211 protein-coding genes, 7 tRNA genes and 3 rRNA genes (2 of these 221 running past the window's edge) are annotated in these 226,194 nt (G+C 61.4%); 137 read left to right on the plus strand and 84 right to left on the minus strand.

Annotation, left to right across the window (positions count from 1 at the left end; genetic code table 11):
- A protein-coding gene (locus tag NRG23_RS21790) for an electron transfer flavoprotein subunit alpha/FixB family protein (protein WP_257372039.1) crosses the window boundary here: on the plus strand, nt 1-82 show its 3' end. It extends 1,139 nt beyond the left edge of the window; 82 of the gene's 1,221 nt are visible here — the last part of the coding sequence; its start codon lies beyond the left edge, outside the window; the stop codon is at nt 80-82.
- A gap of 15 nt (nt 83-97) precedes the next feature.
- Nucleotides 98-868 (plus strand): electron transfer flavoprotein subunit beta, encoded by a 771-nt coding sequence (locus NRG23_RS21795; protein ID WP_009051233.1) that lies wholly within the window; start codon nt 98-100, stop codon nt 866-868.
- An 842-nt stretch (nt 869-1,710) separates the two neighbouring features.
- Here NRG23_RS21795 and gbcA read toward each other — a convergent pair.
- On the minus strand, nt 1,711-3,006 hold the full coding sequence (gene gbcA / locus NRG23_RS21800) for a glycine-betaine demethylase subunit GbcA (protein WP_009051232.1): 1,296 nt from the start codon (nt 3,004-3,006) through the stop codon (nt 1,711-1,713).
- A 284-nt stretch (nt 3,007-3,290) separates the two neighbouring features.
- Between gbcA and gbcB the strand changes: the two genes are divergently transcribed.
- The gene (gene gbcB, locus NRG23_RS21805; RefSeq protein ID WP_009051230.1) at nt 3,291-4,391 is read left to right on the plus strand and encodes a glycine-betaine demethylase subunit GbcB; all 1,101 of its coding nucleotides are present in this window, start codon (nt 3,291-3,293) and stop codon (nt 4,389-4,391) included.
- Nucleotides 4,392-4,519: 128 nt separating this feature from the next.
- Here the strand turns inward: gbcB and NRG23_RS21810 are convergent, their stop codons facing one another.
- The 4 genes from NRG23_RS21810 to NRG23_RS21825 form a co-directional block, all read right to left on the minus strand.
- On the minus strand, nt 4,520-5,344 hold the full coding sequence (locus NRG23_RS21810; RefSeq protein ID WP_101283792.1) for an NAD(P)-dependent oxidoreductase: 825 nt from the start codon (nt 5,342-5,344) through the stop codon (nt 4,520-4,522).
- Between the two features lie 137 nt (nt 5,345-5,481).
- A complete protein-coding gene (locus tag NRG23_RS21815; RefSeq protein ID WP_257372040.1) occupies nt 5,482-6,306 on the minus strand; it encodes a nitrilase-related carbon-nitrogen hydrolase in 825 nt (274 codons plus the stop codon).
- Nucleotides 6,303-7,748, minus strand: a complete 1,446-nt coding sequence (locus tag NRG23_RS21820) for a cytosine permease (protein ID WP_009051227.1) — start codon at nt 7,746-7,748, stop codon at nt 6,303-6,305. Before NRG23_RS21820 ends, NRG23_RS21815 begins: the two co-directional genes overlap by 4 nt.
- Before the next feature lie 167 nt (nt 7,749-7,915).
- Entirely contained in the window at nt 7,916-8,956 is a 1,041-nt protein-coding gene (locus NRG23_RS21825) for a low specificity L-threonine aldolase (RefSeq protein WP_009051226.1), read from the minus strand.
- A 224-nt stretch (nt 8,957-9,180) separates the two neighbouring features.
- Here NRG23_RS21825 and NRG23_RS21830 point away from each other — a divergent pair, with 224 nt between their 5' ends.
- From NRG23_RS21830 to fdhA, 8 genes are all read left to right on the plus strand, one after another.
- A complete protein-coding gene (locus NRG23_RS21830; protein WP_257372041.1) occupies nt 9,181-9,933 on the plus strand; it encodes a conjugal transfer protein TraX in 753 nt (250 codons plus the stop codon).
- Nucleotides 9,934-10,361: 428 nt separating this feature from the next.
- Entirely contained in the window at nt 10,362-11,615 is a 1,254-nt protein-coding gene (glyA, locus tag NRG23_RS21835) for a serine hydroxymethyltransferase (protein ID WP_009051224.1), read from the plus strand.
- Between the two features lie 23 nt (nt 11,616-11,638).
- On the plus strand, nt 11,639-12,889 hold the full coding sequence (locus NRG23_RS21840) for a sarcosine oxidase subunit beta family protein (RefSeq protein WP_009051223.1): 1,251 nt from the start codon (nt 11,639-11,641) through the stop codon (nt 12,887-12,889).
- 156 nt (nt 12,890-13,045) lie between these two features.
- Entirely contained in the window at nt 13,046-13,375 is a 330-nt protein-coding gene (locus NRG23_RS21845; protein ID WP_009051222.1) for a sarcosine oxidase subunit delta, read from the plus strand.
- Nucleotides 13,372-16,389 (plus strand): sarcosine oxidase subunit alpha, encoded by a 3,018-nt coding sequence (locus NRG23_RS21850; protein ID WP_053270099.1) that lies wholly within the window; start codon nt 13,372-13,374, stop codon nt 16,387-16,389. The genes NRG23_RS21845 and NRG23_RS21850 overlap by 4 nt, the downstream gene beginning before the upstream one ends.
- Before the next feature lie 133 nt (nt 16,390-16,522).
- Nucleotides 16,523-17,155 carry a sarcosine oxidase subunit gamma gene (locus NRG23_RS21855; protein WP_009051220.1) on the plus strand — a complete coding sequence of 211 codons (633 nt, stop codon included), beginning with the start codon at nt 16,523-16,525 and terminating at the stop codon, nt 17,153-17,155.
- Nucleotides 17,156-17,315: 160 nt separating this feature from the next.
- Nucleotides 17,316-18,173: a formyltetrahydrofolate deformylase gene (gene purU, locus NRG23_RS21860; protein WP_009051219.1), complete on the plus strand. Its 858-nt coding sequence runs from the start codon at nt 17,316-17,318 to the stop codon at nt 18,171-18,173.
- Between the two features lie 180 nt (nt 18,174-18,353).
- Entirely contained in the window at nt 18,354-19,553 is a 1,200-nt protein-coding gene (gene fdhA, locus NRG23_RS21865; protein ID WP_009045939.1) for a formaldehyde dehydrogenase, glutathione-independent, read from the plus strand.
- A 61-nt stretch (nt 19,554-19,614) separates the two neighbouring features.
- Here the strand turns inward: fdhA and NRG23_RS21870 are convergent, their stop codons facing one another.
- Genes NRG23_RS21870 through NRG23_RS21880 form a run of 3 tightly spaced genes read right to left on the minus strand, consistent with a single transcriptional unit; the run spans nt 19,615 to nt 21,719 of the window.
- Entirely contained in the window at nt 19,615-20,181 is a 567-nt protein-coding gene (locus NRG23_RS21870; protein WP_257372042.1) for a hypothetical protein, read from the minus strand.
- Nucleotides 20,178-21,131, minus strand: a complete 954-nt coding sequence (locus tag NRG23_RS21875) for a CHAP domain-containing protein (RefSeq protein WP_257372043.1) — start codon at nt 21,129-21,131, stop codon at nt 20,178-20,180. The genes NRG23_RS21870 and NRG23_RS21875 overlap by 4 nt, the downstream gene beginning before the upstream one ends.
- A gap of 9 nt (nt 21,132-21,140) precedes the next feature.
- Nucleotides 21,141-21,719 carry a PAAR domain-containing protein gene (locus NRG23_RS21880; protein WP_257372044.1) on the minus strand — a complete coding sequence of 193 codons (579 nt, stop codon included), beginning with the start codon at nt 21,717-21,719 and terminating at the stop codon, nt 21,141-21,143.
- A 332-nt stretch (nt 21,720-22,051) separates the two neighbouring features.
- Between NRG23_RS21880 and NRG23_RS21885 the strand changes: the two genes are divergently transcribed.
- Nucleotides 22,052-22,624: a DUF2780 domain-containing protein gene (locus NRG23_RS21885; protein ID WP_025807292.1), complete on the plus strand. Its 573-nt coding sequence runs from the start codon at nt 22,052-22,054 to the stop codon at nt 22,622-22,624.
- Here NRG23_RS21885 and NRG23_RS21890 read toward each other — a convergent pair whose 3' ends face one another.
- Nucleotides 22,625-23,512 carry an acyltransferase gene (locus NRG23_RS21890; protein ID WP_028684192.1) on the minus strand — a complete coding sequence of 296 codons (888 nt, stop codon included), beginning with the start codon at nt 23,510-23,512 and terminating at the stop codon, nt 22,625-22,627.
- Nucleotides 23,513-23,837: 325 nt separating this feature from the next.
- Between NRG23_RS21890 and NRG23_RS21895 the strand changes: the two genes are divergently transcribed.
- From NRG23_RS21895 to creD, 4 genes are all read left to right on the plus strand, one after another.
- A complete protein-coding gene (locus tag NRG23_RS21895) occupies nt 23,838-24,338 on the plus strand; it encodes an ATP-dependent zinc protease (RefSeq protein WP_009051216.1) in 501 nt (166 codons plus the stop codon).
- 59 nt (nt 24,339-24,397) lie between these two features.
- Nucleotides 24,398-25,078, plus strand: coding sequence for a two-component system response regulator CreB (creB, locus tag NRG23_RS21900; RefSeq protein ID WP_041984848.1), 681 nt, complete (start codon nt 24,398-24,400; stop codon nt 25,076-25,078).
- The gene (gene creC / locus NRG23_RS21905; protein WP_257372045.1) at nt 25,078-26,499 is read left to right on the plus strand and encodes a two-component system sensor histidine kinase CreC; all 1,422 of its coding nucleotides are present in this window, start codon (nt 25,078-25,080) and stop codon (nt 26,497-26,499) included. The genes creB and creC overlap by 1 nt, the downstream gene beginning before the upstream one ends.
- A gap of 280 nt (nt 26,500-26,779) precedes the next feature.
- Nucleotides 26,780-28,156 carry a cell envelope integrity protein CreD gene (gene creD, locus NRG23_RS21910; RefSeq protein WP_009051213.1) on the plus strand — a complete coding sequence of 459 codons (1,377 nt, stop codon included), beginning with the start codon at nt 26,780-26,782 and terminating at the stop codon, nt 28,154-28,156.
- 206 nt (nt 28,157-28,362) lie between these two features.
- On the opposite strand, the gene NRG23_RS21915 is transcribed toward creD, so the two are convergent.
- Nucleotides 28,363-28,992: a glutathione S-transferase gene (locus NRG23_RS21915; RefSeq protein ID WP_009051212.1), complete on the minus strand. Its 630-nt coding sequence runs from the start codon at nt 28,990-28,992 to the stop codon at nt 28,363-28,365.
- 111 nt (nt 28,993-29,103) lie between these two features.
- Here NRG23_RS21915 and NRG23_RS21920 point away from each other — a divergent pair, with 111 nt between their 5' ends.
- Nucleotides 29,104-29,526 (plus strand): hypothetical protein, encoded by a 423-nt coding sequence (locus tag NRG23_RS21920; RefSeq protein WP_257372046.1) that lies wholly within the window; start codon nt 29,104-29,106, stop codon nt 29,524-29,526.
- On the opposite strand, the gene NRG23_RS21925 is transcribed toward NRG23_RS21920, so the two are convergent.
- The 7 genes from NRG23_RS21925 to NRG23_RS21955 form a co-directional block, all read right to left on the minus strand.
- Entirely contained in the window at nt 29,504-29,692 is a 189-nt protein-coding gene (locus NRG23_RS21925; protein WP_257372047.1) for a hypothetical protein, read from the minus strand. The genes NRG23_RS21920 and NRG23_RS21925 overlap by 23 nt on opposite strands.
- The gene (locus NRG23_RS21930) at nt 29,689-30,822 is read right to left on the minus strand and encodes a PepSY domain-containing protein (protein WP_257372048.1); all 1,134 of its coding nucleotides are present in this window, start codon (nt 30,820-30,822) and stop codon (nt 29,689-29,691) included. The genes NRG23_RS21925 and NRG23_RS21930 overlap by 4 nt, the downstream gene beginning before the upstream one ends.
- A gap of 64 nt (nt 30,823-30,886) precedes the next feature.
- Nucleotides 30,887-33,316: a TonB-dependent siderophore receptor gene (locus NRG23_RS21935; RefSeq protein WP_257372049.1), complete on the minus strand. Its 2,430-nt coding sequence runs from the start codon at nt 33,314-33,316 to the stop codon at nt 30,887-30,889.
- Between the two features lie 217 nt (nt 33,317-33,533).
- Nucleotides 33,534-34,520, minus strand: a complete 987-nt coding sequence (locus NRG23_RS21940; RefSeq protein ID WP_150086013.1) for a FecR domain-containing protein — start codon at nt 34,518-34,520, stop codon at nt 33,534-33,536.
- Nucleotides 34,517-35,035, minus strand: a complete 519-nt coding sequence (locus NRG23_RS21945) for an RNA polymerase sigma factor (protein WP_257372050.1) — start codon at nt 35,033-35,035, stop codon at nt 34,517-34,519. The genes NRG23_RS21940 and NRG23_RS21945 overlap by 4 nt, the downstream gene beginning before the upstream one ends.
- A 274-nt stretch (nt 35,036-35,309) precedes the next feature.
- The gene (locus NRG23_RS21950; RefSeq protein WP_009051206.1) at nt 35,310-36,017 is read right to left on the minus strand and encodes a PolC-type DNA polymerase III; all 708 of its coding nucleotides are present in this window, start codon (nt 36,015-36,017) and stop codon (nt 35,310-35,312) included.
- A complete protein-coding gene (locus NRG23_RS21955) occupies nt 36,014-37,954 on the minus strand; it encodes a putative nucleotidyltransferase substrate binding domain-containing protein (protein ID WP_053270090.1) in 1,941 nt (646 codons plus the stop codon). The genes NRG23_RS21950 and NRG23_RS21955 overlap by 4 nt, the downstream gene beginning before the upstream one ends.
- Nucleotides 37,955-38,207: 253 nt before the next feature.
- Here NRG23_RS21955 and NRG23_RS21960 point away from each other — a divergent pair, with 253 nt between their 5' ends.
- On the plus strand, nt 38,208-38,654 hold the full coding sequence (locus NRG23_RS21960; RefSeq protein ID WP_009045922.1) for a response regulator: 447 nt from the start codon (nt 38,208-38,210) through the stop codon (nt 38,652-38,654).
- A gap of 117 nt (nt 38,655-38,771) precedes the next feature.
- Here NRG23_RS21960 and NRG23_RS21965 read toward each other — a convergent pair whose 3' ends face one another.
- Nucleotides 38,772-40,961, minus strand: coding sequence for a malate synthase G (locus NRG23_RS21965; protein WP_009051204.1), 2,190 nt, complete (start codon nt 40,959-40,961; stop codon nt 38,772-38,774).
- A gap of 495 nt (nt 40,962-41,456) precedes the next feature.
- Here NRG23_RS21965 and NRG23_RS21970 point away from each other — a divergent pair, with 495 nt between their 5' ends.
- Entirely contained in the window at nt 41,457-41,975 is a 519-nt protein-coding gene (locus NRG23_RS21970) for a glycine cleavage system protein R (protein WP_009051203.1), read from the plus strand.
- A gap of 224 nt (nt 41,976-42,199) precedes the next feature.
- On the opposite strand, the gene rarD is transcribed toward NRG23_RS21970, so the two are convergent.
- The 5 genes from rarD to NRG23_RS21995 all read right to left on the minus strand — a co-directional run bounded on the left by rarD (nt 42,200) and on the right by NRG23_RS21995 (nt 48,110).
- Nucleotides 42,200-43,087: an EamA family transporter RarD gene (rarD, locus tag NRG23_RS21975; protein WP_038636302.1), complete on the minus strand. Its 888-nt coding sequence runs from the start codon at nt 43,085-43,087 to the stop codon at nt 42,200-42,202.
- Between the two features lie 220 nt (nt 43,088-43,307).
- Nucleotides 43,308-44,282: a serine/threonine protein kinase gene (locus tag NRG23_RS21980; protein ID WP_009051201.1), complete on the minus strand. Its 975-nt coding sequence runs from the start codon at nt 44,280-44,282 to the stop codon at nt 43,308-43,310.
- 148 nt (nt 44,283-44,430) lie between these two features.
- The gene (locus tag NRG23_RS21985; RefSeq protein ID WP_009051200.1) at nt 44,431-46,332 is read right to left on the minus strand and encodes a PhoX family phosphatase; all 1,902 of its coding nucleotides are present in this window, start codon (nt 46,330-46,332) and stop codon (nt 44,431-44,433) included.
- A gap of 208 nt (nt 46,333-46,540) precedes the next feature.
- On the minus strand, nt 46,541-47,305 hold the full coding sequence (locus tag NRG23_RS21990; protein WP_009051199.1) for a TOBE domain-containing protein: 765 nt from the start codon (nt 47,303-47,305) through the stop codon (nt 46,541-46,543).
- Nucleotides 47,306-47,369: 64 nt separating this feature from the next.
- Nucleotides 47,370-48,110: a ComF family protein gene (locus NRG23_RS21995; protein WP_124314429.1), complete on the minus strand. Its 741-nt coding sequence runs from the start codon at nt 48,108-48,110 to the stop codon at nt 47,370-47,372.
- 91 nt (nt 48,111-48,201) lie between these two features.
- Here NRG23_RS21995 and bioB point away from each other — a divergent pair, with 91 nt between their 5' ends.
- The 10 genes from bioB to NRG23_RS22045 all read left to right on the plus strand — a co-directional run bounded on the left by bioB (nt 48,202) and on the right by NRG23_RS22045 (nt 60,666).
- Nucleotides 48,202-49,257, plus strand: coding sequence for a biotin synthase BioB (bioB, locus tag NRG23_RS22000; protein WP_007926062.1), 1,056 nt, complete (start codon nt 48,202-48,204; stop codon nt 49,255-49,257).
- 134 nt (nt 49,258-49,391) lie between these two features.
- Nucleotides 49,392-50,570 carry an 8-amino-7-oxononanoate synthase gene (bioF, locus tag NRG23_RS22005; RefSeq protein ID WP_101283755.1) on the plus strand — a complete coding sequence of 393 codons (1,179 nt, stop codon included), beginning with the start codon at nt 49,392-49,394 and terminating at the stop codon, nt 50,568-50,570.
- Nucleotides 50,563-51,294: an alpha/beta fold hydrolase gene (locus NRG23_RS22010; protein WP_041984820.1), complete on the plus strand. Its 732-nt coding sequence runs from the start codon at nt 50,563-50,565 to the stop codon at nt 51,292-51,294. The genes bioF and NRG23_RS22010 overlap by 8 nt, the downstream gene beginning before the upstream one ends.
- The gene (gene bioC, locus NRG23_RS22015) at nt 51,287-52,099 is read left to right on the plus strand and encodes a malonyl-ACP O-methyltransferase BioC (protein WP_038636318.1); all 813 of its coding nucleotides are present in this window, start codon (nt 51,287-51,289) and stop codon (nt 52,097-52,099) included. Before NRG23_RS22010 ends, bioC begins: the two co-directional genes overlap by 8 nt.
- Nucleotides 52,096-52,776, plus strand: a complete 681-nt coding sequence (gene bioD, locus NRG23_RS22020) for a dethiobiotin synthase (RefSeq protein ID WP_124302209.1) — start codon at nt 52,096-52,098, stop codon at nt 52,774-52,776. Before bioC ends, bioD begins: the two co-directional genes overlap by 4 nt.
- Nucleotides 52,777-52,883: 107 nt before the next feature.
- Nucleotides 52,884-53,180, plus strand: coding sequence for a hypothetical protein (locus tag NRG23_RS22025; RefSeq protein WP_009051193.1), 297 nt, complete (start codon nt 52,884-52,886; stop codon nt 53,178-53,180).
- 302 nt (nt 53,181-53,482) lie between these two features.
- On the plus strand, nt 53,483-55,288 hold the full coding sequence (locus NRG23_RS22030) for a phenylacyl-CoA dehydrogenase (RefSeq protein ID WP_009051192.1): 1,806 nt from the start codon (nt 53,483-53,485) through the stop codon (nt 55,286-55,288).
- Nucleotides 55,289-55,506: 218 nt separating this feature from the next.
- A complete protein-coding gene (locus NRG23_RS22035) occupies nt 55,507-56,799 on the plus strand; it encodes a GGDEF domain-containing protein (protein ID WP_009051191.1) in 1,293 nt (430 codons plus the stop codon).
- Nucleotides 56,800-56,889: 90 nt separating this feature from the next.
- Nucleotides 56,890-58,686, plus strand: a complete 1,797-nt coding sequence (locus tag NRG23_RS22040) for an acyl-CoA dehydrogenase C-terminal domain-containing protein (RefSeq protein WP_110175540.1) — start codon at nt 56,890-56,892, stop codon at nt 58,684-58,686.
- Between the two features lie 201 nt (nt 58,687-58,887).
- The gene (locus tag NRG23_RS22045; protein ID WP_023969156.1) at nt 58,888-60,666 is read left to right on the plus strand and encodes an acyl-CoA dehydrogenase C-terminal domain-containing protein; all 1,779 of its coding nucleotides are present in this window, start codon (nt 58,888-58,890) and stop codon (nt 60,664-60,666) included.
- Nucleotides 60,667-60,903: 237 nt separating this feature from the next.
- Here NRG23_RS22045 and NRG23_RS22050 read toward each other — a convergent pair whose 3' ends face one another.
- Complete coding sequence (locus NRG23_RS22050) at nt 60,904-61,812, minus strand: LysR family transcriptional regulator (protein WP_038636329.1); 909 nt, start codon at nt 61,810-61,812, stop codon at nt 60,904-60,906.
- Nucleotides 61,813-61,914: 102 nt separating this feature from the next.
- Between NRG23_RS22050 and NRG23_RS22055 the strand changes: the two genes are divergently transcribed.
- The 5 genes from NRG23_RS22055 (at nt 61,915) to NRG23_RS22075 (ending at nt 65,129) form a co-directional block, all read left to right on the plus strand.
- Complete coding sequence (locus tag NRG23_RS22055; RefSeq protein ID WP_101283747.1) at nt 61,915-62,613, plus strand: MOSC domain-containing protein; 699 nt, start codon at nt 61,915-61,917, stop codon at nt 62,611-62,613.
- Nucleotides 62,610-63,893: an aspartate aminotransferase family protein gene (locus tag NRG23_RS22060; protein ID WP_009051186.1), complete on the plus strand. Its 1,284-nt coding sequence runs from the start codon at nt 62,610-62,612 to the stop codon at nt 63,891-63,893. Before NRG23_RS22055 ends, NRG23_RS22060 begins: the two co-directional genes overlap by 4 nt.
- Nucleotides 63,894-64,170: 277 nt before the next feature.
- Nucleotides 64,171-64,542: a type II toxin-antitoxin system RelE/ParE family toxin gene (locus NRG23_RS22065; RefSeq protein WP_257372053.1), complete on the plus strand. Its 372-nt coding sequence runs from the start codon at nt 64,171-64,173 to the stop codon at nt 64,540-64,542.
- Nucleotides 64,520-64,840: a DNA-binding transcriptional regulator gene (locus tag NRG23_RS22070; RefSeq protein ID WP_257372054.1), complete on the plus strand. Its 321-nt coding sequence runs from the start codon at nt 64,520-64,522 to the stop codon at nt 64,838-64,840. Before NRG23_RS22065 ends, NRG23_RS22070 begins: the two co-directional genes overlap by 23 nt.
- Before the next feature lie 130 nt (nt 64,841-64,970).
- Nucleotides 64,971-65,129, plus strand: coding sequence for a YqaE/Pmp3 family membrane protein (locus NRG23_RS22075; protein ID WP_003228885.1), 159 nt, complete (start codon nt 64,971-64,973; stop codon nt 65,127-65,129).
- 50 nt (nt 65,130-65,179) lie between these two features.
- Here NRG23_RS22075 and NRG23_RS22080 read toward each other — a convergent pair whose 3' ends face one another.
- From NRG23_RS22080 to NRG23_RS22125, 10 genes are all read right to left on the minus strand, one after another.
- On the minus strand, nt 65,180-67,021 hold the full coding sequence (locus NRG23_RS22080) for a S9 family peptidase (RefSeq protein WP_257372055.1): 1,842 nt from the start codon (nt 67,019-67,021) through the stop codon (nt 65,180-65,182).
- Nucleotides 66,987-68,159 (minus strand): pyrroloquinoline quinone biosynthesis protein PqqE, encoded by a 1,173-nt coding sequence (pqqE, locus tag NRG23_RS22085; RefSeq protein ID WP_009051182.1) that lies wholly within the window; start codon nt 68,157-68,159, stop codon nt 66,987-66,989. The genes NRG23_RS22080 and pqqE overlap by 35 nt, the downstream gene beginning before the upstream one ends.
- On the minus strand, nt 68,131-68,406 hold the full coding sequence (gene pqqD, locus NRG23_RS22090) for a pyrroloquinoline quinone biosynthesis peptide chaperone PqqD (protein WP_028684206.1): 276 nt from the start codon (nt 68,404-68,406) through the stop codon (nt 68,131-68,133). Before pqqD ends, pqqE begins: the two co-directional genes overlap by 29 nt.
- Nucleotides 68,403-69,155 carry a pyrroloquinoline-quinone synthase PqqC gene (gene pqqC, locus NRG23_RS22095; protein WP_009051180.1) on the minus strand — a complete coding sequence of 251 codons (753 nt, stop codon included), beginning with the start codon at nt 69,153-69,155 and terminating at the stop codon, nt 68,403-68,405. Before pqqC ends, pqqD begins: the two co-directional genes overlap by 4 nt.
- Before the next feature lie 136 nt (nt 69,156-69,291).
- Complete coding sequence (gene pqqB, locus NRG23_RS22100; RefSeq protein ID WP_028684207.1) at nt 69,292-70,203, minus strand: pyrroloquinoline quinone biosynthesis protein PqqB; 912 nt, start codon at nt 70,201-70,203, stop codon at nt 69,292-69,294.
- 71 nt (nt 70,204-70,274) lie between these two features.
- On the minus strand, nt 70,275-70,349 hold the full coding sequence (gene pqqA / locus NRG23_RS22105; RefSeq protein ID WP_009045898.1) for a pyrroloquinoline quinone precursor peptide PqqA: 75 nt from the start codon (nt 70,347-70,349) through the stop codon (nt 70,275-70,277).
- Nucleotides 70,350-70,505: 156 nt separating this feature from the next.
- Nucleotides 70,506-72,971 carry a pyrroloquinoline quinone biosynthesis protein PqqF gene (gene pqqF, locus NRG23_RS22110; RefSeq protein ID WP_257372073.1) on the minus strand — a complete coding sequence of 822 codons (2,466 nt, stop codon included), beginning with the start codon at nt 72,969-72,971 and terminating at the stop codon, nt 70,506-70,508.
- Between the two features lie 48 nt (nt 72,972-73,019).
- A complete protein-coding gene (locus NRG23_RS22115; RefSeq protein ID WP_009051177.1) occupies nt 73,020-73,814 on the minus strand; it encodes a carbon-nitrogen hydrolase family protein in 795 nt (264 codons plus the stop codon).
- 104 nt (nt 73,815-73,918) lie between these two features.
- Nucleotides 73,919-75,616 carry an NAD(P)/FAD-dependent oxidoreductase gene (locus tag NRG23_RS22120; RefSeq protein WP_257372077.1) on the minus strand — a complete coding sequence of 566 codons (1,698 nt, stop codon included), beginning with the start codon at nt 75,614-75,616 and terminating at the stop codon, nt 73,919-73,921.
- Between the two features lie 182 nt (nt 75,617-75,798).
- Complete coding sequence (locus NRG23_RS22125) at nt 75,799-76,260, minus strand: Lrp/AsnC family transcriptional regulator (protein ID WP_009051175.1); 462 nt, start codon at nt 76,258-76,260, stop codon at nt 75,799-75,801.
- Between the two features lie 214 nt (nt 76,261-76,474).
- Between NRG23_RS22125 and NRG23_RS22130 the strand changes: the two genes are divergently transcribed.
- Nucleotides 76,475-78,841: a glucose/quinate/shikimate family membrane-bound PQQ-dependent dehydrogenase gene (locus NRG23_RS22130; protein WP_257372079.1), complete on the plus strand. Its 2,367-nt coding sequence runs from the start codon at nt 76,475-76,477 to the stop codon at nt 78,839-78,841.
- A gap of 86 nt (nt 78,842-78,927) precedes the next feature.
- Here NRG23_RS22130 and NRG23_RS22135 read toward each other — a convergent pair whose 3' ends face one another.
- The 6 genes from NRG23_RS22135 to rpsU form a co-directional block, all read right to left on the minus strand.
- Nucleotides 78,928-79,731 (minus strand): lipopolysaccharide biosynthesis protein, encoded by an 804-nt coding sequence (locus NRG23_RS22135; protein ID WP_257372081.1) that lies wholly within the window; start codon nt 79,729-79,731, stop codon nt 78,928-78,930.
- A 272-nt stretch (nt 79,732-80,003) separates the two neighbouring features.
- Nucleotides 80,004-80,080: transfer RNA gene (locus NRG23_RS22140), tRNA-Ile, on the minus strand.
- A 15-nt stretch (nt 80,081-80,095) separates the two neighbouring features.
- Nucleotides 80,096-83,839, minus strand: a complete 3,744-nt coding sequence (locus tag NRG23_RS22145; RefSeq protein WP_009051172.1) for a bifunctional diguanylate cyclase/phosphodiesterase — start codon at nt 83,837-83,839, stop codon at nt 80,096-80,098.
- Between the two features lie 122 nt (nt 83,840-83,961).
- Entirely contained in the window at nt 83,962-85,809 is a 1,848-nt protein-coding gene (gene rpoD / locus NRG23_RS22150) for an RNA polymerase sigma factor RpoD (protein WP_007926106.1), read from the minus strand.
- 67 nt (nt 85,810-85,876) lie between these two features.
- Nucleotides 85,877-87,841, minus strand: a complete 1,965-nt coding sequence (dnaG, locus tag NRG23_RS22155; RefSeq protein ID WP_009051170.1) for a DNA primase — start codon at nt 87,839-87,841, stop codon at nt 85,877-85,879.
- Nucleotides 87,842-88,310: 469 nt separating this feature from the next.
- A complete protein-coding gene (gene rpsU, locus NRG23_RS22160) occupies nt 88,311-88,526 on the minus strand; it encodes a 30S ribosomal protein S21 (protein WP_002551877.1) in 216 nt (71 codons plus the stop codon).
- A 200-nt stretch (nt 88,527-88,726) separates the two neighbouring features.
- Between rpsU and tsaD the strand changes: the two genes are divergently transcribed.
- A complete protein-coding gene (tsaD, locus tag NRG23_RS22165; protein WP_009045890.1) occupies nt 88,727-89,752 on the plus strand; it encodes a tRNA (adenosine(37)-N6)-threonylcarbamoyltransferase complex transferase subunit TsaD in 1,026 nt (341 codons plus the stop codon).
- A 41-nt stretch (nt 89,753-89,793) separates the two neighbouring features.
- Here tsaD and plsY read toward each other — a convergent pair whose 3' ends face one another.
- Nucleotides 89,794-90,363: a glycerol-3-phosphate 1-O-acyltransferase PlsY gene (gene plsY, locus NRG23_RS22170; protein ID WP_009051169.1), complete on the minus strand. Its 570-nt coding sequence runs from the start codon at nt 90,361-90,363 to the stop codon at nt 89,794-89,796.
- 74 nt (nt 90,364-90,437) lie between these two features.
- Between plsY and folB the strand changes: the two genes are divergently transcribed.
- The gene (gene folB / locus NRG23_RS22175) at nt 90,438-90,791 is read left to right on the plus strand and encodes a dihydroneopterin aldolase (protein ID WP_007926118.1); all 354 of its coding nucleotides are present in this window, start codon (nt 90,438-90,440) and stop codon (nt 90,789-90,791) included.
- Nucleotides 90,782-91,300 (plus strand): 2-amino-4-hydroxy-6-hydroxymethyldihydropteridine diphosphokinase, encoded by a 519-nt coding sequence (gene folK, locus NRG23_RS22180; protein WP_009051167.1) that lies wholly within the window; start codon nt 90,782-90,784, stop codon nt 91,298-91,300. Before folB ends, folK begins: the two co-directional genes overlap by 10 nt.
- 82 nt (nt 91,301-91,382) lie before the next feature.
- On the opposite strand, the gene NRG23_RS22185 is transcribed toward folK, so the two are convergent.
- The 11 genes from NRG23_RS22185 to NRG23_RS22235 all read right to left on the minus strand — a co-directional run bounded on the left by NRG23_RS22185 (nt 91,383) and on the right by NRG23_RS22235 (nt 105,560).
- Complete coding sequence (locus NRG23_RS22185; RefSeq protein ID WP_009051166.1) at nt 91,383-92,612, minus strand: multifunctional CCA addition/repair protein; 1,230 nt, start codon at nt 92,610-92,612, stop codon at nt 91,383-91,385.
- A gap of 64 nt (nt 92,613-92,676) precedes the next feature.
- Nucleotides 92,677-94,239, minus strand: a complete 1,563-nt coding sequence (locus NRG23_RS22190; protein WP_009051165.1) for a SpoVR family protein — start codon at nt 94,237-94,239, stop codon at nt 92,677-92,679.
- Nucleotides 94,236-95,507 carry a YeaH/YhbH family protein gene (locus NRG23_RS22195; RefSeq protein WP_009051164.1) on the minus strand — a complete coding sequence of 424 codons (1,272 nt, stop codon included), beginning with the start codon at nt 95,505-95,507 and terminating at the stop codon, nt 94,236-94,238. The genes NRG23_RS22190 and NRG23_RS22195 overlap by 4 nt, the downstream gene beginning before the upstream one ends.
- 189 nt (nt 95,508-95,696) lie before the next feature.
- The gene (locus NRG23_RS22200; RefSeq protein WP_007926124.1) at nt 95,697-97,619 is read right to left on the minus strand and encodes a PrkA family serine protein kinase; all 1,923 of its coding nucleotides are present in this window, start codon (nt 97,617-97,619) and stop codon (nt 95,697-95,699) included.
- A gap of 295 nt (nt 97,620-97,914) precedes the next feature.
- Entirely contained in the window at nt 97,915-98,244 is a 330-nt protein-coding gene (gene glpE / locus NRG23_RS22205; protein ID WP_257372098.1) for a thiosulfate sulfurtransferase GlpE, read from the minus strand.
- Nucleotides 98,245-98,276: 32 nt separating this feature from the next.
- Complete coding sequence (locus NRG23_RS22210; protein WP_257372100.1) at nt 98,277-99,158, minus strand: symmetrical bis(5'-nucleosyl)-tetraphosphatase; 882 nt, start codon at nt 99,156-99,158, stop codon at nt 98,277-98,279.
- On the minus strand, nt 99,158-99,538 hold the full coding sequence (gene apaG / locus NRG23_RS22215; RefSeq protein ID WP_038575312.1) for a Co2+/Mg2+ efflux protein ApaG: 381 nt from the start codon (nt 99,536-99,538) through the stop codon (nt 99,158-99,160). The genes NRG23_RS22210 and apaG overlap by 1 nt, the downstream gene beginning before the upstream one ends.
- 122 nt (nt 99,539-99,660) lie before the next feature.
- Nucleotides 99,661-100,479 carry a 16S rRNA (adenine(1518)-N(6)/adenine(1519)-N(6))-dimethyltransferase RsmA gene (gene rsmA, locus NRG23_RS22220; RefSeq protein WP_101283735.1) on the minus strand — a complete coding sequence of 273 codons (819 nt, stop codon included), beginning with the start codon at nt 100,477-100,479 and terminating at the stop codon, nt 99,661-99,663.
- Nucleotides 100,476-101,465 (minus strand): 4-hydroxythreonine-4-phosphate dehydrogenase PdxA, encoded by a 990-nt coding sequence (pdxA, locus tag NRG23_RS22225; protein WP_041984687.1) that lies wholly within the window; start codon nt 101,463-101,465, stop codon nt 100,476-100,478. The genes rsmA and pdxA overlap by 4 nt, the downstream gene beginning before the upstream one ends.
- Complete coding sequence (gene surA / locus NRG23_RS22230) at nt 101,462-102,778, minus strand: peptidylprolyl isomerase SurA (protein ID WP_155772745.1); 1,317 nt, start codon at nt 102,776-102,778, stop codon at nt 101,462-101,464. Before surA ends, pdxA begins: the two co-directional genes overlap by 4 nt.
- Nucleotides 102,759-105,560: an LPS-assembly protein LptD gene (locus NRG23_RS22235; RefSeq protein WP_257372103.1), complete on the minus strand. Its 2,802-nt coding sequence runs from the start codon at nt 105,558-105,560 to the stop codon at nt 102,759-102,761. Before NRG23_RS22235 ends, surA begins: the two co-directional genes overlap by 20 nt.
- Before the next feature lie 130 nt (nt 105,561-105,690).
- Here NRG23_RS22235 and NRG23_RS22240 point away from each other — a divergent pair, with 130 nt between their 5' ends.
- From NRG23_RS22240 to NRG23_RS22250, 3 genes are read left to right on the plus strand one after another with little or no spacing between them, the layout of a single operon-like run.
- Nucleotides 105,691-106,716, plus strand: coding sequence for an aminoglycoside phosphotransferase family protein (locus NRG23_RS22240; protein WP_101283729.1), 1,026 nt, complete (start codon nt 105,691-105,693; stop codon nt 106,714-106,716).
- On the plus strand, nt 106,713-107,384 hold the full coding sequence (gene murU, locus NRG23_RS22245) for an N-acetylmuramate alpha-1-phosphate uridylyltransferase MurU (protein WP_016704061.1): 672 nt from the start codon (nt 106,713-106,715) through the stop codon (nt 107,382-107,384). Before NRG23_RS22240 ends, murU begins: the two co-directional genes overlap by 4 nt.
- 1 nt (nt 107,385) lies before the next feature.
- Nucleotides 107,386-108,153 (plus strand): TerB family tellurite resistance protein, encoded by a 768-nt coding sequence (locus NRG23_RS22250; RefSeq protein WP_009051155.1) that lies wholly within the window; start codon nt 107,386-107,388, stop codon nt 108,151-108,153.
- Between the two features lie 77 nt (nt 108,154-108,230).
- Here NRG23_RS22250 and NRG23_RS22255 read toward each other — a convergent pair whose 3' ends face one another.
- Complete coding sequence (locus NRG23_RS22255) at nt 108,231-109,229, minus strand: alpha/beta hydrolase family protein (RefSeq protein ID WP_257372105.1); 999 nt, start codon at nt 109,227-109,229, stop codon at nt 108,231-108,233.
- A 74-nt stretch (nt 109,230-109,303) separates the two neighbouring features.
- Here NRG23_RS22255 and NRG23_RS22260 point away from each other — a divergent pair, with 74 nt between their 5' ends.
- The 10 genes from NRG23_RS22260 to trpE all read left to right on the plus strand — a co-directional run bounded on the left by NRG23_RS22260 (nt 109,304) and on the right by trpE (nt 121,498).
- Complete coding sequence (locus NRG23_RS22260; protein ID WP_038636381.1) at nt 109,304-111,697, plus strand: PAS domain S-box protein; 2,394 nt, start codon at nt 109,304-109,306, stop codon at nt 111,695-111,697.
- A 55-nt stretch (nt 111,698-111,752) separates the two neighbouring features.
- Nucleotides 111,753-112,382, plus strand: a complete 630-nt coding sequence (locus NRG23_RS22265; RefSeq protein WP_007926150.1) for a response regulator transcription factor — start codon at nt 111,753-111,755, stop codon at nt 112,380-112,382.
- A gap of 346 nt (nt 112,383-112,728) precedes the next feature.
- Complete coding sequence (locus NRG23_RS22270; protein ID WP_257372106.1) at nt 112,729-113,853, plus strand: ABC transporter ATP-binding protein; 1,125 nt, start codon at nt 112,729-112,731, stop codon at nt 113,851-113,853.
- Nucleotides 113,854-113,897: 44 nt separating this feature from the next.
- A complete protein-coding gene (locus NRG23_RS22275; protein ID WP_016704058.1) occupies nt 113,898-114,941 on the plus strand; it encodes an ABC transporter substrate-binding protein in 1,044 nt (347 codons plus the stop codon).
- A 68-nt stretch (nt 114,942-115,009) separates the two neighbouring features.
- On the plus strand, nt 115,010-116,257 hold the full coding sequence (locus NRG23_RS22280) for an ABC transporter permease (protein ID WP_009045872.1): 1,248 nt from the start codon (nt 115,010-115,012) through the stop codon (nt 116,255-116,257).
- Nucleotides 116,258-116,270: 13 nt separating this feature from the next.
- Nucleotides 116,271-117,095, plus strand: coding sequence for an ABC transporter permease (locus tag NRG23_RS22285; protein WP_009051149.1), 825 nt, complete (start codon nt 116,271-116,273; stop codon nt 117,093-117,095).
- 133 nt (nt 117,096-117,228) lie between these two features.
- Nucleotides 117,229-118,377: an iron-containing alcohol dehydrogenase gene (locus tag NRG23_RS22290; protein WP_009051148.1), complete on the plus strand. Its 1,149-nt coding sequence runs from the start codon at nt 117,229-117,231 to the stop codon at nt 118,375-118,377.
- A 79-nt stretch (nt 118,378-118,456) separates the two neighbouring features.
- Nucleotides 118,457-119,131, plus strand: coding sequence for a ribulose-phosphate 3-epimerase (gene rpe / locus NRG23_RS22295; RefSeq protein WP_009051147.1), 675 nt, complete (start codon nt 118,457-118,459; stop codon nt 119,129-119,131).
- A complete protein-coding gene (locus tag NRG23_RS22300; protein ID WP_009051146.1) occupies nt 119,128-119,946 on the plus strand; it encodes a phosphoglycolate phosphatase in 819 nt (272 codons plus the stop codon). Before rpe ends, NRG23_RS22300 begins: the two co-directional genes overlap by 4 nt.
- Before the next feature lie 70 nt (nt 119,947-120,016).
- Nucleotides 120,017-121,498 (plus strand): anthranilate synthase component I, encoded by a 1,482-nt coding sequence (gene trpE, locus NRG23_RS22305; protein WP_009051145.1) that lies wholly within the window; start codon nt 120,017-120,019, stop codon nt 121,496-121,498.
- Between the two features lie 66 nt (nt 121,499-121,564).
- Here the strand turns inward: trpE and estP are convergent, their stop codons facing one another.
- A complete protein-coding gene (estP, locus tag NRG23_RS22310; RefSeq protein ID WP_257372117.1) occupies nt 121,565-123,475 on the minus strand; it encodes an esterase EstP in 1,911 nt (636 codons plus the stop codon).
- Nucleotides 123,476-123,883: 408 nt separating this feature from the next.
- On the opposite strand from estP, the gene NRG23_RS22315 reads away from it, so the two are divergent.
- The 4 genes from NRG23_RS22315 (at nt 123,884) to NRG23_RS22330 (ending at nt 127,138) form a co-directional block, all read left to right on the plus strand.
- Nucleotides 123,884-124,477 carry an aminodeoxychorismate/anthranilate synthase component II gene (locus tag NRG23_RS22315; RefSeq protein ID WP_007930170.1) on the plus strand — a complete coding sequence of 198 codons (594 nt, stop codon included), beginning with the start codon at nt 123,884-123,886 and terminating at the stop codon, nt 124,475-124,477.
- A gap of 9 nt (nt 124,478-124,486) precedes the next feature.
- Complete coding sequence (gene trpD / locus NRG23_RS22320) at nt 124,487-125,536, plus strand: anthranilate phosphoribosyltransferase (protein WP_009051142.1); 1,050 nt, start codon at nt 124,487-124,489, stop codon at nt 125,534-125,536.
- The gene (gene trpC / locus NRG23_RS22325) at nt 125,533-126,369 is read left to right on the plus strand and encodes an indole-3-glycerol phosphate synthase TrpC (protein ID WP_009051141.1); all 837 of its coding nucleotides are present in this window, start codon (nt 125,533-125,535) and stop codon (nt 126,367-126,369) included. Before trpD ends, trpC begins: the two co-directional genes overlap by 4 nt.
- A 67-nt stretch (nt 126,370-126,436) precedes the next feature.
- Complete coding sequence (locus tag NRG23_RS22330; RefSeq protein WP_028683513.1) at nt 126,437-127,138, plus strand: lipoate--protein ligase family protein; 702 nt, start codon at nt 126,437-126,439, stop codon at nt 127,136-127,138.
- On the opposite strand, the gene crp is transcribed toward NRG23_RS22330, so the two are convergent.
- On the minus strand, nt 127,135-127,779 hold the full coding sequence (gene crp, locus NRG23_RS22335; protein WP_009051139.1) for a cAMP-activated global transcriptional regulator CRP: 645 nt from the start codon (nt 127,777-127,779) through the stop codon (nt 127,135-127,137). The genes NRG23_RS22330 and crp overlap by 4 nt on opposite strands.
- Nucleotides 127,780-128,014: 235 nt before the next feature.
- Here crp and NRG23_RS22340 point away from each other — a divergent pair, with 235 nt between their 5' ends.
- On the plus strand, nt 128,015-128,437 hold the full coding sequence (locus NRG23_RS22340) for an OsmC family protein (RefSeq protein ID WP_009045862.1): 423 nt from the start codon (nt 128,015-128,017) through the stop codon (nt 128,435-128,437).
- An 82-nt stretch (nt 128,438-128,519) separates the two neighbouring features.
- Here the strand turns inward: NRG23_RS22340 and coq7 are convergent, their stop codons facing one another.
- The 6 genes from coq7 to hemJ form a co-directional block, all read right to left on the minus strand.
- Entirely contained in the window at nt 128,520-129,167 is a 648-nt protein-coding gene (gene coq7, locus NRG23_RS22345; protein ID WP_028683514.1) for a 2-polyprenyl-3-methyl-6-methoxy-1,4-benzoquinone monooxygenase, read from the minus strand.
- Nucleotides 129,168-129,291: 124 nt separating this feature from the next.
- A complete protein-coding gene (locus NRG23_RS22350; RefSeq protein ID WP_007930180.1) occupies nt 129,292-129,630 on the minus strand; it encodes a histidine triad nucleotide-binding protein in 339 nt (112 codons plus the stop codon).
- A gap of 79 nt (nt 129,631-129,709) precedes the next feature.
- Complete coding sequence (locus tag NRG23_RS22355; RefSeq protein WP_009051137.1) at nt 129,710-130,498, minus strand: SDR family oxidoreductase; 789 nt, start codon at nt 130,496-130,498, stop codon at nt 129,710-129,712.
- Nucleotides 130,499-130,626: 128 nt separating this feature from the next.
- The gene (locus NRG23_RS22360; protein ID WP_038636392.1) at nt 130,627-131,496 is read right to left on the minus strand and encodes a DUF805 domain-containing protein; all 870 of its coding nucleotides are present in this window, start codon (nt 131,494-131,496) and stop codon (nt 130,627-130,629) included.
- Nucleotides 131,497-131,588: 92 nt separating this feature from the next.
- Nucleotides 131,589-132,557: a nitronate monooxygenase family protein gene (locus NRG23_RS22365; RefSeq protein WP_009051135.1), complete on the minus strand. Its 969-nt coding sequence runs from the start codon at nt 132,555-132,557 to the stop codon at nt 131,589-131,591.
- A gap of 35 nt (nt 132,558-132,592) precedes the next feature.
- Entirely contained in the window at nt 132,593-133,024 is a 432-nt protein-coding gene (gene hemJ / locus NRG23_RS22370) for a protoporphyrinogen oxidase HemJ (protein ID WP_097135126.1), read from the minus strand.
- Between the two features lie 134 nt (nt 133,025-133,158).
- Here hemJ and argC point away from each other — a divergent pair, with 134 nt between their 5' ends.
- Both argC and erpA read left to right on the plus strand, forming a co-directional pair.
- Nucleotides 133,159-134,193 (plus strand): N-acetyl-gamma-glutamyl-phosphate reductase, encoded by a 1,035-nt coding sequence (gene argC / locus NRG23_RS22375; RefSeq protein WP_009051133.1) that lies wholly within the window; start codon nt 133,159-133,161, stop codon nt 134,191-134,193.
- 166 nt (nt 134,194-134,359) lie between these two features.
- Nucleotides 134,360-134,710 (plus strand): iron-sulfur cluster insertion protein ErpA, encoded by a 351-nt coding sequence (erpA, locus tag NRG23_RS22380; RefSeq protein ID WP_007906865.1) that lies wholly within the window; start codon nt 134,360-134,362, stop codon nt 134,708-134,710.
- 67 nt (nt 134,711-134,777) lie between these two features.
- Here the strand turns inward: erpA and NRG23_RS22385 are convergent, their stop codons facing one another.
- Nucleotides 134,778-135,869 carry an anhydro-N-acetylmuramic acid kinase gene (locus NRG23_RS22385; RefSeq protein WP_038636396.1) on the minus strand — a complete coding sequence of 364 codons (1,092 nt, stop codon included), beginning with the start codon at nt 135,867-135,869 and terminating at the stop codon, nt 134,778-134,780.
- A gap of 2 nt (nt 135,870-135,871) precedes the next feature.
- A complete protein-coding gene (locus tag NRG23_RS22390; RefSeq protein WP_257375088.1) occupies nt 135,872-137,302 on the minus strand; it encodes a peptidoglycan DD-metalloendopeptidase family protein in 1,431 nt (476 codons plus the stop codon).
- 211 nt (nt 137,303-137,513) lie between these two features.
- Between NRG23_RS22390 and tyrS the strand changes: the two genes are divergently transcribed.
- The 56 genes from tyrS (at nt 137,514) to bfr (ending at nt 181,102) form a co-directional block, all read left to right on the plus strand.
- Complete coding sequence (gene tyrS, locus NRG23_RS22395) at nt 137,514-138,713, plus strand: tyrosine--tRNA ligase (RefSeq protein WP_257372161.1); 1,200 nt, start codon at nt 137,514-137,516, stop codon at nt 138,711-138,713.
- A gap of 550 nt (nt 138,714-139,263) precedes the next feature.
- Nucleotides 139,264-140,800, plus strand: a 16S ribosomal RNA gene (locus tag NRG23_RS22400).
- A gap of 65 nt (nt 140,801-140,865) precedes the next feature.
- Nucleotides 140,866-140,942, plus strand: a tRNA-Ile gene (locus tag NRG23_RS22405).
- Nucleotides 140,943-140,968: 26 nt separating this feature from the next.
- Nucleotides 140,969-141,044, plus strand: a tRNA-Ala gene (locus NRG23_RS22410).
- Between the two features lie 239 nt (nt 141,045-141,283).
- Nucleotides 141,284-144,175: ribosomal RNA gene (locus NRG23_RS22415) — 23S ribosomal RNA — on the plus strand.
- A gap of 147 nt (nt 144,176-144,322) precedes the next feature.
- Nucleotides 144,323-144,438, plus strand: a 5S ribosomal RNA gene (gene rrf / locus NRG23_RS22420).
- Together the 16S, 23S and 5S rRNA genes with 2 tRNA genes alongside form the textbook arrangement of a ribosomal RNA operon.
- A 167-nt stretch (nt 144,439-144,605) precedes the next feature.
- Nucleotides 144,606-145,565, plus strand: coding sequence for a bifunctional biotin--[acetyl-CoA-carboxylase] ligase/biotin operon repressor BirA (gene birA / locus NRG23_RS22425; protein ID WP_009051128.1), 960 nt, complete (start codon nt 144,606-144,608; stop codon nt 145,563-145,565).
- Nucleotides 145,555-146,304 carry a pantothenate kinase gene (locus tag NRG23_RS22430; protein ID WP_009051127.1) on the plus strand — a complete coding sequence of 250 codons (750 nt, stop codon included), beginning with the start codon at nt 145,555-145,557 and terminating at the stop codon, nt 146,302-146,304. The genes birA and NRG23_RS22430 overlap by 11 nt, the downstream gene beginning before the upstream one ends.
- 7 nt (nt 146,305-146,311) lie before the next feature.
- A complete protein-coding gene (locus NRG23_RS22435; RefSeq protein ID WP_053270061.1) occupies nt 146,312-146,752 on the plus strand; it encodes a hypothetical protein in 441 nt (146 codons plus the stop codon).
- A 142-nt stretch (nt 146,753-146,894) separates the two neighbouring features.
- A tRNA-Tyr gene (locus NRG23_RS22440) sits at nt 146,895-146,979 on the plus strand.
- A gap of 25 nt (nt 146,980-147,004) precedes the next feature.
- Nucleotides 147,005-147,078: transfer RNA gene (locus NRG23_RS22445), tRNA-Gly, on the plus strand.
- Nucleotides 147,079-147,104: 26 nt separating this feature from the next.
- Nucleotides 147,105-147,180: transfer RNA gene (locus NRG23_RS22450), tRNA-Thr, on the plus strand.
- Between the two features lie 84 nt (nt 147,181-147,264).
- Nucleotides 147,265-148,458, plus strand: a complete 1,194-nt coding sequence (tuf, locus tag NRG23_RS22455) for an elongation factor Tu (protein ID WP_257372168.1) — start codon at nt 147,265-147,267, stop codon at nt 148,456-148,458.
- 53 nt (nt 148,459-148,511) lie between these two features.
- Nucleotides 148,512-148,587 (plus strand) — tRNA-Trp (locus NRG23_RS22460).
- Nucleotides 148,588-148,632: 45 nt separating this feature from the next.
- A complete protein-coding gene (gene secE / locus NRG23_RS22465) occupies nt 148,633-149,001 on the plus strand; it encodes a preprotein translocase subunit SecE (RefSeq protein ID WP_009045851.1) in 369 nt (122 codons plus the stop codon).
- Between the two features lie 9 nt (nt 149,002-149,010).
- On the plus strand, nt 149,011-149,544 hold the full coding sequence (gene nusG, locus NRG23_RS22470; protein WP_002555501.1) for a transcription termination/antitermination protein NusG: 534 nt from the start codon (nt 149,011-149,013) through the stop codon (nt 149,542-149,544).
- Between the two features lie 118 nt (nt 149,545-149,662).
- The gene (gene rplK / locus NRG23_RS22475) at nt 149,663-150,094 is read left to right on the plus strand and encodes a 50S ribosomal protein L11 (protein ID WP_003176435.1); all 432 of its coding nucleotides are present in this window, start codon (nt 149,663-149,665) and stop codon (nt 150,092-150,094) included.
- Nucleotides 150,094-150,789 carry a 50S ribosomal protein L1 gene (rplA, locus tag NRG23_RS22480; protein ID WP_009051121.1) on the plus strand — a complete coding sequence of 232 codons (696 nt, stop codon included), beginning with the start codon at nt 150,094-150,096 and terminating at the stop codon, nt 150,787-150,789. The genes rplK and rplA overlap by 1 nt, the downstream gene beginning before the upstream one ends.
- A gap of 198 nt (nt 150,790-150,987) precedes the next feature.
- The gene (gene rplJ, locus NRG23_RS22485) at nt 150,988-151,488 is read left to right on the plus strand and encodes a 50S ribosomal protein L10 (protein ID WP_007925954.1); all 501 of its coding nucleotides are present in this window, start codon (nt 150,988-150,990) and stop codon (nt 151,486-151,488) included.
- An 80-nt stretch (nt 151,489-151,568) separates the two neighbouring features.
- Nucleotides 151,569-151,934, plus strand: a complete 366-nt coding sequence (rplL, locus tag NRG23_RS22490) for a 50S ribosomal protein L7/L12 (RefSeq protein ID WP_007925956.1) — start codon at nt 151,569-151,571, stop codon at nt 151,932-151,934.
- A 219-nt stretch (nt 151,935-152,153) separates the two neighbouring features.
- On the plus strand, nt 152,154-156,227 hold the full coding sequence (gene rpoB, locus NRG23_RS22495) for a DNA-directed RNA polymerase subunit beta (RefSeq protein WP_007925957.1): 4,074 nt from the start codon (nt 152,154-152,156) through the stop codon (nt 156,225-156,227).
- Nucleotides 156,228-156,291: 64 nt separating this feature from the next.
- On the plus strand, nt 156,292-160,491 hold the full coding sequence (gene rpoC, locus NRG23_RS22500) for a DNA-directed RNA polymerase subunit beta' (RefSeq protein ID WP_009051120.1): 4,200 nt from the start codon (nt 156,292-156,294) through the stop codon (nt 160,489-160,491).
- A 200-nt stretch (nt 160,492-160,691) separates the two neighbouring features.
- Nucleotides 160,692-161,063 carry a 30S ribosomal protein S12 gene (gene rpsL, locus NRG23_RS22505; RefSeq protein ID WP_003186084.1) on the plus strand — a complete coding sequence of 124 codons (372 nt, stop codon included), beginning with the start codon at nt 160,692-160,694 and terminating at the stop codon, nt 161,061-161,063.
- 110 nt (nt 161,064-161,173) lie between these two features.
- Complete coding sequence (rpsG, locus tag NRG23_RS22510; protein WP_007925959.1) at nt 161,174-161,644, plus strand: 30S ribosomal protein S7; 471 nt, start codon at nt 161,174-161,176, stop codon at nt 161,642-161,644.
- A 30-nt stretch (nt 161,645-161,674) separates the two neighbouring features.
- Nucleotides 161,675-163,801, plus strand: coding sequence for an elongation factor G (gene fusA, locus NRG23_RS22515; RefSeq protein ID WP_009051119.1), 2,127 nt, complete (start codon nt 161,675-161,677; stop codon nt 163,799-163,801).
- Between the two features lie 30 nt (nt 163,802-163,831).
- Nucleotides 163,832-165,025 carry an elongation factor Tu gene (gene tuf / locus NRG23_RS22520; RefSeq protein WP_016702644.1) on the plus strand — a complete coding sequence of 398 codons (1,194 nt, stop codon included), beginning with the start codon at nt 163,832-163,834 and terminating at the stop codon, nt 165,023-165,025.
- Nucleotides 165,026-165,165: 140 nt separating this feature from the next.
- A complete protein-coding gene (gene rpsJ, locus NRG23_RS22525; RefSeq protein WP_003186070.1) occupies nt 165,166-165,477 on the plus strand; it encodes a 30S ribosomal protein S10 in 312 nt (103 codons plus the stop codon).
- An 80-nt stretch (nt 165,478-165,557) separates the two neighbouring features.
- Nucleotides 165,558-166,193: a 50S ribosomal protein L3 gene (rplC, locus tag NRG23_RS22530; protein WP_007924205.1), complete on the plus strand. Its 636-nt coding sequence runs from the start codon at nt 165,558-165,560 to the stop codon at nt 166,191-166,193.
- Nucleotides 166,194-166,205: 12 nt separating this feature from the next.
- The gene (gene rplD, locus NRG23_RS22535; protein ID WP_007924200.1) at nt 166,206-166,808 is read left to right on the plus strand and encodes a 50S ribosomal protein L4; all 603 of its coding nucleotides are present in this window, start codon (nt 166,206-166,208) and stop codon (nt 166,806-166,808) included.
- Entirely contained in the window at nt 166,805-167,104 is a 300-nt protein-coding gene (gene rplW / locus NRG23_RS22540) for a 50S ribosomal protein L23 (protein WP_002555488.1), read from the plus strand. Before rplD ends, rplW begins: the two co-directional genes overlap by 4 nt.
- Nucleotides 167,105-167,118: 14 nt before the next feature.
- Entirely contained in the window at nt 167,119-167,943 is an 825-nt protein-coding gene (rplB, locus tag NRG23_RS22545; protein WP_007924198.1) for a 50S ribosomal protein L2, read from the plus strand.
- Between the two features lie 16 nt (nt 167,944-167,959).
- A complete protein-coding gene (gene rpsS, locus NRG23_RS22550) occupies nt 167,960-168,235 on the plus strand; it encodes a 30S ribosomal protein S19 (RefSeq protein ID WP_002555486.1) in 276 nt (91 codons plus the stop codon).
- Between the two features lie 13 nt (nt 168,236-168,248).
- Complete coding sequence (rplV, locus tag NRG23_RS22555; RefSeq protein WP_003103908.1) at nt 168,249-168,581, plus strand: 50S ribosomal protein L22; 333 nt, start codon at nt 168,249-168,251, stop codon at nt 168,579-168,581.
- Nucleotides 168,582-168,594: 13 nt separating this feature from the next.
- A complete protein-coding gene (rpsC, locus tag NRG23_RS22560) occupies nt 168,595-169,281 on the plus strand; it encodes a 30S ribosomal protein S3 (protein ID WP_007924192.1) in 687 nt (228 codons plus the stop codon).
- A gap of 12 nt (nt 169,282-169,293) precedes the next feature.
- The gene (gene rplP / locus NRG23_RS22565; RefSeq protein ID WP_003228729.1) at nt 169,294-169,707 is read left to right on the plus strand and encodes a 50S ribosomal protein L16; all 414 of its coding nucleotides are present in this window, start codon (nt 169,294-169,296) and stop codon (nt 169,705-169,707) included.
- Complete coding sequence (rpmC, locus tag NRG23_RS22570) at nt 169,707-169,898, plus strand: 50S ribosomal protein L29 (RefSeq protein ID WP_002555481.1); 192 nt, start codon at nt 169,707-169,709, stop codon at nt 169,896-169,898. Before rplP ends, rpmC begins: the two co-directional genes overlap by 1 nt.
- Nucleotides 169,899-169,900: 2 nt before the next feature.
- Nucleotides 169,901-170,167, plus strand: a complete 267-nt coding sequence (gene rpsQ / locus NRG23_RS22575) for a 30S ribosomal protein S17 (RefSeq protein ID WP_003194644.1) — start codon at nt 169,901-169,903, stop codon at nt 170,165-170,167.
- A gap of 23 nt (nt 170,168-170,190) precedes the next feature.
- The gene (gene rplN, locus NRG23_RS22580; RefSeq protein WP_002555479.1) at nt 170,191-170,559 is read left to right on the plus strand and encodes a 50S ribosomal protein L14; all 369 of its coding nucleotides are present in this window, start codon (nt 170,191-170,193) and stop codon (nt 170,557-170,559) included.
- 11 nt (nt 170,560-170,570) lie between these two features.
- On the plus strand, nt 170,571-170,885 hold the full coding sequence (gene rplX / locus NRG23_RS22585; protein ID WP_003186046.1) for a 50S ribosomal protein L24: 315 nt from the start codon (nt 170,571-170,573) through the stop codon (nt 170,883-170,885).
- Nucleotides 170,886-170,905: 20 nt separating this feature from the next.
- Nucleotides 170,906-171,445, plus strand: a complete 540-nt coding sequence (gene rplE, locus NRG23_RS22590; RefSeq protein ID WP_007924186.1) for a 50S ribosomal protein L5 — start codon at nt 170,906-170,908, stop codon at nt 171,443-171,445.
- 13 nt (nt 171,446-171,458) lie between these two features.
- Nucleotides 171,459-171,764, plus strand: coding sequence for a 30S ribosomal protein S14 (rpsN, locus tag NRG23_RS22595; protein WP_003228726.1), 306 nt, complete (start codon nt 171,459-171,461; stop codon nt 171,762-171,764).
- Nucleotides 171,765-171,972: 208 nt separating this feature from the next.
- The gene (gene rpsH, locus NRG23_RS22600; protein ID WP_003228724.1) at nt 171,973-172,365 is read left to right on the plus strand and encodes a 30S ribosomal protein S8; all 393 of its coding nucleotides are present in this window, start codon (nt 171,973-171,975) and stop codon (nt 172,363-172,365) included.
- Between the two features lie 12 nt (nt 172,366-172,377).
- Nucleotides 172,378-172,911: a 50S ribosomal protein L6 gene (gene rplF, locus NRG23_RS22605; RefSeq protein ID WP_007924185.1), complete on the plus strand. Its 534-nt coding sequence runs from the start codon at nt 172,378-172,380 to the stop codon at nt 172,909-172,911.
- Nucleotides 172,912-172,921: 10 nt separating this feature from the next.
- Nucleotides 172,922-173,272, plus strand: coding sequence for a 50S ribosomal protein L18 (rplR, locus tag NRG23_RS22610; protein ID WP_003186037.1), 351 nt, complete (start codon nt 172,922-172,924; stop codon nt 173,270-173,272).
- Nucleotides 173,273-173,275: 3 nt separating this feature from the next.
- Nucleotides 173,276-173,776 carry a 30S ribosomal protein S5 gene (gene rpsE, locus NRG23_RS22615; protein WP_007924184.1) on the plus strand — a complete coding sequence of 167 codons (501 nt, stop codon included), beginning with the start codon at nt 173,276-173,278 and terminating at the stop codon, nt 173,774-173,776.
- A 2-nt stretch (nt 173,777-173,778) separates the two neighbouring features.
- Nucleotides 173,779-173,955: a 50S ribosomal protein L30 gene (gene rpmD / locus NRG23_RS22620; RefSeq protein ID WP_003176408.1), complete on the plus strand. Its 177-nt coding sequence runs from the start codon at nt 173,779-173,781 to the stop codon at nt 173,953-173,955.
- Nucleotides 173,956-173,958: 3 nt separating this feature from the next.
- Entirely contained in the window at nt 173,959-174,393 is a 435-nt protein-coding gene (rplO, locus tag NRG23_RS22625; RefSeq protein WP_007924183.1) for a 50S ribosomal protein L15, read from the plus strand.
- Nucleotides 174,394-175,722, plus strand: coding sequence for a preprotein translocase subunit SecY (secY, locus tag NRG23_RS22630; protein WP_007924182.1), 1,329 nt, complete (start codon nt 174,394-174,396; stop codon nt 175,720-175,722). It begins immediately after the preceding gene.
- Nucleotides 175,723-175,746: 24 nt separating this feature from the next.
- Nucleotides 175,747-175,863, plus strand: coding sequence for a 50S ribosomal protein L36 (gene rpmJ / locus NRG23_RS22635; RefSeq protein WP_002555468.1), 117 nt, complete (start codon nt 175,747-175,749; stop codon nt 175,861-175,863).
- 130 nt (nt 175,864-175,993) lie between these two features.
- A complete protein-coding gene (gene rpsM, locus NRG23_RS22640; protein WP_009045849.1) occupies nt 175,994-176,350 on the plus strand; it encodes a 30S ribosomal protein S13 in 357 nt (118 codons plus the stop codon).
- A gap of 30 nt (nt 176,351-176,380) precedes the next feature.
- Complete coding sequence (rpsK, locus tag NRG23_RS22645; protein WP_007924177.1) at nt 176,381-176,770, plus strand: 30S ribosomal protein S11; 390 nt, start codon at nt 176,381-176,383, stop codon at nt 176,768-176,770.
- A gap of 18 nt (nt 176,771-176,788) precedes the next feature.
- Entirely contained in the window at nt 176,789-177,409 is a 621-nt protein-coding gene (gene rpsD, locus NRG23_RS22650; protein ID WP_003176404.1) for a 30S ribosomal protein S4, read from the plus strand.
- A gap of 22 nt (nt 177,410-177,431) precedes the next feature.
- Nucleotides 177,432-178,433 (plus strand): DNA-directed RNA polymerase subunit alpha, encoded by a 1,002-nt coding sequence (locus tag NRG23_RS22655; RefSeq protein WP_007924176.1) that lies wholly within the window; start codon nt 177,432-177,434, stop codon nt 178,431-178,433.
- Between the two features lie 42 nt (nt 178,434-178,475).
- Entirely contained in the window at nt 178,476-178,862 is a 387-nt protein-coding gene (rplQ, locus tag NRG23_RS22660; RefSeq protein ID WP_007924175.1) for a 50S ribosomal protein L17, read from the plus strand.
- A 171-nt stretch (nt 178,863-179,033) separates the two neighbouring features.
- Nucleotides 179,034-180,482 carry a catalase gene (locus NRG23_RS22665; RefSeq protein ID WP_016702645.1) on the plus strand — a complete coding sequence of 483 codons (1,449 nt, stop codon included), beginning with the start codon at nt 179,034-179,036 and terminating at the stop codon, nt 180,480-180,482.
- 155 nt (nt 180,483-180,637) lie between these two features.
- On the plus strand, nt 180,638-181,102 hold the full coding sequence (gene bfr / locus NRG23_RS22670) for a bacterioferritin (RefSeq protein WP_007924173.1): 465 nt from the start codon (nt 180,638-180,640) through the stop codon (nt 181,100-181,102).
- A 93-nt stretch (nt 181,103-181,195) separates the two neighbouring features.
- On the opposite strand, the gene uvrA is transcribed toward bfr, so the two are convergent.
- Nucleotides 181,196-184,030: an excinuclease ABC subunit UvrA gene (gene uvrA, locus NRG23_RS22675; protein ID WP_016702646.1), complete on the minus strand. Its 2,835-nt coding sequence runs from the start codon at nt 184,028-184,030 to the stop codon at nt 181,196-181,198.
- A gap of 180 nt (nt 184,031-184,210) precedes the next feature.
- Here uvrA and NRG23_RS22680 point away from each other — a divergent pair, with 180 nt between their 5' ends.
- Both NRG23_RS22680 and NRG23_RS22685 read left to right on the plus strand, forming a co-directional pair.
- A complete protein-coding gene (locus NRG23_RS22680) occupies nt 184,211-185,605 on the plus strand; it encodes an MFS transporter (RefSeq protein WP_009051114.1) in 1,395 nt (464 codons plus the stop codon).
- A gap of 9 nt (nt 185,606-185,614) precedes the next feature.
- Nucleotides 185,615-186,127 (plus strand): single-stranded DNA-binding protein, encoded by a 513-nt coding sequence (locus NRG23_RS22685; protein ID WP_009045846.1) that lies wholly within the window; start codon nt 185,615-185,617, stop codon nt 186,125-186,127.
- A 137-nt stretch (nt 186,128-186,264) separates the two neighbouring features.
- On the opposite strand, the gene NRG23_RS22690 is transcribed toward NRG23_RS22685, so the two are convergent.
- Entirely contained in the window at nt 186,265-186,819 is a 555-nt protein-coding gene (locus NRG23_RS22690) for a cysteine hydrolase family protein (protein WP_257372199.1), read from the minus strand.
- Between the two features lie 103 nt (nt 186,820-186,922).
- On the opposite strand from NRG23_RS22690, the gene NRG23_RS22695 reads away from it, so the two are divergent.
- The 3 genes from NRG23_RS22695 to NRG23_RS22705 all read left to right on the plus strand — a co-directional run bounded on the left by NRG23_RS22695 (nt 186,923) and on the right by NRG23_RS22705 (nt 189,966).
- Nucleotides 186,923-187,930: a GlxA family transcriptional regulator gene (locus NRG23_RS22695; RefSeq protein WP_257372200.1), complete on the plus strand. Its 1,008-nt coding sequence runs from the start codon at nt 186,923-186,925 to the stop codon at nt 187,928-187,930.
- A 181-nt stretch (nt 187,931-188,111) separates the two neighbouring features.
- Nucleotides 188,112-189,221, plus strand: coding sequence for a DUF3182 family protein (locus NRG23_RS22700; protein ID WP_053270050.1), 1,110 nt, complete (start codon nt 188,112-188,114; stop codon nt 189,219-189,221).
- On the plus strand, nt 189,211-189,966 hold the full coding sequence (locus tag NRG23_RS22705; protein WP_038575407.1) for a S9 family peptidase: 756 nt from the start codon (nt 189,211-189,213) through the stop codon (nt 189,964-189,966). Before NRG23_RS22700 ends, NRG23_RS22705 begins: the two co-directional genes overlap by 11 nt.
- 72 nt (nt 189,967-190,038) lie before the next feature.
- Here NRG23_RS22705 and NRG23_RS22710 read toward each other — a convergent pair whose 3' ends face one another.
- From NRG23_RS22710 to NRG23_RS22735, 6 genes are all read right to left on the minus strand, one after another.
- Entirely contained in the window at nt 190,039-191,034 is a 996-nt protein-coding gene (locus NRG23_RS22710) for a lysylphosphatidylglycerol synthase domain-containing protein (protein ID WP_028683452.1), read from the minus strand.
- The gene (gene clsB, locus NRG23_RS22715; RefSeq protein ID WP_053270048.1) at nt 191,021-192,322 is read right to left on the minus strand and encodes a cardiolipin synthase ClsB; all 1,302 of its coding nucleotides are present in this window, start codon (nt 192,320-192,322) and stop codon (nt 191,021-191,023) included. Before clsB ends, NRG23_RS22710 begins: the two co-directional genes overlap by 14 nt.
- On the minus strand, nt 192,319-193,116 hold the full coding sequence (locus NRG23_RS22720; RefSeq protein WP_257372208.1) for an endonuclease/exonuclease/phosphatase family protein: 798 nt from the start codon (nt 193,114-193,116) through the stop codon (nt 192,319-192,321). The genes clsB and NRG23_RS22720 overlap by 4 nt, the downstream gene beginning before the upstream one ends.
- Entirely contained in the window at nt 193,113-194,039 is a 927-nt protein-coding gene (locus NRG23_RS22725; protein WP_257372209.1) for a DUF72 domain-containing protein, read from the minus strand. The genes NRG23_RS22720 and NRG23_RS22725 overlap by 4 nt, the downstream gene beginning before the upstream one ends.
- Before the next feature lie 280 nt (nt 194,040-194,319).
- Nucleotides 194,320-195,531 carry an MFS transporter gene (locus tag NRG23_RS22730; RefSeq protein ID WP_257372210.1) on the minus strand — a complete coding sequence of 404 codons (1,212 nt, stop codon included), beginning with the start codon at nt 195,529-195,531 and terminating at the stop codon, nt 194,320-194,322.
- A 184-nt stretch (nt 195,532-195,715) separates the two neighbouring features.
- Nucleotides 195,716-200,032, minus strand: a complete 4,317-nt coding sequence (locus NRG23_RS22735; RefSeq protein ID WP_257372215.1) for a DEAD/DEAH box helicase — start codon at nt 200,030-200,032, stop codon at nt 195,716-195,718.
- 382 nt (nt 200,033-200,414) lie between these two features.
- Here NRG23_RS22735 and NRG23_RS22740 point away from each other — a divergent pair, with 382 nt between their 5' ends.
- Together NRG23_RS22740 and NRG23_RS22745 are read left to right on the plus strand one after the other, a co-directional pair.
- Complete coding sequence (locus tag NRG23_RS22740; protein ID WP_023969342.1) at nt 200,415-201,299, plus strand: sugar nucleotide-binding protein; 885 nt, start codon at nt 200,415-200,417, stop codon at nt 201,297-201,299.
- Nucleotides 201,292-202,221, plus strand: a complete 930-nt coding sequence (locus NRG23_RS22745) for an NAD-dependent epimerase/dehydratase family protein (protein WP_053270044.1) — start codon at nt 201,292-201,294, stop codon at nt 202,219-202,221. Before NRG23_RS22740 ends, NRG23_RS22745 begins: the two co-directional genes overlap by 8 nt.
- Before the next feature lie 59 nt (nt 202,222-202,280).
- Here NRG23_RS22745 and NRG23_RS22750 read toward each other — a convergent pair whose 3' ends face one another.
- The 5 genes from NRG23_RS22750 to NRG23_RS22770 all read right to left on the minus strand — a co-directional run bounded on the left by NRG23_RS22750 (nt 202,281) and on the right by NRG23_RS22770 (nt 206,474).
- A complete protein-coding gene (locus NRG23_RS22750; protein ID WP_009051101.1) occupies nt 202,281-202,979 on the minus strand; it encodes an OmpW family protein in 699 nt (232 codons plus the stop codon).
- 237 nt (nt 202,980-203,216) lie between these two features.
- Nucleotides 203,217-203,735: a DUF3299 domain-containing protein gene (locus NRG23_RS22755; RefSeq protein ID WP_028683458.1), complete on the minus strand. Its 519-nt coding sequence runs from the start codon at nt 203,733-203,735 to the stop codon at nt 203,217-203,219.
- Between the two features lie 26 nt (nt 203,736-203,761).
- Nucleotides 203,762-205,027 carry an ABC transporter permease gene (locus NRG23_RS22760; protein ID WP_038635565.1) on the minus strand — a complete coding sequence of 422 codons (1,266 nt, stop codon included), beginning with the start codon at nt 205,025-205,027 and terminating at the stop codon, nt 203,762-203,764.
- A 1-nt stretch (nt 205,028) separates the two neighbouring features.
- Entirely contained in the window at nt 205,029-205,739 is a 711-nt protein-coding gene (locus tag NRG23_RS22765) for an ABC transporter ATP-binding protein (protein WP_257372218.1), read from the minus strand.
- Nucleotides 205,740-205,877: 138 nt separating this feature from the next.
- Nucleotides 205,878-206,474, minus strand: a complete 597-nt coding sequence (locus NRG23_RS22770) for a DUF2796 domain-containing protein (RefSeq protein ID WP_016702660.1) — start codon at nt 206,472-206,474, stop codon at nt 205,878-205,880.
- Between the two features lie 134 nt (nt 206,475-206,608).
- Here NRG23_RS22770 and NRG23_RS22775 point away from each other — a divergent pair, with 134 nt between their 5' ends.
- Entirely contained in the window at nt 206,609-206,962 is a 354-nt protein-coding gene (locus tag NRG23_RS22775) for a hypothetical protein (protein WP_016702661.1), read from the plus strand.
- Between the two features lie 50 nt (nt 206,963-207,012).
- Here the strand turns inward: NRG23_RS22775 and trxA are convergent, their stop codons facing one another.
- The 3 genes from trxA to NRG23_RS22790 all read right to left on the minus strand — a co-directional run bounded on the left by trxA (nt 207,013) and on the right by NRG23_RS22790 (nt 209,174).
- Nucleotides 207,013-207,885 (minus strand): thioredoxin, encoded by an 873-nt coding sequence (gene trxA, locus NRG23_RS22780; RefSeq protein WP_028683460.1) that lies wholly within the window; start codon nt 207,883-207,885, stop codon nt 207,013-207,015.
- A 177-nt stretch (nt 207,886-208,062) separates the two neighbouring features.
- Entirely contained in the window at nt 208,063-208,719 is a 657-nt protein-coding gene (locus NRG23_RS22785; RefSeq protein ID WP_016702663.1) for a methyltransferase, read from the minus strand.
- Nucleotides 208,716-209,174 carry a hypothetical protein gene (locus tag NRG23_RS22790; protein WP_257372220.1) on the minus strand — a complete coding sequence of 153 codons (459 nt, stop codon included), beginning with the start codon at nt 209,172-209,174 and terminating at the stop codon, nt 208,716-208,718. The genes NRG23_RS22785 and NRG23_RS22790 overlap by 4 nt, the downstream gene beginning before the upstream one ends.
- Before the next feature lie 129 nt (nt 209,175-209,303).
- Between NRG23_RS22790 and nrdR the strand changes: the two genes are divergently transcribed.
- The 12 genes from nrdR to NRG23_RS22850 all read left to right on the plus strand — a co-directional run bounded on the left by nrdR (nt 209,304) and on the right by NRG23_RS22850 (nt 217,988).
- Complete coding sequence (gene nrdR / locus NRG23_RS22795) at nt 209,304-209,768, plus strand: transcriptional regulator NrdR (RefSeq protein ID WP_007924133.1); 465 nt, start codon at nt 209,304-209,306, stop codon at nt 209,766-209,768.
- On the plus strand, nt 209,765-210,898 hold the full coding sequence (gene ribD, locus NRG23_RS22800) for a bifunctional diaminohydroxyphosphoribosylaminopyrimidine deaminase/5-amino-6-(5-phosphoribosylamino)uracil reductase RibD (RefSeq protein WP_016702665.1): 1,134 nt from the start codon (nt 209,765-209,767) through the stop codon (nt 210,896-210,898). The genes nrdR and ribD overlap by 4 nt, the downstream gene beginning before the upstream one ends.
- 46 nt (nt 210,899-210,944) lie before the next feature.
- The gene (locus tag NRG23_RS22805; protein ID WP_009051091.1) at nt 210,945-211,607 is read left to right on the plus strand and encodes a riboflavin synthase; all 663 of its coding nucleotides are present in this window, start codon (nt 210,945-210,947) and stop codon (nt 211,605-211,607) included.
- 31 nt (nt 211,608-211,638) lie between these two features.
- Nucleotides 211,639-212,730, plus strand: a complete 1,092-nt coding sequence (gene ribBA / locus NRG23_RS22810; protein ID WP_016702666.1) for a bifunctional 3,4-dihydroxy-2-butanone-4-phosphate synthase/GTP cyclohydrolase II — start codon at nt 211,639-211,641, stop codon at nt 212,728-212,730.
- A 91-nt stretch (nt 212,731-212,821) separates the two neighbouring features.
- On the plus strand, nt 212,822-213,298 hold the full coding sequence (gene ribE / locus NRG23_RS22815) for a 6,7-dimethyl-8-ribityllumazine synthase (RefSeq protein WP_007924117.1): 477 nt from the start codon (nt 212,822-212,824) through the stop codon (nt 213,296-213,298).
- Nucleotides 213,295-213,795: a transcription antitermination factor NusB gene (nusB, locus tag NRG23_RS22820; RefSeq protein ID WP_009051090.1), complete on the plus strand. Its 501-nt coding sequence runs from the start codon at nt 213,295-213,297 to the stop codon at nt 213,793-213,795. Before ribE ends, nusB begins: the two co-directional genes overlap by 4 nt.
- A gap of 18 nt (nt 213,796-213,813) precedes the next feature.
- Nucleotides 213,814-214,779, plus strand: coding sequence for a thiamine-phosphate kinase (gene thiL, locus NRG23_RS22825; RefSeq protein ID WP_041987475.1), 966 nt, complete (start codon nt 213,814-213,816; stop codon nt 214,777-214,779).
- The gene (locus tag NRG23_RS22830; protein WP_009045821.1) at nt 214,776-215,279 is read left to right on the plus strand and encodes a phosphatidylglycerophosphatase A; all 504 of its coding nucleotides are present in this window, start codon (nt 214,776-214,778) and stop codon (nt 215,277-215,279) included. Before thiL ends, NRG23_RS22830 begins: the two co-directional genes overlap by 4 nt.
- Nucleotides 215,280-215,289: 10 nt before the next feature.
- Nucleotides 215,290-216,048 carry an ABC transporter substrate-binding protein gene (locus NRG23_RS22835; RefSeq protein ID WP_257372226.1) on the plus strand — a complete coding sequence of 253 codons (759 nt, stop codon included), beginning with the start codon at nt 215,290-215,292 and terminating at the stop codon, nt 216,046-216,048.
- A gap of 112 nt (nt 216,049-216,160) precedes the next feature.
- Complete coding sequence (gene ribA / locus NRG23_RS22840; protein ID WP_007924108.1) at nt 216,161-216,778, plus strand: GTP cyclohydrolase II; 618 nt, start codon at nt 216,161-216,163, stop codon at nt 216,776-216,778.
- Nucleotides 216,775-217,194: a hypothetical protein gene (locus tag NRG23_RS22845; protein WP_038635546.1), complete on the plus strand. Its 420-nt coding sequence runs from the start codon at nt 216,775-216,777 to the stop codon at nt 217,192-217,194. The genes ribA and NRG23_RS22845 overlap by 4 nt, the downstream gene beginning before the upstream one ends.
- A complete protein-coding gene (locus NRG23_RS22850; RefSeq protein ID WP_009051086.1) occupies nt 217,194-217,988 on the plus strand; it encodes a cobalamin-binding protein in 795 nt (264 codons plus the stop codon). The genes NRG23_RS22845 and NRG23_RS22850 overlap by 1 nt, the downstream gene beginning before the upstream one ends.
- 84 nt (nt 217,989-218,072) lie before the next feature.
- On the opposite strand, the gene NRG23_RS22855 is transcribed toward NRG23_RS22850, so the two are convergent.
- The 4 genes from NRG23_RS22855 to NRG23_RS22870 form a co-directional block, all read right to left on the minus strand.
- Nucleotides 218,073-219,956 (minus strand): TonB-dependent receptor domain-containing protein, encoded by a 1,884-nt coding sequence (locus tag NRG23_RS22855; RefSeq protein ID WP_257372228.1) that lies wholly within the window; start codon nt 219,954-219,956, stop codon nt 218,073-218,075.
- A gap of 103 nt (nt 219,957-220,059) precedes the next feature.
- Complete coding sequence (dxs, locus tag NRG23_RS22860; protein ID WP_110175881.1) at nt 220,060-221,958, minus strand: 1-deoxy-D-xylulose-5-phosphate synthase; 1,899 nt, start codon at nt 221,956-221,958, stop codon at nt 220,060-220,062.
- Nucleotides 221,959-222,069: 111 nt separating this feature from the next.
- Entirely contained in the window at nt 222,070-222,957 is an 888-nt protein-coding gene (gene ispA, locus NRG23_RS22865) for a (2E,6E)-farnesyl diphosphate synthase (RefSeq protein WP_038575447.1), read from the minus strand.
- Entirely contained in the window at nt 222,954-223,196 is a 243-nt protein-coding gene (locus NRG23_RS22870) for an exodeoxyribonuclease VII small subunit (protein ID WP_007924102.1), read from the minus strand. The genes ispA and NRG23_RS22870 overlap by 4 nt, the downstream gene beginning before the upstream one ends.
- 225 nt (nt 223,197-223,421) lie before the next feature.
- On the opposite strand from NRG23_RS22870, the gene nirK reads away from it, so the two are divergent.
- The 3 genes from nirK (at nt 223,422) to NRG23_RS22885 (ending at nt 225,944) form a co-directional block, all read left to right on the plus strand.
- A complete protein-coding gene (gene nirK / locus NRG23_RS22875; RefSeq protein WP_009051081.1) occupies nt 223,422-224,513 on the plus strand; it encodes a copper-containing nitrite reductase in 1,092 nt (363 codons plus the stop codon).
- 63 nt (nt 224,514-224,576) lie between these two features.
- Nucleotides 224,577-224,876, plus strand: coding sequence for a helix-turn-helix transcriptional regulator (locus NRG23_RS22880; RefSeq protein WP_009051080.1), 300 nt, complete (start codon nt 224,577-224,579; stop codon nt 224,874-224,876).
- A 63-nt stretch (nt 224,877-224,939) separates the two neighbouring features.
- Complete coding sequence (locus NRG23_RS22885; RefSeq protein WP_028683467.1) at nt 224,940-225,944, plus strand: NAD(P)-dependent alcohol dehydrogenase; 1,005 nt, start codon at nt 224,940-224,942, stop codon at nt 225,942-225,944.
- A gap of 24 nt (nt 225,945-225,968) precedes the next feature.
- Here the strand turns inward: NRG23_RS22885 and NRG23_RS22890 are convergent, their stop codons facing one another.
- On the minus strand, nt 225,969-226,194 hold the 3' portion of the coding sequence (locus NRG23_RS22890) for a DUF3828 domain-containing protein (RefSeq protein ID WP_009051078.1). The gene runs 224 nt beyond the window's last position; the window shows 226 of its 450 coding nt (coding positions 225-450); its start codon lies beyond the right edge, outside the window — the gene reads right to left on this strand; its stop codon occupies nt 225,969-225,971.

Consider the following 226,194-nt stretch of genomic DNA (forward strand, 5'->3'; position numbering starts at 1 on the left):
TGGCGAAAGCGCCGAGCTTCTTCAAGCCTTGATCGCGGCGGTAGAGGCCTACCGCAACGGCGCCAAGCGCGATGCGGCTTAAGGGAAGGATAGGGTTATGAGTACTAATGTGATCAGCCTGGTGTCCATCGGCGCCCACCCGACTTCCGGCCGGCCACGGCGTGCCGAGCAGGATGCGCGGGCGGTCGAGCTGGGGCTGCAACTGGCCGGGGACAGGCTGCAGGTGCTGCATGCCGGCGATATCGCCGAACCGGCCCTGCGCGCGTACCTGGGCATGGGCCTGGAACAGATGCACGTGCTGGAGCAGTCGGCCGGTGCCGACGCGCTGCCGGCGCTGACCGATTATCTGCGCGATGCCGGGGCGCAAGTGGTGCTCACCGGCAGCCAGGCGGAAACCGGCGAAGGTTCGGGCATGCTGCCGTTCCTGCTGGCGGAAAACCTCGGCTGGCCGCTGGTGGTGGGCCTGGCCCAGGTGGAATCCATCGACAGTGGCGTGGCCCTGGTGCTGCAAGCCCTGCCGCGTGGCCAGCGCCGTCGGCTGAAGGTGCGCCTGCCGTTCCTCGCCACTGTGGATAACGCCGCGCCCAAGCCACGGCAGAGTGCCTACGGCCCGGCCCGACGCGGGGTGCTGCAGGCGCGGCAGGTGGAAGTGCTCGACGATGAGTTGTTCACCAGCGCCACCCTGCAACCGGCCAAACCCCGGCCCAAGCGCCTGAAAGTGATCAAGGCCAAGAGCGGCGCCGACCGCATGAAAGCCGCGACTGCCAAGGCCAGCGGCGGTGGTGGCCAGGTGCTCAAGGGCGTCAGCGCCGAAGCCGGGGCCGAGGCCATCCTCAAGCTGTTGATCGAAGAAGGCGTGGTCCGTTAGGGCCAGGCCTGTCGCTCCACCGTTATCGCGAGCAAGCTTCGCTCCTATAGGGGAGCGGCTTGCTTGTGACTGATTCCCCTCCTGCATCCACGGTTACCCACAATCCCTGTGCGCGCCTCTGTGGATAAGATGTTCGTCCCTCTCTGCAAGCCTCGCCAATCAAGCGCTACAGCGCGTTGTACGAAAAATGATCAAGCTAAGTCGAGGTTTTTCCGAAGGTTTTTCTGTGGATAAGGAATTCCCTCGCTCCTCTGCTGCTGCCGACTTGCCCCCAAAGTCTGTTGGCCTCTTTGTGGATAAGATGTTCGCTGTCCGCTGAGAGCCTTATAAAAAGCGACTTTCAGAGGGTTGATCAAAAAACAGTCAACTCCGGGGTTTTGTCCTGTCGGCGGTACTGAAGCCTCGATATTTCGCGCTATTCGACGGTTTTCCACAGCCCGATGCCTTTCACAGCGAAGTTGCCCCCAAAGTCTGTTGGCGCTTCTGTGGATAAGGTGTTCGCCTTCGTCTATGGCCCTTTAAATACGTGGCTTACAGGCTGATGATCAAAAAACGATCAAAGCTGTATGGAAAAGGCCTTTCTGGATAAGTCACGGATTTTCTTCAGGTTCTACCAACGAATTCGCCGGCTGAACGCCGAGTTGCCCACATTTGCTGTGGGTGGAGATGTGGATAACTTGTTCGCGGAAGGCTGGGGGCCTTGTCGGCCATGGCCGGGAAGGGGGTAGATCAGATTTTGTACAGCGACTTCGTCCTGGTAGGAGCGAAGCTTGCTCGCGATGAACGATAACCCGGTGTGGCAGATGCACCGTGTCGCGGTCATCGCGAGCAAGGACTCGGGGTCAGCCGTGAACCGGCACGCCCTTGAGGTACGGAGCCGGTTCGGCGCCGAGGTTGCTCAGCATGCGCTCGCTGTACCAGTCCACGAAGTTGACCACGCCGAACTCGTAGGTCTTGGAGTACGGGCCTGGCTGGTAGGCCGTGGAGTTGATGCCACGCTGGTTCTCTTCGGCCAGGCGACGGTCCTGGTCGTTGGTGGCGTCCCACACCTGGCGCATGCGCTCGACGTCGTAGTCCACGCCTTCGACCGCGTCCTTGTGCACCAGCCACTTGGTGGTGACCATGGTTTCCTGGGCGCTGATCGGCCATACGGTGAACACGATGATGTGGTCGCCCATGCAGTGGTTCCACGAGTGCGGCAGGTGCAGGATGCGCATCGAGCCCAGGTCCGGGTTCTTGATCCGGCCCATCAGCTTGGCGCAGCCCTGCTTGCCGTCCATGGTCATGGACACGGTGCCCTTGAGCAGCGGCATGCGCACGATGCGGTTACGCAGGCCGAAGCTGGCGTGGGCGTAAGGGATCTTCTCGGCTTCCCAGGCGGTGGCGCAGGCGCTCACGTGGTCCTTGAACGCCTGGTCGGCGCGCGGGTCGGTGACGTCGTCCCACTCCAGCAGGGTCTTCAGCAGTTCCGGGTGTGAACCGCCGCAGTGGTAGCACTCGCGGTTGTTCTCCAGCACCAGCTTCCAGTTGGCCTTTTCCATCAAGGTGGTTTGCACCGCCACCTTGGTGTTCTCCATGTCGTAGGGTTCCATGTAGTGCGTCAGGGTCGCCAGGAAGTCATCGATGGCCGGCGGGTTTTCCGCGAGGCTGATGAAGATGTAGCCACCGGCGGTCTTCACGTTCACCGGCTTGAGGCCGTACTGCTTCATGTCGAAGTCGGCGCCCATCTCGGTGCCGGCGAACAGCAGGCGGCCGTCCAGCTCGTAGGTCCACTGGTGGTAGTGGCAGACCAGCTTGGCGACCTTGCCCTTATCGCTGGTGCACAGGCGCGAACCGCGGTGGCGGCAGACGTTGTGGAAGGCATGGACTACGCCGTCGGCGCCACGGATCACGATGATCGGGTTCTTGCCGACCTGCAGGGTCATGTAGTTGCCCTTGGTCGGAATCTCGCAGGTCATGCCGGCGATCAGCCATTCCTTCTGGAAGATCTCCTGCATGTCGATATCGAACAGGCGCTCGTCGCAATAGAACGGCTGCGGCAGGGAAAAGGTCCGCTCGCGTTCTTGGAGCATTTGTGCGGTGGCCTTGCGTGCGGGTTCCAGCGGATCGCCCAGGCTCAGGGTTGCGGTGACGTCCATCGTTTTGGTCCTCATGGCCATCTGTGTGGCCGGCGAAAGTGACTACGGTTGCTACGCAAGGCTGAAAGAAAATCAGCGGTTATCAGTTGAGGCGAGTGTGGGGCCGGCGCGGTCCAGAACCTTATCCATGGGCGACATGGCCCAATCTGTTCCCGACGCGCAAGCCCCGGTGGTTGGGGGCTGGTCGCGATAAGTATGTGAATGTCGCAGATAGGTAAATGGGTGTTTATGGGCCTGCGCACAATCGCCACCATAAAGGCCGGCAGTCGGCCGTGGAGATCAGCATGTCCAACAACTTCCTGAACCCGGTAACCACCCAGACCTGGGCCAATGGCCGACACATCGTCCGTTGCGTCAAAGTCATCCAGGAAACCTGGGACGTGCGCACCTTCTGTTTCATGGCCGACCAGCCGATCATGTTCTTCTTCAAGCCGGGGCAGTTCGTCACCCTGGAGCTGGAGATCGAAGGCCAGCCGATCATGCGTTCCTACACCATTTCCAGCTCGCCCTCGGTGCCCTACAGCTTCTCGGTGACCATCAAGCGCGTCCCTGGCGGCAAGGTGTCCAACTGGCTGCACGACACCCTGCATGAAGGCCAGGAGCTGGCGGTGCACGGGCCGGTGGGGCTGTTCAACGCCATCGACTTCCCGAGCCCGAAAGTCCTGTACCTCAGCGGCGGCGTCGGCATCACGCCGGTGATGTCCATGGCGCGCTGGTTCTACGACACCAACGGCAATGTCGACATGGTGTTTATCCACAGCGCGCGCTCGCCGAAGGACATCATTTATCACCGCGAGCTGGAGCACATGGCGTCGCGGATCGACAACTTCAGCCTGCACCTGATCTGCGAGAAACATGGCCTGGGCGAGCCCTGGGCCGGTTATCGCGGCTACCTGAACCACAAGATGCTGGAGCTGATGGCGCCGGACTTCCTCGAGCGCGAGGTGTTCTGCTGCGGCCCGACCCCTTACATGAACGCGGTCAAGCGCCTGCTCGAGGCCAGTGGCTTCGACATGTCGCGCTACCACGAGGAATCCTTCGGCGCGACGCCACCGGAAGCCCGTGCCGACGCCGTGGAACAGGCCGAACAGGCCGCCGAGGCGCCGGAAATCGACGTCGCCGACCTGCACCAGGTGGAGTTCACCGCTTCCGGCAAGAGCATCCGCGTGGCGCCGGGCGAGACTGTCCATGCCGCCGCGGCCAAGCTTGGCCTGATGATCCCCAAGGCCTGCGGCATGGGCATCTGCGGCACCTGCAAGGTGCTCAAGCTGGGCGGTGAAGTGGAGATGGACCACAACGGTGGCATCACCGAGGAAGACGAAGCCGAAGGCTACATCCTGTCCTGCTGCAGCGTTCCGAAGGGGGATGTGCGGGTCGAGTATTGAGCGAACGTTTCCGGTCCCGGGCGTGGCTTGGGATCGCGTTATCGTTCATCGCGAGCAAGCTCGCTCCTACAGGTTCTGCACCTGACCTGTAGGAGCGAGCTTGCTCGCGATTGGCGCCCTGCGTTTTTTCAATCGATAAACAGATCCGTCATCAGCGCTTCGCTGCTGTCGGGATCGAAGCGGTAATGGGCGAAATCGCTCACCCCCTGTTCGCGCAGTATTTCCTCGTCGATCAGCAAGCGTCCGGTGATGCGGCGCTGGCTGCTGGAGAGGATCGTGTGGGCCGCGTCGGCCATGATCGCAGGCGTGCGCGCATGCTTGAACGACTCGCGTGAACCCAGCTGGAACTCGATGGCGGCGGTGGCGATCATGGTCTGCGGCCACAGCGAGTTGACGCTGATGCCGTAGTTCTTGAATTCCTCGCTCATGCCCAGGGTCAGCATGCTCATGCCGTATTTGGTCACGGTGTAGGGGCTGTACTGGGCGAACCATTTGCTCGCCAGGTTCAGCGGCGGCGACAGGTTGAGAATGTGGCCGCCGCTGCTTTTCAGGTAGGGCAGGGCCGCCTGGCTGCACAGCAGCACGGCGCGGGTGTTGATCTGGTGCATCAGGTCGAAGCGCTTGAGCTCGATGTGTTGCACCCCGGTCAGCTTGATTGCCCCCGCATTGTTGACCAGCGCATCGATGCCGCCGAACTGCTCGGCGGCCTTGGCCAGGGCCTGGCGCACCACCTCTTCGTCACGCACGTCCACTTGCAGGGCCAGGGCCTTGCCCCCCAGCGCCTCGACCTCGCGGGCCACGCTGAAGATGGTGCCGGGCAGCTTGGGATGAGGGTCGGCGCTTTTCGCCGCGATCACGATATTGGCCCCGTCCCGCGCCGCCCGCAGGGCGATCTCGCGGCCGATGCCACGACTGGCGCCGGTGATGAACAGGGTCTTGCCTTGTAAGGACATGGAGACGCTCCTGATTATTGTCGTTATCCGAGCGGGTACAGCGGCTCGCCAGTCAATCTAGTTCATGTCTGGCGCGTGTGCGGGGCGGGGGCGAAAAGGCGCTGGGCCGCGGGCCTTGCCCGCGGCAGGGGGAGGACTCAGTACAGCGCCGGACGGCGATCCAGGTGCACGTGGTTATGGGCGCTGATGTGTTTGTGCCGGGCGTCCGCCAGGGGCAGCTCCGCCAGCAGCAGTTGCTGCTGGGGATGACGGGTGCTGCCGGCCAGCGGATAACCGTCGGCGTCGACGATCAGCGAGCCGCCGACCCAGGCCACGCCACGCTCGTCGCCGCAGCGGTCGCAGGCGGCGATGAACATGCGGTTGACCGCGGCGTTGGCCTGGACCCGGACCATTTCCGCCGGGCGCTCGCCCGCGGGGCGCGGCCCGTCCGGCCAGTTGACCGGGGCGCAGAGCAGGGCGGCGCCGGCCAGCGCGGGCAGGCGTACCCATTCCGGGAACTCCAGGTCGTAGCAGATCAGCATCGCGATCGCGCCAAAACGGGTCTCGACCACCGGTGGCGGCTGGTCGCCGACCGTGAATACCAGCTTCTCCCGGTCCCACAGATGGGCCTTGCGATACACCGTCACCCGCCCTTCGGGCTCGACCAGCGCGGCGCTGTTGGCCACTTGCCCGGCATTCAGGCGCTCGCAGAAGCCGCCGACGATCACCACCTGCAGTTCCGCAGCCAGGGCCTTCCACAGGGTCAATGTCGGCCCGTCGAGGGGCTCGGACAGCGCCAGCGCCTCTTGCCGGTCGGCGAACACATAGCCGCTTTGCACCAGTTCCGGCAGCACCACCACCTGGGCGCCCTCGGCGGCGGCCTCGCGAATGGCCCGCTGGCCCAGGTCACGGTTGTAGTCGAGCTCGCCCACCCGCGGGGCGAGCTGTTGGCAGGCGACGTTCAGGGTATGCGGTCCAGTCATTGGCCGACTCCTTCCAGTTGGCGTTCGCTGGCCTGGATCGCCAGGCGCTCGGCATCCAGGTCCAGGCCACGGGTCAGCGCCCAGTAAGCCACGCCGGCCACGGCCAGGCCGATGACAAAGGCAATGTCCGCGCCCTCCAGCGCCCGGGAAACCGGGCCCTGGTAGAAGCTCAGGGACATGAACGGAATCATTGCGATCAGGCCGAGGAAATAGGCGACCAGCCCAGGCATGGCCCAGCGGCCATAAATGCCGGCCGGGTTGAAGATGTCGCTGATGGCGTAGTGACCTTTGCGCACCACGTAGAAGTCCGCCAGGTTGACCGCGGTCCAGGGCACCAGGAAATACAGCATCAGCAGCACGAAGGTGTTGAAGCTCGCCAGGTAGCTGTCGGGGATGTTCATGGCGATCAGGAAAATCACCACCGCCACCAGGGCAATGCCCACCACCCGGCTCTTGAGGTTCGGCTGGATCTGCAGGAAACCGTCGATGGCACTGATGCCGGTGAGCATCGCGCCGTAGCAGTTGACCGCCATGATGCCGACCAGGGCGGGCACGGCGATCAGCACGGTGAAGGTGCCGAAGCCCGGGATCATCTGGTTGCCGACTTCGCGGACGCTGCCGATGGCGTCCGGGGACGGCAGGGCGGACGCCAGGAAGGCACCCAGGGACATCAGCCACAGCGCCGAACCCGCGGCGCCCAGGTAGGTCCAGAAAATCACCTGGCGCGACGAGGTCTTGTGCGGCAGGTAGCGCGAGTAATCCGAGACATACACCGAGTAGCTGATCTGGTAGCCGGCGGCCGCCGACAGCTGGATCAGGAAGGCCGACCAGGAAAAATGCGCGTCGGCCACGGCGGCATCGGCCTGCAGGGTCATCAGCGCGCTGACGGTCAGTACGCTGAACACGCTGATCATGATGTAGGTCAGCCAGCGCTGTACGGCGTGCAGCAGGTCATGGCCGACCACGGCGATGATCACCGCGAGGATGATCATCAGGCTGTACCAGGGCGCCCGCGCGCCGGGTACCACAGTGTTGATCGCATCGGTGGCGAGGATCACGTTGAACACGTTGAAGCCGATGTAGACGAAGACCACGGCGGTGAACGGCACGATGGCGCCGCGCAGGCCGAATTGCGCCCGCGACTGGATCATCTGCGGCAGGCCCATGCGGGGTCCCTGGTTGGCGTGGAAGGCCATGCAGAAGGTGCCCAGGCAGACGCCGAGGACGATGGCCAGGATCGAGTAGTGCAGGCTCAGGCCGAGGGCGGCGCCGGTGAAGCCGGTGACCATGGTGGTCAGGACAAAGTTGCCGGTGAACCAGAACGGTCCCTGGTGCCAGACCTTGCCGTGGCGCTCGTGGCGCGGCACGTAGTCGATGGAACGGGTTTCGATCTTGAGGCTGGGTGACGGGGCTTTTTCCGTTGCCGCGGGCAGGCTGGTCATGGGGGATTGCCTTGTTTTTATAAATTGACCCCGGAGTCTCGGATATACGCCTGTGATGTTGAATCAGTGGAGGGAAATAATCAGTTCAGGAATCTGTGAACTGATGTCACGCAGCGCCGGCCCGCCGCTTCTGGTCGCGACAGGAAGCAGCGGGCCGGCGAAGGCGCTTAGCCGGCCATGACCTGGCGAATGTCCGCGGCCAGTTCGCGGACCCGCGCTTCTTCGGTGTCCCACGAGCACATGAAGCGCGCGCCGCCTTTACCGATGAAGGTGTAGAAGCGCCAGCCCCTGGCGGTCAGCGCGGCGATGGCCGGTTCCGAGAGTTGCAGGAACACGCCGTTGGCCTGCACCGGGAACATCAGTTCCACCCCAGGAATGTCCGCCACCAGCTCGGCCAGCAACTGTGCGCAATGGTTGGCGTGGCGGGCGTATTTGAGCCAGGCGTCGTTTTCCAGCAGGCCGACCCACGGCGCCGACAGAAAACGCATCTTCGAGGCCAACTGGCCGGCCTGTTTGCAGCGGTAGTCGAAGTCTTCGGCCAGCTTGTGGTTGAAGAACAGGATCGCCTCGCCCACCGCCATGCCGTTTTTCGTGCCGCCGAAGCACAGCACGTCGACCCCGGCTTTCCAGGTCAGGTCGGCGGGCGAGCAGCCGAGGAAGGCGCAGGCGTTGGAGAACCGCGCGCCGTCCATGTGCAGGTTCAGCCCCAGCTCCTTGCAGGTGGCGCTGATGGCGCGGATTTCTTCCGGGGTGTAGACGCTGCCGACTTCGGTGGCCTGGGTCAGGGTCACCACCCGTGGCTTGGGATAGTGGATGTCCTGGCGCTTGAGGGCGATGTCGCGGATCGAGTCCGGGGTCAGCTTGCCGTTCTCGGTGCCGGCGATCAGCAGCTTGGAGCCGTTGGAGAAGAATTCCGGGGCGCCGCATTCGTCGGTTTCGACGTGGGCGGTTTCCGAGCAGATGACGCTGTGGTAACTCTGGCACAGCGACGACAGGGCCAGGGAGTTGGCGGCGGTGCCGTTGAAAGCGAAGAACACCTCGCAGTCGGTCTCGAACAGTTTGCGGAAATAATCGGCGGCGCGTGCGGTCCACTGGTCGTCGCCGTAGGCGCGTTCGTGGCCGCGATTGGCCTGTTCCATGGCCGCCCAGGCCTCGGGGCAAATGCCGGAATAGTTGTCGCTGGCGAATTGTTGGCTCTTGTCGGTCATGGCCGTCTTCCGTGCTAAGGGTCCGAAAGGGGAGTCCTTCGATAAAGGGCTCCGGATAAGGCGCTCCTGGGTAAGGAGCTCTTGGGTAAAGCGTTTGCAACGAGGTCTGGGCCAGCAGGACAGCGCAGGCCTCGCAGAGATCGGTGGAGCGCCACTTTACCCAAGATTGACGGGGGAGCACACGCTCTGTTTATGGGTGAAAAATGCACAGGCCATGAGGATATATGCCAGACCCGATGCTGACCCCGCTGACCCCGCTGACCGCCCGGCGCGATGGCGCCCTGGACCTGCTCAAGTGGCTGGCGCTGCTTTGCATGGTGCTCGATCACCTGCGCTACGTCGGCTGGAACCTCGATCTGCTGTATGTGCCCGGGCGCCTGGCGTTTCCCTGGTTCTGCCTGGCGCTGGCGGCCAATGTGGCGCGGGCCGGCGCGGTGGAGCGCGAGGGTGCGGGGCAATGGCGTTACCTGGGCTGGCTGCTGCTGTTCAGCCTGCTCAGCGAAGTGCCGTACCGGCTGTACATTCCCGACCCCGACACCCTGAATGTGCTGCCGACCCTGGCCCTGGGCCTGCTGGTGGCCCGTGCCTGGCAGCGCCGCGGTGGCCTGGCGCTGTGGCTGGGGATCGTCGCGGCCTTGCTGGGCGGGCTGTTCGACCGCTACCTGATGTTCGGCCTGTTTGGCGTATTGCTGCCGCTGGCGCTGTTAATAGTGCTGCAGCGCCGCTGGTACTGGGCGCTGCTGCCGGGGTTGCTGTGCCTGGCGGCCAATCAGTGGGAAAGCCTGCTGCCGGCGGCGCGCCAGGGCAACCCGGTGGCGGCCTGGGCCTTGGTCACCTGCGTATTGGCGCCGTGGCTGGGGCTGGCGATCCTGCGGCGGTTGCGCGGTTTTTCGCCGCCACCGATGCGGCGCTGGGCCTATCTCCTGTACCCCGGGCATTTTCTCCTGCTGCTGGCGCTGCGCAATCTCCTGGCCTGATGGCGAGCATTGTCGCTGTGGCCCTGTAGCCGCTGCCGAGCCCGCGAGGCTGCGATCGGCCGCGAAGCGGTCGTAAAACCAGGCAACCTGTTCTTCCAGGCATATCGCGTGCTCAGGTTTTGCGAGGACTGCGTCCTCGAGCGCAGCCTCGCAGGCTCGGCGACGTGCGAGCAGGAAACCTGCAGCGCCACTGGTCGGCACCAGCGGCTTGCGGTCCGGGGCAAGCCGTGGATATAGAGCCTTCGGCTTGTGGCGCCGGGAAGCATTTGTCTCTCTGCGCCAGGCCATGTCGTAAACGCACCTTTGCGTGGCGTCCATAGGCATTTGACCGGTCAGCGCCGGTCATACCATCGCATCCAAAGGGCACTACCGCAGGGTACGTGCCTCACCGAGACGAAAGGCGCACCGCCGCCGCTGGGAGAGACGCGATGTTCAGCAAGCAAGACCAAATCCAGGGTTATGACGATGCACTGCTGGCGGCCATGAATGCCGAGGAGCAACGTCAGGAAGATCACATCGAGCTGATCGCGTCGGAGAACTACACCAGCAAGCGCGTGATGCAAGCGCAAGGCAGTGGCCTGACCAACAAGTACGCCGAAGGTTATCCGGGCAAGCGTTACTACGGTGGCTGCGAGCACGTGGACAAGGTCGAGGCCCTGGCCATCGAGCGCGCCAAGCAACTGTTCGGCGCCGACTACGCCAACGTCCAGCCGCACTCCGGTTCCTCGGCCAACAGCGCCGTGTACCTGGCCCTGCTGCAAGCCGGCGACACCATCCTGGGCATGAGCCTGGCCCATGGCGGCCACCTGACCCACGGCGCCAAGGTGTCGTCCTCGGGCAAGCTGTACAACGCCGTGCAGTACGGCATCGACACCAACACCGGGCTGATCGACTACGACGAAGTCGAGCGCCTGGCCGTCGAGCACAAGCCGAAGATGATCGTCGCTGGCTTCTCGGCCTATTCCAAGACCCTCGACTTCCCACGCTTCCGCCAGATCGCGGATAAGGTCGGCGCGCTGCTGTTCGTCGACATGGCTCACGTCGCCGGTCTGGTCGCCGCTGGCCTGTACCCGAACCCGCTGCCTTACGCCGACGTGGTCACCACCACCACCCACAAGACCCTGCGCGGTCCGCGTGGCGGCCTGATCCTGGCCAAGGCCAACGAAGAAATCGAGAAGAAACTCAACGCCGCGGTATTCCCTGGCGCCCAGGGCGGCCCGCTGATGCACGTGATCGCCGGCAAGGCGGTGTGCTTCAAGGAAGCGCTGGAGCCTGGCTTCAAGGCCTACCAGCAGCAAGTGATCGAGAACGCCCAGGCCATGGCCGGCGTATTTATCAAACGCGGCTACGATGTAGTGTCCGGCGGCACCGACAACCACCTGTTCCTGGTCAGCCTGATCCGTCAGGGCCTCACCGGCAAGGATGCGGACGCCGCCCTGGGCCGCGCCCACATCACCGTGAACAAGAACGCTGTCCCGAACGATCCACAGTCGCCGTTCGTGACCTCCGGCCTGCGTATCGGCACCCCGGCGGTGACCACCCGCGGCTTCAAGGTTACCCAGTGCGTGGAGCTGGCCGGCTGGATCTGCGACATCCTCGACCACCTCGGCGACGCCGATGTCGAGGCCAATGTCGCTCGTCAGGTATCGGCCCTGTGCGCGGACTTCCCGGTTTATCGCTGAGTGCGGTTTTGGAGTAAATGACTATGCAACGCTACTCGGGCTTCGGCCTCTTCAAGCACTCCCTCAGCCACCATGAAAACTGGCAGCGCATGTGGCGCACGCCGACCCCGAAAAAGGTCTACGACGTGGTCATCGTCGGCGGTGGCGGGCATGGCCTGGCGACCGCCTACTACCTGGCCAAGGAACACGGCATCACCAACGTCGCCGTGGTCGAGAAAGGCTGGCTGGGCGGCGGTAACACCGCGCGCAACACCACCATCGTGCGTTCCAACTACCTGTGGGACGAGTCGGCGCACCTGTACGAACACGCGATGAAACTGTGGGAAGGCCTGTCCCAGGACCTCAACTACAACGTGATGTTCTCCCAGCGCGGCGTCTACAACCTGTGCCACACCCTGCAGGACATCCGCGATTCCGAGCGTCGGGTCAGCGCCAACCGCCTCAACGGCGTGGACGGCGAGCTGCTCAACGCCAAGCAGGTGGCGGACGAGATTCCGTACCTGGACTGCTCCAAGAACACCCGCTACCCGGTGATGGGCGCCACCGTCCAGCGCCGTGGCGGCGTGGCCCGCCACGACGCCGTGGCCTGGGGCTTCGCCCGTGCCGCCGACGCCCTGGGCGTGGACCTGATCCAGCAGACCGAAGTGATCGGCTTCCGCAAGGAAAACGGTGTGTGCATCGGCGTGGAAACCAACAAGGGCTTCATCGGCGCCAAGCGCGTCGGCGTGGTCACCGCCGGTAACTCCGGGCACATGGCCAAGCTCGCCGGTTTCCGCCTGCCGATCGAATCGCACCCGCTGCAAGCACTGGTGTCCGAGCCGATCAAGCCGATCATCGACAGCGTGATCATGTCCAACGCGGTGCACGGCTACATCAGCCAGTCCGACAAGGGCGACCTGGTGATCGGCGCCGGTATCGACGGCTGGGTCGGCTACGGCCAGCGCGGTTCGTACCCGGTGATCGAACACACCATCCAGGCCATCGTCGAGATGTTCCCGATCCTTTCGCGGGTGCGCATGAACCGCCAATGGGGCGGCATCGTCGACACCACCCCGGACGCCTGCCCGATCATCTCCAAGACTCCGGTGCCGAACATGTTCTTCAACTGCGGTTGGGGTACCGGCGGCTTCAAGGCAACCCCGGGTTCGGGCAACGTATTCGCCGCGAGTCTGGCCAAGGGTGAAATGCACCCGCTGGCCGCACCTTTCTCCATCGACCGTTTCCACAACGGTGCGCTGATCGACGAACACGGCGCTGCAGCTGTCGCCCACTAACAAAGGCCTCATGAAAACTACTGCGCTCGGCAATACGGCGTTAAAAACAGGCTCGAAATGCTCACTTAGTAAACTAAGCTCCGCTTTCTCCCCTGTTTTTGCCTTGTCTTGCCTTCGCTCGCTACGTTTTCAAGAGGCTTGATAGGAGAAATCCCTATGTTGCACATCTTCTGTCCTCACTGCGGCGAACTGCGCTCCGAAGAGGAATTCCATTCGTCCGGCCAGGCGCATATCCCGCGTCCGCTGGATCCGAACAACTGCACCGACGAGGAGTGGGGCAACTACATGTTCTTCCGCGATAACCCTCGCGGTCTGCACCACGAGCTGTGGATCCACGCCGCCGGCTGCCGTCAGTACTTCAACGCCACCCGCGACACCGTGACCTACGAGATTCTCGAAACCTACAAGATCGGTACCAAGCCGCAATTCACCGACAAGACCGATAGCCCGAAAGCGGCCACGCAGGCTCTGGGAGAGAAGGTATGAGCCAGTCCAATCGCCTGTCCAACGGCGGACGCATCGACCGCAACAAAGTCCTCAGCTTCACCTTCAACGGCCAGACCTACAAAGGCTTCGAAGGCGACACCCTGGCCGCCGCGCTGCTGGCCAACGGCGTGGACATCATCGGTCGCAGCTTCAAGTATTCCCGGCCGCGCGGCATCTTCGCCGCCGGTGCCGAAGAGCCGAACGCGGTGCTGCAGATCGGCGCCACCGAAGCCACCCAGATTCCTAACGTGCGCGCCACCCAACAGGCGCTGTACCAGGGCCTGGTCGCCACCAGCACCAACGGCTGGCCGAGCGTCAACAACGACATGATGGGGATTCTCGGCAAGGTCGGCGGCAAGCTGATGCCGCCGGGCTTCTACTACAAAACCTTCATGTACCCGCAATCGTTCTGGATGACCTACGAGAAGTACATCCGCAAGGCCGCGGGCCTGGGTCGCTCGCCGACCGAGAACGATCCGGACACCTACGACTACATGAACCAGCACTGCGACGTGCTGATCGTCGGCGCCGGCCCGGCCGGCCTGGCCGCGGCCCTGGCTGCCGCGCGCAGCGGTGCGCGGGTGATCCTCGCCGACGAGCAGGAAGAATTCGGCGGCAGCCTGCTGGACAGCCGCGAAAGCCTGGACGGTAAGCCGGCGGCCGAGTGGGTCGCCACCGTGGTCGCCGAGCTGAAGTCGCTGCCCGATGTGACCCTGCTGCCACGGGCCACCGTGAACGGCTACCACGACCATAACTTCCTGACTATTCACGAGCGCCTGACCGACCACCTCGGCGATCGCGCGCCGATCGGCCAGGTGCGCCAGCGCATCCACCGGGTACGTGCCAAGCGCGTGGTGCTGGCCACCGGTGCCTGCGAGCGTCCGCTGGTCTACGGCAACAACGACGTGCCGGGCAACATGCTGGCCGGCGCGGTTTCGGTCTACGTGCGCCGCTACGGCGTGGCACCGGGCAAGAAGCTGGTGCTGAGCACCAACAACGACCATGCCTACCGTGTAGCCCTGGACTGGCTCGACGCCAGCCTGCAAGTGGTGGCCATCGCCGATGCCCGTCACAACCCACGCGGCGCGCTGGTGGAAGAAGCCCGCGCCAAGGGCATTCGCATCCTCACTTCCAGTGCGGTGATCGAAGCCCGTGGCAGCAAGCATGTGACTGGCGCCCGCGTCGCGGCGATCGACGTCAAGGCGCACAAAGTCACCAGCCCGGGCGAGTGGCTGGACTGCGACCTGATTGCCAGCTCCGGCGGCTACAGCCCGGTGGTGCACCTGGCGTCGCACCTGGGCGGCAAGCCGATCTGGCGTGAAGACATCCTCGGTTTCGTACCGGGCGAAGCACCGCAGAAACGCGTGTGCGTCGGCGGCATCAACGGCGTCTACAGCCTCGGCGATTCCCTGGCCGACGGTTTCGAAGGTGGCGTGCGCGCGGCCAGCGAAGCGGGCTTCAAGGCCGTGGAAGCGGTCCTGCCCAAGGCCCTGAGCCGTCTGGAAGAACCGACCTTGGCGCTGTTCCAGGTGCCCCATGAAAAGGGCACCGCGCGGGCACCCAAGCAGTTCGTCGACCTGCAGAACGACGTCACCGCCGCCGCCATCGAACTGGCGACCCGCGAGGGCTTCGAGTCGGTCGAGCACGTCAAGCGCTACACCGCGCTGGGCTTCGGTACCGATCAGGGCAAGCTCGGCAACGTCAACGGCCTGGCCATCGCGGCCCGTTCGCTGAACGTGAGCATCCCGCAGATGGGCACCACCATGTTCCGTCCGAACTACACGCCGGTAACTTTCGGCGCCGTGGCCGGTCGTCACTGCGGGCACATCTTCGAGCCGGTACGCTTCACCGCGCTGCACGCGTGGCACGTGAAGAACGGCGCCGAGTTCGAGGACGTCGGCCAGTGGAAGCGCCCTTGGTACTTCCCGAAGAACGGCGAAGACCTGCACGCCGCGGTCAAGCGCGAGTGCAAGGCGGTGCGCGACAGCGTCGGCCTGCTCGACGCCTCGACCCTGGGCAAGATCGATATCCAGGGCCCGGACGCCCGTGAGTTCCTCAACCGCATCTACACCAACGCCTGGACCAAGCTCGACGTGGGCAAGGCGCGCTACGGCCTGATGTGCAAGGAAGACGGCATGGTCTTCGACGACGGCGTGACCGCCTGCGTCGGCGAGAACCATTTCATCATGACCACCACCACCGGTGGCGCCGCGCGCGTCCTGCAATGGCTGGAGATCTATCAGCAGACCGAATGGCCGGACCTCAAGGTGTACTTCACCTCGGTCACCGACCACTGGGCGACCATGACCCTGTCCGGGCCGAACAGCCGCAAGCTGCTCAGCGAAGTCACCGACATCGACCTGGACAAGGACGGCTTCCCGTTCATGACCTGGAAAGAAGGCCTGGTGGGCGGCGTGCCGGCGCGGGTGTTCCGTATCTCCTTCACCGGCGAGCTGTCGTACGAAGTCAACGTCCAGGCCGACTACGCCATGGGCGTGCTGGAGCAGATCGTCGAGGCTGGCAAGAAGTACAACCTGACCCCGTACGGCACCGAAACCATGCACGTACTGCGGGCCGAGAAGGGCTTCATCATCGTCGGCCAGGACACTGACGGCTCGATGACCCCGGACGACCTGAACATGGGCTGGTGCGTCGGTCGCACCAAGCCGTTCTCGTGGATCGGCTGGCGTGGCATGAACCGCGAAGACTGTGTGCGCGACCAGCGCAAGCAGCTGGTGGGCCTGAAGCCGATCGACCCGAACCAGTGGCTGCCGGAAGGCGCGCAACTGGTGTTCAACACCAAGCAGGCGATCCCGATGAGCATGGTCGGTCACGTGACCTCCAGCTATGCCCACAACTCCCTGGGTTATTCGTTTGCCATGGGTGTGGTCAAGGGCGGCCTGAAGCGGATGGGCGAGCGGGTATTCGCGCCATTGGCCGACGGTACGGTGATCGAGGCGGAAATCGTTTCTTCGGTGTTCTTCGATCCGAAAGGCGATCGCCAGAACGTTTAACCCTACAACCTTGTAGGAGCGAGGCTTGCCCGCGATAGGCATCACGCGGTGCCTCAGACAGACCGCGACGTATTCATCGCGGGCAAGCTCCGCTCCTACGGGGGTGATGCAAGAATTTCAAGACAGGTGCTCTATGACCGCAGTCAACGTTTACCAACAGCGCCCGACCACTGGCGCCAAAGCCGAGTCGTCGCTGCACCATGCCGACCTCGCCAGCCTGGTGGGCAAGGGCCGCAAGAACGCAGGCGTGACCCTGCGCGAGAAGAAACTCCTCGGCCACCTGACCATCCGTGGCGATGCCCATGACCCGGCCTTCGCTTCCGGCGTGCACAAGGCCCTGGGCCTGGAACTGCCGGTGGCCCTGACCGTGGTCGCCAAGGGCGAAACCAGCCTGCAGTGGATGGGGCCGGACGAGTGGTTGCTGGTGGTGCCGAGCGGTGAAGAATTCGCCGCCGAGAAAAAACTGCGCGAAGCGCTGGGCGACCTGCATATCCAGATCGTCAACGTCAGCGGCGGCCAGCAAATCCTCGAGCTGTCCGGCCCGAACGTGCGCCAAGTGCTGATGAAGTCCACCAGCTACGACGTGCACCCCAACAACTTCCCGGTGGGCAAGGCCGTCGGCACCGTGTTCGCCAAGTCGCAACTGGTGATCCGCCGCATGGGCGAAGACACCTGGGAACTGGTGATCCGCCGCAGCTTCTCCGATTACTGGTGGTTGTGGCTGCAGGATGCCGCCGCCGAATACGGCCTCAGCGTTCAGGCCTGACGCGAATCCCTGTAGCCGCTGCCGCAGGCTGCGATCGACCCCGCAGGGGGTGTCGCTCTTGAGGGCGCTGGAAGGTCCTTCGGACCTTATCGCAGCCTTCGGCAGCGGCTACAGGGATGTGCCGCTTCACCGAGAGATCAATGAACAGGAGTCACCCCGCATGAGCCGCGCACCCGATACCTGGATTCTGACTGCCGACTGCCCCAGCGTGCTCGGCACGGTGGATGCGGTGACCCGCTTTCTGTTCGAGCAGGGCTGCTATGTCACCGAGCACCATTCGTTCGATGACCGGCTTTCGGCGCGTTTTTTCATTCGTGTGGAATTCCGCCAGCCCGAGGATTTCAACGAGCAGGGCCTGCGCGACGGTCTGGCCGAGCGCGCCCGGGCTTTCGACATGAACGTCGAACTGACCCCGCCGCAGCATCGGCCGAAAGTGGTGATCATGGTCTCCAAGGCCGATCACTGCCTCAACGACCTGCTCTACCGCCAGCGCATCGGCCAGCTGGCAATGGATGTGGTGGCGGTGGTGTCCAACCATCCGGACCTCAAGCCCCTGGCTGACTGGCACCAGATCCCGTACTACCACTTCCCCCTGGACCCCAACGACAAACCGTCCCAGGAGCGTCAGGTGTGGCAGGTGATCGAGGAATCCGGCGCCGAACTGGTGATCCTTGCGCGCTACATGCAAGTGCTGTCGCCGGAGCTGTGCCGCAAGCTCGATGGCAAGGCGATCAACATCCACCACTCCCTGCTGCCCGGTTTCAAGGGCGCCAAGCCTTATCACCAGGCCTACAACAAGGGCGTGAAACTGGTGGGCGCCACCGCGCACTACATCAACAACGACCTGGACGAAGGCCCGATCATCGCCCAGGGCGTGGAAGTGGTGGACCACAGTCACTACCCCGAGGACCTGATCGCCAAGGGGCGCGATATCGAGGGCCTGACCCTGGCGCGGGCCGTGGGTTATCACATCGAACGGCGGGTGTTCTTGAACGCCAACAGGACGGTGGTGCTTTAACACAGGCCGCTGCGCGGCCTCGCGGGCAAGCCTCGCTCCTACAGATGCACGCAATCCTCTGTAGGAGCGAGCTTGCTCGCGAAGCGATTTTGAAGACGAAACAGCATCTGTACCCGAGCACTCTACGCGCTGCCTTTTTCCGGCAACGCGGTTTCATAAAAACAACAGCGAGGTGAAAGCATGTCTGGTAATCGTGGTGTCGTGTATCTCGGCAATGGCAAGGTCGAAGTACAGAAAATCGACTATCCAAAAATGCAGGACCCGCGCGGCAGGAAGATTGAGCACGGCGTCATCCTGCGCGTGGTATCCACCAATATCTGCGGTTCGGACCAGCACATGGTGCGCGGCCGTACCACTGCCCAGGTCGGCCTGGTCCTGGGTCACGAAATCACCGGCGAGGTGGTGGAGAAGGGCAGCGACGTCGAGAACCTGAAGCTCGGCGACCTGGTCTCGGTGCCGTTCAACGTGGCTTGCGGGCGCTGCCGTTCCTGCAAGGAGCAACACACCGGGGTCTGCCTGACCGTCAACCCGGCTCGCGCCGGCGGTGCCTACGGCTACGTCGACATGGGCGACTGGACCGGCGGCCAGGCCGAATACGTGCTGGTGCCGTACGCCGACTTCAACCTGCTGAAACTGCCGGACCGCGACAAGGCCATGGAGAAGATCCGCGACCTGACCTGCCTGTCCGACATCCTGCCGACCGGCTATCACGGCGCGGTGACGGCCGGCGTCGGCCCGGGCAGCACCGTCTACATCGCCGGCGCCGGTCCGGTAGGCCTGGCCGCGGCTGCGTCCGCCCGACTGCTGGGCGCGGCGGTGGTGATCGTTGGCGACGTCAACCCGGTGCGCCTGGCCCACGCCAAGGCCCAGGGTTTTGAAATCGCCGACCTGTCCAAGGACACCCCGCTGCACGAACAGATCGCCGCGCTGCTCGGCGAGCCGGAAGTGGATTGCGCGGTCGACGCGGTGGGCTTCGAGGCCCGCGGCCATGGCCATTCCGGTGCCCAGCACGAAGCGCCGGCCACGGTGCTCAACTCGTTGATGGGCGTGGTGCGGGTCGCCGGCAAGATCGGTATCCCAGGCCTCTACGTCACCGAAGACCCGGGCGCGGTGGATGCCGCGGCCAAGATGGGCAGCCTGAGCATCCGCTTCGGCCTCGGCTGGGCCAAGTCCCACAGCTTCCACACCGGCCAGACCCCGGTGATGAAGTACAACCGCCAACTGATGCAAGCCATCATGTGGGACCGCATCAACATCGCCGAAGTGGTCGGCGTGCAGGTCATCAGCCTGGACGACGCCCCGCGTGGCTACGGTGAATTCGACGCCGGCGTGCCGAAGAAATTCGTCATCGACCCGCACAAGCTGTTCAGCGCGGCATAAGCCTTCAGCCATAAAAAAGGGCGACCCTTGGGTCGCCCTTTTTTATGGCTGTTTTCGATGATCAGAAACCTGTGCCTGGATAGTGGAACCAGTACTTTCCGGACAGTATTTCTGCAATGTCGGGTGGAGGGAACACAGACGGTGCATCCCGGTTGAAGCGAGAGCGCCATTGCGGCAGCCACCAATAGTTGAGCGCGGTTCCTCTCGGTTTAAGAACGAACCCCAGCACCGTGTCATCGATCCGCCCCTCTTTATAAAACCTGTGGCTGTGATCCATGAGGCCCAGGTAATGGTCGATTGGCAGATTCAGCATCAGGATCGAGGTATAGACCTTCTCCGACTGCGTGCGTGTCGGGCTTTCAAGCAGACCGAGCGCTTCGCAGTAATATGCTTGCGGCTGCTGGGTGAAGCTGCTGGCCGTGGGTTCGGCGAGGATATCGAAGACGTTGGTGTCTTCTTGCCAGGCTCTTCCATCGCCTTGCTTGAAGTAGTCGGTAACGAAACGGGTCAGCGGGCCGTTGGCTACGGTTTGGCCTGCACAGACCAAATCATCGACCGGCGACCAGACGCGCCAGGTCACGATGGAGATGAGTGCAATGGCCAGGAGTGGATACAGGATTTTTTTCATTGTGGTTTGCTGTGTTTGTAGCGACGGAAAACAGTAAAGTCATGGTCCCCTCTGGAGGCGGTGCCATTGAAGTTTCGGAAACCTGCATCATTGACCTCAACCTTCAACCAGCCTGCAGATACACAAACCCCCTTGGCAACGACAAAACCGACGTGACCACTCGCGTCTGAATAATTGGCGGTGTAAGCACCAATATCGCCAGGTAGCGGTTGTGTCTCGACTTTCCAGCTATTGAGTAACTTGTCAGGATTACCCCACTCGGCAGCCAGGGGCGGACTCAGGCTACCATTGCCTGGAAGCCATGTCAGTCGACCATGTTCAATAAGCGCCACGGAAATACCGACAGAAGTGAGAACGTCGTAAACGAACAGGTTGCATTTGTTAGTGTTTTTCTTGAATGAGGTAGTTTTCTCTAGAGTTGGATGAGGTAGCGATTCTTTTTCTTTTGGTCCTGCCCAATCGGTCGAACCACGATGAGAAAGTGCTTTCATCAATATTTTTCTAGGTATGTCATGAATGGCGATTTTTACCGTTCTGATTTCATTGTTATTATTCTTTACTCCGTACTCTACTGAGTAGAAGTTATCATTCGATGGCGTGTCCTGAGTCGATAGCTGGATTTTTGTCCATGGAGATACCGCAACCAGATTTAACCGATTGCCTGCGGTTAGCGTGGCTTTTCCTATGGCTTTCTTATTGCCTGCGGCACTAACGATAAGCAAGGAAACTTCATATTTCGGCTTGCTTTCAATGGTAGTCAAAACTGCATTGTCAGGACCCCTGACAATCGTCTCGAGTTTACGGGCGGTCAGAGTGTAGGTAATTGTTGACTCTTGTTTTTTGGTGATTTTTTTATCGATGGGTTTGCTATCTATAAGAAGCTCGAAATGCACGCCATCTGGCGTATCCATCAGGAAGTCTTTAAAGACCAATGTGATTTCTGATTTCATTGAGGCACCTTATTCAATAGGTTCTTCGTAGGAGAAAAACTCCCAAGTCGAGTCATCACCCACAAAAACAGTATCGCAGGAGGAATAGTCTTCGACGGGGTGTTCTTTTCCCTCTCCGGTTGTTTGGCAAGTACCGTCGTTGAATAAGGTAAGTTGGTCTTTATCTTTTATCTTGTAGGCCAGCCCAGGTTTCTCTATATCATCCTGGCGCTCGATGATGACTTGTAGGCTTTTTGGAAGGCTTATGCTAGAAAGCAAAGCTATTCCGCTACCCACTGGAGCAGAGTGACCTACGCCAGCAAGTCCGCTGTGTTGTTGTGTGAGTAGGGTATTGGTGAAGGGGGGACAGCCACAGGCAACATAGTCTCCTTCCCGTGCAGCGGGACCCGCCGGTAGGTAGACCGTCCTTTCTCCTACGGCAACAATAGGGCCCTTTCCAGCGGCACAAACCGGGCAACTGGCCAGTTGGCCAACCGAACTGATAATTCGGCCCTCTATGTATATACCGTCGTTTCCCTCAAGAATGACACCGCCAGTAGAGGTAGGACCTCCCTTGGACGCTAGCTTTCGTGGATCAGCTGATGACATGGGCTCCCTCCCATTTAACGAGCCCGGATCTCACACGTCGCTTAATCTATTTTCAAGGCCGGTTTTGTATCTATACGTGACAAATATTCGAGACTGGTGGTTAAGCGAGTGAGAATCGCACCATTCAAAAAAAGCAGTATTCGCTCCAGTTTCAAAAGCGTGAGCTGGTGATGATGTACGCTCAATTGCAGTCCGGGGCACTGCATTTTTCACCTCGTTATATTCACTCGGGGATTTGCTCGCGACCGGGAACATTCCTATTGGCCATCAGTCAAATAGCTGCTTTTTCCCACCCAATATCGGGTGGTTTTCATGCTCAAGAGGTTGTCTCGATGAAAATTTCCCGCAGTGTTGCACTGGCTACGTTGCTGACCCTGGGTGCCAGCCCGGTTTTTGCCGCAGGCTTCAGCCTGAGCGATGCCGCCAATGCGGTGTCCAGCATGCAGGGTGGCGACAAGGCTACCGCTGCCGCTCCAACCTCGCAGACCGCCAATCTGCTCAGTGCCCTTTCGCAACTGGATGTCACGCCGGAGCAGGCCATCGGCGGCACCGGTGCGATGCTGGGTCTGGCGAAGAACCAGCTGAGCAGCACCGACTACTCGCAACTGAGCAAAAGCGTTCCGGGGCTGGACAAGCTCTCGGGCGGCAACGCGCTGGGCAGCCTGGGCGCCTTGAGTGGCCTGCTGGGGCAGAGCGGTGGCAGCAAGACCGCCGGCCTGGAGAGTGCGTTGGGTAACGTGCAGAACACCAATGACCTGAACAGCGCATTCAGCGCCCTGGGCATGGACAGCGGCATGATCGGCCAGTTCGCCCCGGTGCTCCTGCAGTTCCTGGGTCAGCAGGGCGTGGGCGGTTCGCTGCTCAACAGCCTGGGCGGGATCTGGGGCGTCGGCAGCGGCAGCTGATCAACCGCGCTCGGCGCGCAAGGCGTCGATGCGCTGATCCTTCTCGGTCCAGAGCTGGTTGACCCAGTTCTGGACGGTCTGGCGAAACGCCGGATCGTTTTCGTAATCCCCCTGCCACAACGCCGGATCCAGCTCACGGGTCTGGATATCGACGATCACTCGCGGCACGTTGCCGCTGATCAGGTCCCAGAAACCGGGAATCTTCTGCTGCGGATAGACCACCGTCACATCGAGGATGGCGTCGAGCTGTTCGCCCATGGCCGCCAGGACGAATGCCACGCCGCCGGCCTTCGGCTTGAGCAGTTGCTTGAAGGGGGATTGCTGTTGCTCGCGCTTGGCCGGCGTAAAGCGGGTGCCTTCCAGGTAGTTGACCACGGTGACCGGCTGGCGCTTGAACAGCTCGCAGGCGGCCTTGGTGATTTCCAGGTCCTTGCCTTGCAGCTCCGGGTTCTTGGCCAGGAAGGCCTTGCTGTAGCGCTTCATGAAGGGGTAATCCAGGGCCCACCAGGCGAGGCCGAGGAAGGGCACCCAGATCAGTTCTTTCTTCAGGAAGAACTTGAAGAAGGGGGTACGACGGTTGAGGGTCTGGATCAGCGCCGGGATGTCGACCCAGGACTGGTGGTTGCTGATCACCAGGTAAGAAGTGTCGCCTCGCAGGTCGTCGCCGCCACGGATATCCCACTGGGTGGGAATGCACAGGGCGAAGATCAGCTTGTCGATTTCGGCCCAGGTTTCGGCAATCCACATCACCGCCTTCGATGCGTGGTCGCGCAGGCGCCCCGGCAGGACCAGCTTGAGCAGGGCGAACACCACCAGCGGTCCGAACAGGACCAGGGTGTTGAGCAACAGCAGCAGGGTGACGAAACAGCCGGTGAGCAGGCGGCGCATAAGGAACTCTTGCAAGCGTTTGGGCGCGCCATGATAAGCACCTTCGCCAGGCAGGCCAAATCCTGATGTGCTGACGAATGTTTCACTTCTGTGGGGGTATGGTGCAGTCAGCCGGGAAAAACCGTAACTGCGCATCACCCCGTACGGTAGGAGCGAGGCTTGCCCGCGATGCAGACGCCGCGTGCTGTCTGAGCGGACGCCATCGCGGGCAAGTCGGATCGCCGCCCGCTCGCTCCTACAGAAGCATGGCCAATAAACGGTAGCGAACCAATTGCCCGGCCACGGTCTAAAATCCTGCTGCCCACTTCCCAAGGAACCTGCTCACGTGAAATCCGTCCTTGCACTCCTATCCCTGCTGGCGCTGCCGGTCATGGCCGCCGAGCCGACCCTCTACGGGCGCTACGAATACATTCAACTGCCGGAAATCGGCGAAACCCTCAAGGCCAAGATGGACACCGGCGCCCTGACCGCCTCGCTGTCGGCCAAGGATATCGAGACCTTTACCCGCGATGGCGAGGAATGGGTGCGCTTCCGCCTGGCGACCAAGGACGCCGATGGCAAGGTCTACGAACACAAGGTGGCGCGGATCAGCAAGATCAAGAGCCGTGCCGATGAAGACGAAGACAAGGAAGAGGCCCAGGTGGCCAAGCGTCCGGTGGTCGACCTGGAAATGTGCCTGGGCAACGTCAAGCGCACCGTCGAGGTCAACCTGACCGACCGCAGCAGCTTCAACTACCCGCTGCTGATCGGCGCCAAGGCCCTGCGCGAGTTCGGCGCCGCGGTGAACCCGGCCCGGCGTTTTACCGCGGACAAGCCCGACTGCTGATTGACGGCGCATGAGGCATCCGGCACCGTTCTGGCACTTACTTTCCGTGCTTGGATGCCATGCCTCATATCCTGATTGTCGAAGACGAAGCGGCGATTGCCGATACGCTGATTTTTGCCCTGCAGGGTGAAGGGTTCAGCACCACCTGGCTGAACCTCGGGCAGGCGGCGCTGGACTATCAGCGCCATACGCCGGCGGACCTGCTGATTCTCGACATCGGCCTGCCGGACATCAGCGGCTTCGAAACCTGCAAGCAACTGCGGCGCTTCAGCGAGGTGCCGGTGATGTTCCTCAGTGCCCGGGACGGTGAAATCGACCGGGTGGTGGGCCTGGAAATCGGCGCCGACGATTATGTGGTCAAGCCCTTCAGCCCGCGCGAGGTCGCCGCAAGGGTCAAGGCCATCCTCAAGCGCATGGCGCCGCGGATGGTGGTCGAGGCGCCGGCTACGCCGTTCCAGGTCGATACCGACAAGTTCCAGATCAGCTACCGCGGCCAGTTGCTGAGCCTGACCCGCCACGAATTCCGCCTGCTGCATTGCCTGCTGGAGCAACCCGAGCGGGTGTTCAGCCGCGAGCAGTTGCTCGACGCCCTGGGGGTGGCGGCGGATGCCGGCTACGAGCGCAGCATCGATAGCCATATCAAGAGCCTGCGGGCCAAGCTGCGCCTGGTGGCGGCCGACGCCGAGCCGATCCAGACCCATCGCGGCCTGGGTTACAGCTACAGCCCGGGGCACAGCTGATGCCGTTGGGAATCCGGATTTTCCTGGTCTACGTCCTGTTCGTCGGCCTGACCGGCTATTTCGTGCTCAGCACGGTGATGGAAGAAATCCGCCCGGGCGTACGCCAGTCCACCGAGGAAACCCTGGTGGACACCGCCAACCTGCTGGCGGAAATCCTGCGTGACGATTTCAAGGCCGGCACCCTCAGCGAGAACCGCTGGCCGGAACTGCTCAAGGCCTATGGCGAGCGGCAGCCGGCGGCGACTATCTGGGGCCTGCCGAAAAACCAGGTCAACCACCGCATCTACGTTACCGACGCCGAGGGCAAGGTGGTGCTGGACTCCAGCGGCCTGGCGGTCGGCCAGGATTATTCGCGCTGGAACGACGTGTACCTGACCCTGCGCGGCCAATACGGCGCGCGTTCCTCGCGCAGCGTGGCCGATGACCCGAGCTCCTCGGTGATGCATGTCGGCGCGCCGATTCGCGACAACGGCCGGATCATCGGCGTGGTCACCGTGGCCAAGCCCAACAGTTCCCTGCAGCCCTACGTCGACCGCACCGAGCGTCGCCTGCTGTGGTACGGCGCCGGCCTGATCGGCCTCGGCCTGTTGTTCGGCGCCTTGCTGTCCTGGTGGCTGAGCGTCGCCCTGCGCCGCCTGACCGGTTACGCCCAGGCGGTCAGCGAGGGTCGCCGCGCCGAGCTGCCGCACTACCGCGGCGGCGAGCTGGAACAACTGGCCACGGCGGTGGAGCACATGCGCACCCAGCTGGAGGGCAAGGCTTATGTCGAGCGTTACGTGCACACCCTGACCCACGAGCTGAAAAGCCCGCTGGCGGCGATTCGCGGGGCGGCGGAGCTGTTGCAGAGCGATATGCCCGGCGAGCAGCGCGCCCGTTTCGTCAGCAACATCGACAGCGAAAGCGCGCGCATGCAGCACCTGATCGAGCGCTTGCTGAACCTGGCGCAGGTCGAACAGCGCCACGGCCTGGAAGAGCGCGAGGCGGTGCCGCTGGCGGACCTGGCGAACCAGGTGCTGGACAGCCAGAAGGCGCGGATCGAGGGCAAGGGCTTACAGGTCGAACAGCGCATCGAGCCGGGGCTGAAGCTGTCGGGCGAAGCGTTCCTGTTGCGCCAGGCCCTGGGAAACCTGCTGGAAAACGCCCTGGATTTCACCCCCGCCGGTGGCGTGTTGCGCTTGAGCGCCAGCAGAGCGGGCGACCAGGTGCGGTTCAGCCTGTTCAACCAGGCCGAGCCCATCCCGGATTATGCCCTGGCGCGCCTGACTGAACGTTTCTATTCCCTGCCACGGCCTGACAGCGGGCGTAAAAGCACCGGCCTGGGGCTGAACTTCGTCGAAGAAGTGGTGCAACTGCATGGCGGCCAGATGCGGATCGGCAATGTGGAAGGTGGCATTGAAGTCAGCCTAGTGTTTCCCGCCTGATTCACCGGGGGCACCGGTTGCGGGTGCTACGCCCCCGATCGCAGCCTTCGGCAGCGGCTACAGGGTACACGCAGTCCATGTAGCCGCTGCCGAGCCTGCGAGGCTGCGCTCGGTTGCGCTCGGTTGCGTAGCGACCGCAGACCCTGAATCCGCGATTTACCTGGAAAAACGCACCGGCTGCCTCCCACAAAGCCAATCTCCACACACTCTCCACACAGCCCCCATAAAACCCCCACATGGGCTGCCCAGACTCTCCCTCATTCGAACAGGGAGAGACTCCATGAACCGCAATCTGACCATAAAGCTGGGGGCGATCGCCCTTTTGATCCTGGGGCTGCTGGTGCCGTTGTTGATGATCGACGGGCTGATCCAGGAGCGCCAGGAACTGCGCGACGGTGTGCTGACCGATATCGCCCGCAGCTCCAGCTACAGCCAGCAACTGAGCGGCCCGCTGCTGGTAGTGCCTTATCGCAAGGTGGTGCGCACCTGGAAAACCAACGAGAAGACCAACACGCGTTACCAGGAACAGGGTGAGAGGAGCGGGCAGCTGTATTTCCTGCCGGAGCACTTCGAACTCGATGGCCAGGTGCGGACCGAGTTGCGCGCCCGGGGGATCTACCAGGCCCGGCTGTTCCATGCCAACAACCGCATCAGCGGCCAGTTTGCGCTGCCCGAGCAATTGGGGATCAAGGAAGACTTCGCCGACTACAAGTTCGAGCAGCCGTTTCTCGCCGTGGGCATCAGCGACATTCGCGGCATCGAGCAGGCGCTGGCCCTCGAGCTGAACGGGCAGAACTTGCCTTTCGCGCCCGGCACCCGGGTTGACTGGCTGGGGGAGGGGGTACACGTCAACCTGCCGCTGCTGGACGGCAAGCGCAGCACCGACCTGGACTTCGCCTTCGACCTGCAATTGCAAGGCACCGGCCAGTTGCAGGTGCTGCCGGTGGGCAAGACCAGCAAGGTACGCCTGCGTGCCGACTGGCCCCATCCGAGTTTTATCGGCAACTACCTGCCGGCGCAGCGGGAGATTTCCGACCTGGGTTTCGCCGCCAACTGGCAGACCTCGTTCTTCTCCACCAACCTGGAAAGCGCCTTGATCAATTGCCTGGCCAGCGGGCAGTGCAAGGAGTTCAAGAACCGCTCCTTCGGCGTGAGCTTCATCGATCCGGTGGACCAGTACCTCAAGAGCGACCGGGCGATCAAATACGCACTGCTGTTCATTGCCCTGACCTTTGCCGGCTTCTTCCTCTTCGAGGTGCTCAAGAGCCTGGCGGTGCACCCGGTGCAGTACGCCCTGGTGGGCGTGGCCCTGGCGTTCTTCTATCTGTTGCTGCTGTCGCTCTCGGAGCACATCGGCTTTGCCCTGGCCTACCTGCTGTCGGCCGGTGCCTGCGTGACGCTGATCGGTTTCTACGTCTGCCATGTGTTGCGCAGCCTGGGCCATGGCCTGAGTTTCGCCGCCAGCCTGGCTGCCTTGTATGGCCTGTTGTACGGCTTGCTCAGCGCCGAGGATTACGCGCTGCTGATGGGTTCGCTGCTGTTGTTCGGCCTGCTGGGTGTGTTCATGGTGCTGACCCGCAAGCTCGACTGGTACGGCGTAGGCCAGGCCAAACCGGCCCAGCCGCTGACGTTCGAAGCGCAGGTGGCCCATGAGTAGGTCGTTGGGCTTGCGCGAGGACCAGCAGCAAGCAGAGGCCTTGTTGGCATGGATAGTCGGGTTGTTGCCTGAAGCACCGTGGGGCGACCATCGCGAGCAAGCTCGCTCCTACATGGGACACCGCGAAACCTGTAGGAGCGAGCTTGCTCGCGATAGGGCCGGCCCGGCCAGTACCCTGCTTCAGGTGATGGTCGCACCCGGAGGCTTCAAGCCGGCGGCTGGGTCGCCAGCATCGAAGGGCGTTGGCTGACCTCGGCGTACCAGGCCGCCAACTGGGGCTGGGCATCGCGCCACTGCAGGTCGGGGTGGCGGAAGTCGAGGTAACCCAGGGCACAGGCAACGCTGATGGCGGCGACGTCGAAGTGGCTGGCCAGTTCGGCGATCGCGTCGGCCTCGAGCACGGCCAGGGCGCGGCGGATCTTGTCGCGCTGGCCATCGAGCCACAGCTCCCAGTGCTTCTCGGGGGCGCGCAGGGCCAGTTCGTAACGGATCAGCACCGAGGCGTCCATGATCCCGTCGGCCAGGGCCGCCAGGGTCAGGCGCCGCCAGCGGGCCGAACCTTCGCGGGGGATTAGCGGGTTACCGACGTGTTGCTGGTCGAGGTAGTCGAGGATCACCCGGCTGTCGTACAGCACGTTGCCGTCGGCCAGGCGCAGGGCGGGAATCTTGCCCAACGGGTTGTCCTGGTTGAGGGCGGTGTCCGGATTCACCGGGGTCAACTGGCTGGCTTGCAAGGCCACGCGGTCCAGCTGGCCGGTCTCGTGCAGCAGCACCATGACTTTGCGCACATAAGGTGATGCCGGGTTGTGGAACAGCGTCATGCTGGGGGTGGACATGAATATTCCTCACGGGTGGAAGTGGAGCGCAGGCTCGCAACCCGGGGGATCTTAACGCAGCCTCTGGCCCCGGCCACAGGGGCGGCATGCAGCACAGACAAGGAGTGATGAATGCGCAGGTCCTATCTTCGACACGGCTTGTACAGCCTGGCCCTGACCCTGTTGGGCGCGCTGGCGGTGTACCTGGCCTTGCAGTACGAGTTTCGCCGCCACGGCGAGGGTGAGCCGGAGCTGATCATGGCGTTCGCCTACATGGCCTGGTACTGGGCGCTGCCGGCGCTGGCCCTGCCAGCCTTGGGCTGTGCGCTGCTGAGCCTGCGCGGCCCCGAACCGCTGACCCGGCCCTGGCGCTGGGGCCTGGCGGCAAGCTATGTACCGCTGCTGGGGCTGGCGCTGTTCTGCGTGCTGGTCGCCGCCGAGGCGCAGCAGGAAAACCGCGTGTTCATCCCGGTGCTGGCGATCGGCCTGGGGCTGTCGCTGTACCTGTGGCGCGGCTTCCCCGCCGCCGGGGTCAGGCCGGAGGCGGGCGGTTGAACAAACCCCGCAGGGCGATCAGCGCCGGAGCGCCCAGGCCGAGCCAGCTCAGGGCGTCCCAGATACCGTCGCCGAGCAGCGCGGAGAACAGCCCCGCGGCACAGAGCACGGCGATGAGCAGCGGCGCGCCGAAGACCTTCCAGAAGTTCGATTGCCGCGGCCTCATGGCGTCACTCCAGAGTGTTCACCCAGCGCCGGCCTGGCCGCGCGGCGGCGGACTATCCACAGGTACAGGCCGCTGCCCAGGACAATGATGGTCAGCCCATCCAGGGTCGCCCAGAGGATCTTCATCGGCATGCCGCCGTAGTCGCCGAAGTGCAGCGGTTGCGACATGCCCATGGCGTCCATGTACCAGGGACGTTCGGCCACCGCCGTGACCTCCAGGGTGCTGGCGTCGATCAGCACCGGGGTCAGCAGGTGCGAGGTCAGGTGGGTGCTGCCTTTCATGAACACCGCGTAGTGATGCTCGCTGGAAAAGCGCGTGCCGGGGAAGGCGATGAAGTCCGGCTGCATCCCCGGTGCTACCTCCTTGGCGATCTCCAGCAGGCGGCTGGCCGGGGCCAGTTGGGTCAGTGGCGGCGCATCGCGGTACGGCTCGATCATCGCGCTGAGGCTGTCGTTGCGCCAGGCGGCGATCAGCAGGTCGGCGCAGGCGCTGATCACCCCGGTGACGCTGACCACCAGGGCCCAGGTCAGGGTCACTACGCCGATCAGGTTATGCAGGTCCAGCCAGCGCAGGCGGGTGGATTTGTCCTGGCGCACCGTGGCGAATGCCAGCCGGCGCATGAACGGCAGGTACAGCACCACGCCGGAGACGATCGCCAGCACGAACAGCAGCCCCATGAACGCCAGCAGCAGTTTGCCCGGCAGGCCGGCGAACAGGTCCACGTGCAGGCGCAGGATGAACATCATCAGCCCACCGTTGGCCGAGGGCGTTTCCACGGCTTCGCCGGTGCGGGCGTCGAGCATGAAGGTATGGGACGAGTTGGGCTCGGTGCCGGCGGTCCTGGCCATGATGGTGAGCACGCCGTTGGGGTCTTCCTCGTCCCAGCCGAAATACTGCATGACCTCGCCCGGGCGATGGGCCTCGGCGGCGCGCACCAGCTGCTGCAGGTCGAGCTGCGGAGTGTCGGCGGGCATTTCCCGCAGCTGCGGCGCGTCGCCCAGCAGGTGATCGATCTCGTGGTGAAAGATCAGCGGCAGGCCGGTCAGGGCCAGCATCAGCAGGAACACCGTGCAGACCAGGCTGCTCCAGGTGTGGATAAAGGACCAGCGGCGGATGGTTTTGCTTTTCATTTCTTAGCCTTCAGACACAGCAAAGCCGTCCTTGGCAGGACGGCCCGGTGGTTAACTCAGCCGATTACCACTGGTAGGTGGCACTGGCGACCACGCTACGCTGATCGCCGAAATAGCAGTAGGAACCATCGCAGGTGGACAGGTAGTCCTTGTCGAACAGGTTGGTGGCGTTGAGTTTCAGCGACGCGCCTTTGAGGCTGCTGTCCAGGCGGCCCAGGTCGTAATGCACGGCGGCATCGAACACCGTGTAGGCATTGGCCTTGCCCAGCCAGGTATTGGCCTGGTCGCCATAGGTATTGCCGGTGTAGCGGGCGCCGGCGCCAATGCCGAAACCGTCGAGCACGCCGCTGTGCCAGGTGTAGTCGGTCCACAGCGAGGCTTGCTGGTTGGGCATCAGTTGCAGGCGGTTGCCTTTATAGATGCCTTTTTGCACCTCGGACTTGGCCAGGGTGTAGGCGGCGATGACCTTGAGGTTGTCGGTCACGTCGGACACCGCTTCCAGTTCCAGGCCTTTGACCTTCACTTCGCCGGTCTGGTTGGTCACCGATTCGCCACCGGCACCGATGCTGGTCACCAGCACGTTTTTCTGGGTCAAGTCGTAGACCGCCGCGCTCAGCAGGGTGTTCGAGCCAGGTGGCTGGTACTTGATGCCCAGCTCCCATTGCTTGCCCTCGGTGGGCTTATACGACTCGGTGGGGGAGACGCTGGCGTTGCTGGCTGGCTGGAAGGATTCGGCGTAGGAGAGGTACGGCACCAGGCCCGAGTCGAACACATAGCTCAGTGCCGCGTTGCCACTGAAGTTCTTGCTGCGGTCGGTGTTGGTCACGTCGTTCTTGTTGAAGTAAGTGGTGCCCTGGTGCACCCAGTCTTCACGACCGCCCAGGGTCAGGCGCCATTGGTCCAGGGCCATCTGGTCCTGCACGTAGAGGCCGGTCTGCACGGTTTTCTGGTTGTAGTCGTAGTAGGCGCTGGAGCGCGCCGGGCGCACGATCGGCTTGCCATAGACCGGGTTGAAGATGTTGGTGGTCCCGCCGTCGCCGTAAATCGACAGATAGGAGGTGTCGGTGCGTTGGTGATCCAGGCCGATCAGCACGGTGTGGGTGATGTCGCCGGTGGCGAAGTCGGCCTGGAAGTTATTGTCGACGGCGAACTGGCTGATGTCCTCGTCCACGTTGGTCGAGGTACGGCTGATATTGCCTGCCGCATCGGCCGGGGAGTAGGCGTAGGAGCCCACGGTCAACTGCTGGAAGGACAGCTCCGATTTGGTGTAGCGCAGGTTCTGGCGGAACTGCCAGACATCGTTGAAGCGGTGCTCGAAGGCGTAGCCCAGGGCGTAGTAGGTGCGGTCGTAGAACTCGTAGTCCGGGTCGCCGAGGTTCTTGTGATGGGAGACGTCGCCCAGTGGCGACTTGATCTTGGTGCCCTGGATCGGCATGAACTGGCTGGTCGCGCCGGTATCGTCACGGGTGAACTGCGAGAGCAGGGTCAGCCTGGTATCGGTGTCGATGTTCCAGGTCAGGCTGGGGGCGATGTTGTAGCGCTTGTTGTCGATGTGGTCGACCTGGGTACCGGCGTCTCGCACCACGCCGCTGAGGCCGTAGAGGAACTGGCCTTCATCGTCGATCTTGCCGGTGCTGGCGAAGTTGATCTGGCGGTAGTTGTCACTGCCGTACTGCAGCTGGATGGCATGGCTCGATTCAGCGCTGGGGCGCCGGCTGACCATGTCCAGCAGGCCACCCGGCGGGGTCTGGCCGTACACCGACGAGGCCGGGCCGCGCAGCAGGGCAAGGCGGTCGAGGTTCCAGGTTTCGGCTTTCGGGTTGGCATACACGCCGCGGGGCAGTGGCAGGCCGTCGAGGAATTGGGTGGGCTCGAAACCGCGCACGCGCATCCAGTCATAGCGGGTGTCGCTGCCGTAGCTGGCGGAAACGATACCGGGCATGTAGCGCACGGCATCATCCAGATTCTGCACGTTGCGGTCTTCCATCTGCTGGCGGGTCGCGACGGAAATCGAACGCGGCGCTTCAACCAGCGAGGTGTCGGTCTTGGTGCCGGCGGCGGTGCGCGTGGCGAGGTAACCGTCCACCGGCCCCCAGGCACTCTCATAAGCCTGCTGGCCAGTGATGCTGGTTTCCGGCAGGGCCACCACACTGTCGGGAATCGCCACCAGGCTGTAGGTGCCGGCGCTGCTTTGTTCCAGTTGCAGGCCGGTGCCGCGCAGCGCTTCGCGCAAGGCGCCGGCGGCATCGAACTGGCCCTTGACCGGGGCCGAGGTCTTGCCGGCGGCCAGGCTCGGGTTGAGGCTCAGGGCCAGGCCGGCCTGGCTGGCGATCTGGTTCAGGGTACTGGCCAGGGGCGCGGCCGGCAGGTTGTAGGCGCGCACGCCGGACGCCTGTTCGGCGGCGATCAGCGGGGTGCTGGCCAGCGGGGCGCAGAGGGCAATGGCCACGGCCAACAGGCTGGGGCGCAACAGGGTGTCTAGCGAGCGGGACATACGGCGGCTCCTGGATGGAAACATTTCTCAATTGCCTATGTGCCGGACGAGATTCAAAAAGTGATAGGGCGGATTGAAAATAATTTCGATTTACGAAAATAAGGGGGGTATTTCAGGTTGGGCAGGCGTTTTCGCGAGCAAGCTCGCTCCTACAGGAACGGCGCCACCCTGTAGGAGCGAGCTTGCTCGCGATAAAAACCGCACCGACACCGCAGGGTTATGGTTTGTCTCTACCCTCGGCCCGCGCCACCAGGGTGACCCACCAGGGTGTGTGTCGCTCGATGGCCACGGGCAGGGTGGGCAGCAACGCGCTCAGGGCCAGGTCGGTGTCGTGCAGCGGGAAGCTGCCGGTGATGCGCAGGTCGGCCACCTCGTCGGCCACTCCCAGATGGCCACGGCGATAGCGCCCCAGCTCGCTGACCAGGTCCGCCAGGCGCGCGTTGTCCACCACCAGCATGCCGCGGGTCCAGGCGTCGGCACCGGGGCTCAGGGCCAGCAGCGGGCCGAGGCCGTCGCGGCGCATCAGCACCTGCTGGCCCTCCTTGAGGATCTGTTCGTCCTGGCCGGACTCCGGCCGCGCGGCCACGGCCGATTGCAGCACGCTCAGGCGGGTGCCCTGTTCCTCGCGCTTGACCAGGAACCGTGTACCCAGCGCGCGCATATGGCCCTCGCGGGTCTCGACGATAAAGGGCCGGGCATCGTTGTGGCCGGTTTCGACCAGGATCTCGCCTGCCTGCAACACGATGCGCCGCTGTTTTTCGTCGAAACGCACATCCACGGCGCTGTGGGTATTGAGGTTGATCAGCGTGCCGTCGGCCAGGCGCAGGGTGCGTTGCTCGCCGGTGGCGGTGCGCTGGTCGGCGAACCAGTAATCCAGCTGGCCGTAACGTTCGCCGGCGAACAGGGCCAGGCCCAGCAGCAGGGCGACGCTGGCCAGCCCGCTGCCGAGCTTGCGCACGCGGCGGCGGAGGCTGTCCCGCGATTGCAGCAGGGCGCTGCGGGCCGGGCCGCTGGCGACGCTGAAACGCTGGTCGAGCATGCCCAGCTGGCGCCAGGCGCGGGCGTGTTCTTCATCGGCGGCATGCCATTTGGCGAATTCTTCGCGGGCCATCGGGTTGCCTTCGCCGGAGTCCAGCGACAGCTGCCAGGCAATCGCCGCGTCCAGCACCCGGGCGGACACCGGCTTGGCGTTGAGCGGGCTCATAGCGGCTCACCGTACAGGGCGATGTAGCACTGGCGAATGCCCTGGGCCAGGTACTGCCTGACCCGCGGCACGGACACACCGAGGCGTTCGGCGATTTCCGCGTGGCCGAGGCCGTCGAGGCGGTTATAGAGGAAGGCGGCGCGAGCCTTGCTCGACAGCTTGCCCAGCAGGCGGTCGATGGCCTTGAGGTCTTCGAGGATCGATTGCTGTTCTTCCGGGGAGGGTTGTTCCTCTTCCGGGATCAGCATCAGTTCGGTGAGGTAGGCCTGTTCCAGCGCGGCGCGGCGGAAGTAGTCGAACAGCAGGCCCTTGGCGATGGCCACCAGGAACGCCCGCGGCTCGCGCGGGGCTTTCAGTTCGTCGCGGCCCAGCAGGCGGACGAAGGTGTCCTGGCTCAGGTCCTCGGCCCGTTGCGGGCAGGCCACGTTGCGTCGCAGCCAGGCCAGCAGCCAGCCGCGATGGTCGCGATACAACGCGCCAACGAGGTCACTGTGGGGGCTTTGGGCTGACAACACCTGGGTATCCCAATCGAGAAGTTGAAACTAACGAGAATTATTCGCGATTGTGGCAGGGCGCAAAGAGCCGCGCAATGGGCGCTGGTCGGCTGCGATTTATCGGATCCCTGTAGCCGCTGCCGAGCGCCAGCGAGGCTGCGATCGGTCTGGGCGGCATTCCGACGCAGTGGCCGCAAAGCCTGAGTTTGCAGTCTGTCAGGCGGAACGCGCTGTCTGGATGGCGAGCGCTACGCGCTCGATCGCAGCCTCGCTGGCGCTCGGCAGCGGCTACAGATCAGAAGGAGTGGGTTTGCTGGCGGCGCTTCCATTGGCTGAGCCGCTGTTGCAGGTTCAGCGGACTATGGATCTGCTGCTGGCGGGCGCGGCTGAACAGGATCAGCGCCAGCTCGGCGGTGGCCAGGGCGTCGGCAGCGGCGTGGTGGCGCTCGCCGGCCTGCAGCTTGAAGTAGCCCATCCAGTCATCCAGCCCGGCTTCGCGGATATGCGCCTGGGGGCAGAGCAGCGGGGCCATCTCGGCGACGTCGAGGAACGGATGCTGCAGGCGATAACCCAGGCTGTCCTTCAGGGCCCGGCCGAGCATGTGCTGGTCGAACGGCGCATGGAAGGCCAGCAGCGGGCTGTCGCCAACAAACTCCATGAAATCCAGCAAGGCTTCAACCGGGTCGCTGCCAGCGGCGATTGCGCTGGGCCCGAGGCCGTGAATCAGCACGCTGGGGCTGAGTTTGTGATCGGTACGCTGCAAGGTGCGTTCGAACTGCTGGCCGAAGTCGATAGCGCCGTCTTCGATCACCACCGCGCCAATGGACAGCACCTGGTCGCGGTTGAGGTTGAGCCCGGTGGTTTCCAGGTCCAGCACCACCCAGCGCTGTTCGCGCAGGCTGCATTCGCCCAGCGGTGGGGCAACAGGCAGGCGCTCGCGGCGTTGTTGCTGTTCGGCGCTGAGTGCCGCGCTGGCCGGGCGCAACCAGGCGAACAGGCTCATAGCTGGTACCTCAGCGCCAGGCTGCTTTGCAGGCGCTGGGCCTGGCGCAGTGACTCGCGCAGGATGCGCCGGTCCAGGTGGTTGAGGCTGTCCGGGTCGACGCGGTTGGAGTAGGGCAGGTTCTGCCGGGTCTGCAATTGGTGCTGTTGCATGCGGGTCTGCTGGATGAAGTGATAGGCCTCTTCATACGCGGCGCCGTCGAGGGTTTCGATGACTTCCCTGGCCACCAGCTGGCGCAAGCGCTCCAGGGTGTTGTTGGCGTCGATGCCATTGGCCAGGGCCAGCAGGCGGGCACCGTCGACGAAGGGGGTGAGGCCCTGGACCTTGAGGTCGAGGGTGGCTTTTTCGCCGTTCTTCCTGGCCAGGACGAATTCACGGAAACGCCCTACCGGCGGGCGCTGGCGCAGCGCGTTCTCGGCCATCATGCGCTGGAACAGGCGGTTGTCGCCGACCTGGTCGAGGATGCCACGGCGCAGTTGGGCACAGCCTTGCTCGTCGCCCCAGACTACCCGCAGGTCGAAATAGATGCTCGAACCCAGCAGGTTCTCCGGCGTGGCCTCCCGGATGAAGGCGGCGAAGCGCCGTGCCCACTCGGCGCGGGACAGGCACAGCTCGGGGTTGCCGGCCATGATGTTGCCCTTGCACAGGGTGAAGCCGCACAGCGCCAGGCTCTGGTTGATCTGCTGCGCCAGGGGCAGCAGCTTGCCGCGGATCTGTGCCGCATGGGCCGCATCGCGGGCTTCGAACAGGATGCCGTTGTCCTGGTCGGTGTGCAGGGTCTGCTCGCGCCGGCCTTCGCTGCCGAAACACAGCCAACTGAACGGCACGCCCGGGTCGCCCTTGTCGGCCAGGGTCAGTTCGATGACCCGGCACACCGTGTGGTCGTTGAGCAGGGTGATGATGTGGGTGATCTGGGTCGAGGACGCGCCATGGGCCAGCATGCGCTCCACCAGCTGGCCGATCTCGCCGCGGATCGCCACCAGGTTGTCGATGCGTGGCGCGTTGCGGATGGTCCGCGCCAGGTGCACCAGGTCGACCCGTTGCAGGGAAAACAGGTCGCGCTCGGAAACCACGCCGCACAGGCGCTGCTCTTTTACCAGGCAGACGTGGGCGATGTGCCGCTCGGTCATGGCGATGGCGGCGTCGAATGCGCTGTGGTCCGGCGACAGGGCGAACGGTGCCTGGGTCATGTGCCGTTCGATGTCCTGGTTGAAGTCGCTGGTGCCGTCGGCCACCACCTGGCGCAGGTCGCGCAGGGTGAAGATACCGAGCGGTGCCTTGTGTGCATCCACCACCACGATGCTGCCGACCTGCTGCTCGTGCATCAGGCTCACGGCTTCGCGCAGCGGGGTGGATGGGCTGCAGGTCACCGGGTGGCGCATCGCCAGTTCGCCCAGCCGGGTGTTGAGGGAGTACTGGGTGCCGAGGGTTTCCACGGCCTTTTGCTGGACCTGCTGGTTGACCTGGTCCAGCAGGCTGCTGACACCACGCAGGGCGAAATCGCGAAACACCGCGCAGAGGGCGAACAGCTTGATGAAGGCCGGCTTGTTCAATTGCAGGCAGAAGGTGTCCTCGGCCGCCAGGTGTTCGGTGCGGGTGGCGCGCTCGCCCAGCAGCGCGGCGAGGGGGAAACACTCGCCGGCGGTGATCTCGAAAGTGGTTTCGGTACCGCCCTTGAGCGCGTGCTGGCGCTCGCCGACCACCCGGCCCTGCTTGACGATATAGAAGTGTTCGACCGGTCCGTCGGCGGGTTTGATGATGCTCTCGCCGGGGCCGTAGAAACGCAGTTGGCATTGCTCGACCAGGTACGCCAGGTGAGCATTTTCCATCTGATTGAAAGGGGGGAACCGCTGGAGAAACTGCATCGTGCCGTGGATGTTCTGCAACACCGCGGTTTTCCCTGCCTGGGTGAAGGCATCCGCTTTACTCATAACCATTACCGCAGTCTTTTTGGATTTGTTGTGGTCGGGTCTTGGGTCATGGTCGGTCCCACGCTGCCGGGTGCCCATTGGACGTAAGTCTAGGTAGCGGGTCTGCACCTGTTAATTCGCTTCAAGCAGGTGTCAAAACCGTGAAAAAAGTACTTATCCGGCCTCTTGGAAAAAAATCCGACGAAGTGCACATTGGAGGCCTGCTTAGCGATGTCTGACCACTGTGCTAGGGGATCGATTTGAATATGTAGAGAACGCCATGTCCGACCACGATATTTTGAGTGATGCCGAGCGCGAGGCGCTGAACGCCGTGATGCTCGAGCCTGATCTGCCGCCCCAGCGCGTGTTGATTGCCGACGATGACAAGGATGCCCGTGAGTTGCTGTCGGAAATTCTGGGGCTGGATGGCATTCGCTGCATGACCGCAGCCAGTGGCAAGGCCGCACTTGAACTGTTGAACTCGAACAAGTCGATCGGACTGCTGATCACCGATCTGCGCATGGCCCCCTGCAACGGCCTGGACCTGATCCGCCAGGTGCGAGAGTCGGAGCGGGCGGCGCTGCCGATCATTATCATTTCCGGGGATGCCGATGTGCGTGACGCCATCGCGGCCATGCACCTGAGCGTGGTGGATTTCCTGCTCAAGCCGATCGACACCGGCAAGCTGCTGGCGCTGGTCAAGCATGAGCTGGGGGTGGTGCGCTAAGTATGTGCCCCACGTCCCCTGTAGGAGCGAGCTTGCTCGCGATAGCTGCCTCGGCCCCAAACAAAAAAGCCCTGATCGTGCGACCAGGGCTTTTTCTTTTACCGCGTTAACGCAGGATCACAGGCCGTTGCGGGCCTTGAACTCGCGACGACGACGATGCAGTACCGGCTCGGTGTAGCCGTTCGGCTGCTTGGTGCCTTCGATCACCAGTTCGACCGCCGCCTGGAAGGCGATGTTGCTGTCGAAGTTCGGGGCCAGCGGACGGTACAGGGTGTCGCCGGCGTTCTGCCGGTCCACCACGGGCGCCATGCGCTTGAGGCTTTCCATGACCTGGGCTTCGGTGACGACGCCATGGCGCAGCCAGTTGGCGATGTGCTGGCTGGAGATGCGCAGGGTAGCGCGGTCTTCCATCAGGCCGACATCGTTGATGTCCGGCACCTTGGAGCAGCCGACGCCCTGGTCGATCCAGCGCACCACGTAGCCGAGAATGCCCTGGGCGTTGTTGTCCAGTTCGTTCTTGATCTCTTCGGCCGACCAGTTGGTGTTGCTGGCCAGCGGAATGGTCAGGATGTCGTCCACCGAAGCGCGGGCGCGCTTGGCCAGCTCGGCCTGGCGGGCGAACACGTCGACCTTGTGGTAGTGCAGGGCGTGCAGGGCCGCGGCGGTGGGCGAAGGTACCCAGGCGGTGTTGGCGCCGGCCAGCGGGTGAGCGATTTTCTGTTCGAGCATGGCGGCCATCAGGTCCGGCATGGCCCACATGCCTTTGCCGATCTGCGCGCGACCTTGCAGGCCGGTGCTCAGGCCGATATCGACGTTCCAGTTCTCGTAGGCGCCGATCCACTTGGCGGCCTTCATCTCGGCCTTGCGCACCACGGCGCCGGCTTCCATGGAGGTGTGGATTTCGTCGCCGGTGCGGTCGAGGAAGCCGGTATTGATGAACACCACGCGCTCGCTGGCGGCCTTGATGCAGGCCTTGAGGTTGACCGTGGTGCGGCGCTCCTCATCCATGATCCCGACTTTCAGGGTGTTGCGCGGCAGTTCCAGCACGTCTTCGATGCGCCCGAACAGCTCGTTGGTGAACGCGGCTTCTTCCGGACCGTGCATCTTCGGCTTCACGATGTACACCGAGCCGGTGCGGCTGTTGGTGCGCGAGGTGTTGCCGTTGAGGTTGTGGATCGCTGCGAGGCTGGTGACCAGGCCGTCGAGGATGCCTTCCGGCACTTCGTTGCCTTGGCTGTCGAGGATCGCGTCGATAGTCATCAGGTGGCCGACGTTACGCACGAACAGCAGCGAACGACCGTGCAGCTTCACACTGCCGCCGTTGGGCGCGGTGTATTCGCGGTCGGCGTTCATGGTGCGGGTGAAGGTCTGGCCGCCCTTGGCCACTTCTTCGGCCAGGTCGCCCTTCATCAGTCCGAGCCAGTTGCGGTAGATCACCACCTTGTCGTCGGCGTCGACGGCGGCGACCGAGTCTTCGCAGTCCATGATGGTGGTCAGGGCCGCTTCCATCAGCACGTCTTTTACGCCGGCGGCGTCGGTCTGGCCGACCGGGCTGCTGGCGTCGATCTGGATCTCGAAATGCAGGCCGTTGTGTTTCAGCAGGACCGCGGTCGGGGCCGCGGCATCGCCGTGGTAGCCGATCAGCTGGGCGTCGTCGCGCAGGCCGCTGTTGCTGCCACCCTTGAGGGCGACCACCAGCTTGCCGTCGACGATCTTGTAGCCGGTGGAGTCGACATGGGAGCCGGCAGCCAATGGCGCGGCCTCGTCGAGGAAGGCGCGGGCGAAGGCGATGACCTTGTCGCCGCGCACCTTGTTGTAGCCTTTGCCTTTTTCCGCGCCGTCGGCTTCGCTGATGGCGTCGGTGCCATAAAGCGCGTCGTACAGCGAGCCCCAGCGGGCGTTGGAGGCGTTGAGGGCAAAACGGGCATTCATCACCGGGACCACCAGCTGCGGACCGGCCGTGCGGGCGATCTCGTCATCGACGTTTTGCGTCGTGGCCTGGAAGTCCGCCGCTTCTGGCAGCAGATAACCGATGTCTTGCAGGAAGGCTTTGTAGGCGATCGGGTCGTGGGCCTGGGCTTTCTCAGGAGCTCTACGGGATTGGTGCCAGGCATCGATACGCGCCTGGAAATCGTCGCGTTTGGCGAGTAGGGCTTTGTTCTTCGGCGCCAGGTCGTGGATGACCTTGTCGGCGCCGGCCCAGAACTTGTCGGCGGTGAGGCCGGTACCGGGAATGGCTTCGTTGTTCACGAAGTCGAACAGGACTTTGGCGACCTGCAGGCCACCGACTTGAACGTGTTCAGTCATTGCTTGCCTCACTCTGCTCAGCTATTTCGCTTTTCAGCTCTTCAAATTAACAATGAAGCCTCTGGCCATTTAAACCACAAACCCCTCTACCAGTACATGCCATCGCGGGCGGCTGGGATGGTTCCAATCAACGGCTTGAAGCCTTGCTGACAGGGCTTTCAGGGTTGCGACTGCGCCTTGGCAGACATCGATCCAACGTTATGTAGTGCGCGCTGCGGCATACTACATGATGAATTGCGGTTGTGAAAATTAGACTAAATACGTCGTTCCGCGACCCAAGTTCGCGGAGCGGTCACGCTGGGGAACAGGATGTTCTCAAAAAACTATTGAATTGTTCCATATAAATCTAAGGAGTTGTACACGATTTATATTCCGGCAGCGGCAGCGCGCTGTTTTCATGCTTTGCGCCTTGCCTGTAGGCGCAAGGGAAGCGGCAGGACGAGCCTTGCCTATACTTGATTTTCTATAACAAAAGTCCTGACAGAGGGTTGCGCCATGGACCACCTCGTACTCACCGTATTCGCCCCGGACAAGCCCGGACAGGTCGAGCGCATCGCCCAATGCATCGCCGCGCACGGCGGTAACTGGCTGGAGAGCCGCATGTCGCGCATGGCGGGGCAGTTCGCCGGCATCCTGCGGGTCGGTGTGCCGGCGGAGGCCTACGACGAGCTGGTGGACGCCTTGCAGGGCTTGGCGGCCCAGGGCATTCGGGTGCTGATCGCCGAAAGCGGTATCGAACAGTCCTGCACCTGGAAGCCGATCTCCATGGAGTTGGTGGGCAACGACCGGCCGGGCATCGTGCGCGACATCACCCGCCTGTTGAGCGAGCAGGGGGTGAATCTGGAGCGACTGGTGACCGAAGTGCGCCCGGCGCCCATGAGCAGCGAGCCGCTGTTCCACGCCGAAGCGATCCTGGCGGTGCCGCTGACCTTGTCCCTCGATGTCCTGCAGTCGCGCCTGGAAACCCTGGCGGATGATTTGATGGTGGAGTTGGTGCTGCGCAGCGAGGTGTGAACCGAAAGGGCAGGTTATCCAGTTTTAGCGTGCATGCGCCTGTGGATAACCTGTAGAGACTCGCCTCTGGCCCAAGCCGGCCGCGGCTTTCCAAGATCTGATCAAAAAACCAGCAGTTTCAAGGGCTTGTGCACAAACGGCGGGGATCACGCTGTGGATAACCTTGGGAAGGATAGATGCAGGCCACGCCAACCGTGGCCTGTAGAGGTTTGTACGTTTATTGATCAGCTGCGTTTGCGCAGGCTCAACCAGGCATCCACGCTGTACACCGCCAGGCCGGCCCAGATAAACATGAACGCCACCAGGGTGCTCGACGACAGGTGTTCGCCGAACAGCAGTACCGCCTGCAGCAGCACCAGGGTCGGCGCCAGGTACTGCAAGAAGCCCAGGGTGGTGTAGGGCAGGTGACGGGCGGCGGCGTTGAAGCACACCAGCGGCACCAGGGTGACGGGACCGGCCGCCACCAGCCACCAGGCTTCGGAGCTGGTCCAGAAGGCCGCCTGGGCACTGGTCGCGGTGGGGTTGAACAAGAGCCAGGCGAGGGCGATCGGCACCAGCATCCAGGTTTCCACCACCAGCCCCGGCAGTGCCTTGACCGGTGCCTGCTTGCGGATCAGCCCGTAGAAACCGAAGGTCAGCGCCAGCACCAGCGAGACCCAGGGCAGGCTGCCGACCTGCCACACCTGCTGCGCCACGCCGACCGTCGCCAGGCCCACCGCCAGCCACTGCAAGCGCCGCAGCCGCTCACCGAGGATCAGCATGCCCAGCAGCACGTTCACCAGCGGGTTGATGTAGTAACCCAGGCTGGCCTCGAGCATGCGCCCGTTATTCACCGACCAGACATAGGTCAGCCAGTTGGCCGCGATCAGGGTGCCGCTCAGGGCCAGGATTGCCAGGCGCTTGGGGTTGTCCCGCAACTCGCGCCACCAGCCGGGATGCTTCCAGACCATCAGCAGCAACGCGCCGAACAGCGCGGACCAGAGCACCCGGTGGATGATGATTTCCACAGCGGGCACGTTGGCGATGGCTTTGAAGTAGATCGGGAACAGGCCCCAGATGATGTAGGCACTCAGGCCCAGGATGTACCCGCGACGCGGGTTGGCGGCTTGCATGCAGAATCCTTGCTTAGGCAGCTAACAAAGGCAGTGATTGTAAGGAGGTTTATCAGGCTGTGTCTTTGTCAGCGTAATCGCGATGAGCTGCTTTTCTGATCGATCCGGCGTCTGTAGGAGCGAGGCTTGCCCGCGATAGGTTCGCCACGGTGGGTCTGATGCACCGCGGTGTCTTGATCGCGGGCAAGCCTCGCTCCTACAGATCCGATAAAGGCTGGGGTCAGAACAGCTTCAAGGGTTCTTCGTTGAGCGCCGAAAGTTGTTCGCGCAACGCCAGCACCTGGTCGCCCCAGTAACGCTCGCTGCCGAACCAGGGGAAGCTGCGCGGGAACGCCGGGTCGTCCCAGCGCCGCGCCAGCCAGGCGCTGTAGTGCATCAGGCGCAGGGCGCGCAGCGGTTCGATCAGCGCCAGTTCGCGCGGGTCGAAGTCGTGGAACTCGCTGTAGCCATCCATCAGCTCCGACAGCTGGCCCAGGCATTCCTGGCGATCGCCGGCGAGCATCATCCACAGGTCCTGTACCGCCGGGCCCATGCGGCAGTCGTCGAGATCGACGATATGGAACACCTCGTCGCGGCACATCATGTTGCCGGGATGGCAGTCGCCATGCATGCGGATGTTCTGGTGCGGCGTGGCCTGGTAGACCTCTTCCACCCGCTTGAGCAGGTCGCGGGCCACCGACTCATAGGCCGGCAGCAGGCTCTTGGGCACGAAGTCGCCTTCCAGCAGGGTGGTCAGCGAGTCGTGGCCGAAATTCTTCACCCCCAGCGCTTCGCGATGCTCGAACGGGCGGGTGGCGCCGACCGCATGCAGGCGGCCGAGCAATTGCCCCAGGCGATACAACTGGTCGAGGTTGCCGGGTTCCGGAGCCCGGCCGCCACGGCGCGGGAACAGGGTGAAGCGGAAGCCTTGATGCTCGAACAGGCTTTCGCCCTGGTGAATCAGCGGCGCCACCACCGGTACTTCGCATTCGGCGAGTTCGAAGGTGAAGCGGTGCTCTTCGAGAATTGCCTCGTTGGTCCAGCGCTGCGGACGGTAGAACTTGGCGATCAGCGGCTCGCCGTCTTCGATGCCGACCTGGTAGACACGGTTTTCGTAACTGTTGAGTGCCAGGACACGGGCGTCGCTGAGAAAACCGATGCTTTCGACGGCATCGAGGACTAGATCAGGGGTAAGGGTTTCGAACGGGTGAGACATGCTGACTCCTGCGCGCAGCAGGCTGCTGCGTCCGGCCAAGCATGGTAGCGCACGAAGGATGACAGGTGGTGACTGTGAGGTCGCTATCGCGGGCAAGCCTCGCTCCTGCAGGTCGGTGCAGGAGCGAGCTTGCTCGCAAAGCGGTGGATCAGGCGCCGACGATGCCGCCGTCTTCCCGGGTGATCACCATCACCGAGGAACGCGGCTTGCCGTTGGGCAGGTGCTCGGGGAAGGTCGAACCGCCGTTCTCGCCCGGATGCTGGATGCCCACGAACAGGCTGCGCTGATCCGGCGAGAAGGTGATGCCGGTGACTTCGCAACCCACCGGCCCGACCATGAAGCGGCGGATCTCACCGGTGTCCGGGTCGGCGCAGAGCATCTGATTGTTGCCCATGCCGGCGAAGTCGCCGGCGTTGCTGGAGTCGCCGTCGGTGAGGATCCACAACCGGCCGGCCTTGTCGAAACCCAGGCCGTCGGGGCTGTTGAACATGTTCTGCGGGGTGATGTTCGACGAACCGCCTTTCGGCTGGCCGGCATGCACGGCCGGGTTGCCGGCGACCACGAACAGGTCCCAGGTGAAGTCCATCGAACCGTGGTCGCCACGGCCGGTCTGCCAGCGCAGGATCTGCCCGTAGACGTTTTTCTCCCGCGGGTTCGGGCCGCCCACTGGCTGGCCGTCTTCACCGCGTTTGGAGTTGTTGGTCAGGGTGCAGTAGACCTGGCCGTCTTTCGGGCTGACCACGATCCATTCCGGACGGTCCATGCGCGTGGCCTTGACCACGCTGGCCGCCAGGCGGGCATGGATCAGCACTTCGGCCTGGTCGGCAAAACCGCTGCTAGCGTCGATGCCGTTCTTGCCATGGCTCAGCTCGACCCATCTGCCCTTGCCTTTCGGGTGGTCCGGGTTGCCGTCGCCATTGTCGAAGATCGCCACGTACAGGGTGCCGTGATCCAACAGGTCGCGGTTGGCCTTGGGGTTGCGGTGGTTGATGCGGTCGCGGCTGACGAACTTGTAGATGAACTCACCACGCTCGTCGTCGCCCATGTAGACCACGGCGCGTCCGTCGCGGGTTTCGGCCAGGGCGGCGTTTTCATGCTTGAAGCGGCCCAGGGCGGTGCGCTTGATCGGTTTGGACTGCGGGTCGAACGGGTCGATCTCCACGACCCAGCCATGACGGTTGAGCTCGTTGGGGTTTTTCGCCAGGTCGAAGCGCGGGTCGAACTGATGCCAGTTGATGTCGCGGCTGCTCGCCGAAGCGCCATAACGCTTCTGCGCGGCATCGAAGGTCTGCTGGGCGTTGCTGCTGCCGAAGCAGTCGGTGAAGTTCTCTTCACAGGTCAGGTAGGTGCCCCATGGCGTCTTGCCGTTGGCGCAGTTCTGGAAGGTGCCGAGGACTTTCCTGCCGCTCTTGTCGGCGCTGGTTTTCATCAGCGCGTGGCCGGCGGCCGGGCCGCTCAGGCGAATCGGCGCGTTGCCGTGGATGCGCCGGTTGTAGCGTGAACCCTGGACGAACTGCCATTGGCCGCTGCGGCGCTGCACTTCGATCACCGACACGCCTTCGCTGGCCAGGGCCTTGCGCACGTCTTCCGCCGACTGCGGCATGCCGCCGTGGGGGTAGAGGTAGCGATAGTTGGTGTATTCGTTGTTGATCGCCATCAGCGCGCGATTCTTGTCGTCCGGGAAGGCGAACAGGCTCATACCGTCGTTGTTGTCGCCGAACTGCACTTCCTGGGCCGCGGCGGTGCCATTACCGCTCGGGTCGAAGGCCGGGCCGTTCTTCTGCAGGGGCTGGCCCCAGCTGATCAGCACCGAGGACTTGTAGCCCGGCGGCAGGGTGATGGTGTCGCTGGTGGCGGCGGCAATGCCTTCAAAGCCCAGCAGCTTGCTGGAACCGGCGCTGACGCTGGCGGCCAGCACGCTGCGGCTCAGCAGGTTGCCACCGAGAAACATGGCCGCGCCGCACAGGGCACCGGCGCTGATGAAACCACGGCGGCTGAGGCCGACCATCTTTTCGAGGTCGGTAGGTTGGTCTTCTTCTAGTAGGCTCATCACAGGCTTCCTGCAGGATTTTGCAGCCACCTTAATCAGCGTCGATGACGAACATATTGCAGCGACGAAAGCATTTCGCCGCTTGTGTAGCCGTTGCCGAAGGCTGCGATCGAGCCGAAGGCTCGCAGGGAGCTTGAGTCAGTCAAGGTCCTGCGGACCTTATCGCAGCCTGCGGCAGCGGCTACAGAGCGGTGATCAGTCTGGTTGGTTACAGCGGCGTGCCGAGCAGCACATTGGATGGCGAGAACTGCACGCGCACCGGCTTGCCGGCGCTCAAGCCAAGGTTTCGCAGGTGCAGCGGTTCGGCCAGGGCGCAGAGGGTCTGGCCGCTGGGCAGGACGATTCTGATTTCGCTGGGGCCGTCGTCGGCGTCAAGGATCGCTTCCAGGGTGCCTTGCAGGCAATTGTGTCCGGGTGTTGCAGGCTGATCGATGGCCAGCAGTTCCAGCCAACCAGCCTTGATCAAGGCCACTACTCCGGTGCCGGGTTCCAGTTCCAGATGCAGGGTGCTGTCATGGGTGATTTGCGCCTGGATCACCAGGTCTTCCGCGAGCGCCAGGCGCACCAGGTCGTTGCGCCCTTGCGCTTCGACGGCCTGCACCGTGCCGTGCAGCTGGTTGCGGGCGCTGGTCCGGAGCATCAGGCGCCCCAGCAGATCGAGGTCGGCGGCGTCTTCGGCGGCTTCCAGCACCTGGGCCTGCAAGGCCTGCAAACGCTGGTAGAGACGCAGCACCCGCTCGCCCTCTGCGGAGAGCCTGGCGCCACCGCCGCCTTTGCCGCCGACACTGCGTTCGACCAGGGGTTTTTGCGCCAGGTTGTTCAACTCATCGATGGCATCCCAGGCTGCCTTGTAACTCAGGCCGGCGCTTTTCGCGGCACGGGTGATCGAGCCCTGTTCGGCGATGTGCTGCAGCAGGGCGATGCGCTGCGGGCGACGGGCGATGTGCTGGGTCAACAAGGTGGGCAAGGGCATGGCGGAACGCTTTGAACGCTGGGAATGGAAAGGGAGTTTGCGGCTTGAGGGCCGAGAGTCAAGTTCAGTCGGGCTCGCCAGGTTTTGGCGTGCGTGCCAGGCAGTAGACATCGACCCGCCGCGCCCCGGCCGTGAGCAACAGCCGCGCCAGGGCGTGGGCGGTCGCGCCGGTGGTGAGTACGTCGTCCACCAGCGCCAGGTGCCGGCCATGGACCGCCGCCTCGGGCATCAGGGCGAAGGCGTGACGCAGGTTGCGTTGCCGCGCCCTGGCATCCAGGCCTTGTTGCGATGGCGTGTCCTGGGTGCGCAGCAACGAGGTTTCGTCACAGGGGATCTGCAGGATCTCGCCCAGCCAGCGCGCGAGCATCGCCGCCTGGTTATAGCCGCGTTGGCGCAGGCGTTTGCGGGCCAGGGGCACTGGCAGCAGGGCGTCGGGCTGTGGCAGGTCCTCACTGAAACGATGTTGCAGCGATTGCGCGAGAAGTTCGGCCAAAAGTCGGCCAAAGGGCCATTTGCCGTTGTGCTTGAAACGGCTGACCAGGCTGTCGACCGGAAAGCCATAACGCCAGGGCGCCACCACCTGGGCAAAGGCCGGCGGTCGCTTGAGGCACTGGCCGCAGGTCAGGCCGGCCGCGGGCAGGGGCAGGGCGCAGACCTGGCAATGATCGCCGAGCCACGGCAGTTCGGTTTCACAGGCGGTGCAAATGGCTTGGGGCGTGTCGGTCGGCTCATCGCAGAGCAAACAGGTTTGTTTGTTTTTTAACCAGATGTAAACCGGCCCTTGGTAATGTGGTTGACACTGCATGACGCTTCCTTAAATATGCCCAACATCCGTGTCGCGGCTGTGGGTATTCCCTTCCCGTCGCCGCTTGCCAAGCATAATCAAGGAATCGCCCATGAGCGCCAGCACCACCGCCAATCTGCGTCATGACTGGACTTTGGCTGAAGTCAAAGCCCTCTTCGTCCAGCCGTTCAATGACTTGCTGTTCCAGGCGCAGACGGTGCACCGCGCGCATTTCGACGCCAACCGCGTCCAGGTTTCCACCCTGTTGTCGATCAAGACCGGCGCCTGCCCGGAAGATTGCAAATATTGTCCGCAGTCCGGTCACTACAACACCGGCCTGGAAAAAGAAAAGCTGATGGAAGTGCAGAAGGTCCTCGAAGAGGCTGCGCGCGCCAAGGCCATAGGTTCGACCCGTTTCTGCATGGGCGCGGCCTGGAAACACCCGTCGGCCAAAGACATGCCGTACGTGCTGGAAATGGTCAAGGGCGTGAAAGCCATGGGCCTGGAAACCTGCATGACCCTCGGTCGCCTGGACCAGGACCAGACCGAAGCGCTGGCCAAGGCCGGCCTGGATTACTACAACCACAACCTCGATACCTCGCCGGAGTTCTACGGCAGCATCATCACCACCCGTACCTACAGCGAGCGCCTGCAGACCCTGGCCTACGTGCGCGATGCCGGGATGAAGATCTGCTCCGGCGGCATCCTCGGCATGGGCGAGTCCCTCGATGACCGCGCCGGCCTGCTGATCCAGCTGGCCAACCTGCCGGAGCACCCGGAATCGGTGCCAATCAATATGTTGGTGAAAGTGGCCGGCACGCCGCTGGAAAACTCCGAGGATGTCGACCCGTTCGACTTCATCCGCATGCTTGCCGTGGCCCGCATCCTGATGCCGAAATCCCATGTGCGCCTGTCCGCCGGCCGCGAAGCGATGAACGAGCAGATGCAGGCCCTGGCATTCTTCGCCGGCGCCAACTCGATCTTCTACGGCGAGAAGCTGCTGACCACCGCCAACCCGCAGGCCGACAAGGACATGCAACTGTTCGCGCGCTTGGGCATCCAGCCGGAAGCCCGCGAAGAACACGCCGACGAGGTGCACCAGGCCGCCATCGAGCAGGCGCTGGTAGAGCAGAAGAGCAGCGAGCAGTTCTACAACGCTGCCGTCTGATCTGCTGCCTCTGTAGGAGCGAGGCTTGCCCGCGAATGGTTCACCGCGTGAGCCAGGGACACAGAGGTGTCTGGATCGCGGGCAAGCCTCGCTCCTACAAGGATGATGTTTCTTTTCTTGCCTGCGAGGCCAGCATGTCTTTCGATCTCCGCGCGCGTCTCGCTGCCCGTCGTGCCGAAAACCTCTACCGTCAGCGCCCACTGCTGGAAAGCCCGCAAGGGCCGCAAGTGGTGGTCGACGGCCAGCCATTGCTGGCGTTCTGCAACAACGATTACCTGGGGCTGGCCAATCATCCGCAAGTGATCGAAGCCTGGCGCGCCGGTGCGTCCCGCTGGGGCGTGGGCGGTGGCGCCTCGCACCTGGTAATCGGCCACAGCACGCCCCACCACCAGTTGGAAGAAGCCCTGGCCGAGTTCACCGGCCGCCCGCGAGCACTGCTGTTCACCACCGGTTACATGGCCAATCTCGGCGCAGTCACCGCGCTGGTGGGGCAGGGCGACACGGTGCTGGAAGACCGCCTCAACCACGCTTCGTTGCTGGACGCCGGCCTGCTCTCCGGCGCGCGCTTCAACCGTTATTTGCACAATGATGCCGAGAGCCTGGCCAAGCGCCTGGAGAAAGCCACCGGCAATACCCTGGTGGTCACCGATGGCGTGTTCAGCATGGACGGCGACCTGGCCGACCTGCCGGCCCTGGCTCGCGAAACCCGGGCCAAGGGTGCCTGGTTGATGGTCGACGACGCCCATGGGTTCGGGCCGCTGGGGGCCAACGGCGGAGGAATCGTCGAGCACTTCGGTTTGAGCCAGGACGATGTGCCGGTCCTGGTGGGCACCCTCGGCAAGGCGTTCGGCACCGCCGGCGCCTTTGTCGCCGGCAGCGAGGAGCTGATCGAAAGCCTGATCCAGTTCGCCCGTCCTTATATCTACACCACCAGCCAGCCGCCGGCCCTGGCCTGCGCCACCCTGAAAAGCCTGGAGTTGCTGCGCAGCGAGCACTGGCGGCGTGAGCACCTGAACACGCTGATCCGCCAGTTCCGCCAGGGCGCCGAGCAGATCGGGCTGACCCTGATGGACAGCTTCACGCCGATCCAGCCGATCCTGATCGGCGACAGCGCGCGGGCGATTCGCCTGTCACAAATGCTGCGCGAGCGCGGCCTGATGGTCACCGCGATTCGTCCACCGACCGTGCCCGCGGGGAGCGCCCGCCTGCGGGTGACCCTGTCCGCCGCCCACAGTGAGGCTCAGGTCCAGCTATTGTTGAATGCACTGGCGGATTGTTTTAGCGAACCAGGACCGGAGCCAAGCCATGCGTGATCGACTGATTCTGCTGCCCGGTTGGGGTCTCGGCGTATCGCCGCTGGAGCCCTTGGCGGCGGCTCTGCAGGGGCTGGACGAACACCTGCGGGTCGAGATCGAACCGTTGCCGGAGCTGGAGTCCAGCGATCTGAATGAGTGGCTCGACGAACTGGACGCCAGCGTGCCGGACAACGCCTGGCTCGGTGGCTGGTCGCTGGGTGGCATGCTGGCTTCCGAGCTGGCGGCGCGTCGTGGCGAGCGCTGTTGCGGTTTGTTGACCCTGGCCAGCAACCCCAGTTTTGTGGCTCACGCTGAGTGGGCGAGTGCGATGCTGGGGGAGACCTTCGACGGGTTTCTGGCCGGCTGCAACGCCGACCCGCGCACCACCCTCAAGCGCTTCAGTTTGCTCTGTGCCCAGGGCGCCGAAGATCCACGCGGCCTGTCGCGCCTGCTGTCGGGCGGCGCGCCGCATACCTCGGGCGCGGTGTTGATGGCTGGCCTGGAATTGTTGGCGCAGTTGGACACTCGCCATGCTCTGCAGGCGTTTCGTGGGCCGCAGTTGCATCTGTTTGCAGGGCTTGACGGACTGGTGCCGGCCGAAGCCGCGGGTGAATTGCTGGCGTTGTTGCCCGATGTCGAAGTTGGTCTGATTGAACAGGCCAGCCACGCGTTTCTTCTGGAGGATCCCCACGGTGTGGCGGGGGCGATCCAGGCTTTTTTGCATGAGTCCGGCGATGACTGATCTGTCCCTTCCCAAGCCCCCCGGCAGCTTGCCCGACAAGCGCCAGGTGGCGGCTTCCTTTTCCCGCGCGGCGTCCAGTTATGACAGCGTGGCGCAACTGCAGCGCGATGTCGGTCACGCGTTGCTGAGCCGCCTGCCGCAAGGTCGCGAGCCTGGCCGCTGGCTGGACATGGGCTGCGGCACCGGTTATTTCAGCCGCCTGCTGGGCGAGCGCTTCCCGGCCAGCGAAGGGCTGGCGCTGGACATCGCCGAAGGCATGCTCGAGCACGCCCGTCCGCTGGGCGGGGCGCAGTATTTCATTGCCGGCGATGCCGAGCGTTTGCCGTTGCAGGGGCAGAGTTGCGAACTGATTTTCTCCAGCCTGGCAGTGCAGTGGTGCGCGGACTTCCGTTCGGTCCTCAGCGAGGCGCATCGAGTGCTGAAGCCGGGCGGCGTGCTGGCCTTTGCCAGCCTGTGCGTCGGTACGCTGTACGAATTGCGCGACAGTTGGCGTCAGGTCGACGGCATGGTGCATGTCAACCGCTTCCGTGAGTTCAGCACGTATCAACAGCTGTGTGCGGCGAGTGGCTTGCAGGTGCTGAGCCTGGAAACCCGTCCGCATGTGCTGCACTACCCTGATGTGCGCAGCCTGACCCATGAGTTGAAGGCCCTGGGAGCGCACAACCTCAACCCTGGACGGCCCGGCGGGCTGACAGGGCGGGCGCGGATCAAGGGCCTGATCGACGCCTACGAACAGTTCCGTCAAGCGCAGGGATTGCCCGCGACCTACCAGGTGGTCTACGCCGTATTGGAGAAGCCGCTATGAGCCGAGCCTATTTCGTTACCGGAACAGACACCGATGTTGGCAAGACCACCGTCGCCGCCGGCTTGCTGCATGCTGCGCGGCTCTCGGGGCTGAGCACGGCGGCCGGGAAGCCGGTGGCTTCGGGCTGCGAGCTGACCCCCAAGGGGCTGCGTAACGCCGATGCGCTGGCCTTGCTGGCCGAGTGCTCGTTGCCGCTGACCTACGATGAAGTCAATCCACTGGCCTTCGAACCGGCCATCGCTCCCCATCTGGCGGCCCGCGAGGCTGGCGTGGCGTTGACTGTGCAGGCCTTGCTGGCGCCGATGCGCCAGGTGCTGGCCAAGGGCGCGGACTTCACCCTGATCGAAGGGGCCGGCGGCTGGCGAGTGCCGCTGGCGGATCAGGACAATCTGTCCGACCTGGCCATGGCCCTGGGTCTGCCAGTGATCCTGGTGGTGGGCGTGCGCCTGGGCTGTATCAACCATGCCCTGCTGACGGCCGAGGCGATTGCCCAGGACGGTTTGCAACTGGCGGGTTGGGTGGCCAACATCATCGAGCCGAAGACTTCGCGGCTCGAGGAGAACCTCGCCACGCTGGCAGAGCGCCTGCCTGCTCCTTGTCTGGGTCGGGTCCCGAGATTGAAGGCGATCAGCGCCGAAGCGGTGGCCGAGCATCTGCAACTGGACCTGCTTGACTAGATTTTGCCTATGATAAGGCACTATGCCATTAGTGTTTTTGACGGGTCTTTTTCTGGCGCGTCTGCTTCAATAGCCGCTGTTCATTCCTTGCAGGGTCGAGTCCTCCCATGGAAATTTCCGGGAATACCGCTTTCTACGCCGGCCTGAGTACCGTGCAGACCGGGCAGAACCGTGTCGATCAGGCGGCCAGCCAGATCGCCAGCACGACCATCGAACGTTCTGTCACCAGCCAGTCTTCCGAAGTCCAGGTCGAGCGCTTACGATCCGTCGACCGCAGCCAGCAATCGGACCTGGCCAGCAACATGGTCGAGATGTCCATGGGCAAGATCCAGGCGGAGCTGGGCGTGAAAGTCGCCAAGGCCGCCGATGAAGTGCTCGGTACGCTGATCGACACCTACGCTTGACCCTCCCTCGGTAGCCCTGGCCGTTTTTGCGGGCAGGGTGGCCCGCGCAAGAACACCCTGCACATCCCCTTCTACCGTCTTGCTGGCCTGCCAGTTCCTACACTCAATTTAGCTTCCGAATATTTCACGGCATTCGCTGTGGGCCTTGGCGTGCAAGGCCTGCAGAGGATCGATGACGAACGGTGTTTGCGTGGTGCTTGACAAGGTTTGGGCGTAAACGTATGTTTCAAACAACTGTTTGACCGCCACAATAAATCAACGCGGTTGTTCATTCCCGGTTACATCAGCAGAGGTTTATCGCTATGCCTGACTACAAGGCCCCCTTGCGTGATATTCGCTTCGTTCGTGACGAGCTGCTCGGCTATGAAGCGCACTATCAGAGCCTGCCGGCTTGCCAGGACGCTACTCCAGACATGGTTGACGCCATCCTCGAGGAAGGCGCGAAGTTTTGTGAGCAGGTACTGGCCCCTCTGAACCGTGTGGGTGACCTGGAAGGCTGCACCTGGAGCGAATCCGGCGTTAAGACCCCGACTGGCTTCAAAGAGGCTTACAAGCAATTCGTCGAAGGCGGCTGGCCAAGCCTGGCTCACGATGTCGAGCATGGCGGTCAAGGCCTGCCGGAGTCCCTGGGCCTGGCTGTCAGCGAAATGGTCGGCGAAGCCAACTGGTCGTGGGGCATGTACCCAGGCCTGTCCCATGGCGCGATGAACACCATCTCCGAGCACGGCACGCCTGAGCAGCAAGAGGCTTACCTGACCAAGCTGGTATCCGGCGAGTGGACCGGCACCATGTGCCTGACCGAACCGCACTGCGGCACCGACCTGGGCATGCTGCGCACCAAGGCCGAACCTCAGGCCGACGGTTCCTACAAAGTCACCGGCACCAAGATCTTCATCTCGGCCGGTGAGCACGACATGGCCGACAACATCGTCCATATCGTTCTGGCCCGCCTGCCGGATGCGCCGGCTGGCACCAAAGGCATTTCGCTGTTCATCGTGCCGAAGTTCCTGCCGAACGCCGATGGCTCCGTCGGCCAGCGCAACGCCGTGAGCTGTGGTTCCCTGGAACACAAGATGGGTATCCACGGCAACGCCACCTGCGTGATGAACTTCGACGCGGCCACCGGTTTCCTGATCGGCCCGGCGAACAAAGGCCTGAACTGCATGTTCACCTTCATGAACACCGCTCGCCTGGGTACCGCGCTGCAAGGCCTGGCCCACGCCGAGATCGGTTTCCAGGGTGGCCTGAAATACGCTCGCGATCGTCTGCAAATGCGTTCCCTGACTGGCCCGAAAGCGCCGGACAAGGCCGCCGACCCGATCATCGTGCACCCTGACGTACGTCGCATGCTGTTGACCATGAAGGCTTTCGCCGAAGGCAACCGTGCCATGGTCTACTTCACCGCCAAGCAGGTCGACATCGTCAAATACGGCGTGGATGAAGAAGAGAAGAAGAAAGCCGATGCACTGCTGGCCTTCATGACGCCGATCGCCAAAGCCTTCATGACCGAAGTCGGCTTCGAAGCCGCCAACCACGGTGTGCAGATCTACGGTGGCCACGGCTTCATCGCCGAGTGGGGCATGGAGCAGAACGTTCGCGACAGCCGCATTTCCATGCTGTACGAAGGCACCACCGGCATCCAGGCGCTGGACCTGCTGGGCCGTAAAGTGCTGATGACCCAAGGCGAAGCCCTGAAAGGCTTCACCAAGATCGTCCACAAGTTCTGCCAGAGCAACGAAGGCAACGAGTCGGTCAAAGAGTTCGTCGCACCGCTGGCTGCGCTGAACAAGGAATGGGGCGAGCTGACCATGAAGGTCGGTATGGCAGCCATGAAAGACCGTGAAGAAGTTGGTGCCGCGTCCGTGGACTACCTGATGTACTCCGGTTATGCCTGCCTGGCTTACTTCTGGGCCGACATGGCGCGCCTGGCTGCCGAGAAGCTGGCTGCCGGTACCACCGAAGAGGCGTTCTACACCGCCAAGCTGCAGACTGCGCGCTTCTACTTCCAGCGCATCCTGCCACGTACCCGCACTCATGTTGCGGCCATGCTGTCGGGTGCCAACAACCTGATGGACATGAAAGAAGAAGATTTCGGCCTGGCTTACTAAGCCTTACCGAGGTTCATTCAGAAGCCGCTTCTCCTTCGGGAGAAGCGGCTTTTTTGTGCGCGGAATGAATCTGAAAATAATCCGACTAAAACGTTAAGAAGAAGTCGATCCCTGCCGTTACAGAGGTGGCAATGTGACATGTGTCACATTTGTGCTGTTTAACTATGCCAGGCGAAGGCATAGTGCCATCAACTGTTTAGCCGCGTCGGAGCTTTACCTTGCCGCGTTCTTCTGCTGTACGTTTCAGCCATTTTCTTCCGTCATTGTTACTCCTGCTTGCGGGGCTTGCGGCCGCCTACGTCAAGGATCTCAACGTCTTCTTCACCTCGCTGTTCAACGTCCTGCCGACCCTGGTGCTGTTGCTCGGCGGCGCCTACTGCGCGGTGTATCGACGCCAGCGTGAACTGTTCCTGATGGTCACGGTGTACATCGCCTATTTCCTGCTCGATACCCAGACCGACTATTACCGCGACAACGGCAAGGTGCGCGAGGATGCGGCCGTGGTGTTCCACTTGGTCTGCCTGCTGCTGCCGCTGCTGTTCGGTCTGTTCGCGGCCTGGCAGGAGCGCACCCACCTGTTCCAGGACATGGTGGCGCGCTTTGCCGTATTGCTTGCCTTTGGCAGTGTGGCGCTCGGCCTGGAGCAGAGTTATCCCCAGGCGCTGCTGACCTGGCTGGCGGAAATCCGTTGGCCGGCCCTGCATGGCGCCTGGATGAGCCTGATCCAGTTGTCGTACCCGGTGTTTCTCGCCGCCTTCCTGTTGCTGGCGATCCAGTACTGGCGCAACCCGCGCCCGCTGCATGCGGCGCAACTGGTGGGGTTGCTGGGGCTGTTCTGGATGCTACCCAAGACTTTCATCCTGCCCTTTACCTTGAACATCATGTGCAGCCAGGTGATGTTGATGATCGCCGCAGCCGTTGCCCACGAGGCGTATCAGATGGCGTTCCGCGACGAACTGACCGGCTTGCCGGGCCGCCGCGCCTTGAACGAGCGCATGCAGCGCCTGGGCCGCAACTATGTGCTGGCGATGAGCGATGTCGATCACTTCAAGAAATTCAACGACACCCACGGCCACGACGTGGGCGACCAGGTGCTGCGCCTGGTCGCCAGCAAGCTGTCGAAAGTCAGTGGCGGCGGTCGCGCCTACCGTTATGGCGGCGAGGAGTTTGCGGTGGTGTTCGCCGGCAAGACCCTCGAGGAATGCATGCCGCACCTGGAGGTCATTCGCGAGACCATCGCCAACTACAACATCCAGTTGCGCAATCAGGAGAACCGCCCCCAGGACGACCAGCAGGGGCGTCAGCGCCGGGGCGCGGCCGCAGCGTCCAGCGTGTCGGTGACCGTCAGTATCGGTGTCGCCGAGCGGCAGATGGAGCACCGCTCGCCGGAAGAGGTGCTCAAGTCCGCCGACCAGGCGTTGTACAGCGCCAAGGGCGCGGGGCGTAACTGCGTCATGGCCTTCGGTCAGAACCGCCGTGGCGCGGTGCGCATGGACACCGCTGCGGGTTGAGTGATAGCGGCGCATTCAGCGTCTGGACTGTGATTGGCAGGTCGGATGAGCGGCAGTAGGTTGGATCGATCTGCTGCCGGAGAAACCACCATGCCCGAGTACAAAGCTCCCCTGCGCGACATGCGCTTTTTGATCGACCACGTCTTCGACTTTCACTCCAGTTACGCCGCGCTGGGGGCCAGCGATGCCAGCCCGGACATGGTGGCCGCGATCCTCGACGAAGGGGCGAAGTTCTGTGAAAACGTACTGGCACCGCTGAACCGCTCCGGCGACGAAGAAGGCTGCCATTTCGACAATGGCGTGGTCACCACGCCCAAAGGCTTCAAGCAGGCTTTCGCCCAGTATGTGGAAGGCGGCTGGCACGGCCTGGCAGCGGACCCGAGCTACGGTGGCCAGGGCCTGCCGCATTCACTGGGGTTGGTGATCAGCGAGATGGTCGGCTCCAGCAACACTTCCTGGGGCATGTACCCGGGCCTGACTCAAGGTGCCATGTCGGCGATTCATGCCCACGGCAGTGAAGAACAAAAGCAGACCTACCTGAGTAAGCTCACCGCCGGCCAATGGACCGGCACCATGTGCCTGACCGAAGCCCACTGCGGCACTGACCTGGGCATCATCAAGACCCGCGCCGTGCCCCAGGCCGACGGCAGCTATGCGGTCTCCGGCAGCAAGATTTTCATCTCGGCCGGCGAGCACGACATGAGTGAAAACATCATCCACTTGGTGCTGGCCAAGCTGCCGGATGCGCCGGCGGGCACCAAGGGTATTTCGCTGTTCATCGTGCCCAAGTTCCTGCCCAACGCCGACGGCGAGGCGGGCGAGCGCAATGCTGTGAGCTGCGGCTCCATCGAGCACAAGATGGGCATCAAGGCCTCGGCCACCTGCGTGCTGAACTTCGATGGCGCCAAGGGGTTCCTGATCGGTGAGGCCAACAAGGGCCTGAACTGCATGTTCACCATGATGAACCACGCGCGCCTCGGTACCGGGATGCAGGGGCTGTGCCTGGGCGAGGCGAGCTTCCAGGGCGCAATCAAATACGCCAACGACCGTCTGCAGATGCGCTCCCTGACCGGGCCGAAGGCGCCGGACAAGGCCGCCGACCCGATCATCGTCCACCCCGATGTGCGGCGCATGCTGCTGACCATGAAAGCCTTCAACGAAGGCAATCGTGCCCTGGCCTATTTCACCGCGCAGTTGCTGGACGTGGCGCACCTGGCCGCCGATGAGACCCAGCGCCAGGATGCCGAGAACCTGTTAGCCTTCCTGACGCCGATCTGCAAGGCCTTCATGACCGAAACCGGGCTGGAAGTGACCAACCACGGCATGCAGGTGTTTGGCGGGCATGGCTTCATCCGCGAATGGGGCATGGAGCAACTGGTGCGCGATTGTCGCATCGCCCCGATCTATGAAGGCACCAACGGTATCCAGGCCCTGGATCTGCTGGGGCGCAAGGTGCTCGGCAGCCAGGGCAAGCTGCTGATGGGCTTCACCAAGATCGTCCATAAGTTCTGTGCGGCCAATGCCGAGCATCCACAGCTCAAGGGGCATGTGGCGCAGCTCAATGGGCTCAACCAGCAGTGGGGCGCGCTGACCACCAAGGTCGGGATGGCGGCGATGAAGAACCCCGATGAGGTCGGGGCCGCGGCGCTGGATTACTTGATGTACAGCGGTTACATCATCCTCGCCTATCTGTGGCTGCGCATGGCGCTGGTGGCCCAGGCCCGGCTCGATGCTGGTGAAGAGGATGCCGATTATTGCCAGGCCAAGCTGGCGACCTGCGAGTTCTACTTCAAGCGCCTGCTGCCGCGCACGGCGTCCCATCAGGCAGCGATCGAGGCGGGCAGTGATTGCCTGATGAAGCTGCCGGCGGAGCTGTTTGCGTTCTAGGTTTCCATGTAATCGTCCATCGCGGGCAAACCCACTCCTGCAGGCTTTTGCGGAGATGGGTTTGCCTGCGATTTGTTGTGACTAAAAATTACATAAAAGTCACTAGTTGACCCTATGTGTCGCAAAAGTTGTTCGGGTACACTCGAGCTTTCGTAAATGGGGCCGTTCGGGCCCACTTGTTTAGATCTTGCGAGGTTTGCCATGGCTGACTACAAAGCGCCCCTGCGCGATATGCGCTTCGTCCTCAATGAAGTTTTCGAGGTCGCCAAACTCTGGGCCGAACTGCCTGCTCTGGCCGACACCGTCGACGCTGAAACCGTCGAAGCGATTCTTGAGGAAGCCGGCAAAGTCACCGGCAAAAGCATCGCCCCGCTGAGTCGCGGCGCGGATGAAGAGGGCTGCCACTGGAGCGACGGCGCGGTCACCACGCCCGCAGGTTTTCCACAGGCCTACCAGACTTATGCCGAAGGCGGCTGGGTTGGCGTCGGCGGCGATCCGACCTACGGCGGCATGGGCATGCCCAAGGCGGTATCGGCCCAGGTCGAGGAAATGGTCAACTCAGCCAGCCTGTCGTTCGGCCTGTACCCGATGCTGACCGCGGGGGCCTGCCTGTCGATCAACGCCCACGCCAGCGAAGAATTGAAGGCGGCCTATCTGCCGAACATGTATGCGGGCGTTTGGGCCGGCTCCATGTGCCTCACCGAGCCCCATGCCGGCACCGACCTGGGCATCATCCGCACCAAGGCCGAACCGCAGGCCGACGGCTCCTACAAGGTCAGCGGCACCAAGATCTTCATCACCGGCGGTGAGCACGACCTGACCGAGAACATCATTCACCTGGTGCTGGCCAAGCTGCCGGATGCGCCAGCGGGGCCGAAAGGCATTTCGCTGTTCCTAGTGCCGAAGTTCCTGGTCAACGCCGACGGCAGCCTAGGTGCGCGCAACCCGGCGAACTGCGGGTCGATCGAACACAAGATGGGCATCCAGGCCTCGGCCACCTGTGTGATGAACTTCGACGAAGCCGTCGGCTACATCGTCGGCGAGCCGAACAAAGGCCTGGCGGCGATGTTCACCATGATGAACTACGAGCGTCTGGGTGTCGGTATCCAGGGCCTGGCCTCGGGCGAGCGTTCCTACCAGAACGCCGTGGAGTACGCCCGCGATCGCCTGCAAAGCCGCTCGCCGACCGGCCCACAAGCCAAGGACAAGGTCGCCGACCCGATCATCGTGCACCCCGACGTGCGGCGCATGCTGCTGACCATGAAAGCCGCGAACGAAGGCGGCCGCGCGTTCTCCACCTATGTGGCGATGCAACTGGATACCGCCAAGTTCAGCGAAGACGCTGTGGTGCGTAAGCGCGCGGAAGATCTGGTGGCCCTGCTGACGCCGGTGGCCAAGGCTTTCCTCACCGATCTGGGGTTGGAAACCACGGTTCACGGCCAGCAGATTTTCGGCGGCCACGGCTACATCCGCGAATGGGGCCAGGAACAGCTGGTGCGAGATGTGCGCATTACCCAGATCTATGAAGGCACCAACGGCATCCAGGCGCTGGACCTGGTCGGGCGCAAGATCGTCGGTAGCGGCGGGGCGTTCTACAAGCTGTTCGCGGACGAGATTCGCCATTTCACCGCAACCGCCAGCGCCGATCTGGCCGAGTTCACCAAGCCATTGAACGATGCGTTGGATAACCTGGACGAGCTGACTGCCTGGCTGCTGGATAGGGCCAAGAGCAATCCGAACGAAATCGGCGCGGCCTCGGTCGAATACCTGCAAGCATTCGGATACACGGCGTACGCCTATATGTGGGCATTGATGGCCAAAGCGGCCCTGGGCAAGGAGTCGCAAGACGATTTCTACGCCAGCAAGCTGGGTACCGCGCGCTTCTACTTCGCCCGGCTGCTGCCGCGTATTCACTCGCTGAGCGCATCGGTGAAGGCGGGTAGCGAATCACTGTTCCTGCTGGATGCGGCGCAGTTCTGAGTATGTGCGCGTCATGTAAGCTTTCTCTTACATGACGTGCTGCTAATCACCCATATCGGCAGATTGGATCCAGAGCTAATCTACTTCACATGGACGTCGCGCAGGAAGCGCAAAGCAATAACACGGACACGTAGGATTCCGCCAGGATGGTGGAGTGAAAAGGATGTCAGGGAAACAGTCTGCAAAGCCCCGCTTCGGCGGGGTTTTCTTTTGCCCGCGTTTTTTATCTGCGCTTGTTCAACCAAGCCCTTCCAGCGTCGCCGGGCCGCTCATTTCTTCTTCCAGCAAGGTTCGCAGCAACGCCAGGGTTGCCTGCTGACGCTGCACATCACGACATACCAGCCCCACTTTCAACGGCACCCTCGGTTCGCTCAGCGGTTTCCATAGCAGGTCCGTATGACTGTGGGTCTGACGCGAGCGCCCCGGCAGGACCGTGGCCAGGCGGGTGTTGGGCAGGCTGTCGAGAATCCCCGCCATATTGTTCAGTTCCGCCTGTACCTGTGGCCGGCGTCCGAGATTGGCCAGTTGCGCCTGCCAGATCTGGCGTATCTGGAACTCCTCGCCCAGCAACAGCATGGGCAGCTCCGCGGCCTGGCTCATGGAGACTTTCTTGAATTCGCGCAGGGGATGTTCGGCGGGAATCACCAGGGTCAACTCATCTTCGTAGAGTTGCACACCGTGTAGTCCCGGTTGGCGCGGGGGCAGGTAACTGATACCGATATCCAATGAGCCATTGAGCAGGCGCCGTTCGATTTCCAGGCCGGTCAGTTCATAGATCTGCACCACCAGATGCGGCTGGGCCTTGCGCACTCGTTCGAGCATCTGTGGCACCAGGCTGCTGTGCACGGTTTGCAGTACGCCGATTGCCAATGTGCGCAGGGCTTGGCCCTTGAAGTTGCCCAGGGCTTCGCGAGCTCGCTGCATGCCGTCGAGCAAGGGTAGGGCATGGTTGTACAGGGTATGGGCCGCCAGGGTCGGTAACAGGCGCTTGCTGCTGCGTTCGAACAGGCTGACGTCGAGGTTCTGTTCCAGCTGACGGATCTGTTGCGAGAGCGCGGGTTGGGAGATCGACAGGCGCTCGGCGGCGCGTCCCACGTGACCTTCTTCATACACCGCGACGAAATAACGCAGTTGTTTAAAATCCATAAGTTCTGCTTATCGAAAAAGCTGGAAAATCGAAATGGCCCGATAGGCCACAGAAGCCTAGTCTAACCCCTATTCACAGGGCTTACAGGGCCAGAAGGCGCGATGAATACCGTTTACGTGGATGGTGTTTACATAGGCAAGGCAAAAAACCTCGGACAGGGTTTGATCAGTGATACGGACAAACGTCCGGTTGCAAACCGACTCTGGTTATGGCCGCAGGGCCTGGGCAGCGACGAACACGGCGACCCGCGGTTTCATACCGGCCCGGAGCGGGCGCTGCACCATTATCCTGCCGAGCACTACCGCTACTGGCGCAAGCGTTATCCACAGATCGACTGGTGCGCCCCGGCCTTTGGCGAAAACCTGTCCACCCACGGCCTGAGCGAAGAGCAGGTCTGCCTGGGCGATATGTTTCGCTGGGGCGGTGCGCTGCTGCAGGTCAGCCAGCCACGCTCGCCCTGTTATCGCCTGAGCCACCGCTGGGGCATCCCCGAGCTGCCACAATTGGCGCAAAACAATGGTCGCTGCGGCTGGTTCTACCGGGTGCTCAAACCCGGCTTCGTCAGTGCCGATCAGCCTTTTGAGCTGATCCAGCGCAGTTATCCGGGGCTGACCGTGGCCTGGGCCCTGCGCTGTTTTTATCGAGAACCTCTGGAGCATGCGGGCTTGAAGAAGCTGGTGGACTGTCCGGCACTGGCGTCGCGTTGGCGCGACATCGCGATCAAGCGCATGCGCACCGGCCTGGTCGAGGATTGGTCTTCGCGCCTGCTGGGCCTGCCGCTGGAAGGGTTGAGCGCATGAACTTGTTCAGCCTGCGTCGCCCTCAGCCAAGCCTCGATGACCTGACGGCCGAGCCCTACCTGTCGCCGATGAGCGACAACCTTTCCAGTGAGTGCCTGATGCCCAGTGTCCAGCGACCCCATCCAGTATTTGTCCGTGGCCAGGGCTCATGGCTGTGGGACAGCGATGATCGCGCCTATCTCGACTTCGTCCAGGGCAACGCCGCCAACAGCCTTGGCCATAGCCCCTCGGTGCTGGTCAAGGCGTTGACGGCTCAGGCCCAGTCGCTGATCAACCCCGGCTCGGGCTTTTACAACCGTGGCATGCTCAACCTCAGCGAACGCTTGTGCCGCAGTACCGGTAGCGACCAGGCCTATCTGTTAAGCAGTGGCAGCGAAGCCTGCGAGGCGGCGATCAAGCTGGCCCGCAAATGGGGCCAGCTGCATCGCGGTGGCGCCTCTAAGATCATCACCGCCAGCGGCAGCTGTCATGGTCGTAGCTTCGCGGCAATGTCGGCGTCGGCCAGCAGCAACATCGCCAACCGCTTCGAGCCACAGCTGGCGGGTTTCAGTCATGTCCCCTTCAACGACCTGCCGGCGTTGCATGCTGCGGTGGACGCGCAGACCGTGGCGATCATGCTCGAGCCGATCCAGGGCGAGGCCGGGGTGATTCCGGCGACCGAGCATTACCTCAAGGGTGTCGAGCGGCTGTGTCGCGAGCTGGGCATCCTGCTGATCCTGGATGAAGTGCAGACCGGCATCGGCCGCTGCGGCACCTTGCTGGCTGAACAGGTCTATGGCGTGCGCGCCGACATCGTTGCCCTGGGCAAAGGCCTTGGCGGCGGCGTGCCCTTGGCGGCCTTGCTGGCGCGTGGCAAGGCCTGCTGCTTCGAGGTGGGAGAGCTGAATGGCACCCATCACGGCAATGCCCTGATGACCGCGGCGGGCATGGCGGTGCTCGATAGCGTGCTGGACAACAGCTTTCTCGAGCATGTGCGGGACAACGGCCAGTATTTGCGCGAAGGGCTGGCCCGCCTGGCTAACCGTTATGCCCAGGGAGAATTGCGCGGGCAGGGCTTGTTCTGGGGGCTGAGCCTGGCCGACGACTCGGCCGAGGCCGTGGTCAAGGCGGCCCGCTACGAAGGTCTGTTGCTGGCCACGACACAGCCGGACTGCCTGCGGTTTACCCCGGCGCTGACGGTGAGCAAGGCGAATATCGACGAAATGCTGCTGCGTCTGGCGCGGGCCTTTTCGCGAGTACGCACAGCGCAGTTGCAATGCCGCAAGGGGCTGGTGGTTTAAAGCCAGCCCTGGGCCCGCCATACCCGATCTTGCCCTGACAGAATTCCTGAACCGTCTCGCGGTATAACGCATCGCCCCGTGTCCGATTTTTCGCACGGGGCGTTTTTTTGTCTCGGGCTTTTGCAAAACCACTAGCAAGTCTTGAAGGCCATCATCCAGAGAGGGTTCCTTAGGCTCATCCGCCAGGACGGTGGGGGCTGCATGGGATGAAAGACCACCGGGCAGCTTGGGTTGAACCTATATACCACTGAGTGGTATGTTTTTGGGAAAGGAAGCCATGACCATCCGGTTGTTCAAAACCAAAGGTTTTGCTGTCGCGGCGAAAAAGGCCTTGATTCATGACAATGAGCTGTTGGCCGCATTCAGCGAGTTATGCCGTGGCCAGGCTGATGACCTCGGTGGTGGGGTCTGGAAAAAACGCCTGAACGCCAACCTCCATCGTTCGATCGTCCTGGCCAGGGGCCGACGCTACTGGGTGTTCCAGTTCCTGTTCGCCAAGCAGGACCAGAGCAATATCAGCCACCAGGAGCTGCAGGCGTTCCGTGCGCTGGCCAAGGCTTACGAAGGGCTGGATGGCTGGCAGATCCAGCAGCTACTCGAGATGAAAGCGTTTGTGGAGATCAGACATGAGCAAGCCATTCAAGACTGAAGCCCTTGAGTCGATACACGAGTCGGCCAGTGTCCTGCACGCCATCGGCGCCATTGGCAAAACCACCATGCGCCAGTTCGATGAGGCCTGTATCGCGCCAGTGCCGGCGAGCATTCCCGCGGAGCAGATCAAGCTGCTGCGCGAGCGTAGCAATGTCAGCCAGCCGGTCTTTGCCCGTTACCTGAACACCAGCGCGTCCACGGTGAAACAGTGGGAGTCCGGCGAGAAACACCCGAGCGGGATGGCGCTCAAGCTGCTGAGCATCGTGCAGAAACATGGCCTTGAGATACTGGCGTGAGCCGGTACTGAAACACCGGCTGCCTGAGGATAAAACTGGCCCTTGGCCAGAATCGACTGAACCCTGCCAAACGCCATGGGTCGATTAGCTGTGAGGCTCGTACGAGTCGATTTCTATCAGGAGCTGCCCCATGGACTTTATCCGCATCATCATCGCCATTCTGTTGCCGCCATTGGGAGTGTTTCTGCAAGTGGGGTTCGGCGGTGCGTTCTGGCTGAATATCCTGCTGACCCTGTGCGGCTACATCCCGGGCATCGTGCATGCGGTGTACATCATCGCCAAGCGCTGAGCCTGGCGCCTGCTCCTGCACAGGAGCAGGCTTGTCCCCTTGGGCGCCGACTACTGCGGTGTGCCCGTCAACTCCATTACCCGTCGATAAAACAGCCATTCCTGTTCCAGGGCGTGGGCCTGATTGGCGGCCTTGCGAAAGCCATGGCGTTCATCCGGGTAATAGTGCGCTTCGGCCGCAATGCCGTTGTCCTGCAAGGCCTTGAGCATGTCCCGGGTCTGTTGGGGCACCACCACGGCGTCGAGTTCGCCCTGGAAGAAAACCACCGGTACGCGGATATTGCCGGCATGCAACAGCGGGGTGCGGGCCTTGTAGCGTTCGGCATCCTGTTCGGGGTCGCCGATCAGCCAGTCCAGGTAGTCGCCTTCGAACTTGTGGGTGGCTCGCCCCAGGGCGACCGGGTCGCTGACGCCATACAGGCTGGCGCCGGCACGGAACACATCGGCAAAGGCCAGCGCGCAAAGGGTGGTGTAGCCGCCGGCACTGCCACCGCGGATGAACGCCCGGTCACCATCGATCAGGCCTTGTCGGGCCAGATAGGCGACCACCGCACTAGCGTCCTGCACATCCACCTCGCCCCAGCTCAGGTGCAGGGCTTGCCGGTACTCGCGGCCATAACCGCTGCTGCCGCGGTAGTTCAGGTCGGCCACGGCGAAGCCCCGTTGCGCCCAGTACTGGATGCGCGGGTCGAGTATCGGGTAACAGGCCGAGGTCGGGCCGCCGTGGATGAACACCACCAGCGGCGGCCGGTCGTCATCGCTCATGGCCGGGTAGAAAAAGCCGTGGGCCTCGCCCTGGCCGCTGGGATAGCGCAGGGTTTGCGGACGGCTGATCTGCTCGGGCGGCAGCGGCGCCACACCGCCTGCCAGGACGGTGACCCGCTGCGACTGACGATCGATGGCAACCACCGCAGACGGGCTGACAGGTGAAGCCGCGACGCAATAGATAAACCGCTCATCCAGCGCCAGGTTGCGGAAGCGACTGTAGTCACCGCTGAAGTCCTGCAGTGAACCCTCGGCCAGGCGCAACCCCAGGCGACCGAAGCCGCCTTGCGTCCAGGTGCCCAGCCAGCTGTCGCCACCCAGCGGCAGCCAGGTGCAGCCGCCCAATTGCCAGGGGGCCGGGGCGTGATCGGCAGCGGCGCAAGACAGCGCTTGCAGGCCGTTGGGCGTTTCACCCCAGGGTTGCCAGAACCCGGCGCGGTCGGTCAGGCAATACAGGCGGCCGGCTTCATCGAAGCGTGGTTGTTGCAGCGACTCCTCTGCACCGTCGCCAGCCAGGCACTGTGGGTCATCCCAACGGCCATTGGCCAGGCGCGCGGCGACCATCAGGCGGGTCGAGGTCCAGGGCTGATGCGGTCGGTCCCATTCGATCCAGGCCAGGCGCTGACCGTCCGGGCTCAAGGTGGGAGCGGCATAGAAATCCGCCCCTTCGGCCAGCAGTTGGCGTTTGCCGTTATCGGAGTCGATGGCCACCAGGCGATGCCGGTTGTTGTGTTCTTCCACTGCCAGCACCTGGCCGGCGGCGAACTGCAGGTCGCCATAACGGCACTCGCCGGAGGTCAGGGCTATCGGCGTTTCGCCTTGCAGCGACTGTCGGTAGAGCTGCTGATCCGCTTCGTTGACGAACACCAGCCCGTCATCGCTCAGGCAAAAGGCGCCGCCGCCATATTCGTAGACCCGGCTGCGCACGCTGAAACCTTGCGGCGTCAGGCAGCGGGCCTGGTTGTCGCGCCAGTGCCAGATCCGGCAGGCGGCATCTTCGGGACGGTATTCGTTCCAGAACAGGCCGTTGGCGCCGAGCCGCAGTTCGGCGAAATCGATGCCGGCGGTGACGGCTTGGGCGGCGCTGAAGGATTCAGCCTTTGGCGATGAGGCGCGAGTTTCGTTCATTACGGAAGGCCAGTTGCTCGATGGTCTGGGTGGCGTGCTCGGCTTCTTCGCGGGCCTTGAGGATCACGCCGTGATGGGGCGACTTGCTGCACACCGGGTCGGCATTGCTGGCGTCGCCCGTGAGCATGAAGGCCTGGCAGCGGCAGCCGCCGAAGTCCTTTTCCTTTTCATCGCAGGAGCGGCACGGTTCGGGCATCCAGTCATAGCCGCGGAAGCGGTTGAAGCCAAAGGAGTCGTACCAGATGTGTTGCATGCTGTGGTCGCGCACATTGGGGAACTGCACGGGCATCTGCCGGGCGCCGTGGCAGGGCAGGGCGGTGCCGTCCGGGGTGACCGTGAGGAAGATGCTGCCCCAGCCGTTCATGCAGGCTTTCGGGCGTTCCTCGTAATAATCCGGGGTGACGAAAATCAGTTTGCACGGATGCCCTTCGGCTTCCAGCCTGGCGCGGTATTCGTTGGTGATGCGTTCGGCGCGTACCAGTTGTTCCTTGGTCGGCAACAGGCCGACGCGGTTGAGCTGGGCCCAGCCGTAGAACTGGCAGGTGGCGAGCTCGACGAAGTCGGCTTCCAGGGCGATGCACAGCTCGATGATGCGGTCGATCCGGTCGATGTTGTGCCGGTGGGTGACGAAGTTCAGCACCATCGGGTAGCCGTGGGCTTTCACCGCCCGGGCCATTTCCAGCTTCTGGGCGAAGGCTTTTTTCGAGCCGGCCAGCAGGTTGTTCACCTGCTCGTCGCTGGCCTGGAAACTGATCTGGATATGGTCGAGCCCGGCCTTCTTGAAGTCGCTGATCTTCTGCTCGGTCAGGCCAATGCCGGAGGTGATCAGGTTGGTATAGAACCCCAGCTTGCGCGCCTCGCCGATCAGTTCGGCGAGGTCCTGGCGCACCAGTGGCTCGCCACCGGAAAAGCCCAACTGCGCGGCGCCCATTTCCCGGGCTTCGCGAAACACCTTGAGCCACTGCTCGGTGCTCAGCTCCTTGCCCTGCTCGGCGAAATCCAGCGGGTTGGAGCAATACGGGCATTGCAGCGGGCAGCGGTACGTCAGTTCGGCCAGCAGCCACAGCGGCAGGCCGACTTCCGGCTTGGGCGGTATCGGCGCTGGCGAATCAGCCAAGTTCGATCCAGTGCTGTGCACGGGCGACCTCCATGAATTGCTCGATGTCGTCACCGAGTTCGGGCACGTCGGGGAACTGGACTTCCAGTGCCTGGATGATCGCCGCGACATCCCGTTCGCCGTCGATCAACCCGCCGATCAGCGCGGCGCTCTCGTTGAGCTTGATCATGCCTTCAGGGTAGAGCAGTACATGGCCCTTCTGCGCCGGTTCGTACTGGAAGCGGTAGCCGGGGCGCCAGGTCGGGGTCTTGCTGCGATCGAAGCTCATAGGGTGATTCCTTTATGCCAGACCCGTTGTGCGGTGACGCTGTGGTACGGCGGGCGATTGAGTTCATAGGCCATGCTCATGGCGTCGAGCATGCTCCAAAGGATGTCCAGTTTGAACTGGAGAATTTCCAGCATGCGCTCCTGGCCGGCGCGGGTGGTGTAGTGCTGCAGGGTGATCGCCAGGCCGTGTTCGACATCGCGCCGCGCCTGGCCCAGGCGCGTGCGGAAGTATTCATAGCCGGCCGGGTCGATCCACGGGTAATGCTGGGGCCAGCTGTCGAGACGCGACTGATGGATCTGCGGTGCGAACAGCTCGGTCAGCGAGCTGCTGGCGGCTTCCTGCCAGCTGGCGCGGCGGGCGAAGTTGACGTAGGCGTCGACGGCGAAACGCACGCCCGGCAGCACCAGTTCTTGCGAGCGCAGTTGGTCCGGATCGAGACCGACCGCTTGCCCCAGGCGCAACCAGGCCTCGATGCCACCGTCTTCGCCGGGGGCGCCGTCGTGGTCCAACAGGCGCTGAATCCACTCGCGACGAATTTCCCGGTCCGGGCAGTTGGCGAGGATCGCCGCGTCCTTGAGCGGGATGTTCACCTGGTAGTAGAAGCGGTTGGCGACCCAGCCCTGGATCTGCTCGCGGGTCGCCCGGCCTTGGTACATCGCCACATGGTACGGATGGTGGATGTGGTAGTAGGCGCCCTTGGCCCGCAGGGCCTGCTCGAATTCGGCGGGGGACATTGCTGTGTCAGTCATTGCGGTTCTCCGGGGAACAACCGTGGATAGTGTTGCCTGATCTGGCCTCATCGCGGGCAAGCCTCGCTCCTACGGACAGCGCTACCTGTAGGAGCGAGCGGGCGGCGATCCGACTTGCCCGTAATAGCTCCTGTGGTTACAGCTCGATACTCATGCCGTCGTAAGCCACTTCAACGTTACGCCGCGCCAGCTCCGCACGTTCGGCGGAGTCCTCGTCGAGGATCGGGTTGGTGTTGTTGATGTGGATAAGAATCTTGCGCTGCTCCGGCAGTTGCTCCAGCACTTCCAGCATGCCGCCGGGGCCGTTCTGCGCCAGGTGGCCCATTTCCCGCCCGGTCCGGGTGCCGACGCCGCGGCGCTGCATCTCGTCGTCTTCCCACAGGGTGCCGTCCACCAGCAGGCAGTCGCTGCCGTTCATGATTTCCAGCAGCGCTGCATCGACCTTGCCCAGTCCAGGGGCGTAGAACAATTTGCCGCCGGTACGCAGGTCTTCGACGATCAGGCCGATGTTATCGCCCGGGTGCGGGTCGAAGCGATGGGGCGAATAGGGCGGCGCGGCGCTGCGCAATGGCAGCGGGCTGAAGCGCAGGTTCGGGCAGGCCGGGATGGTGAAGCTCTGGTCGAGTTCGATGCGGTTCCAGCTCAGCCCGCCGTTCCAGTGGGTGAGCATGGTGAACAGCGGGAAACCGCTGCTGAGGTCTTCATGGACCATGTCGGTGCACCAGACCTGATGCGGGCAGCCTTCGCGCAGGCTGAGCAGGCCGGTGGTGTGGTCGATCTGGCTGTCCATCAGGATGATCGCGCTGATCCCGGTGTCGCGCAGGGCGCGGCCCGGTTGCATCGGGGCGAAGCTCTGGAGCTGGGCGCGGATGTCCGGCGAGGCGTTGCACAGGACCCAGTTCACGCCGTCATCGGAAATGGCGATGGACGATTGGGTGCGAGCCTTTGCCCGCAGGCTGCCGTCGCGAAAGCCCGCGCAGTTCGCGCAGTTGCAGTTCCACTGCGGAAAACCGCCACCGGCGGCGGAACCTAGAATCTGGACAAACATGGCCGCTCCATCAGGTTAAAGCTGAAAATAAAAACGCCCCGGCGAGCCGAGGCGTTGCACTGCGCAAGCAATCAACGGCTGGCGAAGTACATGGTGACTTCAAAGCCGATACGCAGGTCGGTGTAAGCAGGTTTGGACCAGGACATAGAGGTGCTCCTTCAGGTGGGTGGGACGGTTGAGATCTATACATATAGTCCACCTCCAACCGGAGATGTTCAGATGCTTAGGGGGCTATCTTACTAAATTCCCCCTGGGGAATGACCGTATTTGTTGAAGAAAGCTCGTTGCAGCCAGGGTAACGATCATTTTCCCGCTTGCCAGGGTTCGCCCGGACAGGCACCGCTTGCCAGGCAGCGCCAGCCGCCTTGCGCCTGCTGCAACTGTTCGGCTGCGAGCAACAGCTGTGGCCGGGTCGCCGCCATCATCTCCTGTTGCAATTGCTCCAGGTAATCCGACGGATGGCCGGCCAGTCGCCCCTGCCAGAGCAGCTCGGCCAGTTGCGCCACGGGCAATGCACGGGCATCGAACTGGGCGGCGAGGTTAGCTTTCAGATCGTCCAGTGAGCTGTCATCCAGTGCTTCGATCAACTCGGGCAACCGCGCCAGGAACGTCCGGATATGCTCGATGATTTCGCTCAGCGAAGCGCTGGGCGATTGCACGCCGAACAGCAGCCCGGTCTGGCCGTTGATCTGTCGCACGCCGCTGAACACCGCATAACCCAGTTGCAACTCGACCCGCAGGCGCTGATAGAACGGCATCTGGCCAAGTTGCCCCAGCAGCCGCCAGCGGGCTTCCTGCTGAAGGGTGCTGCCCGGTGCCGGGCAGAACAGCAGCAGGGCCTGCTCGCCGGAGCCGGTTGCGAGCTCATGCCAGTGCTGCTGCGCGGCTATCGAGGGCGGGGCTGAAAGCTGGCTGTCGGCGGTCCCGGGAGCTTTGCCCAATACCGCACCGATCGCACCTTGAGCATGGCCCAGGCCGATGGCAAGGCCGTCCCAGCGGGCGTCCTCCCACAGCGTTTGCCAGCCTTGTTCATCCAGTGGATGCGGCGCCTGGGAGGCGGGTATGTCCAGGCAGCGCTCGGGCAGCTCCTGGAGCAATTGGCGGATCGGCAACAGCGGCGTGGGAGCCGCCGGGGACATTTGCCAGAACGCCGCGCCGGGTTGGCTCAGTTCCAGCAGAGCCTGTTGGAGCATGGCCGGCATCGGCTCGGGAAGCCCTTTCAGCGTCAACAGACACTGGTTGCCCGAGACGCCGAAGGACAACTCGACGCCTGCTTGTAGTCCGTCGTCCCGCAGGTTGTGCAGGTGGCTTTGCAAGCGGCTGCGCAGCTCCTGCGGCAACCGGCTTTGCAGGCGCCAGCGCAAGTACAGGGCGGCTTCGCCGGTATCGTCGGCGATGGCTTGGCTGAAGGTCATCGCCGAGGATTCGCGACGCTGCCGCAAGCGGTCCTGGGCGAAGGTCCGCAAGCCACGGTGGGCGCTGGTTTGCCCGCGAATCAGGCCGGCCCGGGCGGCTGGCGCCGAGCTGCGCAGGAACGGATTGGGTGCAGGCAGTTGCCAGTGGATACCGCTGCTGGCGGCCTGCGGGGTTTGAAGTTGCGACAGCAAGGCCTTGAGGGCCGTGACGCCGAGGTCGGACAGTTGTGGTTCCAGCTGCTCGTTGTTCAGTCTTGCCAGCGCCAGTGCGCTGGCCACCTGGCGCTTGCGTTGTTGCAGCAGGGCGTACTCGTCGCGCAATGCTGGCCAGTCGTCCTGGCTGCTGAAAAAGGCCAGCCAATCGAAGAACAACTCACTCACCTGCTCCGGCTGTTGGGCGCTTTGCTCGGTCAAGTCGAACTGGATATGCAGCAGCGCCTGACTGGCGAAGTGATACAGCGGCGCGGCCTTCAACCCCTCGGCCAGCTTGCGTTCCTTGAGCGTGGCCAGCAGCCCGCCGGGTTTGCCGGAGGCCAGCCAGGTGCAGAGAAAATCCAGCGCTTCGCGGGCGGCCGTGGGCAGTTGCTCGCAGGCGAACAGCAGATTCAGGTGGTTCCCTTCGAGCTGCTGATAATGCTGCTGCGCAGATGTCAGCAAGGGTACTGGGGCGTCTTGCGGCTGCGCCTCAGCGATGGCGAGGACCGCGCCAAAACGCTCTGCCAGGGCCTTCAATTCTTCCAGCGACTGTGGGCCGGCCAGGCTCAGGGACATTTGCCCACTGTGGTAGTGAGCCTGATAGAAGGCCTGCAGCGCCTGCTGAAACGCCGGGCGCGGCACGTTGAGGCTGTAGCGATTGCCGGCATGGAACGCCCGCAGCGGGTGTTCCGCCGACAGGCCGTCGAGCAAGGCGAACTGCCGTTGCGCCGCGGTATCCCGCGACCAGGCGATGAACTCCGCATGCAGCACTTCGCGCTCGCGTATCTGGTCTTCCTGGCTCATGCGCGGGTGGGCGAGCATGTCGGCCAGGCGCTCCAGCCCGGCGGCGAAATCCGCGGGGGGCAGTTCGAAGAAAAAGTCGGTGTGGCGTTCGCCGGTGCTGGCGTTCACCTGGCCGCCGTGGCGTTGCACATAGGCCATCAGGCCTTGTTCCGCGGGAAAACGCTCGGTGCCGAGAAACAGCAAGTGTTCAAGAAAGTGCGCCAGCCCGGGCCAGGCCAGCGGTACGTCGTGACTGCCGGCCGAGACCCGCAGGGCCGCCGCGCAGCGCTTCAATCGAGGGACGTGGTGCAGTGAAACCCGCAGGCCGTTGGCCAGGGTTTCCTGATGAGGCAGGGGGTGGTTCAGCGCGGGCATGAGCACTTCCAGAACAGTGAAGCGCCCATGCTAGCGGATAACCCCGGATCAGCGCTTGTTCAGGTCGTCGTAAAGCTCCGGGCGCCGGTCATGGAAGTAGCGATTGGCGGCGCGCGAGTCGAGCATCAACTGGCGGTCCAGCGTGCCGGTTATCAGGGCTTCATCCAGCCCGGCGAGGGCAATCCGCTGGCCGTCGGGGGCGGCGATGCTGCTCTGGCCGCAGTAGTGGATCTCGTCTTCGTGGCCGCAGTAGTTGGCGTAGGCCACATAACATTGGTTTTCGAAGGCACGCGAACGCACGGTGACATCGGCGATGAAGTCGTAGGGCAGCATGTTGGCGGTGGGCACCAGAATCAGCTCGGCCCCGGCCAGTGCCAGGCGCCTGGCATTCTCCGGGAACTCGATGTCGTAGCAGATCAGGAAACCGAGCTTCCAGCCATTGAGTTCCACCAGGGGGAAATCGTCCGGGCCGGCGCTGAACATCGAGCGGTCGAGATCGCCGAACAGGTGAGTCTTGCGGTAGTTGCACAGGCGCTGGCCGTTGCTGTCGATCAGTTGCACGGCGTTGTAGATCTGGCCGTCGTCGGCGCGCTCCGGGTAGCCATACAGGATCGCGATGCGCGCCGACTGGGCGACGTTGGCGATGTATTGCGCCGACGGGCCATCCTGGGCCTCGGCCAGCGCGCCCACCGCCTCTACGCCGATGTTGTAGCCGCTGAGGAACATCTCCGGCAGCACCAGCAGGTCGGCGCCGGAAGCTTCCACGGCGATTTTCTGCAGGCGTTGCAGGTTGCCGGCGACATCCAGCGGTTGTGGGGCACATTGATAAAGCGCTACACGCATGGTGATGACTCCTCTGTGCGCTGGACTGTCACTGTAGCCGTTGCCGCGGGCTGTTCAAAAGCCATGAGTGTTGCGCTCGATCGCAGCCCGCGGTGGCTACAGGTTCAGTCGGCCAGGGCGATGGGGCCGATTTCGTGGAACACGTCGCCCGGTCCCGGGTTCTCGGCGTGGGTCTGCCCGCCGAAGTGCTTCATGATGCCCCAGACCGCGTTGAGCGAGGTCTGGACCGCGCCCTCGACCCAGGCCGGGGTCCAGGACACATCGTCGCCGGCGATGAAGATGCCGCGCTGTTCGGCGGGCAAGTCGTCCTGCATGAAGTGCGCGTACATGCGCTGGTTGTAGCGGTAGTGGCCGGGCAGCGCACCCTTGAATGCACCGAGGAAGTGCGGATCAGCTTCCCAGGACACGGTGATCGGGTCGCCGATGATGCGCCCGGCGATATCGACTTTCGGGTAGATCTTCTTAAGGGCGTCGAGGGCCAGCTTGACCCGTTTTTCCACTGGGTGCGGCAGCATCTTCAGGGCGTCGCTCATCCACGAATAGGACAGGCAGATGACCCCCGGCTTGTCGTCGCCGTTGTCGAACTTGCCGTTATCAAAAAGGTACGTGCCGCGGGTCAGGCGGTCGGTGAGGGTCATGCTCATCAGGTCGCGACCGGTTTCCGGATCCTTGTCCTTCCAGAACGGCCGGTCGACCATGACGAAGGTCTTCGACGACTGCATGTAGCGGGTACGGTCCAGGGCCATCCACATCTTCTGCGAGAACAGCGATTCTTCGCATTCGATCTGGGTGGTCAGCAGCCAGCTCTGGCAGGTGGTCAGCACCGCCGCGTATTCGCGGGTATCGCCCCAGTTGTCGGTGACACTGAAGCGGCCATCGGCGGCCCGGGCGATACGTTTCACCCCGGGACGCGGCGCGCCATGGTGCAGCGAACTGAGGCTGGTGCCTTGCGGCCAGTGGGCGCAGCGCTCCGGCACATGGCGCCAGATGCCCAGCGGCACCTGCTCCACGCCGCCGACCACCAGGTGCTGGTGATCGTCGCAGTTGGTCATTACCACGCGGAAGATTTCCAGCATCGAGTTGGGGAAGTCCGAATCCCAGCCGCCGGTGCCGAAGCCGACCTGGCCGAACACTTCGCGGTGATGGAACGACAGCTTGGCGAAGGCTTTCGAGGTGGCGACGAAGTCATAGAAGGTGCGGTCGTCCCACAGCGGTACCAGGGTGTTCCACAGTTCCTTGAGGCGCGGCACGTCGCGCTCGCGAATGGCCTGCTGGATTTCGCTGAAGCGCGAACCGTCTTCCAGGGCATCGGCCCAGGCGTCGGCCACTTCCTGGAACAGCGCCGGCAGGTCGGCGAGCTTCTGTGCGTAGTGAGTCTGGCCTTCGAGGTCGATCACGGTACTGCCGGAAGCCGGCGTCAGCGGGTTGGGAAAGGGTTTGGTCTCCAGACCCAGCTTGTCGACGTAGTGATAGAAGGCCGTAGAGGACACCGGAAAGCGCATGCCGCCCAGCTCGGCGATGATCCCTTCGGCGCCTTCGAATGCCTGGGAGCGCAGCCGGCCACCCATTTTCGACGCTTCGTACACCACCGGCTTGAGGCCCAGTTTCATCAGCTCGTAGGCCGCCACCAGCCCGGCGATACCGGCCCCGACAATCGCCACTTCGGCGCCATGGTTGACCTTGGGAATGCTGCCCAGGCCGGCCGGGTGTTCGATCCAGTCGTCGAAGGCGAACGGGAAGTCCGGGCCGAAAATGGTGATGGGTTTCTTACCGTCTGCAGGATGGCGATTGTTCTTGTTCATGGCTGACCTTGCTGGCGACTCGAGCAGAGCGCTGAGTATAGGAAAAGATGGCTGCCATTCTAGGGAGCGTTGCGCACGTTAATAAGACGCAAAGTGTCGTCGTTTTGAATGATGAGCAATCAATATGACGATTTATCTTTGCAGATTGACGAGTTTCGCATGTCGCAGCGAGGGCAGGCCCTTCAGACGGGGTGTCCACGGTCGATCTTGCTGCTGAGGATGATCGAGGTGGTGGTCTTTTCCACGCCGTCGACGCTGCCGATCTGGTCGAGCAACTGGTCGAGCTGTTCCGGCGAGTCGGTGCGCAGCCAGGCGACATAGTCGAATTCCCCACTTACCGCGCAGAGCTGCTGGACCTGGGCCATGGCGCTCAGGCGCCGCAGTACCTCCTTGCCGGAGCGCGGCTGGACCTTGATCCCCACGTAAGCCTGCAAGCCGCCATCAATGACCCGCTGACCCAGGCGCACGCCATAACCGGTAATCACCCGCGCCTTTTCCAGCCGCGCCAGGCGCGAGGTCACAGTGGTACGGGCGATCCCCAGCTGCCTGGCGAGCATGGCCACGCTTTCGCGGGCATTGATCTGCAGGGCCGCGATCAGTTGGCGGTCGATTTCGTCGAGGACGGGAGGGCGGCTGTCAGACAAGGTGAACTCCGGCGCGGGCAACGGTGGCCGAGCATGTTACAGGCTCGCTGGGGGCGATGCTCGTGGCATGGCGTATTGGCTGCGGGCTGTGCTGTGACGGCTAGGCTCAATGGCGCGGCTGAGATTTTTTGCCACGAATTGCCTGCGACAAGTTGTCATAAGTAACTGGTTAGTACATTCTCTCGCCACGTAAAGAATGGGAGACATTTCCGACATGAATAATTCTGGGGCTGCCACCGGCAGCAAATGGTTACTGGGGGCGCTGGGTGTGCTGATCGCATTGATCGGCCTGGGACTGGCCGGCGGGGGCGGGTACCTGGTCAATCTGGGCGGCAGCTGGTTCTTCCTGCTGATGGGCCTGGCGATGATCGTTTCCGGGCTGCTGATCGCCCGGCGTAACCCACGCGGTGCCTGGCTGTACGGGGTGGCGCTGGTCCTGACCGCGATCTGGGCGGTCTGGGATGCCGGGCTGGAATACTGGCCGCTGGTTTCGCGGGTGCTGACCTTCGCCGTTATCGGCCTGGTGGTGGCGCTGATCTATCCAACCCTGGTACGTGCTTCGGGCGCGACCGCCGGTCGTGGCGCTTATGGCCTGGCGGGTGTGCTGGGCATTGGCGTCGTGGCGACCCTGGCCTACATGTTCGTGCCGACCCATGTGGTCAAGGCCAGCAGCGAGCCGGCCATCAAGCCTGTGGCTCCGGGTACCGAGCAGAAGGACTGGGCCCATTGGGGCAACACCACCGCCGGCAATCGTTTTGCCGCGCTGGACCAGATCAACAAGGGCAACATCGACCAGTTGCAGGTGGCCTGGACTTTCCGCACCGGCGATATTCCGCAAAGCACCGGCGCGGGCGCCGAGGACCAGAACACACCGCTGCAGATCGGTGACACGGTCTATACCTGCACCGCCTACGGCAAGGTGTTCGCCCTGGACGCCGACACTGGCGCCGAACGCTGGAAGTTCGATCCGCAAGGTTCGGCGCCTAACTGGCAGCGTTGCCGCGGCCTGGGTTACTTCGATGCCTCCGCCGAGCCTGCTGCCGAGGCAGCGGTCGCTCCAGCCGCCTGCACCAAGCGTTTGTTCCTGCCGACTGGCGATGCGCGCCTGATCGCGATCAACGCAGAAACCGGCAAGCCGTGCGAAGACTTCGGCGACAAAGGCACGGTCGACCTGAAAACCGACATGGGCGAAGTGAAGCCTGGCTACTACCAGCAGACCTCGACTCCGCTGGTGGCCGGCAACGTAGTCATCGTCGGTGGCCGGGTAGCGGACAACTATTCCATCGGCGAGCCACCGGGCGTGGTCCGCGCCTTCGACGTGCGCAGCGGCGAACTGGTGTGGGCCTGGGATCCGGGCAATCCGAATACCACCAAGCGTCCACCGGCGGGCGAGACCTACACCCGCGGTACACCGAACGTCTGGTCGGCCATGTCCTATGACGCCAAGCTCGGTCTGGTCTATCTGCCGACCGGTAACGCCACGCCAGACTTCTTCGCTGGCCAGCGCACGGAATTCGACGACAAGTGGAGTTCGTCCATCGTCGCCCTGGACGTGAAGAGCGGTCAGGTGCGCTGGCACTTCCAGACCACCCACCACGACCTGTGGGACTTCGACCTGCCGGCGCAGCCGCTGCTGTACGACGTGCCGGACGACAAGGGCGGGGTACAGCCGGCGCTGGCGCAGGTCACCAAGCAGGGTGAGATCTTCCTGCTCAACCGCGAAACCGGCGTGCCTATCGCCCGGGTGGAAGAACGTCCGGTGCCGCAGGGCAATATGCCGGGCGAACGCTATTCGCCGACCCAGCCGTTCTCGGTGGAGATGCCGTCGATCGGCAACCAGACCCTCACCGAATCGGACATGTGGGGTGCCACGCCGTTCGACCAGTTGATGTGCCGTATCCAGTTCAAGGGCATGCGTCATGAAGGCGTCTACACCCCGCCGGGCATGGATCACGCCTTGCAGTTCCCGGGCTCCCTGGGTGGCATGAACTGGGGCAGCGTGTCGGTGGACCCGAACAGCAACTATATGTTCGTCAACGACATGCGCCTGGGCCTGGCCAACTACATGATTCCGCGCGCGAAGATCGCGGCCGGGGCCAGCGGCATCGAAATGGGCGTAGTGCCCCAGGACGGCACGCCGTTCGGGGCGATGCGCCAGCGTTTCCTCTCGCCTGCCGGTATTCCGTGCCAGAAGCCGCCGTTCGGCACCATGTCGGCCATCGACCTGAAAACCAAGAAGCTGGTGTGGCAGGTGCCGGTTGGTACCGTGCAGGACACCGGTCCCCTGGGCATTCGCATGCACATGCCAATCCCGATCGGCATGCCGACCCTTGGCGCATCCCTGGCGACCCAGTCCGGCCTGCTGTTCTTCGCGGGCACCCAGGACTTCTACCTGCGTGCCTTCGATACCGGCAACGGTAACGAAATCTGGAAAGCCCGCCTGCCGGTGGGTAGCCAGTCGGGGCCCATGACCTACGTTTCGCGGAAGACCGGCCGGCAGTACATCCTGCTGACCGCGGGTGGAGCGCGTCAGTCGCCGGACCGTGGGGACTATGTGATCGCTTATGCATTGCCCGAATAACGGCTGATCCTGGCTTACAAAAAAACCGCGCCTAGCGCGGTTTTTTTTTGTGGGCGGATATAGCCCGTCTGTTCACCTGCAACAACTCAGCGGTTAATCAGTTTGCCGAGTTCGTCGAGGCTGATGTTGGGAATGATCGACGTGGGAATACGCGACGTGGGGGACAGGTTGTACACCGAGAAGTCCTTGCCCATGACCTTGTCCGACATCAGCTTCAAGGATGGCAGGATCCGCGATTGCAGGTGCTGGTCCAGGCCGCAGGGTGACTTGAAGCTGTCTGGCGTTTCATAAAAACGCCCCTGGGCAGGACTCAGGTCGACGCCCACCAGGATCGCCGTATCGAAGCCGGCGTGATAGGCGAGTTGCAGCGCCAGATAGGCCACAGTACGGGCATCGAAGAAACCCAGCTCGAGATTCTTGCTGAAGCCGATGGTCCGGCTCCTGTTGCCCGAGAGGAGGGGAGGGCGAACCAGGTCGCGGTTGCTCCTGAGCAACCGCTCCTTCCAGGTTTGTCGTGGCGCCTTCTTCAGCAGAAACAGCTCGCCATGAGGCTGGATCGGAATCGTCCGGGCATGTTCTTCCCAGAGCGCCACGCGCTGACTGATAGCCATCGCCTGGGCGAAGAGTTCGGGTTGCTGGAGGGAAAAGCTGGTGTCGGTGCAGGCATAAAAAAAAGGCCGTATGCCGGTCCCGCGGAACATCGAGATGGCCCCGTTCATGGTGATCATCGGGATGTTCGCAAAGGTTTCGATGGGGAAGTCCTTTGCCGAACTACCGGATGCAATGATGAAAACAGGGCCTTGCTGAATATTCCGGCAACGTGCGAACCCCGTTACCGGGCCAGGCGAAGGCGCCGTAGATACTACTTCCATGTGCTGTGTCCGAATCATCAGGCCACTCTGATTATTAGGGGGTGGCTTAGGTGGTGCATCACGCCGGGGAAAGGACAGGCTCTCCCCCATTGATAGAAATGCAGTCTAGGGTCAAACGGAGGTCATGCGCGACTTCCGCGCGGTTATGACCGTCGCGGTTTTTAATAGTTGTGCGCTAGGGCCGATTTCTTGGAAGAAATGATCGGCTGCTTTGCCGGCCTGGCGGCCTGATCGAGGGATTTGCAGCGCTTTAGATACGCAAAAGCCGCGCAATGCGCGGCTTTCAAGGATGGTGGGCCCACACGGACTCGAACCGTGGACCAAAGGATTATGAGTCCTCTGCTCTAACCGACTGAGCTATAGGCCCTCAGTAGGCCGCGGATTATAGCGACGGTTTCTCGGCTGTGCTATCCGAAAAATCCGAAACGGGAAGGCGCAGAAAGGTCGCGGCGAATTCGTCGGCGCTCAGCGGCAGGCTGATGATGTAGCCTTGGATCTGTTCGCAGCCTTCGTTCCCGAGAAATACCTGCTGGTCATGGGTTTCCACGCCTTCGGCGATCACGGTGAATTGCATGCTGCGGCCCAGGGCGATGATGGCCCGCACGATCGCCACATCGTGCGGGTCATCGGGCAGGCCGCGGACGAAAGATTGATCGATCTTGAGGAAATCCAGCGGCAGGCGCTTGAGGTAGCTCAGGGACGAGTAGCCGGTACCGAAATCGTCGATGGCCAGCTGAACGCCCAGGCGCTTGAGCTGGTGCAGCACCTCCAGGGCCTCCTCGGCCTGGCTCATGATGAAGTTTTCGGTGATTTCCAGCTGCAGGAAGCCGGGTTTGAGGCGGTTGTCTTTCAGCAGTTGTTCAATCCGCCCCAGCAGGTTCGGCTGGCGCAGCTGGGCGCCGGCGAGGTTGACCGAGAGCGGGCCGAAACTCTCGTAGCTCTCATTCCACTTGCGCAGCTGCTGGCAGGCGTGTTCCAGCACCCAGTCGCCGATCTGCAGGATCATGCCGTTCTCTTCGGCCAGGGGGATGAAGTGCTCGGGTGGGACATCGCCGAAGGTCGGGTGATGCCAGCGAATCAGCGCCTCGGCACCCACCAGCGCCTGGTCGCCCAGCCTGATCTTGGGCTGGTAGTAGAGGTACAGCTCGTTACGCTCGATGGCTCGCCGCAGTTCATGTTCCAGGGCCACGCGTTCGCTGGCCTGGGCGGTCAGGTCGCGGGTATAGCTTTCGACCCGGTTGCGCCCCTTGGCCTTGGAGCGGTACATGGCGGCGTCGGCATTCTTGACCAGCGTGGCCACGTCGCAGCCGTCCTTGGGGTAGAGGCTGGTACCGATGCTGGCGCTGATGAAGAACTCATGCTCACCCGCCTGGAACGGGGCAGTGAAGCAGTTCAGCAGCTTGTTGGCGATGTGGTCGGCATCGCTGGGCTGCTGCAGCCCGGGCAGCAGGATGATGAACTCGTCCCCGCCCAGGCGGGCCACGGTGTCGATGTCCCGCAACTGTTCTTTCAGGCGCACGGCAATGCCCCTGAGCAGCAGGTCGCCGACCGGGTGGCCGAGGCTGTCATTGATGTGCTTGAAGCGATCCAGATCGAGAAACAGCACGGCGCCCTGGCCGCCGTTCTCCTGCTGGCTGTTGAGTGCGGTCAGCAGGCGGCTTTCGAACAGGGTGCGGTTCGGCAGGCCGGTCAGCGGATCGTGGTGCGCCTGGTAGTCGAGCTTGGCCTGGGCGTGCTTGAGGCTGGAGATATCGGCGAATACCGCGACGAAGTGGGTGATAAAACGGTCTTTGTTACGCACCGCGCTGATGGTCAGCCAACTGGGGTACAGCTCGCCGTTTTTGCGTCGATTGCAGATTTCCCCCTGCCAATGACCTTCGGCGGTCAGTTGGTGCCACATGGCCGCATAAAAGGCGCTGTCATGCAGGCCGGAAGCCAGCAGGCGCGGGGTGTGGCCCAGGGCTTCGGTTTCGCTGTAGCCGGTGATTTCGGTGAACGCCCGGTTGACCGCGCTGATGTGCTGCTGGGTATCGGTGATCAGTACGCCTTCGGCGGTGCTCTCGAACACGGTGGCGGCCTGTTGCAGCTTCTCCTGCATCAGGTGGCGCTCGGTAATGTCGCGGGCGATGGTCAGCATGCAATCCTCGTCGCCGATCGGCAGCGGCCGGCTGGAGAGCTCACAGAGGCGGATCTGGCCGTCATTGCGGCGAATGTGGCAGCTGAAGTCGCGCACGAAGCCATCCCGCTGCAGCAGGTCGAGCATCTGCCTGCGTTCGTTGAGGTTGACCCAGATGCCCAGCTCCAGCGTGGAACGGTCGACGGACATGGCGCTATTGAAGCCAGTGATACGACTGAAACCTTCGTTGACCTCTATCAGCAAACCGTCGCGCTGACGGCTTAGCAGCAGGCCGTCGGGCGAGGCGTGAAATGCCTTGGCGAACTTCTCTTCGGAGGTTTGCAACTGCTGCTGGGTTTCCTTCAACTGAGTGATGTCGCGGACCACCACGACCAGGGCGGGCGTGGTGTCGAGGTCGAAGGGTTCGGCGGAGATCAGTCCGGTGAACAGCTGGCCATTGCTGCGCCGAAAGGGCATCTCCAGGTTACGGATACTGCCGGCCTGCAAGCGCTGCAGCAGCCCGGGGCCGACGCCCTGGATACCCCAGATGTTCAGCTCGGTAGCCGTTTGGCCGATGACTTGCTCGGCACTCAGGCCGATTTGTTCCTCGAACGCCTCGTTGACCTCCAGCAGGCAGCCATCCGACAGGCGGGCAATGACCAGGATGTCCGGGCATTGCTGGAAAACCGAAGCGAATTTCTGTTCCGAGAGTTGCAGGGCCTCTTCGGTGCGTTTGGTTTCGCTGATGTCGATCATCAGGCCGCGCATGATCGGTTCATGCCCGTGCTCGATCAGGCTGACGATGTCGCGAACCCACAGGCAGCGGCCATCGGCGGTGATCACCCGGTAATCCAGGCTGTGATCGCGCCCGGCCAGGACTTCGTGGTCGCAGAAGTGCTGGGCGCGCGTCAGGTCGGCGGGGTGGATGATGTTTCTCCAGAACCCCGGAATCAGCCAGTGCGAAAGGGGGTAGCCCAACAGTTGCTCGGCATGGGGCGACACGTAGCTGTAGGTGAAGTCGCTGATGCGCGCTTCCCAGGCGATCGCCGAAAGGCTTTCGACCAGGCCGCGGTAATGGTATTCGCTGCTGCGCAGTTCCTGTTCCAGGGCCACGCGGCGGGCGATCTCGGAGCTCAGCCGGCGGTTGATGCGGATCACCGCCGCCAGCACGGCAAACAGCAGGAGCAGCCCTGGCAGGCCATAGAACAGCAGGTCCGACCAGAACGAACGATGGTCGAGCACATTGCCCACCCAGCGCTGCTGGATCTCGTTGACCTCCGCCGGGCTTATGTCGGCCAGCACCTTGTCGAGAATGCTTACCAGTATCTTGCTGTCGCGGGGGACGCCCATGGCCAGCTGATAGCGGTAGGGCGTCTCGCCGCTGACGTAGAGCCCATCCAGTTTCAGTTGTCGCAGGCTCCAGACACTGGAAGCCAGGTCGCCGACCACGGCATCGACCTGATTGAGGGCCAGCGCCTGCAAGGCCGAGCTCACATTGGGCAGGGCGACCAGATTCAGGTCTGGATGGTGGGTGCGCAGCAGTTCGTGGGGGGCGTAATTCTCCACGACGGCGATCTTCAGGCCGTACAGGTCCGGGAGCTTGCGAGGTTGCGCGCCGCCTTTATGGGCCAGGATCACAATGGGGAAATCGAGGTACGGGCGGGTGAACGCCAGGTAGTTTTGCCGTTCCGGGGTCGACATGATGCCTGGCAGCAGGTCCAGATTGCCCTTTTTCGCGGTTTCGAGCACTTCGCTCCAGCTGGCGGGTTCTATCGGCTTGAGCGTGATCGCCAGGCGATCCTGGATCAGGTGGATATAGTCCGCCGCAAGGCCCTGGTAGCGCCCTTCCTCATCGCGATATTCGAAGGGCGGCCATGATGCATCGACGCCCAGGCGCAACTCCGGATGAGCGGAAAGCCAGCCTCGTTCTTCATCGGTGAGCGTCAGTGCGCCAGCCGTTGCGGTCCAGGCGAGCAGCGACAGCATCAGCACGGTCGGCAGTCTGGGCATAACGGTCTCGTTATGGCACGGGGGAATGTTTCGAGTGTAGACGGGCAATTCGGAGGGAGTGAGGCGCGGGGAGTTTTAAACTGCACAAAACAAAACCCCCAGCAGGGCTGGGGGTCTTGGTATTACTCGTCGAGGAAGGAGCGCAGGTGCTCGCTTCGCGTCGGGTGGCGCAGCTTGCGCAGCGCCTTGGCTTCGATCTGACGAATCCGCTCACGGGTAACGTCGAACTGCTTACCGACTTCCTCGAGGGTGTGGTCGGTATTCATGTCGATGCCGAAGCGCATGCGCAGTACCTTGGCTTCACGGGCAGTGAGGCCGGAGAGTACTTCGCGAGTCGCTTCTTTAAGACTCTCGACGGTGGCGACATCGATTGGCGACTGCATGGTCGAGTCTTCGATGAAGTCACCCAGATGGGAGTCTTCGTCATCACCGATCGGGGTTTCCATGGAGATCGGCTCTTTAGCGATCTTCAATACCTTGCGGATCTTGTCCTCAGGCATTTCCATGCGTTCGCCCAGCTCTTCCGGAGTCGGTTCGCGACCCATTTCCTGCAACATCTGCCGGGAAATACGGTTGAGCTTGTTGATCGTCTCGATCATGTGCACCGGAATACGGATGGTGCGGGCCTGGTCGGCGATCGAGCGAGTGATCGCCTGACGGATCCACCAGGTGGCATAAGTCGAGAATTTGTAGCCTCGACGGTATTCGAACTTGTCTACCGCTTTCATCAAACCGATGTTGCCTTCCTGGATCAGGTCGAGGAATTGCAAGCCACGGTTGGTGTACTTCTTGGCGATGGAGATCACCAGACGCAGGTTGGCTTCGACCATCTCTTTCTTCGCGCGACGGGCCTTGGCCTCGCCGATCGACATGCGACGGTTGATGTCCTTGATCTCGGCGATCGTCAGGCCGGTCTCGGTCTCGAGCGCGGTCAGCTTCTGCTGGCAACGGATGATGTCCGGCTGCAGACGGCCGATGGCTTCGGCGTACTTGGCCTTGCCTTTGGCCAGCGCGTCGGACCAGCTTTCGTCCACTTCATTGCCAGGGAACTGGCGCAGGAAGTCGGCGCGTGGCATGCGGGCATCACGAACACAGAGCTGCATGATCGCGCGCTCTTGCTGACGCAGGCGATCCAGGGCGCTACGAACACGTTCAACCAGGCCTTCGAATTGCTTCGGAACCAGTTTGATCGGCATGAACAGTTCAGCCAGGGCCAGCATTTCGGCCAGGGCTTGCTTGTGTTCGCGACCGTGCTTCTTCAGCGCCTTGCGGGTGATTTCCATCTGGTCGGCAACGGCGCCAAAGCGCTGGGCTGCGATGACCGGATCCGGACCGCTTTCGGCTTCTTCTTCGTCGTCACTGGCTTCGGCGTCATCGTCGTCGGTGTCGTCGTCCGCTTTTGCGGCCTTGGCATCGACAGGCGGTGGTACTTCGGCGGCAGGCGGCGCAATACCGTCGTCCGGGTCGATGTAACCGCTCAGGACGTCGGACAGGCGGCCACCTTCGGTGGTGACGCGAGTGTATTCGGAGAGGATGTGCTCAACCGTGCCAGGGAAGTGCGCGATCGCGCCCATCACTTCACGGATGCCCTCTTCGATACGCTTGGCGATTTCGATTTCGCCTTCACGTGTGAGCAGCTCTACCGTTCCCATTTCGCGCATGTACATACGCACGGGGTCGGTAGTGCGACCAATGTCGGTTTCCACAGCCGCCAACGCTGCGGCGGCTTCTTCAGCTGCTGCTTCGTCGGTATCGGCTTCGGCCAACAAAAGGGCATCCGCATCCGGAGCACTCTCGAATACGTTGATCCCCATGTCGTTGATCATGCGGATGATGTCTTCCACCTGTTCCGGATCTGAAATATCCTCCGGCAGGTGGTCGTTGACCTCCGCGTAAGTCAGGTAACCCTGCTCACGACCACGGCTGATCAACTCTTTGAGGCGAGACTGCTGTTGCGCTTTTCCGGACATAACACCCTATCCACTGAAGGTCTTGGCGGGCAAAAAACAAGCCGAGGATTATACCCGAGCTATGACCTCACGCGCCAGTTGAGGTCGGGTTTGATGCGGGAACATTGCGTTTTAAAAGCTCGAGTAGCTGAATTTTTTCTTCGCCACTCAATTCGCTTTGACGCGATTTCCTGAGAAGTTGTTCCAAAACACGCTCACGTTGACGAGCGGACAAGCTTTTAATGGTGTCGAAAAACTGTTGTTCAAGGTTGTCGCCCTCAATCAACCACTCCTTTTCTGCCAGCGCCTTGATCAGGCGGCCCTGTTCAGTGCCGTGCCAGCGCGCCATCAGTTGATGAATAGAGCGTAGCTTAGGATTTTTCTGCACGGCTTCGATCAAGGCGACCAGCAACTGGGTATTGGTGTTGTCGTCGGCAGCGAAATGCCCGGCGTCTTCAACTTTCTCGGCCAGTTGCGGGTGATGCAGCAATGTTCGAAGGGCTGACAGTGTTGGGGGTTCGACGGCGGCCGGGACGCGCGGGGCACGTGGCTGATCACGATCGCCATTGCGCTTGCCCTTTTTGTCCCAGGGCTTGTTCTCCCACTTCTTGCCGCCCGCGCCGCTTTTCTTCGGTGTCCATTCCTGCTGCGGCACATAGGCTTCTTGCGGCTCGTGGTAGTCGACATAGTCCGGTATGCCGTCGTAATCGATGCCAGCGTCATACACCGGAGGTGCTTCTTGTGGGGCGCTGTGCACCAACTGGTTGACGGTCTCGTTGTTGAGCCCGGTAATTTCACTGAGGCGCTGGCGCATCAGGGTCCGCAGGTTGGCTCCGGGGACCTTGTCGATCAACGGTGCGGCGAGAGTGGCCAGGTGAGCCTTGCCCTCGAGCGAGCGTGGATCCGCTTCGTCGGTCAGTTGCTGGAAGAAATAATCGGCCAGCGGTTGAGCGTGTTGATTGATGCGTGCGCGAAAGGCATCTGTGCCCTCGGAACGCACCAGGGTATCCGGGTCTTCCCCTTCGGGAAGGAACAGGAAGCGTGCCCGGCGACCGTCCTGCAGGCTGGACAGGGTCGCCTCCAGTGCGCGCCAGGCGGCCTTGCGTCCGGCCTGGTCGCCGTCGAAGCAGAACAGCACGCTGGGCACGATGCGGAACAGGCGCTTGAGGTGTTCTTCGCTGGTGGCGGTGCCCAGGGTCGCAACGGCGTTACGCAGGCCCTGTTGGGCGAGGGCAATCACGTCCATGTAGCCTTCGACGACGATGATTTCGTCGAGGTTGCGGTTGTTCTTGCGAGCCTCGAACAGGCCGTAAAGCTCCTGGCCCTTATGAAACACCGGAGTTTCCGGCGAGTTCAGGTATTTCGGTTTGTCGTCGCCCAGTACCCGGCCACCAAAGGCGATGATCCGGCCGCGGCTGTCGCGGATCGGAAACATCACTCGGTCGCGAAAGCGATCGTAGCGTTTACCGGTTTCGGCGTTTTCGATCAGCAGGCCGGCGTCGATCATGGCTTTCTGCTGCAAGGTGTCGCTGCTCAGGTGCTTGAACAGATTGTCCCAGCCGGGCGGTGCGAAGCCGAGGCCGAAATCGCGGGCGATCTCGCCGGTCAGGCCGCGGCCCTTGAGGTAATCGACTGCTGCCTTGCGGGCTGGGTGGCTTTTCAGAGCCTGTCGATAGTAATCGGCGGCGGCGGTCAGCAGCGGGTAGAGCGGCGAATCGGTCGGCTGCCGCGGTTTGTGCGAGCGACCGCTTTCCTCCCGCGGGATTTCCATGCCGGCGGCTTTGGCCAGTTCCTCGACCGCCTGGGGGAAATCCAGGTTGTCGTGGTCCATGATGAAGCCGAGGGCGTTCCCGCCCGCGCCACAGCCGAAGCAGTAATAGAACTGCTTGTCGGGGCTGACGCTGAAGGAGGGGGTTTTTTCCTTGTGGAACGGGCAGCAGGCGGTGTAGTTCTTGCCGGCCTTTTTCATCTGCAGGCGCGAGCTGACAACATCGACGATGTCGGTGCGGTTCAGAAGGTCGTCAATAAAGCTCTGGGGAATCAGCCCGGCCATGGCGTTCTCGTCATCACTGCGCGAAAGAATTGGACCAATGCGAAGGCTTCGAAAATGGGCTGTTCGAGACGCAACGGCTGCGCGTTCGACCATCTGTCGTCGGCTTGATCGCTATCGGGAAGTGTATCTGCCGAAAGTCCACTGACGTTAGTTTCAATCAGTCTTCGACTATTTGAAGATATTGCTCTGAGTCCGACAGGTCTCGGATGGCTCATAAGCGGACGCTGGAGAAGGGCGCCTTGGGCTGAGTCTGTTGAGGAATCAGAATAAAAGTGTGCTCGTCAGTAGCCTTGGAAGGCTCGTCAGAAGAGACGTGCACCGCTGGCAGGAAGCCAGGTCTGACGTGGTGAAGCGGATTGTCTCGGTCGCATGCGCGGCGTTGACGGTGAAGCATCAAGCGTTGTCCGCAAATGCCATTAGCCCGGCTGAGGGCCGGGCTTGGCAGAAGCTTGCAGCGAACGTCTGTGTATTAGTACAGACGTACGGCGCGGCGCTGTTCGCGCTGAACTTTCTTGGCGTGACGCTTAACAGCAGCAGCTGCTTTGCGCTTACGCTCGGAAGTCGGCTTCTCGTAAAATTCGCGGCTACGAACTTCAGCCAGAACACCGGCTTTTTCGCAGGAGCGCTTGAAACGACGCAGAGCTACGTCGAAGGGTTCGTTCTCTTTAACTTTGACGGCTGGCATCCAGAGCTACCTTCATTCATTACCGGGGTCAACGTTCTCGTCGCAAAAATCGCGGCTGAGGTCGTCGGTTTTTAAGGGTTGCGGATGTTAACCCCTCATCGCTCGGAATGCAAAGCCTCTGATCGAAAACCGCTGGTCGGCTGAGGGAGTGGCGACTATTATGCGCGCCTTCGAATTTAGCCTCTACAAGGCGCAAACCCATGCTAGTACTGGGATTAGAAACTTCCTGCGACGAAACCGGCGTCGCGCTTTACGACAGCGAGCGGGGCCTGCTGGCCGACGCGCTGTTCAGTCAGATCGACCTGCATCGGGCCTATGGTGGCGTGGTGCCGGAGCTGGCCTCTCGCGATCACGTCAAGCGCATGCTGCCCCTGATTCGTCAGGTCCTGGCCGAGGCGGACTGCGTACCGACTGAAATCGACGCCATTGCCTATACCGCGGGCCCCGGCCTGGTCGGAGCCCTTCTGGTGGGTGCCTCCTGCGCCCAGGCGCTGGCCTTCGCCTGGGGTATCCCGGCGCTGGGTGTGCACCATATGGAAGGCCACCTGCTGGCCCCGATGCTGGAAGAACAACCGCCGGAATTTCCGTTCGTCGCTTTGCTGGTTTCCGGTGGCCACACGCAGCTGGTGCGGGTCGATGGCATCGGCCAGTACGAGCTGATGGGCGAAACCCTGGATGATGCTGCCGGTGAAGCCTTCGACAAGACGGCGAAGATGATCGGCCTGAATTATCCGGGTGGTCCGGAAATCGCTCGCCTGGCCGCACAAGGCGTGGCCGGGCGCTTTGTCTTCCCGCGGCCGATGACCGATCGTCCGGGGCTGGATTTCAGCTTCAGCGGCTTGAAAACCTTCGCCCTGAACACCTGGCAACAATGCGTCAGCGCTGGGGACGACGGCGAGCAAACCCGTTGCGACATCTCGCTCGCCTTCCAGCAGGCGGTGGTGGAAACTCTGACCATCAAATGCAAGCGAGCCTTGAAGCAGGCGGGACTCAAGCGGCTGGTAATCGCTGGCGGCGTGAGCGCCAACAAGGCGCTGCGTGCGTCGCTGGAAAAAATGCTCGGCGAGATGAAAGGGAATGTGTTTTACGCCCGTCCTGAGTTCTGCACCGACAACGGCGCGATGATCGCGTTTGCTGGTTGCCAGCGTTTGCAGGCAGGTCAGCAGGAAAGCCTGGCGATCAGTGTGCAGGCGCGTTGGCCGATGGAGCAGCTGTCGCCGTTGTGAGTCGGTATCAAGCTGACCTGAGCCCGGTTCATCTTCAGGATTCAGAAATGCCGTTCGCGCCCGGCAAACAGGTCGCGTAGATTGCCGCGGTGGCGCCAGACGATGAGCAGTGTGAGGACGCTCATCGGCAGCAGCGCTGCTGGTGCCTGCCAGGCCAGCAATGGCAAGGTCAGGGGCGTGGCGATCAGGGCCGCCAGCGAGCTGGTGCGGGTCAGGTAGAAGGTCAGGAGCCAGGCGGCAATGGCCAGGAGCGCCGCTGGCGGGTAAAGCCCCAGCAGCATCCCGGCGGCGGTGGCGACACCCTTGCCGCCGCGAAAGCGGAAGTACACCGGGAACAGATGGCCCAGTACGGCGTAGAGCCCGATCCAGGCCTGTTGTTGGAGCGAAAGGCCTGCGAGACTGGCGATCAGCACGGGCAACAGCCCTTTGAGCAGATCGCCGAGCAAGGTCAGTACCGCCAGTTTCTTGCCGGCCAGGCGCAGCATGTTGGTGGCGCCGGCATTGCCCGAGCCACTCATTCGCGGATCGGGTGTACCGGTCAGGCGGCTGAGCAAGATGGCGAAGGACAGCGAGCCGAGCAGGTAGGCGAAGATCGCCAGTAACCAAAACATGCTAACTATTCCGGGCGAGGACGCCCTGATTCTAACGGCGCATTGCGCCCTTGTCGTGCTGCGGAGAAGAGTGCTTGGACAGAGTGTTTATCGAGGGCCTGGAAGTCGACACGGTGATCGGTGCCTACGACTGGGAGCGAGGCATCCGGCAGTGCCTGCGCCTTGACCTGAGCTTCGCCTGGGACAACCGCCCGGCCGCCGCCGGTGACGACCTGACCCTGGCGCTCGACTATGCCAGCGTGTCTTCGCGGATCCAGGCGTTTGCCGAACAGGCACAATTCCAACTGGTGGAAACCTTTGCCGAGCGTCTGGCGGAGGTCCTGATGAGCGAGTTCCATATTCCCTGGTTGCACCTCAAGCTGACCAAACCCGGTGCTGTCGCGGCCGCCAAAGGTGTTGGCGTGGAGATCGAGCGCGGATGTCGCTAACTCAGGTATTTCTTGGGCTCGGCAGCAATATCGAGCGTGAAACCCATCTGCTGGCCGGGCTCGATGCCCTGGCGGGCTTCCTGCTGGATATGCGCTGCTCGGCGGTGTTCGAAAGCCAGCCGGTGGGGATCAAGAGCGGGCCGTTCTTCAATCTGGTGGTTTCGGGCTTTACCGATTTGCCGCTGATGGAGCTGGACCGTCGATTGAAGTTCATTGAAGCGGACAACGGTCGTTATGCCCCGGACCGCAAAGGCTTGCCGCTGGATATCGATGTGCTGTTGTACGGCGATCTGGTGGGCAATTTCGACGGTTTGATCCTGCCGCGTGCAGAAATTCTGAAGAACGCCTTTGTGCTTTGGCCCTTGTCGCTGATGGCGCCGGGGCGGGTTCATCCGCTGGCGGGGCAGGACTTCGCTACCCTCTGGCACGAGGCCCGGATCGACCAGGTGCTGGCGCCCGTGGCATTCGAGTGGCGGGGCAGGCAGCTGACGCCGCCGGAGCTGGGATAGCCCTGGCTGGCGCAGTTCTGGCCGACGGCGATCGGCTGGCGAGCAAGCTGGCTCCTATGGCGGCGCTTGCTCGTGATGTTTCTTACTGTGAGTACTGTTCCTTGTAGGCCTTCAGCGCCTTCAGTCGTTCCCGTTTCAGCGCCTCCCCCAGCTCCGGCCCCTTGAATCCCTGCTCCAGCAGCGGTTGTACCGCGACTGTTCGCGCCGCCGTGGCCGCGCCGCGCAGATAGTCCGCCTGGGGATAGGCTCGCTCCTCCAGGCCGAGACGGCCACGAGCATCCATTTCACAGGCGGCGATAAACTCCTCGAAGCGTTGCGGCCGCCGGTACACGTCAAAGCTCTGCAGCAGTTCTGCCAATGTCGAAGGTTTCAGTTCGAGGGCGCGATGGCCGTGGGTGTGGTACTGACCCACCAGCAGCGCCAGTTCCTGACAGTCGCGTGGCGCCTTGAAGCGTTCATTGACCTGCTTGATCAGCTTCAGGCCCTTGTGCTCGTGCGCGATGTGTTGCGGCCATTCACTTTGCGGTGTCAGGCCCTTGCCCAGGTCGTGCAACAGGCACGCCCAGCGCACGCTCAATGGCTGCTTGTGCAGTGCCGCCTGCTCGAGAACGCTCAGTGTATGCACACCGCTATCGATCTCCGGGTGATGGACGGCGGGTTGCGGAACACCGAACAGCGCCTCCACTTCAGGCAGCAGGACTTTGAGCGCGTCACAATCACGCAGTACCTGGATGAACACTTGAGGGTGATCTTCCATCAGTGCGCGGGAGATTTCCTTCCAGCTGCGTTCCGGCGTCAGAGCTTCCAGCTCGCCTGATCCGCTGAGCTGGCGCATCAGCTCGAGGGTGTCAGGCGCTACTCGGAAGCCGAGTCCTGCGTAGCGGGCAGCAAAGCGGGCAACGCGCAGGACGCGCAGGGGATCTTCGGCGAATGCCGGGGAAACATGGCGCAGCAGGCGGTTTTTCAGGTCCTGCTGGCCGTGATACGGATCCGTCAGAACACCCTGGTCGTCTTCCGCCATGGCATTGATCGTCAGGTCACGGCGGATCAGGTCTTCTTCGAGAGTGACCTCGGGGCTGGCGTGAAAGGTAAAGCCACCATAGCCACGACCGCTCTTGCGTTCGGTGCGGGCCAGGGCGTATTCCTCGCCGCTCTTGGGGTGAAGAAAGACCGGAAAGTCCGAACCCACCGGGCGAAAACCCTTGGCGAGCATTTCTTCGGCCGTGGCGCCGACTACCACCCAATCGATGTCGGTTACCGGTTTGCCCAGCAGGCGATCGCGTACCGCACCGCCGACCTTGTAAATCTGCATAAAAAACCTCCGTTAGCCCGACAGAATAACCCTTGCGCCGAGCTTTCGGAGGTTTGTCATGCGCTCAGAGGTGGATGACCGCCAGGTCCAGGCGGCCATAGTCCCCTTCGTTGTGATCGCTTCTTGGCGGTACGTGATGGGTTTTCATCACCTGGTCGCCCTGCAGGGTTTCCAGATGGATGTCGAACCCCCACAGCCGGTGCAGGTGCTTGAGGACCTCGTCGGTAGAGTCGCCCAAGGGTTTGCGGTCGTGCTGTTGATGGCGCAGGGTCAGCGAACGGTCGCCTCGCCTGTCGATGCTCCAGATCTGCACGTTAGGCTCGCGGTTGCCCAGGTTGTACTGGGCGGCAAGGGTTTCGCGGATGATCCGATAGCCGCTTTCGTCATGAATGGCCGGTACCAGCAGGTCGTCTTTCTGGTCGTCGTCCAGGATGCTGAACAGCTTGAGGTCGCGGATGACCTTGGGTGACAGGTACTGCAGGATGAAGCTCTCGTCCTTGAAGCTGCTCATGGCGAACTTGATGCTGGAAAGCCAGTCGGTCCCGGCCAGTTCCGGGAACCAGCGGCGGTCCTCCTCGGTCGGTTCTTCGCAGATGCGCCGGATATCGCGGTACATGGCGAAACCCAGGGTGTAGGGGTTGATACCGTTGTAGTAAGGGCTGTCGAAGCCGGGCTGGAAGACCACGCTGGTGTGGGAGGCGAGGAACTCCATCATGAAGCCATCGGTCACCAGGCCTTCGTCATACAGGTCGTTCATCAGGGTGTAGTGCCAGAACGTTGCCCAGCCTTCGTTCATCACCTGGGTCTGGCGCTGCGGGTAGAAGTATTGGGCGATCTTGCGCACGATCCGCACGATTTCCCGTTGCCATGGTTCCAGCAGCGGCGCGTGTTTCTCGATGAAATACAGGATGTTTTCCTGCGGTTCGGCGGGGAAGCGCGCGTTGTCCTTGTCGCTGAACTTGTCCGTACCTTTGGGAATGGTGCGCCACAGGTCGTTGATCTGTTTCTGCAGGTGTTCTTCCCGATCCTTTTGCCGGCGCCGTTCTTCTTCCGCGGAAATCGGATAAGGACGTTTGTAGCGGTCCACTCCGTAGTTCATCAGGGCATGGCAGGAGTCCAGCAGGTCTTCCACGGCATCGATGCCATGGCGCTCTTCGCACTGCATGATGTACTGCTTGGCGAACACCAGGTAATCGATGATCGAGCTGGCATCCGTCCAGGTACGGAACAGGTAGTTGCCCTTGAAGAAGCTGTTATGGCCGTAGCAGGCGTGGGCCACCACCAGTGCCTGCATGCAGATGGTGTTTTCTTCCATCAGGTAGGCGATGCAGGGGTCAGAGTTGATCACGATCTCGTAGGCCAGCCCCATCTGGCCACGGCTGTAGGACTTTTCGGTACTAAGGAAATGCTTGCCGTAAGACCAATGGTGATAACCCAGGGGCATGCCGACAGAGGCATAGGCATCCATCATCTGTTCGGCGGTGATCACTTCGATCTGGTTGGGATAGGTATCCAAGGCGTAGCGCGCCGCGATACGGCTGATTTCGCGGTCGTAGGCCTGGATCAGCTCGAACGTCCATTCCGAACCGGTGGAGATAGGCTGGCGTTTCTGCTCTCTGGCGGTCATGTCACTAACCTGCGCTGGAAGAGTTCACGGAAGACCGGATAGATATCTCCGGCCGAGACCAGTTGCTGCTGGGCGAAAGTATCGGAAAAGGCTTCGGCAATGCGCTCGTATTCGAACCACAGGGCCTGATGTTCACGCGGGGTAATCTCCACGTAAGTGTAGTACTGCACGAAGGGCATGATCTGGTTGATCAGGATGTCGCGGCAGATCGGCGAGTCGTCGTTCCAGTTATCGCCGTCGGAAGCCTGGGCGGCGTAGATGTTCCACTCGTTGCTCGGATAACGCTCGGCCATGATCTCCTGCATCAGTTTCAAGGCGCTGGAGACGATGGTGCCGCCGGTTTCCCGGGAGTAGAAGAACTCCTCCTCGTCCACCTCGCGTGCGCTGGTGTGGTGGCGGATGAACACTACGTCGATCTTGTCGTAGTTACGCTTGAGAAACAGGTATAGAAGGATGAAGAAACGCTTGGCGATGTCCTTGGTGGCCTGGGTCATGGAGCCGGAAACGTCCATCAGGCAAAACATCACGGCCTTGGAGCTGGGGTTAGGCTGTTTGACCAGCAGGTTGTACTTGAGGTCGAAGGTGTCGAGGAATGGCACCCGATGAATGCGGGCGCTGAGACGCTCGATTTCCGCTTCCATTTCCTGAATATCGCCGAAGTTGTCCGGTTCTTCGCGTTTCAGGCGTTCAAGCTCTTCTTTGACTTCGCGCAGTTTTGCCCGGCTGCTGCCGGACAGGGCGATGCGCCGGGCATGGGCCGAGCGCAGCGTCCGAATGATGTTGATGCGCGAGGGATTGCCCTCGTTGCTGATCCCGGCCCGGACAGTCTTGAAGGTGTCGGTCCCGGTCAGGTTGCGCTTGACCAGGTTCGGCAGTTCCAGGTCCTCGAACATGAACTCGAGGAACTCCTCCTGGGTAATCTGGAAAACGAACTCGTCCATGCCTTCGCCGGAATTGCCCGCCTTGCCCCGGCCGCCTCCGCCACCCCCGCCTTGAGGGCGTGCGATGTGCTCTCCGGCCGTGAACTCCTTGTTTCCCGGGTGCACCACGGTCTGTTTGCCGCCGCGCCCATGATGGAGCACGGGTTCATCGATATCCCGGCCTGGGATGCTGATTTGTTCGCCATGCTCCATGTCTGTGATGGAACGGCGGCTGACCGCCTCTTCGACGGCCTTCTTGATGTGGTCACGATAACGCCGCAGAAACCGCTGGCGGTTTACCGTGCTCTTGTTCTTGCCATTGAGACGTCGGTCGATCACATAACTCATGACTGCTCCTTAGAAGCGGTCTTGATGCTCGCAAGCGGCCCGGACGGGGAGAGGGGGCGGGTAAGGTGCCTTGCCGCCGGTACTCTGCCCGAGCCTCGCTGCGAACGTTCAAACGCGCTTCCTGAAGCCTGTGTAGCAGAAATCGCTAAGACAGGCTCCTGGCTAACGACAACCGGTGCAACCGGCGGGTTACTGCGATTTTCTGACCCGCAGATACCACTCGGACAGCAGTCGTACCTGTTTGTCGGTGTAGCCGCGCTCGACCATTCGAGTAACGAAGTCGTTGTGTTTCTGTTGATCCTCTTTGCTGGCCTTGGCATTGAAGCTGATGACCGGGAGCAGATCCTCGGTGTTGGAGAACATTTTCTTCTCGATAACCACCCGCAGTTTTTCGTAGCTGAGCCAGGTTGGGTTCTTGCCGTTGTTGTTGGCTCGGGCTCGCAGTACGAAATTGACGATCTCGTTGCGGAAGTCCTTCGGATTGCTGATGCCGGCCGGTTTCTCGATTTTCTCCAGTTCTTCGTTGAGCGCGACCCGATTGAGGATCTCGCCGGTTTCCGGATCGCGATATTCCTGATCCTGAATCCAGAAGTCCGCATACAGCACATAGCGGTCGAAGATGTTCTGGCCATATTCGCTGTAGGACTCCAGGTACGCGGTCTGGATCTCCTTGCCGATGAACTCGATGTAGCGTGGAGCCAGGTATTCCTTCAGGAAGCGCAGGTAGCGTTCGCGGGTTTCCGCCTGGAATTGTTCCTGCTCGATCTGTTGCTCGAGCACGTAGAGCAGATGCACCGGGTTGGCCGCGATCTCATGGGGATCGAAGTTGAAGACTTTCGACAGGATCTTGAAGGCGAAGCGGGTCGACAGGCCGTTCATGCCCTCGTCTACACCGGCGGCGTCACGGTATTCCTGAATCGACTTGGCTTTCGGATCGGTGTCCTTGAGGTTCTCGCCATCGTAGACGCGCATTTTCGAGTAGATGTTCGAGTTCTCCGGCTCTTTGAGGCGCGAGAGCACGGTGAACTGAGCGAGCATTTTCAAGGTGTCGGGAGCGCAATGCGCCTTGGACAGGGAGCTGTTGAACAGCAGCTTGTCGTAGATTTTGACTTCGTCGCTGACCCGCAGGCAGTAAGGGACTTTGACGATATAGATCCGGTCGATGAAGGCTTCGTTGTTCTTGTTGTTACGGAAGGTGTGCCATTCCGATTCGTTGGAGTGAGCCAACAGGATGCCGGTGAAGGGGATCGCGCCCAGACCCTCGGTACTGTTGTAGTTGCCTTCCTGGGTGGCCGTCAGCAATGGGTGCAGCACCTTGATCGGTGCCTTGAACATTTCGACGAACTCCATCAGGCCCTGGTTGGCCCGGCACAATGCACCTGAATAGCTATAGGCGTCGGCGTCGTTCTGCGGGAATTCCTCCAGCTTGCGAATATCGACCTTGCCCACCAGGGCGGAAATGTCCTGGTTGTTCTCGTCTCCCGGTTCTGTCTTGGCGACCGCGATCTGGTTGAGGATCGAGGGATAGAGCTTGACCACCCTGAACTGGCTGATATCGCCGCCGAACTCGGACAGGCGCTTGGTGGCCCAGGGCGACATGATGGTGTTCAGGTAACGCCGTGGAATGCCGAAGTCTTCTTCGAGGATTGCGCCATCTTCCGTGGCGTTGAACAACCCGAGAGGCGACTCGAATACCGGGGAGCCCTTGATGGCGTAGAAGGGCACCTTCTCGATCAGTTGTTTGAGTTTCTCGGCCAGGGATGATTTACCGCCACCGACGGGACCGAGGAGGTAGAGGATCTGTTTCTTCTCTTCCAGGCCCTGAGCGGCATGGCGGAAATAGGAGACGATCTGGTCGATGCATTCTTCCATTCCATGGAAGTCCTCAAAGGCCGGATAGCGACGGATCACTTTGTTGGAGAAGATCCGTGACAGTCTCGAATTGGTCGATGTGTCCAGCAGCTCTGGTTCACCAATAGCCAGAAGCAGGCGTTCAGCGGCCGACGCGTAGGCGCTACGGTCTTTTTTGCAGAGCTCCAGGTACTCCTGTAACGAGAACTCTTCCTGGCGTGTGGATTCGAAGCGTTGTTGGAAGTGGCTAAAAATACTCATGACGTCACCTCGCTCGATACGTGGAGCCGACGCCGGATCAGTCAGTCAAGTGCTGGCATGCAACCGGGAATCCGGCTGCTGTTTACCCCCCAGAACACTTTCAAAGCTATCGACCTTGAAAGCTAGTACCGATGACCCGCACGCCGGTGTACCGGCTCTCCCCTGATTGGATGGCCTGAGGCTAAGGATAGTTCGGAATCGGGGAGATAAAGGTGGAATACGCAATTTGTTCAAGTGACCGTTCGTCGGTCGCGGCGCCAGCCCGCGAATGACGCGGGCTGGAGCACAGAAAAAATTATTCGGCGTTGCCTTGGGCAATTTCCGCAGGGTAGGTGGTTCGCCACAGTTCGAAACCACCGTCCAGGCTGTAGACGTCGGAGAATCCCTGGCTGATCAGGTAGGCCGCCGCGCTTTGGCTGGAGTTGCCGTGATAGCAGACGACCACCAGCGGGGCGTCGAGATCGGCATTGCGGATGAAGTCGGAGATGGAGTGGTTGTCCAGATGCAGGGAGCCGCTGATGTGGTTCAAGGCAAAGGTCTGCGGATCGCGGATGTCGACCACCACGGCGCCTTGCTCGCGCAGTACCTGGGCCTGTTCTGGGGGGATGCGTTTGAATTCGCTCATGGCGGGCTCCTGGGCCTGGTGGCAAGCGCCGTCTAGCGCTTGGCGGTGATTGGCATGGGTTCAGGGGAAGGTTGATTGGCCTGGGGCTTGATGTGGCCGTGGGCGTCGCACTCACATTCGAGGCGTTGGCCGGTGTCGACGTTCAGCAGGGTCAGGGCGCCGCCCCAGACGCAGCCAGTGTCCAGGGCGACGACGCCGGGCTGGTTGCAGTTGCCTTCAAGGGCGGCCCAGTGACCGAAGATGATTTTCACGTCCCGGGTCTTGCGTTCCTTGTGCTCGAACCATGGGGCGTAACCCGGTGGAGCGGTGTCCGGCCCTTCCTTGCCCTTGAGGTCGAGCTTGCCATCGCTGGTGCAGAAACGCATGCGAGTGAAATAGTTGGTGATCACCCGCAGGCGGGTCACGCCTTTGAGTTCGCTGTCCCATTTTATCGGATCGTTGCCGTACATACCGTCCAGATAGGGCTCGAAGCGGTTGTCGTCACGCAATGCCTCTTCGACTTCGGCGGCGTACTTGAGGGCCTTTTTCAGCGACCACTGCGGCGGTATCCCCGCGTGTACCAGGGCGACGTTGCGCTGTTCGTCATAATGCATCAGCTTTTGCTGGCGCAGCCACTGGAGCAATTCCTCGCAATCTGGCGCGTTGAGGATCTCGCTCAGGGTATCGGCTTTCTTCAGGCGCTCGATATTGCGCCAGACGGCCAGCAGGTGCAGGTCGTGATTGCCCAGCACGCACACCAGGGAATCGCGCATGGCATAAAGAAAGCGCAGGGTTTCCAGCGACTGTGGGCCGCGGTTGACCAGATCGCCAACCAGCCACAGGCGATCCTTGGCCGGGTCGAAAGCGACCTTTTCAAGCAGGCACTGCAACGGCCCCAGGCAGCCTTGCAGGTCACCGACGGCATAAGTGGTCATCAGTGCAGGGCTCCGGGCACCGCCAGGCGGAAGGGGGCGATGATGGCGTCGAAGTGTTTGCCGTCTTCGGCGAGCATCTGATAGCTGCCCTGCATATTGCCGACGCGCGTGGTCATGACCGTACCACTGCTGTAGGTGTGGCTTTTTCCTGCGGCGATCAGCGGCTGCTGGCCGACGACGCCGGCACCGCGGACTTCTTCGACGTGCCCGTCGCCATCGGTGATCACCCAGTGCCGGGAGAGCAATTTGGCGGGCAGCAGGCCATTGTTCTGTACGGTGATGGTGTAGGCGAAGGCAAAGCGGTTCTGCTCGGGTTGCGACTGTTCTGCGAGAAAGCGGGTGACGACGCTGACGTCGATCTGATAGCGAGGATCGGACATGCAAGGGGCCTTAAAACGAAGCGGGACGCGGGATAAAACTGATGGAGGTCAGTCTAGGCCAAGTATCGGGTAGTAAACCAGACATGGCGCCTGGCGTCTTACCCGATAACGCTGGTGGCGTGTCAGCTGGCGCTGGCAGTGTCCGCGGCTTGTTCGCCGAGCTTGTCGGCCAGGCGAACGAAGGCTGCCAGGTCCAGTTGCTCCGGACGCAGGCTGCCATCGACACCGGCGGCTTCGATCTCGGCGCTGGAAAGCAGGGCCTTGAGGGTATTGCGCAGGGTCTTGCGGCGCTGGTTGAAGGCTTCGCGGACGATGCGCTCCAGCAGGCGATGATCCTTGGCCGGGTGCGGCAGTACCGCATGTGGCACCAGGCGGACGATCGCCGAGTCGACTTTCGGTGGCGGATTGAATGCGCCAGGGCCGACGTTGAACAGATGCTCCACGCGGCAGTGGTACTGGACCATGATCGACAGGCGGCCCCAGTCACCACCGCCCGGGCCTGCGGCGAGGCGCTCTACCACTTCTTTCTGCAGCATGAAGTGCATGTCGCGGATCAGCCCGGCGTTTTGCAGCAGGTGAAAGATCAGCGGGGTGGAGATGTTGTAGGGCAGGTTGCCGACCACGCGCAGGCTGCCAGGCGCGGCATTCAGGCTGTTGAAATCGAACTTCAGGGCGTCGCCCTGGTGCAGGCTGAAATTGTCCCGGCCGGCGAACTGCTGGTTGAGGATCGGCACCAGGTCCTTGTCCAGCTCGACCACGTCCAGCTGGGCGCCGCTGTTGAGCAGGCCTTCGGTCAGGGCGCCCTGGCCCGGGCCGATTTCCAGCATGCGGTCGCCGGACTTGGCATTGATGGAGCGCAGGATGCGGTCGATCACGCCGGCGTCATGCAGGAAGTTCTGGCCGAAGCGCTTGCGCGCCCGGTGCTGGTATTGCTCGGTCATAAACGGGTCTCGGCCATCTGGTAGGCGGTTTCCAGGGCGACTTTCAGGCTGCCGGTATCGATCTTGCCGCTGCCGGCCAGATCCAGGGCAGTGCCGTGGTCGACCGAGGTACGGATGATCGGCAGGCCCAGCGTCACGTTGACCGCGGCGCCGAAACCTTTGTATTTCAGCACAGGCAGCCCTTGGTCATGGTACATCGCCAGCACTGCGTCGCAGTGCTCCAGATATTTGGGGGTAAACAGAGTGTCGGCGGGCAGGGGGCCGCGCAGGTCCATGCCTTCGTTACGCAGACGCTCCAGGGTGGGTTCGATGATATCGATTTCTTCATGGCCCAGGTGTCCGCCTTCGCCGGCATGCGGGTTGAGCCCGCAGACCAGGATACGTGGCTGGGCGATGCCGAATTTGTTGTGCAGGTCTGCATGCAGAATGCGTGTAACCCGCTCCAGGCGCTCCGGAGTAATGGCGTCGGCAATGTCCCGCAGGGGCAGGTGAGTGGTCACCAGTGCCACGCGCAGGCCATGGGTGGCCAGCATCATTACCACTTGTTCGGTATGCGTCAGGTCGGCGAGAAACTCGGTATGGCCGGAAAAGGCGATACCGGATTCGTTGATCACCCCCTTGTGCACCGGGGCGGTAATCATGCCGTCGAAATGCCCGTCCAGACAGCCTTGGCCGGCCCGGGCCAGGGTTTCCAGGACGAATGCGGCGTTGGCCTTGTCCAGCTGACCAGCGACGACCTTGGCCGACAGCGGGGTATCCCAGACATAGAGGCTACCGGCGGCGGCCGGCTGGTTTGGCCAATTGTCGGGGCCGACCGCAATCAGGCTGACGGCCACACCCAGCTGCGCGGCCCGCTCGGTAAGCAGGTCGCGGCTGGTGATGGCGATCAGGGGGTGTGGCTGTTGTTGCGAGGCGAGCAACAGGCACAGGTCGGGACCTATGCCGGCTGGCTCGCCGGGGGTGAGCGCGAAACGCTTGGGTTTCACTGTGCCGCCTGGTCAGCGCCAGGAAGTTTGATCTCGACGTAGGCTTCGTCGCGAATCTGGCGCAGCCAGGTTTGCAGCTCTTCGTCGTATTTGCGGTTACGCAGCACAGTCATGGCTTGTTGTTCGCGAGCCTGGGTGGTGCTGTCGGTGGCGCGGCGGCCAAGGACTTCCAGTACGTGCCAGCCGTAGGGGCTCTGGAACGGCTTGGACAGTTGCCCTTGCGGGGTCTTGGCCATCACGTCGCGGAACTCGGGCACCAGGGCGTTCGGGTCGATCCAGTTGAGGTCGCCACCGTTGAGGGCGGAACCCGGATCTTCCGAGTAGCTTTTCGCCAGTTCGGCAAAGTCTTCGCCGGCTTCGATGCGCTCGTAGAGCTTCTGGGCCAGGCGCTTGGTTTCTTCTTCGCTGCGAATCTCACTTGGCTTGATCAGGATGTGACGGACATGCACTTCGTCACGCATCTGATTGCCGCCGCCGCGTTTTTCCAACAGCTTCAGGATGATGAAACCGCCTGGAGTGCGGGCTGGCTGGGTGATATCGCCCACTGCCATGGCGCTCAGTTCGCGGTCGAACGGAGGGGGCAGTTGAGCGGCTTTACGCCAGCCCATGTCGCCGCCTTCCAGGGCGTTGTCGCTACCCGAGCGGGCGATGGCCAGTTGAGCGAAGTCGGCGCCTTGCTTGAGCTGCTGATAGATGTCCATGGCCTGGCGCGCGGCGCTCTGAATCGCTTCGGAGTTGGCGCTTTCCGGGGTTGGAATCAGGATATTGGCCAGGTGCAGCTCTTCGGACAGCTGCATCTTGCCCAGGTCGGAGGCGAGGAAGTTCTTCACTTCCTGCTCGGAGACCTGAATGCGTTCGGCAACACGGCGCTGGCGCACACGGCTGATGATCATCTCGCGGCGGATCTGTTCACGGGCGTCCTGATAGGACAGGCCATCACGAGCCAGGGCGGCACGGAACTGATCGGGTGTCATGTTGTTGCGTTGGGCGATGGTGCCGACAGCCTGGTTCAACTCTTCATCGGTAATGCGGATGCCGGAGCGTTCGCCGATCTGCAGTTGCAGGTTTTCGACGATCAGGCGTTCCAGTACCTGCTGGTTCAGAACATCGGCGGGAGGCATGCCGCCGCCGCGCTTGGCGATGGTTTGCTGAACTTCGTGAACCCGTTGGTCCAGCTGGCTCTGCATGACCACGTCGTTATCGACGATGGCCACCACTTTGTCGATGGGTTGTACCGCGGCACTCGCCGCGGTACCCAGGAACAACGCGCCCAGCATCAGCGGGCGCAGACAATCAGAAAGCTTGGTCTTCACGTTCACGGTAACCTTGAATGCCTTTGTCGAGGAAGCTCTCTACCTTGGCGCCGGTCAGGCCGCCGAGTCCTTTCAGGACGATTTGGAGGAAGATGCCATGGTCGCCTTTCTCGTTCTGCGGGGCGTCTTGACTGAATTCGTCATACTTGACCCAGTAACGGTTGATCAGGCGCAGTTTCCAGCAGCAGTTGTCGTATTCGAAACCACCGAAGGCATCGAGAGTACGGTTGCGGTTGTAGTCGTACTGCCAGCGGCTGATCAGGTTCCATTGCGGCACGATCGGCCAGATCACCGAGAAGTCGTGCTGCTTGATCTTGTAATAGTCCTTCACGTAGCCAGGAGTGCCTGGGGTGCCGTAGTCACCACCACCCACCGACCATTTACCCGTGGACTGGTCGTAACGAACCAGGTCGTTGCGATAACGATAACCGGCGTTGATGACCTTGTTCGGGTTGTCTTCCGGCTGGTAGTGGAACATCGCACTGCCGGAGCGCGGGCTGTGGCTGTCCGGATCCCAGTTGTAGTCGGCAGTGGTACGCCAGTCGCGGTTCCAGCGGTACTCGTATTCCAGCGCATAAGGCGAAACATTGGAGTGTGCGTCATCGCGGGTCTTCGCATCGATACCCGGCAACTGGACTTCGCGGTCCTTGAAGTACAAGGCCTGGCCGATACTGATGCGCTGACGTTCGAAGCCGTTTTCTTCGATCCAGCGGTTGGTGACGCCGAGAGACAGTTTGTTTTCGTCGCCTACACGGTCGGAGCCGGTGAAACGGTTATCACGGAACAGCGACGAGTAGTTGAAAGTAGACTCGCTGGTATCGAATACCGGGATGTCGCTCTGGTCTTTCTCCGGTACATAGAGATAGTAGAGGCGTGGTTCCAGGGTCTGACGGTAGTTTTTGCCGAACCATTGGGTGTTGCGATCGAAGTACAAGCCACTGTCGATGCTGGCGATAGGCACGCCACGGTTCTGGTTGCTGCTATAAGTACCGTTCAGGCGGTCTCCTTCCGGGCCTTGGTTAGCAATGTCGAGCTTACCCTGACCGTCGAGATCCAGATCGTACTGGGTGTACTGATACTTGAGCGATGGTTTCAGGAAACCATACGTCCAGTTCAGAGGAAGGCTCACAGAAGGAGCGAGATTGAGACGGTTACCATTGGCACGAGCTAAGCCGAAAACGTTGGTGTCCAGACGATCAGCTACTCCACCATCCTCGTCAGTGTACGTACCTGTTTTAAGATCTCGTTCGAACCGAACAATCTCGGTTTCATATTTAAAGTCCAGGCCGCCCGGATGTTGTGGCAAGAAACCACTCAAAGTGATCTGCGGCAGACGGTTGTAAGGCGTGGTGTTGGATACAGTCGCCAGCTCATAGGCTTGAGCATTGAGGCGTGCGGTATAGGTATCGCCGCGATAGGTCACTGCACCCTGCTGATTCACGAAATCACGACTTTCCACACCGATCTGGTCGGTTTGCAGATCCTGGAAGTAGTACGGGTCGCTGATCTTGGTGTAGTCGACCTCGGTCATCAGACGCGAATCGAGCCCGCCCTTGTGCTGCCAGTTGTACATGTAACGGGTTTTTTCGTAGTCCGACTGCAGCTTGCGGTCGTCGTTTTCGTCGTTGAGGTACGCCGCGCCGAACTGACCTTCGCTGGACTTGGTCAGGTAACGGAATTCGCCTTCCATCAACAGGCCGCGCTTGCTCATGTAGCGCGGGTACAACGTGGCGTCGTAGTTCGGCGCCAGGTTGAAGTAGTACGGGGTAACCAGCATGAAGCCGGTATCGCTGCCGCTGCCGATGGTCGGCGGCAGGAAGCCGGACTGGCGACGGTCGTCGATCGGGAAATAGATGTACGGCGTGTACAGGACCGGAATGTCCTTGACGCGTAACGTCACGTTGGTCGCGGTGCCAAAGCCGGTCGCCGGGTTCAGGGTGATGTTGTTGCCCTTGAGCTGCCAGGCGTTGCTGCTTGGTTCGCACGTGGTGTACGTACCATCCTTGAGACGGATGATCGCGTTCTCGGCACGCTTGGCGTACAGCGCGTTACCGCGGATGCGCGATTTGTGCATCACATATTCGGCGTTGTCGACCTTGGCCTCGCCGGTGTCCAGTTGTACATCGGCATGATCGCCGACCAGCAGGGCGCCGTTGTCGCGCAGGCGGACGTTGCCGTTCAGCTCGCCACGATTCTCGGCCTGGTACAGGTTGGCCTCGTCGGCCTCGACCTGCATGCTGCCCTGGCGCATGACCACGTCACCGGCCAGGGTAGCGATCTGCTGCTCCTGCTGATAACGCGAAGCCTTGGCGCCGATAAAGGTCGGGGCGTCACTTTTATTCGTCTTGTCATTCATGCCAGGACGAATCGGTTCGATATAAGCACCAGCGCAGTAAGGACCGGTCTCGGCCAACTGGGCGGCGGTCAGCTTCTCGCGCGGAACCCAGTCGAGGTGACTGTAGTCTTCGCTGCGGGACTTCAGGCCGCGGCCCTTGGACTCGGTAACCAGCATCGGCTTGGCGCCGGTGTCTTCGCTGGTTTCGCCGCCTTCGGCCGATGTAGCGGTGCTCGAACTGACCGCACTCGCGTCATGCACAGGGCGCGGAGGCAGTTGGGCGGCGCTGGTTTTCGGCGCGCAGTCCCAGCCACCTGAAGCAGAGACTGAGCAGTCATACTGTTCTGCGGCGACCACGAACGAAGTGGCTAGGGGTTGCAGGGCCAGCAGACTGCCAGTAACCAACAACGGAAATTTTTTACGAAACGCGGGGGATTTCAATGCCATCTTATTAGTCCGGGCTTCCTGCGTGCCATCTGCCCGCGGTGTGGGCCGCACGCCTCTCGATGGTCTGAAAAAGATGCTGGATAATAAAGCATGACCCGCTTGACGGCTAGCGCCGTCGGAGACCCTTGCAATGCCTGACCAAGATGTACGCTTGCAACACCTGAAAGTTTGGCTCGATGAGCAGTTGTCGATTGTTTATGCCTCCAACGGATGGGGCCCCGTGCCCCCGGCCACATTGACCGCGGCCAGCAGCGACGCGAGTTTCCGGCGGTATTTCCGCTGGGAAGGCGAAGGCCGCAGCTTTGTGGTGATGGATGCTCCACCGCCCCAGGAAAACTGCAAACCCTTCGTGGATATCGCCCATCTGTTGGCAAAATCCGCAATCAATGTGCCGAAAATTTATGCAGAAGATTTGTCGCGCGGCTTTCTTTTGCTCAATGATCTGGGCAACAAAACCTATCTGGACGTGATCGACGGCGAAAATGCCGACGCCCTGTTCAAGGATGCGCTGCAAACCTTGCTGGCTTTCCAGCAGTTGCCGATGGATGCGCCATTGCCCAGTTATGACGTCGCTTTGCTGCGCCGTGAACTGGAACTGTTTCCCGAGTGGTACGTGGGACGCGAGCTGGGCGTCGAGCTGAATGAGCGCCAGCGCGGCCAATGGCAGCGGGTCAGCGAGCTGTTGATCGAAAGCGCCCTGGCCCAGCCCAAGGTGCTGGTGCATCGTGACTATATGCCGCGCAACCTGATGCTCAGCGAGCCCAATCCGGGCGTGCTGGATTTCCAGGACGCGGTCTACGGCCCGGTGACCTATGACGTCACCTGTCTGTTCAAGGATGCCTTTCTCAGCTGGCCCGAAGCGCGGGTGCGCGGCTGGCTGGAAGGCTACTGGCAGCAAGCGTCCCTGCTCGGGATCGCGGTACAGCCCGATTTCGAGGATTTCCTGCGCGCCAGCGACCTGATGGGGGTACAGCGCCATCTCAAGGTGATCGGGATCTTCGCGCGGATCTGCCACCGCGACGGCAAGCCCCGCTACCTGGGCGACGTGCCGCGTTTCTTCGCTTATATAGAAGCCGTCGTGGCTCGTCGGCCGGAGCTGGCGGAGTTGGGTGAGCTGTTGGCCAGCCTGCGTCAACCTGTCGGAGCCTGTGTATGAAGGCGATGATTCTGGCCGCGGGCAAGGGCGAACGGATGCGCCCCTTGACCCTGACCACCCCCAAGCCGTTGATCCGCGCCGCCGGTGTGCCGCTGATCGAGTATCACCTGCGGGCACTGGCGCGGGCGGGCTTTACCGAAATCGTCATCAACCACGCCTGGCTGGGGCAGCAGATCGAGGATCACCTGGGCGATGGTTCGCGCTTCGGCCTGAGCATCCGCTATTCGCCGGAGGGCGAGCCACTGGAAACCGGTGGCGGTATTTTCCGCGCCTTGCCGTTGCTGGGCGACGAGCCCTTTGTGGTGGTCAACGGCGATGTCTGGACCGATTACGATTTCCGCTCGTTGAACCGTCCGCTGGACGCGCTGGCGCACCTGGTGCTGGTGGATAACCCGGCTCACCACACCGCCGGGGATTTCGTCCTCAGCGATGCCCGGGTGCGGGACGCCGAGCCGGGCGCGCAGACTCTGACCTACAGCGGGATCGCGGTGTTGCACCCGGACCTGTTCCAGGGCTGCACACCGGGCGCGTTCAAACTGGCGCCCCTGCTGCGCAAGGCCATGGCCGATGGACAGGTCAGCGGCGAGCGTTTGCAGGGTCACTGGGTCGATGTCGGTACCCATGAGCGCCTGGCGGAAGTCGAAACCTTGTTAGAAGCGAGTCACTGATATGTTGTGGCCAGGGACTCTGATCGGAGCCGGGGCTGGCTTTGCCATAGCCAGTATCCCGGGGGCCATGCTGGGAGCGTTGCTGGGACAGGCGCTGGACCGGCGCCTGCAACTGCATAGCTGGGCCCAGGTGCGTGAGCGTCTGGGCGGTCGACCGGCGCTGCGCAACGATGAACTGCTATTCGTACTCTTGGGGCGGTTGGCGAAAAGCGATGGCCGGGTGGTCGACGGGCATATCCAGCAGGCGCGTCTGGAAATGCGCTCGCTGGATATGAGTGAGGTCGCACAGCGCCGCGCCATTGCCGCGTTCAATCGGGGCAAGTCGGGTAACGATCGGTTGCGGGGCTACCTGCGACGCCTGGCGGCGCAGCCTCATGCCGCCGAGGGTGTATTGCGCGCATGCTGGCGGATGGTCTGGGCCGATGGCCGGGCCAGCCCCGCCGAGCGTGAGCTGATCCAGCTCTGGGGCAAGTGGCTGGGCTGGACCGTGCAGCAGGTGCAGGCGTTGGCGGCGGACTATGAGCCGAGCAAAAAACCGTTGGCCAACAGCAGTGGCACCTATCAGGACGCATTGCGCCTGCTGGGTGTCTCGGCGACCAGTGAGCCTTCGCAAATCAAGCGCGCCTACCGGCGCCTGCTCAGCCGCCATCACCCGGACAAGATTGCCGGCAGCGGCGCAAGCCCGTTGCAGGTGCGGGAAGCCACGGAGAAAACCCGCGAGCTGCACAGCGCTTACGCGCTGATCCGCGAGCGCCGGGATTTTCGTTAGAGAGATGCGTTAGAGGGAAATGCCTCACGTTTGGCGCCACCCCTGGCAAACAGGAGCGGGGCCGAGCGTGGCGGGATTCAGTCTTGCGCGGGTTGCGGGCTCAGCCAGCCGCGTACGCGTCTGAACAGCTGTTCGTTTTCAGCTGTGCTGTTTCCCGGCAGGGCATTGAGCGAGATCTGGGTGAAGTTGGCGTTCTTCAGGCGCTTGCTCGCTTGCAGGCGTTCCAGGGCGCTCTTACGAGCCTGCGCGTTGTCCTTGTAGAAAAAGTCGGCGGTCGCCAGCTTCAGGGTCGGGGTCAGTTCCGCGAGTCCGGGCTTGCCGATGGACGGAGTCTGGGCAGCCACCAGCACCAGTTTCTGAATCTCCGGCGGCTGTTTTTCGCTCAGGTAGCGTGTGGCCCAGTAGGCGCCGCTGCCATGACCCAGCAGCACAATGCTACGGGCGTTCTGCTGCTGGGCGTAGGTTACCGCGGCGTCGATACGGGCAAAGATTCGCTCGGCATCGGCCTTGGCCTGTTCTTCGCTGCTCTCCACCACCGCGCGATCGGCAATCTCGGCTTCGCCACCGGCGGCCTGTTCGATCGGCTTGGGCGCTGCCGTGGCGGCATCTTTGCTGCTAGTGTCGGCGGCCTCGGGCGCAGGTTCGGCCTCGACGATGCGCGGTTGCGTCGCATCGCTCTGCAGGTCGGGCAAGGTCAGGCTCAGGCTGCTCCAGTCGGCGTCCGGCAATCTGTTGCGCAAAGGGCCGATTGCTTGAGGCCAGTCAGCGGTTTCGCCTGCGCCGGGGATGATAATCACCGCGCCCTTGGGGTCGCTGCTGTTGGCCGGTTTCCACAGGGCCAGAAAGCTCTCGCTGCCGGTTTGCAGTGACTGTTGTTCGCTGGGCGGTATGACGCGTTCGAGGGCCGCGGCATCTTCCTGGCTACGCTCAAGGAGCGGCTGGCGCTCGGCCGGTTTTTCCACGGCAGCCTGTTCTGCCGGGGCGGGTTGCGGATCCTCGGCCTTGACCGAAAAGGCACAAGGCAGGATCAGCGACAGGCACAATGCAGGCAGTGCCGTGCGATGGACAAGGGGCATCGGTTATTCCAGGCCAGAAGTAATCCCGGCAGCCTAATGGGTTGGTCAGTATTTGTCAGTGTGTGAGACTTCAGATGATGCGTTTTCGCTGCCTGCTGGTTATCGGCTGTATCTGCCTTCCCTTGATGGCCTGGGCGGTGCCTGCGCCGCATATCGCCCAGGCGCAGTGGAATCCCGCGCAGCAGCAATGGCTGGAACAGCACCGGGAACTGCGGGTCGGCGTGGTGCTCCAGGCCCCCTACGCCCAGTACGACCGTCGGCTGCAACGCTTGTCTGGCGCCAATATCGAACTGATGCAGTGGCTGGCCCAGGCGATGAAGGTCGAGCTGAGTTGGCGCAACTTTGCCGATCAGGCGCAGCTGGAGGCGGCGGTGCGCGCCGGTGAAGTCGATATGGCCCCGGGCCTGAGCCAGACCCCGGCCGGCCTGCGGCTCTGGCAGTTTTCCGATCCCTACATGCGCGTCCCGCAACTGGTGGTCGGCGAGCAGAAGGGCGCCGGCGCGGTGGAGCTGGAAAAGCTCGACAGCCAGACTCGCGTGGCGGTGCGCATGCCCAGCGCGGTGGCAGACTACCTGCGTGCGACTTACTCCAATCTCAATCTGCAGGGCGTGCCCCTGGAGCGCCAGGCCCTGCAATTGCTGCTCAGTCAGCAGGCGCGTTATGCGGTGATCGATGAGGCGCAGCTCAGTCGTTTGTCGGCGGAACCGGAATTCGCCGGCCTGGCGGTGGTGGGCGATATCGGCCTGCCGCAACTGCTGCGGGTGGCTACCCGGCGCGACTGGCCCGAGCTGGCGGATATCGTGCAACGCGCCTTGCACGGTATCGCCGCCAAGGATCTGGAGCAGTTGCACAATCGTTGGCTGCAGCCCAAGTATCCGCGGCTGAGCGAGTCCCGCGGTTTCTGGCAGAACCTCAGTCTGTTGCTGGCCGTGCTGCTGTTGGCGAGCATGGCCATCGTTATCTGGCAGCGCCGCCAGCAACAGGCGCTCGAGCAGCGGTTGCTGACCACCCGCGAGGACCTGGCCCGGCGCGAGGCCAGTGAAGAAGCCTTGCGCCTGACCCAGTTTTCCATCGACCAGAGCACGGTGGGCATTCTCTGGGTCAACTGGGACAGCCATGTACGCTACGCCAACCGCGCGGCCGAAAGCATGCTGGGTTATGCGTCGGGGGCGGTGGTCGACCGGCCGTTGAGCGACTTCGAACCCAACCTGCACATGGACCGCTGGCTTGGCCTGTGGAAGCGCGCGCGTGCCAGCGAGGACGCGCCGCCCAGCTTCGAGACCCAGTGTGTCCGCGCCGACGGCAGCATCCTGCCGGCCGATGTGTCGCTGAGCTTTCTGCGCTTTCGCGATGGCGAGTACCTGGTGGTTTACCTCACTGACGTCACCGAGCGTCGTCGCGCCCTGGCCGCCCTGCAGGAAAGCGAAGCGCGGTTGCAGGGGATCGCCGCCAACGTACCGGGGCTGGTGTTCCGCCTGGAACGGGCGCCGGTGACCGGGCAGATCGATTTCGCCTACATCAGCGAAGGCAGCGAGAGCCTGGTGGGTTACTCCCCGGCGACCCTCAGCCACCGCGACATAGGGTTGCGCAGCCTGGTGCACCCGGAAGATCGGGCCAGTTACCACCAGACCCAGGACCATGCCCTGGACACCGACAGCGACTGGTCCTGGCAGGGGCGGATCCTGACCCGCCAGGGCGAACAGCGCTGGGCGGAAATCAAGGCCATCACCCGCCAGCTCGAGGACGGCGCCTATGTCTGGGACGGTATCGTCTGGGACATCAGCGAAAGCAAGCGCATCGAACTGGAACTGGCCAGCTCGCGCGAGCAACTGCGCGAGCTATCGGCGCACCTGGAAAGCGTGCGCGAAGAGGAAAAGGCTCGTATCGCCCGGGAAGTGCATGACGAGTTGGGGCAGATGCTCACGGTGCTCAAGCTGGAGACCTCGATGTGCGAGCTGGCCTACGCGCAACTCGATCCGGGGCTGCACGAACGCCTGAACAGTATGAAGCGCCTGATCGCCCAGCTGTTCCAGCTGGTGCGCGATGTGGCCACGGCCTTGCGCCCGCCGATTCTCGATGCCGGCATCGCCTCGGCCATCGAGTGGCAGGCGCGGCGTTTCGAGGCGCGCACGCAGATTCCTTGCCTGGTGCAGGTGCCCGACAACCTGCCGGTGCTCAGCGACGCCAAGGCCATCGGTCTGTTCCGCATCCTCCAGGAGGCGCTGACCAACGTGATGCGCCATGCACAGGCGCATACTGTCGAACTGACCCTGAGCCTCGAGCACAATCAGCTGTGCATGACCATCAGCGACGACGGCCAGGGTTTCGTAGTCGAGGCCGGGCGGCCGACGTCCTTCGGTCTGGTGGGCATGCGCGAGCGGGTGCTGATCATGGGCGGCAGCCTGACCCTGGACAGTCAGCTGGGCGAGGGCACCACCCTGAGCGTTACTGTGCCGCTGGACCTGTAGGCGCGAGCAGACTCGCCGCTGCAGAGATCATCACTAATAAGAAGAGGTACGAGCTGTGATCCGTGTACTGGTAGCCGAAGACCACACCATCGTTCGCGAAGGCATCAAGCAGTTGATCGGCCTGGCCAAGGACCTGACGGTGGTGGGGGAGGCGAGCAATGGCGAGCAGTTGCTGGAAACCCTGCGCCACGTGCCTTGCGAGGTTGTGCTGCTGGATATTTCCATGCCTGGCGTCAACGGCCTGGAGGCGATCCCGCGGATCCGCGCGCTGAACAATCCACCGGCGATCCTGGTGCTGTCGATGCACGACGAAGCACAGATGGCGGCCCGGGCGCTGAAAGTGGGAGCGGCCGGTTATGCCACCAAGGACAGCGACCCGGCGCTGCTGCTGACAGCGATTCGCAAGGTGGCGGCAGGCGGGCGTTATATCGACCCGGAACTGGCCGACCGGATGGTTTTCGAAGTCGGCCTGACGGATACCCGGCCCCTGCATTCCCTGCTGTCGGAGCGTGAGTTCTCCGTGTTCGAACGGCTGGCCCAGGGTGCCAACGTCAACGATATCGCCCAGCAGCTGGCCTTGAGCAGCAAGACCATCAGCACCCACAAGGCGCGGCTGATGCAGAAACTCAACATCACCTCCCTGGCCGAGCTGGTGAAGTATGCGATGGAGCACAAGCTGCTTTGAATGGATCTGTAGCCGCTGCCGCAGGCTGCGATCGACAGCGCAGCTGTCGCTAAACCTGGCCCTGGGGATTTTCAGCTCAATCGCGCTGCCTGGATCACGAGTGCTTCGCCCTCGATCGCAGCCTGCGGCGGCTACACGTACCCATTTGCGACACGAAAACCGGCTTATAGCCATGATCGCCGTCAGGCGTGTGCCGGGACTTGTCCAATCGCGCCATCCTTGTAGGGGGATTCCTACAAGGAACCTTCCATCCGACTGAGGCCAATCTCTCATACCCCCCGATTTGCGCGGCTTGTGGCCTCCACTAGGCTTAGTCCACAGCCGTCAAAAAACAAAAGGTGTGGGTATGAGCGAGGTCGATTCAAGCGCTGGGGCGAGTGATGTACTGGTCAGTTTCCGTGGTGTGCAAAAGAGCTACGACGGCGAAAACCTGATCGTCAAAGACCTCAACCTGGAAATTCGCAAAGGCGAGTTCCTTACCCTGCTCGGGCCATCCGGCTCCGGCAAGACCACCAGCCTGATGATGCTGGCCGGCTTCGAGACCCCGACCGCCGGGGAAATCCAGCTGGCCGGGCGGGCGATCAACAACGTGCCGCCGCACAAGCGCGATATCGGCATGGTGTTCCAGAACTATGCGCTGTTCCCGCACATGACCGTGGCCGAGAACCTGGCGTTCCCGCTGTCGGTACGTGGCCTGAGCAAGACCGACATCAGCGAGCGGGTCAAACGCGTGCTGAGCATGGTCCAGCTCGAGTCCTTCGCCCAGCGTTATCCGGCGCAACTGTCCGGTGGCCAGCAGCAACGGGTGGCCCTGGCCCGGGCGCTGGTGTTCGAGCCACAGCTGGTGCTGATGGACGAACCCCTCGGCGCGCTGGACAAACAGCTGCGCGAACACATGCAGATGGAAATCAAGCACCTGCACCAACGCCTCGGCGTGACCGTGGTCTACGTGACCCACGACCAGGGCGAAGCCCTGACCATGTCCGATCGGGTCGCGGTGTTCCACCAGGGCGAAATCCAGCAGATCGCCCCGCCACGCACCCTTTACGAAGAACCGAAGAACACCTTCGTCGCCAACTTCATCGGCGAGAACAACCGGCTCAACGGCCGCCTGCACAGCCACAGCGGCGACCGCTGCGTGGTCGAGCTGGGGCGTGGCGAGAAGGTCGAGGCGCTGGCGGTCAACGTCGGCGAGACCGGCGAGCCGGTGACCCTGTCGATTCGTCCGGAGCGCGTGAGCCTCAACGGCTCCAGTGAAAGTTGTGTCAACCGCTTCTCAGGGAGGGTTGCGGAATTCATCTATCTGGGCGACCACGTCCGGGTTCGCCTGGAAGTCTGTGGCAAGACCGACTTCTTCGTGAAACAGCCGATTGCCGAGCTCGATCCTGCGCTGGCGGTGGGCGATGTGGTTCCGCTTGGCTGGCAGGTCGAGCACGTTCGCGCGCTCGACCCACTTCTAGAGGCGCATTGATCGCCCCCTTGCTTCACCAACCCTGCACGTGGAGAGAACAATAAATGTTGAGATCCCTGAAATTCACCGCTTTGACATTGGGCCTGATGGGCGCGGCGCACGCGATGGCGGCGGGCCCGGACCTGACCGTGGTGTCCTTTGGCGGGGCGAACAAGGCGGCTCAGGTCAAAGCCTTCTACGCCCCCTGGGAGGCGGCAGGCAACGGCAAGATCGTCGCTGGCGAATACAACGGTGAGATGGCCAAGGTCAAAGCCATGGTCGACACCAAGAGCGTGTCCTGGGACCTGGTGGAGGTCGAGTCGCCGGAGCTGTCCCGCGGTTGCGACGAAGATATGTTCGAGCAGCTCGATCCCGAGCTGTTCGGCAAGGCCGAAGATTACGTCAAGGGCGCGATCCAGCCTTGCGGCGTGGGGTTCTTCGTCTGGTCGACCGTCCTGGCCTATAACGCCGACAAGCTGAAAACCGCGCCGACCAGCTGGGCGGATTTCTGGGACACCAAGAAATTCCCGGGCAAGCGCGGCCTGCGCAAAGGCGCCAAGTACACTCTCGAATTCGCCCTGATGGCCGACGGCGTGGCGCCCAAGGATGTGTACAAGGTGCTGGCTGGCAAGGACGGTCAGGATCGCGCGTTCAAGAAGCTCGATGAGCTCAAGCCAAGCATTCAGTGGTGGGAAGCCGGCGCCCAGCCGCCGCAGTACCTGGCTTCCGGTGACGTGGTCATGAGCTCGGCCTACAACGGCCGGATCGCCGCGGTACAGAAGGAAAGCAACCTGAAGGTCGTGTGGAACGGCGGTATCTACGACTTCGACGCCTGGGCCATTCCGAAGGGCCTGGACAAGACCCGCGCGGAAGCTGCGAAGAAATTCATCGCCTTCTCGGTGCAGCCGCAGCAGCAGAAGACCTACTCGGAAAACATCGCCTACGGTCCGGCCAACACCCAGGCAGTCCCGCTGCTGGCCAAGGACATCCTGAAAGACATGCCGACCACCCCGGAAAACATCGCCAATCAGGTGCAGATCGACGTCAGCTTCTGGGCTGACAACGGCGAGCAACTGGAGCAGCGTTTCAACTCGTGGGCGGCCAAGTAAGGCGTCATGCATGGGCGGCGTCACCTGTGGGTGACGCCGTTACCGTTTAAAGATTTGCGGAGTTCGTCATGGCCATTAGCGTTCCCCTGAACGAGGTCACCAGCCCCAGCCTCAAGCAGCGCCTGGCGCGTGCCGAGCGGGTCAACCGCTGGAAGGCACAAGCGTTGATCGCGCCTCTGGTGCTGTTCCTGCTGCTGGTGTTTCTCGTGCCTATCGCAGCGCTGCTGTACAAGAGCGTCGGCAACCCGGAAGTGGTCGAAGGCATGCCGCGTACCGTGGTCGCCGTGGCCGGTTGGGACGGACGCGGCCTGCCGGCCGAACCGGTGTACAAGGCACTGAGCGAAGACCTGGCCGAAGCGCGCAAGCAGCAAACCCTGGGCGACCTGTCCAAGCGACTGAACATGGAGTTGGCCGGCTATCGCAGCCTGCTGACCAAAACCGCACGTGCCTTGCCGTTCAAGGAGGAGCCGGCTTCCTATAAGGAAGCGCTGGAAGCCATCGACGAGCGCTGGGGCGACCCGGCCTACTGGCAGGCGGTACGCCGCAACACCAGCAGCCTGACCCCGTTCTACCTGCTGGCCGCCGTCGACCATCGGATCGACGACCTGGGGGAGATCGCCCCGGCGACCCCTGACCAGGCCATCTACCTGGATATCTTCGCCCGGACCTTCTGGATGGGCCTGGTGATTACCGGCATCTGCCTGGTGCTGGCTTACCCCCTGGCGTACCTGCTGGCCAACCTGCCGGCGCGCCAGAGCAACCTACTGATGATTCTGGTGTTGCTGCCGTTCTGGACGTCGATCCTGGTTCGTGTGGCGGCGTGGATCGTGCTGCTGCAATCGGGTGGCCTGATCAACAGTGCGCTGATGGCCATGGGGGTGATCGACAAGCCGCTGGAGCTGGTGTTCAACCGCACCGGGGTCTACATCTCCATGGTGCACATCCTGCTGCCGTTCATGATCCTGCCGATCTACAGCGTGATGAAAGGCATCTCGCCGACCTATATGCGCGCGGCGATTTCCCTTGGCTGCCATCCGTTCGCCAGTTTCTGGCGGGTGTATTTCCCGCAGACCTATGCCGGCGTCGGCGCCGGCTGCCTGCTGGTGTTCATCCTTGCCATCGGCTACTACATCACCCCGGCGCTGCTGGGCAGCCCGAACGACCAGATGGTCAGCTACTTCGTCGCCTTCTACACCAACACCAGCATCAACTGGGGCATGGCGACCGCGCTGGGCGGCCTGCTGCTGTTGGCGACCATCGTGCTGTATCTGATTTACAGCTGGCTGGTGGGCGCCAGTCGCCTGCGCCTGAGCTAAGGAGAGAATCGAAATGCTGAGCCCTTACATGTCGCCCGTCGAGCGGGTCTGGTTCTACAGCTTGCGGATTCTCTGCGGCTTGATCCTGTTGTTCCTGATCCTGCCGGTGCTGGTGATCATTCCGCTGTCGTTCAACTCGGGCAGCTTCCTGGTGTACCCGCTGCAAGGCTTCTCGCTGCAGTGGTATCACGACTTCTTCGGCTCGGCGGAATGGATGCGCGCCCTGAAGAACAGCATCATCGTCGCCCCGGCGGCCACGGTACTGGCGATGGTCTTCGGCACGCTGGCGGCGATCGGCCTGACCCGCGGCGACTTCCCCGGCAAGGCACTGGTGATGGCGCTGGTGATTTCGCCGATGGTGGTGCCGGTGGTGATCATCGGCGTGGCCAGCTACCTGTTCTTCGCGCCCCTGGGCATGGGTAACAGTTTCTTCTCGCTGATCATCGTCCACGCCGTGCTGGGTGTGCCTTTCGTGATCATCACGGTCTCGGCCACTTTGCAGGGCTTCAACCAGAACCTGGTACGGGCCGCGGCCAGCCTCGGCGCTTCGCCGCTGACGGCGTTCCGCCGGGTGACCCTGCCGTTGATTGCGCCGGGGGTGATCAGCGGCGCGTTGTTCGCCTTTGCCACCTCGTTCGATGAAGTGGTGGTCACGCTGTTCCTCGCCGGCCCCGAGCAAGCCACCTTGCCCCGGCAGATGTTCAGCGGCATCCGCGAAAACCTCAGCCCGACCATCGCTGCCGCGGCGACGCTGCTGATCGCCTTCTCGGTGATTCTGCTGCTGACCCTGGAATGGCTGCGTGGCCGCAGCGAAAAACTGCGTACAGCACCGGTCTGATCGCCACGGACAGATCGCTCCCGCACCGACCGTGGGAGCGATCTGCTACGCCATTCATTGGCTGAATGGCAGACAACCCCGAATCCCCAGCTACTCTTGTGCCAGCTTCCCCCCTTTATAAGAGGCCGCGCACATGAGTCTTTCCTCTTTCAAAATCGCCCACAAACTGCTCACCGGTTCTGCCGCCATCGAGCAACTGTCCACCGAACTGAGCCGCCTGGATGTCGATAACCCGCTGATCGTCACCGATGCCGCGCTGGTCAAGTCCGGCACCGTGGAACTGGCGTTAGCGCAGCTGGGTGGGCGTGACTACGAGATTTTCGACCGGGTGCTGCCCGACCCGGAAATCGCCATCGTCGAAGACTGCATGCAGGTTTACCGCGAAGGCGGGCACGACGGGCTGATCGGCCTGGGCGGCGGCAGCGCCATCGATATCGCCAAAAGTGTCGCGGCCTACGCCGGTTATCACGGGGCGCTGGAAGACCTGTTCGGTATCGACCAGGTGCCGCGCAAGGGGCCGCCGCTGATCGCCATCCCCACCACGGCCGGCACCGGCTCCGAAGTCACCAATGTGGCGATTCTCTCGGACAAGGTCGCGCAGCTGAAAAAGGGCATTGTCAGCGACTACCTGTTGCCGGATGTAGCGCTGGTCAGCCCGCAAATGACCCTGACTTGCCCGCGCAGTGTCACCGCCGCCAGCGGTGTCGATGCCTTGGTGCACGCCATCGAGTCCTATCTGTCGCTCAACGCCTCGCCCATCACCGACTCCCTGGCCATTGGCGCCATCCGGCTGATCGTCCAGGCGCTGCCCAAGGCCTACGCCAATCCTGCCCACCTCCAGGCCCGCGAAGATATGGCCACCGCCAGCTTGATGGCCGGTATGGCTTTCGGCAACGCCGGGGTCGGCGCGGTGCACGCGTTGGCGTATCCACTGGGCGGGCGCTTCAACATCGGCCATGGCGTCAGCAATGCCTTGCTGCTGCCGTACGTCATGACCTGGAACAAGATGGCCTGTGTCGAGCGCATGCAGGATATCGCCGAGGCCATGGGGGTGAAGACCGCTCATCTGAGTGCAGCCCAGGCTGCCGACAAGGCCGTCGAGGCCATGACCCAGCTTTGCGCCGCGGTGGAGATTCCAGTGGGACTGCGCAGCTTCGGGGTGCCGGAGGAGGCCATTCCGTCCATGGCGGTAGAGGCCGCGGGGATCGAGCGCCTGATGCGCAACAACCCGCGCAAGCTGAGCCCGGGCGACATAGAGAAGATCTATCGCGCGGCTTACTGATCATCGCAGTCACGGTGCGCGCGCCAAAGCATGAGGTATACAATGCGCGCCACCGTGATTCTGCTCAAAAAGGTGCGTCATGCAGCCCTTCGCAATTGCTCCGTCGATCCTCTCCGCCGATTTCGCCCGCCTGGGCGAGGAAGTGGACAATGTTCTCGCCGCTGGCGCCGATATCGTGCACTTCGATGTCATGGACAACCATTACGTACCCAACCTGACCATCGGCCCGATGGTCTGCGCTGCCCTGCGTAAGTACGGCATCACCGCGCCGATCGACGCCCACCTGATGGTGAGCCCGGTGGACCGGATCATCGGCGACTTCATCGAGGCCGGTGCGACCTATATCACCTTCCACCCGGAAGCCACGCTGCACGTCGACCGCTCCCTGCAGATGATCCGCGAAGGCGGCTGCAAGGCCGGCCTGGTATTCAACCCGGCCACCCCGCTGGACGTGCTCAAGTACGTCATGGACAAGGTCGACATGGTCCTGCTGATGAGCGTCAACCCGGGTTTTGGCGGCCAGAAGTTCATTCCGGGCACCCTCGACAAGCTGCGTGAGGCCCGTGCCCTGATCGACGCTTCCGGTCGCGATATCCGCCTGGAAATCGACGGCGGGGTGAATGTGAACAACATCCGCGAAATCGCTGCCGCGGGTGCCGATACCTTCGTGGCGGGCTCGGCGATCTTCAATGCGCCGAACTACCAGGATGTGATCGAGAAGATGCGCGCCGAACTGGCGCTGGCGCGTCCATGAGCGGTTTCGAGCAGCTGTTCCCGGGGCGTCTGCCACGACTGGTGATGTTCGACCTGGATGGCACCCTGGTCGATTCGGTTCCCGACCTCGCGGCGGCCGTGGACGACATGCTGCTCAAACTGGGGCGTCCGCCCGCCGGTATCGAATCGGTGCGTGAGTGGGTCGGCAATGGCGCACAAATGCTGGTGCGCCGGGCCCTGGCCAACGACATCGCGGCGCAGGGTGTCGACGATGTCGAGGCTGAGCGCGGGCTGGAGCTGTTCAACAGCGCCTATGAGGATGGCCACGAACTGACCGTGGTCTATCCTGGCGTGCGCGACACCCTCAAATGGCTGCACAAGCAGGGCGTCGAAATGGCGCTGATCACCAACAAGCCGGAGCGTTTTGTCGCGCCCCTGCTGGATCAGATGAAGATCGGCCGTTATTTCCGCTGGATCATCGGTGGCGATACCCTGCCACAGAAGAAGCCCGACCCGGCCGCCCTGTTTTTCGTCATGAAAATGGCCAGTATCCCGGCCTCGCAATCGCTGTTCGTCGGTGACTCGCGCAGCGACGTACAGGCGGCGAAAGCTGCGGGTGTGAAGTGCGTGGCATTGAGCTATGGCTACAACCACGGACGGCCGATTGCCGAGGAAATGCCGGCCCTGGTGATCGACGATCTGCGCCAGTTAATTCCCGGTTGCCTGGATCCGGCCGCTGAGATAACGTTGCCCGACGCTGTTCAATCCCCTCCTGGAAACGCCATCGTGGTGGTTACTCGCAAACTCTGGATGAAAGTCATCAAGGCCCTGGCCCGCTGGCGTTGGCGCGCCTGACTTGTTCCTGGCCGGTCTTCCGGCGCGTTTGCATACCTGACTGTCAGAACCTCAAGCCACGAGGCACCCCATGATCCGCGAAGAATTCCTGCGTTTGGCCGCTGCCGGCTACAACCGCATCCCGCTTGCCCGCGAAACCCTGGCCGACTTCGACACGCCGCTGTCGATCTATCTGAAACTGGCCGACCAGCCCAACTCCTACCTCCTGGAGTCGGTGCAGGGCGGCGAGAAGTGGGGCCGTTACTCGATCATCGGCTTGCCCTGCCGCACCGTGCTGCGGGTGCATGACCACCATGTCAGCATCACCGTCGATGGCGTCGAGACCGAAAGTCATGACGTGGCCGATCCGCTGGCGTTCGTCGAAGAATTCAAGGCGCGTTACCAGGTGCCGACCATCGCGGGCCTGCCGCGTTTCAACGGTGGCCTGGTCGGCTATTTCGGCTACGACTGTGTGCGTTATGTGGAGAAGCGTCTGGGCAAGTGCCCGAACCCGGATCCGATTGGCGTACCGGACATTCTGCTGATGGTCTCCGACGCCGTGGTGGTGTTCGATAACCTCGCCGGCAAGATGCACGCCATCGTCCTCGCCGACCCGTCCCAGGACAATGCTTTCGAGCAAGGCCAGGCGCGCCTGCAGGCGTTGCTGGAGAAGCTGCGCCAGCCCACCACCCCACGTCCTGGCCTGGATTTCAGCAAGCAGCAGGCGTCCGACCCGGTGTTCCGCTCCAGTTTCACCCAGGGTGACTACGAGCGTGCCGTCGATACCATCAAGGAGTACATCCTGGCGGGCGACTGCATGCAGGTAGTGCCGTCACAGCGCATGTCCATCGACTTCAAGGCGGCGCCGATCGACCTGTATCGCGCATTGCGTTGCTTCAACCCGACGCCTTACATGTACTTCTTCAACTTCGGCGACTTCCATGTGGTCGGCAGTTCGCCGGAAGTGCTGGTGCGGGTCGAAGACAACCTGATCACCGTTCGCCCGATCGCCGGTACTCGCCCACGCGGTGCCAACGAAGAGGCGGACCAGGCGCTGGAGAAGGACCTGTTGTCCGACGACAAGGAAATCGCCGAACACCTGATGCTGATCGATCTGGGGCGCAACGACACCGGGCGGGTTTCCGAGATCGGTTCGGTGAAGCTCACCGAGAAGATGGTAATCGAGCGTTATTCCAACGTGATGCACATTGTCTCCAACGTCACGGGCCAGTTGAAGGCCGGACTGACCGCGATGGATGCGCTGCGGGCGATTCTGCCGGCGGGTACCTTGTCCGGCGCGCCGAAGATCCGCGCGATGGAAATCATCGACGAGCTGGAGCCGGTCAAGCGCGGTGTGTATGGCGGGGCCGTGGGTTATTTCGCCTGGAACGGCAACATGGACACCGCCATCGCCATTCGTACGGCGGTGATCAAGGATGGCGAACTGCATGTGCAGGCCGGTGGCGGCATAGTCGCCGACTCGGTGCCGGCGCTGGAATGGGAAGAAACCCTGAACAAGCGTCGCGCCATGTTCCGCGCGGTGGCCTTGGCCGAGCAAACGCCCGATAGCTGAGTCGGGAAACGAGCCATAAAAAAACGCTGCCTCCTCACGGGGGCAGCGTTTTTTATGGCCTGCGGTTTAGAAGTCGAGACTGACCCCGACGTTGATGCCTTGCTGGGTGAAGTCATCGTCCTTGCGGATGTTGTAGCTGGCACGCAGGGCCAGGTCCTGGGTGAGCTTGTGGCTGACCCCGAGGTTCAGGCGGTTCAGGTTGGTCTGCGGGGTATAGCCTTCGAGGGTGTAGTTGTTGTCCGGCAGGCTGTTGAGGGCCATGGTCAGCTTCTGGGTATCGTCCTCGTATTCCTTTTCGTGGGCGATTTCGCCGAACACCTGGGTTTGCTGGGTGATCTGATACTTGCCTTGCAGGCCGATGCCCAGGCGCCGTGAGGTGCGTTTCTGGTCATCGAAGGTCAGTGCAGTGGAGTCGTTGCCGTCTTCGGAGTAACTGTCGACCTTGGCCCGCGCGTAGTCGGCGCTGATGAACGGCGACAGGTGCCACGGGCTGCTGGCCTGCTGCGCGATGTCGTAGCCCAGGCGAGCGCTGAAGGCCAGGATGTCGCCGCTGGTGTCGCCTTTTTCCCCGCGCTCGTTGGCGCCCAGGTCGAATTTGCGCTTGAGGTTGTCGTAGTCCAGGTGTCCGGCGGTAGCCGCCGCGTCGGCCCACCAGCGGTTTTGCTGGTACTGGACGAAGGCGGTGCCCAGGTAGGTGTTGAGCTTGTAGTCCGAATCGTTGCTGCCCGCTTCGAGCTTCTGCCGATAGGCGCCGGCCAGCACGCCCACTCGCCAGGCCTCGTCGAGCCGGTAGCTGCCGCCGATGTTCAGGTTGAAGCCATTGCCGTCGGCACTGGCGCCGCTGCGTTGGCTGTCGAAGTCCTGATGCTGGCCACCCGCGGCGACAATCGCCCGCCATTGACCGACGCCCTGCCAGTTTTCCCAATCGGCCTGCCATTGGTTGCGCAGCTCATCCTGATGGGCACGCAGGGTGCCCTGGGCCATTTCCGGGAGCAGGGTTATTTCCCAGGGCGCTGCCAGCAGGGAGTAAGCGTAATCGGCGATCAGCCGCTGGCCGGCTTCGGTGGGGTGGACCGAGTCGTTATAGATCAACTTGCTCGGGTCAGGTGTGGCGCTGTGAATGCCATAGCGGGCGTTTTCCGTACAGCCATTGCCACTGAAGCAGGTGGCTGTGAGATTCTGATCGGTGGCCAGGCCGAACTGTGCCGGGTTGGCGAAGCTTTCCTTCAAGAGCACGGGAATATTGAGGGGAATGACTTCGGCATCGACCGTCTGTAGTTGCCGCACCAACTCGGTGTTGAACTGGGCGCTGAGTTGGGAGGTGAACCCTTGCAACGGGCTGCCGTTGATCGCCGGGGTCAGGCCGATATCCGGCAGTAGCCAGACCATGATGTAGCGGGCGCCGGACTGTTGCAGGGTCTGCACGCTGTCGACGAGGCGACCAGCTGCTGCATTGGCCTGGTCGAGGCTGGTGACTCGGCCCTGGAGGAAGTCGTTGCCGCCGCCCGACAGGTAGTACAGGGCATTCGGGTCGGCGCGCAAATTGTTGGCCACCAGATAACCCGGGCGGCTACGGCTGCCGGCGGTCGAGGTGGTGGTAATCGAATCGAGAATCTGGTCGGTGCGATAGCCGCCGACCGCCCAGTTGTTGCCGTCAGGCAGGCCTTCGCTGGCGCGGGTGGCCGAGGTCGAGGCGGCGAGCTGGTCGTCCGAGAACCCCAGTTTGGCACCGAGCAATTGGGTCGAGTTGGCGGAACGGAGTTCTCCGCTGCCATCCAGGTAGACCGGGCCGGTGCGGTTGGTAAAGCGCTGGGTCGCTCCCGCAGGACCGCCTGGATCGGCGAATTGCCCGGCATCGCTGAGGCTGTCGCCGAACACGATAAAGCTGGAATAGGGGGAGGGGGCTGCGATCGCTTGAGTGCAGGCTAAAGACAAAAGACTGCTGGCGAGTGGTACGAACAACGTCTTTTTGATCATGAACAAGTCCGTTTTATTTATTGTTGTAGAGAACGAAACGACAGTACCAAAAACTTTTGTGTCTGAGCTATGGCTATAAGCCATATCGCTTGTTTATCCGGGCGTGGGCCCCGCCATATTGCGCCCTCTGCTCAGCTAAGTTACTGTGCCTGAACGTATGAATGAGACCTTCCCCGTGTTGATCGTCAGCAAACTCTTGATGCGAGTTGTTAAGGCACACGCCCGTTGGCGTTGGCGCGCCTAACTTTTCTCTGCCGGCCCGGCCGGACCTGTACCGTTTCGCCTTCTTTACCCCTGTTCGACTCCGCTTGTGCTGGTTGAGTGATTGCAACCCCCGGCGGGCCTGTCAGCGGGCAATCCACTGAAGGCTGTATTAAAAGTCAGTGAATTCAAGAGGTTGTAATCCCCATGTTGCTGATGATCGATAACTACGACTCCTTTACCTATAACGTTGTGCAATACCTTGGCGAGTTGGGTGCCGAGGTCAAGGTGGTGCGCAACGACGAACTGACCGTGGCTGAAATCGAAGCGCTCAACCCTGAGCGGATCGTCGTGTCGCCCGGTCCTTGCACACCGACCGAAGCCGGTGTGTCCATCGAAGCGATCAAGCATTTCGCCGGCAAGCTGCCGATCCTGGGCGTCTGCCTGGGCCACCAGTCCATTGGCCAGGCCTTTGGCGGCGATGTGGTGCGCGCGCGGCAGGTGATGCATGGTAAGACTAGCCCGGTATTTCACCAGGACAAGGGCGTATTCGCCGGTCTGAACCATCCGCTGACCGTGACCCGTTACCATTCCCTGGTGGTCAAGCACGACACCTTGCCGGACTGCCTCGAACTGACCGCCTGGACCCAGCTGGAAGACGGCTCCGTCGACGAGATCATGGGGCTGCGCCACAAGACACTGAACATCGAGGGTGTGCAGTTTCACCCCGAGTCTATTCTCACCGAGCAGGGCCACGAGCTGTTCGCCAACTTCCTCAAACAGAGCGGCGGCACGCGCTAAGGACTTTCCATGGATATCAAGACTGCCCTGAGCCGTATTGTCGGCCACCTCGATCTGAGCACCGATGAAATGCGCCAGGTCATGCGTGAAATCATGACCGGCCAGTGCACCGACGCACAGATCGGCGCCTTCATGATGGCTATGCGCATGAAGAGCGAAAGCATCGACGAAATCGTCGGCGCTGTTTCGGTCATGCGCGAGCTGGCGGACAAGGTCGAGCTGAAAACCCTCGACGGCGTGGTCGATGTGGTCGGTACCGGCGGTGACGGTGCGAACATCTTCAACGTGTCCACGGCTTCTTCCTTTGTCGTCGCAGCAGCCGGTTGCACGGTGGCCAAGCATGGCAACCGTGCGGTGTCCGGGAAAAGCGGTAGTGCCGACCTGCTCGAATCCGCCGGCATCTATCTGAACCTGACGCCGGTACAGGTTGCCCGCTGCATTGATAACGTCGGCATCGGTTTCATGTTCGCCCAGTCCCATCACGGTGCCATGAAGTACGCCGCTGGCCCGCGCCGCGATCTCGGCCTGCGCACCCTGTTCAACATGCTCGGCCCGCTTACGAATCCGGCCGGTGTGAAACATCAGGTGGTGGGTGTGTTCACTCAGGCGTTGTGCCGGCCATTGGCCGAAGTTTTGCAACGTTTGGGCAGCAAGCACGTGCTGGTAGTGCACTCTCAGGATGGCCTGGATGAATTCAGTATCGCCGCGCCGACCTTTGTCGCTGAACTGAAGGACGATCAGATCACTGAGTATTGGGTGCAGCCCGAAGACCTAGGCATGAAGAGCCAGAGCCTGTTCGGCCTGGTGGTCGAAAGCCCGGCGGCATCGCTCGAGCTGATTCGCGATGCCTTGGGGCGGCGCAAGACCGAGCATGGGCAGAAGGCCGCGGAAATGATTGTGCTCAATGCCGGTGCCGCGCTCTATGCCGCGGACCATGCCAGCAGCCTGAAAGAAGGCGTAGCCCTGGCCCATGACGCTTTGCACACTGGGTTGGCTCGCGAGAAGCTGGAGGAGTTGGGCGCCTTTACCGCGGTATTCAAGCAGGAGAATGAAGGATGAGTGTGCCGACGGTTCTGGAAAAAATCCTCGCCCGCAAGGTCGAGGAAGTGGCTGAGCGTAGCGCACGGGTAAGCCTGGCCGAACTCGAAGGTCTGGCCCGCGCCGCGGATGCGCCGCGCGGCTTTGCCAAGGCGCTGCTCGACCAGGCCAAGCTCAAGCAGCCGGCGGTGATCGCCGAAATCAAGAAAGCCTCGCCGAGCAAAGGCGTGATCCGCGAGCATTTCGTGCCGGCGGAAATCGCCAAGAGCTATGAGAAGGGTGGCGCGACCTGCCTGTCGGTGCTCACCGACGTCGATTATTTCCAGGGCGCCGACGCCTACCTGCAACAGGCGCGCGCCGCCTGTTCGCTGCCGGTGATCCGCAAGGACTTCATGATCGATCCGTACCAGATCGTCGAAGCCCGCGCCTTGGGTGCCGACTGCGTGCTGTTGATTGTGGCGGCGCTGGATGATGCCAGGATGGCCGAACTGGCTGCCGTGGCCAAAGGTGTGGGTCTTGATGTGCTGGTTGAAGTGCATGACGGCGACGAGCTGCAACGCGCCCTGAAAACCCTCGACACGCCGCTGGTGGGCATCAACAACCGCAACCTGCACACCTTCGAGGTCAATCTGGAGACCACTCTCGATCTGTTGCCGCAGATTCCGCGCGATCGTCTGGTGATCACCGAGAGCGGCATCCTCAACCGGGCCGATGTCGAGCTGATGGAAATCAGCGACGTCTACTCCTTCCTGGTGGGCGAGGCCTTTATGCGGGCCGAGAGCCCAGGTCTGGAACTGCAACGCCTGTTCTTCCCGGAACGTGGCGTGCCGGTGAGCGGTTCGACCCTGGACTGAACCTGAGTTGATGAAGAAGCCGGCGCCGCCGGCTTTTTTATACCTATCGCAAAGGACCTTTACTGTCATGACCCAGCCCCTTTCCCTGACCGTCGAAGCCGGTCTGCAGGCCGAACAGGATCTGCTCGCCCAGGTATGCAGCGGTGACCAGGAGTACGGCCTGTTGTTCTGGCAACCGAGTGACAGGGCGCTGGTGATGCCGCGGCGCTTGAGTCGTTTGCCGGGGTTTGAGCAGGCTTGCGAGGCACTGGCCGCCAGTGGCTGGCCGGTGTTGCTACGGGAAACCGGCGGGGAGCCGGTGCCGCAATCGGCTGCGACGATCAATATCGCGCTGGTCTATGCGCCGCCTCGCAGTGAGGGTGACCAGAACCGGATCGAAACCGGCTATCGCCGTTTGTGCCAGCCGATCTGCGACCTGCTTTCCGAGCTGGGGGGCGAACCTTCCCTGGGTGAAGTCGAGGGCGCTTTCTGCGATGGCCGGTTCAACGTCAATCTCAACGGGCGCAAGATGGTTGGCACCGCCCAGCGTTGGCGTCAGAGCAAGGGTGGGACGCGTCCGGTTGGATTGGTGCATGGCGCGCTGTTGCTGGATGACGAGCGGGAAACCATGGTCGCGGCGGTCAATCGGTTCAACCAGGCCTGTGGCCTGGAGCAGCGTTGCCGTGCCGAGAGCCATATCGCCTTGCATGAGGCGTTCGCCGCGCCGAATGCCATCGAGCGCCTGGATACCCTGTATCGGCAGATGCTGGCGCAGTTCCTGCCGCTCTAGCGGGTGCCGAACACCACCATGGTCTTGCCTTTGACATGGACCAGGTTGCGTTCTTCGAGGTCCTTGAGCACCCGGCCGACCATTTCCCGTGAGCAGCCGACGATTCGCCCGATTTCCTGACGGGTCACCTTGATCTGCATGCCGTCCGGGTGGGTCATGGCATCCGGCTGCTTGCACAGTTCGAGCAGGCAGCGGGCTACGCGCCCGGTGACATCGAAGAACGCCAGGTCGCCGACCTTGCGGGTGGTGTTGCGCAGGCGCTGGGCGATCTGGCCGCTGAGCACATACAGAATGTCCGGGTCCTGTTGAGACAACTCACGGAATTTCGCATAGCTGATCTCCGCGACTTCGCATTCGACCTTGGCGCGTACCCAGGCGCTGCGCTGCTGCTCATGCCCGGCCTGTTCGAACAGGCCCAGCTCGCCGAAAAAATCCCCGGCATTGAGATAGGCGATGATCATTTCCCGACCGTCATCGTCTTCGATCAGGATGGTGACCGAGCCTTTGATGATGAAGAACAGCGTGTCCGACTGGTCACCGGCGCAGATGATGTTGCTCTTGGCCTGATAGCGGCGGCGCTGGCAGTGCATCAACAGCTTGTCGAGGTTCTTGATCTTGGGTGTAGGGGCAAGAGCAACCATGGTTGTATCCCGAAAAGACAGCACGGTGTGATTTGGTTTTTTTATGGGGCGGTCAAGCAGGATCGCCGATAGCTGGCAATGCGCCAGCGATTTGGCGCCAGCTTAACAGACACATCCTTTGGGTAATTAAGAATTTTCCTATCAGAACTGAGTGTGGCACCGGAACAGGCAAAGCGCTGCCGTCCAAGGCCCTGTGCTAAGCTGGCGACCCTTTTTTAGCAGTGGAGTCTTGGCGATGAAGGCACGCATCCAATGGGCTGGCGAAGCCATGTTCCTCGGGGAATCGGGCAGCGGTCATGTGGTGGTAATGGATGGCCCGCCGGAAGCCGGCGGTCGTAACCTGGGCGTGCGCCCGATGGAAATGCTCCTGCTCGGCGTAGGCGGTTGCAGCAACTTCGACGTGGTCAGCATCCTGAAAAAGTCCCGCCAGGCTGTCGAAAGTTGCGAAGCCTTCCTCGACGCCGAGCGTGCGACCGAGGACCCCAAGGTTTTCACCAAGATTCACATGCACTTCGTGGTCAAGGGCCGCGGGTTGAAAGAAGCCCAGGTCAAGCGCGCCATCGAGCTGTCGGCGGAAAAATACTGCTCGGCATCGATCATGCTCGGTGCGGCCGGGGTTGCCATCACTCACGATTACGAAATCGTCGAGCTCGGTTGAGTCGCCATCCGACTATCCTGAATTCGTGGCAAAAGAAAGGGCGCTGAAAAAGCGCCCTTTTTTTGCCTGCGATTTGTATCGATCAGATCCGGTAAGTGCTTTTGGTCATGACCTTGGCCAGCAGGCTCATGCCGAACTTCACCGGCGTGGGGAAGCGGAATCCCCCTGCGTCCAGCGCGCTTTCGGCGTGTTGTTCTTCGTCGATGCGCATCTGCTCGAGAATCGCCCGGGACTTTTCATCCTCGGCTGGCAATTGCTCAAGGTGTTCGTTGAGGTGTTTGCACACCTGATCTTCAGTAGCAGCCACGAAACCCAGGCTGACCTTGTCGCTGATCAGCCCGGCTACCGCGCCGATGCCGAACGACATGCCGTAAAACAGTGGGTTGAGCACACTGGTGTGGCTACCCAGCTGGTGAATGCGTTGCTCGCACCAGACCAGGTGGTCGATTTCTTCTTCCGCGGCGTGCTCCATGGCGGCGCGCACGTGCGGCAGCTTGGCGGTCAGGGCCTGGCCCTGGTACAGCGCCTGGGCGCAGACTTCGCCGGTATGGTTGATGCGCATCAGGCCGGCGACATGCTTGGTGTCCTCTTCGCTCATCTGCACCTCCGGCTGCACGATGGCAGGGGAAGGGCGATAAGGCTGGCCACTGAAGGGCAGCAAGGTACGCATTGCCGCATCTGCCTGCAGCAGTAGACGGTCAATCGGCGAGTAGTGACGTTGGGTAGTCATGCTTACCTCCGGGAAGAATCACGGCGGCCAGTTTACCCCAATCGATGGGCAGAGGCCTGCGCTGGATCAGCACACTCTCGGCAAACCGGGCGAGAAGTGTGCTGTCGCGCACTTTGGGCGGGGATCAGCCCGGCGGCCAGTGCATCTGGCGCTGACCCAGAACGTGCATGTGAATGTGATACACGGTCTGGCCGCCGAGTTCATTGCAGTTCATGACGACGCGGAAGCCTTCCTCGCAACCCAGTTCCCTGGCCAGGCGCTGGGCGGTGAACAGGATATGTCCGGCCAGCAGCTTGTCGTCTTCGGTCAGGTCATTGAGGGTGCGCACCGGCTTTTTCGGAACTACCAGGAAATGCACGGGGGCCTGTGGGGCGATATCGTGGAAGGCCAGAACCTGGTCGTCCTCGTAGATGATCTTCGCCGGTATTTCCCGGTTGATGATCTTGGTGAACAGAGTATCCACAGCTGTTTCTCCGTTGTGTTGGTCCGGGCTGAGTGTACTCAGGCAAGCCGAGTGCGCCCAGCCTTAGATGATTGCCCGGTCAGCGCGGGCAATAGGCTTTGTTGACGGCGCCGGAAATCTTGCGGGTCAGCCAGCGCGAACCCAGGCGCGGGCTGAACGCGAACCAGCGGTTGCGGCGGCCGGGGATGATAATGGCGCGGTTCTTTTCCAGGGCGCGCACGGTGTACAGCGCGACTTCTTCCGGGCTCATCAGCAGCTTGCTGTCGTTGAGCTTGCTGGTGTTCAACTGGGCGGTATCAAAGAAACCGGTGCGGGTCGGGCCGGGGCAGAGTACCGAAACCTTCACCGCATTGTTTTTCAACTCTTCGCGCAGGCCTTCGGAGAAGTGCAGCACATAGGCCTTGCTGGCGTAGTAGGTGCTCATCCAGGGGCCGGGATAGAAGCCGGCGATCGAGGCGACGTTGAGAATCTGTCCGCCGCCCTGCAAGGCCATGCTGTTGCCCAGGGCATGGCAAAGCCGGGTGAGGGCGAGAATGTTCACTTCGATCAGGTCCTGTTCGGTCATCCAGTCCTGGGCGAGGAACGGCCCGCAGGTGCCGATGCCGGCGCAGTTCACCAGCAGGTCGATCTGCCGGTCGCCTTCCTCCAGCTCCAGCAGAAAGCCCGAAAGCCGCAAAGGCTCGGACAGGTCGCAGGCGCGGAACAGCACCTCGACGCCAAAACGCTGGGTCAACTCGATGGCGATGCTTTCCAGCTGATCACGCTGCCGGGCCACCAGGATCAGGCTGCGGCCACGCCGGGCCAGTGCTTCGGCCAATGCCAGGCCTATGCCGCTGGAGGCGCCGGTGATCAGAGCGTAACGGGTCATGCGGTTCTCCATTGCAACGGTCGGTCGCCTGTGGGGAAAGTCCCAGGCACCGGCGCGTTATTTCAATCCGATAGTCTACAGGTGGCCAGGGCGGGCTTGCTGCTTTCGCTGCTGCCATCCTGGGCGCCTTAGACCGAGCTGAGCCCGCCAATGAAGGACAGCAGCAAAACGATTATCCACAGCGCGGCAAGCCCCTTGACCGCTCCACTGTTTGGCGGAGGCGGCGCGCCGTAACGATTGGCGCCGGTGTTGCCCGGCAGGACCGCCAGCAGCAGCGGAAACACCGCGTACACAAATGGCAGCAAGTTCAACAGCCAGAGCCAGCCCGACCAGCCCAGGTCATGCAGGCGCTGAACGGAAATGGTGATGTTCAGATAGGCGAAGGCCAGTGCTACGACGCCGAGGAAGATCATTCCCGTCACCTGCAGGCCGTTGCCGACCAGAGCCGCGGTCAGGAAGCCGCCGACGAGGGTAGTCAGCAGGATCAGCACGAGGGTCCAGGCGAGATAGCGCAGGCGCCCGATGCGGCCATCGACGGTATAGAACTTCAGCTCGCCAAACTCGGGAAGGGGATCACCCACTGTGGCTTGAGGCGGGGTATAGGGCGAAGTGTCCGCGCCGGCCATGGGTTCTGGCGCTGGTGTCGGTGTCGGGCGTTGCCAGTCACTTGTCGCGGTGGGGCCTGCTTGAGGCAAGTCCACCGAAAGCGAAGGGGCTGGCGCCGGGGGAGCAGGTTGAGGTGTCGGTTGGCTGGCGCCTGGGGCAAGATCCGGTTCTACGCGTGGGGCGATACCGGCCTGGTTCAGCGCGGCGAGATAAATATCCGCATCCTGCTGGGAGAGGTCGCGCTTGAGGGTAATGTTTTGCCCCTTGAACAGAGGCTCGATCGCGGCGATATCGCTTTTGAACAGCTTGGCGATTTTCTGCTTGGCATGTTCGATGTCGACACCCGGAAGCAGAGCCCCGTCAAATACGATCTTGAAACGGTTTTCGCTCATGCAGGGCTTCCTTGTCGGCTTTATAGAGAGGGCTTTCGCAGGGCGATAGTTTAAGGCCAGCCGTCCGTTGCTGGCCAAAAAACATCAGCGATTCAGCGTGGCCAGCGTTGCGGCAGCCGAGCGGCCAGTTCCTGTGCGGCACGGTATTCGGCGTCCAGGCGGGCGACCAGTTGATCGACACTCGGCAAGTCATCGATTTCGCCGACGCCTTGTCCGGCGGACCACACGGTTTTCCAGGCTTTGGCTTCGTCGCTGAGCGGCTTGAGTTTCGAGCCGAAGTTGACTTCGCCTTTACCCTGCAGGGCGGCAAGGTCGAAGCCGGCGTTTTCCAGGCTTTGGCGCATGAAGCTTGCCGGAACCCCGGAGACCGCTGCGGTGTGGACGATGTCGGCGGCCTTGGCGCTCAGTAGCATCTCTTTATAGGCTTCCGGCGCGTGGCTTTCCGTGGTGCCGATAAAGCGCGTGCCGAAGTAGGCGAGGTCGGCACCAAGCAACTGTGCGGCGAGTATCTCGTGGCCATGGTTCAGGCAGCCAGCCAGCAGCAGCGTCTTGTCGAAGAACTGGCGAATTTCGGCGATCAGGGAGAACGGGCTCCAGGTCCCGGCGTGACCACCGGCGCCGGCGGCTACTGCGATCAGGCCGTCGACCCCGGCCTCGGCAGCTTTTTCCGCGTGGCGTCGGGTGGTGACGTCATGGAAGACCAGGCCTCCATAAGCATGCACCGCATCGACCAACTCCTTCACCGCCCCGAGGCTGGTGATGACGATAGGCACCTTGTGTTCGATGCAGATCGCCAGGTCGGCGTTCAAGCGTGGGTTGCTGTGATGCACGATCAGGTTGACGGCATAGGGTGCGGGGTTTTCCAGGGTCGCAAGGCCTGCTTCGATTTCTTCCAGCCAGGCCTTGAAGCCACTGCTTTCACGCTGGTTGAGGGCAGGGAAACTGCCCACTACACCGTTGCGGCAGCACGCCAGAACCAGTTGTGGGTTGGAAATCAGGAACATCGGCGCAGCCACGACAGGCAAGCGCAAGCGTTGTTCGAGCAGAGCGGGCAGCGACATTGGAAGTACCCCGAATAATGAACGGCTAGTTGGAGTTAGAACGGCCGGACGACGACCAGAATTACGATAGCCAGCAATACCAGAACTGGCACTTCATTGAACCAGCGGTAAAAGACATGGCTGCGGGTGTTTTCGCCACGGGCAAAACGTTTCACCTGGGCGCCGCACATGTGGTGGTAGCCAATCAGGATGACTACCAGGGTCAGCTTGGCATGCATCCAGCCACCCTGGCCGAAGTAGGCGCTGGGGTTCAGGCTCAGCAGCCAGATACCGAAAACCAGCGTGGCGATCATCGCCGGCCCCATGATCCCGCGGTACAGCTTGCGCTCCATGATACTGAAGCGTTCCTTGCTGATCGTGTCTTCGCTTTGAGCGTGATAAACGAACAGGCGTGGCAGGTAGAACAGACCGGCAAACCAGCAGACCAGACTGACGATGTGAAAGGCTTTGAGCCACAGATAGAGCATTTAGGTTATTCCCAGGTTCACGGTAGCGCAGATAGTAGAGGCAGGAGCGTCCGCACGTCACCTTGACGGTTGTCGCAGGGTCTTTCGGCCCCTATCATCGACGGCTTTCCAGTGGGTTCGTTGAGGGCAGGTTTATGGTCAAGGTCGGTATCGTCGGCGGCACGGGTTACACCGGTGTCGAACTGCTGCGTCTGTTGGCACAGCATCCGCAGGCTGAAGTGGTAGTCATCACTTCCCGATCCGAGGCAGGCCTTGCCGTTGCCGATATGTACCCGAACCTGCGAGGCCACTATGACGGCCTGGCATTCAGCGTTCCAGACATCAAGACCCTCGGTGCCTGCGATGTGGTGTTCTTCGCGACGCCGCACGGCGTTGCCCACGCCCTGGCGGGTGAGCTGCTGGCTGCGGGTACCAAGGTCATCGACCTGTCGGCGGATTTCCGTCTGCAGGACGCCGATGAGTGGGCCAAGTGGTACGGCCAGCCCCACGGCGCCCCTGAATTGCTCGACGAAGCCGTCTATGGCCTGCCTGAAGTCAATCGCGAGCAGATCAAGCAGGCGCGTCTGATCGCTGTTCCGGGTTGCTATCCGACCGCTACCCAGCTCGGCTTTCTGCCATTGCTGGAAGCTGGGCTGGCCGATACTTCGCGGCTGATCGCCGACTGCAAGTCGGGTGTCAGTGGCGCCGGCCGGGGGGCCAGCGTTGGCTCCCTGTACTCCGAGACCTCGGAAAGCATGAAGGCCTATGCGGTCAAGGGGCATCGTCACCTGCCGGAGATTCGCCAGGGGCTGCGCCGTGCGGCGGGCAAGGATGTCGGCCTGACGTTCGTGCCGCACCTGACGCCGATGATCCGCGGCATTCACTCGACGCTCTATTCCACTGTCGTGGACAAGTCTGTGGACCTGCAGGCGCTGTTCGAGAAACGTTATGCCAACGAGCCGTTCGTGGATGTGATGCCGGCGGGCAGCCATCCGGAAACCCGCAGCGTGCGAGGCGCCAACGTCTGCCGGATTGCCGTGCACCGTCCGCAGGATGGCGATCTGGTGGTCGTGTTGTCGGTGATCGACAACCTGGTCAAAGGTGCTTCGGGCCAGGCCGTACAGAACCTGAACATCCTGTTCGGTCTGGACGAGCGCCTGGGCCTGTCCCACGCTGGCATGCTGCCTTAAGGCGCCTGCCTGCTTCAGCAAAAGGCCCGTTACGGGCCTTTTTGCATTCTGCGGTGAGCCCCGGGCTTATTGATATACCGTAACAATAGTTGACCGCTTTTCTGGGAGAAGCGGATAATGCGCGTCATCACGCATTATGGCGGCGTAACGCCGGGAGATAGTCAGCATGAGCGTCGAATCCTTCACCCCCACGGCTTTGCAATTCACCCACGGTGCCGCGCACAAGGTGAAGAGCCTGGTCGATGAAGAGGGTAATGATCGCTTGAAGCTGCGCGTATTCGTTACGGGCGGCGGTTGTTCAGGGTTTCAGTACGGCTTCACTTTCGATGAAGAAGTCGCGGATGACGACACCATCGTCGAGCGCGAAGGCGTCAGCCTGGTGGTCGATCCGATGAGCTTCCAGTACCTGGCGGGTGCCGAGGTGGATTATCAGGAAGGTCTGGAAGGTTCGCGCTTCGTGATCAAGAACCCGAATGCCACGACCACCTGCGGTTGCGGTTCTTCGTTCTCGATCTGATCGCTGGTCAAGGTTTTATCAGGCGCCGCAGGGCTTTCGGGCTCTGCGGCGTTTTGCTGTCTGGCGATCAGGCGGGGTAGATCGCGCCCAATACACGCAGGCCGCGGGCACCGGTGACGCTTGGGCGGTTGGCGGCGATGCCTTCGAGGCAGCAGTGGGCCAGCCAGGCGAACGCCATGGCTTCAACCCAGTCCGGATCGACGCCGTGGGTGGCGGTACTGCTGACCTTGGTGTTGGGCAGTAGGCTGGATAGGCGACTCATCAAGGCTGCGTTGTGAGCGCCGCCGCCGCAGACCAGCAGCTCCTGGGTATCGTTCTGTGCGACTTGCAGCGACTCGACGATGGTCAGTGCTGTCAGCTCCAGGAGCGTTGCCTGTACGTTTTCGGGGGCAAAGGCCGGCAAACGAGCCAGATGCCCCTGTAGCCATTCCAGGTTGAACACCTCGCGGCCAGTACTCTTCGGGCCTTGAGTGGCAAAGAACGGGTCGCTGAGCAGCGCGTTCAGCAGCATCGGCTCAACATGACCACTGGCGGCCCACTGGCCGTCGCGATCGTAGTTCTCGCCACGTTGGGCATTGATCCAGGCATCCAGCAGAACGTTGCCTGGACCGCAATCGAAGCCGGCAACCGGCTTGTCGCTCTCGATCAGGCTCAGGTTGCTGAAGCCGCCGACGTTCAAGACTGCACGCTTGCCGGCACTTCGATCAAAGAGCGCCTCATGAAAGGCCGGCACCAGTGGGGCGCCCTGGCCGCCAGCGGCGACGTCGCGGCTGCGGAAGTCGCTGACCACAGTGATTCCAGTGAGCTCTGTCAGCAGGGCCGGGTTGCCGATCTGGACCGTGAAACCGCGGGCTGGCTCATGACGGATGGTCTGGCCATGACTACCAATAGCGCGAATATCTGCGGGTTTCAGCTGTTGTTGAGCAAGGAGGCTATGAATGCCCTGGGCGGCCAGCTTCACCCAGTTCTGTTGGGCGATGGCAGAGCGGGCGATTTCATCGGGGCCGCTGGCGCACAAGCCAAGCAGCTCGGCGCGCAGGGATTCGGGCATGGGGATGTAATGCGTGGCGATCAGCCTGATCGCCGGGGTTTGCTCGATGAGTGCGATATCCAGGCCATCAAGGCTGGTCCCGGACATCACACCTATATAGAGCGCCATGCTTAACGCTTGTTCGAAGCGAGCAGGGTGGCTTTTTCCTGATCCATCCGCGCCATCAGCGGCTGGCTTTGTTGCAGGAAACGCGCGCGTTCCGCTTTGGCAATCGGGTCAGCCATCGGCAGCTTCTGGCCCAGTGGGTCGACGTGAACGCCATTGACCTGGAACTCGTAATGCAAGTGCGGGCCCGTGGAAAGCCCGGTGGTGCCAATGTAGCCGATCACCTGGCCCTGCTTGACGGTTCCGCCGGTCTTGACGCCTTTGGCGAAGCCTTGCATATGGCCGTACAGCGTGCGGTAAGCGTTACCGTGCTGGATGATCACGGTGTTGCCGTATCCGCCACGACGCCCGGCCAGAAGCACCTTGCCATCGCCGGCAGCCTTGATTGGCGTGCCGCGAGGGGCTGCGTAGTCGACGCCTTTGTGAGCGCGGATCTTGTTCAGGATCGGGTGTTTGCGGCCCATGGAGAAACGCGAGCTGATACGTGCGAAGTCCACTGGCGTACGGATAAAGGCCTTGCGCATGCTATTGCCGTCAGCGGTGTAATAACTGCTCATGCCTTGTTTGTTGGTGTAACGCACCGCGGTGTAGGTCTTGCCACGGTTGGTGAAACGCGCAGAGAGAATGTTGCGGGAGCCCACGGCTTTGCCATTGACGACGGTCTGCTCGTAGATCACGTCGAACTCGTCGCCCGGGCGAATATCCTGGGCAAAGTCGATGTCGTAGCCAAAGACGTTGGCCATGTCCATCGTCAGGCTGTGAGAGAGGCCGGCACGGGCTGCGGATTGCGACAGCGAGCTGTTGATCACGCCATGAACGTAGGCCGTGCGCACCATGGGCTTGGCGGTGATACGGCTGAAGGCGAAGCCTTTTGGCCCTTTGGTCAGGGTGATGCTTTCCAGGTCGTTGACCTTGCTGTGCAAGTTGTTCAACTGGCCGTCCGGGCCCAGTTCGAACTCAAGTTTCTGGCCGCGCTTCAACTGGGTGAACTGCTTGGCCTGCTTGTCGCTGGCCAACACTTCGTGCACCGAGGTGGCTGGCAGGCCGACCTTCTCGAATAGCGTGGAAAGGGTGTCGCCCTTGGCAACAATGACTTCCCTGTGATTAGCCGTCTTCTTTTCTTCTGCTAGGGCTGGAGCAGGCTGTTCTTGAGCGGTTTCAGCAGTCTTTGCGGTGTCTTCGGGGCTGTTTTCGATTTGCGCGAACGGGGACGGTACGGCTTCATTTGTGGCTTGTACGGCGTCTGCAGCGTCTTGATCTTGTGTCAGTTGCTCGGCTGGGCTTTCCAGATCAAGACTCAGAGTTGTTCTTTTGGCTTCTACATCACTGGAAGGGAATACCAGGAGCACCAGGCTGAGGAGGGCGGCGATGCCACTTGCGGCGAGCAGGTGGGTCTTCGGATAAAGCGGCGGGGCTTTAGGCGGTTCTGTGGTCATAGGTAATTTTGACTTTGAAAAAGATGAATTGGAAAAGATGAATGACATGATGAAGATGAAATAACTGTATAAAATATAACCAAATCATCTGTTAAGCAAGCCTGCGGACGTTCTGTTCGTGGAAAACCATCCATACGCCGGGCAAAACTTGTAATTGGGCGCTGATCTTGTATGGTTGGTTCCCTTTGAATCTGAGCCTTGCGGGTCTGTTATGAAGTCGGTTGAAGAGCAGCTAGCGCTGATCAAACGTGGTGCGGAAGAGTTGTTGGTCGAGTCCGAGCTGATCGAAAAGCTCAAGCGCGGCCAGCCGCTGCGTATTAAGGCTGGCTTCGACCCGACGGCGCCGGATTTGCACCTGGGTCACACCGTGCTTATTAATAAGCTGCGCCAGTTCCAGGATCTGGGGCACCAGGTGATCTTCCTGATCGGCGATTTCACCGGGATGATCGGTGATCCGAGCGGCAAGAGTGCAACCCGCCCGCCACTGACTCGCGAGCAGGTCCTCGAGAATGCCGAGACCTACAAGAGTCAGGTGTTCAAGATTCTCGATCCGGCGAAAACCGAGGTGGCCTTCAACTCCACCTGGATGGACAAGATGGGGCCTGCGGACTTCATTCGCCTGACTTCCCAGTACACCGTTGCTCGCATGCTCGAGCGTGACGATTTCGACAAGCGCTACTCCACTAACCAGCCAATTGCCATTCATGAGTTCCTCTATCCGCTGGTTCAGGGTTATGACTCGGTAGCGCTGCGTGCTGATGTGGAGTTGGGCGGTACCGATCAGAAGTTCAACCTGTTGATGGGGCGCGAGCTGCAGCGCGGTTATGGTCAGGAAGCTCAGTGCATTCTGACGATGCCATTGCTCGAGGGGTTGGATGGCGTCAAGAAGATGTCCAAGTCGCTGGGTAACTATGTGGGTATCCAGGAAGCGCCAGGTGTCATGTACAGCAAGCTGGTTTCCATTCCGGATGCCTTGATGTGGCGTTACTTTGAGCTGCTGAGCTTCCGCTCCATGGAGGAGATCCTTTCCTTTAAGGCGGATGTCGAGGCAGGTGCGAATCCGCGGGATATCAAGATCAAGCTGGCTGAAGAGATCGTTGCGCGCTTCCATGGTGAAGAGGCTGCGGCGAATGCTCATCGTGCGGCGGGTAACCGTATGAAGGATGGTGAGCTGCCGGATGACCTGCCTGAGATCGAGCTGGCTGCTGCTGAAGACATGCCGATCGCGGCTGTCCTTAATAAGGCCGGCTTGGTAAAGAACTCGGCGATGGCGCGTGACCTGCTTGGCTCAGGTGGGGTGCGTGTGGATGGTGAGGTGGTTGAGCGTTCCTTTATATGGGCGATCGGCTCGACTCATGTTTGCCAGGCCGGAAAGAAGGCTTTTGCACGTATTACGCTTAAATCCGAATAAAACTGAAAATAGGTGTTGACGGCGAATTATATCTCTCTATAATTCGCCCCACTTCCGGCGCAGTCGAAACGGAAAACTCCTTGAGATTCAACGAGTTACGCGGTTTTCGGCAGCGGTACACTTCAGTTCATCGAGGCCCGAAGGAGTCGGTTCGGCAGTGTGTTTTCGCCGGATTGACGGTTCGATCTTCTCGGTCGAAAGCGGAGAAAAAGAGGTGTTGACAGCAGCGTGTAACGCTGTAGAATTCGCCTCCCGCTGACGAGAGATCGGAAGCGCAAGTGGTTGAAGTTGCAAAGGAAACTTTGAAAACTTCTTAAAATAACCGCTTGACAGATACAGAGGCTGCTGTAGAATGCGCGCCTCGGTTGAGGCGAAAGACTTAACCAACCGCTCTTTAACAACTGAATCAAGCAATTCGTGTGGGTGCTTGTGGAGTCAGACTGATAGTCAGAAAGATTATCAGCATCACAAGTTACTCCGCGAGAAATCAAAGATGTAACCAACGATTGCTGAGCCAAGTTTAGGGTTTTCTCAAAACCCAAAGATGTTTGAACTGAAGAGTTTGATCATGGCTCAGATTGAACGCTGGCGGCAGGCCTAACACATGCAAGTCGAGCGGTAGAGAGAAGCTTGCTTCTCTTGAGAGCGGCGGACGGGTGAGTAATGCCTAGGAATCTGCCTGGTAGTGGGGGATAACGTTCGGAAACGGACGCTAATACCGCATACGTCCTACGGGAGAAAGCAGGGGACCTTCGGGCCTTGCGCTATCAGATGAGCCTAGGTCGGATTAGCTAGTTGGTGAGGTAATGGCTCACCAAGGCGACGATCCGTAACTGGTCTGAGAGGATGATCAGTCACACTGGAACTGAGACACGGTCCAGACTCCTACGGGAGGCAGCAGTGGGGAATATTGGACAATGGGCGAAAGCCTGATCCAGCCATGCCGCGTGTGTGAAGAAGGTCTTCGGATTGTAAAGCACTTTAAGTTGGGAGGAAGGGTGCTTACCTAATACGTGAGTATTTTGACGTTACCGACAGAATAAGCACCGGCTAACTCTGTGCCAGCAGCCGCGGTAATACAGAGGGTGCAAGCGTTAATCGGAATTACTGGGCGTAAAGCGCGCGTAGGTGGTTCGTTAAGTTGGATGTGAAATCCCCGGGCTCAACCTGGGAACTGCATCCAAAACTGGCGAGCTAGAGTATGGTAGAGGGTGGTGGAATTTCCTGTGTAGCGGTGAAATGCGTAGATATAGGAAGGAACACCAGTGGCGAAGGCGACCACCTGGACTGATACTGACACTGAGGTGCGAAAGCGTGGGGAGCAAACAGGATTAGATACCCTGGTAGTCCACGCCGTAAACGATGTCAACTAGCCGTTGGGAGCCTTGAGCTCTTAGTGGCGCAGCTAACGCATTAAGTTGACCGCCTGGGGAGTACGGCCGCAAGGTTAAAACTCAAATGAATTGACGGGGGCCCGCACAAGCGGTGGAGCATGTGGTTTAATTCGAAGCAACGCGAAGAACCTTACCAGGCCTTGACATCCAATGAACTTTCCAGAGATGGATTGGTGCCTTCGGGAACATTGAGACAGGTGCTGCATGGCTGTCGTCAGCTCGTGTCGTGAGATGTTGGGTTAAGTCCCGTAACGAGCGCAACCCTTGTCCTTAGTTACCAGCACGTAATGGTGGGCACTCTAAGGAGACTGCCGGTGACAAACCGGAGGAAGGTGGGGATGACGTCAAGTCATCATGGCCCTTACGGCCTGGGCTACACACGTGCTACAATGGTCGGTACAGAGGGTTGCCAAGCCGCGAGGTGGAGCTAATCCCATAAAACCGATCGTAGTCCGGATCGCAGTCTGCAACTCGACTGCGTGAAGTCGGAATCGCTAGTAATCGCGAATCAGAATGTCGCGGTGAATACGTTCCCGGGCCTTGTACACACCGCCCGTCACACCATGGGAGTGGGTTGCACCAGAAGTAGCTAGTCTAACCTTCGGGAGGACGGTTACCACGGTGTGATTCATGACTGGGGTGAAGTCGTAACAAGGTAGCCGTAGGGGAACCTGCGGCTGGATCACCTCCTTAATCGACGACATCAGCTGCTTCATAAGCTCCCACACGAATTGCTTGATTCATTGAAGAAGACGATTGGGTCTGTAGCTCAGTTGGTTAGAGCGCACCCCTGATAAGGGTGAGGTCGGCAGTTCGAATCTGCCCAGACCCACCAATTACTGGTGCACCCTGTAGCGATACGGGGCCATAGCTCAGCTGGGAGAGCGCCTGCCTTGCACGCAGGAGGTCAGCGGTTCGATCCCGCTTGGCTCCACCATTACAGATTGGTGTCCATCGTTTAAAGCTTAGAAATGAGCATTCCGCTGATTGGCGATGAATGTTGATTTCTGATCTTTATCAGAATCGTTCTTTAAAAATTTGGGTATGTGATAGAAAGATAGACTGGATAGCACTTTCACTGGTGTTTATTCAGGCTAAGGTAAAATTTGTGAGTTTAATCGCGAATTTTCGGCGAATGTCGTCTTCACAGTATAACCAGATTGCTTGGGGTTATATGGTCAAGTGAAGAAGCGCATACGGTGGATGCCTTGGCAGTCAGAGGCGATGAAAGACGTGGTAGCCTGCGAAAAGCTTCGGGGAGTCGGCAAACAGACTTTGATCCGGAGATGTCTGAATGGGGGAACCCAGCCATCATAAGATGGTTATCTTGTACTGAATACATAGGTGCAAGAGGCGAACCAGGGGAACTGAAACATCTAAGTACCCTGAGGAAAAGAAATCAACCGAGATTCCCTTAGTAGTGGCGAGCGAACGGGGACTAGCCCTTAAGTGGCTTTGAGATTAGCGGAACGCTCTGGAAAGTGCGGCCATAGTGGGTGATAGCCCTGTACGCGAAAGTCTCTTAGTCATGAAATCGAGTAGGACGGAGCACGAGAAACTTTGTCTGAATATGGGGGGACCATCCTCCAAGGCTAAATACTACTGACTGACCGATAGTGAACTAGTACCGTGAGGGAAAGGCGAAAAGAACCCCGGAGAGGGGAGTGAAATAGATCCTGAAACCGTATGCGTACAAGCAGTGGGAGCAGACTTTGTTCTGTGACTGCGTACCTTTTGTATAATGGGTCAGCGACTTATATTCAGTGGCGAGCTTAACCGAATAGGGGAGGCGTAGCGAAAGCGAGTCTTAATAGGGCGTTTAGTCGCTGGGTATAGACCCGAAACCGGGCGATCTATCCATGGGCAGGTTGAAGGTTAGGTAACACTGACTGGAGGACCGAACCGACTACCGTTGAAAAGTTAGCGGATGACCTGTGGATCGGAGTGAAAGGCTAATCAAGCTCGGAGATAGCTGGTTCTCCTCGAAAGCTATTTAGGTAGCGCCTCATGTATCACTGTAGGGGGTAGAGCACTGTTTCGGCTAGGGGGTCATCCCGACTTACCAAACCGATGCAAACTCCGAATACCTACAAGTGCCGAGCATGGGAGACACACGGCGGGTGCTAACGTCCGTCGTGAAAAGGGAAACAACCCAGACCGTCAGCTAAGGTCCCAAAGTTATGGTTAAGTGGGAAACGATGTGGGAAGGCTTAGACAGCTAGGAGGTTGGCTTAGAAGCAGCCACCCTTTAAAGAAAGCGTAATAGCTCACTAGTCGAGTCGGCCTGCGCGGAAGATGTAACGGGGCTCAAACCATACACCGAAGCTACGGGTATCACGTAAGTGATGCGGTAGAGGAGCGTTCTGTAAGCCTGTGAAGGTGAGTTGAGAAGCTTGCTGGAGGTATCAGAAGTGCGAATGCTGACATGAGTAACGACAATGGGTGTGAAAAACACCCACGCCGAAAGACCAAGGTTTCCTGCGCAACGTTAATCGACGCAGGGTTAGTCGGTCCCTAAGGCGAGGCTGAAAAGCGTAGTCGATGGAAAACAGGTTAATATTCCTGTACTTCTAGTTATTGCGATGGAGGGACGGAGAAGGCTAGGCCAGCTTGGCGTTGGTTGTCCAAGTTTAAGGTGGTAGGCTGGAATCTTAGGTAAATCCGGGGTTCTAAGGCCGAGAGCTGATGACGAGTTACCTTTTAGGTGACGAAGTGGTTGATGCCATGCTTCCAAGAAAAGCTTCTAAGCTTCAGATAACTAGGAACCGTACCCCAAACCGACACAGGTGGTTGGGTAGAGAATACCAAGGCGCTTGAGAGAACTCGGGTGAAGGAACTAGGCAAAATGGCACCGTAACTTCGGGAGAAGGTGCGCCGGTGAGGGTGAAGGACTTGCTCCGTAAGCCCATGCCGGTCGAAGATACCAGGCCGCTGCGACTGTTTATTAAAAACACAGCACTCTGCAAACACGAAAGTGGACGTATAGGGTGTGACGCCTGCCCGGTGCCGGAAGGTTAATTGATGGGGTTAGCTAACGCGAAGCTCTTGATCGAAGCCCCGGTAAACGGCGGCCGTAACTATAACGGTCCTAAGGTAGCGAAATTCCTTGTCGGGTAAGTTCCGACCTGCACGAATGGCGTAACGATGGCGGCGCTGTCTCCACCCGAGACTCAGTGAAATTGAAATCGCTGTGAAGATGCAGTGTATCCGCGGCTAGACGGAAAGACCCCGTGAACCTTTACTATAGCTTTGCACTGGACTTTGAATTTGCTTGTGTAGGATAGGTGGGAGGCTTTGAAGCGTGGACGCCAGTTCGCGTGGAGCCATCCTTGAAATACCACCCTGGCAACTTTGAGGTTCTAACTCAGGTCCGTTATCCGGATCGAGGACAGTGTATGGTGGGTAGTTTGACTGGGGCGGTCTCCTCCTAAAGAGTAACGGAGGAGTACGAAGGTGCGCTCAGACCGGTCGGAAATCGGTCGTAGAGTATAAAGGCAAAAGCGCGCTTGACTGCGAGACAGACACGTCGAGCAGGTACGAAAGTAGGTCTTAGTGATCCGGTGGTTCTGTATGGAAGGGCCATCGCTCAACGGATAAAAGGTACTCCGGGGATAACAGGCTGATACCGCCCAAGAGTTCATATCGACGGCGGTGTTTGGCACCTCGATGTCGGCTCATCACATCCTGGGGCTGAAGCCGGTCCCAAGGGTATGGCTGTTCGCCATTTAAAGTGGTACGCGAGCTGGGTTTAGAACGTCGTGAGACAGTTCGGTCCCTATCTGCCGTGGACGTTTGAGATTTGAGAGGGGCTGCTCCTAGTACGAGAGGACCGGAGTGGACGAACCTCTGGTGTTCCGGTTGTCACGCCAGTGGCATTGCCGGGTAGCTATGTTCGGAAAAGATAACCGCTGAAAGCATCTAAGCGGGAAACTTGCCTCAAGATGAGATCTCACTGGAACCTTGAGTTCCCTGAAGGGCCGTCGAAGACTACGACGTTGATAGGTTGGGTGTGTAAGCGCTGTGAGGCGTTGAGCTAACCAATACTAATTGCCCGTGAGGCTTGACCATATAACACCCAAGCAATTTGCTTAAGAGCGAGTTGCGGTGTGTGAAGACGAAACGAACCGAAAGTTTGCACTACTCACAAAAGCACCACAAAGCTATTACATACCCAATTTGCTGAAGCGTCGAAAGACGACTCGGCACACCGAATTTCTTGACGACCATAGAGCATTGGAACCACCTGATCCCATCCCGAACTCAGAAGTGAAACGATGCATCGCCGATGGTAGTGTGGGGTTTCCCCATGTGAGAGTAGGTCATCGTCAAGATTAAATTCCGAAACCCCAATTGCGAAAGCAGTTGGGGTTTTGTTTTTGTGCGCAGAAAAAACATTCTGAATTGCAGGCGCTAGCTGCTTGATTGTGCCTGTCACGCTTTCTATGCAACAGCCTTAGGCATGGCTATCATGCCTGCCTCATTGTGAGGCGAGATCTGCATGCTGACATTGTTGGAGCTTCTGAAGGACGGGCGGTTTCACTCGGGCCAGGCCCTTGGTGCTGCCTTGGGTATTAGCCGTAGTGCCGTGTGGAAGCAGTTGCAGCAGTTGGAGGCTGATCTGGGGCTTTCTATCCATAAAGTCCGCGGTCGCGGTTATCAGCTGGCGGCTCCGCTGATGCTCCTGAGCCCGGCAGATATTTGCGAGCAGTCAAAGGATTGCCCTTGGGCTGTGTTGGCTTTCGATTCCATCGACTCTACAAATGCTGAAGCTCTGAGGGCTGTCGAGCGCGGCGTGCCTGCGCCGTTCCTGGTGCTCGCTGAGCGTCAGACGGCGGGGCGTGGTCGGAGAGGTCGCAAATGGGTGAGCCCTTTTGCAGAAAATGTTTATTACAGTCTCGTGCTGCGTATCGATGGTGGAATGCGTCAGCTTGAAGGGCTCAGCTTGGTGGTCGGGCTGGCAGTCATGCAGACCTTGCGTGAGTTTGGAGTTGCTGGTGCGGGTCTGAAGTGGCCAAACGATGTTTTGGTTGGGCGCAAAAAAATCGCTGGAATCCTGCTGGAGTTGGTTGGGGATCCTGCCGATGTTTGTCATGTGGTTCTGGGTGTGGGTATCAACGTCAACATGCAGAAAACTGACGAGGTTGATCAGCAGTGGACTTCTATGCGGCTTGAGTCCGGTAAGCAGGTTGATCGCAACCAGTTGGTTGCTCGGCTGAGTATGATGCTGAGGGCTTACCTGGAGCGTCACCAAGCCCAGGGCTTTTCCTCTATTCAAGAGGAGTGGGAGCAGAATCACTTGTGGCAAGGTAATGCGGTGTCTCTGATTGCTGGGGTCAATAAAATAGACGGTGTTGTTATGGGCATCGATCAGCAAGGGGCATTGCGATTGGAAGTAGATGGGGTTGAGAGGGTCTACAGCGGTGGTGAGCTCAGCTTGAGGTTGCGCGATGATTCTTGAGCTTGACTGTGGAAACAGCTTCATTAAGTGGCGTGTTCTGAATAATGCCGCGCTTGGGGTATTTGCTGAGGGTGTGGTTGGTTCCGATGACGCCTTGGTCGGGCATCTGCGTGCGCTAAACGGCTTGGTCTTGAGCCGCTGCCGTTTGGTCAGCGTTCGCACGGTCGAAGAGACGAACAAGCTTACTTCTATGTTGGTACAGGCTTTTGGTGTATCGGTGGTCTGTGCTGCGCCTGCGAAAGAAATGGCAGGCGTACGAAATGGCTATGAGGAGTTTGAGCGACTTGGTCTGGACCGCTGGCTTGCCATGCTGGGGGGCTTTCGCCTGGCAGCTGGTGCTTGTCTGGTGCTCGATTTTGGGACAGCTGTTACTGCGGACTTCATTGCGGCGGATGGGGAGCACCTGGGGGGCTTTATCTGCCCGGGGATGCCATTGATGCGTAATCAGTTGAGAACTCACACTCGTCGGATTCGGTACGACGATTTGTCTGCCGAGCGCGCCTTGGAGAGTCTGTTGCCGGGGCGTACGACGGTTGAAGCGGTAGAGCGCGGCTGCTCATTGATGTTGAGAGGGTTTGTGCTGACTCAGCTGGAGCTGGCGCGCGACTATTGGGGGGAAGATTTCGTGGTGTTCCTCACTGGTGGTGATGCTGAGCTGGTTTCTGGTGTCGTGCCGCAGGGGCGAGTGGTCCCTGATCTGGTTTTTGTCGGATTGGCTATGGCTTGCCCATTGTCCTGAGGTTTTTATGCGCTGGTTGTTCCTGCTGCTCCTGGTTCTCAATGTGTTCTATTACGTCTGGCATCAGCAGGAGGCGCCTTTGCGTGCGAAGGAGGTAACGCCTCTGACGCTTTATAAAGGGGCTCAGCAGGATATTCGCTTACTGAGTGAGTCGTCTGGCTCGCTCTCCAGGCGTGACAAGGGGGGCGAGGCTCAAGGCGATTGCCTCTATATAGGTGGTTTTGCTCGCCGTGATCAGGCTCAAACGCTTGAGCAGCGCCTGTCGGTATTGGGTGTGGAGGTTCGGTTGAAGTCTTTGGCTCTGCCTGATGCTTCTGGTTACTGGTTGCGTGTGGCCCCTGAAAGCAAGCATTTGCTGGATGATTCGTTGCTGCAGAATCTTGCTAAAGAATTCAATGAGTTAAAACATAAAATAATGTCATGCGAAGGCATTGCAACTGCCGAATAGTTTGCATAGAATGGCGCCCGCTCCGCAGTGAAGACCTCTAGAGGTAGACGCAGCGAAGCAAGGTCAATGCAGCTAACCTCAGGTTTTTAATGAGAAAATGCTTGACAGAAGGGTGGCATAGTATAGAATGCTGCCTCGCTTAGGAGGGGTTCCCGAGCGGCCAAAGGGATCAGACTGTAAATCTGACGTCTACGACTTCGAAGGTTCGAATCCTTCCCCCTCCACCAGATTTAAGCGTGAGCTGCAAGCTCCGCGGGTATAGTTTAGTGGTAGAACCTCAGCCTTCCAAGCTGATGATGCGGGTTCGATTCCCGCTACCCGCTCCAAGTTTGCAGGTTGTGCAAAGTGTTTCGCTCTTGTAGCTCAGTTGGTAGAGCACACCCTTGGTAAGGGTGAGGTCAGCGGTTCAAATCCGCTCAAGAGCTCCATATAACAAGGCAGATATGAAAATATCTGCCTTTGTTTTAATGGCTTGTGTGACTTGCTCAATTCTTCTCCTAGGGGTGATTTCGATGGCTAAGGAAAAGTTCGAACGTAATAAGCCGCACGTCAACGTTGGTACCATTGGTCACGTTGACCACGGTAAAACCACTCTGACTGCTGCTCTGACTCGCGTCTGCTCCGAGGTTTTCGGTTCGGCTCGTGTTGACTTCGACAAGATCGACAGCGCCCCAGAAGAAAAAGCTCGTGGTATCACCATCAACACTGCGCACGTAGAGTACGACTCGAACATTCGTCACTACGCGCACGTTGACTGCCCAGGCCACGCCGACTACGTCAAAAACATGATCACTGGTGCTGCCCAGATGGACGGCGCGATCCTGGTTTGTTCGGCTGCCGATGGTCCGATGCCACAAACTCGTGAGCACATCCTGCTGTCCCGTCAGGTAGGCGTTCCGTACATCGTTGTCTTCCTGAACAAGGCTGACATGGTTGACGACGCTGAGCTGCTGGAACTGGTTGAGATGGAAGTGCGCGATCTGCTGAGCACTTACGACTTCCCAGGTGATGACACTCCAATCATCATCGGTTCGGCTCTGATGGCTCTGAACGGCCAAGACGACAACGAAATGGGCACTACCGCTGTTAAGAGGCTGGTAGAAACTCTGGATACCTACATCCCAGAGCCAGAGCGTGCTATCGACAAGCCGTTCCTGATGCCTATCGAAGACGTGTTCTCGATCTCCGGTCGTGGCACCGTGGTAACTGGCCGTGTTGAGCGTGGTATCGTTCGCATCCAGGAAGAAGTTGAGATCGTTGGTCTGCGCGAAACTCAGAAAACCACCTGCACCGGCGTTGAAATGTTCCGCAAGCTGCTCGACGAAGGTCGTGCTGGCGAGAACTGCGGCGTTCTGCTGCGTGGCACCAAGCGTGACGATGTTGAGCGTGGCCAGGTTCTGGTTAAGCCAGGTACCGTTAAGCCGCACACCAAGTTCACTGCTGAAGTGTACGTTCTGAGCAAAGAAGAAGGCGGTCGTCATACTCCGTTCTTCAAAGGCTACCGTCCACAGTTCTACTTCCGTACTACTGACGTGACTGGTAACTGCGAGTTGCCAGAAGGCGTTGAAATGGTAATGCCAGGTGACAACATCCAGATGACTGTCACTCTGATCAAAACCATCGCGATGGAAGATGGTCTGCGTTTCGCTATCCGTGAAGGCGGTCGTACCGTCGGCGCTGGCGTCGTGGCCAAGGTCATCGAGTAAGTTCTTGATATATCTCCATCGGGCCGGCATAATGGTCGGCCTGATTTGTTTTTAGGTCAGTAGCTCAATTGGCAGAGCGACGGTCTCCAAAACCGTAGGTTGGGGGTTCGATTCCCTCCTGACCTGCCAGATTCACTCGGTGTGTCTGGCTTTCTTTTCACAGGATCTTCATAGATGACTCCTAAAGCTGAAGCTCAAGGCTCTCGCTTCGATCTGCTCAAGTGGCTTGTAGTAGTTGCTTTGGTGGTCGTTGGCGTTGTCGGTAATCAGTATTACTCTGCTTCGCCGATCCTGTACCGTGTGCTCGCTTTGCTTGCCATTGCTGCTGTAGCTGCCTTTGTAGGCTTGCAGACGGCCAAGGGCAAGTCTTTCTTTGTACTGGTTAAGGAAGCTCGCACCGAGATTCGTAAAGTCGTATGGCCAACTCGCCAAGAAACCACGCAGACCACGTTGATCGTAGTGGCTGTTGTTCTGGTTATGGCGTTGCTGTTGTGGGGGCTTGATTCCCTGCTCGGCTGGCTCGTTTCCTTGATTGTTGGCTAAGGGTGTCCCGTGGCTAAGCGTTGGTACGTTGTGCATGCTTACTCGGGTTATGAGAAGCATGTAATGCGTTCGTTGATCGAGCGCGTAAAGCTGGCTGGCATGGAAGATGGCTTTGGCGAAATTCTGGTTCCCACTGAAGAAGTGGTTGAAATGCGTAATGGCCAGAAACGCAAAAGTGAGCGCAAGTTCTTCCCTGGTTATGTGCTGGTTCAGATGGATATGAACGAGGGTACTTGGCACTTGGTCAAGGATACTCCTCGGGTGATGGGCTTCATTGGTGGTACAGCCGACAAGCCTGCGCCAATCACGGACAAAGAGGCAGAAGCGATTCTGCGTCGTGTCGCTGATGGTAGCGACAAGCCTAAGCCGAAGACTCTGTTCGAGCCGGGTGAGGTTGTTCGTGTTACCGATGGTCCGTTCGCTGACTTTAACGGCACTGTCGAAGAAGTTAACTACGAAAAGAGCCGGATCCAAGTGGCTGTGCTCATTTTCGGTCGCTCTACTCCGGTAGAGCTAGAGTTCAGTCAGGTCGAAAAGGCATAACTGAACGAGAATCCCATACCCCGCAGCCCAAGGCTGTGGGGTTTTGTCGTCACTGGGATAAACGCGCAAGTAACCGGGGAGCCTTTCTAGGCGTTTGAACCCGTAATTGGAGTGCCTCATGGCTAAGAAGATTACTGCTTACATCAAGCTGCAAGTGAAGGCCGCACAGGCCAACCCAAGTCCACCCGTCGGTCCAGCTCTGGGTCAGCACGGCGTGAACATCATGGAATTCTGCAAGGCCTTCAACGCCCGTACCCAGGGTCTTGAGCCAGGTCTGCCGACTCCTGTGATCATCACTGTTTACAGTGACCGCAGCTTCACTTTCGAAACTAAGAGCACCCCTGCTTCGGTTCTGCTGAAGAAAGCTGCTGGCCTGACCAGCGGTTCCGCTCGTCCGAACACCGTTAAGGTTGGCACCGTTACCCGTGCTCAGCTGGAAGAAATCGCGAAAACCAAAAACGCGGATCTGACTGCAGCTGATATGGATGCAGCCGTGCGTACTATCGCCGGTTCTGCTCGTAGCATGGGCCTTAACGTGGAGGGTGTGTAATGGCTAAGCTGACCAAGCGCCAAAAGGCTATCGCGGGCAAGATTGAAGCGGGCAAGGCCTACAGCTTCGTAGACGCAGCTGCTCTCCTGACCGAGCTGTCGACCGTCAAGTTCAGCGAGTCTGTCGACGTCGCTGTAAACCTGGGCGTTGACCCACGTAAATCTGACCAGGTTGTTCGCAGCGCTACCGTGCTGCCACATGGCACTGGCAAGACTGTACGTGTAGCTGTGTTCACCCAAGGTCCAGCTGCTGAAGCTGCCCTGGCTGCCGGCGCTGATCGCGTAGGTATGGACGACCTGGCTGCCGAAATGAAAGGCGGCGACCTGAACTATGACGTGGTTATTGCTTCCCCGGATGCAATGCGCGTTGTAGGTCAACTGGGTCAGATCCTCGGTCCACGTGGTCTGATGCCTAACCCTAAGGTTGGTACCGTAACTCCAGACGTAGCAGGCGCTGTTAAAAACGCCAAGGCTGGTCAGGTTCGTTATCGCACCGACAAAAACGGCATTATCCACACCTCCGTTGGCAAGGTTGGCTTCGACGCCATCAAGCTGAAGGAAAACGTTGAAGCCCTGATCGCTGATCTGAAGCGTATCAAGCCAGCTTCTTCGAAAGGTATCTACGTCAAGCGCGTTACCCTGAGCACCACTATGGGCCCAGGTCTGGTCATCGACCAGGGTTCGCTGGACGTATAAGACACAGGTTGACGCAAGAGATTGCGTCAATTGAAAGATTGGGGTCCCTGCCTGGCGGGGGCTATCCAAGACCGTAGGCGACGCAAGTCTTAAACCACAAGCCTACGCAGATGGTGCTCCCGGTTCCTTACCGAATCAGACACCAAAACGACATCCGGCCTCGGTTGGATGAAACGGTAACAAGCAGGAGTTGAACCCGTGGCAATTAAACTCGAAGACAAGAAGGCCATCGTCGCTGAAGTCAACGAGGCTGCCAAAGGCGCTCTGTCCGCTGTCGTGGCTGATGCCCGTGGTGTGACAGTAGGCGCTATGACCGGACTCCGTAAAGAGGCCCGCGAAGCTGGCGTGTATGTACGTGTCGTACGTAACACCCTGCTCAAGCGCGCAGTTGAAGGCACTCAATATGACGTGCTCAACGACGCGTTCGTCGGCCCTACCCTGATTGCATTCTCCAAGGAACATCCGGGCGCTGCTGCTCGTATTTTCAAAGAGTTCGCAAAGGGTCAGGAAAAGTTCGAGATCAAGGCAGCTGCGTTCGAGGGCAAGTACCTCGCAGCAAACGAGATCGACGTGTTGGCTTCGCTGCCAACTCGCGACGAAGCTATTGCGAAGCTGATGAGCGTGATCCAAGGCGCTACCAGCAAGCTGGCTCGTACTCTGGCGGCCATTCGCGACCAGAAAGAAGCTGCTGCTGCCTAAGGCACTGCAAGCCCTTTCAAAATCATATGTTTAATTTGATGGCTGCGTAGGCTGTCACCCCAATACAGGAATTTATAGTCATGTCTCTGACTAACGAGCAAATCATCGAAGCAATCGGCCAGAAAACCGTTCTGGAAGTTGTTGAGCTGATCAAAGCAATGGAAGAAACCTTCGGCGTTACCGCTGCTGTTGCCGCTGCTGGCCCAGCTGCTGCTGCCGCTGTTGTTGAAGAACAAACTGAATTCAACGTCATGCTGACCGAAGCTGGCGAGAAGAAAGTTAACGTGATCAAGGCTGTACGTGAACTGACCGGTCTGGGCCTGAAAGAAGCCAAGGCTGTAGTTGACGGCGCTCCTGCCATGGTTCTGGAAGGCGTTGCTAAAGAAGCCGCTGACAAAGCCAAAGCAGCTCTGGAAGAAGCAGGCGCTAAAGTCGAGCTGAAGTAAGCATCGACTTTGTGTCTCCAGCCCAAGCGTTAAGCTGAGGCTGATGGCTGGTGGCTCTTGCCACCGGCCTTTTTCCGTTATTGGCAGCCGACTGGGTCGGTGCTTCTAACGTGCTGTAACCACCCTGTGCGGTGGCGCAAACCAAAGGGTTTGCACGATTTTCTGGCTGCTCCCGTCGGGAGGGGCCAAATAAGCAGGTGACCAAGCTGGGGAACGCTGATGGCTTACTCATATACTGAGAAAAAACGTATCCGCAAGGACTTTAGCAAGTTGCCGGACGTCATGGATGTGCCGTACCTCCTGGCCATCCAGCTGGATTCGTATCGTGAATTCTTGCAAGCGGGAGCGACTAAAGATCAGTTCCGCGACGTGGGCCTGCATGCGGCCTTCAAATCCGTTTTCCCGATCATCAGCTACTCCGGCAATGCTGCGTTGGAGTATGTCGGTTATCGCCTGGGCGAACCGGCATTTGATGTCAAAGAATGCGTGCTGCGCGGTGTAACTTACGCCGTACCTTTGCGGGTAAAAGTTCGTCTGATCATTTTCGACAAAGAATCGTCGAACAAAGCGATCAAGGACATCAAAGAGCAAGAAGTCTACATGGGTGAAATCCCCCTGATGACTGAGAACGGTACCTTCGTAATCAACGGTACCGAGCGTGTAATCGTTTCCCAGCTGCACCGTTCCCCTGGCGTATTCTTCGACCACGACCGTGGCAAGACGCACAGCTCCGGTAAGCTGCTGTACTCCGCACGTATCATTCCTTATCGCGGTTCCTGGTTGGACTTCGAGTTCGACCCGAAAGACTGCGTATTCGTGCGTATCGACCGTCGTCGCAAGCTGCCTGCATCGGTACTGCTGCGTGCGTTGGGCTACACCACTGAGGAAGTGCTGGACGCTTTCTACACCACCAACGTATTCCACGTGCGCGGCGAAAGCCTGAGCCTGGAGTTGGTGCCTCAGCGCCTGCGTGGTGAAATTGCGGTCCTCGATATTCAGGATGACAAAGGCAAGGTTATTGTCGAGCAGGGTCGTCGTATTACTGCTCGCCACATCAACCAGCTGGAAAAAGCCGGGATCAAAGAGCTGGAAGTGCCTCTGGACTACGTCCTGGGTCGTACTACCGCCAAGGTCATCGTGCATCCGGCCACCGGCGAAATCCTGGCAGAGTGCAACACCGAGCTGAACACCGAGATCCTGGCGAAGATCGCCAAGGCTCAGGTTGTGCGCATCGAAACGCTGTACACCAACGATATCGATTGCGGTCCGTTCGTTTCCGACACTCTGAAGATCGACTCCACCACCAACCAGCTGGAAGCGTTGGTCGAGATCTATCGCATGATGCGTCCTGGCGAGCCTCCAACCAAGGATGCGGCCGAGACCCTGTTCAACAACCTGTTCTTCAGCCCTGAGCGTTATGACCTGTCTGCGGTCGGCCGGATGAAGTTCAACCGTCGTATCGGTCGTACCGAGATCGAAGGTTCCGGCGTGTTGTGCAAGGAAGACATCGTTGCGGTTCTGAAGACTCTGGTCGACATCCGTAACGGCAAAGGCATCGTCGATGACATCGACCACCTGGGTAACCGTCGTGTTCGCTGCGTAGGCGAGATGGCCGAGAACCAGTTCCGCGTTGGCCTGGTGCGTGTAGAGCGCGCGGTCAAAGAGCGTCTGTCGATGGCTGAAAGCGAAGGCCTGATGCCGCAAGACCTGATCAACGCCAAGCCAGTGGCGGCGGCGGTGAAGGAGTTCTTCGGTTCCAGCCAGCTGTCCCAGTTCATGGACCAGAACAACCCGCTGTCCGAGATCACCCACAAGCGCCGTGTCTCTGCGCTCGGCCCAGGCGGCCTGACTCGTGAGCGTGCAGGCTTCGAAGTTCGTGACGTACACCCGACTCACTACGGTCGTGTATGCCCGATCGAGACGCCGGAAGGTCCGAACATCGGTCTGATCAACTCCCTGGCCGCCTATGCTCGCACCAACCAGTACGGCTTCCTCGAGAGCCCGTACCGTGTGGTGAAAGAAGGTCTGGTGACCGACGAAATCGTGTTCCTGTCCGCTATCGAAGAGGCCGATCACGTGATCGCCCAGGCTTCGGCGACCATGAACGACAAAGGTCAGCTGATCGACGAGCTGGTAGCTGTTCGTCACCTGAACGAATTCACCGTCAAGGCGCCAGAAGACGTCACCTTGATGGACGTTTCGCCGAAGCAGGTAGTTTCGGTTGCGGCGTCGCTGATTCCGTTCCTCGAGCACGACGACGCCAACCGTGCGTTGATGGGTTCGAACATGCAGCGTCAGGCTGTACCAACCCTGCGTGCCGACAAGCCGCTGGTAGGTACCGGCATGGAGCGTAACGTTGCCCGTGACTCCGGCGTCTGCGTCGTGGCTCGTCGTGGCGGCGTGATCGACTCGGTTGATGCCAGCCGTATCGTGGTTCGTGTTGCAGATGACGAAGTTGAGCCAGGCGAAGCCGGTGTCGACATCTACAACCTGACCAAATACACCCGCTCCAACCAGAACACCTGCATCAACCAGCGTCCGCTGGTGAGCAAGGGTGATCGGGTTCAGCGCAGCGACATCATGGCCGACGGTCCGTCCACCGACATGGGTGAACTGGCTCTGGGTCAGAACATGCGCATCGCGTTCATGGCATGGAACGGCTTCAACTTCGAAGACTCCATCTGCCTGTCCGAGCGTGTGGTCCAGGAAGACCGCTTCACCACGATCCACATCCAGGAACTGACCTGTGTGGCCCGTGACACCAAGCTTGGCCCAGAGGAAATCACTGCGGACATCCCGAACGTGGGTGAAGCTGCACTGAACAAGCTGGACGAAGCCGGTATCGTTTATGTCGGTGCTGAAGTAGGCGCAGGCGACATCCTGGTCGGTAAGGTCACTCCGAAAGGCGAGACCCAGCTGACTCCGGAAGAAAAACTGCTGCGTGCAATCTTCGGTGAAAAAGCCAGCGACGTTAAAGACACCTCCCTGCGCGTACCTACCGGTACCAAGGGTACTGTCATCGACGTACAGGTCTTCACTCGTGACGGTGTAGAGCGTGACGCTCGTGCCCTGTCGATCGAGAAGAGCCAGCTCGACGAGATCCGCAAGGATCTGAACGAAGAGTTCCGTATCGTCGAAGGCGCCACTTTCGAACGTCTGCGTTCCGCTCTGGTCGGCCACAAAGCCGAAGGCGGCGCCGGCCTGAAGAAAGGTCAGGAAATCACCGACGAAGTACTCGACGGTCTTGAGCATGGCCAGTGGTTCAAACTGCGCATGGCTGAAGATGCTCTGAACGAGCAGCTCGAGAAGGCCCAGGCCTACATCGTTGATCGCCGCCGTCTGCTGGACGACAAGTTCGAAGACAAGAAGCGCAAGCTGCAGCAGGGCGATGACCTGGCTCCAGGCGTGCTGAAGATCGTCAAGGTTTACCTGGCAATCCGTCGTCGCATCCAGCCGGGCGACAAGATGGCCGGGCGTCACGGTAACAAGGGTGTGGTCTCCGTGATCATGCCGGTTGAAGACATGCCGCACGATGCCAATGGCACCCCGGTCGACGTCGTCCTCAACCCGTTGGGCGTACCTTCGCGTATGAACGTTGGTCAGATTCTCGAAACCCACCTGGGCCTCGCGGCCAAAGGTCTGGGCGAGAAGATCAATCGCATGGTCGAAGAGCAGCGCAAGGTCGCGGAACTGCGTAAGTTCCTGGACGAGATCTACAACCAGATCGGTGGTCGTAACGAAGATCTGGATAGTTTCTCCGATCAGGAAATCCTGGATCTGGCGAAAAACCTGCGCGGCGGCGTGCCGATGGCCACTCCGGTGTTCGACGGTGCCAAGGAAAGCGAAATCAAGGCCATGCTGAAACTGGCGGACCTGCCAGAAAGCGGCCAGATGCAGCTGACCGACGGCCGTACCGGCAACAAGTTCGAGCGCCCGGTTACTGTTGGCTACATGTACATGCTGAAGCTGAACCACTTGGTAGACGACAAGATGCACGCTCGTTCTACCGGTTCGTACAGCCTGGTTACCCAGCAGCCGCTGGGTGGTAAGGCGCAGTTCGGTGGTCAGCGTTTCGGGGAGATGGAGGTCTGGGCACTGGAAGCATACGGTGCTGCATACACTCTGCAAGAAATGCTCACAGTGAAGTCGGACGATGTGAACGGTCGGACCAAGATGTACAAAAACATCGTGGACGGCGATCACCGTATGGAGCCGGGCATGCCCGAGTCCTTCAACGTGTTGATCAAAGAAATTCGTTCCCTCGGCATCGATATCGATCTGGAAACCGAATAACACGTGACGCGAATCGAGAGCGGGGCAGGATTGCCCGCTCTCTGCTCCGCCAGGAGGAAAGGCCTTGAAAGACCTACTGAATTTGCTGAAAAACCAGGGTCAAGTCGAAGAGTTCGACGCCATCCGTATCGGATTGGCCTCGCCTGAGATGATCCGTTCGTGGTCGTTCGGTGAAGTTAAAAAGCCGGAAACCATCAACTACCGTACGTTCAAGCCTGAGCGTGACGGCCTGTTCTGCGCCAAGATCTTTGGCCCGGTAAAGGATTACGAGTGCCTGTGCGGTAAGTACAAGCGCTTGAAGCATCGTGGCGTGATCTGCGAAAAGTGCGGCGTTGAAGTTGCACTGGCCAAGGTTCGCCGTGAGCGCATGGCGCACATCGAACTGGCTTCGCCAGTTGCCCACATCTGGTTCCTGAAATCGCTGCCGTCCCGTATCGGCCTGCTGATGGACATGACCCTGCGTGATATCGAGCGTGTTCTCTACTTCGAGAGCTATGTCGTTATCGACCCGGGCATGACCACTCTGGAAAAAGGTCAGTTGCTCAACGACGAGCAGTACTTCGAAGCACTGGAAGAGTTCGGTGACGACTTCGACGCCCGCATGGGTGCCGAGGCTGTCCGCGAGCTGTTGCACGCTATCGACCTGGAACACGAGATTGGCCGTCTGCGCGAAGAGATTCCGCAAACCAACTCGGAAACCAAGATCAAGAAACTGTCCAAGCGTCTGAAGTTGATGGAAGCCTTCCAGGGTTCCGGCAACCTGCCAGAGTGGATGGTGCTGACCGTTCTGCCGGTTCTGCCGCCAGATCTGCGTCCACTGGTCCCGCTGGATGGCGGTCGTTTCGCGACTTCCGACCTCAACGATCTGTATCGTCGAGTGATCAACCGTAACAACCGCTTGAAGCGCCTGCTGGATCTGTCCGCTCCGGACATCATCGTGCGCAACGAAAAGCGTATGTTGCAGGAAGCTGTCGACGCACTGCTCGACAACGGTCGTCGTGGCCGCGCTATCACCGGTTCCAACAAGCGTCCTCTGAAATCCCTGGCTGACATGATCAAGGGTAAGCAAGGTCGTTTCCGTCAGAACTTGCTCGGTAAGCGTGTTGACTACTCCGGTCGTTCGGTAATTACCGTAGGCCCGACCCTGCGTCTGCACCAGTGCGGTCTGCCTAAGAAAATGGCTCTCGAGCTGTTCAAACCGTTCATTTTCGGCAAGTTGGAAATGCGTGGCCTGGCTACCACCATCAAAGCCGCGAAGAAGATGGTCGAGCGCGAGCTGCCAGAGGTTTGGGACGTTCTCGCCGAAGTGATTCGCGAACACCCAGTGCTCCTCAACCGTGCACCGACCCTTCACCGTCTGGGTATCCAGGCGTTTGAACCGGTACTGATCGAAGGTAAGGCTATCCAGCTGCACCCTCTGGTCTGTGCTGCGTACAACGCCGACTTCGACGGCGACCAAATGGCCGTGCACGTACCGCTGACACTGGAAGCCCAGTTGGAAGCGCGTGCGTTGATGATGTCGACCAACAACATCCTGTCGCCAGCCAACGGTGAGCCAATCATCGTTCCGTCGCAGGACGTTGTATTGGGTCTGTACTACATGACTCGTGAAGCGATCAACGCCAAGGGCGAAGGTCGTGTGTTCGCGGATCTGCAGGAAGTTGACCGTGTGTTCCGTGCCGGCGAAGCCGCACTGCATGCCAAGGTCAAGGTGCGGATCACCGAAACCGTCAACGATCGCGATGGCGGCAGCGTGACCAACACCCGTATCGTCGACACCACTGTCGGCCGTGCGCTGTTGTTCCAGGTTGTGCCAAAAGGTCTGTCGTACGACGTCGTCAACCTGCCGATGAAGAAGAAGGCGATCTCCAAGCTGATCAACCAGTGCTACCGCGTGGTTGGTCTGAAAGAGACCGTGATCTTCGCTGACCAGTTGATGTACACCGGTTTTGCTTACTCGACCATTTCCGGCGTTTCTATCGGTGTTAACGACTTCGTTATCCCGGATGAAAAAGCCCGCATCATCGGTGCTGCCACCGACGAAGTGAAAGAGATCGAGAGCCAGTACGCCTCCGGCCTGGTGACCCAGGGCGAGAAGTACAACAAAGTGATCGACCTCTGGTCGAAAGCGAACGACGAAGTCTCCAAGGCGATGATGGCCAACCTCTCGAAAGAGAAGGTCATCGACCGTCACGGCGACGAAGTCGAGCAAGAATCTTTCAACTCGATGTACATGATGGCCGACTCGGGTGCGCGGGGTTCCGCAGCACAGATTCGTCAGCTGGCCGGTATGCGTGGTCTGATGGCCAAACCGGACGGTTCCATTATCGAAACGCCGATTACTGCGAACTTCCGTGAAGGTCTGAGCGTACTTCAGTACTTCATCTCGACTCACGGTGCTCGTAAAGGTCTGGCGGATACCGCGTTGAAAACTGCGAACTCCGGTTACCTGACTCGTCGTCTGGTAGACGTGGCGCAGGATCTGGTTGTAACCGAGATCGACTGTGGCACCGAACACGGCCTGGTAATGACTCCGCACATTGAAGGCGGCGACGTTGTAGAGCCGTTGGGTGAGCGCGTGTTGGGTCGTGTTATTGCCCGTGACGTATTCAAGCCAGGTACCGAGGACGTCATCGTTCCTGCCGGCACTCTGGTCGACGAGAAGTGGGTTGAGTTCATCGAGCTGAACAGCATCGACGAAGTGATCGTGCGTTCGCCGATCAGTTGCGAAACCCGCTACGGCATTTGCGCCAAGTGCTACGGCCGCGACCTGGCTCGTGGTCACCAGGTGAACATCGGTGAAGCTGTCGGCGTTATCGCTGCTCAGTCCATCGGTGAGCCGGGTACCCAGCTGACGATGCGTACGTTCCACATCGGTGGTGCGGCAAGCCGGACCTCCGCGGCCGACAGCGTTCAGGTGAAGAATGGCGGTACCGTCCGTCTGCACAACCTGAAGCACGTTGAGCGAGTGGATGGTCATCTGGTTGCTGTGTCCCGTTCCGGTGAGCTGGCGATTGCTGACGACTTCGGTCGTGAGCGCGAGCGTTACAAGCTGCCGTACGGTGCTGTGATTTCGGTTAAAGAGGGTGACAAGGTCGACGCTGGCTCTATCGTGGCCAAGTGGGATCCGCACACCCACCCAATCGTTACCGAAATGAAAGGTACCGTGACCTACGTGGGCATGGAAGAAGGCATCACGATCAAGCGTCAGACTGACGAATTGACCGGTATGACCAACATTGAAGTTCTCGATGCCAAAGACCGTCCGGCTGCAGGTAAGGACATCCGTCCTGCAGTGAAGATGGTGGGTGACGATGGCAAAGATCTGCTGTTGCCAGGTACCGACGTACCGGCCCAGTACTTCCTGCCAGCCAACGCCCTGGTCGGTGTTGCGGACGGTGCGCGGATCGCGATCGGTGACGTTATCGCGCGTATTCCGCAAGAAACTTCGAAGACTCGTGACATCACCGGTGGTCTGCCGCGTGTTGCCGACCTGTTCGAAGCTCGTCGTCCGAAAGAGGCCTCGATCCTGGCTGAAGTCAGCGGCACCATCGCGTTCGGTAAAGAGACCAAAGGCAAGCGCCGTCTGGTCATTACCCCGAACGACGGTAGCGATCCGTACGAAGAGCTGATTCCGAAGTGGCGCCACCTGAACGTCTTCGAAGGCGAACAGGTAAACCGCGGCGAAGTTATCTCCGACGGTCCAAGCGATCCACACGACATCCTGCGTCTGCTGGGTGTGAGTGCGCTGGCCAAGTACATCGTGAACGAGATCCAGGACGTTTACCGTCTGCAAGGCGTGAAGATCAACGACAAGCACATCGAGACCATCCTGCGTCAGATGCTGCGTAAGGTTGAGATCGCTGAATCCGGCGATTCCAGTTTCATCAAGGGCGACCAGATGGAACTGACTCACGTACTGGTAGAGAACGAGCGTCTGAACACCGAAGACAAGTTTGTCGCCAAGTTCACCCGCGTTCTGCTGGGTATCACCAAGGCGTCGCTGTCGACCGAATCGTTCATCTCGGCGGCCTCTTTCCAAGAGACCACTCGCGTACTGACCGAAGCGGCGGTAACCGGCAAGCGCGATTACCTGCGCGGCCTGAAAGAAAACGTCGTCGTGGGTCGCCTGATCCCGGCTGGTACCGGCCTGGCGTATCACAGCGAGCGTAAGCGTCGTCGTGATGCCGACAAGCCGCTGCGCGTAAGCGCAAGTGAAGTTGAAGCTGCACTGACCGAAGCGCTGAACTCCAGCGGTAACTGAGGTCTGCAGTAGATTGAGATAGGGCCCTGGCTTTTCCGCTCACGAATCAAGACGATTTTGTCGGAGTTCGCTGATCGGGGAGGCCGGGGCCTTGCCTTGACTGGGGACAAGATCCTCTTTAGACTCTTGTACCCCTAAATTTGGTGGGGCTTGCGCCCTGCCATTTTGTTTATGTCGAAAGACAACAGTGGAGCTAGTAGATGGCAACTATCAACCAGCTGGTACGTCAGCCGCGTAAGCGTATCGTCGAGAAATCCGACGTACCTGCGCTGCAGAACTGCCCGCAACGTCGTGGCGTGTGCACTCGCGTGTATACCACTACGCCGAAAAAACCTAACTCGGCACTGCGTAAAGTATGCCGTGTGCGTCTGACCAACGGTTTCGAGGTTTCCTCGTACATCGGTGGTGAAGGCCACAACCTGCAAGAACACAGCGTGGTACTGATCCGCGGCGGTCGTGTAAAAGACTTGCCAGGTGTTCGTTACCACACCGTTCGCGGCTCCCTGGATACCTCCGGCGTTAAAGGTCGTAACCAAGGTCGTTCGAAGTACGGTACCAAGCGTCCGAAGTAATCGGCCGTTTTGCAGTTAATTATTTTATTGAGTCGATAAGAGTAAGGTCGGGCACGAGTCCTTTGGATCAACTGTCCCGAGCTAACCTGAAGACCGTTTGAGGGCTTATCATGCCAAGACGTCGCGTAGCAGCCAAACGTGAGATTCTGGACGATCCGAAATACGGAAGCCAGATCCTCGCCAAGTTCATGAACCACGTAATGGAAAGCGGCAAGAAAGCCGTTGCCGAGCGTATCGTTTATGGCGCGCTGGAAAAAGTTAAAGAACGCAAGAACAGCGATCCCCTGGAAATCTTCGAGAAAGCTCTCGACGCCATCGCTCCGCTGGTCGAAGTGAAGTCGCGCCGTGTTGGCGGTGCTACTTACCAGGTTCCGGTCGAAGTTCGTCCGTCCCGTCGTAACGCTCTGGCAATGCGCTGGTTGGTAGACTTCGCCCGTAAGCGCGGCGAGAAATCTATGGCTCTGCGCTTGGCTGGCGAACTGCTGGACGCTGCCGAAGGCAAAGGTGCTGCAGTTAAGAAGCGTGAAGACGTACACCGTATGGCTGAAGCCAACAAGGCTTTCTCGCACTACCGCTTCTAATATCGGCATCATTCATTTTGCGAGGGCTTTATGGCTCGTACTACAGCAATCAACCGCTACCGTAACATCGGTATCTGTGCCCACGTTGACGCGGGCAAGACTACCACTACCGAGCGGATCCTGTTCTACACAGGTCTCAGCCACAAGATGGGTGAGGTGCATGACGGTGCTGCTACCACCGACTGGATGGTGCAGGAGCAGGAGCGTGGTATCACCATTACCTCCGCTGCTGTAACTACCTTCTGGAAAGGTTCGCGCGGCCAATACGATAACTATCGTGTAAACGTTATCGATACCCCAGGCCACGTAGACTTCACCATTGAAGTAGAGCGTTCGCTGCGCGTACTCGACGGCGCGGTCGTTGTGTTCTGCGGTACTTCCGGTGTTGAACCTCAGTCCGAAACCGTATGGCGTCAAGCCAACAAATACGGCGTTCCACGTGTTGTTTACGTGAACAAGATGGACCGTGCTGGTGCCAACTTCCTGCGCGTTGTTGCTCAGATCAAAAACCGTCTGGGTCACACTCCGGTTCCAGTTCAGCTGGCTATCGGTGCAGAAGATAACTTCGAAGGTCAGATCGATCTGATCAAGATGAAGGCTATCTACTGGAACGACGACGACAAGGGTACTACCTATCGCGAGGAAGAAATTCCTGCCGATATGCTGGACCTGGCTAACGAGTGGCGCTCCAACATGGTTGAAGCTGCTGCCGAAGCCAACGAAGAGCTGATGAACAAGTACCTTGAAGAAGGTGAGCTGACCGTCGAAGAGATCAAGGCAGGCCTGCGTGCGCGCACCCTGGCCAGCGAGATCGTTCCGGCTGTCTGCGGTTCCTCGTTCAAGAACAAGGGTGTTCCGCTGGTTCTCGACGCTGTCATCGACTTCCTGCCGGCTCCGACCGAGATCCCTGCGATCAAGGGCGTTCATCCGGACAGCACCGACGACAACGAAATCGTTGACGAGCGTCACGCTGACGACAACGAGCCGTTCTCGGCTCTGGCGTTCAAGATTGCCACCGACCCGTTCGTGGGTACTCTGACCTTCGTTCGCGTTTACTCGGGTTTCCTGAGTTCCGGCGACTCCGTGATCAACTCGGTCAAGGGCAAGAAGGAGCGTGTTGGTCGTATGGTGCAAATGCACGCGAACCAGCGCGAAGAGATCAAAGAAGTACGTGCAGGCGACATCGCTGCTCTGATCGGTATGAAAGACGTCACTACTGGTGACACGCTTTGCGATATCGACAAGCCGATCATCCTTGAGCGTATGGACTTCCCTGAGCCGGTGATTTCGGTTGCTGTAGAGCCGAAAACCAAGGCTGACCAGGAGAAGATGGGTATTGCTCTGGGCAAACTGGCTCAGGAAGACCCGTCGTTCCGCGTCAAGACTGACGAAGAAACCGGTCAGACCATCATTTCGGGTATGGGTGAGCTGCACCTGGATATCCTTGTTGACCGTATGCGTCGTGAATTCAACGTAGAAGCCAACATCGGTAAGCCGCAGGTTTCCTATCGCGAGAAGATCACCGTCGGCTGTGAAGTTGAAGGTAAGTTCGTTCGTCAATCCGGCGGTCGTGGCCAGTTCGGTCATTGCTGGATTCGTTTTGCTCCGGCAGACGTCGACGAAAAAGGCAATATCACTGAAGGTCTGGTGTTTGCCAACGAGGTCGTTGGTGGTGTGGTTCCGAAGGAATACATCCCGGCAATCCAGAAGGGTATCGAAGAGCAGATGAAGAACGGCGTTGTCGCCGGCTATCCGCTGATCGGCCTGAAGGCTACCGTGTTTGATGGTTCTTACCATGACGTCGACTCTAACGAGATGGCGTTTAAGGTAGCGGCCTCCATGGCGACCAAGCAGCTGCGTGAGAAGGGCAAGGGCGTAGTTCTTGAGCCGATCATGAAGGTTGAAGTAGTAACCCCTGAGGACTACATGGGTGACGTGATGGGTGACCTGAACCGTCGTCGTGGTCTGATCCAGGGTATGGAAGACTCGGTCTCTGGCAAGGTTATCCGTGCTGAAGTGCCGCTGGGTGAAATGTTCGGTTATGCGACCGACGTTCGTTCCATGTCCCAGGGTCGCGCGAGCTACTCCATGGAGTTCTCCAAGTACGCCGAAGCTCCGTCGAATATCGTCGAAGCACTCGTTAAAAAACAAGGCTAATCCAGCCCTTTAGGCAAGAGGTTCACTGTCGTGGCTAAAGAAAAATTTGAACGTAACAAACCGCACGTCAACGTTGGCACCATCGGTCACGTTGACCACGGTAAAACCACTCTGACTGCTGCTCTGACTCGTGTTTGCTCCGAGGTTTTCGGTTCGGCTCGCGTTGACTTCGACAAGATCGACAGCGCCCCAGAAGAAAAAGCTCGTGGTATCACCATCAATACTGCGCACGTAGAGTACGACTCGAACATTCGTCACTACGCGCACGTTGACTGCCCAGGTCACGCCGACTACGTCAAAAACATGATCACTGGTGCTGCCCAGATGGACGGCGCGATCCTGGTTTGCTCGGCTGCCGATGGTCCGATGCCACAAACTCGTGAGCACATCCTGCTGTCCCGTCAGGTAGGCGTTCCGTACATCGTTGTCTTCCTGAACAAGGCTGACATGGTTGACGACGCTGAGTTGCTGGAACTGGTTGAGATGGAAGTGCGCGATCTGCTGAGCACTTACGACTTCCCAGGTGATGACACTCCAATCATCATCGGTTCGGCTCTGATGGCTCTGAACGGCCAAGACGACAACGAAATGGGCACTACCGCTGTTAAGAAGCTGGTAGAAACTCTGGATACCTACATCCCAGAGCCAGAGCGTGCTATCGACAAGCCGTTCCTGATGCCTATCGAAGACGTGTTCTCGATCTCCGGTCGTGGCACCGTGGTAACTGGCCGTGTTGAGCGTGGTATCGTTCGCATCCAGGAAGAAGTTGAGATCGTTGGTCTGCGCGAAACTCAGAAAACCACCTGCACCGGCGTTGAAATGTTCCGCAAGCTGCTCGACGAAGGTCGTGCTGGCGAGAACTGCGGCGTTCTGCTGCGTGGCACCAAGCGTGACGACGTTGAGCGTGGCCAGGTTCTGGTTAAGCCAGGTACCGTTAAGCCGCACACCAAGTTCACCGCTGAAGTGTACGTTCTGAGCAAAGAAGAAGGTGGCCGTCATACTCCGTTCTTCAAAGGCTACCGTCCACAGTTCTACTTCCGTACTACTGACGTGACTGGTAACTGCGAGCTGCCAGAAGGCGTTGAAATGGTAATGCCAGGTGACAACATCCAGATGACTGTCACTCTGATCAAAACCATCGCGATGGAAGATGGTCTGCGTTTCGCTATCCGTGAAGGCGGTCGTACCGTCGGCGCTGGCGTCGTAGCCAAAGTCATCGAGTAATCGACGACTCATGAAAAAGCCCCCGCTTGCGGGGGCTTTTTTATTGGGTTGACACTCTGTGGGACCGTCTATAGAATTGCGCCTCCTTTTAACGGGCGTATTGCGCCCGGTGGGAATAGCAGCCTGGAGTCTGAAATCCAATGCAAAATCAGCAAATCCGTATCAGGTTGAAGGCTTTCGACCATCGCCTGATCGACCAATCCACCCAGGAAATCGTGGAAACCGCGAAACGTACTGGTGCTCAAGTGCGTGGTCCTATTCCACTGCCTACCCGTAAAGAGCGGTTCACCGTTCTGGTCTCCCCGCACGTCAACAAAGACGCGCGTGACCAGTACGAGATCCGTACTCATAAGCGCGTACTGGACATCGTCCAGCCAACGGATAAAACCGTTGATGCACTTATGAAGCTTGATCTTGCGGCAGGTGTGGAAGTGCAGATCAGCCTCGGCTAAGACTCGGTCTTGGTCGTGTAACGCTCTGAAATGGGCGGCCATAGCGGGTGAAAGCCCCGTACACTCATGAGGTTTACAACATGACTATTGGTGTAGTCGGTCGTAAATGCGGTATGACCCGTATTTTCACCGAAGAAGGTGTCTCCATTCCGGTCACGGTCATTGAGATCGAGCCGAATCGCGTCACCCAGTTCAAAACTGAAGAAACCGATGGCTATCGTGCAGTGCAAGTCACTGTAGGTGAGCGTCGTGCTTCGCGCGTGACTGCTGCTCAAGCAGGTCACTTCGCTAAAGCGAACGTTGCTGCCGGTCGTGGCGTTTGGGAATTCCGTCTTGAAGAAGGCGAGTACCAAGCTGGCGATCTGATCAATGCAGAAATCTTCGCAGCTGGCCAACTGGTAGATGTTACCGGTCAGTCGAAAGGTAAAGGCTTCGCCGGTACCATCAAGCGTTGGAATTTCCGCGGTCAAGATAACACCCACGGTAACTCCGTTTCCCACCGCGTCCCGGGCTCTATTGGCCAGTGCCAGACTCCTGGTCGTGTATTCAAGGGCAAAAAAATGTCCGGTCATATGGGCGCTGAGCGCGTGACCGTGCAGTCCCTGGAAGTAGTGCGCGTCGACGCTGAACGCAATCTGTTGTTGGTCAAGGGTGCTGTTCCTGGCGCTACTGGCGGCAACCTGGTTGTACGTCCGGCGGCCAAGGCTCGCGGTTAAGGGGAAGCTGACATGCAATTAAATGTAAATGACGCTCAAGCGATCGAAGTTTCCGAACTGACATTTGGCGGCGAATTCAACGAGACGCTGGTTCACCAAGCAGTCGTGGCCTACATGGCCGGCGGCCGTCAAGGTAGCAAGCAGCAAAAGACCCGTTCCGACGTTTCCGGTGGCGGCAAGCGCCCGTGGCGTCAGAAAGGTACTGGCCGTGCTCGTGCCGGTACTATCCGTAGCCCAATCTGGCGTGGCGGCGGTACCACTTTCGCAGCTCGTCCACAGGATCACTCCCAGAAGCTGAACAAGAAGATGTATCGCGCAGCAATGCGTTCCATCCTTGCTGAGCTGGTGCGTACTGATCGTCTGGTCGTGGTTCAGGATTTCGCTGTTGAAACTCCGAAAACCAAAGATCTGCTGGGCAAGCTGAACAACATGAGTCTGACCGACGTTCTGATCGTGTCTGACGCTGTTGATCAGAACCTGTACCTGGCTGCTCGTAACCTGCCACACGTTGATGTACGTGACGTACAAGGTTCCGATCCAGTTAGTCTGATCGCATACGACAAAGTGTTGATCACTGTGTCGGCCGTGAAGAAATTCGAGGAGCTGCTGGGATGAACCAGGAACGCGTATTTAAAGTTCTGCTTGGCCCGCACGTTTCCGAGAAGGCTACGGTTCTGGCAGACAAGAAAGGCCAGTTCGTTTTCAAGGTTGCTACTGATGCAACCAAGCTGGAAATCAAGAAGGCCGTCGAAAGCCTGTTCAGCGTGAAAGTGGAGCGCGTTACTACCCTGAATGTTCTGGGTAAGAGCAAGCGTACCGCTCGCGGTCTGGGCAAGCGTAATGACTGGAAGAAGGCAGTTATCTCCCTTCAGCCAGGCCAAGATCTCGATTTCAGCAGCAGTGCTGAGTAAGGAAGGGGTGCATCATGGCAATCGTTAAATGCAAACCGACTTCCCCTGGCCGCCGTTTTGTGGTCAAGGTGGTCAACCAGGAGCTGCATAAAGGCGCTCCTCACGCACCGCTGCTCGAGAAGAAATCGAAGTCTGGTGGTCGTAACAACAATGGCCGCATTACCACTCGTCACGTTGGTGGTGGTCATAAGCAGCACTACCGTCTGGTCGACTTCCGTCGCAACGACAAAGATGGCATCGCTGCCACTGTCGAGCGTATCGAATACGATCCAAACCGTACTGCTCACATCGCTTTGCTGCTGTACGCAGACGGCGAGCGTCGCTACATCATCGCCCCTAAAGGCGTGAGCGCTGGCGACCAGCTGATCGCAGGTGCTCTGGCGCCGATCAAGCCGGGCAACGCTCTGCAACTGCGTAACATTCCAGTTGGTAGCACCGTACACGGCATCGAACTGAAGCCAGGTAAAGGCGCGCAAATCGCTCGTTCCGCTGGTGCTTCGGCTCAGCTGATCGCTCGTGAAGGTGTCTACGTGACCCTGCGTCTGCGTTCTGGTGAGATGCGTAAAGTCCTGGCTGAATGCCGTGCGACCTTGGGCGAGGTCTCGAACTCCGAGCACAGCCTGCGTTCGCTGGGTAAAGCTGGTGCCAAACGCTGGCGTGGCGTTCGCCCAACCGTTCGTGGTGTTGCCATGAACCCGGTTGACCACCCACATGGTGGTGGTGAAGGTCGTACCTCTGGTGGTCGTCATCCGGTATCGCCATGGGGCTTCCCGACTAAGGGCGCGAAGACTCGTGGTAATAAGCGTACCGACAAAATGATCGTCCGTCGTCGCAAGTAAATAGAGGGATACGACAGTGCCACGTTCTCTGAAAAAAGGTCCTTTTATTGATCTTCACCTACTGAAGAAGATCGAAGTGGCGGCGGAAAAGAACGATCGCAAACCAGTTAAGACCTGGTCGCGCCGTTCCATGATCCTGCCACAAATGGTCGGTCTGACCATTGCTGTGCATAACGGTCGTCAACATGTTCCAGTTCTCGTGAACGAAGACATGGTCGGCCACAAACTGGGCGAGTTCGCCGGTACCCGTACATATCGCGGGCACGTGGCTGACAAGAAAGCCAAGCGTTAAGGGGTAAGGAACGATGGAAGTAGCCGCTAAGTTGTCGGGCGCTCGAATCTCCGCCCAGAAAGCCCGCTTGGTCGCCGACCAGATCCGCGGGAAGAAGGTGGGCGAAGCGCTCAACCTGTTGGCTTTCAGCAGTAAGAAAGCCGCCGAGATCATGAAGAAAGTGCTGGAGTCGGCCGTAGCCAACGCCGAGCATAACGAAGGCGCAGACGTTGATGACCTGAAGGTCTCCACCGTTTTCGTCAACGAAGGGCGTTCGCTGAAGCGCATCATGCCACGTGCCAAAGGCCGTGCTGATCGCATCGTCAAGCGGTCTTGCCATATCACTGTCAAGGTTGCTGACAAGTAACGGAGTCGAAGAGATGGGTCAGAAAGTACATCCCATTGGCATTCGCCTGGGAATCGTCAAGGAGCACACCTCCGTCTGGTACGCAGACGGTCGGACTTATGCGGACTATTTGCTCGCAGATCTGAATGTGCGTGAGTACCTCCAAGACAAACTAAAAAGCGCGTCCGTAAGCCGTATCGATATCCATCGTCCGGCTCAAACTGCACGCATCACCATCCACACCGCTCGTCCCGGCATCGTGATCGGCAAGAAAGGTGAAGATGTTGAGAAACTGCGTCAGGACCTGACCAAGCAAATGGGTGTGCCTGTGCACATCAATATCGAAGAGATCCGTAAGCCGGAGCTCGACGGTATGCTGGTTGCCCAGAGCGTAGCTCAGCAGCTGGAGCGTCGTGTAATGTTCCGTCGCGCTATGAAGCGCGCAGTACAGAACGCCATGCGCATTGGTGCCAAAGGCATCAAAATCCAAGTGAGCGGTCGTCTCGGCGGTGCTGAAATCGCACGTACTGAATGGTATCGCGAAGGTCGTGTGCCACTGCACACCCTGCGTGCCGATATCGACTATGCCACCTACGAAGCTCACACCACTTACGGTGTGATCGGTGTGAAGGTTTGGATCTTCAAAGGCGAAGTAATTGGTGGTCGCCAAGAAGAGCTGAAGCCACAAGCACCAGCGCCTCGTAAAAAAGCTGCTAAGTAAGGGGTACGCCAAATGTTGCAACCAAAGCGTACGAAGTTCCGCAAGCAAATGACCGGCCACAACCGTGGTCTGGCATTGCGCGGTAGCAAAGTCAGCTTCGGCGAGTTCGCGCTGAAGTCTGTTGCTCGTGGTCGTCTCACCGCTCGTCAGATCGAGTCAGCGCGTCGTGCTCTGACCCGTCACGTAAAACGTGGCGGCAAGATCTGGATCCGTGTATTCCCGGACAAGCCTATTTCCAAGAAACCACTCGAAGTTCGGATGGGTAAAGGTAAGGGTAACGTCGAATACTGGGTTGCCCAGATTCAGCCAGGCAAAGTCCTGTATGAAATCGAGGGTGTTTCTGAAGAGCTGGCGCGTGAGGCTTTCGCCCTGGCTGCTGCAAAGCTGCCGCTCGCCACCTCCTTTGTTAAACGGACGGTGATGTGATGAAAGCGAATGAACTTCGTGAAAAATCCGCACAGCAGCTGAACGAGCAACTGCTCGGCCTGCTGCGCGACCAGTTCAATCTGCGTATGCAGAAGGCAACTGGCCAGTTGGGGCAGTCTCATCTGCTCTCGCAAGTTAAACGTGACATCGCTCGCGTGAAGACTGTGCTCAACCAGCAGGCAGGTAAGTAATCATGGCTGAAGCCGAAAAAACTGTCCGTACGCTGACTGGCCGTGTTGTCAGCGACAAGATGGACAAGACCATCACCGTTCTGATCGAGCGTCGCGTTAAGCACCCTATCTACGGTAAATACGTTAAGCGTTCGACTAAGCTGCACGCGCACGACGAAACCAACCAGTGCCACATCGGCGACAAAGTCACTATTCGTGAAACTCGTCCGATGGCCAAGACCAAGTCTTGGGCTCTGGTTGATGTTCTCGAACGCGCTGTGGAAGTCTAAGGGCTAAGGGTCGGAGAAATTATATGATTCAGACTCAATCCATGCTCGATGTGGCCGATAACAGCGGCGCTCGCCGCGTTATGTGCATCAAGGTGCTGGGTGGCTCCCATCGTCGTTACGCTGGTATCGGTGACATCATCAAAGTTACCGTCAAGGAAGCAATTCCTCGCGGTAAGGTGAAGAAAGGTCAAGTGATGACTGCTGTTGTAGTCCGCACTCGCCATGGTGTCCGTCGCGCTGACGGCTCCATCATCCGCTTTGATGGCAACGCTGCTGTTCTGTTGAACAACAAGCAAGAGCCGATCGGCACCCGTATCTTTGGGCCAGTGACCCGTGAACTTCGTACTGAGAAGTTCATGAAGATCGTCTCGCTCGCCCCAGAAGTGCTGTAAGGAGATCCGACATGCAAAAGATTCGTCGTGACGACGAGATCATCGTGATCGCCGGCAAAGACAAGGGTAAGCGCGGTAAGGTGCTTAAGGTTCTCGCTGACAACCGTCTGGTTGTTGGTGGTCTGAACCTGGTCAAGCGTCATACCAAGCCTAACCCGATGTCGGGCGTACAGGGCGGTATCGTCGAGAAAGAAGCGCCACTGCACGCTTCCAACGTCGCCATTTTCAACGGCGAAACCAACAAGGCTGACCGCGTTGGTTTCAAAGTAGAAGACGGCAAAAAAATTCGTGTCTTCAAGTCGACCCAAAAAGCGGTTGATGCTTGAACACTGCTAGGTAGAAGACCATGGCACGACTACAAGAGATTTACCGGAAGGAAATCGCTCCGAAACTTAAGGATGAACTTAAGCTTTCGAACGTGATGGAAGTTCCGCGCGTTACCAAAATCACCCTGAACATGGGTCTGGGCGAAGCGATCGGCGACAAAAAAGTCATCGAGCACGCTGTTGCTGACCTGGAAAAGATCACCGGCCAGAAAGTCGTTGTGACCTACGCTCGGAAATCCATCGCTGGCTTCAAAGTCCGTGAAGGTTGGCCGATCGGCGTCAAAGTGACCCTGCGCCGTGAGCGTATGTACGAGTTCCTGGATCGTCTGCTGTCGATCTCCCTGCCTCGGGTTCGCGACTTCCGCGGCCTGAATGCCAAGTCCTTCGATGGTCGTGGCAACTACAGCATGGGCGTGAAAGAGCAGATCATCTTCCCGGAAATCGACTACGACAAGATCGATGCTCTCCGCGGTCTGGACATTACCCTGACCACCACTGCCAAGAACGATGATGAAGGCCGCGCTCTGCTGCGTGCTTTCAAATTCCCGTTCCGCAACTGATTGGAGTAGGAAAATGGCCAAGAAGAGCATGAAAAACCGTGAGCTGAAGCGTCAGCTCACCGTTGCCAAGTACGCCACCAAGCGTGCAGCGCTGAAAGCTATCATCGTCGATCTGAACGCAAGTCCAGAAGCGCGTTGGGAAGCTACCGTAGCTCTGCAGAAGCAGCCACGTGACGCGAGCGCTTCGCGCATGCGTAACCGCTGCCGCCTGACTGGTCGTCCGCACGGCGTTTACCGCAAGTTCGGCCTCGGCCGTAACAAGCTGCGTGAAGCTGCAATGCGTGGTGACGTACCAGGTCTGGTTAAAGCCAGCTGGTAATAGCTATCAAAGTCGCGGTGTTCGGGGTCGCAAGATCCTGACCACCGGTGACCTTGAACATGAATCAAGCCCCTTTTGGGGCTTGATTCATTTCTAGGGTGTGTCTAGAATGACCGGCTCGCCTGAGCCCGTGTTTTTTGCCCGGAATTTCTCGGCGACAAGCTGTAGCCGCAAGGCTCATTTTTTTTGTATCAGGAGCGTCTAGCCCATGAGTATGCAGGACCCGTTAGCGGACATGCTAACTCGAATCCGTAATGCCCAGATGGCTGAAAAGTCCGTCGTAAGCATGCCGTCTTCCACGCTGAAGGTGGCTGTAGCAAAAGTCCTGAAGGACGAAGGTTACATCGCGGGTTATCAGATCAGCAGCGAAACCAAGCCACTGCTGTCCATCGAGCTGAAATACTTCGAAGGCCGTCCGGTCATCGAGGAAGTGAAGCGCGTTAGCCGTCCAGGCCTGCGTCAGTACAAGTCCGTTGAAGATCTGCCGAAAGTTCGTGGCGGTCTCGGCGTGTCTATCGTCTCCACCAACAAAGGTGTGATGACTGATCGTGCTGCGCGCGCTGCCGGTGTCGGCGGCGAAGTTCTTTGCACTGTGTTCTAAGGGGGGATAAGCATGTCTCGCGTCGCTAAGAACCCCGTTAAGCTGCCAGCTGGTGTTGAAGTTAAATTCGCCGGCCAACAGCTTTCGGTGAAGGGTGCCAAGGGCACTCTCGAACTGAACGTACACTCGTCCGTTGAAATTGTTCAGGAAGCTGGTGAGCTGCGTTTCGCTGCTCGCAATGGCGACCAACAAACTCGCGCAATGGCCGGTACCACTCGTGCGTTGGTAAACAACATGGTCCAAGGCGTAAGCCAAGGCTTCGAGCGCAAGCTCCAGCTGGTCGGTGTTGGTTACAAAGCGCAAGCAAAAGGCACAGTGCTGAACCTGGCCCTTGGCTTCTCGCATCCAGTGGACTACGAGCTGCCGGAAGGCATCACCGCTGAGACTCCTAGCCAGACCGATATCCTGATCAAGGGCATCGACAAGCAGCTGGTAGGTCAAGTGGCCGCTGAGATCCGCGACTTCCGTCCACCAGAGCCTTACAAAGGTAAAGGTGTGCGCTACGCGGACGAAGTCGTCCGTCGTAAAGAAGCCAAGAAGAAGTAGGGCATAGCAAATGACCGACAAAAAAGTTACTCGACTGCGTCGCGCTCGCAAAGCACGCCTGAAAATGCACGAACTCGAAGTCGTGCGTCTCTGCGTGTTCCGCTCTTCGCAGCACATCTACGCCCAGGTCATTTCGGCCGACGGCAACAAAGTCCTGGCAAGCGCCTCGACTTTGGATAAAGAACTGCGTGATGGCGCCACTGGCAACATCGACGCGGCCACTAAGGTTGGCCAGCTGGTCGCTACGCGTGCAAAAGCCGCTGGCGTCTCGCAGGTGGCTTTCGACCGCTCTGGCTTCAAGTACCACGGCCGCGTCAAGGCGCTGGCTGATGCTGCTCGTGAAGCTGGGCTGGAGTTCTAAGTTATGTCAAATAACGACCAAAAGCGCGACGAAGGCTACATCGAGAAGCTGGTTCAAGTTAACCGCGTAGCCAAAACCGTAAAAGGCGGCCGTATCTTCACTTTTACCGCGTTGACCGTGGTTGGTGATGGTAAAGGTCGCGTTGGCTTCGGCCGTGGCAAGTCGCGTGAAGTGCCTGCTGCGATCCAGAAGGCAATGGAAGCTGCTCGCCGCAACATGATCCAGGTTGATCTGAACGGCACCACTCTGCAGTACGCAATGAAGTCCGCTCACGGCGCTTCGAAGGTGTACATGCAGCCTGCTTCTGAAGGTACCGGTATCATCGCTGGCGGCGCTATGCGTGCTGTCCTCGAAGTTGCTGGCGTTCAGAACGTTCTGGCCAAGTGCTACGGCTCGACTAACCCAGTAAACGTGGTTCACGCCACTTTCAAGGGTTTGAAAGCAATGCAGTCCCCTGAATCCATTGCCGCCAAGCGTGGCAAAAGCGTCCAGGAGATCATCTGATCATGGCTACCGTTAAAGTAACGCTGATCAAAAGCATGACCGGCCGTATCCCTAACCACAAACTGTGCGTTAAGGGTCTGGGTCTGCGTCGCATCGGTCACACTGTAGAAGTCCAGGATACTCCCGAGAACCGCGGGATGATCAACAAGGCTTACTACATGCTGCGTGTCGAGGGTTAATCGATGAAACTCAATGATCTGAGTCCAGCGCCGGGTTCCCGTCGCGAAAAGCATCGTCCGGGCCGTGGTATCGGTAGTGGTTTGGGTAAGACTGGTGGCCGTGGTCACAAAGGTCAGACTTCCCGCTCCGGTGGCACCATTGCTCCAGGCTTTGAAGGCGGGCAACAGCCGCTGCATCGTCGCCTGCCGAAGTTCGGTTTCGTATCCCTGAAAGCCATGGACCGCGCAGAAGTGCGTCTGTCCGAGCTGGCTAAAGTGGAAGGCGACATCGTCACCGTGCAGTCCCTGAAGGATGCCAACGTGATTAACCAAAACGTACAGCGTGTGAAAATCATGCTGTCCGGCGAAGTTACTCGCGCTGTGACTATCAAGGGCATCGCAGCCACCAAAGGTGCGCGTGCGGCTATCGAAGCAGCTGGCGGCAAGTTCGAGGAATAAATGGCTAAGCAAGGTGCTCTCTCTGCGCTCGGCAAAGGCGGTATGTCTGAACTCTGGGCTCGTCTGCGTTTTCTGTTCTTGGCGATTATCGTCTACCGAATAGGCGCACACATCCCGGTTCCAGGTATCAACCCTGACCGACTCGCAGACCTGTTTCGACAGAATGAGGGGACCATTCTTAGCTTGTTCAACATGTTTTCCGGCGGCGCGCTGGAGCGGATGAGCATCTTTGCACTGGGGATCATGCCGTACATCTCGGCATCGATCATCATGCAGCTGATGACCGCCGTCAGTCCGCAGCTGGAGCAGTTGAAGAAGGAAGGTGAAGCTGGCCGTCGCAAGATCAGCCAGTACACCCGCTACGGCACTGTCGTCCTAGCTCTTGTTCAGGCCATCGGCATGTCCGTTGGCCTGGCAGGGCAGGGCGTTGCGTTCACTGGTGACTTTGGCTTCCATTTCGTCGCGGTATCCACTTTTGTGGCTGGTGCGATGTTCATGATGTGGCTGGGTGAGCAGATTACTGAGCGTGGTGTTGGCAACGGTATCTCGATGTTGATTTTCGCAGGTATCGTCGCCGGTCTTCCGAGAGCGATCGGGCAGTCTTTCGAGTCTGCGCGTCAGGGTGATATCAACATTTTTGCCCTGGTTGCCATCGGTTTGCTGGCAGTAGCGATTATCGGTTTTGTGGTGTTCATTGAGCGTGGCCAGCGTCGTATTGCTGTTCACTATGCCAAGCGTCAGCAGGGCCGCAAGGTGTTTGCTGCGCAGACTAGCCACTTGCCGCTGAAAGTGAATATGGCAGGCGTTATTCCTGCTATTTTCGCGAGCAGCATTTTGCTGTTCCCGGCTTCGTTGGGTGCCTGGTTCGGTCAGTCTGAAGGTATGGGCTGGTTGCAGGACATCTCGCAGTCGATCGCTCCTGGTCAGCCGTTGAATATTCTGCTGTTTAGTGCAGGGATTATTTTCTTCTGCTTCTTCTATACGGCGTTGATGTTCAATCCGAAAGACGTAGCGGAAAACCTGAAGAAGTCCGGTGCCTTTATTCCGGGCATCCGTCCAGGTGAGCAGTCGGCGCGCTACATTGATGGCGTTCTGACCCGCTTGACCATGTTCGGTGCTCTATATATGACGGCCGTCTGCCTGTTGCCCCAGTTCCTGGTGGTTGCAGCAAACGTTCCGTTCTACCTTGGCGGGACCTCGTTGCTGATCGTGGTCGTGGTTGTTATGGACTTTATGTCGCAAGTACAATCGCACCTCGTTTCGCACCAGTACGAATCCCTGATGAAGAAAGCCAACCTGAAGGGTTACGGCAGCGGCATGCTGCGCTGACCCATAAGGTTCGAGGAGTTGGTGATGAAAGTTCGTGCATCGGTGAAAAAGCTGTGCCGTAACTGCAAGATTATTCGCCGCGAAGGTGTTGTTCGAGTAATTTGCAGCGCGGAACCGCGTCACAAACAGCGCCAAGGCTGAGTGTGATTGTGCTTCAAGCCCAGCAGCTAGTGCGCTGCTGGGTTGATTATTTGTTATTACAGCGATATTATCTCGCGCCCTATTTCTTGGCTTCCGGGGCGTAGGTAGCTGTCAATTGGAGTCCCACTGAATGGCCCGTATTGCAGGCGTTAACATTCCAGATAACAAGCATACTGTTATCTCGCTGACCTACATCTATGGTGTTGGTCGCACGACTGCGCAGAAAATCTGTGCAGAGACTGGGGTCAACCCAGCCGCAAAGATCAAGGATCTGAGCGACGAGCAAATTGAACAGCTGCGTGGCGAAGTGGCGAAGTTCACCACTGAAGGTGACCTGCGTCGCGAAATCAACATGAAAATCAAACGCTTGATGGATCTGGGCTGCTACCGCGGTCTGCGCCATCGTCGTGGTCTGCCAGTACGCGGTCAGCGTACCAAGACCAACGCGCGTACTCGCAAAGGTCCGCGTAAGCCGATCCGCAAGTAATCGCACCAGCGAATCGACAGGAATTTAGTCATGGCAAAACCTGCTGCTCGTCCTCGTAAAAAGATTAAAAAGACAGTGGTTGATGGCATCGCCCACATCCACGCGTCTTTCAACAACACCATCGTGACCATCACCGACCGTCAAGGTAACGCTCTTTCCTGGGCAACCTCCGGTGGTTCGGGTTTCCGCGGTTCCCGCAAGTCCACCCCGTTCGCTGCTCAAGTAGCTGCTGAGCGTGCTGGTCAAGCTGCGCTGGAATATGGCCTGAAAAACCTCGACGTTAACGTCAAGGGCCCAGGTCCAGGTCGTGAATCCGCAGTCCGCGCTTTGAACGGCTGTGGCTACAAGATCGCCAGCATCACCGACGTGACGCCAATCCCGCACAACGGGTGCCGTCCGCCGAAGAAGCGCCGCGTGTAATCCAGGAGATTGTAAAGAATGGCTCGTTACATTGGTCCAAAATGCAAACTGGCTCGTCGCGAAGGCACCGATCTCTTCCTGAAGAGCGGCGTGCGCGCTATCGAATCCAAGTGCAACATCGAAGCAGCACCTGGTATCCACGGCCAGCGCCGCGGTCGCCAGTCCGACTACGGCACCCAGCTGCGTGAAAAGCAGAAGGTCCGTCGTATCTACGGCGTTCTCGAGCGTCAATTCAGCGGCTACTACAAAGAAGCTGCTGGCAAGAAAGGTGCAACCGGTGAAAACCTGCTGCAACTGCTCGAATGCCGTCTGGACAACGTTGTATACCGTATGGGCTTCGGTTCGACTCGTGCCGAATCCCGTCAGCTGGTATCGCACAAGTCGATCAGCGTAAACGGTCAGACCGTTAACGTTCCGTCCTACCAGGTTCGTGCTGGTGACGTGGTTGCTGTTCGCGAGAAAGCAAAAAACCAACTTCGCATTGTCCAAGCTCTCGATCTGTGTGCCCAACGTGGCCGCGTAGAATGGGTAGAAGTAGACACTGAGAAGAAGTCGGGCGTTTTCAAGAACGTTCCAGCTCGCAGTGATCTGTCCGCCGACATCAACGAAAGCCTGATTGTCGAGCTCTACTCCAAGTAAGGGCTAGAAAATAGGTGCATCCATGCAGATTTCGGTAAATGAGTTCCTGACACCCCGCCATATTGATGTGCAGGTTGTCAGTCCAACCCGCGCCAAGATCACCCTCGAGCCTCTCGAGCGTGGTTTTGGCCACACCCTGGGCAACGCGCTGCGCCGCATCCTGTTGTCCTCAATGCCCGGCTGTGCAGTAGTCGAGGCCGAGATTGACGGTGTGCTCCACGAGTACAGCGCCATCGAAGGTGTACAGGAAGACGTAATTGAAATCCTGTTGAACCTTAAAGGTCTGGCTATCAAGCTGCACGGCCGTGACGAAGTTACGCTGACCTTGTCGAAGAAGGGTTCGGGGGTGGTTACCGCTGCCGATATTCAGCTGGATCATGATGTCGAGATCGTTAACCCCGATCACGTAATCGCTAACCTGGCGTCTAACGGCGCCCTGAACATGAAGCTCGTAGTAGCTCGTGGTCGTGGTTATGAACCGGCAGACTCGCGTCAGAGCGATGAAGACGAAAGCCGCAGCATCGGTCGCTTGCAGCTTGACTCTTCGTTCAGCCCGGTTCGCCGTATCGCATACGTGGTGGAAAACGCCCGTGTCGAGCAGCGTACCAACCTGGACAAGCTGGTTATTGATCTGGAAACCAACGGTACCCTGGATCCTGAAGAGGCTATCCGCCGTGCTGCAACCATCCTGCAACAGCAGTTGGCTGCGTTCGTCGACCTCAAGGGTGACAGTGAGCCAGTGGTAATCGAGCAGGAAGACGAGATCGATCCGATCCTGCTTCGCCCGGTTGACGATCTGGAACTGACTGTACGTTCGGCTAACTGCCTTAAGGCGGAAAACATTTACTACATCGGCGACCTGATTCAGCGTACCGAAGTAGAACTGTTGAAGACTCCGAACCTTGGCAAGAAATCCTTGACTGAAATCAAGGACGTTCTGGCCTCCCGCGGTCTGTCCCTCGGCATGCGCCTCGACAACTGGCCGCCTGCAAGTCTTAAGAAGGACGACAAGGCGACTGCCTGATCGTCGTAATCACCGAACGTTGTGTTTGGTAAGGAATGAACCATGCGTCATCGTAAAAGTGGTCGTCACCTGAGCCGCACCAGCTCGCACCGCAAGGCCATGTTCCAAAACATGGCGGTGTCGCTGTTCGAGCACGAGCTGATCAAAACTACACTGCCGAAAGCCAAAGAACTGCGCCGCGTTGCTGAGCCGCTGATCACTTTGGCCAAGACAGACAGCCTGGCTAACCGCCGCCTGGCTTTCGACCGTACTCGTTCGAAAGCTATCGTTGGTAAGCTCTTCAACGACCTGGGCAAGCGTTACGCTACCCGTGAGGGTGGCTACCTGCGCATCCTCAAGTGCGGTTTCCGCGCTGGCGACAACGCGCCTATGGCGTACGTCGAGTTGGTTGATCGTGCTGTCGGCGGTGAAGCTGTATCCGCTGAGTAAGACGTCAAATACAAAGAACCGGGCCTAGTGCCCGGTTTTTTGTGTCTGTTGTATTAGAAAAATACTATCGATAGTAATCATTTAATGCATTTGATGCTGTCATCTTGATGGTCGATACTCCTCGTCAGCCGATTAGCCGGCAGTTCCAAGACTGACAGAGGAAGATTGAGCATGAGCCAAAACAAAACGCTTACCACCGCAAGTGGCGCTCCAGTCGCCGATAACCAGAATTCCCGTTCTGCTGGCCCTCGTGGCCCGCTGCTGCTCGATGATTTTCATCTGATCGAGAAGCTTGCCCATTTCAACCGTGAAAATATTCCTGAGCGTCGCGTGCACGCCAAGGGTTCGGGTGCCTACGGTACTTTCACCGTGACCCGGGACATCACCGAATACACCAGCGCCAAGCTTTTCGAGTCCGTGGGTAAGCAAACCCCTACGTTCCTGCGTTTCTCGACCGTAGGTGGCGAACGCGGCTCGGCTGATACCGAGCGCGACCCGCGCGGCTTTGCCCTGAAGTTCTATACCGAAGAAGGTAACTGGGACATCGTTGGCAACAACACACCTGTGTTCTTTATTCGCGACCCGCTGAAGTTTCCCGACTTTATCCACACCCAGAAACGTCTGCCGCAGAGCAACCTGAAGAGCGGCCAGGCAATGTGGGACTTCTGGTCGCACTCGCCTGAAGCGCTGCACCAGGTCACCATCCTGTTCTCGGATCGCGGGATTCCGGACGGCTATCGTCATATGCACGGCTTTGGCAGCCACACCTACAGCCTGATCAACGCCAAAGGCGAGCGTCACTGGGTGAAATGGCACTACAAGACCAAGCAAGGCATCAAGAACCTGGCGCCGGCCGAGGCTGCCCGCCTGGCGGGTACCGACCCGGATTACGCCCAGCGTGACCTGTTCAACGCGATCGAGCGCGGCGACTTCCCGAAATGGAGCGTGTGCATTCAGATCATGACCGAGGCTGAGGCTGCCGCTCATTACGAGAACCCGTTCGACGTGACCAAGACCTGGTCGCAGAAGGAGTTCCCGCTGATCGAAGTCGGTGAGCTGGAGTTGAACCGCAATCCACTGAACTACTTCGCGGAAGTCGAGCAGGCTGCCTTTGGTCCTAGCAACATGGTTCCGGGTGTCGGCCTGTCGCCGGATCGCATGCTGCAAGGCCGCGTATTCGCTTACGCCGACGCTCATCGCTACCGTGTTGGCACCAACCACCAGCAACTGCCGGTCAACGCCCCACGCAGCCCAGTGAACAGCTACCAGCGTGACGGCGCCATGGCCTTTGGCAGCAATGGCGGCGCGGCACCGAACTACGAGCCGAACAGCTACGCCGACGCGCCGAAACAGGCTCCTCGCTACGCAGAGCCGGCCTTGGCACTCAGCGGTGCGGCGGATCGTTACGATCACCGCGAAGACACCGACTACTACAGCCATGCAGGCGCTCTGTTCCGCCTGATGAACGATCAGCAGCAAGCCCTGTTGATCAACAACATCGCCGGTGCGATGGCGGGTGTCAGCTCGGATGTGGTTCAGCGTCAGCTGCAACATTTCTTCAAGGCTGACCCGGCTTATGGAGAAGGTGTCGCAAAGGCGTTGGGTGTACAGCTTAACTAAGTCTAAACGATAAGCAGAACCGCCCTCATTTGGGCGGTTTTTGCGTTTTTTCGGCTACTTTTCTCTGGAATTCTTCACTTTATTAGCGTTTTTACAGTGACCTGCAAGTCAGCTTGGTTCAAAATACAGACTTTCAAGCAGGGAGATGTAGGGCGATGCAAGGTCACCCGGACGTAATCGATTACCTCAACACGTTGCTGACGGGCGAGCTGGCAGCACGTGACCAATATTTCATCCACTCGCGTATGTATGAAGACTGGGGCTTCAGCAAGCTCTACGAGCGCATCAATCACGAGATGGAAGAAGAGACTCAACACGCCGATGCATTGATGCGCCGCATCCTGATGCTCGAAGGCACGCCACGCATGCGCCCTGACGATCTGGATATCGGCACCACCGTGCCGGATATGTTCGCCGCTGACCTGCGCCTGGAGTACAAGGTCCGCGCAGCACTGTGCAAGGGCATCGAGCTGTGCGAGAAGCACAAGGACTATGTCAGCCGTGACATCCTGCGTGTGCAGTTGGCCGATACCGAAGAAGACCATACCTACTGGCTGGAAAAGCAGTTGGGTCTGATCAAGTCGATCGGTCTGGAAAACTACCTGCAGTCGCAGTTCTGATGCGCTAGCCCTTTCCTGCAGGCAACTGCAGGGTTCTGACGGGCACAAAAAAGCCCCTGCCATTTCCTAATGGCAGGGGCTTTTTCATGGGGCTCAGGCCCGGTCGCGGGTCAGCAGTGGCTTGAGGTAGTAACCGGTATGGGATTGCGGCATCTCTGCCAATTGCTCCGGTGTACCCACGGCAATGATCTGGCCGCCCTTGGAGCCGCCTTCCGGCCCCAGGTCCACCAGCCAGTCGGCAGTCTTGATCACATCCAGGTTGTGCTCGATCACCACCACAGTGTTGCCGTGGTCGCGCAGGCGATGCAGAACGTCCAGCAACTGCTGGATGTCGGCGAAGTGCAGGCCGGTGGTTGGCTCGTCGAGGATGTAGAGGGTCTTCCCTGTATCGCGCTTGGACAGCTCGCGAGACAGCTTGACCCGCTGCGCTTCACCGCCGGACAAGGTCGTCGCCGACTGTCCCAGCTTGATATAGGACAGCCCCACGTCCATCAGCGTCTGCAGCTTGCGCGCCAGCGCCGGCACCGGGTCGAAGAACTCCCGCGCTTCCTCGATGGTCATTTCCAGGACCTCGTGGATGCTCTTGCCCTTGTATTTGATCTCAAGGGTTTCGCGGTTGTAGCGCTTGCTCTTGCACACATCGCACGGCACGTAGATGTCCGGCAGGAAGTGCATTTCCACCTTGATCAGACCGTCGCCCTGGCAGGCTTCGCAGCGGCCGCCCTTGACGTTGAAGGAGAAGCGGCCCGGACCGTAGCCGCGCGAGCGCGATTCGGGAACCCCGGCAAACAGTTCGCGAATCGGCGTGAACAGCCCGGTGTAGGTCGCCGGGTTGGAGCGCGGTGTACGACCGATAGGGCTCTGGTCGATATCCACCACCTTGTCCAGGTGCTGCAGGCCGTTGATGCTGTCGTGCGCAGCGGCTTCCAGCGTGGTCGCGCCGTTCAGCGCCGTGGCACTGAGGGGGAACAGGGTGTTGTTGATCAGGGTCGATTTACCCGAGCCGGAGACACCGGTCACGCAGGTCAGCAGGCCGATCGGAATCTCCAGGTCGACGTTGCGCAAGTTGTTGCCGCGGGCCCCCTTGAGGGACAGCGAAAGCTTCTTGTTGCGTGGCGTACGCTTGGCCGGCACGGCGATTTTCACCCGACCGGAGAGGTACTTGCCAGTCAGTGAGTCGGGATGGGACATCACCTCGTCGGGTGTACCTTCGGCGACGATCTGCCCGCCATGCACGCCGGCGCCCGGGCCGATGTCCACCACATAGTCGGCCAGGCGAATGGCGTCCTCGTCGTGTTCGACCACGATCACCGTGTTGCCGATATCCCGCAGGTGTTTCAGGGTGCCCAGCAGACGGTCGTTGTCGCGCTGGTGCAGACCGATGGAGGGTTCATCGAGGATGTACATCACTCCTACCAGGCCGGCGCCGATCTGGCTGGCCAGGCGGATCCGCTGCGCCTCGCCGCCGGACAGGGTGTCGGCGCTGCGATCCAGGGTCAGGTAGTCCAGGCCGACGTTGACCAGGAACTGCAGGCGCTCGCGGATCTCCTTGAGGATCTTGTCGGCGATCTCGCCACGGCGTCCGGTCAGCGACAAGGTGCCGAAGTAATCGGTGGCATCGCCGATCGGCAGGCTGGTGACGGCCGGCAAAGTCTTCTCGCCGACCCACACGTGGCGTGCTTCACGACGCAGGCGGGTACCACGGCAGTCCGGGCACGGCTGGGTGCTGAGGAACTTGGCCAGCTCCTCGCGCACGGTGGCCGATTCGGTCTCGCGGTAGCGACGTTCCAGGTTCGGCACGATGCCTTCGAACGGGTGGGAGCGCTTGACGATATCGCCACGATCGTTGAGGTACTTGAAGTCGACGTTCTGCGTGCCGCTGCCGTTGAGGATGACCTTCTGCTGGTCGGCCGGCAGCTGGTTGAACGGTACTTCCAGGCTGAAGCCGTAATGCGACGCCAGCGAGCCGAGCATCTGGAAGTAATAGACGTTGCGCCTGTCCCAGCCGCGAATCGCCCCTTCGGCCAGGGTCAGCTCGCCATTGACCAGGCGCTTGATGTCGAAGAACTGCTTGACCCCCAGGCCGTCGCAGGTCGGGCAGGCACCGGCCGGGTTGTTGAAGGAGAACAGCTTGGGTTCCAGTTCGCTGATGGCGTGGCCGCAGATCGGGCAGGCGAAGCGCGCGGAGAAGATGATTTCTTCGCCGGGTTCGTCGTCCATTGGCGCCACCAGGGCGATACCGTCGGCCAGCTTCAGCGCGGTCTCGAACGACTCGGCCAGACGCTGCTGCAGGTCGGTGCGGACCTTGAAGCGGTCGACCACCACATCGATCGAGTGTTTTTTCTGTTTATCCAGCTTCGGCAACTCATCCAGCTCGTAGAGCTTGCCGTTGACCCGGGCGCGAACGAAGCCCTGGGCACGCAGTTCCTCGAAGACCGACAGGTGCTCGCCCTTGCGCTCGCGAATCACCGGCGCCAGCAGCATCAGCTTGCTGCCTTCCGGCTGGGCCAGCACCAGGTCGACCATCTGGCTGACGGTCTGGGCTTCCAGCGGGATGTCGTGATCCGGGCAGCGTGGCGTACCCACGCGTGCATACAACAGGCGCAGGTAGTCGTAGATCTCGGTGATGGTGCCGACGGTGGAGCGCGGGTTGTGCGAGGTGGATTTCTGTTCGATGGAAATCGCTGGCGACAAACCTTCGATGGTGTCGACGTCGGGTTTTTCCATCATCGACAGGAATTGCCGGGCATAGGCCGACAGCGACTCGACATAACGGCGCTGGCCTTCGGCATACAAGGTGTCGAACGCCAGAGACGATTTGCCGGATCCGGACAGGCCGGTGATGACGATCAGTTTGTCCCGTGGCAGGGTCAGGTCGATGTTCTTCAGGTTGTGGGTTCGGGCCCCACGAATCAGGATCTTGTCCAAAGTGGCCTCGCTCGGCGGGCGTCGAAAACGTAGGAGTATAAGGGCAAATACTGGATGGATGCACACTATCAAATGAGGTCTGTGCAGCCGTAGATGAAACCTGCGCGGCAAAGCGTCGCCATATACCCCGTCAATCGATCGGACTGGTAGAATCGCCGCCGGTTCACACGAGGTTTTTCCATGCATGATCCCCACAGCGAGCGCATGAGTGGCGCCGAGACCCGCGCGGCAAGCGGTCTGGCCCTGGTGTTCGCCTTCCGTATGCTTGGCATGTTCATGGTGTTGCCGGTCCTGGCGACCTATGGGATGGATCTGGCAGGAGCGACCCCGGCCCTGATCGGGTTGGCGATCGGCGCTTACGGCCTGACCCAGGCGATTTTCCAGATCCCGTTCGGGATCATTTCCGACCGTATCGGTCGTCGTCCGGTGATTTACCTGGGGCTGATCGTCTTTGCCCTGGGCAGTGTGCTGGCGGCCAACGCCGACTCGATCTGGGGCGTGATCGCCGGGCGCATCCTGCAGGGTGCCGGGGCGATTTCCGCGGCGGTCATGGCGCTGTTGTCGGACCTGACCCGCGAGCAGCACCGCACCAAGGCCATGGCCATGATCGGCATGACCATCGGCCTGTCCTTTGCCGTGGCCATGGTGGCCGGCCCGCTGCTGACCCGCGCTTTCGGTTTGTCCGGGCTGTTCTTCGCCACCGGCGGCATGGCGCTGCTGGGCATTTTCATCGTTGCCTTCATGGTGCCGCACTCGACCGGCCCATTGCAGCACCGTGAGTCCGGGGTCGCGCGCCAGGCGCTGTTGCCGACGCTCAAGCATCCGGACCTGTTGCGCCTGGATCTTGGTATCTTCGTGTTGCATGCGATGCTGATGTCGAGCTTCGTCGCCTTGCCGCTGGCCCTGGTGGAAAAAGCCGGCCTGCCCAAGGAACAGCACTGGTGGGTCTACCTCACCGCGCTGTTGATCTCCTTCTTCGCCATGATCCCGTTCATCATCTACGGCGAGAAAAAACGCAAAATGAAACGAGTTCTGCTGGGCGCGGTCAGTACGCTGCTGCTCACCGAGCTATTCTTCTGGGAGTTCGGCGACAGCCTGCGGGCGCTGGTGATCGGCACGGTGGTGTTCTTCACCGCGTTCAACCTGCTGGAAGCTTCGCTGCCGTCGCTGATCAGCAAGGTTTCACCGGCCGGCGGCAAGGGCACGGCCATGGGGGTCTATTCCACCAGCCAGTTCCTCGGTTCGGCGCTGGGCGGCATTCTCGGCGGCTGGTTGTTCCAGCATGGCGGTTTGTCGGTTGTGTTCCTGGGGTGTGCAGGACTTGCTGCCCTGTGGTTGGCCTTTGCTGTTACCATGCGCGAACCTCCTTACGTGACGAGCCTGCGCTTGCCGTTATCGCCCGAAGCGATCCGCGAAGCCGGTCTGGTCGAGCGCCTGAAGGCCGTTGTTGGGGTAACAGATGCAGTGATGGTGGCCGAAGAAGCCGCCATTTACATCAAATTGGACACCGAATTATTGGATCGCGCGACCCTCGAGCAGCTGGTCAACCCAGCCCGATCGGCGTGCGAAGCCTAGGAGAACGTTATGGCCCGTGGGGTTAACAAAGTCATATTGGTCGGCACTTGCGGCCAGGATCCTGAAGTTCGCTACCTGCCTAACGGTAACGCCGTGACCAACCTGAGTCTGGCCACCAGCGAACAGTGGACCGACAAGCAAACCGGTCAGAAGGTCGAGAAGACCGAGTGGCACCGTGTGTCGATGTTCGGCAAGGTCGCGGAAATCGCCGGCGAATACCTGCGCAAAGGTTCGCAGGTCTACATCGAAGGCAAGCTGCAGACCCGCGAGTGGGAAAAAGACGGCATCAAGCGCTACACCACTGAAATCATCGTCGACATGCAGGGCACCATGCAGCTGCTGGGCGGCCGTCCACAGGGCGACCAGGGCCAGGGCATGGGCAACTCTGCGCCACGTCCGCAGCAGTCGCGTCCACAGCCTTCGCAGGCGCCACAACGCGAATCGCGTCCAGCGCCTCAGCAGTCCTCGCCACAGCCGGCGCAGAACTTCGACGACAGCTTCGATGACGATATTCCGTTCTAAGAGAGCCCTCTCGGCAACGGCATGAAAAAGGCCCGTAGCGCGCAAACGCTACGGGCTTTTTGCTTTCTATCTATCGCAAGTTCGGTGCTGGGGACTCCGTTGTCCCAGAGCCTCCAGCAAGGAAGGGCCCGACAGAATCAGCGGCTGCCCGCCAGAAACTCATCGGTGGACACCACGCTGGCGTAGGCGAACCCCAGGGACGACATGAATGCAGCGTGGACCTGGGCCGCTGGCACCACCACACCATTGAATTCGAGGTCGCGGGTGGCGCAGGCGTCATGGATCACTGTGACGCCATAGCCCAGGTCGGCGGCAGCGCGGGTGACGCCGTCGATGCACATGTGACTCATGCTGCCGACCACCACCAGGTGTTCAATGTCGTGTTGGTCGAGAATGGCTTCGAGCTCGGTTTCGCGGAACGAATTGACGAAGTGCTTGAGCACCACCGGTTCGTCGGCGCGGTTGCTGACCTTGGGATGCAGTTGTGCGCCGCTGGAGCCGGGGGTGAAGAACGGCGCGCTGTCGGAAGTGAATTCGTGGCGGATGTGCACCACCTGCTGGCCGCTGTCACGGAAGGCTTGGATCAGCCGCGCGGCGTTGTCGGCGGCGGCTTCGACGCCCACCAGGGGCCACTTGCCGTTGGGGAAGTAGTCGTTCTGGATATCGACTACGATGAGCGCTTGCTTGGCCATGGGTGTGTCCTCTGAAGTAGTGGCTGGCTGTGGAGTCCAGTATTGGCTCCGGCGGGCCGGTCGAGGATTGGCCGCACCGACAATAGCAGGGGGAAAACTGACAATGGGTATGGAAAGCGCAGTCGCCGAGCTGGGCGTGCTGATCTATCCCGGGGCACAGATGGCCGCGGTGCATGGCTTGACCGACCTGTTCGGGGTCGCCAACCGTATCGCCGCCGAACAACGCAGTACGCAGTTGCCGCTGTTGCGCATCAGCCACTGGCAGGCGCAGGCCGACCAGGCGCCTATACGGGTATACGACAGTCACCCTGATGTTGAGGGGCCATTGCTGGCGGTGCTGATCCCACCCTCGGTGGCCGGCTTCTCCCGGGCGCAGGCACCGCAGGCGCTGACCCAATGGCTGCGCCAGCAGCATGCCAATGGCGCGACCCTGGGCGGGGTCTGTGTCGGCTCGATCCTGCTGGCCGAAAGTGGCCTGCTCGACGGTCGCAGTGCCACCACTCACTGGACCTCGGCGAAGCAGTTCGCCGAGCGCTACCCGAACATCCGCCTGAACGCCGACAAGCCGATCGTCGACGATGGCGACCTGATCACCACCACCGGCCTGATGGCCTGGTCCGAACTCGGGTTGCGCATGGTCGACCGCCTGCTAGGCCCGAGCATCGCCAGCGGCACCGCGCGTTTTCTGGTGATCGAACACAGCGACAGCGCCAGCCAGTGCGGCAGTAACTTCGCGCCGATCCTCGGCCACGGCGACGCGGCGATCCTCAAGGTGCAGCACTGGCTGCAGGCCAATGGCGCGGTGGACGTTTCCCTCGCCGTCATGGCGCAGCAGGCCGGGCTGGAGGAGCGCACCTTCCTGCGGCGCTTTCGGGCCGCCACCGGGCTCAAGCCCACCGAATATTGCCAGCACCTGCGGGTGGGCAAGGCCCGGGAAATGCTCGAGTTCACCAACGGCACCATCGACCATATCGCTTGGACGGTCGGTTACCAGGACCCTGGGGCGTTCCGCGCCACCTTCAAGAAGATCACCGGGCTGGCGCCCAGCGAATATCGCGCGCGTTTCGGCGTGACGCCGCCGACACCGCTGGCACGGGCCGGGCAGGGCTGACCTCCGCGAGTCGTGCAAAATACCGGGCGGCGCCGGCCGATCGTGCAAAATAAGACAGGCCCAATGCCAGCAACGATGGCGTAGAGCGCTTATCCAGGGGCTATTCGACTCCCCCCGGGCCTTGGCGTGATCCCTGCACCCTTTCTTGTACATTCACCACGCCGATGACGAAGGGGGACGCATGGCCCCGACGCAACGCAAGAAACGGGTGGTCGCCCACTCGGTCCACCCTGGGGCCTCGCAGCATGTCGTGGAGACCAATCGCGCGCTGGCCCGGTGGCTGGCACAAATCCTCGGGCTGGAATTCGCCGGTGACTACGACCCGCTCGTGCATGGCCAGGACGAGCTGTACCTGTTGCCGACGCAGACCATCGTCGGCCCTGCCGCGGCCCGGCAATTGCGGGTCACGGGGCCGGACGACCTGTGGGGCGGGTATGTCGAGCATGATTTTATCTGCACCAAGGCTATCACCCATGGCCTGCTGAACAAGAACGCCGTGGCCCCGCCGGGCTGGGCGCCGCTGTTCTCCCGGCGGGTGCGCAATGTGGTGCTGGACGGCCTGAGCGTGTTTTCCCTGAACGATGCCCGGCCAGCGGCCAGCCATTTGCTTTACAGCGGACCGATCCGCATGAAGCCGATCCATGCCTGCGCCGGTCGTGGCCAGCAGGTGATCGAGAGCCTGGAGCACTTCGACGAGCTGCTGACGCAACCGGAGGTCGCCCGGCAGTTCAATGAAGGCGTGGTCCTGGAGCAGGATCTGCAACAGGTGGTCACCTACAGCGCCGGCCAGTCCTTTATCGCCGGCCATGTCCTCAGCTACTGCGGCCAGCAGTACCTGACCGAGGACGCCGACGGCGAGCAGGTCTACGGTGGCTCCGAGCTGTTGGTGGTGCAGGGGGGCTACCCTGAGTTGCTGGCGCTGCCACTGCCGACGGACGTGCGCCAGGCGGTGCAGCAGGCCCGGGTTTTCGACGCCGCCGCCGATGAGGCCTATCCGCGGTTTTTCGCCTCCCGGCGCAATTACGACATCGCCCAGGGCCTGGACGCCGAAGGCCGGCAGCGCAGCGGCGTACTCGAGCAATCGTGGCGCATGGGCGGTGCCAGCAGCGCCGAAGTGGCGGCTTTGCAGGCCTTTATCGACCATCCGGGCATGCGCGCGATTCGTGTGTCCGCGGTGGAAACCTATGTCGACCAGCCTTTGCCGGCCGATGCCATCGAGGTCTATCGCGGGCCCGCGGAGCACAGTGACTTTCTTCTCAAATATGCAACGGTCCAATCCTATGACGGCTAGAAGCGAAAGCATTCAAATCGACATCGATGACGAGCAGATGAGCGGGACTTTCCTCACTCCCAGGTCGAAAGTCCCCGGCGTACTGTTTGTCCACGGCTGGGGCGGTAGCCAGGAGCGCGACCTGGAGCGCGCCCGGGGCATCGCCGGGCTGGGTTGCGTGTGCCTGACCTTCGACCTGCGGGGCCACGCCGGCAGCGGTATTCCGCTGAACCGCGTGAGCCGCGAAGACAACCTGCGCGACCTGTTGGCGGCCTATGACCGCCTGCTGGCCCACCCGGCCCTCGACACCTCGGCGATCGCCGTGGTGGGCACCAGTTACGGTGGCTACCTGGCGAGCATCCTGACCTCGCTGCGACCGGTGCGCTGGCTGGCGCTACGGGTCCCGGCGCTGTACCGCGACGAAGCCTGGAACAGCCCCAAGCGTGACCTGGACAAGGCCGACCTGCTGGATTACCGCAGCAGCCTGGTGCGCATGGACAGCAACCGGGCGCTGCATGCCTGCGCGGCGTTCACCGGGGATGTGCTGCTGGTGGAGTCGGAGACCGACGAGCATGTGCCACACGCCACCATCATGAGTTACCGCGCGGCCTGCCAGCAGACCCATTCCATGACCCACCGGATCATCGACGGCGCCGACCATGCCCTGAGCGATCCCGTGTCGCAGCAGGCCTACACCTCGATCCTGGTGGACTGGATCACGGAAATGGTGGTGGGAGAACGGTTGAGCATCATTCAGTCGCAATAGTCGGGAGCGCTGGTTGAATGAGGTGCGCAAGCTCGCTCCCGGAGAGGAACGCGCGCGTTTGTCGCGATAGCGTCAGCCGCCTTTGCGCGGCTTTTTCTCCACGCGCAACGCCTTGGCCCTGGCCTCTACCAGCAGGTACATCAGCAGCGCGATCAGCAGCGGCAGGATGAAGTAGATCGCCCGGTAGGCGATCAACCCGGCCAGCAGGCTGCCGCGGGACACCTCATGTTGCAGCAGGGCGATGAACACCGCCTCCAACACCCCCAGCCCCGCCGGAATATGGGTGATGACCCCGGCGATGCTGCTGATCAGCAGCACCCCGAGCACCACCGGGTAATCGAGCTTGCTGGGCAGCAGGGTAAAGATCACCGCTGCCATCAGCGACCAGTTGAGCGCGCCCAGGGCCAGTTGCAACAGGGCCATGTGCAACGAGGGCAGGTTGATCTCGACCCCGCGTATCGACCACTCGCGCCGCCGGGAAAACCGACAGGCCGCCAGGTAGCCCACGCCCAGCACCAGCAGCAGGACGCCCACCCCCTGTAACGCGCCGTTGCTGAGCTGCCAGCCGGGCGGCAACTTCATCAGGCCACTGGCGAACACGGTGCCGGCCAGGGCCATGTAGCCGAACCAGTTAGTGGCCAGGCTCAGGCCGAGGATCTTGGCGATGTTGCCGGTGCTCACCCCGAGCCTGGAGTACAGCCGGTAGCGCATGGCGATCCCGCCGACCCAGGCGCTGAGGTTGAGGTTGAAGGCATAGCTGATGAACCCCACCGGCAGGATCTGCCGCCAGCCGAGGTTCTGCCGGATGTAGGTGCGCCCGATCAGGTCGAAGCAGGCGTAGACCAGGAAGCTGGCCAGGGTCAGGCTCGCGGCGATGACCAGGGTACGCACCTTGAAGTCGGCCAGGGTGCCAAGCACTTCGCTCCAGTCGATGCGCCGGGCCAGCAGGGTGAACAGCACGATCAGCAGCAGGAAGAAGGCGATGGTCAGCGGTTTCTTCAGGCGTTGCCAGCGCGACCGGGCATGCGACGCGGCGGGCGTCGAACCATGGGCGTCAGTGCGGCTCATGGGGCGACTCCCGCTGGGGGGCGGCCTGGCCGAAGGGCTTCAATAGCGGCTTGTGGGCGGGCAGCCAGCCGGCCCAGGCCGGAAAGTGACGCAGGATGTGAAACACCAGGAAGCCCACGGTCAGGCGCCACAGGCGGCCGCGGCCGGAGCCCTTGGCCGGCATGGCCTGGCAGTGGTCGCGGCTGAGCCGGTCGAGGCGCTCGAACAGGTCGTGATTGAAGGCCCGGTCGCGGATCAGCACATTGGCTTCCAGGTTCAGCGACAGGCTCAGCGGGTCGAGATTGCTCGAGCCCACGGTGCTCCAGTCGTCGTCCACCAGCGCCACCTTGCCGTGCAGTGGCCGTTCGCAATATTCGTAGATGGTCACGCCATCCTTGAGCAGGTAGTCATAGAGCATGCGTGCCGCCAGCCTGGCCACCAGCATGTCCGGCTCGCCCTGCAGGATCAGCCGTACCTCGACGCCACGGCGCGCGGCGTTGCGGATCTCGCGCAGCAGCCGATAGCCGGGGAAGAAGTAGGCATTGGCGATTACCACCCGCTGCCGGGCCCCGCGCAGCACCAGGCGGTAGACCTCTTCGATATCGCTGCGGTGCAGGCGGTTGTCGCGATAGACCAGGCGTACCTGGCCGTCATGGTCGGTCAGGGCCAGCTGCGCGCGGCGCTGCCGGCGGCGTTGCCACCAGTAGCGGGCGCGGGCCGGGCGGTCGCCTTGCAGCAGGGCGAAATGGTGGATATCCACCACCGCCGGCCCCTGGATCTCTACCGAGTAATCCTGTTTGGCCTGGGGGCCGAAATCGGCCAGGTGATCGGCGGAGAAGTTGATCCCGCCGACAAAGGCGATGGCGCCGTCGACCACCACTATCTTGCGATGCAGGCGGCGGAACCAGTTGGTGCGCACCCCGAAAATCGGTTGCGCCGGGTCGAATATCTGCAAGCGCACCCCGGCGTTGCTCATGGCGGCAAGGAACTCGGTGCTCAGTTCGCCGCAACCGAAGCCGTCCAGGCTGACGGTGACCCGTACGCCACGCTGTGCGGCCTCGATCAGGATAGCGTGCAGCTCCTGGCCGACCTTGTCCTCGAAGAGAATGAAGGTCTCCAGCAGGATCTCGCTCTGCGCCTGGCGCAGGACTTCGAACACCCGGGGGAAATAGGCTTCGCCATTTTCCAGCAGCACCACCCGGTTGTTGCTGTGCCAGCCATATTCGAGGTCCATCCGTGGTGGTTCGTGGGCCAGCCCGGCATCGGGCAGGCTGTCCACCGTGGTTTTTTCCAGGGGCATGTCGTTCATAGCTCGACCTCGACCGACAGCGGCGCGTGATCGGAGAGATGGGACCAGGGATGGGTGTCCAGTACCTGGGGCCGGTGGACCTTCAGATGACGCACGTAGATCCGGTCCAGCCGCAGCAGCGGCAGGCGCGCGGGGAAGCTGCGCGCTGGCTTGCCGTGCAGGCTGACAAAGGCCTCCCGCAAGCCACTGGGCGCGAGCCGTGCATCGGCGCGCAGCCGCCAGTCGTTGAAGTCGCCGGCGACGATCAAGGGCTCATCGCCGGGCAGCTCGGCGATCAGTTGCAGCAGCAGATCCAGCTGTTGCTGGCGATGGCTTTCGCGCAACCCCAGGTGCACGCAAATGGCATGCACTTCCAGGGCATCGCCGGGCAGGCGCAGCACGCAATGCAGCAGGCCGCGGCTCTCGTGCCCGGACAGGGAGATGTCGAGGTTGTCGTAGCGAATGATCTGGAATTTCGACAGCAGTGCATTGCCGTGGTCGCCAGCCGGGTACACCGCATTGCGCCCATAGGCGAACTGCGGCCAGATGCTGTCGGCGAGGAACTCGTATTGCGGCATGCTCGGCCAGTTGTTGTAGCGCTGCGGGTGCTGGTCGTGGGCGCCGTGCACCTCTTGCAGGAACACCACATCCGCCTCCACGCTGCGCACCGCCTCGCGCAGCTCGGGCAGGATGAAGCGCCGGTTCAGGGCGGTGAAGCCCTTGTGGGTGTTCACCGTCAGCACCGTGAAGCGGCGCGCGGCGGCAAGCCCGATCGCGGGTGGTATCGGGCTGTTGGCCGACTCGTCATGGCTCATGGCAGCACCCCGGGCGGGGCGGGCTCGCCGGGCGCCGTCGCCAGCGCCTTGTCGAGCCCGAAGCGCTGCAGCAACCGGCGGGCATCGAAGGGTGCGCGGACCTTGAGGTCATTGTCGAAATAGCAGAACACCTCCCGGCTCTTGCGCGCCCTGGGGGTATGCCGGGCGTCGATCAGCCGGGCATCGGCGGGTTGTTTGCCGTTGTGCCAGGCCTCGATCCGGTCGCCCCAGCGCTTCAGGGCCTGGGGCGTATAGCCGCTGGCATACAGCTCCTTGTCGCCATGCAGCCGCAGGTAGACGAAATCGCCGGTCAGGTCCTCGCAATAAGGCCACTTGCCGGCGGTGTCGGCCACCACCAGCGCCACACCGTGCTGGCGCAGCAGGTGCGGGAATTCGGGCACGGCAAAGCTTGCATGGCGGATTTCCACGGCATGGCGCATGGCTTTTTTGCCGTAGGCCTTGGTGCTGGCGTGGCCGTTCAGGCGTGGTTCGTGCTGGCGGGTGAGGGCGGCGGCCTGTTCGGTATCGGCGGGCAATTGCTGAAGAAAGGCGCCGAACAGCTCGGCGTCGAACTGAAAACTCGGTGGAAACTGCCAGAGGATCGGCCCGAGCTTGTCCTTGAGCTCCAGCACGCCCGAGGCGAAGAAGTTGGCGATCGGCTTGTGCACGTCCCGCAGCCGCAGGATATGGGTGATGTAGCGCGGCGCCTTGACGCTGAACACGAAGCCCTTGGGGGTATCGGCATACCAGTCGGCATAACGCTCGGGGGTCTGCAGCGCGTAGAACGAACCGTTGATTTCGATGCTGTTGACCGCGCGCGAAGCGAATTGCAGCTCGCGCTTGTGCGTCAGCCCCTCGGGGTAGAAATCTCCACGCCAGGGCTTGTAGCGCCAGCCGGAAATACCGATATGAATCGCCGCCATGTCCGCTCCCGTCTCAGGGTCTTCGAACCGCCTCTGTCTTTTGATGACTGCCCGGCTGGCGGGAAAGTTTCGACCTTCCTACGGACGGCACTTTCCACCTTTGTAGGAGCGAGCTTGCTCGCGATGGACGTTAACGATAACGCGTGTTGAGTGGATGAACGCGGCGCTCTCAGGTCCATCGCGAGCAAGCTCGCTCCTACAGTGGCGCCACTATCGTCCTTAACTGATCGGCACTAGCCGGCCAGGGCTGCGTTTTTCTGCTTGGGGCCTGCTGGCGGGCTCAGTGCCCGACCACCACCCGGCTCGAACCCTCGGCCGGTTCGGCGTACACCGGGCCGAGGCGATCCAGGCGCCCGCTCCAGGCGGTCAGGGCCAGGGCGCCCAGCACCACCAGGCCACCGATCCAGGCGGTGTGGATCAGCCCCAGGTGGGCGACGATCAGGCCGCCACCCCAGGCGCCGCCGGCGATGCCGAGGTTGAAGGCGGCGATGTTCAGGCCCGAGGCCACGTCCACCGCCTGCGGGGTGTGGTGTTCGGCCTGGCGCACCACGTAGACCTGCAGGCCCGGTACGTTGCCGAAGGCCACGGCGCCCCACACCAGCACGGTGGCCAGTGCCAGCCACGGGTTGCCGGCGGTGAAGGTGAGCAGCAACAGCACGCCGGCCAGCAGGGCGAAGATGATCTTCAGGGCGCTGATCGGGCCGCGCTTGTCCGCCAGCTTGCCGCCCCAGATGTTGCCGACGGCGACCGAGATGCCGTAGACCAGCAGCACCAGGCTGACGGTGCTGGCGTTGAAGCCGGAAATGTCCTGGAGAATCGGCGCGAGGAAGGTGAAGGCGATGAACGAGCCGCCGTAGCCCACCGCGGTCATGGCGTACACCAGCAGCAGGCGCGGTTGTTTCAGCACTTGCAGTTGTTGCAGCAAGGACGCCGGTTTGCTGTGGGCGATGTTTTTCGGCACGTAGATCAGGCTGCCGATAAAGGCGATCACACCCAGCGCCGACACGGCGAGGAAGGTTTCACGCCAGCCGAAATGCTGGCCGATAAAGGTCCCCAGCGGCACGCCGGTGACCAGGGCCACGGTCAGGCCGGTGAACATGATGGCAATCGCGCTGGCGGCTTTCTCCTTGGGCACCAGACTGGTGGCGATGGTCGAGCCGATGGAGAAGAACACGCCATGGGCCAGGCCGGTGACGATGCGCGCCAGGACCAGGGATTCATAGCTGGGCGCTTGCCAGGCCAGCAGGTTGCCGAGGGTGAACAGCACCATCAGCGACAGCAGCAACAACTTGCGCGGGACCTTGCCGGTCAGCGCGGTGAGCACCGGCGCGCCGACGGCGACGCCCAGGGCGTACAGGCTGACCAGCAGCCCGGCGGACGGCAGGCTGACGCCGAGGTCGGCGCCGATGGTGGGTAACAGGCCAACGATGACGAACTCGGTCGTCCCGATGGCGAAGGCGCTGAGGGTCAGCGCGAGCAAGGCAATGGGCATGGCTGCAACTCCGGTGGATTCGATAATGGAGCGCAGTGTCCGGATTCGACTCGTGCGGAAAAATAGCGGTTTCGGTATTTGATATTTGACCTGCGAGCAAATATCGAATGGCCAGGCTTCTGTAGGAGCGAAGCTTGCTCGCGATAAAACCGACGCGATGCCCCAGGCCGTCCGTGGCCCAACGTCAGTGGCGAATCAACCGGGTCCGCAGTTCAAGGCTGGCCTGCGGCTCGAGGTCCAGCCAGAAATGCTGTTTGCCGGCGATCTCGGCGGCCGCGGGCAGGCCGTCGCGGTACACCAGCCGGTTGCCGGCCAGGGCCGGAACCTTCGGCCCGGGCAGCAGGGTGCCGGCGAGGTTCAGCGGGTCGACGCCACACACCGCGGTCAGGCCGCCATCCAGCGGGCGCCGGCGAACTTCGCGCAACAGGGCGATGGCCTCGGGCAGGGCGAACTGCTCGCCGGCCAGGCCGCTGACAAAACGCCCGCCGCGGATTTCGCCGCGGGCCTCCAGCCGATGGAAAGTGCGCAGCAGTTCGCGCCAGCTCGGCAGCCAGTCGGCCTCGCGCTCCAGCAGGCGCCAGAACACCACGCCATAACGTCGCAACAGGGTCATGGCGATGTGTTCCAGGGTGTCCGGTGGGAGTGCCTGCGCATGGCTGCCGACGCCCTCCAGCACCTGCGACGGGCGCCGTAGCAGGGCCCAACGCCCCGCATCGTCCATGCCGCCGACCAGCGCTCCGCGCCCGCGTCGGCTGCTGCGGGCCTGGCGCTTGCTGGCCGGGGTGATCAAGGCGCGCAGGCCGGCAAAACTGTCGGCATTCACCAGCCCGGCGGCCACCAGTTCCTGCAGGGCGATCTCCAGTTCGGTGCGCAGGACATGGGCTTCGTGCTGTAACTCATCGAAGAACAAGGCGCCGTGCTGGCTCAAGGCTTCATGGACCTTCTGTGCCTTGGGCGACAGCTCGCTGCTGTCGGGTTGCGCGCCCAAACCGCTCCACAGCGCGACCTGGCTGCGGGGCAGCAACACGATCGGCGTGTTGCGCAAGGTTGCACCAGCGGCTTTGTGCGGGGCGCTGAGGCGGCTCCAGACCACCTTGCCGTTGCGGCACAGCTCATCCAGCCAGGTGGCGGAGTAATCCTTGATCCGCGCCGGCAGCAGGTCGCTGTCCCAGGCACCGGCCGCGGCGGCATAACCCTCGAACTGGGCGACCGTCTGCGCCAGCATGGCGCTGCCCTGGCCCTGGGTGGCGCTGGACAGGTGCTGCCAGTCGAACAGAAAGCGCATCAAGTCCTGCAGCGATACCGGTTCGATCTCCCGGCGCAGGCGTTTGACGGTGTAGCGATGAATCCGCGCCAGCAGATGCCGTTCGCACCACTCCTCCCGGACCTCGCCGGGGCTGAAGCGGCCGCGCAGCACATAACCTTCGCTTTCCAGTTGCGCCAGGACCTGGGCGACCTCGCTGGCGCTCAGGCCCAGGGGCGCGGCGATGCTCTCCAGCGGCAAGGGGCCGAAGCCGCTGAGCCGGGCTCGAATCACCTCCAGCAGCGCTTCATCGCGCTGCCATTGCTCATCGAAGCCGGGCGGAGCCTCGAGGACCGGTTGCAGCGGCGCCTGTGGATAAATCGCCCGCAGGCAACCCAGGCGCTCGACGGCCAGCCACAGGGCCTGCTTGTCGTCGATCTGCAACCGGCTGGCGCGGCCGCTGTCCGCCAGGGCTTGCAGCCAAGCGCTCCACTGCGGGTTGGCTTGGGTCTCGTGCTCGCCGATGCAGGCCAGGCTTATCAGCGCTTCATGCATTTCATCCGGGTTGCCGGGGGCGGGCCAGGCTTCCTCGCGCACCGACTGGATGGCCTCGGCATCCAGGGCGCCGAGGTCGTCGCTGGATTCGGGGTCGCTCCAGCGACGGCTGAGCACGGCCTGGGTCCGCCGCTCTTCCAAAGGCGCATCGTCGAGGAAGGTGTAAGGCCGGGCGCTGAGGATCTCCGCGGCCAGGGGCGAGGGCGCTGGCAGGTCGCGGCTGATCAGGCGCAACTCGCCGCGTTCCATGCGCCGCAACAGCTTCAGCCAGCCCTCGCTGTCCATGGCTTCGTGCAGGCAGTCGTCCAGGGTCTGCTCCACCAGCGGGTGATCGGGAATCTGCCGTTCGCCGGCGAGGTTTTCCAGGCAAGCGATCTGGTCGGGAAACACGCTGGCGATCAGGTCTTCGCTTTTCATCCGCTGGATCTGCGGCGCCACCTTGCGCCCGCCGACAAAGCGCGGCAGCGCCAGGGCCACCCCGGCATTCCAGCGCCAGCGCACGCCGAACAGCGGCGCGTCCAGCACCGCCTGGACCAGGATGTGTTCGGCGCCGTTGCTGTGCAGGTAACGCCAGACTTCGTCGAGCTCGAAACTGTGGCTGGTGGACAGCGACAGCACGATGGCGTCTTCGCTGGCGGCGGCCTGCAGTTCGAAGTTGAAGGTGCGGCAGAAGCGCTTGCGCAGCGCCAGGCCCCAGGCGCGATTGATCCGGCTGCCGAACGGCGTGTGGATGATCAGTTGGGTGCCGCCGGACTCATCGAAAAAGCGCTCCATGATCAGCGTGTCCTGGGACGGCAGCGCGCCCAGGCTCTGGCGTGCGCGGGCCAGGTAGTCGACCAGTTGTTCGGCGCTGGCGGCGTCCAGGCCAAGGCTGTCGCCGAGCCAGTCGAGGGCCGGCTGCAACTGGCCGGGCGTGGCGCCGAGCAGTGCGTCGAGCCGGGCCAGCAGGCGCGCCACGGCAAACGACAGTTCGGCGCTGCGCCCGGGGGCTTCGCCGAGCCAGAACGGAATGGTCGGCGGTTGACCGTGGGCGTCCTCGACCCGCACCCGGCCGGTTTCCACCCGCAGGATGCGGTACGAAGTATTGCCCAGCTGGAACACATCGCCGGCGATGCTTTCCACCGCGAAGTCTTCGTTGACGCTGCCGATATTCAGCGCCTGGGGCTCCAGCAGCACGGCGTAGTCGGCGTTGTCGGGGATGGTGCCGCCGCTGGTCACCGCCGTCAGCTGGCTGCCCCGCCGGCCGCGCAGGCTACGGTTGACGGCATCGCGATGCAGGTAGGCGCTGCGGATGCCCTGGCGCCCGTTGTAGCCCTCGGCGAGCATGCGCAGCAGCGCCTGGAAATGCCCTTCGTCAAGGTCGCTGTAGGGCGCGGCGCGGCGGATCATTGCCAGCAGCGGCTGCTCCTGCCATTCCTGGTTGCTGACTTCGGCGACGATCTGCTGCGCCAGCACATCCAGTGGTGCCTTGGGGATCTGCAGGGTATCGAGCTCGCCGCGGTGCACGCAGTCGAGCAGGGCGGCGCATTCGATCAGGTCGTCGCGGGTCAGGGCAAACAGGCGGCCCTTGGGCGTGCCGCCGACCTGGTGCCCGGAGCGCCCGACCCTTTGCAGGAACGCCGAGATCGAGCGCGGCGAGCCGACCTGGCACACCAGATCGACATCGCCGATATCGATGCCCAGCTCCAGCGAGGCGGTGGCGATCAGCACCTGCAAATCGCCGCGCTTGAGGCGTTGTTCGGCGTCCAGGCGAAACTCCTTGGCCAGGCTGCCGTGGTGGGCGGCCACCGCGTCCTTGCCCAGGCGCTCGCTCAGGTGACGGCTCAGGCGTTCGGCCAGGCGCCGGGTGTTGACGAACACCAGGGTGGTGCGGTGTTCCCGCGCCAGCTCGGCGATGCGTTCGTAGACCAGCTCCCAGACGTCGTTGGCCATGACCGCCGACAGCGGCACGGGCGGCACTTCGATGGCCAGGTCCCGGGGCCGGGCGTGGCCGATGTCGACGATCTCGCAGGGGCGTTCATGACCGACCAGGAAACGCGACACCGCTTCGATGGGCTTCTGCGTGGCCGACAAGCCGATGCGCGTCAGTGGTTCGCCGCACAGCGCTTGCAGGCGCTCCAGGCTCAACGCCAGGTGGCTGCCGCGCTTACTGGCGGCGATGGCGTGGATCTCGTCGACTATTACCGTGCGCGTGCTGGCCAGCATCTGCCGGCCAGAGGCCGAGCCCAGCAGCACATACAGCGATTCGGGGGTGGTCACCAGGATATGCGGCGCGCTCTTGCGCATGGCGCTGCGGTCTTTTTGCGGGGTGTCGCCGGTGCGCACCGCGGTGCTGATGCGCAACTGCGGCAGGCCCATGCGTTCGAGCTGTTGGGTAATCCCGGCCAGCGGGTCTTGCAGGTTGATCTGGATATCGTTGCTCAGGGCCTTGAGCGGCGAGACGTACACCACCAGGGTCTGCTCCGGCAGCGTGCCGCCGTTTTCCAGGCCGCGATGCACCAGTTCGTCGATCACCGCGAGGAAGGCGGTCAGGGTCTTGCCCGAGCCGGTGGGCGCGGCGATCAGGGTCGAGCGGCGCTGGCGGATCAGCGGCCAGGCCCGGGCCTGGGCGGCGGTCGCCGCCGGGAAGCAGCTGTTGAACCAGGCGCTGACCGCGGGGTGGAAACCCGGCAGGGCGTCGGTGGGGATCTGGGGAAGGTTCATGCACAACGTTATGCGACCGCCGGGGCGAAGTTGCAAGCCTGCCTCGTCAGTGGCTACACGGACACCACGTGCTCTGTAGCCGCTGCCGCAGGCTGCGATCGAGCTGGGTGGCATTCCGACGTAGCGGTCGTAAAACCAGCCAATGCGATTTTCCAGACAGATCGCGGACTCAGGGTTTGTGGCAACTGCGTTGCCGATCGCAGCCTCGCGGGGCTCGGCAGCGGCTACAGAGGGGCGGTATGACCGACGGCGCTACACTTTCTCAGTGACGGTTGCGCCGGAAACCCGCAAAATGCAACGATTCTGAGCAATATTCATGGCCAAACCCGCGGGTCTGGCCGACTCAAACCATCGTTCCGAACAGATTGGGCCTGCTGACTCTATGCGAATGCGCCTTATGTTACTGGGCGGCGGAAATGCCCTTGGGCAGGCGCTGATTCGCCTCGGTGCAGAGGAAGACATCGGTTTCCTCGCCCCCCGTCCGCCGCAAGACGGCTGGGATGCCGCGAGCCTGACGCAACTGCTCGACGACACCCGTCCGGATGCCTTGATCAACCTTGCGTACTACTTCGACTGGTTCCAGGCGGAGAGTGTCCCCGAGGCACGCCTGGCCAGCCAGGAACGGGCGGTCGAGCGGCTTTCCGAGCTGTGCCAGCATCACAACATCATTCTTCTGCAGCCTTCCAGCTACCGCGTGTTCGACGGTTCGCGGGCCACCGCCTACAGCGAAAAGGACGAACCGGTACCGCTGGGCCTGCGTGGCCAGGCCTTGTGGCGGATCGAGCAGAATGTGCGCGCCACCTGCCCGCAGCATGTGCTGCTGCGTTTCGGCTGGCTGCTGGACGACAGCGCCGAAGGCACCCTGGGGCGTTTCCTGGCGCGTGCCGAGCAGCCCGAAGAGCTGCTGCTGGCCGACGACCGCCGGGGCAACCCGACGCCGGTGGACGATGCTGCCCGGGTGATCATTTCCGTGCTCAAGCAACTCGATTGCGCCGCGCCGCTGTGGGGCACCTACCACTACGCCGGCCATGAGGCGACCACGCCGCTGGCGCTGGGCCAGGCGATCCTCACCGAGGCCCGCAGCCTGCATCCGCTGGCTATCGAGGCGCCGACCGCCCAGGCCCACGCTGCCCGGCCGGACGCCGCCGAAGAGCCGCAGCACGCGGTGCTGGCCTGCAAGAAAATTCTGCACACCTTCGGGATCAAGCCACGTGCCTGGCGCGCGGCGCTCCCGGCTCTACTGGATAGGTTTTATCGTCATGGCTGATGGCCCAATTCTGATCACCGGCGGTGCCGGTTTCATCGGTTCGCACCTGACCGACGCTTTGCTCGCCAAGGGTTACTCGGTGCGGATCCTCGACGATCTGTCCACTGGTAAACCCAGCAACCTGCCGCTGGACAACCCGCGGGTCGAACTGATCGAAGGCGACGTCGCCGATTCGGCCCTGGTGGCACGGGCGATGAGCGGCTGCCGTGCGGTCGCGCACCTGGCGGCGGTCGCCTCGGTGCAGGCTTCGGTGGACGACCCGGTGCGTACCCACCAGAGCAACTTCATCGGCACCCTCAACGTCTGCGAGGCCATGCGCCAGGCCGGCGTCAAGCGCGTGCTGTTCGCCTCCAGCGCGGCGGTCTATGGCAACAATGGCGAGGGCGAATCGATCGACGAAGACACGCCCAAGGCGCCACTGACGCCCTATGCCTCGGACAAGTTGGCCAGCGAGTACTACCTTGATTTCTATCGCCGCCAGCATGGCCTGGAGCCGGCGATCTTCCGTTTCTTCAACATCTTCGGGCCGCGCCAGGATCCGTCCTCGCCGTACTCAGGGGTCATCAGCATCTTTTGCGAGCGCGCGCAGAAAGGCCTGCCGATCACCGTATTCGGCGATGGCGAGCAGACCCGTGATTTCATGTATGTCGAAGACCTGGTGGACGTGCTGGTGCAGTCCCTGGAAATGCCGCAGCTGGAAGTCGGCGCGGTGAATGTCGGCCTGAACCAGGCCACCACCCTCAAGCAATTGCTCGAGGCCCTGGGCGAGGTGGTGGGGCAGTTGCCACCGATCAGCTACGGCCCGGCGCGTTCAGGGGATATTCGCCATTCGCGGGCGAACAACCAGCGTCTGTTGCAGCGCTTCAAGTTCCCCGAGCCGACCCCGATGAGCGTCGGGCTGGCACGTTTGCTGGGCCTCTGAGCTTTCCCCCAGCGATGAAAAAAGGCGCCTTTGCAGGCGCCTTTTTTTGTCTGGCCGATTTAGAACTTGTAGCCCAGGCCGACCATGTAGACCCATGGATCGACGTCCACGTCGACCTTGGCCCGGGTGCCGCCGGCGACCGCGTTGTTGTTCACGTAGGCGGTGGTGTCGATGTCCACGTAACGCACCTGGGCGTTGATCATCACGTTGTCGGTCAGCATGTAGTCGGCACCGACCTGCCAGGCCAGGCCCCAGGAGTTCTTCGCCCGGAAGTTGTCGAAACCGGCGGCGCTGGCGCGGCTGCCGACGTGTTCGTCATAGATCCAGGTGTAGTTGATACCGGCACCCACGTAAGGCTGGAAAGCGGCCTTGTGGTCCAGCGGGTAGTACACGACGCTCAGGGTCGGTGGCAGGTGCTTGAGGGTACCGAGCTTGCCGTTGGCGGCGTCCAGCGCGGTGCCCTTGAGCTTCACGTCATGCTCGAACGGGGTGGCCGCGAGCAGTTCGATGCCGATGTTGTTGGTCAGCATGTAGGCGAAGTTCAGGCCCAGCTGGGTGTCGCTGCTCATGGTCGCCTTGCCGCCGAGGTTGGCACCGGCCAACGGACCGCGGTCGACCTTGACGTCGCCGCTGTCGGCTTTCGGATTGACGGTGATGGCACCGGCGCGAACGATGATGTCGCCCGCTTCGTGGGCGTGGGCGAGCGGGGCGGCGAGCGCGAGCGCGAACAGGGAGGCGCTGAGCAGGGACTTGTGCATGGGAGCTCCAAAGGACGATTCGAGTTGGCTAGGTCCAATGGTAAGGATCGTCAAGGAACAGGCTTTGACTCAGCTCAATGAAAACCGGATCAGCGTGGGAGCGAGACGCTCGGGGGGCGCTCCGGGCGCTTTGGAATCGATCGCGAGCAAGCTCGCTCCTACATGAACAATGCAGTTCCCTGTAGGAGCGGGTTGGCTCGCGATGAGGTCATGTACGGCACTGCAGAACCGGTGGTTTCACTCCTGCAATTCGTACACGTAGATCTTCTGCGCTTCCATCTGGTAACCCGCGTCGGCGATGTCGCTGGTGGACGCCTTGACCTGCATCGGCCCCTCGATCCAGTACGGCTGATACAGCTCGTCGAGCTTCACGCCGACCTCGCTTTTCACGTGCACGATCTGGTTCGAGGGCGGTGGCGGTACGTGGATACAGGCGCCGAAATACGGCACCAGCAGAAACTCCGTGGTGCGGCCTTCCTCACTGACTTCCAGCGGCACTATGTAGCCGGGCAGGCGCACCGACAGGCCGTCCAGGCTCTGCACCACCGGGGCGTTGGGCATGTCCTGCTTGGCCGCCGGGGCGGACTCGGCGGCCAGGGCGTCGCTCATCTGCGACAGGTCGTGCAGCGGCTTCATGTTCGGCACTTCCGCCGGCGCGTCCGGCGGGATCATTTCCGACCAGGCCAGGTCCCGCGGTTCGGCGGCCCACAGTGGCAGGGCGACCAGCATCAACAGCGCAAGCAGGGCACGGGGCATGCCGGAGCTCCTCATGACTAGAGACCTCATAAACGGATGGACAGGCCATCGGCCAGCGATTGTCGGTAGGCGCGCCAGGCCGGCACGCTGCCCATCAGCAGGGCGGCGATCAGGATACCGCCGAGCAGCGTCCACTCATACTCGCTCGGCCAGGCCAGCGGCAGGTACAGGCCGTAGGTCGACTGCACATAACCCTGGGCCAGGGCGATGCCCAGGTACAGCAGGCCGAGCCCGGCGAGCACGCCGAACAGCGCCAGGGCGAAGGCTTCCAGCACCAGCAAGGTCGCGATATGCCAGGGGCGGGCGCCGACCGAACGCAGGATCGCCATCTCCCGGCGGCGCTCGTTGAGGCTGGTGAGGATCGCCGTGAGCATGCCGATCAGGCCGGTCAGCACCACGAACAACGACACCACGAACAAGGCCTTTTCCGCGGTGCCCATCAGGCTCCACAGTTCTTGCAGGGCGACCCCGGGCAGGATCGCCAGCATCGGTTCGCCGCGGTATTCGTTGATCTCGCGCTGCACGGCGAAGGTGGCGATCTTGCTGTTCAGGCCGAGCATGAAGGCGGTGATCGCTTGCGGCGTCAGGTCCATGTTGCGTGCCTGGTCGGCGCTGATGCGGCCGTTGCCCTGGGCCGGCACGCCGTTGTGCCAGTCGATGTGGATCGCTTCCATGCCGCCGAGGCTGATGTGCAGCGTGCGGTCCACAGGGGTGCCGGTGCGCTTGAGGATGCCGACCACGGTGAAGGGTTTGTCGTCGTGCTTGACCAGGCTGATGGCCGCCACGCCGTGGGCCAGCACCAGCTTGTCGCCGAGCTTGTAATGCAGGGCCTCGGCGACTTCGGCGCCGAGCACCACTTCGAACGGATCGCTGGCGAACTCGCGGCCGCTGGCCAGTTGCAGGTTCTGCTGGTGGCCGTACTGGTAATGCTCGAAGTAGGCCTCGGTGGTGCCCATCACCCGGTAGCCGCGATGGGAATCGCCGAGGGAAATCGGGATTGCCCATTTCACTTTCGGGCTATTGGCGAAATGCTCGAAGCTGTCCCAGCGAATGTTGTTGGTGGCGTTGCCGATGCGGAACACCGAATACAGCAGCAGGTTCACCGAACCGGAGCGGGCGCCGACGATCAGGTCGGTGCCGCTGATGGTGCTGGCGAAACTGGCGCGGGCTTCGGTGCGCACCCGCTCGACCGCCAGCAGCAGGCAGACCGACAGGGCGATGGCGAAGGCGGTGAGGATCGCGGTGAAGCGGCGGTTAGCCAGGCTGGCCATGGCTAGACGGAACAGATACATCTCAGACCTCTGCGGGCGTGGCGGCGCGATTGAGTTCGGCCAGCGACAGGTTGCGATCGAACAGCGGCGCCAGGCTCTGGTCGTGACTGACGAACAACAGGCTGGCCCCGGCCTCGCGGCATTCGGCGAACAACAGGCGGATAAAGGCTTCGCGGGCGTCGTAGTCCAGCGCCGAGGTCGGCTCGTCGGCGATCACCAGTTCCGGCTGGCCGATCAGTGCGCGGGCGGCGGCGACCCGTTGTTGCTGGCCGATGGACAGCGAGTCGGCGCGGCGTTCGAGCAGGTCGGGGTCTTTCAACCCCAGGTGGGCGAGCAGGGTGGCCGCTGCCTGGTCGACACTGCCGTGGCGCTGCACGGCGCGGCCGGCGCGCAATCTGGAGAAGTGGCAGGGCAGCTCGACGTTCTCGCGCACCGACAGAAACGGCAGCAGGTTGAACTGTTGGAAGATGTAGCCGGTGTGATCGACCCGGAAGCGGTCGCGGGCGCCGGCCGAGAGTTCGGTCAGCTCCTGGCCCAGCAGGCGGATGCTGCCGCAATCGGGTTTCTGCACGCCGCCGAGCAGGCCGAGCAGGGTGGTCTTGCCGCTGCCGCTGGGGCCCTTGAGGAACAGCGTTTCACCTGCTTCCAGGCGAAATGTCGGTATATCCAGCAACTGCGGATGGCCGGGCCAGCTGAAGCCCAGGTCGGACAATTGGATAAGTGCTTGGGTCATGTTGGGCCGATCATGGTGTGAGTTTTGTAGCCGCTGCCGAAGGCTGCGATAAGGTCCGCAGAACCTTCCGGGGGCCTCAAGAGCAACGACCCCTTCGGGCTCGATCGCAGCCTGTGGCAGCGGCTACAGGAGTCGCGGTCAGAACTTCAGGCTGGCGGCCTTGGAGGTCGCTTCCACGCCTTGCTGGCCACTTGGCGAGATGAGTTGTACCTGAATTTTCTGGGTAGCGGGGAAGGTCTTGAACACCCCGGCCAGGTCCAGGCTCTTCAGCGCGCCCGGCGTGGCACAGGTGAACTGGTAGTGCGCATGGATCTCGCTGTGTTCGTGGTGATGCTCGTGGCCGTTGGCATCCTTCGCGTCGTCATGGTCTTCGTCGTGATCCTCGGGCTTGTCGCCGAACAGCGGGCTTTCCAGTTCCTGTTGCGCCACCACGCAACCGGCGGCGGGCGGCAGGCTGAACAGTGCCAGCGGTTTTTCCAGCTGGGCCCGTACGGCGGCGACCTTGGCCTTGTCCGCGTCGGTGCTGGCGGCGTGTTCGAAACCCACCAGGTTCATCGCCGGGCTTTCCAGTTCCAGCTCCAGGGTCTGGCCGTCCAGCGCGGCGTTCAGGCGGGCCACGCCATGCTCGTGAGCGCCGAGGCTGCCGTGCTCATGGTCGTGATCGTGTTTTTCGGCCGCGTGAGCGATGGCCAGGGGCAATAGGGCGAACGGCAGGGCGAGCAGCAGACGACGCATGGCAAGTCTCCGGAGCGAACATGAAAAAAATGTTATGTAATCTTATAACAAGAGTGGCGAGAGTTTGACCGCCTGCTTGGCGTTGCGCAAGACGCATGGGAGCATGCTCGTCAGAAAAGATCGGGAGCAGAGCGATGGTGCGGATTCGTGGAAGCATCGGCGAATGGCCGGTGGATTTGACCCTGGAACTGGACGAGGCCGACTGGGATCAGCTGAGTGCCCGGCTGGGGGCGCCGTTGCAGGCGGCCAAAGCCGAAAGCGGTGCGCCCGTGGCCAAGCCGGCGAGCCAGGACGATGCGCTGTGGCAGATCGCCAGGGACTTGCTGCGCAAGGCCGGGCAATTGAGTGGCCCGGACCTGCTGGAGCAATTGGAAGGCCTGACCGGCAGCGCCGCGGCGGGCAAGCGCCTGCTGGTGCGCCTGCGCCATAGCGCACAGGTCAAGGTAGTGAGCGGCGGCGATACGCCGCTCTACAGCTGGATCGAGTAGGCGAGGGCTGAGCCGGCTTGCGATAAGCCGGCGCGGCTACCAGTTATGAATCAGTACAGCGCGGCAAACAGCTTGCGGCGGTAGGTGGTCACCAGCGGGTGATCGTTGCCCAGCAGTTCGAACACTTGCAGCAAGGTCTTGTGCGGCAGGCCTTCGTTGTAGCCGCGGTTGCGAATGAACAGCTTGAGCAGGGCATCCAGCGCCGCGTCGTACTGCTGGCGCGCCAGTTGCTGGATGGCCAGCTGATACGCCGCCTCGTCGTCCTGCGGGTTCTGCGCCAGGCGGCTTTTCAGGTCGGCGCTGTCCGGCAGGTCGGCGGCCTGCTTGAGGAAGGTGATCTGCGCCTTGGCCCCGGCCAGCGCGGCTTTGTGCTCATCACCGGTGACCGCGTCGAGCACGGTCTGGGCTTCACCCAGTTCACCGCGTTCGGCCAGGCAGCGGGCGTAGAGGATCAGTGCTTTGGCGTTGCTGTTGTCTTCGCCCAGCAGCACTTTCAGCGTGGCCTCGGCCTCGGCGATGCGGCCTTCGGCGAACAGCGCTTCAGCCAGTTCCAGCGGATCGGCGGCCTTGGGCGGCGGCATCTGCACATGGGGTTCGAGCATGGTGCGCACCGCGGATTCCGGTTGCGCCCCGGCAAAGCCGTCCACCGGCTGGCCGTCCTTGAACAGCACCACGGTCGGCAGGCTGCGAATGCCGAAGCGGGCGACGATGTCCTGCTCGATATCGCAGTTGACCTTGGCCAGCAGCAGCTCGCCCTGATAGCTCTCGGCGATCTGTTGCAGCATCGGCATCAGCGCCTTGCAGGGCGCGCACCATTCGGCCCAGAAATCCACCAATACCGGCTTGTGGAACGAGTTCTCGATCACCGACTGGTCGAAGTCGGCGGTGCTGGCGTCGAAAATGTACGGCGTGTCCTGACTCATGGGGGATCTCGAAAAAACGTGAATGGAACCACTATAAGGCTTGGCGGGGGGCGGCTGAAAGCGGGGCATGGGGTGACCGCTAGATTGTTTCGCGGGCAAGCCTCGTTCCTACAGGCGGCGTTTCTTTTGTAGGAGCGAGGCTTGCCCGCGATAGGCCACAACGTGGCCCGTCCTCTATCAATCACGCTGCGCGTGATACAGGCTCACCTCGCGGAACTCCCAGGGCTCGGCCAGATCCGGCAGGGTCAGGGCGTGGAGCATTTCCAGGCGTCGGTACAGCGGATGCTGGAAGTCCTTGACCCGGGAGTCCGCCACCAGCGCCTGGCGTCCGCGGCTGAGGAATTCATCCAGCAGCGGCAGGTTGGCACGGTCATAGAGCACGTCGGCCACCAGGATCAGGTCGAAGCGGTCGGCTTCCGCGAAGAAGTCCGTGGAGTAACCCAGTTCAACCCCATTGAGCGCGGCATTCGCCCGGCAGGCGGCGATGGCCAGCGGGTCGAGGTCGCAGGCCACCACTTCCAGCGCGCCGGCTTTCAGTGCAGCGATACCGGCCACGCCGGAGCCGGCGCCGAAATCCAGTACCCGCTTGCCTTGCACCCACTGCGGCCGCTCGGACAGGTAGCGCGCCAGGGCCAGGCCGCTGGCCCAGCAGAAACTCCAGTACGGCGGTTCATGGAGAATTCGCCGGGTTTCTTCCGGGGTGAAGGCGCGGTCCATGTTGTCGGCATCGATCAACCACAGCTTCAGCTCGGTTTCCGGCAGTTCGCAGGCCACCAGTTGGGCATCGCCCAGCAGTTCGCTCAGGGCGCGTTGCAGGTCGAGCGGTGGGGTCATGGTGCTTTGACGAATTGCAGCTGGCCCACGGCCTGGGTGGTCGGCTGGGTGATGAGTCGCGCCGGCAGGTGCAGGATCAACTGGCCGGACTGGCTGGCGCGGCCGCGCAGTTCGACGCGGGCGCCCACCGGGAAGACGTCGGGATTGAAGCGCAGGCGAAACGGCAGGACCTTGTTGTTGCCAATCAGGTTGCTGCTGGCCAGCAAACGTTGCGGCCGGCCGCGCTCGTCGATCACCAGCAGCGCCAGTTCCACTTCGGCGCCCGCCGGTACGCCTTGCAGGGTCCCGCTCAATTCACGCTGATAGGCCGGCAGGGGGCCGAGGTCGGTGGATTCCTGGGCTTTTTTCACACTCTGCTGGGGCGGCACGGTGGAGGCGGCCGGTTTCGGGGCGTCGCTGCTGCAAGCCACCAGCAGGCTGAAAAGGCTGAGCAGAACGAGCGGTCGTAGTGGCATGCGAAGCTCCAACAAGGCGAAATTCCATGTGCAAAACATAATAGTCGGTCTGTATACCGTAAAGGCTATGGCTTGTCTTGCCAGTGGGATGCGCTACCATGGCCCTCCCTTTTTTTGTTGCCTGCCACCATGCACTGTCCCTTCTGCGGTGCCAACGACACCAAGGTCATCGACTCGCGTCTGGTCGCCGAAGGCGAACAGGTGCGCCGCCGGCGTGAATGCCTGGCCTGCGGTGAACGTTTCACCACTTTCGAAACCGCCGAACTGGTGTTGCCGCGCCTGATCAAGACTGACGGCAGCCGTCAGCCCTTCGACGAAGAAAAACTCCGCGCTGGCATGCAGCGTGCCCTGGAAAAACGTCCGGTCAGCGTCGAGCGCCTGGAAGCCGCGCTGGTGCATATCAAGCACAAGCTGCGCGCCACCGGCGAGCGCGAGGTCAAATCCCTGGTCGTTGGCGAACTGGTGATGGCCGAGCTGCAAAAGCTCGATGAAGTGGCTTATATCCGCTTCGCCTCGGTCTACCGGCGCTTCCAGGATCTCAACGAGTTCCGCGAAGAGATCGACCGTCTCGCCCGCGAGCCGGGCAAAGAATGAACATCTCCGGCGAACAGGCGGTACTCGACGCCCACTATATGGCGCGAGCCCTGGAGCTGGCCGCCAAAGGCCGCTTCAGCACTCACCCCAATCCGCGGGTCGGTTGTGTGATCGTGCGCGACGGCCAGGTCGTCGGCGAAGGCTGGCATGTGCGGGCCGGCGAGCCCCATGCCGAAGTCCACGCCTTGCGCGCCGCCGGTGCCAACGCCCGCGGCGCCACTGCTTACGTGACCCTCGAACCCTGCAGCCATCACGGCCGTACGCCGCCGTGCGCCGATGCTTTGGTGGACGCCGGCGTGGCGCGGGTCGTGGCGGCGATGCAGGACCCCAACCCGGAAGTCGCCGGCCGTGGCCTGCAGCGCCTGGCCCAGGCCGGCATCGCCACCCACAGTGGGGTGATGGAGCAGGAAGCGCGGGCGCTCAACCGGGGTTTCCTCAAGCGCATGGAACACGGCCTGCCGTTCGTGCGGGTCAAGCTGGCCATGAGCCTGGACGGGCGCACCGCCATGGCCAGCGGCGAAAGCCAGTGGATCACCGGCCCCGCCGCGCGTTCCGCGGTGCAGCGCCTGCGGGCCGAGGCCAGCGTGGTGTTGACCGGTGCCGACACGGTGCTGGCGGACAACGCCCGACTGACCGTGCGTGCCGAGGAACTGGGGCTGGATGCGGAGCAGACCGCCCTGGCCATGAGCCGTCCACCCTTGCGCGTATTGATCGACGGCCGCCTGCGGGTGCCGCTCGATGCGCCGTTCTTCAAGGCGGGGCCGGCGCTGGTCGCTACCTGCGCCGCGGTGGAGGAACAGTACGCCAACGGTCCGGAGTGCCTGATCGTGCCGGGTGCCGATGGCCAGGTGGACCTGCGTCGGCTGCTGAGCGAGCTGGCCGCCCGTGGCGTCAACGAGGTGCTGGTGGAAGCCGGCCCGCGCCTGGCGGGCGCATTTGCCCAGCAAGGCTTGGTGGACGAGTACCAGATCTTTGTCGCCGGCAAGTTCCTTGGTTCCTCGGCGCGACCGCTGCTCGACTGGCCGCTGACGCAGATGCGCGAGGCACCGCAGCTGAAAATCATTGAAATGCGCGCCGTAGGCGATGACTGGCGAGTCATTGCCATTCCTCTGCCAGCAGCGAGCGTATAATTTCGGGCCTTCGCCACGCGGCGACCCTGTTCTCGAGGAGGACTCCATGTTTACAGGCATCATCGAATCCATCGGCAGCATCCGCGCATTGAGCCCCAAAGGCGGCGATGTGCGGGTGTATGTGGAAACCGGCAAGCTCGACCTGGGCGACGTGAAGCTGGGCGACAGCATCGCGGTGAACGGCGTCTGCCTGACGGCGGTGGAACTGCCGGGCGACGGCTTCTGGGCCGACGTCAGCCGCGAGACCCTGGATTGCACCGCTTTCCATCAATTGAAGGCCGGCAGCCGGGTCAACCTGGAAAAGGCCCTGACTCCGACCACCCGCCTCGGTGGTCACCTGGTCAGCGGCCACGTCGACGGTGTCGGCGAGGTGGTGGCCCGGGAAGAAAATGCCCGCGCCATCCAGTTCCGCATCCGCGCGCCCAAGGACCTGGCCAAGTACATCGCCCACAAGGGCTCGATCACCGTCGACGGCACCAGCCTGACGGTCAACGCGGTCAATGGCGCCGAGTTCGAGCTGACCATCGTCCCGCACACGCTGGCCGAAACCATCATGGCCGACTACCGGCCGGGTCGGCAGGTCAACCTCGAGGTCGACCTGCTGGCGCGTTACCTGGAGCGCCTGCTGCTGGGCGACAAGGCCGCGGAGCCTTCGAGCGGCGGCATTACCGAAAGTTTTCTGGCCGCTAACGGCTACCTCAAATCCTGAACCTCAAATTTTGAAAGAAGGGGGGTGCCGCGTGGCGCTCAACAGCATCGAAGAACTGGTTGAAGACATCCGCCAAGGCAAGATGGTCATCCTCATGGATGACGAAGACCGCGAGAACGAAGGCGACCTGATCATGGCCGCCGAGTGCTGCAAGGCCGAGCACATCAACTTCATGGCCAAGCACGCCCGCGGCCTGATCTGCATGCCGATGAGCCGCGAGCGTTGCGAGCTGCTCAAGCTGCCTTTGATGGCGCCGCGCAACGGTTCCGGGTTCGGCACCAAGTTCACCGTGTCCATCGAGGCCACCACCGGCGTGACCACCGGCATCTCCGCCGCCGATCGTGCGCGCACGGTGCAGGCGGCTGCCGCCAAGGACGCCAAGGCCGAAGATATCGTCAGCCCGGGCCATATCTTCCCGCTGATGGCCCAGCCGGGTGGCACCCTGGCCCGTGCCGGCCACACCGAAGCCGCCTGCGACCTGGCGCGCATGGCCGGTTTCGAGCCGAGCGGGGTGATCTGCGAAGTGATGAACGACGACGGCACCATGTCCCGTCGCGCCGAGCTGGAAGCCTTCGCCGCCGAACACAACATCAAGATCGGCACCATCGCCGACCTGATTCACTACCGGATGATCCACGAACGTACCGTTCAGCGGATTGCCGAGCAGCCGCTGGACAGCGAATTGGGCCAGTTCAACCTGGTGACCTACCGTGATTCGGTGGAAGGCGACGTGCACATGGCGCTGACCCTGGGCAACATCTGCGCGGAAGAGCCGACCCTGGTTCGCGTGCACAACATGGACCCGCTGCGCGACCTGCTGATGGTCAAGCAGCCTGGCCGCTGGAGCCTGCGGGCCGCGATGGCCACGGTGGCCGAGGCCGGCAGCGGCGTGGTGCTGTTGCTGGGCCACCCGCTGGACGGCGACGTGCTGCTGGCGCATATCCGCGAAACGGCCGAGCACGCGCCTGCGAAAAAACCGACCACCTACAGCATCGTCGGTGCCGGTTCGCAGATCCTGCGCGACCTGGGCGTACGTAAAATGCGCCTGATGAGTGCGCCGATGAAATTTAATGCGATATCCGGTTTCGACCTGGAAGTTGTAGAATACGTGCCCTCCGAATAAAAGCCGGTTGTTGCGGGCTTGAAATTCGCGGTTCAAATATCACTAGTGAGCGCGTAGTGAACGCGCTCCGGCTCTTTAAGAGATTTGTCGAATGACCCTGAAGACCATCGAAGGTACCTTCATCGCCCCCAAAGGCCGCTATGCCCTGGTGGTCGGCCGTTTCAACAGCTTCGTCGTCGAAAGCCTGGTCAGCGGCGCCGTTGACGCCCTGGTCCGTCACGGCGTGAGCGAAAGCGACATCACCGTGATCCGTGCCCCTGGCGCCTTCGAGATTCCGCTGGTTGCGCAGAAAGTCGCGCAGAAGGGCGAGTTCGCGGCGATCATCGCCCTGGGCGCGGTCATTCGTGGCGGCACTCCGCACTTCGAATACGTGGCGGGCGAATGCACCAAGGGCCTGGCCCAGGTGTCCATGGAGTTCGGCGTACCGGTCGCCTTCGGCGTGCTGACCGTCGACTCGATCGAGCAAGCCATCGAACGTTCCGGCACCAAGGCCGGCAACAAAGGTGCTGAAGCTGCCTTGTCCGCTCTGGAAATGGTCAGCCTGCTGGCGCAGTTGGAGGCCAAGTGATTAGCGACGAAAGCGATCGTTTCAACCCGCGCGATCCGAAACCTGCGGACGCTGGCAAGCCATCCAAGAGCGCCAAGCGTCGCGAAGCCCGTCAGCTCGCGACCCAGGCGCTGTACCAATGGCACATGGCCAAGCACTCGCTGAACGAGATCGAAGCGCAGTTCCGGGTCGACAACGATTTCACCGACATCGACGGTGCCTACTTCCGTGAGATCCTGCACGGCGTTCCGGCCAACAAGAACGAGATCGACAACGCTCTCGCCCCTTGCCTGGACCTCACCATCGAAGAGCTGGACCCGGTCGAACTGGCGGTCCTGCGCCTGTCCACCTGGGAACTGCTCAAGCGCGTCGACGTGCCGTACCGCGTTGTGATCAACGAAGGTATCGAACTGGCCAAGGTCTTCGGTTCCACCGACGGCCACAAGTTCGTCAACGGCGTACTCGACAAGCTGGCCCCGCGTCTGCGTGAAGCTGAAGTGAAGGCATTCAAGCGCTGATCCGCGCTTGCAGCTGCCATGGGCGAGTTTGAGCTGATCCGTAACTTCTTCGCTGCCGCGCCTTGTGCGCAGGGCGGCGAGGGCGTTGCACTGGGGATTGGCGACGACTGCGCCTTGCTGGCTGTTCCCCCCGGCGAACAGTTGGCGATTTCCACCGACACCCTGGTGGCCGGTGTGCATTTCGCAGACCCCTGCGACCCTTTCCTGCTCGGCCAGCGCTCGCTGGCAGTGGCGGTCAGCGACCTGGCGGCCATGGGCGCTGCGCCCGTCGCCTTCACCCTTGCCCTGACCTTGCCGACGGTTGAAACCGATTGGCTGCAAGCCTATGCCAATGGCCTGAGCGCCATGGCGCAGAGCTGTGGCGTACGCCTGGTAGGCGGCGACACCACGCGTGGCCCGTTGACCCTGACCATGACCGTGTTCGGTCGCGTACCCGCCGGCCAGGCCCTGACCCGCAGCGGTGCCCGTCCGGGCGATCTGCTGTGTGTGGGTGGCGAACTGGGCAATGGCGCTGGGGCCTTGCCCCTGGTGCTCGGACAGCGCAGCGCCGATCCGGATATCGCCGAGCCCTTGCTGGCCCACTACTGGTCGCCGCAACCGCAACTGGCCCTGGGCCAGGCGCTGCGTGGCAAGGCCAGCGCGGCCCTGGATATCTCCGATGGCCTGCTGGCCGACTGCGGGCACATTGCTGCGGCTTCGGCTGTCGGCTTGCTGATCGAAAGTGAAAAACTGCCGATGTCCCGGGCGTTGTTGAGCTTTCTCGGTGAGAATGAGGCCCGCTCGGCGGCCCTCAGCGGCGGCGACGACTACGTGCTGGTCTTCACCTTGCCCGAAGCCGAGCTGGCGCCGCTGCTCGCCGCCGGCTGGCCGGTGCATGTGCTGGGCCGGGTCGTGGCCGGGCAGGGCGTGGTGCTGCTGGATGCCGAGGGGCGGGACATCACCCCGAGCACTCGGGGCTATCAACATTTTCGGGAGACACCGTGACAGATCATCCCAAACAGGTTCCGGCAGAGTTCGTGCCGCCCTCCGTCTGGCGTAATCCCTGGCATTTCCTGGCCTTCGGCTTCGGTTCGGGCACCTTGCCCAAGGCCCCGGGGACCTGGGGCTCGCTGGTGGCGCTACCGTTCATTCCGCTGTGGCAGATGCTGCCGGACTGGGGCTACTGGCTGATGCTCGGCATCACCATGCTGTTCGGCTTCTGGCTGTGCGGCAAGGTGGCCGACGACCTGCGGGTGCATGACCATGAAGGCATCGTCTGGGACGAAATGGTCGGCATGTGGATCACCCTGTGGCTGGTGCCGGAAGGCTGGCAGTGGTTGCTGGCGGGCTTCCTGATGTTCCGCTTCTTCGACATTCTCAAGCCCTGGCCGATTCGCTGGATCGACCGGCATGTGCACGGCGGTATCGGGATCATGCTCGATGACGTGCTGGCCGGTGTCTTCGCCTGGTTGGCGATGCAGGGGCTGGTGTGGTGCTTTGCCTGAGGAATCAGCCATGCCGGTCGCTCGCGCTCTGCTGGTAGCGCTCTGTGTCTTGACCGCCGGCCTGGTCCGGGCCGCAGAGCCAGCGGCGCTGCCCGGGGAAATCCGGGTGGCCAGCGAGGAGTGGGACAACTACACCCAGGCCGATGGCCAGGGCATGGCCTGGGATATCCTGCGCGAAGTCTTCGAGACCCAGGGCGTGAAGCTCGACATGCGCAGTGTGCCCTACACCCGCTCGGTCGGGCTGGTGCAGCGGCGTGAAGTCGATGCCCTGGTCGGCTCCTATCGGGACGAAACCGATGGCGCCCTGTATCCGCGCTGGAACTACGACACCGACCATATCTACAGCCTGGGCCTGGCGACGAGTTCGCCGCCGACCCTGGCCACGCTTGGCAACTACCGCCTGGTCTGGGTGCGCGGCTACCGCTACCAGGACTACTTGCCCAATATTCAGCGTTTCAATGAAATCCGCCGGCGGGTCGGTATCTTGCCGATGCTCCAGCAAGGTCGCGCCGACTTCTATATCGATGCCCTGACCGAGGTCGATTTTGTCCTGTCCCAGGCCGAGGACCGCTCACAGTTCCGACGCACCCATCTGGCCGAACTGCCGCTGTTCCTGGGCTTTGCCGACAATGAACGGGGCCGGGTGCTGCGCGCGCTGTTCGATCGGCGGATGGACGAGTTGGTGAAAAACGGCCGTTTGCGTCCGATTTTCCAGCGCTGGCAGCAGCCCTATCCGTTCGATACCGGGCGTCCGCCTGAAGACCGTTGATCTAACTTCTCGATCTTTATGTCCGATAATTCAGCCTAAGCGTCTGTCGGAAGCTGCTGTTACAATGCCGCCTCTGCGAATCTCCAGTCCCATACAGATCAGGAGCACAACGGTGCCCGTCGTTTTTGTTGCCGCTTCCAAGCTGCCCACCCCTTTTGCGCAATTCACCATGCACGGTTTTCTCGATGAAGCCACCGGCCGCGAGCACGTCGTGCTCAGCCTGGGTGATATTGCCGATGGCGCTCCGGTGCTCGGCCGGTTGCACTCCGAATGCCTGACCGGCGATGCCCTGTTCAGCCAGCGCTGCGACTGCGGTTCGCAACTGGAAGCCGCCCTGCAGGCAATCGCCCGCGAAGGCCGTGGCGTGCTCCTGTACCTGCGTCAGGAAGGCCGCGGCATCGGTTTGCTGAACAAGATCCGCGCCTATGAGTTGCAGGACGGCGGCGCCGACACCGTGGAAGCCAACGAGCGCCTCGGTTTTGCCGCCGACCAGCGTGACTACGCCATGTGCCTGCCGATGCTCGAGCACCTGGGGGTGAAATCCCTGCGCCTGATGACCAACAACCCACGCAAGGTCAAAGCCCTGACCGAGATGGGCATAGTCGTCGCCGAGCGCGTGCCGCTGCATACCGGCCACAACCCGCACAACAAACTCTACCTGGCCACCAAGGCCAGCAAGCTCGACCACATGATGGGCAACGAGCACCAGGGCGAGGTAGACCGGGCGTGACCCGCGGTCAGGTCCGGCGGCGCCTGGCCGTCAACTGGTGGCAATACTTGGCGCTGGCGCTGCTGCCGCTGTTCGTGATCAACCTGGTGTTTGGTCAGGGCGAGCCGCTGCTGCCGATCCTGGCGATGCCGTTTTTCATCGCTGGCGTGGCCTCGATGTTTGTCAGCCTGCGTTTTTTTGGCGGCTACAAGCGCGCGTTGATCGCCACCCATAAAGCCCTCGATACCCCTGAAGAACCGGCTGCCTGGATCGAGCTGGCGGCCCGTCGTCGTGCGGCGTTCCTGGCCGCGGCGCTGCCGGCCTGGATCGGCGCCCTGGCGGTGTTCGTCGGCCTGGAAGCGGTGCCGCTGATCCTGCTGGCGCTGTCCACCGCCGTGCTGTTCTACCTCTACCGCATTCCGCGTCAGCTCGGTTGATGTCTCGCTGGCTGGCAGTCCTGCTGCTGGCCCTCGGCGGCCCGGCGCTGGCCGTGGAGCGCGTGGTCAGCCTGGCGCCTTCACTGTCGGAAATCGTCGTCGAACTGGATTCCGCCGATCTGCTGGTCGGCGTGCTGGATGCTGGCGAGCGTCCCCCTCAATTGCACAACCTGCCGTCGGTGGGCCGCTACGGCCAGCTGGACATGGAGCGGCTGCTCAGCCTCAAGCCGGATCTGCTCCTGCTCTGGCCCGGCAGCGTCGGCCCGGCCCAGCGCGAGCAGCTCAGCCGGCTGGGTATCCCGACCCTGGTGGCCGAGCCCCACAGCCTCGACCAGCTCATCACCCAGATCGAAACCATCGCCGCCCGGCTAGGGCGCCCACAACGCGGCCTGGAACGTGCCCATACGTTACGGCGGCAGTTGGCCAACCTGCGTCAGCGCTATGCCCGCAGCGCGCCTCTGGCGGTGTTTTATCAAGTCTGGGATCAGCCGCTGTACACCGTGGGCGGCGGGCAAATCATCAGTGATGCCTTGAGTGTGTGCGGCGCGCGCAACGTGTTTGCCGACCTGCCGCTGCCGGCGCCCCAGGTCAGCGTCGAGGCGGTGCTGCAGCGCAACCCTGAAGTGATCCTGGCCAGCACCCAGGCCCAGCTGGATGCCTGGAAAGCCTGGCCGCAGCTGAAGGCTGTGGCCCAAGGCCGGTTGTTGCTGATCAGCGATAAAGGCCTGGAGCGGCCGAGTGGGCAGATGATCGCCGCGACGGCCAAGCTCTGCCAATTGCTTGATCCTGAGTAGCCGCGGCTAGCGCATCGCGGGCAAGCCTCGTTGAGTCTGTAGGAGCGAGGCTTGCCCGCGAGCGCCCTCACTGGCGCCGCATGACTAAAGCTCCGGCGTCCAGGTCACCCCGAACATCCAGGCCCGGCCTGGCTCCCGATACCCGTATTGCGCGCCGTCATGGCTGTACAGCACCCGGCTGTAGGACTTATCCAGCAGATTGTCGACCTTCAATTCCAGCCGGACCTCGCGATTCAGCGCCCAGCTGCTGCGCAAGCCCAGCAGGGCATAACCGCCGAGGCGTTGCTGGTTGGCCAGGTCGTCATAGCTGCTGCTCACCGCCTGCCAGCTGGCGCCGAGGCCCAGGCGGTCGAACTGCCGATCCAGGTCCAGGCTCAGGGTGCGTCGGGCACGGCGGGCCAGGGTGTGGCCGGTGTCACGGTCGCGGGGATCGATGATCGCCAGCCCCAGATTGCTCTGCCAGCCAAACAGCTCCTGGCGCAGCGCCGCCTCGAAGCCGTTGATGCGTGCCGAGGCGACGTTCTGCGGGCGCGAGTTGCTGCCGAAGATAATCGCGTCTTCCAGGTCGGTGCGGTACAGCGAAGTTTCCAGGCGCGTGCTTTCGCTCAACTGGCTGCGCCATTGCAGCTCGTAGCTTTTCGAGGTCTCGGGCTTGAGGTCGGGGTTGCTGAAGTCGGGGTAATACAGGTCGTTGAAGGTCGGGGCGCGGAAGCCTTCGCTGTAGGTCAGCAGGACATCGTTGTCGGCATTCAGCGGCAAGGTGAGGGTGCCGCTCCAACTGTTCTGGCCGCCGAACTGCTGGTTCTGGTCGCGACGCAGGCCCAGCTCGGTGGAGAAACTGTCGGCCTTGAAGCGATGCTGGACAAAGGCCGCGCGGTTCCAGCGGCTGTCCTCGGCGAAGGCGGTGCTGCTATTGACCCGGTCTTGATACCAGTCGCCGCCGACGATCAGGCTGTTGCGTTCGTCGAGGCTCAGGTCGTTCTGCCAGTTGACCGAGTCGCGGTAGGTGTTGAACACCGTGCGTTCGTCGCTGAGCTTGTCGAAGGTCTTCTCGCGGTTCTCGCTGTGGCCCAGCTCCAGGCGCGACTTCCAGGCTTCGTTGATATGGCCGTCGATATAGCTGCTGAAGCTGCTGACCGCGAATTCGCTGTAGGGCTTCTGGGGAAGGCTCTCGAAGGTGCGGCTGTCGAAGCGCCCGAAGGGGTTGTCGAACTCGCTTTTGCCGCGGTTATCCAGCAGGTTCAGGCCGGCTTCCCAGTCGTCGTTGAAGGCGTGGCTCAGGCTCAGGCTGAGGGCCTGGTTGCGGTAGGCGTCATCATCGCGATCGCTGGCATAGGACTCATGGGTGCGATTGCTCCCGGCGGTATCGTCGAGGCTGGCGCCCAGGTTGAAGCGGGTCTTTTGGTCGCCGCCGGACAGGCCGATGCTGCGCTCCCAACTCCGGTGGCTGCCCACCCCCAGGTGCAGGCGCGGTTGCAGGCCCTGCTCGGCGCTGCGCCGGGTGAAGATCTGGATCACCCCGCCAATGGCATCGCTGCCGTAGATCACCGAACGCGAACCGCGCAGCACTTCTACCCGTTCGATCTGCTGGATATTCAGGTGCTGCAGGTTGCTGTCGCCGGAGCTCGAACTGCCGATGCGCTGGCCGTCCACCAGCACCAGGGTCTGGGCCGACGAAGTGCCGCGGATATAGATCCCCGGCACGCTGCCCCGGCCGCCGCTCTGCGCCACCTGCACGCCAGGCACCCGTTGCAGCAGGTCGGTGACGCTGGAGGGTTGCAGGCGGTCGATATCGTCGCGGGTGAACAGGGTGTTGGCGGCGCTGCTGTCGTTGCGCGCCTCTACCTGGCGGTTGGCGCTGATCAGGGTGTCGGGCAGCTTGAGGGCCTGTTCGCGATCGAGGTTGTCGGCCAGCAGTTGGCCGGTGGGCAGCAAGGCAAGGGGCAGGGCGAGGAGGGCGGGTTTCATCGACAATCCGTGGCGCTTGGCGAGCGAGGCAGGGGCCGGGGATAACTCCTGTAGCCGCTGCCGAAGGCTGCGATCGGCCCCGAAGGGCCGTCGCTTTTGAGGCTTACAGGCCGAGCAGGCGCAGGCGTTCCCGCACGGCGGCTTCGATGCCGGCTTCGTCCAGGCCGCATTCGGCCAGCATCTGCGCCGGCTTGGCGTGCTCGACATAGAGGTCCGGCAAGCCCAGGTGCAGGATCGGCTTGAGGATCGCCTCGCGCGCCAGGAACTCGCTGACCGCGCCGCCGGCGCCGCCCATGATGGCGTTCTCTTCGACGGTCACCAGCAGTTCGTGGCTGGCAGCGATCTCGCGCACCAGGGCTTCATCCAGCGGCTTGACGAAACGCATGTCGACCACGGTGGCGTCCAGCTTGTCGGCGACTTTCAGCGCCTCGGCCAGTTGCACGCCGAACACCAGCAGGGCGACTTTGCTGCCCTGGCGGCGCACCACGCCCTTGCCGATCTCGATCGGCTGCAGGTCTTTCTCGATGGTGGCGTTCGGGCCGGTACCGCGCGGGTAACGCACGGCGGCCGGGCCGTTGTACAGGTGGCCGGTGTTGAGCATCTTGCGCAGTTCGTTCTCGTCGCTCGGGGTCATCACCACCATGCCGGGGATGCAGCGCAGGAACGACAGGTCGAAGCTGCCGGCGTGGGTCGGGCCGTCTTCGCCCACCAGGCCGGCGCGGTCGATGGCGAACAGCACGTCGAGGTTCTGCACCGCTACGTCATGCACAAGCTGGTCGTAACCGCGCTGCAGGAAGGTCGAATAGATCGCCACCACCGGCTTGGCGCCTTCGCAGGCCATGCCGGCCGCCAGGGTCACGGCGTGCTGCTCGGCAATCGCCACGTCGAAGTAGCGCAGCGGGAAACGCTCGCTGAAGGCCACCAGGTCCGAGCCTTCCTTCATTGCCGGGGTAATGCCCACCAGGCGCGGGTCGGCGGCGGCCATGTCGCACAGCCATTCGCCGAACACGCCGGAGTACTTCGGCCCACCGGCCTTTTTCGGCGCGGCGGCGGGGCTGTCCAGGGGATCGAGCTTGGTGATGGCGTGGTAGCCGATCGGGTCGACTTCCGCCGGGGCGAAACCCTTGCCCTTTTTGGTCACCACGTGCAGGAACTGCGGGCCCTTGAGGTCGCGCATGTTACGCAGGGTGGCGATCAGGGTTGGCAGGTCGTGGCCATCGATCGGGCCGATGTAGTTCCAGCCCAGTTCTTCGAACAGGGTGCCGGGAACCAGCATGCCCTTTGCGTATTCTTCGGTGCGACGGGCGATTTCCCAGGCGCCGGGCAGGCGCGACAGCACCTTCTTGCTGCCTTCGCGCATGCTGGCGTAGGTGCGGCTGGAGAGGATCTTGGCCAGGTAGTTGGACAGGCCGCCGACGTTACGCGAGATCGACATGTCGTTGTCGTTGAGGATCACCAGCATGTTGGCGTCCACTTCCGGCGCGTGGTTCAGCGCCTCGAAGGCCATGCCCGCGGTCAGGGCGCCGTCGCCGATCACCGCGATCGCCTTGCGCTCGCTGTTCTGCAGGCGGGCGGCAATGGCCATGCCCAGCGCCGCACTGATCGAGGTGCTGGAATGGCCGACGCCAAAGGTGTCGTACTCGCTCTCGGAACGCCGTGGGAAGGCGGCCAGGCCGTCCTTCTGGCGCAGGCTGGCCATGCGCTCGCGGCGACCGGTGAGGATCTTGTGCGGATAAGCCTGATGACCCACGTCCCACACCAGACGGTCGTCCGGCGTGTCGAAGACGTAATGCAGCGCGATGGTCAGCTCGATGACGCCCAGGCCGGCACCGAAATGCCCACCGGTCTGGCCGACCGTATAGAGCAACTCCAGGCGCAACTCATCGGCCAGGGTTTCCAGCTCGGCTTCGCCTAACCGGCGCAGGCCGTCCGGCGTGTTGGCACGGTCGAGCAGGGGCGTGGTCGGGCGCTTGCGGGGAATCTCATGAAACGTCGTGGGCATCAGGCGAATCGTTATAGGTATAAAAGAGGCGGCAGTTTACCTTATGCATCGCAAGCTGCCCACGCAGAGCGCGGAACTTGGCCGATATGCGGTCTGCCGCGCCGGGGTCGATCAACTGCGTCGTTCGACGATATAACGCGCCAGCTCCCGCAGGGGCTCGGCGCCCGCGTCAAAGGGTCGCAGTGCGTGCAGGGCCTGATCGCGCAGCTCCAGGGCATAGGCCTTGGCCGCTTCCAGGCCGAGCAGGGCCGGGTAGGTCGGTTTGTCCCGCGCGATGTCGGCACCCTGGCGTTTGCCGAGGGTCGCGGTATCGCTTTCCACGTCGAGAATGTCGTCCTGCACCTGGAACGCCAGGCCGATGGCCTGGGCATAGGTCTGCAGGGACTTGAGTTCGTCTTTCTCTGCCCGGCCGCTGGCCAGGGCGCCGAGCTTGACGCTGGCCTCGATCAGCGCACCGGTCTTGTGCCGGTGCATGTATTCCAGGGCTTTCTGGTCGAGCTTGAGGCCCACCGAACCGAGGTCGATGGCCTGGCCGCCGACCATGCCCGCCGGGCCCGCCGCCAGCGCCAGGGCGCTGACCATCTGCAGGCGGATCTCGGCGCTCGAATCGCTCAGGCGCGGGTCGAGCAGGGCGCTGAAGGCCAGGCTCTGCAAACCGTCGCCGGCGAGAATCGCGCAGGCTTCATCGAAGGCTTTGTGGGTGGTCGGCTGGCCGCGACGCAGATCGTCGTCGTCCATCGCCGGCAAATCATCGTGCACCAGGGAATAGGCGTGGATCAGCTCCACCGCGCAGGCGGCGCCGTTGGCTTGCTCCGGCCGGGCGCCGAGGGCTTCGCAGGCGGCGTAGGCCAGCAGCGGGCGTACGCGCTTGCCGCCGTTCATCACGCTGTAGCGCATGGCCTCGTAAAGACGGGCCAGCTCCGGGCTTGGCGCGTGGAACAGGGTTTCCAGTGCAGCATTGACCCGGGCCTGACTGCTGGCCTGATAGGCCGCGATCATTCTGGCTGTTCCGCGTCGAAGGGTTCTTCGGCCAGCTCGCCATCGCGTTCCAGCAGGATCTGCACCTTCTGCTCGGCCTGGGCCAGCGCCGCCTGGCAATCGCGGGTCAGGCCGATGCCTTGCTCGAAGGCGGTCAACGAGTCTTCCAGCGACAGCTCGCCGTTCTCCAGACGCTCGACCAGCGTTTGCAGGTCGGCGAGGGATTGTTCGAAATCTAAGGCAGCTTTTTTGCGGGCCATGGCGGCTATCCCGGTTGACGTTAAACCGGCGCGACACTAGCAGACATGGGGGTTTGGGGCAAATGAGCGGCGCCTGCCGAACGGGTCGAGAGGGCGATTTTCTGCCCTGGGTCAGGGGACGGTGCGCGGGTTGACCTTCTGTCGCCATTTCTTGCTTTACGACAAGGAAAGTTGCGCGCACTTGCCTTGCAATGCCCCATCGTTGATTGGCAAGGAGAAGCTGCAATGAGTGTTTTTCGAAGTGTATTGGGGGCCTGTGTGCTGCTTGGCAGCTGTGCCAGCAGCCTGGCGCTGGCCGGTGGGGCCGAGGGTTTGCAGCGGGTGAAGGTCGACCTGGTCGCGCCGCCGCTGGTGCATCCCCATGAGCAGGTGGTCAGCGGGCCGCCCAAGGTGGTGCAGTTCCGCATGAGTATCGAAGAGAAAAAAATGGTCATCGACGACCAGGGCACCACGCTCCAGGCCATGACCTTCAATGGCTCCATGCCCGGCCCGACCCTGGTGGTGCACGAGGGTGACTATATAGAGCTGACGCTGGTCAATCCGGCGACCAACAGCATGCCCCACAATGTCGACTTTCACGCGGCCACCGGCGCCCTGGGCGGGGCGGGCCTGACCCAGGTGGTGCCAGGGCAGGAAGTGGTCCTGCGCTTCAAGGCCGACCGCAGCGGCACCTTTGTCTATCACTGCGCGCCGCAAGGCATGGTGCCGTGGCACGTGGTGTCGGGCATGAACGGCGCGCTGATGGTGCTGCCCCGTGACGGCCTGCGCGACCCGCAGGGCAAACCCCTGCATTACGACCGCGTCTACACCATCGGCGAGTCCGACCTGTATATCCCCAAGGACAAGGACGGCCACTACAAGGACTACCCGGACCTGGCGTCCAGTTACCAGGACACCCGCGCGGTCATGCGCACCCTGACCCCGAGCCACGTGGTGTTCAACGGCCGTGTCGGCGCCCTGACCGGGGCCAACGCGCTGACCTCCAAGGTCGGGGAGAGCGTGCTGTTCATCCACTCCCAGGCCAACCGCGACAGCCGTCCGCACCTGATTGGCGGCCACGGCGACTGGGTCTGGACCACCGGCAAGTTCGCCAACCCGCCGCAACGCAACATGGAAACCTGGTTTATCCCCGGCGGCTCCGCGGTCGCAGCGCTCTATACCTTCAAGCAGCCGGGGACCTACGTGTACCTCAGCCACAACCTGATCGAGGCCATGGAGCTGGGGGCCCTGGCCCAGATCAAGGTGGAGGGGCAGTGGGACGACGACCTGATGACCCAGGTGAAAGCGCCGGGGCCGATCGTCGAGCCCAAGCAGTAGTAAGAGGGGCGGGGATATTGCTCAGGTCTTGATCATTTCGTAAAAGTCCGTAATATCCCCGCCATGCTCATCGATCAAATCAAAGCGCTGGCCAGCGACATCCGTATGCAGATGCTTGAATGGCTGAAGGACCCGGAAGGCAACTTTCCGCCCCAGGGGCATGACGCACCGAAAGAAATCGGCATCTGCATGACTCACCTGCAGCACAAGGCCGCGCTTTCGGCGTCCAGCACCTCCAGCCATTTGGCGATCCTGCAGCAGGCGGGTCTGGTCGAGGCCACGCGCATTGGCAAGTGGACTTACTTTCGCCGTAACGAAGCCGCCATTGCGGCCTTTACCGAGCAACTGAAGCGCGAGCTCTGAGTTTTTTTACTTGAACATTTCGTTATTTTTCGAAATGAAAAGGCAACCCAGGAGGATCTGTTCATGAAAGCAATCTACGTACAACCCGGTGGTGGCTACGACAACGTGGTGGTCGGCGAGGCTCCGGCCGCGGCGCCACAAGCGGGCGAAATTACCGTGCGCCTGCGCGCCAGTTCCCTCAACTACCACGATTTCGCGGTGGTCAGCGGCATGTGGGGGCCGACCGAGTCGCGCATCCCGATGGCCGATGGCGCCGGTGAAGTGATCGCCGTGGGCGAGGGGGTCAGTGAATTCGCCGTTGGCGACTCGGTGGTCAGCACCTTTTTCCCCGAATGGCTGGATGGCAGGCCTAATGTCGTCGGCTTTGCCACGGTGCCGGGCGACGGCCTGGATGGTTACGCCCGTGAAGTCGTTACCGCTCGCGCCACCGCCTTCACCCGTGCGCCCAAGGGCTGGAGCCACGCCGAAGCCGCGACCCTGACCACTGCCGGTCTCACTGCCTGGCGTGCGCTGGTGGACGACGGCCGGGTGACTGCTGGCGACACCGTGCTGGTGCAAGGCACCGGCGGCGTGTCGATCTTCGCCCTGCAATTCGCCAAGATGCTCGGCGCCACCGTGATCGCCACCTCGTCCAGCGATGCCAAGCTGGAACGGCTGAAAGCCCTCGGTGCCGATCACCTGATCAACTACCGCGAGGACCCTACCTGGGGCGAAACCGTGCAGAAACTCACTGCCGGCCGTGGCGTCGACCACGTGATCGAAGTGGGCGGCCCGGCCACCCTGGAACAGTCGATGATCGCCGCCCGGGCCGGTGGCCATATCTCGGTGATCGGCATCCTGACCGGCGTGGCGGGTGAGTTCCCGATCGTCACCGCGCTGGTCAAGCAACTGCGCCTGCAAGGCGTGCTGGTCGGTAACCGCCGGCAGCAGCAGGACATGGTCCGCGCCATCGATGCCAACGGCATGCATCCGATCCTCGACAAGCATTTCGCCCTGGAGGCGATAGTCGATGCCTTCCGCTACCAGGAAAGCAACCAGCACTTCGGCAAGATCATTCTCGATATCTGACCCTGCCTGGCCGGCCGCCGCGGATCACTCGCTCTGATCCGTGGTGGCCAGCACCTCGTTGATCTTCCAGCAGCCTTTGTCCTTGACCAGCAGCAGGTCGACGATCTGCGTGGTGTCCGGCGTATTGCCCAGGGTCACCGACTCGCGCGCCGAGGCGCCTTGCACCTGCGGTTCGCTGACCTTGATCTGGGTCAGCCACTCATCCATGTAGTCCTGGGTCTTGAGGAAGTAGTCCTCTTCAAGCCCTTCG

This window comes from Pseudomonas sp. T8, assembly GCF_024610635.1.
Classification (GTDB): Bacteria; Pseudomonadota; Gammaproteobacteria; order Pseudomonadales; family Pseudomonadaceae; genus Aquipseudomonas; species Aquipseudomonas chlororaphis_I.

Coding starts and splice junctions, on each gene's coding strand:
- rpsU (WP_002551877.1), bottom strand. CDS start 88,526: ATGCCAGCCGTCAAAGTTAAAGAGAACGAACCCTTCGACGTAGCTCTG.
- rplW (WP_002555488.1), top strand. CDS start 166,805: ATGAACCAGGAACGCGTATTTAAAGTTCTGCTTGGCCCGCACGTTTCC.
- crp (WP_009051139.1), bottom strand. CDS start 127,779: ATGGTTGCTCTTGCCCCTACACCCAAGATCAAGAACCTCGACAAGCTG.
- NRG23_RS21985 (WP_009051200.1), bottom strand. CDS start 46,332: ATGAGCCTACTAGAAGAAGACCAACCTACCGACCTCGAAAAGATGGTC.
- NRG23_RS21995 (WP_124314429.1), bottom strand. CDS start 48,110: ATGCAGTGTCAACCACATTACCAAGGGCCGGTTTACATCTGGTTAAAA.
- thiL (WP_041987475.1), top strand. CDS start 213,814: ATGGGCGAGTTTGAGCTGATCCGTAACTTCTTCGCTGCCGCGCCTTGT.
- birA (WP_009051128.1), top strand. CDS start 144,606: ATGCTGACATTGTTGGAGCTTCTGAAGGACGGGCGGTTTCACTCGGGC.
- clsB (WP_053270048.1), bottom strand. CDS start 192,322: ATGAACGACATGCCCCTGGAAAAAACCACGGTGGACAGCCTGCCCGAT.
- NRG23_RS21915 (WP_009051212.1), bottom strand. CDS start 28,992: ATGTCCACCCCCAGCATGACGCTGTTCCACAACCCGGCATCACCTTAT.
- NRG23_RS21955 (WP_053270090.1), bottom strand. CDS start 37,954: ATGGTTATGAGTAAAGCGGATGCCTTCACCCAGGCAGGGAAAACCGCG.
- NRG23_RS22885 (WP_028683467.1), top strand. CDS start 224,940: ATGAAAGCAATCTACGTACAACCCGGTGGTGGCTACGACAACGTGGTG.
- NRG23_RS22290 (WP_009051148.1), top strand. CDS start 117,229: ATGAGTCTTTCCTCTTTCAAAATCGCCCACAAACTGCTCACCGGTTCT.
- trxA (WP_028683460.1), bottom strand. CDS start 207,885: ATGAGTCAGGACACGCCGTACATTTTCGACGCCAGCACCGCCGACTTC.
- NRG23_RS21950 (WP_009051206.1), bottom strand. CDS start 36,017: ATGAGCCTGTTCGCCTGGTTGCGCCCGGCCAGCGCGGCACTCAGCGCC.
- NRG23_RS22130 (WP_257372079.1), top strand. CDS start 76,475: ATGAATAATTCTGGGGCTGCCACCGGCAGCAAATGGTTACTGGGGGCG.
- NRG23_RS21990 (WP_009051199.1), bottom strand. CDS start 47,305: ATGCCCTTGCCCACCTTGTTGACCCAGCACATCGCCCGTCGCCCGCAG.
- NRG23_RS22315 (WP_007930170.1), top strand. CDS start 123,884: ATGTTGCTGATGATCGATAACTACGACTCCTTTACCTATAACGTTGTG.
- apaG (WP_038575312.1), bottom strand. CDS start 99,538: ATGTCCGATCCTCGCTATCAGATCGACGTCAGCGTCGTCACCCGCTTT.
- rpsH (WP_003228724.1), top strand. CDS start 171,973: ATGAGTATGCAGGACCCGTTAGCGGACATGCTAACTCGAATCCGTAAT.
- rpsD (WP_003176404.1), top strand. CDS start 176,789: ATGGCTCGTTACATTGGTCCAAAATGCAAACTGGCTCGTCGCGAAGGC.
- NRG23_RS22705 (WP_038575407.1), top strand. CDS start 189,211: ATGACGGCTAGAAGCGAAAGCATTCAAATCGACATCGATGACGAGCAG.
- NRG23_RS22850 (WP_009051086.1), top strand. CDS start 217,194: ATGTCTCGCTGGCTGGCAGTCCTGCTGCTGGCCCTCGGCGGCCCGGCG.
- NRG23_RS21960 (WP_009045922.1), top strand. CDS start 38,208: ATGTCCGACCACGATATTTTGAGTGATGCCGAGCGCGAGGCGCTGAAC.
- NRG23_RS22285 (WP_009051149.1), top strand. CDS start 116,271: ATGCTGAGCCCTTACATGTCGCCCGTCGAGCGGGTCTGGTTCTACAGC.
- tuf (WP_257372168.1), top strand. CDS start 147,265: ATGGCTAAGGAAAAGTTCGAACGTAATAAGCCGCACGTCAACGTTGGT.
- NRG23_RS22050 (WP_038636329.1), bottom strand. CDS start 61,812: ATGGATTTTAAACAACTGCGTTATTTCGTCGCGGTGTATGAAGAAGGT.
- trpE (WP_009051145.1), top strand. CDS start 120,017: ATGATCCGCGAAGAATTCCTGCGTTTGGCCGCTGCCGGCTACAACCGC.
- coq7 (WP_028683514.1), bottom strand. CDS start 129,167: ATGACTACCCAACGTCACTACTCGCCGATTGACCGTCTACTGCTGCAG.
- NRG23_RS21850 (WP_053270099.1), top strand. CDS start 13,372: ATGAGCCAGTCCAATCGCCTGTCCAACGGCGGACGCATCGACCGCAAC.
- NRG23_RS22275 (WP_016704058.1), top strand. CDS start 113,898: ATGTTGAGATCCCTGAAATTCACCGCTTTGACATTGGGCCTGATGGGC.
- NRG23_RS22120 (WP_257372077.1), bottom strand. CDS start 75,616: ATGAACAAGAACAATCGCCATCCTGCAGACGGTAAGAAACCCATCACC.
- rplX (WP_003186046.1), top strand. CDS start 170,571: ATGCAAAAGATTCGTCGTGACGACGAGATCATCGTGATCGCCGGCAAA.
- NRG23_RS22045 (WP_023969156.1), top strand. CDS start 58,888: ATGGCTGACTACAAAGCGCCCCTGCGCGATATGCGCTTCGTCCTCAAT.
- NRG23_RS22665 (WP_016702645.1), top strand. CDS start 179,034: ATGAGCCAAAACAAAACGCTTACCACCGCAAGTGGCGCTCCAGTCGCC.
- rplL (WP_007925956.1), top strand. CDS start 151,569: ATGTCTCTGACTAACGAGCAAATCATCGAAGCAATCGGCCAGAAAACC.
- NRG23_RS22255 (WP_257372105.1), bottom strand. CDS start 109,229: ATGCCCCTTGTCCATCGCACGGCACTGCCTGCATTGTGCCTGTCGCTG.
- NRG23_RS22115 (WP_009051177.1), bottom strand. CDS start 73,814: ATGCGTGTAGCGCTTTATCAATGTGCCCCACAACCGCTGGATGTCGCC.
- nrdR (WP_007924133.1), top strand. CDS start 209,304: ATGCACTGTCCCTTCTGCGGTGCCAACGACACCAAGGTCATCGACTCG.
- ispA (WP_038575447.1), bottom strand. CDS start 222,957: ATGATCGCGGCCTATCAGGCCAGCAGTCAGGCCCGGGTCAATGCTGCA.
- NRG23_RS22745 (WP_053270044.1), top strand. CDS start 201,292: ATGGCTGATGGCCCAATTCTGATCACCGGCGGTGCCGGTTTCATCGGT.
- dxs (WP_110175881.1), bottom strand. CDS start 221,958: ATGCCCACGACGTTTCATGAGATTCCCCGCAAGCGCCCGACCACGCCC.
- bioF (WP_101283755.1), top strand. CDS start 49,392: ATGTCTTTCGATCTCCGCGCGCGTCTCGCTGCCCGTCGTGCCGAAAAC.
- NRG23_RS21830 (WP_257372041.1), top strand. CDS start 9,181: ATGCCAGACCCGATGCTGACCCCGCTGACCCCGCTGACCGCCCGGCGC.
- NRG23_RS22435 (WP_053270061.1), top strand. CDS start 146,312: ATGCGCTGGTTGTTCCTGCTGCTCCTGGTTCTCAATGTGTTCTATTAC.
- ribD (WP_016702665.1), top strand. CDS start 209,765: ATGAACATCTCCGGCGAACAGGCGGTACTCGACGCCCACTATATGGCG.
- NRG23_RS22040 (WP_110175540.1), top strand. CDS start 56,890: ATGCCCGAGTACAAAGCTCCCCTGCGCGACATGCGCTTTTTGATCGAC.
- NRG23_RS22685 (WP_009045846.1), top strand. CDS start 185,615: ATGGCCCGTGGGGTTAACAAAGTCATATTGGTCGGCACTTGCGGCCAG.
- NRG23_RS22135 (WP_257372081.1), bottom strand. CDS start 79,731: ATGATTCGGACACAGCACATGGAAGTAGTATCTACGGCGCCTTCGCCT.
- NRG23_RS22720 (WP_257372208.1), bottom strand. CDS start 193,116: ATGAGCCATGACGAGTCGGCCAACAGCCCGATACCACCCGCGATCGGG.
- plsY (WP_009051169.1), bottom strand. CDS start 90,363: ATGTTTTGGTTACTGGCGATCTTCGCCTACCTGCTCGGCTCGCTGTCC.
- rsmA (WP_101283735.1), bottom strand. CDS start 100,479: ATGACCGAGCAATACCAGCACCGGGCGCGCAAGCGCTTCGGCCAGAAC.
- NRG23_RS22065 (WP_257372053.1), top strand. CDS start 64,171: ATGACCATCCGGTTGTTCAAAACCAAAGGTTTTGCTGTCGCGGCGAAA.
- NRG23_RS22300 (WP_009051146.1), top strand. CDS start 119,128: ATGAGCGGTTTCGAGCAGCTGTTCCCGGGGCGTCTGCCACGACTGGTG.
- rpmC (WP_002555481.1), top strand. CDS start 169,707: ATGAAAGCGAATGAACTTCGTGAAAAATCCGCACAGCAGCTGAACGAG.
- trpD (WP_009051142.1), top strand. CDS start 124,487: ATGGATATCAAGACTGCCCTGAGCCGTATTGTCGGCCACCTCGATCTG.
- rplF (WP_007924185.1), top strand. CDS start 172,378: ATGTCTCGCGTCGCTAAGAACCCCGTTAAGCTGCCAGCTGGTGTTGAA.
- NRG23_RS22735 (WP_257372215.1), bottom strand. CDS start 200,032: ATGAACCTTCCCCAGATCCCCACCGACGCCCTGCCGGGTTTCCACCCC.
- NRG23_RS22690 (WP_257372199.1), bottom strand. CDS start 186,819: ATGGCCAAGCAAGCGCTCATCGTAGTCGATATCCAGAACGACTACTTC.
- NRG23_RS22785 (WP_016702663.1), bottom strand. CDS start 208,719: ATGACCCCACCGCTCGACCTGCAACGCGCCCTGAGCGAACTGCTGGGC.
- rpoB (WP_007925957.1), top strand. CDS start 152,154: ATGGCTTACTCATATACTGAGAAAAAACGTATCCGCAAGGACTTTAGC.
- trpC (WP_009051141.1), top strand. CDS start 125,533: ATGAGTGTGCCGACGGTTCTGGAAAAAATCCTCGCCCGCAAGGTCGAG.
- NRG23_RS22765 (WP_257372218.1), bottom strand. CDS start 205,739: ATGACCCAAGCACTTATCCAATTGTCCGACCTGGGCTTCAGCTGGCCC.
- NRG23_RS21970 (WP_009051203.1), top strand. CDS start 41,457: ATGGACCACCTCGTACTCACCGTATTCGCCCCGGACAAGCCCGGACAG.
- NRG23_RS22740 (WP_023969342.1), top strand. CDS start 200,415: ATGCGAATGCGCCTTATGTTACTGGGCGGCGGAAATGCCCTTGGGCAG.
- murU (WP_016704061.1), top strand. CDS start 106,713: ATGAAGGCGATGATTCTGGCCGCGGGCAAGGGCGAACGGATGCGCCCC.
- NRG23_RS22835 (WP_257372226.1), top strand. CDS start 215,290: ATGCCGGTCGCTCGCGCTCTGCTGGTAGCGCTCTGTGTCTTGACCGCC.
- NRG23_RS21855 (WP_009051220.1), top strand. CDS start 16,523: ATGACCGCAGTCAACGTTTACCAACAGCGCCCGACCACTGGCGCCAAA.
- NRG23_RS22235 (WP_257372103.1), bottom strand. CDS start 105,560: ATGGCATTGAAATCCCCCGCGTTTCGTAAAAAATTTCCGTTGTTGGTT.
- NRG23_RS22250 (WP_009051155.1), top strand. CDS start 107,386: ATGTTGTGGCCAGGGACTCTGATCGGAGCCGGGGCTGGCTTTGCCATA.
- NRG23_RS22200 (WP_007926124.1), bottom strand. CDS start 97,619: ATGAGTATTTTTAGCCACTTCCAACAACGCTTCGAATCCACACGCCAG.
- pqqF (WP_257372073.1), bottom strand. CDS start 72,971: ATGCCCGCGCTGAACCACCCCCTGCCTCATCAGGAAACCCTGGCCAAC.
- NRG23_RS21840 (WP_009051223.1), top strand. CDS start 11,639: ATGCAACGCTACTCGGGCTTCGGCCTCTTCAAGCACTCCCTCAGCCAC.
- NRG23_RS21795 (WP_009051233.1), top strand. CDS start 98: ATGAGTACTAATGTGATCAGCCTGGTGTCCATCGGCGCCCACCCGACT.
- NRG23_RS21880 (WP_257372044.1), bottom strand. CDS start 21,719: ATGTCATCAGCTGATCCACGAAAGCTAGCGTCCAAGGGAGGTCCTACC.
- NRG23_RS22190 (WP_009051165.1), bottom strand. CDS start 94,239: ATGACCGCCAGAGAGCAGAAACGCCAGCCTATCTCCACCGGTTCGGAA.
- NRG23_RS22385 (WP_038636396.1), bottom strand. CDS start 135,869: ATGGCGCTCTATATAGGTGTGATGTCCGGGACCAGCCTTGATGGCCTG.
- secE (WP_009045851.1), top strand. CDS start 148,633: ATGACTCCTAAAGCTGAAGCTCAAGGCTCTCGCTTCGATCTGCTCAAG.
- NRG23_RS22700 (WP_053270050.1), top strand. CDS start 188,112: ATGGCCCCGACGCAACGCAAGAAACGGGTGGTCGCCCACTCGGTCCAC.
- NRG23_RS22355 (WP_009051137.1), bottom strand. CDS start 130,498: ATGACCCGTTACGCTCTGATCACCGGCGCCTCCAGCGGCATAGGCCTG.
- NRG23_RS22710 (WP_028683452.1), bottom strand. CDS start 191,034: ATGAGCCGCACTGACGCCCATGGTTCGACGCCCGCCGCGTCGCATGCC.
- rpsQ (WP_003194644.1), top strand. CDS start 169,901: ATGGCTGAAGCCGAAAAAACTGTCCGTACGCTGACTGGCCGTGTTGTC.
- NRG23_RS22030 (WP_009051192.1), top strand. CDS start 53,483: ATGCCTGACTACAAGGCCCCCTTGCGTGATATTCGCTTCGTTCGTGAC.
- NRG23_RS22240 (WP_101283729.1), top strand. CDS start 105,691: ATGCCTGACCAAGATGTACGCTTGCAACACCTGAAAGTTTGGCTCGAT.
- rplA (WP_009051121.1), top strand. CDS start 150,094: ATGGCTAAGCTGACCAAGCGCCAAAAGGCTATCGCGGGCAAGATTGAA.
- NRG23_RS21940 (WP_150086013.1), bottom strand. CDS start 34,520: ATGAGCCCGCTCAACGCCAAGCCGGTGTCCGCCCGGGTGCTGGACGCG.
- NRG23_RS21885 (WP_025807292.1), top strand. CDS start 22,052: ATGAAAATTTCCCGCAGTGTTGCACTGGCTACGTTGCTGACCCTGGGT.
- rpe (WP_009051147.1), top strand. CDS start 118,457: ATGCAGCCCTTCGCAATTGCTCCGTCGATCCTCTCCGCCGATTTCGCC.
- NRG23_RS22080 (WP_257372055.1), bottom strand. CDS start 67,021: ATGAACGAAACTCGCGCCTCATCGCCAAAGGCTGAATCCTTCAGCGCC.
- NRG23_RS21825 (WP_009051226.1), bottom strand. CDS start 8,956: ATGACCGACAAGAGCCAACAATTCGCCAGCGACAACTATTCCGGCATT.
- ribE (WP_007924117.1), top strand. CDS start 212,822: ATGACCCTGAAGACCATCGAAGGTACCTTCATCGCCCCCAAAGGCCGC.
- purU (WP_009051219.1), top strand. CDS start 17,316: ATGAGCCGCGCACCCGATACCTGGATTCTGACTGCCGACTGCCCCAGC.
- NRG23_RS21920 (WP_257372046.1), top strand. CDS start 29,104: ATGCGCAGGTCCTATCTTCGACACGGCTTGTACAGCCTGGCCCTGACC.
- NRG23_RS21870 (WP_257372042.1), bottom strand. CDS start 20,181: ATGAAAAAAATCCTGTATCCACTCCTGGCCATTGCACTCATCTCCATC.
- bfr (WP_007924173.1), top strand. CDS start 180,638: ATGCAAGGTCACCCGGACGTAATCGATTACCTCAACACGTTGCTGACG.
- gbcB (WP_009051230.1), top strand. CDS start 3,291: ATGTCCAACAACTTCCTGAACCCGGTAACCACCCAGACCTGGGCCAAT.
- rpsJ (WP_003186070.1), top strand. CDS start 165,166: ATGCAAAATCAGCAAATCCGTATCAGGTTGAAGGCTTTCGACCATCGC.
- NRG23_RS22750 (WP_009051101.1), bottom strand. CDS start 202,979: ATGCACAAGTCCCTGCTCAGCGCCTCCCTGTTCGCGCTCGCGCTCGCC.
- NRG23_RS22060 (WP_009051186.1), top strand. CDS start 62,610: ATGAACTTGTTCAGCCTGCGTCGCCCTCAGCCAAGCCTCGATGACCTG.
- NRG23_RS21930 (WP_257372048.1), bottom strand. CDS start 30,822: ATGAAAAGCAAAACCATCCGCCGCTGGTCCTTTATCCACACCTGGAGC.
- NRG23_RS22655 (WP_007924176.1), top strand. CDS start 177,432: ATGCAGATTTCGGTAAATGAGTTCCTGACACCCCGCCATATTGATGTG.
- rplP (WP_003228729.1), top strand. CDS start 169,294: ATGTTGCAACCAAAGCGTACGAAGTTCCGCAAGCAAATGACCGGCCAC.
- NRG23_RS22330 (WP_028683513.1), top strand. CDS start 126,437: ATGACCCAGCCCCTTTCCCTGACCGTCGAAGCCGGTCTGCAGGCCGAA.
- erpA (WP_007906865.1), top strand. CDS start 134,360: ATGAGCGTCGAATCCTTCACCCCCACGGCTTTGCAATTCACCCACGGT.
- NRG23_RS22260 (WP_038636381.1), top strand. CDS start 109,304: ATGATGCGTTTTCGCTGCCTGCTGGTTATCGGCTGTATCTGCCTTCCC.
- tsaD (WP_009045890.1), top strand. CDS start 88,727: ATGCTAGTACTGGGATTAGAAACTTCCTGCGACGAAACCGGCGTCGCG.
- rplD (WP_007924200.1), top strand. CDS start 166,206: ATGCAATTAAATGTAAATGACGCTCAAGCGATCGAAGTTTCCGAACTG.
- NRG23_RS22340 (WP_009045862.1), top strand. CDS start 128,015: ATGAAGGCACGCATCCAATGGGCTGGCGAAGCCATGTTCCTCGGGGAA.
- pqqC (WP_009051180.1), bottom strand. CDS start 69,155: ATGACTGACACAGCAATGTCCCCCGCCGAATTCGAGCAGGCCCTGCGG.
- bioB (WP_007926062.1), top strand. CDS start 48,202: ATGAGCGCCAGCACCACCGCCAATCTGCGTCATGACTGGACTTTGGCT.
- NRG23_RS22210 (WP_257372100.1), bottom strand. CDS start 99,158: ATGACCACTTATGCCGTCGGTGACCTGCAAGGCTGCCTGGGGCCGTTG.
- fusA (WP_009051119.1), top strand. CDS start 161,675: ATGGCTCGTACTACAGCAATCAACCGCTACCGTAACATCGGTATCTGT.
- estP (WP_257372117.1), bottom strand. CDS start 123,475: ATGATCAAAAAGACGTTGTTCGTACCACTCGCCAGCAGTCTTTTGTCT.
- NRG23_RS22730 (WP_257372210.1), bottom strand. CDS start 195,531: ATGCCCATTGCCTTGCTCGCGCTGACCCTCAGCGCCTTCGCCATCGGG.
- NRG23_RS21875 (WP_257372043.1), bottom strand. CDS start 21,131: ATGAAATCAGAAATCACATTGGTCTTTAAAGACTTCCTGATGGATACG.
- NRG23_RS21935 (WP_257372049.1), bottom strand. CDS start 33,316: ATGTCCCGCTCGCTAGACACCCTGTTGCGCCCCAGCCTGTTGGCCGTG.
- rarD (WP_038636302.1), bottom strand. CDS start 43,087: ATGCAAGCCGCCAACCCGCGTCGCGGGTACATCCTGGGCCTGAGTGCC.
- NRG23_RS22025 (WP_009051193.1), top strand. CDS start 52,884: ATGGAAATTTCCGGGAATACCGCTTTCTACGCCGGCCTGAGTACCGTG.
- dnaG (WP_009051170.1), bottom strand. CDS start 87,841: ATGGCCGGGCTGATTCCCCAGAGCTTTATTGACGACCTTCTGAACCGC.
- NRG23_RS21890 (WP_028684192.1), bottom strand. CDS start 23,512: ATGCGCCGCCTGCTCACCGGCTGTTTCGTCACCCTGCTGCTGTTGCTC.
- rpsN (WP_003228726.1), top strand. CDS start 171,459: ATGGCCAAGAAGAGCATGAAAAACCGTGAGCTGAAGCGTCAGCTCACC.
- secY (WP_007924182.1), top strand. CDS start 174,394: ATGGCTAAGCAAGGTGCTCTCTCTGCGCTCGGCAAAGGCGGTATGTCT.
- rplK (WP_003176435.1), top strand. CDS start 149,663: ATGGCTAAGAAGATTACTGCTTACATCAAGCTGCAAGTGAAGGCCGCA.
- NRG23_RS21965 (WP_009051204.1), bottom strand. CDS start 40,961: ATGACTGAACACGTTCAAGTCGGTGGCCTGCAGGTCGCCAAAGTCCTG.
- NRG23_RS21810 (WP_101283792.1), bottom strand. CDS start 5,344: ATGTCCTTACAAGGCAAGACCCTGTTCATCACCGGCGCCAGTCGTGGC.
- NRG23_RS21980 (WP_009051201.1), bottom strand. CDS start 44,282: ATGTCTCACCCGTTCGAAACCCTTACCCCTGATCTAGTCCTCGATGCC.
- NRG23_RS22390 (WP_257375088.1), bottom strand. CDS start 137,302: ATGACCACAGAACCGCCTAAAGCCCCGCCGCTTTATCCGAAGACCCAC.
- rpoD (WP_007926106.1), bottom strand. CDS start 85,809: ATGTCCGGAAAAGCGCAACAGCAGTCTCGCCTCAAAGAGTTGATCAGC.
- rpsL (WP_003186084.1), top strand. CDS start 160,692: ATGGCAACTATCAACCAGCTGGTACGTCAGCCGCGTAAGCGTATCGTC.
- NRG23_RS22365 (WP_009051135.1), bottom strand. CDS start 132,557: ATGTCGCTGCCCGCTCTGCTCGAACAACGCTTGCGCTTGCCTGTCGTG.
- NRG23_RS22010 (WP_041984820.1), top strand. CDS start 50,563: ATGCGTGATCGACTGATTCTGCTGCCCGGTTGGGGTCTCGGCGTATCG.
- rpsM (WP_009045849.1), top strand. CDS start 175,994: ATGGCCCGTATTGCAGGCGTTAACATTCCAGATAACAAGCATACTGTT.
- tyrS (WP_257372161.1), top strand. CDS start 137,514: ATGAAGTCGGTTGAAGAGCAGCTAGCGCTGATCAAACGTGGTGCGGAA.
- rpmD (WP_003176408.1), top strand. CDS start 173,779: ATGGCTACCGTTAAAGTAACGCTGATCAAAAGCATGACCGGCCGTATC.
- NRG23_RS22430 (WP_009051127.1), top strand. CDS start 145,555: ATGATTCTTGAGCTTGACTGTGGAAACAGCTTCATTAAGTGGCGTGTT.
- rplC (WP_007924205.1), top strand. CDS start 165,558: ATGACTATTGGTGTAGTCGGTCGTAAATGCGGTATGACCCGTATTTTC.
- NRG23_RS22805 (WP_009051091.1), top strand. CDS start 210,945: ATGTTTACAGGCATCATCGAATCCATCGGCAGCATCCGCGCATTGAGC.
- rpsK (WP_007924177.1), top strand. CDS start 176,381: ATGGCAAAACCTGCTGCTCGTCCTCGTAAAAAGATTAAAAAGACAGTG.
- NRG23_RS21925 (WP_257372047.1), bottom strand. CDS start 29,692: ATGAGGCCGCGGCAATCGAACTTCTGGAAGGTCTTCGGCGCGCCGCTG.
- NRG23_RS22755 (WP_028683458.1), bottom strand. CDS start 203,735: ATGCCCCGTGCCCTGCTTGCGCTGTTGATGCTGGTCGCCCTGCCACTG.
- bioD (WP_124302209.1), top strand. CDS start 52,096: ATGAGCCGAGCCTATTTCGTTACCGGAACAGACACCGATGTTGGCAAG.
- folK (WP_009051167.1), top strand. CDS start 90,782: ATGTCGCTAACTCAGGTATTTCTTGGGCTCGGCAGCAATATCGAGCGT.
- glyA (WP_009051224.1), top strand. CDS start 10,362: ATGTTCAGCAAGCAAGACCAAATCCAGGGTTATGACGATGCACTGCTG.
- rpmJ (WP_002555468.1), top strand. CDS start 175,747: ATGAAAGTTCGTGCATCGGTGAAAAAGCTGTGCCGTAACTGCAAGATT.
- gbcA (WP_009051232.1), bottom strand. CDS start 3,006: ATGGACGTCACCGCAACCCTGAGCCTGGGCGATCCGCTGGAACCCGCA.
- rplN (WP_002555479.1), top strand. CDS start 170,191: ATGATTCAGACTCAATCCATGCTCGATGTGGCCGATAACAGCGGCGCT.
- NRG23_RS22775 (WP_016702661.1), top strand. CDS start 206,609: ATGGTGCGGATTCGTGGAAGCATCGGCGAATGGCCGGTGGATTTGACC.
- NRG23_RS22360 (WP_038636392.1), bottom strand. CDS start 131,496: ATGAGCGAAAACCGTTTCAAGATCGTATTTGACGGGGCTCTGCTTCCG.
- NRG23_RS22760 (WP_038635565.1), bottom strand. CDS start 205,027: ATGTATCTGTTCCGTCTAGCCATGGCCAGCCTGGCTAACCGCCGCTTC.
- rpsC (WP_007924192.1), top strand. CDS start 168,595: ATGGGTCAGAAAGTACATCCCATTGGCATTCGCCTGGGAATCGTCAAG.
- nirK (WP_009051081.1), top strand. CDS start 223,422: ATGAGTGTTTTTCGAAGTGTATTGGGGGCCTGTGTGCTGCTTGGCAGC.
- rplO (WP_007924183.1), top strand. CDS start 173,959: ATGAAACTCAATGATCTGAGTCCAGCGCCGGGTTCCCGTCGCGAAAAG.
- NRG23_RS22075 (WP_003228885.1), top strand. CDS start 64,971: ATGGACTTTATCCGCATCATCATCGCCATTCTGTTGCCGCCATTGGGA.
- rpsE (WP_007924184.1), top strand. CDS start 173,276: ATGTCAAATAACGACCAAAAGCGCGACGAAGGCTACATCGAGAAGCTG.
- NRG23_RS22055 (WP_101283747.1), top strand. CDS start 61,915: ATGAATACCGTTTACGTGGATGGTGTTTACATAGGCAAGGCAAAAAAC.
- NRG23_RS21815 (WP_257372040.1), bottom strand. CDS start 6,306: ATGACTGGACCGCATACCCTGAACGTCGCCTGCCAACAGCTCGCCCCG.
- rplV (WP_003103908.1), top strand. CDS start 168,249: ATGGAAGTAGCCGCTAAGTTGTCGGGCGCTCGAATCTCCGCCCAGAAA.
- hemJ (WP_097135126.1), bottom strand. CDS start 133,024: ATGCTCTATCTGTGGCTCAAAGCCTTTCACATCGTCAGTCTGGTCTGC.
- NRG23_RS22070 (WP_257372054.1), top strand. CDS start 64,520: ATGAGCAAGCCATTCAAGACTGAAGCCCTTGAGTCGATACACGAGTCG.
- glpE (WP_257372098.1), bottom strand. CDS start 98,244: ATGAGCGAATTCAAACGCATCCCCCCAGAACAGGCCCAGGTACTGCGC.
- NRG23_RS22145 (WP_009051172.1), bottom strand. CDS start 83,839: ATGCCCAGACTGCCGACCGTGCTGATGCTGTCGCTGCTCGCCTGGACC.
- pqqD (WP_028684206.1), bottom strand. CDS start 68,406: ATGAGCTTCGATCGCAGCAAGACCCCGACCTGGCGCCCCGGCTACCGC.
- creD (WP_009051213.1), top strand. CDS start 26,780: ATGAACCGCAATCTGACCATAAAGCTGGGGGCGATCGCCCTTTTGATC.
- NRG23_RS22695 (WP_257372200.1), top strand. CDS start 186,923: ATGGGTATGGAAAGCGCAGTCGCCGAGCTGGGCGTGCTGATCTATCCC.
- NRG23_RS22855 (WP_257372228.1), bottom strand. CDS start 219,956: ATGAAACCCGCCCTCCTCGCCCTGCCCCTTGCCTTGCTGCCCACCGGC.
- rplE (WP_007924186.1), top strand. CDS start 170,906: ATGGCACGACTACAAGAGATTTACCGGAAGGAAATCGCTCCGAAACTT.
- NRG23_RS22870 (WP_007924102.1), bottom strand. CDS start 223,196: ATGGCCCGCAAAAAAGCTGCCTTAGATTTCGAACAATCCCTCGCCGAC.
- NRG23_RS22185 (WP_009051166.1), bottom strand. CDS start 92,612: ATGCAGATTTACAAGGTCGGCGGTGCGGTACGCGATCGCCTGCTGGGC.
- rpsG (WP_007925959.1), top strand. CDS start 161,174: ATGCCAAGACGTCGCGTAGCAGCCAAACGTGAGATTCTGGACGATCCG.
- NRG23_RS21845 (WP_009051222.1), top strand. CDS start 13,046: ATGTTGCACATCTTCTGTCCTCACTGCGGCGAACTGCGCTCCGAAGAG.
- NRG23_RS21820 (WP_009051227.1), bottom strand. CDS start 7,748: ATGACCAGCCTGCCCGCGGCAACGGAAAAAGCCCCGTCACCCAGCCTC.
- NRG23_RS22195 (WP_009051164.1), bottom strand. CDS start 95,507: ATGAGTTATGTGATCGACCGACGTCTCAATGGCAAGAACAAGAGCACG.
- NRG23_RS22880 (WP_009051080.1), top strand. CDS start 224,577: ATGCTCATCGATCAAATCAAAGCGCTGGCCAGCGACATCCGTATGCAG.
- bioC (WP_038636318.1), top strand. CDS start 51,287: ATGACTGATCTGTCCCTTCCCAAGCCCCCCGGCAGCTTGCCCGACAAG.
- creB (WP_041984848.1), top strand. CDS start 24,398: ATGCCTCATATCCTGATTGTCGAAGACGAAGCGGCGATTGCCGATACG.
- fdhA (WP_009045939.1), top strand. CDS start 18,354: ATGTCTGGTAATCGTGGTGTCGTGTATCTCGGCAATGGCAAGGTCGAA.
- rplQ (WP_007924175.1), top strand. CDS start 178,476: ATGCGTCATCGTAAAAGTGGTCGTCACCTGAGCCGCACCAGCTCGCAC.
- NRG23_RS22790 (WP_257372220.1), bottom strand. CDS start 209,174: ATGCCACTACGACCGCTCGTTCTGCTCAGCCTTTTCAGCCTGCTGGTG.
- pqqB (WP_028684207.1), bottom strand. CDS start 70,203: ATGTTTGTCCAGATTCTAGGTTCCGCCGCCGGTGGCGGTTTTCCGCAG.
- NRG23_RS22280 (WP_009045872.1), top strand. CDS start 115,010: ATGGCCATTAGCGTTCCCCTGAACGAGGTCACCAGCCCCAGCCTCAAG.
- NRG23_RS22270 (WP_257372106.1), top strand. CDS start 112,729: ATGAGCGAGGTCGATTCAAGCGCTGGGGCGAGTGATGTACTGGTCAGT.
- argC (WP_009051133.1), top strand. CDS start 133,159: ATGGTCAAGGTCGGTATCGTCGGCGGCACGGGTTACACCGGTGTCGAA.
- NRG23_RS22680 (WP_009051114.1), top strand. CDS start 184,211: ATGCATGATCCCCACAGCGAGCGCATGAGTGGCGCCGAGACCCGCGCG.
- rplB (WP_007924198.1), top strand. CDS start 167,119: ATGGCAATCGTTAAATGCAAACCGACTTCCCCTGGCCGCCGTTTTGTG.
- NRG23_RS22725 (WP_257372209.1), bottom strand. CDS start 194,039: ATGGCGGCGATTCATATCGGTATTTCCGGCTGGCGCTACAAGCCCTGG.
- creC (WP_257372045.1), top strand. CDS start 25,078: ATGCCGTTGGGAATCCGGATTTTCCTGGTCTACGTCCTGTTCGTCGGC.
- rplR (WP_003186037.1), top strand. CDS start 172,922: ATGACCGACAAAAAAGTTACTCGACTGCGTCGCGCTCGCAAAGCACGC.
- NRG23_RS22770 (WP_016702660.1), bottom strand. CDS start 206,474: ATGCGTCGTCTGCTGCTCGCCCTGCCGTTCGCCCTATTGCCCCTGGCC.